176 protein-coding genes (2 of these 176 cut by a window edge) are annotated in these 230,686 nt (G+C 73.5%); 102 read left to right on the forward strand and 74 right to left on the reverse strand.

The features are described 5' to 3' along the window. Together HA073_RS09485 and HA073_RS09490 are read left to right on the forward strand one after the other, a co-directional pair. On the forward strand, positions 1-377 hold the 3' portion of the coding sequence (locus HA073_RS09485; protein ID WP_166456177.1) for a M23 family metallopeptidase. It extends 274 nt beyond the left edge of the window; the window shows 377 of its 651 coding nt (coding positions 275-651); the start codon falls outside the window, past its left edge; its stop codon occupies positions 375-377. 157 nt (positions 378-534) lie between these two features. Continuing rightward, positions 535-1,353 carry an endonuclease/exonuclease/phosphatase family protein gene (locus tag HA073_RS09490; protein WP_309228003.1) on the forward strand — a complete coding sequence of 273 codons (819 nt, stop codon included), beginning with the start codon at positions 535-537 and terminating at the stop codon, positions 1,351-1,353. Here HA073_RS09490 and HA073_RS09495 read toward each other — a convergent pair. Beyond that, complete coding sequence (locus tag HA073_RS09495; protein WP_043322995.1) at positions 1,333-2,160, reverse strand: SAM-dependent methyltransferase; 828 nt, start codon at positions 2,158-2,160, stop codon at positions 1,333-1,335. The two genes, HA073_RS09490 and HA073_RS09495, sit on opposite strands and share 21 nt — an antisense overlap. A 254-nt stretch (positions 2,161-2,414) precedes the next feature. Here HA073_RS09495 and HA073_RS09500 point away from each other — a divergent pair, with 254 nt between their 5' ends. The 14 genes from HA073_RS09500 (at position 2,415) to HA073_RS09565 (ending at position 51,699) form a co-directional block, all read left to right on the forward strand. Then, a complete protein-coding gene (locus tag HA073_RS09500) occupies positions 2,415-5,555 on the forward strand; it encodes a BTAD domain-containing putative transcriptional regulator (RefSeq protein ID WP_166456178.1) in 3,141 nt (1,046 codons plus the stop codon). Positions 5,556-5,671: 116 nt separating this feature from the next. Next, the gene (locus tag HA073_RS09505) at positions 5,672-7,363 is read left to right on the forward strand and encodes a bifunctional 3-(3-hydroxy-phenyl)propionate/3-hydroxycinnamic acid hydroxylase (RefSeq protein WP_166456179.1); all 1,692 of its coding nucleotides are present in this window, start codon (positions 5,672-5,674) and stop codon (positions 7,361-7,363) included. A gap of 198 nt (positions 7,364-7,561) precedes the next feature. Further along, positions 7,562-9,586: a hypothetical protein gene (locus HA073_RS09510; RefSeq protein WP_166456180.1), complete on the forward strand. Its 2,025-nt coding sequence runs from the start codon at positions 7,562-7,564 to the stop codon at positions 9,584-9,586. Positions 9,587-10,908: 1,322 nt separating this feature from the next. Continuing rightward, positions 10,909-19,599 carry a type I polyketide synthase gene (locus HA073_RS09515; protein ID WP_205796681.1) on the forward strand — a complete coding sequence of 2,897 codons (8,691 nt, stop codon included), beginning with the start codon at positions 10,909-10,911 and terminating at the stop codon, positions 19,597-19,599. After that, complete coding sequence (locus HA073_RS09520; protein WP_166456182.1) at positions 19,596-24,422, forward strand: type I polyketide synthase; 4,827 nt, start codon at positions 19,596-19,598, stop codon at positions 24,420-24,422. Before HA073_RS09515 ends, HA073_RS09520 begins: the two co-directional genes overlap by 4 nt. A gap of 1 nt (position 24,423) precedes the next feature. After that, positions 24,424-27,795 (forward strand): non-ribosomal peptide synthetase, encoded by a 3,372-nt coding sequence (locus HA073_RS09525; protein WP_166456183.1) that lies wholly within the window; start codon positions 24,424-24,426, stop codon positions 27,793-27,795. Between the two features lie 16 nt (positions 27,796-27,811). After that, positions 27,812-33,448: a type I polyketide synthase gene (locus tag HA073_RS09530; protein WP_166456184.1), complete on the forward strand. Its 5,637-nt coding sequence runs from the start codon at positions 27,812-27,814 to the stop codon at positions 33,446-33,448. 103 nt (positions 33,449-33,551) lie between these two features. Further along, entirely contained in the window at positions 33,552-38,105 is a 4,554-nt protein-coding gene (locus tag HA073_RS09535; RefSeq protein WP_166456185.1) for a non-ribosomal peptide synthetase, read from the forward strand. Continuing rightward, on the forward strand, positions 38,102-42,793 hold the full coding sequence (locus HA073_RS09540; RefSeq protein ID WP_166456186.1) for a condensation domain-containing protein: 4,692 nt from the start codon (positions 38,102-38,104) through the stop codon (positions 42,791-42,793). Before HA073_RS09535 ends, HA073_RS09540 begins: the two co-directional genes overlap by 4 nt. Continuing rightward, positions 42,790-44,502, forward strand: coding sequence for a cyclic peptide export ABC transporter (locus HA073_RS09545; RefSeq protein WP_205796684.1), 1,713 nt, complete (start codon positions 42,790-42,792; stop codon positions 44,500-44,502). Before HA073_RS09540 ends, HA073_RS09545 begins: the two co-directional genes overlap by 4 nt. Next, the gene (locus HA073_RS09550; protein ID WP_083297006.1) at positions 44,456-45,319 is read left to right on the forward strand and encodes a thioesterase II family protein; all 864 of its coding nucleotides are present in this window, start codon (positions 44,456-44,458) and stop codon (positions 45,317-45,319) included. Before HA073_RS09545 ends, HA073_RS09550 begins: the two co-directional genes overlap by 47 nt. Continuing rightward, positions 45,316-48,183 carry an amino acid adenylation domain-containing protein gene (locus tag HA073_RS09555; RefSeq protein WP_166456187.1) on the forward strand — a complete coding sequence of 956 codons (2,868 nt, stop codon included), beginning with the start codon at positions 45,316-45,318 and terminating at the stop codon, positions 48,181-48,183. The genes HA073_RS09550 and HA073_RS09555 overlap by 4 nt, the downstream gene beginning before the upstream one ends. 83 nt (positions 48,184-48,266) lie before the next feature. Then, a complete protein-coding gene (locus HA073_RS09560) occupies positions 48,267-49,256 on the forward strand; it encodes a TauD/TfdA family dioxygenase (RefSeq protein WP_082930898.1) in 990 nt (329 codons plus the stop codon). 127 nt (positions 49,257-49,383) lie between these two features. Further along, on the forward strand, positions 49,384-51,699 hold the full coding sequence (locus HA073_RS09565; RefSeq protein ID WP_064445515.1) for an MMPL family transporter: 2,316 nt from the start codon (positions 49,384-49,386) through the stop codon (positions 51,697-51,699). Positions 51,700-51,772: 73 nt separating this feature from the next. Here the strand turns inward: HA073_RS09565 and mce are convergent, their stop codons facing one another. Next, positions 51,773-52,243 (reverse strand): methylmalonyl-CoA epimerase, encoded by a 471-nt coding sequence (gene mce / locus HA073_RS09570; RefSeq protein WP_043323011.1) that lies wholly within the window; start codon positions 52,241-52,243, stop codon positions 51,773-51,775. Between the two features lie 130 nt (positions 52,244-52,373). Between mce and HA073_RS09575 the strand changes: the two genes are divergently transcribed. Further along, positions 52,374-53,192: a M23 family metallopeptidase gene (locus HA073_RS09575; protein ID WP_113973030.1), complete on the forward strand. Its 819-nt coding sequence runs from the start codon at positions 52,374-52,376 to the stop codon at positions 53,190-53,192. 46 nt (positions 53,193-53,238) lie between these two features. Here the strand turns inward: HA073_RS09575 and HA073_RS09580 are convergent, their stop codons facing one another. The 5 genes from HA073_RS09580 to HA073_RS09600 are packed head-to-tail and all read right to left on the reverse strand — an operon-like array spanning position 53,239 to position 59,952. Continuing rightward, on the reverse strand, positions 53,239-54,657 hold the full coding sequence (locus HA073_RS09580) for an adenylosuccinate lyase family protein (protein ID WP_309228004.1): 1,419 nt from the start codon (positions 54,655-54,657) through the stop codon (positions 53,239-53,241). Next, positions 54,654-56,627 carry an FAD/NAD(P)-binding domain-containing protein gene (locus HA073_RS09585; protein ID WP_166456188.1) on the reverse strand — a complete coding sequence of 658 codons (1,974 nt, stop codon included), beginning with the start codon at positions 56,625-56,627 and terminating at the stop codon, positions 54,654-54,656. Before HA073_RS09585 ends, HA073_RS09580 begins: the two co-directional genes overlap by 4 nt. Then, positions 56,624-57,832, reverse strand: a complete 1,209-nt coding sequence (locus tag HA073_RS09590) for an FAD-dependent monooxygenase (protein WP_166456189.1) — start codon at positions 57,830-57,832, stop codon at positions 56,624-56,626. The genes HA073_RS09585 and HA073_RS09590 overlap by 4 nt, the downstream gene beginning before the upstream one ends. Further along, positions 57,829-59,400: a class I adenylate-forming enzyme family protein gene (locus tag HA073_RS09595; protein WP_166456190.1), complete on the reverse strand. Its 1,572-nt coding sequence runs from the start codon at positions 59,398-59,400 to the stop codon at positions 57,829-57,831. Before HA073_RS09595 ends, HA073_RS09590 begins: the two co-directional genes overlap by 4 nt. A gap of 9 nt (positions 59,401-59,409) precedes the next feature. Next, positions 59,410-59,952, reverse strand: a complete 543-nt coding sequence (locus HA073_RS09600; protein WP_166456191.1) for an SRPBCC family protein — start codon at positions 59,950-59,952, stop codon at positions 59,410-59,412. Between the two features lie 136 nt (positions 59,953-60,088). On the opposite strand from HA073_RS09600, the gene HA073_RS09605 reads away from it, so the two are divergent. Next, positions 60,089-61,738: a helix-turn-helix domain-containing protein gene (locus tag HA073_RS09605; protein ID WP_166456192.1), complete on the forward strand. Its 1,650-nt coding sequence runs from the start codon at positions 60,089-60,091 to the stop codon at positions 61,736-61,738. Here the strand turns inward: HA073_RS09605 and HA073_RS09610 are convergent. The 4 genes from HA073_RS09610 to HA073_RS09625 are packed head-to-tail and all read right to left on the reverse strand — an operon-like array spanning position 61,706 to position 65,335. Continuing rightward, entirely contained in the window at positions 61,706-62,728 is a 1,023-nt protein-coding gene (locus HA073_RS09610) for an NADPH:quinone reductase (protein ID WP_205796687.1), read from the reverse strand. The genes HA073_RS09605 and HA073_RS09610 overlap by 33 nt on opposite strands. Further along, positions 62,725-63,564 carry an arylamine N-acetyltransferase gene (locus HA073_RS09615; protein ID WP_069088361.1) on the reverse strand — a complete coding sequence of 280 codons (840 nt, stop codon included), beginning with the start codon at positions 63,562-63,564 and terminating at the stop codon, positions 62,725-62,727. The genes HA073_RS09610 and HA073_RS09615 overlap by 4 nt, the downstream gene beginning before the upstream one ends. Before the next feature lie 3 nt (positions 63,565-63,567). Next, a complete protein-coding gene (locus HA073_RS09620) occupies positions 63,568-64,377 on the reverse strand; it encodes an arylamine N-acetyltransferase (RefSeq protein ID WP_069088362.1) in 810 nt (269 codons plus the stop codon). A 4-nt stretch (positions 64,378-64,381) separates the two neighbouring features. After that, a complete protein-coding gene (locus tag HA073_RS09625; protein WP_240925652.1) occupies positions 64,382-65,335 on the reverse strand; it encodes an amidohydrolase family protein in 954 nt (317 codons plus the stop codon). A gap of 253 nt (positions 65,336-65,588) precedes the next feature. Between HA073_RS09625 and HA073_RS09630 the strand changes: the two genes are divergently transcribed. Further along, a complete protein-coding gene (locus tag HA073_RS09630) occupies positions 65,589-66,593 on the forward strand; it encodes a 3-oxoacyl-ACP synthase III family protein (RefSeq protein WP_043323037.1) in 1,005 nt (334 codons plus the stop codon). Positions 66,594-66,616: 23 nt separating this feature from the next. Here the strand turns inward: HA073_RS09630 and HA073_RS09635 are convergent, their stop codons facing one another. Together HA073_RS09635 and HA073_RS09640 are read right to left on the reverse strand one after the other, a co-directional pair. Further along, positions 66,617-67,711 (reverse strand): transposase, encoded by a 1,095-nt coding sequence (locus tag HA073_RS09635; RefSeq protein WP_113973022.1) that lies wholly within the window; start codon positions 67,709-67,711, stop codon positions 66,617-66,619. Between the two features lie 140 nt (positions 67,712-67,851). Next, positions 67,852-68,547, reverse strand: coding sequence for an NAD(P)-dependent oxidoreductase (locus HA073_RS09640; protein ID WP_043323041.1), 696 nt, complete (start codon positions 68,545-68,547; stop codon positions 67,852-67,854). Positions 68,548-68,675: 128 nt separating this feature from the next. Here HA073_RS09640 and HA073_RS09645 point away from each other — a divergent pair, with 128 nt between their 5' ends. Beyond that, on the forward strand, positions 68,676-69,350 hold the full coding sequence (locus tag HA073_RS09645; protein WP_043323043.1) for a TetR/AcrR family transcriptional regulator: 675 nt from the start codon (positions 68,676-68,678) through the stop codon (positions 69,348-69,350). A gap of 51 nt (positions 69,351-69,401) precedes the next feature. Here the strand turns inward: HA073_RS09645 and HA073_RS09650 are convergent, their stop codons facing one another. Then, positions 69,402-70,070, reverse strand: a complete 669-nt coding sequence (locus HA073_RS09650; RefSeq protein WP_166456194.1) for an NAD(P)H-dependent oxidoreductase — start codon at positions 70,068-70,070, stop codon at positions 69,402-69,404. A gap of 190 nt (positions 70,071-70,260) precedes the next feature. Between HA073_RS09650 and HA073_RS09655 the strand changes: the two genes are divergently transcribed. Next, the gene (locus tag HA073_RS09655; protein ID WP_064445531.1) at positions 70,261-70,677 is read left to right on the forward strand and encodes a DUF4440 domain-containing protein; all 417 of its coding nucleotides are present in this window, start codon (positions 70,261-70,263) and stop codon (positions 70,675-70,677) included. A 51-nt stretch (positions 70,678-70,728) separates the two neighbouring features. On the opposite strand, the gene HA073_RS09660 is transcribed toward HA073_RS09655, so the two are convergent. Both HA073_RS09660 and HA073_RS09665 read right to left on the reverse strand, forming a co-directional pair. After that, a complete protein-coding gene (locus tag HA073_RS09660; protein ID WP_166456195.1) occupies positions 70,729-71,733 on the reverse strand; it encodes a nitronate monooxygenase in 1,005 nt (334 codons plus the stop codon). 83 nt (positions 71,734-71,816) lie between these two features. Beyond that, positions 71,817-73,916: an MMPL family transporter gene (locus tag HA073_RS09665; RefSeq protein WP_205796689.1), complete on the reverse strand. Its 2,100-nt coding sequence runs from the start codon at positions 73,914-73,916 to the stop codon at positions 71,817-71,819. Positions 73,917-74,916: 1,000 nt separating this feature from the next. Here HA073_RS09665 and HA073_RS09670 point away from each other — a divergent pair. Beyond that, positions 74,917-76,611, forward strand: a complete 1,695-nt coding sequence (locus tag HA073_RS09670; RefSeq protein WP_166456197.1) for a LuxR C-terminal-related transcriptional regulator — start codon at positions 74,917-74,919, stop codon at positions 76,609-76,611. Between the two features lie 54 nt (positions 76,612-76,665). Here the strand turns inward: HA073_RS09670 and HA073_RS31010 are convergent, their stop codons facing one another. Further along, complete coding sequence (locus HA073_RS31010) at positions 76,666-79,344, reverse strand: helix-turn-helix transcriptional regulator (RefSeq protein ID WP_166456198.1); 2,679 nt, start codon at positions 79,342-79,344, stop codon at positions 76,666-76,668. 411 nt (positions 79,345-79,755) lie between these two features. On the opposite strand from HA073_RS31010, the gene HA073_RS09680 reads away from it, so the two are divergent. The 14 genes from HA073_RS09680 to HA073_RS09745 all read left to right on the forward strand — a co-directional run bounded on the left by HA073_RS09680 (position 79,756) and on the right by HA073_RS09745 (position 93,726). Then, positions 79,756-80,844, forward strand: a complete 1,089-nt coding sequence (locus tag HA073_RS09680; protein ID WP_064445534.1) for a polyprenyl synthetase family protein — start codon at positions 79,756-79,758, stop codon at positions 80,842-80,844. Then, a complete protein-coding gene (gene mvk / locus HA073_RS09685; RefSeq protein ID WP_166456200.1) occupies positions 80,844-81,899 on the forward strand; it encodes a mevalonate kinase in 1,056 nt (351 codons plus the stop codon). Before HA073_RS09680 ends, mvk begins: the two co-directional genes overlap by 1 nt. Further along, positions 81,889-82,929 (forward strand): diphosphomevalonate decarboxylase, encoded by a 1,041-nt coding sequence (mvaD, locus tag HA073_RS09690; protein WP_240925625.1) that lies wholly within the window; start codon positions 81,889-81,891, stop codon positions 82,927-82,929. Before mvk ends, mvaD begins: the two co-directional genes overlap by 11 nt. After that, positions 82,926-84,035: a phosphomevalonate kinase gene (locus HA073_RS09695; RefSeq protein ID WP_166456201.1), complete on the forward strand. Its 1,110-nt coding sequence runs from the start codon at positions 82,926-82,928 to the stop codon at positions 84,033-84,035. Before mvaD ends, HA073_RS09695 begins: the two co-directional genes overlap by 4 nt. Next, positions 84,032-85,114: a type 2 isopentenyl-diphosphate Delta-isomerase gene (gene fni / locus HA073_RS09700; RefSeq protein ID WP_104112295.1), complete on the forward strand. Its 1,083-nt coding sequence runs from the start codon at positions 84,032-84,034 to the stop codon at positions 85,112-85,114. Before HA073_RS09695 ends, fni begins: the two co-directional genes overlap by 4 nt. Further along, the gene (locus tag HA073_RS09705) at positions 85,111-86,166 is read left to right on the forward strand and encodes a hydroxymethylglutaryl-CoA reductase (RefSeq protein ID WP_113973015.1); all 1,056 of its coding nucleotides are present in this window, start codon (positions 85,111-85,113) and stop codon (positions 86,164-86,166) included. The genes fni and HA073_RS09705 overlap by 4 nt, the downstream gene beginning before the upstream one ends. A 2-nt stretch (positions 86,167-86,168) precedes the next feature. Next, a complete protein-coding gene (locus HA073_RS09710; protein ID WP_104112296.1) occupies positions 86,169-87,344 on the forward strand; it encodes a hydroxymethylglutaryl-CoA synthase in 1,176 nt (391 codons plus the stop codon). 53 nt (positions 87,345-87,397) lie between these two features. Further along, the gene (locus HA073_RS09715) at positions 87,398-88,288 is read left to right on the forward strand and encodes an aromatic prenyltransferase (protein ID WP_166456202.1); all 891 of its coding nucleotides are present in this window, start codon (positions 87,398-87,400) and stop codon (positions 88,286-88,288) included. A 90-nt stretch (positions 88,289-88,378) separates the two neighbouring features. Then, positions 88,379-89,512, forward strand: coding sequence for a sensor histidine kinase (locus HA073_RS09720; RefSeq protein WP_069088373.1), 1,134 nt, complete (start codon positions 88,379-88,381; stop codon positions 89,510-89,512). After that, positions 89,509-90,171 carry a response regulator transcription factor gene (locus HA073_RS09725; protein ID WP_030499014.1) on the forward strand — a complete coding sequence of 221 codons (663 nt, stop codon included), beginning with the start codon at positions 89,509-89,511 and terminating at the stop codon, positions 90,169-90,171. The genes HA073_RS09720 and HA073_RS09725 overlap by 4 nt, the downstream gene beginning before the upstream one ends. A 191-nt stretch (positions 90,172-90,362) precedes the next feature. Further along, entirely contained in the window at positions 90,363-90,758 is a 396-nt protein-coding gene (locus HA073_RS09730; protein ID WP_113973013.1) for a DUF6223 family protein, read from the forward strand. A gap of 54 nt (positions 90,759-90,812) precedes the next feature. Next, the gene (locus HA073_RS09735) at positions 90,813-91,277 is read left to right on the forward strand and encodes a DUF6220 domain-containing protein (RefSeq protein WP_043323072.1); all 465 of its coding nucleotides are present in this window, start codon (positions 90,813-90,815) and stop codon (positions 91,275-91,277) included. Next, on the forward strand, positions 91,274-93,325 hold the full coding sequence (locus tag HA073_RS09740) for a multicopper oxidase domain-containing protein (protein WP_166456203.1): 2,052 nt from the start codon (positions 91,274-91,276) through the stop codon (positions 93,323-93,325). The genes HA073_RS09735 and HA073_RS09740 overlap by 4 nt, the downstream gene beginning before the upstream one ends. A gap of 11 nt (positions 93,326-93,336) precedes the next feature. Then, positions 93,337-93,726: a VOC family protein gene (locus tag HA073_RS09745; protein WP_043323075.1), complete on the forward strand. Its 390-nt coding sequence runs from the start codon at positions 93,337-93,339 to the stop codon at positions 93,724-93,726. 141 nt (positions 93,727-93,867) lie between these two features. Here the strand turns inward: HA073_RS09745 and HA073_RS09750 are convergent, their stop codons facing one another. Then, entirely contained in the window at positions 93,868-94,335 is a 468-nt protein-coding gene (locus HA073_RS09750) for a DUF6069 family protein (protein WP_069088375.1), read from the reverse strand. Positions 94,336-94,429: 94 nt separating this feature from the next. Then, positions 94,430-96,415 carry an anthranilate synthase family protein gene (locus HA073_RS09755; protein WP_166456204.1) on the reverse strand — a complete coding sequence of 662 codons (1,986 nt, stop codon included), beginning with the start codon at positions 96,413-96,415 and terminating at the stop codon, positions 94,430-94,432. 214 nt (positions 96,416-96,629) lie between these two features. Here HA073_RS09755 and HA073_RS09760 point away from each other — a divergent pair, with 214 nt between their 5' ends. From HA073_RS09760 to HA073_RS09800, 9 genes are read left to right on the forward strand one after another with little or no spacing between them, the layout of a single operon-like run. Continuing rightward, positions 96,630-97,913, forward strand: a complete 1,284-nt coding sequence (locus HA073_RS09760; protein ID WP_205796692.1) for an aspartate kinase — start codon at positions 96,630-96,632, stop codon at positions 97,911-97,913. 15 nt (positions 97,914-97,928) lie between these two features. Next, complete coding sequence (locus HA073_RS09765) at positions 97,929-98,750, forward strand: 2-amino-3,7-dideoxy-D-threo-hept-6-ulosonate synthase (RefSeq protein ID WP_166456205.1); 822 nt, start codon at positions 97,929-97,931, stop codon at positions 98,748-98,750. A gap of 31 nt (positions 98,751-98,781) precedes the next feature. Next, positions 98,782-99,885 (forward strand): 3-dehydroquinate synthase II family protein, encoded by a 1,104-nt coding sequence (locus HA073_RS09770; protein ID WP_064445545.1) that lies wholly within the window; start codon positions 98,782-98,784, stop codon positions 99,883-99,885. 26 nt (positions 99,886-99,911) lie between these two features. After that, positions 99,912-100,673 carry an amidohydrolase family protein gene (locus tag HA073_RS09775; RefSeq protein ID WP_166456206.1) on the forward strand — a complete coding sequence of 254 codons (762 nt, stop codon included), beginning with the start codon at positions 99,912-99,914 and terminating at the stop codon, positions 100,671-100,673. Continuing rightward, positions 100,670-101,986, forward strand: a complete 1,317-nt coding sequence (locus tag HA073_RS09780) for a phenylacetate--CoA ligase family protein (RefSeq protein ID WP_113973005.1) — start codon at positions 100,670-100,672, stop codon at positions 101,984-101,986. The genes HA073_RS09775 and HA073_RS09780 overlap by 4 nt, the downstream gene beginning before the upstream one ends. A gap of 10 nt (positions 101,987-101,996) precedes the next feature. After that, the gene (locus tag HA073_RS09785; protein ID WP_113973004.1) at positions 101,997-103,187 is read left to right on the forward strand and encodes an FAD-dependent monooxygenase; all 1,191 of its coding nucleotides are present in this window, start codon (positions 101,997-101,999) and stop codon (positions 103,185-103,187) included. Next, complete coding sequence (locus tag HA073_RS09790; RefSeq protein WP_064445549.1) at positions 103,187-103,972, forward strand: 2,3-dihydro-2,3-dihydroxybenzoate dehydrogenase; 786 nt, start codon at positions 103,187-103,189, stop codon at positions 103,970-103,972. Before HA073_RS09785 ends, HA073_RS09790 begins: the two co-directional genes overlap by 1 nt. A gap of 32 nt (positions 103,973-104,004) precedes the next feature. After that, positions 104,005-104,685: an isochorismatase family protein gene (locus HA073_RS09795; RefSeq protein ID WP_113973003.1), complete on the forward strand. Its 681-nt coding sequence runs from the start codon at positions 104,005-104,007 to the stop codon at positions 104,683-104,685. A gap of 11 nt (positions 104,686-104,696) precedes the next feature. Continuing rightward, positions 104,697-105,398, forward strand: coding sequence for an SDR family NAD(P)-dependent oxidoreductase (locus HA073_RS09800; RefSeq protein ID WP_166456207.1), 702 nt, complete (start codon positions 104,697-104,699; stop codon positions 105,396-105,398). On the opposite strand, the gene HA073_RS09805 is transcribed toward HA073_RS09800, so the two are convergent. Then, the gene (locus HA073_RS09805; RefSeq protein ID WP_166456208.1) at positions 105,391-106,131 is read right to left on the reverse strand and encodes a DUF6081 family protein; all 741 of its coding nucleotides are present in this window, start codon (positions 106,129-106,131) and stop codon (positions 105,391-105,393) included. The genes HA073_RS09800 and HA073_RS09805 overlap by 8 nt on opposite strands. Before the next feature lie 195 nt (positions 106,132-106,326). Between HA073_RS09805 and HA073_RS09810 the strand changes: the two genes are divergently transcribed. From HA073_RS09810 to HA073_RS09845, 8 genes are all read left to right on the forward strand, one after another. After that, positions 106,327-106,662 (forward strand): DUF485 domain-containing protein, encoded by a 336-nt coding sequence (locus tag HA073_RS09810; RefSeq protein WP_043323102.1) that lies wholly within the window; start codon positions 106,327-106,329, stop codon positions 106,660-106,662. Continuing rightward, positions 106,659-108,338 carry a cation acetate symporter gene (locus HA073_RS09815; protein WP_051610899.1) on the forward strand — a complete coding sequence of 560 codons (1,680 nt, stop codon included), beginning with the start codon at positions 106,659-106,661 and terminating at the stop codon, positions 108,336-108,338. Before HA073_RS09810 ends, HA073_RS09815 begins: the two co-directional genes overlap by 4 nt. Before the next feature lie 60 nt (positions 108,339-108,398). Next, positions 108,399-109,997 carry an FAD-dependent monooxygenase gene (locus tag HA073_RS09820; protein WP_199495996.1) on the forward strand — a complete coding sequence of 533 codons (1,599 nt, stop codon included), beginning with the start codon at positions 108,399-108,401 and terminating at the stop codon, positions 109,995-109,997. A gap of 78 nt (positions 109,998-110,075) precedes the next feature. Continuing rightward, entirely contained in the window at positions 110,076-111,317 is a 1,242-nt protein-coding gene (locus tag HA073_RS09825; protein WP_113973000.1) for a 3-deoxy-7-phosphoheptulonate synthase, read from the forward strand. Between the two features lie 345 nt (positions 111,318-111,662). Then, positions 111,663-112,601: a ParB N-terminal domain-containing protein gene (locus HA073_RS09830; protein ID WP_197494849.1), complete on the forward strand. Its 939-nt coding sequence runs from the start codon at positions 111,663-111,665 to the stop codon at positions 112,599-112,601. Positions 112,602-112,781: 180 nt separating this feature from the next. After that, on the forward strand, positions 112,782-114,263 hold the full coding sequence (locus tag HA073_RS09835; protein WP_199495992.1) for a vanadium-dependent haloperoxidase: 1,482 nt from the start codon (positions 112,782-112,784) through the stop codon (positions 114,261-114,263). A 108-nt stretch (positions 114,264-114,371) separates the two neighbouring features. Next, positions 114,372-114,710: a PadR family transcriptional regulator gene (locus tag HA073_RS09840; RefSeq protein ID WP_043323114.1), complete on the forward strand. Its 339-nt coding sequence runs from the start codon at positions 114,372-114,374 to the stop codon at positions 114,708-114,710. Next, positions 114,707-115,768, forward strand: a complete 1,062-nt coding sequence (locus HA073_RS09845) for a DUF1700 domain-containing protein (RefSeq protein ID WP_205796694.1) — start codon at positions 114,707-114,709, stop codon at positions 115,766-115,768. Before HA073_RS09840 ends, HA073_RS09845 begins: the two co-directional genes overlap by 4 nt. On the opposite strand, the gene HA073_RS09850 is transcribed toward HA073_RS09845, so the two are convergent. Then, a complete protein-coding gene (locus HA073_RS09850) occupies positions 115,765-117,756 on the reverse strand; it encodes an acyl-CoA dehydrogenase (protein WP_166456209.1) in 1,992 nt (663 codons plus the stop codon). The two genes, HA073_RS09845 and HA073_RS09850, sit on opposite strands and share 4 nt — an antisense overlap. Positions 117,757-117,932: 176 nt before the next feature. On the opposite strand from HA073_RS09850, the gene HA073_RS09855 reads away from it, so the two are divergent. Genes HA073_RS09855 through HA073_RS09865 form a run of 3 tightly spaced genes read left to right on the forward strand, consistent with a single transcriptional unit; the run spans position 117,933 to position 122,993 of the window. After that, positions 117,933-119,654 (forward strand): ABC transporter ATP-binding protein, encoded by a 1,722-nt coding sequence (locus tag HA073_RS09855; RefSeq protein ID WP_166456210.1) that lies wholly within the window; start codon positions 117,933-117,935, stop codon positions 119,652-119,654. Beyond that, positions 119,651-121,435: an ABC transporter ATP-binding protein gene (locus HA073_RS09860; protein WP_166456211.1), complete on the forward strand. Its 1,785-nt coding sequence runs from the start codon at positions 119,651-119,653 to the stop codon at positions 121,433-121,435. The genes HA073_RS09855 and HA073_RS09860 overlap by 4 nt, the downstream gene beginning before the upstream one ends. 34 nt (positions 121,436-121,469) lie before the next feature. Continuing rightward, positions 121,470-122,993: a class I SAM-dependent methyltransferase gene (locus HA073_RS09865; RefSeq protein WP_166456212.1), complete on the forward strand. Its 1,524-nt coding sequence runs from the start codon at positions 121,470-121,472 to the stop codon at positions 122,991-122,993. Positions 122,994-123,034: 41 nt separating this feature from the next. Here the strand turns inward: HA073_RS09865 and HA073_RS09870 are convergent, their stop codons facing one another. Genes HA073_RS09870 through HA073_RS09895 form a run of 6 tightly spaced genes read right to left on the reverse strand, consistent with a single transcriptional unit; the run spans position 123,035 to position 128,155 of the window. Further along, positions 123,035-123,733, reverse strand: a complete 699-nt coding sequence (locus tag HA073_RS09870; RefSeq protein WP_069088389.1) for a LysE family translocator — start codon at positions 123,731-123,733, stop codon at positions 123,035-123,037. Further along, positions 123,726-124,109 carry a hypothetical protein gene (locus HA073_RS09875; RefSeq protein WP_205796696.1) on the reverse strand — a complete coding sequence of 128 codons (384 nt, stop codon included), beginning with the start codon at positions 124,107-124,109 and terminating at the stop codon, positions 123,726-123,728. The genes HA073_RS09870 and HA073_RS09875 overlap by 8 nt, the downstream gene beginning before the upstream one ends. A gap of 5 nt (positions 124,110-124,114) precedes the next feature. Further along, positions 124,115-125,374 (reverse strand): lysine N(6)-hydroxylase/L-ornithine N(5)-oxygenase family protein, encoded by a 1,260-nt coding sequence (locus HA073_RS09880; protein ID WP_104112319.1) that lies wholly within the window; start codon positions 125,372-125,374, stop codon positions 124,115-124,117. 16 nt (positions 125,375-125,390) lie between these two features. After that, positions 125,391-126,428 carry an FAD-binding oxidoreductase gene (locus tag HA073_RS09885; protein WP_166456213.1) on the reverse strand — a complete coding sequence of 346 codons (1,038 nt, stop codon included), beginning with the start codon at positions 126,426-126,428 and terminating at the stop codon, positions 125,391-125,393. Beyond that, positions 126,421-127,785 (reverse strand): class I tRNA ligase family protein, encoded by a 1,365-nt coding sequence (locus tag HA073_RS09890; protein WP_166456214.1) that lies wholly within the window; start codon positions 127,783-127,785, stop codon positions 126,421-126,423. Before HA073_RS09890 ends, HA073_RS09885 begins: the two co-directional genes overlap by 8 nt. Continuing rightward, positions 127,778-128,155: a cupin domain-containing protein gene (locus tag HA073_RS09895; protein ID WP_166456215.1), complete on the reverse strand. Its 378-nt coding sequence runs from the start codon at positions 128,153-128,155 to the stop codon at positions 127,778-127,780. The genes HA073_RS09890 and HA073_RS09895 overlap by 8 nt, the downstream gene beginning before the upstream one ends. Before the next feature lie 298 nt (positions 128,156-128,453). Here HA073_RS09895 and HA073_RS09900 point away from each other — a divergent pair, with 298 nt between their 5' ends. Next, complete coding sequence (locus HA073_RS09900) at positions 128,454-129,359, forward strand: helix-turn-helix domain-containing protein (RefSeq protein ID WP_205796698.1); 906 nt, start codon at positions 128,454-128,456, stop codon at positions 129,357-129,359. A gap of 42 nt (positions 129,360-129,401) precedes the next feature. On the opposite strand, the gene HA073_RS09905 is transcribed toward HA073_RS09900, so the two are convergent. The 6 genes from HA073_RS09905 to HA073_RS09930 form a co-directional block, all read right to left on the reverse strand. Beyond that, positions 129,402-130,073, reverse strand: coding sequence for a pyridoxamine 5'-phosphate oxidase family protein (locus HA073_RS09905; protein WP_166456216.1), 672 nt, complete (start codon positions 130,071-130,073; stop codon positions 129,402-129,404). A gap of 118 nt (positions 130,074-130,191) precedes the next feature. Then, complete coding sequence (locus HA073_RS09910) at positions 130,192-130,554, reverse strand: helix-turn-helix transcriptional regulator (RefSeq protein WP_043323144.1); 363 nt, start codon at positions 130,552-130,554, stop codon at positions 130,192-130,194. Between the two features lie 78 nt (positions 130,555-130,632). After that, positions 130,633-131,040, reverse strand: coding sequence for an arsenate reductase ArsC (locus HA073_RS09915; protein WP_166456217.1), 408 nt, complete (start codon positions 131,038-131,040; stop codon positions 130,633-130,635). A gap of 56 nt (positions 131,041-131,096) precedes the next feature. Next, positions 131,097-132,182, reverse strand: coding sequence for an ACR3 family arsenite efflux transporter (gene arsB, locus HA073_RS09920; RefSeq protein ID WP_043323148.1), 1,086 nt, complete (start codon positions 132,180-132,182; stop codon positions 131,097-131,099). 100 nt (positions 132,183-132,282) lie between these two features. Beyond that, positions 132,283-132,975, reverse strand: a complete 693-nt coding sequence (locus tag HA073_RS09925) for a helix-turn-helix domain-containing protein (protein WP_064445567.1) — start codon at positions 132,973-132,975, stop codon at positions 132,283-132,285. Positions 132,976-133,057: 82 nt separating this feature from the next. Beyond that, the gene (locus HA073_RS09930; protein WP_064445568.1) at positions 133,058-133,441 is read right to left on the reverse strand and encodes a metalloregulator ArsR/SmtB family transcription factor; all 384 of its coding nucleotides are present in this window, start codon (positions 133,439-133,441) and stop codon (positions 133,058-133,060) included. Positions 133,442-133,769: 328 nt separating this feature from the next. Between HA073_RS09930 and HA073_RS09935 the strand changes: the two genes are divergently transcribed. Genes HA073_RS09935 through HA073_RS09945 form a run of 3 tightly spaced genes read left to right on the forward strand, consistent with a single transcriptional unit; the run spans position 133,770 to position 135,752 of the window. Beyond that, a complete protein-coding gene (locus HA073_RS09935; protein WP_369799347.1) occupies positions 133,770-134,096 on the forward strand; it encodes an ArsR/SmtB family transcription factor in 327 nt (108 codons plus the stop codon). 55 nt (positions 134,097-134,151) lie between these two features. Next, positions 134,152-135,567: an NAD(P)-binding domain-containing protein gene (locus tag HA073_RS09940; RefSeq protein ID WP_166456218.1), complete on the forward strand. Its 1,416-nt coding sequence runs from the start codon at positions 134,152-134,154 to the stop codon at positions 135,565-135,567. Beyond that, complete coding sequence (locus HA073_RS09945; RefSeq protein WP_166456116.1) at positions 135,567-135,752, forward strand: hypothetical protein; 186 nt, start codon at positions 135,567-135,569, stop codon at positions 135,750-135,752. The genes HA073_RS09940 and HA073_RS09945 overlap by 1 nt, the downstream gene beginning before the upstream one ends. On the opposite strand, the gene HA073_RS09950 is transcribed toward HA073_RS09945, so the two are convergent. Together HA073_RS09950 and HA073_RS09955 are read right to left on the reverse strand one after the other, a co-directional pair. Next, positions 135,749-136,531: a DUF2470 domain-containing protein gene (locus HA073_RS09950; RefSeq protein ID WP_104112325.1), complete on the reverse strand. Its 783-nt coding sequence runs from the start codon at positions 136,529-136,531 to the stop codon at positions 135,749-135,751. The genes HA073_RS09945 and HA073_RS09950 overlap by 4 nt on opposite strands. Positions 136,532-136,682: 151 nt before the next feature. Beyond that, entirely contained in the window at positions 136,683-136,979 is a 297-nt protein-coding gene (locus HA073_RS09955; protein WP_013286940.1) for a DUF1540 domain-containing protein, read from the reverse strand. A gap of 635 nt (positions 136,980-137,614) precedes the next feature. Between HA073_RS09955 and HA073_RS09960 the strand changes: the two genes are divergently transcribed. Further along, on the forward strand, positions 137,615-138,190 hold the full coding sequence (locus HA073_RS09960) for a VanZ family protein (protein WP_166456219.1): 576 nt from the start codon (positions 137,615-137,617) through the stop codon (positions 138,188-138,190). A gap of 84 nt (positions 138,191-138,274) precedes the next feature. Here the strand turns inward: HA073_RS09960 and HA073_RS09965 are convergent, their stop codons facing one another. Further along, positions 138,275-140,995, reverse strand: coding sequence for a sugar-binding protein (locus tag HA073_RS09965; RefSeq protein ID WP_166456220.1), 2,721 nt, complete (start codon positions 140,993-140,995; stop codon positions 138,275-138,277). 508 nt (positions 140,996-141,503) lie between these two features. On the opposite strand from HA073_RS09965, the gene HA073_RS09970 reads away from it, so the two are divergent. From HA073_RS09970 to HA073_RS10000, 7 genes are all read left to right on the forward strand, one after another. Further along, a complete protein-coding gene (locus tag HA073_RS09970) occupies positions 141,504-142,652 on the forward strand; it encodes an ROK family transcriptional regulator (protein ID WP_043323169.1) in 1,149 nt (382 codons plus the stop codon). A gap of 256 nt (positions 142,653-142,908) precedes the next feature. Then, positions 142,909-143,961, forward strand: coding sequence for an extracellular solute-binding protein (locus HA073_RS09975; protein WP_064445575.1), 1,053 nt, complete (start codon positions 142,909-142,911; stop codon positions 143,959-143,961). Positions 143,962-144,022: 61 nt separating this feature from the next. Then, the gene (locus HA073_RS09980; protein WP_043323172.1) at positions 144,023-145,096 is read left to right on the forward strand and encodes an ABC transporter ATP-binding protein; all 1,074 of its coding nucleotides are present in this window, start codon (positions 144,023-144,025) and stop codon (positions 145,094-145,096) included. Next, on the forward strand, positions 145,093-146,841 hold the full coding sequence (locus HA073_RS09985; RefSeq protein ID WP_064445576.1) for an iron ABC transporter permease: 1,749 nt from the start codon (positions 145,093-145,095) through the stop codon (positions 146,839-146,841). Before HA073_RS09980 ends, HA073_RS09985 begins: the two co-directional genes overlap by 4 nt. After that, on the forward strand, positions 146,829-147,650 hold the full coding sequence (locus tag HA073_RS09990) for a creatininase family protein (RefSeq protein WP_166456221.1): 822 nt from the start codon (positions 146,829-146,831) through the stop codon (positions 147,648-147,650). The genes HA073_RS09985 and HA073_RS09990 overlap by 13 nt, the downstream gene beginning before the upstream one ends. A gap of 47 nt (positions 147,651-147,697) precedes the next feature. Then, the gene (locus HA073_RS09995) at positions 147,698-149,152 is read left to right on the forward strand and encodes an argininosuccinate lyase (protein WP_166456222.1); all 1,455 of its coding nucleotides are present in this window, start codon (positions 147,698-147,700) and stop codon (positions 149,150-149,152) included. A gap of 95 nt (positions 149,153-149,247) precedes the next feature. Then, entirely contained in the window at positions 149,248-150,147 is a 900-nt protein-coding gene (locus HA073_RS10000) for an ROK family protein (RefSeq protein ID WP_043323180.1), read from the forward strand. 69 nt (positions 150,148-150,216) lie between these two features. On the opposite strand, the gene HA073_RS10005 is transcribed toward HA073_RS10000, so the two are convergent. The 23 genes from HA073_RS10005 to HA073_RS10115 all read right to left on the reverse strand — a co-directional run bounded on the left by HA073_RS10005 (position 150,217) and on the right by HA073_RS10115 (position 172,043). Beyond that, entirely contained in the window at positions 150,217-151,077 is an 861-nt protein-coding gene (locus tag HA073_RS10005) for a CoA ester lyase (protein WP_166456223.1), read from the reverse strand. 12 nt (positions 151,078-151,089) lie between these two features. Then, positions 151,090-152,553, reverse strand: a complete 1,464-nt coding sequence (locus HA073_RS10010) for a dihydroorotase family protein (protein ID WP_043323186.1) — start codon at positions 152,551-152,553, stop codon at positions 151,090-151,092. Positions 152,554-152,575: 22 nt separating this feature from the next. After that, complete coding sequence (locus HA073_RS10015; RefSeq protein ID WP_064445579.1) at positions 152,576-153,982, reverse strand: MmgE/PrpD family protein; 1,407 nt, start codon at positions 153,980-153,982, stop codon at positions 152,576-152,578. Further along, complete coding sequence (locus tag HA073_RS10020) at positions 153,975-154,814, reverse strand: cyclase family protein (protein ID WP_069088404.1); 840 nt, start codon at positions 154,812-154,814, stop codon at positions 153,975-153,977. The genes HA073_RS10015 and HA073_RS10020 overlap by 8 nt, the downstream gene beginning before the upstream one ends. A gap of 31 nt (positions 154,815-154,845) precedes the next feature. Then, a complete protein-coding gene (locus HA073_RS10025; RefSeq protein WP_043330005.1) occupies positions 154,846-156,045 on the reverse strand; it encodes a CaiB/BaiF CoA-transferase family protein in 1,200 nt (399 codons plus the stop codon). Then, complete coding sequence (locus HA073_RS10030) at positions 156,038-156,898, reverse strand: IclR family transcriptional regulator (RefSeq protein ID WP_043323194.1); 861 nt, start codon at positions 156,896-156,898, stop codon at positions 156,038-156,040. The genes HA073_RS10025 and HA073_RS10030 overlap by 8 nt, the downstream gene beginning before the upstream one ends. A gap of 42 nt (positions 156,899-156,940) precedes the next feature. After that, on the reverse strand, positions 156,941-157,930 hold the full coding sequence (locus tag HA073_RS10035) for an EamA family transporter (RefSeq protein ID WP_069088405.1): 990 nt from the start codon (positions 157,928-157,930) through the stop codon (positions 156,941-156,943). Continuing rightward, complete coding sequence (locus tag HA073_RS10040; RefSeq protein WP_043323200.1) at positions 157,917-158,381, reverse strand: Ohr family peroxiredoxin; 465 nt, start codon at positions 158,379-158,381, stop codon at positions 157,917-157,919. Before HA073_RS10040 ends, HA073_RS10035 begins: the two co-directional genes overlap by 14 nt. After that, on the reverse strand, positions 158,378-159,205 hold the full coding sequence (locus tag HA073_RS10045; RefSeq protein WP_064445582.1) for an alpha/beta fold hydrolase: 828 nt from the start codon (positions 159,203-159,205) through the stop codon (positions 158,378-158,380). The genes HA073_RS10040 and HA073_RS10045 overlap by 4 nt, the downstream gene beginning before the upstream one ends. Further along, a complete protein-coding gene (locus HA073_RS10050) occupies positions 159,202-160,566 on the reverse strand; it encodes a M20/M25/M40 family metallo-hydrolase (RefSeq protein WP_166456224.1) in 1,365 nt (454 codons plus the stop codon). The genes HA073_RS10045 and HA073_RS10050 overlap by 4 nt, the downstream gene beginning before the upstream one ends. Positions 160,567-160,601: 35 nt before the next feature. Further along, positions 160,602-161,348 (reverse strand): SDR family NAD(P)-dependent oxidoreductase, encoded by a 747-nt coding sequence (locus HA073_RS10055; RefSeq protein ID WP_043323206.1) that lies wholly within the window; start codon positions 161,346-161,348, stop codon positions 160,602-160,604. Between the two features lie 100 nt (positions 161,349-161,448). Next, a complete protein-coding gene (locus HA073_RS10060; protein ID WP_043323208.1) occupies positions 161,449-162,300 on the reverse strand; it encodes an ABC transporter permease in 852 nt (283 codons plus the stop codon). A gap of 12 nt (positions 162,301-162,312) precedes the next feature. Beyond that, positions 162,313-163,092 (reverse strand): ABC transporter ATP-binding protein, encoded by a 780-nt coding sequence (locus tag HA073_RS10065; protein ID WP_043330007.1) that lies wholly within the window; start codon positions 163,090-163,092, stop codon positions 162,313-162,315. 75 nt (positions 163,093-163,167) lie between these two features. Next, positions 163,168-164,277, reverse strand: coding sequence for an ABC transporter substrate-binding protein (locus HA073_RS10070; protein ID WP_043323209.1), 1,110 nt, complete (start codon positions 164,275-164,277; stop codon positions 163,168-163,170). Between the two features lie 127 nt (positions 164,278-164,404). Next, positions 164,405-164,791: a hypothetical protein gene (locus HA073_RS10075; RefSeq protein WP_043323211.1), complete on the reverse strand. Its 387-nt coding sequence runs from the start codon at positions 164,789-164,791 to the stop codon at positions 164,405-164,407. After that, positions 164,791-165,102: a hypothetical protein gene (locus tag HA073_RS10080; protein ID WP_064445583.1), complete on the reverse strand. Its 312-nt coding sequence runs from the start codon at positions 165,100-165,102 to the stop codon at positions 164,791-164,793. Before HA073_RS10080 ends, HA073_RS10075 begins: the two co-directional genes overlap by 1 nt. Beyond that, positions 165,102-166,178, reverse strand: coding sequence for a class I SAM-dependent methyltransferase (locus tag HA073_RS10085; RefSeq protein WP_064445584.1), 1,077 nt, complete (start codon positions 166,176-166,178; stop codon positions 165,102-165,104). Before HA073_RS10085 ends, HA073_RS10080 begins: the two co-directional genes overlap by 1 nt. Before the next feature lie 63 nt (positions 166,179-166,241). Beyond that, entirely contained in the window at positions 166,242-168,269 is a 2,028-nt protein-coding gene (locus HA073_RS10090; protein WP_166456225.1) for an FAD-dependent oxidoreductase, read from the reverse strand. A 361-nt stretch (positions 168,270-168,630) separates the two neighbouring features. After that, complete coding sequence (locus tag HA073_RS10095; RefSeq protein ID WP_104112866.1) at positions 168,631-169,215, reverse strand: TetR/AcrR family transcriptional regulator; 585 nt, start codon at positions 169,213-169,215, stop codon at positions 168,631-168,633. Positions 169,216-169,273: 58 nt separating this feature from the next. Beyond that, positions 169,274-169,999 carry an ABC transporter ATP-binding protein gene (locus HA073_RS10100; RefSeq protein WP_069088408.1) on the reverse strand — a complete coding sequence of 242 codons (726 nt, stop codon included), beginning with the start codon at positions 169,997-169,999 and terminating at the stop codon, positions 169,274-169,276. Beyond that, positions 169,996-171,126 (reverse strand): ABC transporter permease, encoded by a 1,131-nt coding sequence (locus tag HA073_RS10105; protein ID WP_166456226.1) that lies wholly within the window; start codon positions 171,124-171,126, stop codon positions 169,996-169,998. The genes HA073_RS10100 and HA073_RS10105 overlap by 4 nt, the downstream gene beginning before the upstream one ends. Positions 171,127-171,241: 115 nt before the next feature. Then, positions 171,242-171,709, reverse strand: a complete 468-nt coding sequence (locus HA073_RS10110; RefSeq protein WP_166456227.1) for an SRPBCC domain-containing protein — start codon at positions 171,707-171,709, stop codon at positions 171,242-171,244. Continuing rightward, positions 171,663-172,043 (reverse strand): metalloregulator ArsR/SmtB family transcription factor, encoded by a 381-nt coding sequence (locus HA073_RS10115; protein ID WP_176722809.1) that lies wholly within the window; start codon positions 172,041-172,043, stop codon positions 171,663-171,665. The genes HA073_RS10110 and HA073_RS10115 overlap by 47 nt, the downstream gene beginning before the upstream one ends. Positions 172,044-172,367: 324 nt before the next feature. On the opposite strand from HA073_RS10115, the gene HA073_RS10120 reads away from it, so the two are divergent. From HA073_RS10120 to HA073_RS10165, 10 genes are all read left to right on the forward strand, one after another. Then, a complete protein-coding gene (locus tag HA073_RS10120) occupies positions 172,368-173,570 on the forward strand; it encodes a dipeptidase (RefSeq protein WP_043323232.1) in 1,203 nt (400 codons plus the stop codon). Beyond that, the gene (locus tag HA073_RS10125; RefSeq protein ID WP_069088411.1) at positions 173,567-175,192 is read left to right on the forward strand and encodes an ABC transporter substrate-binding protein; all 1,626 of its coding nucleotides are present in this window, start codon (positions 173,567-173,569) and stop codon (positions 175,190-175,192) included. The genes HA073_RS10120 and HA073_RS10125 overlap by 4 nt, the downstream gene beginning before the upstream one ends. Before the next feature lie 32 nt (positions 175,193-175,224). After that, on the forward strand, positions 175,225-176,178 hold the full coding sequence (locus tag HA073_RS10130) for an ABC transporter permease (protein WP_043323238.1): 954 nt from the start codon (positions 175,225-175,227) through the stop codon (positions 176,176-176,178). A gap of 64 nt (positions 176,179-176,242) precedes the next feature. Beyond that, entirely contained in the window at positions 176,243-177,124 is an 882-nt protein-coding gene (locus tag HA073_RS10135; RefSeq protein WP_223200978.1) for an ABC transporter permease, read from the forward strand. 2 nt (positions 177,125-177,126) lie between these two features. Then, entirely contained in the window at positions 177,127-178,308 is a 1,182-nt protein-coding gene (locus HA073_RS10140; protein WP_166456228.1) for a Xaa-Pro peptidase family protein, read from the forward strand. Beyond that, positions 178,305-179,141: an alpha/beta fold hydrolase gene (locus tag HA073_RS10145; RefSeq protein WP_043323247.1), complete on the forward strand. Its 837-nt coding sequence runs from the start codon at positions 178,305-178,307 to the stop codon at positions 179,139-179,141. Before HA073_RS10140 ends, HA073_RS10145 begins: the two co-directional genes overlap by 4 nt. Next, positions 179,138-180,121, forward strand: a complete 984-nt coding sequence (locus HA073_RS10150) for an ABC transporter ATP-binding protein (RefSeq protein ID WP_043323248.1) — start codon at positions 179,138-179,140, stop codon at positions 180,119-180,121. Before HA073_RS10145 ends, HA073_RS10150 begins: the two co-directional genes overlap by 4 nt. Further along, positions 180,105-181,094, forward strand: a complete 990-nt coding sequence (locus HA073_RS10155) for an ABC transporter ATP-binding protein (RefSeq protein ID WP_043323250.1) — start codon at positions 180,105-180,107, stop codon at positions 181,092-181,094. The genes HA073_RS10150 and HA073_RS10155 overlap by 17 nt, the downstream gene beginning before the upstream one ends. A gap of 30 nt (positions 181,095-181,124) precedes the next feature. After that, positions 181,125-182,327, forward strand: a complete 1,203-nt coding sequence (locus tag HA073_RS10160) for a dipeptidase (RefSeq protein WP_198033260.1) — start codon at positions 181,125-181,127, stop codon at positions 182,325-182,327. 87 nt (positions 182,328-182,414) lie between these two features. Further along, complete coding sequence (locus HA073_RS10165) at positions 182,415-183,170, forward strand: GntR family transcriptional regulator (protein WP_064445588.1); 756 nt, start codon at positions 182,415-182,417, stop codon at positions 183,168-183,170. Between the two features lie 67 nt (positions 183,171-183,237). Here HA073_RS10165 and HA073_RS10170 read toward each other — a convergent pair whose 3' ends face one another. Further along, a complete protein-coding gene (locus HA073_RS10170) occupies positions 183,238-184,605 on the reverse strand; it encodes a PHB depolymerase family esterase (protein ID WP_082930904.1) in 1,368 nt (455 codons plus the stop codon). Between the two features lie 242 nt (positions 184,606-184,847). Here HA073_RS10170 and HA073_RS10175 point away from each other — a divergent pair, with 242 nt between their 5' ends. The 4 genes from HA073_RS10175 to HA073_RS10190 all read left to right on the forward strand — a co-directional run bounded on the left by HA073_RS10175 (position 184,848) and on the right by HA073_RS10190 (position 188,797). Then, positions 184,848-185,819 (forward strand): PaaX family transcriptional regulator C-terminal domain-containing protein, encoded by a 972-nt coding sequence (locus tag HA073_RS10175; RefSeq protein WP_064445590.1) that lies wholly within the window; start codon positions 184,848-184,850, stop codon positions 185,817-185,819. 76 nt (positions 185,820-185,895) lie between these two features. Further along, positions 185,896-187,149: a cytochrome P450 gene (locus HA073_RS10180; RefSeq protein WP_166456229.1), complete on the forward strand. Its 1,254-nt coding sequence runs from the start codon at positions 185,896-185,898 to the stop codon at positions 187,147-187,149. Positions 187,150-187,244: 95 nt separating this feature from the next. Further along, entirely contained in the window at positions 187,245-187,505 is a 261-nt protein-coding gene (locus HA073_RS10185) for an acyl carrier protein (RefSeq protein ID WP_030499102.1), read from the forward strand. A 53-nt stretch (positions 187,506-187,558) separates the two neighbouring features. After that, positions 187,559-188,797 (forward strand): beta-ketoacyl synthase, encoded by a 1,239-nt coding sequence (locus tag HA073_RS10190; protein WP_043323254.1) that lies wholly within the window; start codon positions 187,559-187,561, stop codon positions 188,795-188,797. A gap of 8 nt (positions 188,798-188,805) precedes the next feature. Here the strand turns inward: HA073_RS10190 and HA073_RS10195 are convergent, their stop codons facing one another. The 3 genes from HA073_RS10195 to HA073_RS10205 all read right to left on the reverse strand — a co-directional run bounded on the left by HA073_RS10195 (position 188,806) and on the right by HA073_RS10205 (position 191,167). After that, positions 188,806-190,128, reverse strand: coding sequence for a glycosyltransferase family 2 protein (locus HA073_RS10195; protein ID WP_113972976.1), 1,323 nt, complete (start codon positions 190,126-190,128; stop codon positions 188,806-188,808). A 2-nt stretch (positions 190,129-190,130) separates the two neighbouring features. Further along, entirely contained in the window at positions 190,131-190,400 is a 270-nt protein-coding gene (locus HA073_RS10200; RefSeq protein WP_030499105.1) for a phosphopantetheine-binding protein, read from the reverse strand. Positions 190,401-190,486: 86 nt separating this feature from the next. Then, positions 190,487-191,167 (reverse strand): 4'-phosphopantetheinyl transferase superfamily protein, encoded by a 681-nt coding sequence (locus HA073_RS10205; RefSeq protein WP_064445593.1) that lies wholly within the window; start codon positions 191,165-191,167, stop codon positions 190,487-190,489. 65 nt (positions 191,168-191,232) lie between these two features. Here HA073_RS10205 and HA073_RS10210 point away from each other — a divergent pair, with 65 nt between their 5' ends. Further along, positions 191,233-192,639 (forward strand): condensation domain-containing protein, encoded by a 1,407-nt coding sequence (locus HA073_RS10210; protein ID WP_166456230.1) that lies wholly within the window; start codon positions 191,233-191,235, stop codon positions 192,637-192,639. A gap of 16 nt (positions 192,640-192,655) precedes the next feature. Here HA073_RS10210 and HA073_RS10215 read toward each other — a convergent pair whose 3' ends face one another. Both HA073_RS10215 and HA073_RS10220 read right to left on the reverse strand, forming a co-directional pair. Continuing rightward, entirely contained in the window at positions 192,656-193,858 is a 1,203-nt protein-coding gene (locus HA073_RS10215; protein ID WP_043323260.1) for a cytochrome P450, read from the reverse strand. 10 nt (positions 193,859-193,868) lie between these two features. After that, the gene (locus HA073_RS10220; protein ID WP_166456231.1) at positions 193,869-195,032 is read right to left on the reverse strand and encodes a nucleotide disphospho-sugar-binding domain-containing protein; all 1,164 of its coding nucleotides are present in this window, start codon (positions 195,030-195,032) and stop codon (positions 193,869-193,871) included. 193 nt (positions 195,033-195,225) lie between these two features. On the opposite strand from HA073_RS10220, the gene HA073_RS10225 reads away from it, so the two are divergent. Then, positions 195,226-196,392, forward strand: a complete 1,167-nt coding sequence (locus HA073_RS10225) for a cytochrome P450 (protein ID WP_064445596.1) — start codon at positions 195,226-195,228, stop codon at positions 196,390-196,392. 7 nt (positions 196,393-196,399) lie between these two features. On the opposite strand, the gene HA073_RS10230 is transcribed toward HA073_RS10225, so the two are convergent. Continuing rightward, complete coding sequence (locus HA073_RS10230) at positions 196,400-197,263, reverse strand: TauD/TfdA family dioxygenase (RefSeq protein ID WP_064445597.1); 864 nt, start codon at positions 197,261-197,263, stop codon at positions 196,400-196,402. A gap of 161 nt (positions 197,264-197,424) precedes the next feature. On the opposite strand from HA073_RS10230, the gene HA073_RS10235 reads away from it, so the two are divergent. From HA073_RS10235 to HA073_RS10260, 6 genes are all read left to right on the forward strand, one after another. Then, positions 197,425-198,450, forward strand: coding sequence for a methyltransferase (locus HA073_RS10235; RefSeq protein ID WP_043330014.1), 1,026 nt, complete (start codon positions 197,425-197,427; stop codon positions 198,448-198,450). Positions 198,451-198,694: 244 nt separating this feature from the next. Next, a complete protein-coding gene (locus HA073_RS10240; protein ID WP_069088422.1) occupies positions 198,695-199,714 on the forward strand; it encodes a polyprenyl synthetase family protein in 1,020 nt (339 codons plus the stop codon). Further along, positions 199,711-200,748 (forward strand): UbiA family prenyltransferase, encoded by a 1,038-nt coding sequence (locus HA073_RS10245; RefSeq protein WP_064445599.1) that lies wholly within the window; start codon positions 199,711-199,713, stop codon positions 200,746-200,748. The genes HA073_RS10240 and HA073_RS10245 overlap by 4 nt, the downstream gene beginning before the upstream one ends. Further along, positions 200,745-202,445 (forward strand): prenyltransferase/squalene oxidase repeat-containing protein, encoded by a 1,701-nt coding sequence (locus tag HA073_RS10250; RefSeq protein WP_064445600.1) that lies wholly within the window; start codon positions 200,745-200,747, stop codon positions 202,443-202,445. Before HA073_RS10245 ends, HA073_RS10250 begins: the two co-directional genes overlap by 4 nt. Beyond that, the gene (locus HA073_RS10255) at positions 202,442-203,713 is read left to right on the forward strand and encodes an NAD(P)/FAD-dependent oxidoreductase (RefSeq protein WP_069088424.1); all 1,272 of its coding nucleotides are present in this window, start codon (positions 202,442-202,444) and stop codon (positions 203,711-203,713) included. Before HA073_RS10250 ends, HA073_RS10255 begins: the two co-directional genes overlap by 4 nt. Further along, positions 203,710-204,735, forward strand: a complete 1,026-nt coding sequence (locus tag HA073_RS10260) for a histidinol-phosphate transaminase (protein ID WP_166456232.1) — start codon at positions 203,710-203,712, stop codon at positions 204,733-204,735. The genes HA073_RS10255 and HA073_RS10260 overlap by 4 nt, the downstream gene beginning before the upstream one ends. On the opposite strand, the gene HA073_RS10265 is transcribed toward HA073_RS10260, so the two are convergent. Together HA073_RS10265 and HA073_RS10270 are read right to left on the reverse strand one after the other, a co-directional pair. After that, on the reverse strand, positions 204,640-205,644 hold the full coding sequence (locus HA073_RS10265) for a hypothetical protein (protein WP_043323270.1): 1,005 nt from the start codon (positions 205,642-205,644) through the stop codon (positions 204,640-204,642). The genes HA073_RS10260 and HA073_RS10265 overlap by 96 nt on opposite strands. Positions 205,645-205,659: 15 nt before the next feature. Then, a complete protein-coding gene (locus HA073_RS10270; protein ID WP_043323271.1) occupies positions 205,660-206,598 on the reverse strand; it encodes a 3-oxoacyl-[acyl-carrier-protein] synthase III C-terminal domain-containing protein in 939 nt (312 codons plus the stop codon). Positions 206,599-206,669: 71 nt separating this feature from the next. Between HA073_RS10270 and HA073_RS10275 the strand changes: the two genes are divergently transcribed. The 9 genes from HA073_RS10275 to HA073_RS10315 all read left to right on the forward strand — a co-directional run bounded on the left by HA073_RS10275 (position 206,670) and on the right by HA073_RS10315 (position 218,775). Next, positions 206,670-207,866 (forward strand): glycosyltransferase, encoded by a 1,197-nt coding sequence (locus HA073_RS10275; RefSeq protein WP_051610904.1) that lies wholly within the window; start codon positions 206,670-206,672, stop codon positions 207,864-207,866. 48 nt (positions 207,867-207,914) lie between these two features. Then, positions 207,915-208,892: a daunorubicin resistance protein DrrA family ABC transporter ATP-binding protein gene (locus HA073_RS10280; RefSeq protein WP_043323273.1), complete on the forward strand. Its 978-nt coding sequence runs from the start codon at positions 207,915-207,917 to the stop codon at positions 208,890-208,892. Between the two features lie 23 nt (positions 208,893-208,915). Next, positions 208,916-209,680 (forward strand): ABC transporter permease, encoded by a 765-nt coding sequence (locus tag HA073_RS10285; protein ID WP_030499122.1) that lies wholly within the window; start codon positions 208,916-208,918, stop codon positions 209,678-209,680. 121 nt (positions 209,681-209,801) lie between these two features. Then, positions 209,802-211,454 (forward strand): class I adenylate-forming enzyme family protein, encoded by a 1,653-nt coding sequence (locus tag HA073_RS10290; protein WP_043323274.1) that lies wholly within the window; start codon positions 209,802-209,804, stop codon positions 211,452-211,454. Between the two features lie 44 nt (positions 211,455-211,498). Continuing rightward, entirely contained in the window at positions 211,499-211,975 is a 477-nt protein-coding gene (locus tag HA073_RS10295) for a hypothetical protein (protein WP_043323276.1), read from the forward strand. Positions 211,976-212,322: 347 nt separating this feature from the next. After that, positions 212,323-213,321: a glycoside hydrolase family 11 protein gene (locus HA073_RS10300; RefSeq protein ID WP_064445607.1), complete on the forward strand. Its 999-nt coding sequence runs from the start codon at positions 212,323-212,325 to the stop codon at positions 213,319-213,321. Positions 213,322-213,454: 133 nt separating this feature from the next. Then, on the forward strand, positions 213,455-213,883 hold the full coding sequence (locus HA073_RS10305) for a Fur family transcriptional regulator (protein WP_030499126.1): 429 nt from the start codon (positions 213,455-213,457) through the stop codon (positions 213,881-213,883). A 23-nt stretch (positions 213,884-213,906) separates the two neighbouring features. After that, positions 213,907-216,183, forward strand: a complete 2,277-nt coding sequence (gene katG, locus HA073_RS10310; RefSeq protein ID WP_113972965.1) for a catalase/peroxidase HPI — start codon at positions 213,907-213,909, stop codon at positions 216,181-216,183. Between the two features lie 381 nt (positions 216,184-216,564). Further along, positions 216,565-218,775 carry a carbohydrate-binding module family 20 domain-containing protein gene (locus HA073_RS10315; protein WP_166456233.1) on the forward strand — a complete coding sequence of 737 codons (2,211 nt, stop codon included), beginning with the start codon at positions 216,565-216,567 and terminating at the stop codon, positions 218,773-218,775. A gap of 53 nt (positions 218,776-218,828) precedes the next feature. On the opposite strand, the gene HA073_RS10320 is transcribed toward HA073_RS10315, so the two are convergent. Continuing rightward, positions 218,829-219,350, reverse strand: coding sequence for an RICIN domain-containing protein (locus HA073_RS10320; RefSeq protein WP_043323284.1), 522 nt, complete (start codon positions 219,348-219,350; stop codon positions 218,829-218,831). Positions 219,351-219,544: 194 nt separating this feature from the next. Here HA073_RS10320 and HA073_RS10325 point away from each other — a divergent pair, with 194 nt between their 5' ends. After that, positions 219,545-222,319 (forward strand): LuxR family transcriptional regulator, encoded by a 2,775-nt coding sequence (locus HA073_RS10325; RefSeq protein WP_166456234.1) that lies wholly within the window; start codon positions 219,545-219,547, stop codon positions 222,317-222,319. Here the strand turns inward: HA073_RS10325 and HA073_RS10330 are convergent. The 3 genes from HA073_RS10330 to HA073_RS10340 all read right to left on the reverse strand — a co-directional run bounded on the left by HA073_RS10330 (position 222,247) and on the right by HA073_RS10340 (position 224,901). Then, positions 222,247-223,464 carry an MFS transporter gene (locus HA073_RS10330; RefSeq protein ID WP_166456235.1) on the reverse strand — a complete coding sequence of 406 codons (1,218 nt, stop codon included), beginning with the start codon at positions 223,462-223,464 and terminating at the stop codon, positions 222,247-222,249. The genes HA073_RS10325 and HA073_RS10330 overlap by 73 nt on opposite strands. 76 nt (positions 223,465-223,540) lie before the next feature. Next, positions 223,541-224,014, reverse strand: coding sequence for a hypothetical protein (locus HA073_RS10335; protein ID WP_166456236.1), 474 nt, complete (start codon positions 224,012-224,014; stop codon positions 223,541-223,543). 74 nt (positions 224,015-224,088) lie between these two features. Further along, positions 224,089-224,901: a hypothetical protein gene (locus HA073_RS10340; protein ID WP_309228005.1), complete on the reverse strand. Its 813-nt coding sequence runs from the start codon at positions 224,899-224,901 to the stop codon at positions 224,089-224,091. Positions 224,902-225,011: 110 nt separating this feature from the next. On the opposite strand from HA073_RS10340, the gene HA073_RS10345 reads away from it, so the two are divergent. After that, entirely contained in the window at positions 225,012-227,690 is a 2,679-nt protein-coding gene (locus tag HA073_RS10345; RefSeq protein WP_069088433.1) for a cation-transporting P-type ATPase, read from the forward strand. Positions 227,691-227,709: 19 nt separating this feature from the next. After that, the gene (locus tag HA073_RS10350; RefSeq protein WP_064445613.1) at positions 227,710-228,591 is read left to right on the forward strand and encodes a universal stress protein; all 882 of its coding nucleotides are present in this window, start codon (positions 227,710-227,712) and stop codon (positions 228,589-228,591) included. A gap of 49 nt (positions 228,592-228,640) precedes the next feature. On the opposite strand, the gene HA073_RS10355 is transcribed toward HA073_RS10350, so the two are convergent. Continuing rightward, complete coding sequence (locus HA073_RS10355) at positions 228,641-228,940, reverse strand: STAS domain-containing protein (protein WP_043323291.1); 300 nt, start codon at positions 228,938-228,940, stop codon at positions 228,641-228,643. Next, on the reverse strand, positions 228,937-230,686 hold the end of the coding sequence (locus HA073_RS10360) for a SpoIIE family protein phosphatase (protein WP_166456237.1). It continues 2,405 nt past the right edge of the window; only the last 1,750 of its 4,155 coding nucleotides appear in the window; its start codon lies beyond the right edge, outside the window; the stop codon is at positions 228,937-228,939. Before HA073_RS10360 ends, HA073_RS10355 begins: the two co-directional genes overlap by 4 nt.

Below are 230,686 nucleotides of genomic sequence, written 5' to 3' on the forward strand. Positions count from 1 at the left end.
CCGCCGCCGGCACCGTCACCGTGGCCGGGGTCAACGGTTCCCTGGGCGGTCGCACCCCGCAGGACCCGAACGGGCCGAAGGGGCGCGGCGGCGGCTACTGGGTGAAGATCGACCATGGCGGGAAGTGGGAGACGCAGTACCTGCACCTGCTCGAACCGCCGCTGGTCGAGACCGGTCAGCGGGTGGCCCGCGGCGATCAGCTCGGGCGGGTCGGCAGCACCGGGAACTCCGGCGCCCCGCACCTGCACTACGAGCAGCGCCGGGGCTGGAAGAAGGTGGAGGCCCACTTCGACGGCGTGCCGTCCGGCATCACGTCCGACGACCGCGAGTACACCGTCCGGCTGACCAGCGCGAACTGCGACCAGGGTCGCCGGTAGCCACGGTTCGGCGTACCACCGGGGTCGCGCCGGACGGCGGCGAGAGCGGTCCCGGCGATAGGATCACCGGCACCCGCCGCCCGTACCCGCTGGAGCCCCGCTGTCCCGGCCGCCCGCCACCCGTCCCGCCCGGCGTGCCCGCCGGGCGCTGGCGCTGGTGTGCCTGCTCGTCGTGGCCGGGCTGCCCGCCGGGTCGGCGCCGCTCGGCGAGCCCGGGTCCGGGACGCTGCGGGTGCTCCAGATGAACCTCTGCAACAGCGGCCGGGCCGGCTGCTACACCGGCCGGGCCGTCCGCCAGGCCGCCGACGTGATCGCCGCCGAGCGACCCGACCTGGTCACGCTCAACGAGATCTGCCGCGACGACGTGGAGACGCTGGAGCGCGCGCTGCGGGCCGCCCGTCCCGGCGGCACGGTGGTGTCCGCGTTCCACGCCGCCGGTGACCGCCCCAACGCCGCGCCCACCTACTGCAACAACGGCCAGCCGTACGGGATCGGGTTGCTGACCCGTCTCGACGCGCGCGGTGCGCGGCCCACAGTGCACCGCGGCACCTACCCGGCGCAGGATTTCGCCGACCCGGAGGAGCGGGTCTGGCTCTGCCTGCGGGCCGCCGGGCTGCTGCACGCCTGCACCACGCACCTGGCGAACACCAGCGGTCAGGTCGCGCTGGCCCAGTGCGCCCAACTGGTCGGCGCGGTGGTGCCGGCGATCCGCCGCGACGGCGGGTACGCGCCCACAGTGCTCGCCGGTGACCTCAACCTGCGCGTCGGCGGCACGCCGGACGTGCGGTCGTGCGTGCCGGCGGGTTACCGGCGGATCGACGACGGCGCCCGGCAGCAGATGGTGACGACGGGCGACGTCACCATCTGCTGCCACCGGCCGGTGGACATGCGCGGGACGACCGACCATCCGGCGCTGCTGGCGACGGTGTCGATCGACGGCGAGCCCGCGACGGACCTACGGTTTGCGGGCGAGTAGCCCGACGAACGTGTGGTAGGTGTCGGTCTGCTGCGGCGCGGGCGCGCCCGGATCCGGACGCCACTCGGCCAGCGGCACCAGCCCCGGCTCCAGCACCGTCAGCCCGTCGGCGAAGGCGAGGATCTCCTCGTCGGTACGCCAGCGGCCGGTGCCCAGCGACTCGTTGAAGACCCGCTCGACCTCGCGCGCCTTGCGGGAGCCCTCCGGGTCGCGCTCGCCGGGGTCGCGGAAGTGCGAGATCGCCACGTAGCTGCCGGACGGCATCGCGTCGATCAGCTCCGCCGCCACTGCGCCCGGGTCCTCGTCGTCGCCGAGGTGGTGCAGGATCGCGAAGAGCAGCAACCCGATCGGCCGGTCGAAGTCGAGGAACCGGCGGACGTCCGGGTCGTTGAGGATCTCCTGCGGCGCCCGGACGTCGGCCTGGATCACCGTTGCGGTGCCCTCCGCGGCGAGCAGCGCCCGCCCGTGGGTCAGCACGATCGGGTCGTTGTCCACGTAGACCACCCGGGCGGCCGGGTTGTGCTCGGTGGCGACCTCGTGCACGTTGCCCTGCGTGGGCAGCCCCGAGCCGAGGTCGAGGAACTGGTCGATGCCCGCCTCGGTGACCAGGAACCGGATGACCCGGCGCAGGAACGCCCGGTTGGCCTGGCCGGCGGCGGGCCCGTCCGGCGTGATCCGCAGCGCGTGCTCGGCGACCTTCCGGTCGACCTCGAAGTTGTCCTTGCCGCCCAGGAAGTAGTCGTAGACCCGGGCGACGCTGGGAACGTTGAGGTCGATGCCGGGGGGTGCCGCCTTGTCGCGGGTCACAGGCGTCTCCATTCGATTCTGATCAGCGCCGCCCGCCGGTGGGGTTACGGGCGTTTTCGGGGAGTGTAGCGACCGGACGGCCCGAATTGTGGCCCCGGCTGGTACCGCTCCCACGGCGTCGGCCCGTCACCAGCACGTTCACCGTGCGACACGCGGAACGCGCCGGACCGGAACCGGTTCGCCGATGTCCGATGTGGCGTTCACACTGCCATACTCGGCATCGGACATGTGAACATCGTCGTAAGGGTGATGGCGTGCGGTTCCGGGTGCTGGGTCCGCCCGGCATCGACCGGGACGGGCGAGGCGTGCCGCTCGGCGGGCCGAAGCAGCGGGCCCTGCTGGCCCTGTTCCTGCTGCGGCCGAACCGGTTCGTCGCCGCCGACTGGCTGGTCGAGGCGCTGTGGGACGGGCGACCGCCGGCCAGCGCCCACACGACGCTGCGCACCTACGTCGCCGGACTGCGCCGGGCGGTGGAGCCCGAGCGGTCCCACCGCGAGCCGGCGCGCGTCCTGCGCAGCCGCCCCCGGGGGTACGAGCTGCGGGTCGAGGACGATGCCGTCGACGCGATCCGATTCGGACGCCTGGTGGACCGGGCGGCGGACACGCTCGCGGCCGGGCAGCCGGCGGTCGCCGAGCGGACGTACGCCGAGGCGCTGGCACTGTGGCGGGGCGAGCCGCTCGCCGGCGTCGGCGAGCTGAACGCGGTGCGTCCGGAGGTGGCGCGGCTGACCGAGCTGCGGCTCACCGCCGAGGAGGGCCGCCTGACGGCTGCCGTCGCGGCCGGCCGGCACGCGCCGCTGCTGGCGGAACTGCGCCGCTTCGTGTCGGCGAATCCGCTGCGCGAGGGGGCCCGCGCGCAGTTGATGCTGGCGCTGTCCCGGTCCGGCCGGCAGACCGAGGCGCTCGCGGACTTCGACGAGGGCCGCCGGGTCCTCGCCGCCGAGTACGGCCTCGACCCCGGTGAGCAGATGCGGGCGGCGCACCGGCTGATCCTGGAGCAGGCCGTACCGGCGCAGCCCGGACCCTCGGCGGTGGCCGGCCGGCAGGTCGTGCGGGCGGCCGGGCCCGCGCCGGTGCCGGCCGAACCCGAACCGGGCCCGGCCGCGGAGTCGCCGCGGCGGCACGCGGACCCGCTCGTGGGGCGCGGCGCCGAGCTTGCGCTGCTGCGGGAGACGCTCGACGCGGCCACCCGGCGCGGCGGGCGGGTGCTGGCAGTGGTGGGGGAGGCGGGCATCGGCAAGACCAGCCTCGCCGCGGCGCTCGGCGACCGGGCCGCCACCGGCGGCGTGCCGGTCGTCTGGGGTCGCTGTCCCGACGTCGGGCAGGCGCCACCGTTCTGGCTGTGGAACCAGGTGGTACGCGCGCTCGCGGCGATGCCGGACGCCGGCGCCACCGGCTCGGCGAGCCGCCTGGGCGGGTTCGCCGCCGGATCGCTGCCCGGCCCCGCGGAAGGCGGCGGCCTCGACCCCACGGCGCGGTTCCAGGTGTACGAGGCGGCGTCCGGCCTGGTGCACGCGGCGGCCCGGCGGCACGGCCTGCTGGTCGTGCTGGACGACCTGCACGCCGCCGACCCGGACTCGCTGCTGTTGCTGCGCTATCTCTCCGCCGGGCTGTCCACGTCCCGGGCGCTGGTGGTCGCCACGCTCCGCCCGTACGACAACGACCCGGCCCTGGTGGCGACGGTCGCCGAGCTGGCGCGCGGCCGCGACTTCGGTCAGCTCCGGCTCGCCGGGCTGGACGCCTCCTCGGTCGCCACCCTAGTCCGGCGCCGGACCGGGGTGGCGCCGCCGGAGCCGGTGGTGGCCCGCCTCGTCACCCGCACCGGCGGGAACCCGTTCTTCCTCACCGAGCTGCTGCGGTCCCGCACCGACGCGGCGGCCGACGCGGAACTGCCGCCGAGCATCCGGGACACGGTACGGCTGCGGCTCGTCGGGCTGCCCGAGCCCGCCCGACGCTGCCTCGACCTGCTCAGCGTGGCCGGACACGACCTGGACCTGCAGGTGATGGTGGCGGCGCTGGACACCACCGCACCGGCGGTCGCCGAAGCGCTCGCCCCGGCGTACACGGCCGCGTTGGTCACCGAGGCGGGGCCGGGCACCGTCACGTTCCGCCATCCGCTGATCGCCGAGGTCACCTACGCCGAGCTGGTCCCGCCGCGCCGGGCCGCGTTGCACGCCCGGCTGGCGCGCGCGTACGAGCGGGCCGCCGGTGTCGCGCCGGCCGAGCTGGCCCGCCACTACGGTCAGGCGATCGGCCTCGGACACGGCGAGGACCACCTGCGGTGGTCGCTGCGCGCCGCCGACGACGCGACGCGGCGGGTCGCCTACGAGGACGCGCTCGGTCACCTCGAACGCGCCGCGCACCGGCTGGCCCCGGCCGCGCAGACCTCGCCCGACGCGGCGTCCACCGAACTGACCGTCCAGCTGCGCCGCGCGGCGCTGTTGCAGATGACCGTCGGCGTCGGCAGCGACGCCGTCGACCAGGTCTGCGCCCGCGCCCGGGAGCTGCTGACGCTCGTCGGGCCGGACACCGACCTCCGGCACGCGCTCTGGGCGCTGGGTGAGCTGGCCGCCAACCGGGCCGAGTTCGCGATCTGCGCCGACCTCGCCGGGCGCCTGGTGCGGTCCGCGGACGACGGCAGCGGGCTGATCGCCGTGGCCGGTGAGTACCTGCTCGGCGCGGTCGGCTACTTCACCGGCCGTCAGGCCGAGGCCGAGCGGCGGCTCAGCGCCGGCATCGAACGGCTGCGTACCGTCGACCGGGCGCTGCTGCGCCGGGAGGTCGGCCGGCGGCCGGTGCTGGCCTGCCACAACTTCCGGGCACTCGTGCGGTCGATGCGCGGCGACCCGGCCGGCGCCCGGGCGGACATCGCCGACGCCGAGGCCCTCGCCGAGGAACTGGACGACCCGTACGGCCGGGCCAACGCGGCGCTCTACGCGGCCTGGCTGGCGATGCAGGAACACGACGTCGACGCGGCCGACGCCGCGGGACGGCGGTGCCGGGACATCGGGAGGTCCACCGGCCTGCCGCACATGACGGCGACCGGCGCGTACTTCCTGGAGTGGGCCGCCGCCCGCGCCGGCGACCACGGCCGGCTCGACGCGATGCGCGCTGCCGCCGACGGGTTCTACCGTCCCGGGTTGCGGTCCACCCGCACCATCACGTGCGCCGCGATGGCCGAGGCGTACCTGACCGCCGGTCGCGCGGAGACCGCCGCGACGCTGGCCGAGGAAGGGCTGGCCGTGGCGGACCGGCTCGGTGAGCGCGTCGTCGTCGCGGAGCTGCACCGGATCCGTGGGGTCGCGCGCCGCGACCGCGCGGAGTGGGACCTCGGCGCCCGGATCGCCGCCGACCAGGGCGCCGCACTGCTGCGGCAGCGGTTCGCGACGTTCTGACCGGTGTGGCGGCCCGCCTCCACGCCTTCTCCACACCCTTTCCACGCCGGGCTGGTGCCCTGGTCGGCGTCGGACGGCCGGAGCCGTCCGGGACCACGTTCCGAAAGGGCATCACGATGGGATCAGTTCAGCCGCCGGATCGCCAGGCCGTCCAGGAGGTCGACGTCGCCGTCATCGGCTGCGGGCCGGTGGGCGCGCTCACCGCGAACCTGCTCGGCGCCCGCGGCGTCCGCACGCTCGTCGTGGAGCGCAGTGCGACGGCGCACGGCCAGCCGCGGGCCTTCTCCTGCGACGACGAGGCGATGCGCATCTACCAGCAGGCCGGCATGCTCGACGAGATCCGCGACGCCACTGTCGCGCCGCCGCTCGTGGAATACGTCAACGGCGCCGGCCGGGTCTTCGCCCGGATGGCGCTGTCCGAGACGGACTTCGGGTACGGGCACGCGCCGCTGCGCTTCTTCGACCAGCCGCGGCTGGAACACACGCTGCGTACCGGGCTGGACCGGTTCCCGCACGTGCAACTCGCGCTCGGCACCGAGCTGGCCGGCCTCACCCAGGACGAGGACGGGGTCACCGTGCTGCTGTCCGACGTGGCCACCGGGCAGCGGCGGACGGTCCGCGCCCGGTACGTGCTCGGCTGCGACGGCGCGCGCAGCGCCACCCGCGCCGCCGTCCGGATCCCGCTGTCCGGGGCGAGCTACGCCGAGCCGTGGCTGGCCGTCTCCGGCGACGTGCCGCCCGACGCGGTACGGGTCGGGGACACCCGGTTCGTCTGCGACTGGCGGCGTCCGGCGTTCGTGTCCCCGGGCGCGGCCGGCAGCTACCGGATGGAGTTCATGCTGCGCCCGGGGGAGACCGAGGACGAGATGCAGCGGCCCGGGACCGTCGCCGCGCTCGTCTCGCCGTACGTCGACCCGGACCGGTTCACAGTCACCCGCGCGGTGGTCTACACCTTCCACCACCTCATCGCGCGACGGTGGCGGGAGGGACGGGTGTTCCTGCTCGGCGACGCCGCCCACCAGATGCCGCCGTTCATGGGCCAGGGACTGTGCAGCGGCCTGCGCGACGCGGCGAACCTGTCGTGGAAGCTGTCGCTGGTGCTGTCCGGCGTCGCCGACGCCGCAGTGCTCGACACGTACGAGATCGAGCGGCGCCCGCACACGGTGGAGATGGCGCGCACGAGCGTCCGGCTGGGGCATGTCTTCCTGGCCCGCAACCGGGTCACCGCCGGAATGCGCGACGCCGCGCTGCGGGCGGTGCAGACGATCCCCCGGGTACGGCGGTTCGTGGAGCGCTTCGAGTTCAAGCCGGTGCCGGCGTACCGGCGGGGCCTGATGGCCGGCGGGCGGCGCGCCGGCGTGGTCGGGACGATGTTCCCCCAGCCGCGGGTCCTCGTCCCGGGCGCGCCCGGGGAGCGCCTGCTCGACGAGGTGCTCGGCGACGGTTTCGCCGTGCTCGGCCGCGCCGGCGTGGACAACCCGCTCGGAGCGTGGCGGCCGGCGCGGTTCGTCGCGGTCCACCCGAGCGGTACGTCGCTCGCCGACCTGCCGGATCCGCTTGCCGGCCCTCCGGCACCCGGCGGGCCGGACCGGGTCGACGTGGTGGACGCCGAGGGGGTGCTCGGCGGGTGGCTGCGACGGCACGGCGCCGACCTGGTGGTGCTGCGGCCGGACCGGTTCGTGTTCGCCATGGTGGCTTCCGGTGGGATCGAGCAGGCCGGGCGGGACCTGTCCGCCGCGCTCGGCGCGCCGGACGGAGGCCGGAGCCGGGCGGACACCCCGGGACTCGCGGCGGCAGCCGATTCGTGACCGGACGCCCGGCAGTCGTGCCTCCCGGGCCTCTCGTCGTCCACAGCGGACGGCACGGAGGTCACCCACCACCACCCGCCCTGGTCGTACCAGACCTCGTGGACGGGGCACGCCCTTGCCGGGATGCGTGCACGCGCGTAGGAAGAGCACCACCATCCACCACCGTCGTACCACCCTCCGATGCCGAAGGAGACGCGCGTGCCCACCCCCAGACGGCTCCGTCTCGCCGTGTCCGTGCTGGTGACCGTATCGGCCGTGTTGCTCGGCTCCGGCGCCGCCGCGGCGCCGCCCGCGCCGGCCGCGAACCGGTCCTGCGACCCGATCGACCCGGCGGCCTGCCTGCTGCCGTTCCCCAACGACTACTTCACCGTGCCGGACCGCAGCACGCCGACCGGCAAGCGGGTGCGGTTCGCGGCCTCCGCGATGCCGGCGAACGTGCTCGGCGTACCGATCGACCCGGCGGAGTGGAACCGGCAGGACGGGTTCAGCCCCGGCTCGCCGATCCTGGCGCGCGTACCCGGTCTCGACGCCACGCGGACCCGGATCGCGCCGGTCACCGACGTCGCGCGCTCGCTGGCGCCGGACGCGCCGATCGTGCTGCTCGACGCCCGCACCGGGCGGCGTACGCCATACTGGGCCGAACTGGACGCGCACGCCGCCGGCAACCCGGACCGGCAGGTGCTGATCATCCGGCCGGCGGTCGCGCTGACCGAGGGCGCCCGGTACGTCGTCGGCCTGCGCGGCATGCGCGACGGCGACGGCGCGCTGATCCCGGCCCCGAAGGCGTTCCGCAGTTACGTGACCGGCGCGGGCCTGGACCGGCGTGACCCGCGCGCGCCTCAGATGAAACGGATCCTCGCCGACCTGAGCCGGGCCGGCGTCAAGCGGCACAGCCTCTACCTGGCCTGGGACTTTACCGTCGCGAGCCGGCACGGTCTGACCGGGCGGATGCTGGCGGTCCGGGACGGCGCGTTCGCCGCGCTCGGCCGCCGCGCTCCCTCGTTCACCGTCACCCAGGTCACCGACTACACGCCCGAGCAGGACCCGCTGATCGCCCGGCAGGTGACCGGCACCGTCGCCGTGCCGTCCTATCTGACCGGTGACGGGGGACCGGGCTCCCGGCTGCACTACGGTCCGCCCGGCGGCGACGGCACGCCGCCGACGCCGAACGCGCTGCCCACACCGTCCGGCACGACGGTGGCGGCCGACTTCGTCTGCAACATCCCGCGCAGCGCGTCCGCCACGAAGCCAGCCCACCTGTCGCTCTACGGCCACGGGCTGCTCGGCCGGCCCACCGAGATCAACGCCGGCAACGTCAAGACGATGTCGCAGACGTACGACTTCACCTTCTGCGCGACCAGCTGGATCGGCATGGCGGCGGCCGACGTCCCGTACGTGGCGGGCGCCTTCACCGACCTCAGCGCCTTCCCGGCGGTGGCCGACCGGCTCCAGCAGAGCTTCCTGAACTTCCTCTTCCTCGGCCGGACGATGATCCATCGCAACGGGTTCGCCGCCCACCCGGCGTTCCGCGACGCCGCCGGACGGCCGCTGATCGACGTGGCCGGCGGGCTGCACTACGACGGCAACAGCCAGGGCGGCATCAACGGCGGCGCGCTGACCGCCATCGCTCAGGACTGGACCCGCTCGGTGCTCGGCGTGCCCGCGATGAACTACTCCACGCTGCTGCAGCGCAGCGTCGATTTCGCTCCGTTCCAGACCGTCCTGGACGGCTACTACCCGGACAAGATCGATCAGCAGCTCGTCTTCGGGTTGTTGCAGATGCTGTGGGACCGGTCCGAGGCCAACGGGTACGCCCAGCACATGACCGACCGGCCGCTGCCGCGTACCCCGGCGCACCGGGTCCTGATGCACGTGGCCTTCGCCGACCAGCAGGTCTCCACCGCGGCGGCGGAGGTGCAGGCCCGCACCATCGGCGCCCGCCTGCACACTCCGGCGCTCGCCGACGGCTGGTCACCGGACGTGCGCCCGTTCTGGGGCATCGCGCCGATCCGCAGGTACCCGTACGCGGGCTCGGCCATGGTGGTCTGGAACAGCGGCGCGGCGTACGCGCCACCGCCGACGAACCTCGCCCCGGCCGGACCGGAGTACGGCGAGGACTCGCACGAGTTCCCCCGCGCGCAGCCCGGCGCGCAGCGGCAGAAGGCCGTCTTCCTGCTCACCGGCAAGGTGATCGACGTCTGCCCGGGCCGGCCCTGCCCGTGACGTCCGGACCGGGCGTGCGATGGCGCACGCCCGGTCCGCCGCCGGGGGAGTGGCGCCACCGGCAGCGGCGCGCGGCGTCTGATCGCTGACAGGTGAATCAGCGATTGGATATCCCGCGTCTTTACGGCCAGATCCCGAACAAGACCTCATTATCCGGCTCTTCTTCGCAGTAGGAACTGTCTCCGATAAGGCGCTGATTCCACATGAGACGGACATGTCCCTCCAGTCCGTGATTGCGGCACGGGTGGATGAGGCCGGCCGGCACGGGCTCCTGGGCGAGAAGTCAACCCCGTGGATCAGGGCAATTTTGAGGACTTCTTCCTCTTGTTTTTCCCCACTCCTTTCCTTTGGTCGACGCGCTTATCGCGCGCTCCGATCCGGATGCGGAAGCCATTTCCGCAGGTCGCGTGGAGTGTCGTGAGCATACTGATCTTGGCTGCCCGGATTGGCGGCCCTGATTGGCGTGATCGACGGGCAACGCAGAGCGACGCCTGGTGTTATGCTGCGCTCCGGGGGAGGTAGTCTGGATGATGTCATCGGCTATCAGATGGGCCTTGGCCAGGAGTTTCAGGCCCGTACACGACGGCGTTTATTCCACTCGTCAATATGTGCGGCGAGGACGGCATAGGCGGGGCGGATGACGCCCGCCGACGCGCTTCTTGGCTGAAGCGCTCCATCTGTCACGGGCATGGCGCAGCGGGGCACGTGGGCCGCCGTACGCGCGTTCGCCCGCGTTTTCCCTGCGGTAAGGCGCGCCGCTGTGTATGCCGTGATGGCCTACGGCCTGCGCTTTTGCGCGCTCCCTGCCGGGCGGGGCGCTGCTCCGGGTCGACTGTCGGGTAAGTGGCGCGCAATTATCCGACAGTGGCAGAGCTGCGTTCACCTGCAGTTATGAAAATCGTTCCCGCCTGTCGGAGAGTTGGCGCTCGGTGCGTTGCTTGCGCCTCCTGGGAAAACCGAGTTACACAAACTTTATCAACGATCAGGGTTGACACTCGCCGATGAACGCCGGGATGCTGGTGCCGCCGCCGTCCTGGTAGTCGGCGGGACGAGCGCGGATCCTTTCGCGAAGTCCAGAACGTGCTTTCCGGACTATTAACGTGGTGCGAACGCAGCATTAATCATGCATTCGTGCCGGACCTGCTGTGCCTTTACCGGACGTCAGAAGGAATCGGATCGTGGGCATTTCCCTGCCAGGACGAGGCGATGCGGCCGACCCAGTGCGACAGTCGGCCGGGTCCGCCGGTCGCGCTGGTCAACCGCCGAAACCCGGCACCCTGGTCGACCGGTTCCGTGCGGTCCTTCTCGACCGTCCGGACGGCGTGACCTATCGGTTCCTGGCCGACGGCGAGAACGACGAGGTCGCCATTTCCAACGCCGACATGGATCGGCGGGCCCGGGCCATCGCCGCCACGTTGCGAGAGCGCGTGAACGAGGGCGAGCGGGCGCTCATCGTCTGCCCGCCGGGCCTGGACTACCTCGCCGCGTTCCTGGGCTGCCTCTACGCCCGGGTGATCGCCGTACCGGTGTATCCGCCGAACCCGGTGCTGCTCAAGCGGACCCTGCCCCGGCTGATCGGCGTGATCCAGGACGCCCGTCCCGCTGTCGTGCTCGCGCCGGCGGAGATCACCGCGATGGCCGGCCAGATCACCGCGCTGGCGCCCGCGCTGGGCTCGCTCGTCTGGCAGGCCGTCGACCGGATCGACCCGGCCGTGGCCGACGGGTGGCGCGAGCCCGGCCTCGGCGGCGAAGACGTGGCGTTCCTCCAGTACACGTCCGGCTCCACCGGGCGGCCGAAGGGCGTGGTGCTCAGCCACGCCAACCTGCTGGCCAACCTCGAGGTGACGAACCAGCGTTTCATCACCGACGTCGAGACCACCCGGCTGGTGAGCTGGCTGCCGCCGTACCACGACATGGGGCTGATCGGCGCCATGCTGCAGCCGCTCTACGCCGGGTTCCCGGCGACCTTCATGTCACCGACGTCGTTCCTCAAGCGCCCGCTCCGCTGGCTGCAGGCCATCTCCACCTACCGGGCCACGCTCAGCGGCAGCCCCAACTTCGGTTACGAGCTGTGCCTGTCGAAGACCACCGCGGACGAACGCGCGGCGCTGGACCTGAGCAGCTGGCGGCTGGCGTTCAGCGGGGCCGAGCCGGTCCGGGCCGAGACCATCGACCGGTTCGTGGCGGCCTTCGGGCCCAGCGGGTTCCGCCGCGAGGCCTTCTACCCCTGCTACGGCCTGGCCGAGGCGGCGCTGTTCGTCGCCGGCGGGCTGGCCGGCACCGAACCGGCAGTACGCCGGGTGCGTGCCGCCGACCTCGCCGACAACCGGGCGGTCGAGGCCGGCCCGGACGAGGAGAGCCGGACGCTCGTCAGCTGCGGAACGGCGGCCGCCGGGCACGAGCTGGTCATCGTCGACCCCGCTACCTGCGAGCGGCTCCCGGCCGGCCGGGTCGGCGAGATCTGGTTCGGTGGCGGCAGCGTCGCCCAGGGCTACTGGGGACGCCCGCAGGAGAGCGAGGAGACCTTCCGGGCCCGGCTCGCCGGCAGCGGCGACGGCCCGTTCCTGCGCACCGGCGACCTGGGCTTCCTGACCGACGACGGGGAGCTGTTCGTCACCGGCCGGCACAAGGACCTGATCATCATCGCCGGGCGGAACCACTACCCGAGCGACATCGAGGTGACGGTCGAGCAGAGCGATCCGACGCTGCGTCCGGGCTGCGGCGTGGCCTGTTCGGTGGAGGTCGACGGCGAGGAGCGGCTCGTCGTCATCCAGGAGGTCGGCGGCAGCCGCGCCCGGCTCGACGCCGAGCGCGTCGTCACGGCGATCCGCGGCGCGGTCGCCCAGGAGCACGGCCTCCAGGTGCACGACGTGGTCCTGATCAAGCAGGGCAGCATCCCGAAGACCTCCAGCGGAAAGCTGCAACGGCGGGCCGCCCGGCAGTCCTTCCTCACCGGCGACCTCACGGTGCTGGCGAGCTGGAGCGCGGCCGACCCGGAACACGTCACCGGCGGTGCGGGCAGCACGCCGGCACCGCCCGCCGCGGCGCCCGGTCGCGCCGAGGTCGAGCAGCGCCTCGTGGCGGAGCTGGCCGCCCGGCTGGGGATCAGCCCGCAGGCGGTGGACCCCACCCGGCCCGTCGCCACGTACGGGCTGCAGTCGGTGGAGATGGTCGGGCTCGTGGGCGAACTGGAGACGTGGCTGGGCCGTACCCTGTCCGCGACCCTGATCTGGGAGTACCCGACCATCGAGGCGCTGGCCGCCCACCTCGGCGACCCGGCCACCGGCTCCGAACCCGCCGCGCCGGTCGAGCCCACGGCGCCGGCCGATCCGGCCGCGACCACGGCGACCGGCGCCGAGGCGACCGCGGGCCACGCGGACGCGACCGACGAGGCCGTCGCCGTCATCGGCATCGGCTGCCGCCTCCCCGGCGGCGTCGACGGACCGGAGAGCTTCTGGCGCCTGCTGACCGAAGGACGCGACGCGGTCCGCGAGGTGCCCGCCGACCGGTGGGACGCCGACGAGCTGCACACCGACGACGCGTCGACGCCCGGAAGGACGACCACCCGCTGGGGCGGCTTCCTGGACCGGATCGACCAGTTCGACCCGCACTTCTTCGGCATCGCCGCCCACGAGGCCGCCCGGATGGACCCGCAGCAGCGGCTTCTCGCCGAGGTGACCTGGGAAGCGCTGGAGGACGCCGGACTGGCCGCCGACGACCTGGCCGGCTCCCCGACCGGCGTCTTCATCGGCATCGCCACCAGCGACTACGCCCAGCTCACCCTCGCCGACCTCGACCGGGTCGACGCGTACACCGGCACCGGCAACGCGTTCAGCATCGCGGCGAACCGCCTGTCGTACCTGTTCGACCTGCGCGGCCCGAGCATCGCCGTCGACACCGCCTGCTCCTCCTCGCTGGTCGCGGTGCACCAGGCCGTCACCAGCCTGAGCCGGGGAGACTGCACGCTGGCCGTCGCCGGCGGGGTCAACGTGGTCCTGTCACCCGCGCTGGCGATCAACTTCAGCAAGGCCGGCGCGATGGCGGGCGACGGTCGCTGCAAGACCTTCGACGCCCGGGCCGACGGCTACGTCCGCGCCGAGGGCGCCGGCGTGGTGATCCTCAAGCCGCTGTCCCGGGCGCTCGCCGACCAGGACCCGATCTACGGGGTGATCCTCGGCGGGGCGGTCAACCAGGACGGCCGGACCAACGGGCTGATGGCGCCGAACCCGCACGCCCAGGAAGCGGTGCTGCGCAGCGCGTACGAGCGGGCCGGCGTGGCGCCGGAACAGGTCGGCTACGTCGAGGCGCACGGCACCGGCACGCTGCTCGGCGACCCGATCGAGGCCAAGGCGCTCGCCGCCGTGGTCTGCGCCGACCGCGATCCGGCGCTGCCCCTGCTCATCGGATCGGTCAAGTCCAACCTCGGCCACCTGGAGGCCGCCGCCGGGATCGCCGGCCTGATCAAGGCCGCGCTGGTCCTGCGGCACCGGCAGATCCCGCCGAGCCTGCACTACCGGCAGCCCAACCCGCACATCCCGTTCGCGCAGCTCGCGCTCCAGGTGGCCGACACCGGTCAGCCGTGGCCGGACGGATACGCGCGGGCCGTCGCCGGAGTCAGCTCGTTCGGCTTCGGCGGCACCAACGCGCACCTGGTCCTCGCCGAGCCGCCCCGGTCCGACCGGCACGCCTCCTCCGAAACGGCCGCCGCGCCCGGCGACCTCCGCCTCAACGGCAGCGCGCCCGCCGGAGGCGCCCCGGCGGACCCGGCCCGGCTGCTGACCATCTCGGCCCGTACCCCCGAGGCGCTCGGTGAACTCGCCCGGCGGTACGCGGCGAAGCTGGCCCCGCCCGGCGAAGGCGCGGACCTCGCCGCCGTCTGCGCCGCCGCCGCCGTGCGCCGCACCCACCACGAGCACCGGCTGGCCTGCGTCGGTGACTCGCCCGAGCAGGTACGGGACGCGCTCGTCGCGTACGCGGCCGGCACGGAACGGCCCGGGCTGTCGTGGGGCGCCCGGCGCGTCTCCCGGCGCCCGAAGCCCGTCTTCGTGTTCTCCGGCCAGGGGCCCCGGTGGTGGCCGATCACCGAGGACCTGCTCGCCGAGCCGGCGTTCCGCGACACGTTCGCGCAGTGCGACCGGGCGCTGCGGCAGTACGTCGACTTCTCCCTGCTCGACCTGGTCACCGGCCGGGACGACGCGAGTCTGCTGGACGACCCGGCGGTCGCCCAGCCCGCGCTGACCGCCGTGCAGATCGCCCTGGCCGCGCGCTGGCGCTCCTGGGGCGTCGAGCCGGCCGCCGTGGTCGGGCACAGCGTCGGCGAGGTGGCCGCCGCCCAGGTCGCGGGCGCGCTCGGCATCGCCGACGCGATGCGGGTCGCCCGCCAGCGGGGCCGGGTCATCCGCGCCGCCATCGGCAACGGCCGGATGGCGGTGCTCGGCCTCCCGCTCGACCGGACCGAGCAGTTGCTCGCCGAGCGGCGGCCGGGCGCCGTCTCGGTCGCCGCCGCCAACGGACCGGAGTCCACTGTGCTCTCCGGCGACGGCGCGGCCCTGGCCGCCCTCGCCGAGACGCTGACGGCCGAGGGGACGTTCTGCCGGATGCTCGAATCGGTCGACTACGCCTCGCACAGCCCACAGATGGAACCGCTGCGCGCCGAGCTCGGCGCGCTGCTCGACGGGCTCACCCCGGGGCCCGCCGCCGTGCCGATGCTCTCCACGGTCACCGCCGGGCCGATCGACGGCGCCGCGCTCGACGCCGCGTACTGGGCCGACAACCTGCGCCGGCCGGTGCTGTTCGACACCGCCGTCACCCGGCTGGTCGACGCCGGGCACGACGTGTTCGTGGAGATCTCCCCGCATCCCATGCTCGGCGGCCCGGTCACCGAACGCATCGCCCGCCAGCAGCGTGACGGCGTCGTCGTCGCCTCGCTGCGCCGCGACGAGCCGAGCCACGCCACGGTCCTCGGTGAGCTGGGCCGCCTCTGGACCGCCGGCTGCCCGGTCGACTGGCGCCGGATGTACGGGCCGGTCGTGCCGATGGCCGCGCTGCCGGCGTACCCGTGGCAGCGGAAACGGCACTGGATCACCGACGAGTACCCCCGGACGCGGCGCACCGCCCACCGCGGGCACCCGGTGCTGGAGACGTACGTCCGGTCCGCCGCCGAACCGGGCGGACACCACTTCGGCGTGCGGCTCGACCTGGCCGGGTTCGGCTACCTGCGGGACCACGTCGTCGAGGACAGCCCGGTGCTGCCGGCCAGCCTGCTGCTCGACGCGGCGCTGGCGGCGACCCGGCGGCTCCTCGACGATCCGGCCGCGGTGGTCGAGCGGATCGAACTGACCCGGGTCACCCTCGTCGAGGAGCTGGCCGAGGCGGACACCGTCCAACTCGTCCTGCTCCCGGAGACCGCCACCGGCGGCACGCTGCGGATCTACAGCCGCGGACCGGACGACGCCTGGAACGAGGTGGCGCACGGCCGGTACGGCGCCGCGCAGCAGTTCCCGGCCGGCGCCGTCGAGCCGCTGACCACGGTCCGCTCGCGCTGCGGCGAGCAGCGGGACAGCGCCGAGCACTACGCCCGGCTGGCCCGGTCCGGCCTGCGCTACGGCCCCGCCTTCCAGGGCGTCGCCGCGCTCTGGCAGGGCGAGCGCGAGGCGGTCGCCGAACTGCGCGACCCGGCCGAGCTGACCGGCGACCGGGAGCCGTACCTGGTGCACCCCGCCCTGCTGGACAGCTGCCTGCAGGTGCTGGCGGCGGCCATGACCGGCGCCGACGACGGGACGTACCTGCCGGTGGGGGTGGAGCGTTTCGCCCTCGCCGCCGGCCCGGGCGTACCCCGATGGGCGCACGCCACCGTGGGCGGGGCCGCCACCGACGGCCCGGAGATCGACGGCGCCCGGGTGGTGCTCTACGACGCGGCCGGCGACCCGGTGGGCGAGATCGCCGGCGTGCGGCTGCGCCGGCTGGCCGGCTCCGGCCCGGCCGACCCGGTCGGCGAGGCGCTGCTCGACCTGGCCTGGCAGGAGGCCACCGACGGGGCACAGACGCCGGAGACCGGCGGCTGGTGGCTGCTGCTCACCGGCGCCGACCCGGTCGGCGGCGACCTGCGGGCCGCGCTGTCCGGCCGGGGCGTGGACACGGTGACCGTCGCACCCGGTGACGCCTACCGGCAGGTTGCCCTGGACCGGTACGAGGTCGACCCGGCCCGGCCGGCGGACTTCGTGACGCTCCTGACCGACCTGCGTGCCGCCCGGCCGGAGCCGTGCGCCGGAGTGCTGCACGCGTGGAGCCTCGACGTGCGCCTCACCGAGCAGAGCCCGGCCGACCTGCCGGACACCCCACTGGACCGGCTCGAACTGCTCGGTCCGGTCGCCGTCACGCATCTGGTGCGGGCGCTCACCGAGGTCGGCGGCCGGTCACCCCGGCTGGTGCTGGCCACCCGGGGCGCGCAGGTGGTCGCCGCCGACGCGGGCGCGCCGGACCCGGCCCAGGGCGGCCTCTGGGGACTGGCCCGGGTGGTCGCGCTGGAACACGCCGAGCTGCGCCCCACGATCGTCGACCTCGACCCGGCCGACGGGCGGCACGGCGTTCCCGGCCTGGTCGACGAACTGCTGCACCGGCCCGGTGGCGAGCAGGTCGCGCTGCGCGGCGGCCGGCGCTACGTGCCCCGGCTGGTCCCGTGGCGCGCGCCCACGGCCACGCCGGCGCGTCCGCACCCGTTCGACCGGTCCGCCGCCGACGGCAACTACCGGCTGCTGTCGGTGCAGGGACACCTGGGCAGCCTGACGCCGGTGCTCTCCGCACGCGTGCCGCCCGGCCCCGGCCAGGTGCAGATCGAGGTGGCCGCCGCCGGACTCAACTTCAACGACGTGCTCAAGGCGATGGAGATCTGCCCCGGCGTACCCCCGGGCATCGTGCCGCTGGGCGGCGAGTGCGCCGGCCGGGTCACCGCGCTCGGCGCCGGAGTCACCGGCCTGAGCGTCGGCGACGCGGTGATGGCGGTGGCCCCGTCCAGCATGGCCGCGTATGCCACCACCCGGGCCGAGTTGGTCGCCCCCGTCCCCGGCGGGCTCACCGTCGAGCAGGCCGCCGCGCTGCCGATCGCGTTCCTCACCGTGGTGTACGGCCTGGAGTACCTGGCCCACCTCGGCGAGGGCGACACCCTCCTGATCCACTCGGCCACCGGCGGCGTCGGCCTGGCCGCGCTGCAGGTGGCCCGCCGCAACGGCGCCGAGGTGCTGGCCACCGCCGGCAGTGAGGAGAAGCGGGAACTGCTGCGCCGCCTCGGCGTCAAGCACGTGATGGACTCCCGGTCGCTGCGTTTCGCCGACGAGGTGCTGGCCCTCACCGACGGCCGGGGCGTGGACGTCGTGCTCAACTCGCTCACCGGCGAGGCGCTCACCCGCAGCCTCGGCCTGCTCGCGCCGAACGGGCGGTTCGTCGAGATCGGCAAGCAGGACATCTACGCCAACAGCCACCTCGGCCTGCGGGCGTTGCGGCACAACCGCTCGTTCCTCGCCGTCGACCTGGAACGCGCCTTCGCCGAGCGGCCGAAGCTGATCGCCCGCCTCTTCGCCGAGGTGCTGCGCGGCTTCGACAGCGGCGAGTTCACCGCCCTCCCGGTGACCACCTACGACTACGCCGACGCGGCGGCGGCGTTCGGTCTCATGGCGCAGGCCCGGCACACCGGCAAGATCGTGCTGCGGCCCGGTGGGCACGAGGTGGCCGCCGTACCGCCGGGGGAGGTCCCGGTCCGGCCGGCCGCCACGTACCTGATCACCGGTGGCCTCGGCGCTCTCGGCCTGGAGACCGCCCGCTGGCTGGCCGGTCGCGGCGCGCGGCACCTGGCGCTGCTCGGCCGCAGCCGGCCCTCGGCGTACGCCGGGCAGGTCCTCGACGAGCTGCGCGGGCAGGGCGTCGACGTCCAGGTCCGGCAGGCCGACATCGCCCGCCACGAGGACGTCACGGCGGTGCTGGCGGACCTCGACCGGACGATGCCGCCGCTGGCCGGCGTCGTGCACGCCGCCGGTGTGCTGGACGACGGGCTGATGCTGCAGCTCGACCGGGCCCGGTTCCGGGCCGTGGCCGCGCCCAAGGTGGACGGCGCCTGGCATCTGCACCGGGCCACCCTGGACCGGCACCTCGACTTCTTCGTCCTCTACTCCTCGGCCGCCGCGCTGCTCGGCTCACCGGGCCAGGCCAACTACGCCGCCGCGAACGCGTTCCTGGACACGCTCGCGCAGCGGCGCCGGGCGCAGGGACGGGCCGCGCTGAGCGTCAACTGGGGCCCCTGGTCCGGGTCCGGCCTGGCGGCCCGCCCGGACCGTGGCGGCCAGCTCGCCGGTCAGGGCATCGTCGGCATCGACCCACGCGACGGCATCGAGGCGCTGGACCGGCTGGTGCGGACCCCGGCGGCGCAGGTGGCCGTCCTGCCGCTGGACCTCGACCGGCTCCGCACGGCCGCGGCCGGCGGGCTCGTGCCCGCGCTGCTGGCCGACCTGGTCGCGGTGGACACCCCGCGCACGGCCGAGGGCCGGGCGCGCTCCGGCGAGGTACGCCGGCGGTTGCTCACCGTCGAGCCGGGCCGCCGCCGGCGCGCCCTGCTCACCGGGCACGTCGCCGGTGAGGTGGCCCGGGTGCTCAAGGTGGACGCCGACCGGGTCGACGTCACCTCGCCGCTGGCGAACATGGGCTTCGACTCGCTGATGTCGCTGGAGCTGCGCAAGCGGCTGGAGACGTCGCTCGACGTCGAACTGTCCGCCACGCTCGCGTGGCGCTTCCCGACCATCGACGCGCTCGTACCGCACCTCGCCGAGCGGATGGACGTGGCGCTGGAGGCCGGGCCGGACGCCGACGTCTCCCCGGCGGGGACGGGCCCGGCGACCGCGCCCGGCGCGACACCGGCCGCCGGGACCGACGACCCGGCCATCGACCTGGAGCAGCTCTCCGACGACGACGTCGAGGCGCTCCTGCTGGCCAAGCTCAACCAGATCGAGGAAGGGCGTCAGGGATGACCACGACCGGGCAGCAGGCGCAGGCGCCGAACTCCACGCTCAAGCGCGCCTACCTGCAGATGGAGCGGATGCAGCGGCAGCTCGCCGAGTACGAGCGCGGCCGGACCGAGCCCGTCGCGGTCGTCGGCATGGGGCTGCGCTTCCCCGGCGGCGCGGTCGACGCGGAGAGCTTCTGGCGGATCCTGCGCGACGGCGTCGACGCGGTCGCGGAGATCCCGGCCGACCGCTGGCCGGTCGACGAGTTCTACGACGAGCAACCGCAGCAGCCCGGCAAGATGCGGACCCGCTGGGGCGGCTTCCTGGACCGCGTCGACCACTTCGACTACGAGTTCTTCGGCATCTCCCGGCGCGAGGCGCTGGCCATGGACCCGCAGCAGCGGCTCGCCCTGGAGGTGTCCTGGGAGGCGCTGGAGAACGCCGGGAAGGCGCCGACCGCGCTGGCCGGCAGCCGTACCGGGGTGTTCCTCGGCGTGTGCAGCAACGACTTCGCCACCGAGAACTTCCCCGGGCTGGAGGACATCACCGCCTACGCCAGCACCGGCACCGCGCACAGCGTGGTGACCGGGCGGATCTCGTACGTCTTCGACTTGCGCGGCCCGAGCGTGGCGGTGGACACCGCCTGCTCCTCCTCGCTGGTGTCGGTGCACATGGCGGTGCAGAGCCTGCGGTCCGGCGAGTGCGACCTGGCCCTCGGCGGCGGGGTGAACGTCGTCCTGTCGCCGCTGCCCAGCGTGGCCTTCTCCCAGTTCCCCGGCATGGTCGCCCCGGACGGCCGGTGCAAGACCTTCGACGCCCGCGCCAACGGCTACGTCCGCAGCGAGGGCTGCGGCATCGTCGTGCTCAAGCGTCTGACCGACGCGGTACGGGACGGCGACCAGGTGCTCGCGGTGATCCGCGGCGGCGCGGTCAACCAGGACGGTCGCAGCTCCGGGGTGACCGCCCCGAACGGGGTGGCGCAGCGCGACGTGCTGCGCCGGGCGCTCGCGGCGAGCGGCGTCGCCGCCGAGCAGGTCTCCTACATCGAGGCGCACGGCACCGGCACCACGCTCGGCGACCCGATCGAGGTCGAGGCGCTGGCCGAGGTGTACGGCCGGGAGGAGGGCGCACCGGTCTACCTGGGGTCGTCGAAGACGAACGTCGGCCATGCCGAGGCCGCCTCCGGCATCGTCGGGCTGATCAAGGTGGTGCTCGCCCTGCACAAGGGCGCGATCCCGCCGAACGTGCACTTCACCGAGCTGAATCCGCACATCTCCTTCGCCGGCACCACGTTCGCGGTGCCGACCGAGTTGAGCGATTGGCCGGCGGTCGCCGAGCGGCCGGTGGCCGGGGTGAGCAGCTTCGGGTTCAGCGGCACCAACGCCCACCTGATCGTGCAGGCCGCGCCCGAGCCGCCGGCCGTACCGTCGGAACCGGCGGTGGAGCGGCCCCGTTCGGTGCTGCCGCTGTCGGCCCGGACGCCGGACGGGCTGCTGGAGCTGGCCCGGCGCTACCAGCAGCGACTGTCCGCCGACCCGGGCGCGGCGCTGGCCGACGTCTGCTTCTCGGCCGGCACCGGACGGGCCCACTTCCCGCACCGGCTGGCCGCCGTCGGCGCGTCCGCCCGGGAGGTCGCCGACCAGCTCGCCGACTTCGTCGACGGGCTGCCCGGCGACCTGCCGGTGGTGGGCGAGGCCGGCAGCGACGACGTGGTCTTCCTCTTCACCGGGCAGGGCCCGCAGCGCGTCGGCATGGCCCGCGCCCTCTATCAGACGCAGCCCACCTTCCGGCAGGCCGTCGACCGCTGCGACGAGATCCTGCGGCCGCTGCTGGACGTCCCGCTGCTGGACGTGATCTACCCGGCCGACCCGGACTCCGACCTGGTCTACCGCACGACCTACTCGCAGCCGGCGCTGTTCGCGGTGCAGTACGCCATGGCGCAGATGTGGCGCTCCTGGGGCGTCGAGCCGGTGGCGGTGCTCGGGCACAGCTTCGGCGAGTACGTGGCCGCCTGCGTGGCCGGCATGATGAGCCTGGAGGACGGGCTGCGGCTGGTCGTCGAACGCGGCCGGCTGATGTGGGAGCTGAACGACAACGGCGCGATGGTGGCCGTCTTCGCCCCCGAGACCGAGGTCGCCGAGGTGCTCGCCGGGTACGCCGACCGGGTGTCCGTCGCCGCGGTCAACGGCCCCGGCACCACCTCCATCTCCGGTGAGCGGGAGGCGCTGGCGCGGATCTGCGCCGAGTTCGACAGGCGCGGGGTGAAGACCAAGCAGCTGCACATCACCACCTCGTCGCACTCGCCGCTGATCGAGCCGATCCTGCCGGGACTGCGCGCGGCGGCCGACGCGGTGACGTTCACCCCGCCGCGCATCCCGCTCGTGGCGAACCTGACCGGTGAGCTGTGGCCGTGGGACACCGCCCCGGACGCCGACTACTGGTGCCGGCACGCCCGCCAGCCGGTGCGCTTCGCGGCCAGCATCGACACGCTGCGCGAGCTGGGCTACCGCACCTTCGTCGAGATGGGACCCGCGCCGACGCTGCTCGGCATGATCAGCGACAACCTGCCGGCGGGGGAGGCCCTGCTGGCGCCGAGCCTGCGGCCCAAGCACGACGACTGGGCGGTGCTGCTGCACACCGTCGCCCGGCTCTACACCGCCGGCGTGGACCTGGACTGGTCCGGTTTCGACCGGGACTACCGGCGGGCCCGGGTGCCGCTGCCCACCTACCCGTTCGAGAAGACGCACTGCTGGCAGGAGCCGCGCCGTACGCAGCGGCAGCAGCAGCGGCACACCGGATCGTCCACCGTGGACGACACCGACGAGGACGGCGCCGCCGCGTACGCCGACGACGACCTGCTCTACCGGCTCGACTGGCAACCTGTCGACGCGCCCGCGCCGGCTCCCGACCCGGAAGCAACCCCGGCCCGGACCTGGCTGGTGCTCACCGACGGGACCGGGGTCGGCGCCGGGTTCGCCGACGCCGTCGCCGCCCGGGGCGAGCGGGTGGTACGGGTGTCGCCAGGCCTGGCGTACCGCGTCGACGGCGCGCGGGCCGAGGTGCGCCTGGACGGCCCGGCGGACCTGAGCCGGCTGGTGGACGAGCTGGCACTCGACGGCGGCGAGCTTCAGGTGCTGCACCTGTGGAGCCTCGACGACACCGACCCGGACGGCACGGCGGACGCCGTCGCGCTGCTGCGGGCCACCGAGCGGGGCAGCCTCAGCGCGGTCCACACCGCGCAGGCCCTGGCCCGGGCGCGGGGCCCGGAGACGGTACGGCTCTGGCTGGTCACCCGCGGCGCGGTACGGCCGGCCGACGCCCCGGGCGGGCCGGTGTCGCTCGCGGTGGCCCAGTCGGCCCTGTGGGGCCTGGGCCGGTCGTTGCAGCAGGAGCACTCGGCGCTCTGGGGCGGCCTGATCGACCTCGACCCGGCCGCCGACCCGGCCACGCTGGCCGCGCGTCTGGTGGGGGAGCTGACCGCCCGCGACGCCGAGGACCAGGTCGCGTTGCACGGCGACCGGCGCTACGTGGCCCGGCTCGTCCGCCAGGCGGTGCCCGAGGCCGACGCCGCCGACGGGCCGTGGCGGCCCGACGCGAGCTACCTGATCACCGGCGGCCTCGGCGGCATCGGCCTGGAGGTGGCCCGGTCGATGGTGCGGGCCGGCGCGCGGCGGCTGGTGCTGCTCGGCCGCACCGTGCTGCCGCCCCGCGCCGAGTGGGCCGGCCTGCCCGCCGACCATCCGGCGGCGGCACGTGTCGCCGGGGTGCGCGAGCTGGAGGCGCTCGGGGCCGCCGTGCACGTCGCCTCCGTCGACGTCGCCGACGAGGAGGCGGTACGGGCGTTCCTGGCCGGCTACGACCGGGAGGGCCGGCCGCCGATCCGGGGCGTCGTGCACGCCGCCGGCACCGGTGAGGTGGCCCCGCTGACGGAGCTGACCCGGGCCGACCTGGAACGCCCGCTGCTGCCCAAGGCCGTCGGCGCCTGGGTGCTGCACCGCCTGTTCGCCGGCCGGGAGCTGGACTTCTTCATCCTGTTCTCTTCGACCAGCTCGCTGCTCAGCTCGCCGTTCGTGGCCGGGTACGCGGCGGCCAACGCCTTCCTCGACGCGCTGGCGGCGCAGCGCCGCGCCGCCGGACTGCCCGGTCTGAGCGTCAACTGGGGCATCTGGGAAGGGGTCGGCCTGGCCAACCGGGGCGCCGACGCCACCCCCGGGCTCAGCAAGGGCATGGGCACGCTGCGGCCCGGCCAGGCGCTGCGGGTCTTCCACCGGCTGCTGCGCCACGACGAGCCGCAGATCGCCGTGGTCCCGGTCGACTGGACCGAGTGGGGGCGCCGCTACCAGGAGGTCTCCGGTTCGGCCCTGCTCGCCCCGCTGCTGCGCGGCGACGGCCCCGCCCGGCCCGCCCGGCGTACGGCCCGGACCAGCCTGCTGCCCAGCCGCGCGCAACTGCTGGCCCTGCCGGCCGACCGGCGCGCCGAGACGCTCACCGGGCAACTGGTGCTCGCCGTCGCGGCCACCCTCGGCTCCGCGACGGCGTCGGTCGGGCTGGACCAGCCGCTGTTCGACCTGGGCCTGGACTCGCTCATGGCGGTGGAGCTGAAGAACGAGATCGAACGCCAGCTCGGCGTCTCGCTGTCCATCGCGGTGTTCCTGGAGGGCGCCACCCTGCGCACCCTCACCGAGCAGATCGTCAGCCGGCTGCCGGCCGGCGCGGACGACGGCGGCGCCGACACGGCGGCCATCGGGCGGGTCGAGCGGTTCGAGGACGTCGCCTCGGAGCTGCTCGCCGAGCTGGAGGGCCTCTCCGACGAGCAGGCGCGGGCCGTACTGGGCCAGGAGGCGTGAGATGACCGACCTCGACGCACGGCTCGCCGCGCTCTCCCCGGAGAAACGGGCGCTGTTCGAGAAGCTGCTGCGCGAGCGGGGCCAGGCGCGGCCCGCCCGGCGGGAGAACGTCTTCCCGATCTCCGTGATGCAGCAGGGCATCTGGTTCCTGGAGCAGCTTCGCCCCGGCAACCCGGCGTACCTGATCCCGGCGGCGGTGCGCATCCGCGGCCCGCTGGACACCGCCCTGCTGCGGCAGGCGGTCGACGGGATCGTCGCCCGGCACGAGTCGCTGCGGACCACGTTCGAGCTGCGCGACGGGCGGCCGGTGCAGGTGGTCCACCCGGCGCTCGCGATCCCGCTGGCCGAGACCGACCTGCGCGGCACGCCGGCCGGCGGCGACGAGCTGGAGGCGCGGATCGTGGCCGCGCTGCGCGAGCCGTTCGACATCACCACCGGCCCGCTGCTGCGGCTGGCCCTGCTCCGGCTCGGTGACGACGACTGCGTGCTCGGCGTGGCGATGCACCACCTCGTCTCCGACGGTTGGTCCGTCGGGGTGCTGCTGGGTGAACTCTCCACCCGGTATGCCGCGCTGGCCACCGGCGACCGGCCGGCGCTGCCCGAGCTGAGTGTCCAGTACGGCGACTACGCCGCCTGGCAGCAGGACTGGCTGGGCGGGGAGGACCTGTCGGCGGACCTGGCCCACTGGCGGGAGCACCTCGCCGGGGCGCCGGCCGTGCTCGACCTGCCGACCGACCGGCCCCGCCCGCCGGTGCAGGGCTTCCAGGGCGCCTCCCACCCGTTCACGTTGCCCGAGCCGGTGCTCACCGCGCTCGGCGCGCTCGGCAAGCAGCACGGCGCGACCACGTACATGGCGCTGCTGGCCGCCTTCGGCGTGCTGCTGCGCCGCTACAGCGGGCAGGACGACGTGGTGGTCGGCGTGCCGATGGCCAACCGGGACCGGGCCGAGGTCGAACCGCTCATCGGGTTCTTCGTCAACACCCTGCCGGTCCGCGTGGACCTGACCGGCAACCCGACCTTCACCGAACTGCTGGGCCGGGTCCGGGACGCCTGCCTCGGCGCGTACGCCCACCAGCGGGTGCCGTTCGAGAAGGTGGTGGAGGCGCTGAAGCCGGCCCGCGACCTCAGCCGGCCGCCGATCTTCCAGGTGGGGCTCTCCTACCAGAGTGACCCGCTGCCCACGCTGGCCCTGGCCGGGGTGGAGTTCGAACGGCTACCGCTGCGCGCCCAGGGCGCCCGCTTCGACCTGGAGCTGCAGCTGTTCAACGACGCCGGTGGGGTCAGCGGCTGGTTCGAGTACGACCGGGACCTGTTCGAACCCGCCACCATGGCCCGAATGGCCGGGCACTACCGGCGGATCGTCGAGCTGGCCGTCGCCGGCCCGCACACGGCTGTCGACGAACTGCCGTTGCTGGACGCCGACGAGCGGGACGCCGTGCTGGCGCTGTCCCGGGGCGAGGCGCGGCGGTGGCCCGGCGCGGGCTGGGCGCACGAGCAGGTCGCCGAGCGGGCCCGGCGTACGCCGGAACTGCCGGCGGTGCGGTTCGCCGGCCGCACCGTCGGCTACGGGGAGCTGCTGCGCCGGGCCAACGGGCTGGCCCGGCGGCTGCGTGCCGCCGGGGTCGGCCCCGGCGTGCGGGTCGGCCTGGTGCTGGAACGCTCGGTGGAGCTGGTGGTCGGCCTGCTGGCGATCTGGCAGGCCGGCGGCGCGTACGTGCCCGTCGACCCGGGCCTGCCGGCCGGGCGGGTGGCGCTGATGCTCGACGACGCGGACCCGGCGGTGGTGCTCACCCAGCGGCGGCTCGGCGAGAAGCTGTCCTGGGACGGGCCGCTGTGGTTCGCCGACGAGCTGCTCACCGACGACGTGCCCGCGGACGCCGCCGACGACCGGCCCACCCCGGTACGCGGCACCGACGTCGCCTACGTCATCTACACCTCCGGGTCGACCGGCCGGCCCAAGGGCGTGCCGAACACGTTCGCCGGCCTCCGCAACCGGCTGCTGTGGATGCAGGACGCCTACGGCCTCGGCCCCGGCGACCGGGTGCTGCAGAAGACGCCGTACTCGTTCGACGTCTCGGTCTGGGAGTTCTTCTGGCCGTTGATGACCGGCGCGACGCTCGTCGTGGCCCGCCCGGACGGGCACCGCGACGGCGCCTACCTGGTCGACACGATCCGCTCCGAACAGGTCACCACCGTGCACTTCGTGCCCTCCATGCTCCAGGCGTTCCTGCGCGAGCCCGACGTCGAGCGGTGCGTGAGCCTGCGCCGGGTGATCTGCAGTGGCGAGGCGCTTCCCCGCGACCTGCAGGACCGCTTCTTCACCCGGTCCGCCGCCGAGCTGCACAACCTGTACGGCCCGACCGAGGCGGCGATCGACGTCACCGCCTGGGCCTGCCGCCGCGACGACCCCCGGCCGGTGCCGATCGGGCGGCCGATCGCGAACACCCAGGTGTACGTGCTGGACCACCATCTGCAGCCGGTGCCGGTGGGTGTGCCGGGCGAGCTGCACATCGGCGGGGTCAACGTGGCGCTCGGCTACCTGAACCGGCCCGAGCTGACCGCCGAACGGTTCGTCGCCGACCCGTTCGCCACGCCGGCGGCGGCCGGCGGCACGGCCGTCACCGGCGACCGCGACGACGACCGGCCGCCCGCCCGGCTCTACAAGACCGGTGACCTGGGCCGGATCCGTGCCGACGGAGCGATCGAGTACCTGGGCCGCCTCGACCACCAGGTGAAGCTGCGCGGCTTCCGGATCGAGCTGGGCGAGATCGAGGCGGCGCTGACCGCCTGCCCCGGCGTCACCGAGGCGGTGGTGGTGGCGCGTGCGCACGGCGGCGACACCCGGCTGGTGGCGTACCTGGCCGGGCCGGCCGTGCCGGCCACCGGTGAGCTGATCAGCCGGTTGAAGGAACGGCTTCCCGACTACATGGTGCCGGCGGTCTTCACCACGCTGGACGCCCTGCCGCTGACCCCGAACGGCAAGGTGGACCGGTCGGCCCTGCCCGAACCCGACCTGGCCCGCCCGGAGCTGCGCAGCCCGTACGTGGCGCCGCGCGACGAGCTGGAGCGGACCGTCGCCGGCATCTGGCGGGAGCTGCTCGGCGTGGAGCAGGTCGGGGTGGACGACAACTTCTTCGAGCTGGGCGGCCACTCCCTGCTGATGGCCGAGGCCCGCCTGCGGCTCGTCGCGGCGGCCGGCCGGGACGTGACGCTCGTCGAGCTGTTCCAGTTCCCGACCGTCGCCGCGCTCGCCGGTTACCTCAACCGGCCCGGCGCGGACGGCGACGGCCTGGGCGACGCCCAGGAACGGGCGGCCACCCGCCGGCAGTCACTGAGTCGACGTCGCCGCCGCTCGTCGGCCGCGCAGGCATGAACGGTAGGTGAGACAGATGTCAGACGACGTCGAGAACCTCGACCAGATAGCCGTCATCGGCATGGCGGGGCGCTTCCCCGGCGCGGCCGACGTGGACGAGTTCTGGGCGAACCTCACGGCCGGCCGGGAGGGGATCGCCCGCCTGTCCGACGAGGAGCTGCGCGCCGACGGCGTCGACCCGCAGGTGGCCGCGCGGGACGACTACGTGCCGGCCAAGGGCGTCCTGGCCGACGCGGACCGCTTCGACGCGGGCTTCTTCGGCTACCACCCCCGCGAGGCCGAGGTCCTCGACCCGCAGCACCGGGTCTTCCTGGAGTGCGTGTGGACGGCGCTGGAGTCGGCCGGCCACGACCCGAAGACCTTCGACGGGCGCATCGGCGTCTTCGCCGGGTCGAGCCTGAACTCGTACCTGCTGTTCAACCTGCTCGCCAACGAGCAGGCGGTGGACGCGGCCGGCAGCTACCAGACGCTGATCTCCAGCGACAAGGACTTCCTGGCCACCCGGGTGTCGTACAAGCTGAACCTGACCGGGCCGAGCATGACCGTGCAGACGGCCTGCTCCACCTCGCTGACCGCGGTGCACCTGGCGGCCCAGAGCCTGCTCAACGGCGAGTGCGACCTGGCCCTGGCCGGCGGCGTGTCGGTGAGCGTGCCGCTGCGCGGCGGCTACCGCTACGAACAGGGCGGCATCCTCTCCCCGGACGGGCACTGCCGGCCCTTCGACGCGCAGGCGCAGGGCACCGTCGCCGGCAACGGTGTGGGCGTGGTGGTGCTGCGGCGGTTGACCGACGCCCACGCGGCCGGGGACACAGTGGACGCGGTCATCCTCGGCACCGCGGTGAACAACGACGGCTCGCTGAAGGTCGGCTACACCGCGCCGAGCGTGGACGGGCAGGCCCGCGTCGTCGCCGAGGCGCTCGCCGTGGCCGACGTGGACCCGGACAGCATCGGCTACGTCGAGACCCACGGCACCGGCACCGCCCTCGGCGACCCGATCGAGATCACCGCGCTGACTCGCGCGTACCGCAAGCACACCGACCGGGTGGGCTACTGCGCGATCGGCTCGGTGAAGAGCAACGTCGGGCACCTCGACGCCGCGGCCGGGGTGACCAGCCTGATCAAGGCGGTGCTGGCGCTGCGCCACGAGGCGATCCCGGCGACCCTGCACCACACCCGGGCCAACCCCGAGCTGGCGTTGCCGACCAGCCCGTTCTTCGTCAACACCGAGCTGCGGCAGTGGCCCCGGCGGGAGACGCCGCGCCGGGCCGGGGTCAGCTCGTTCGGCATCGGCGGCAGCAACGTGCACGTGATCCTGCAGGAGGCGCCGGCCCCGGCCGCGTCGGCCGCCGCGCCGCCCGCCGCACCGGCCGTAGCCCGGGTGCTGCCGCTGTCGGCCCGGTCCGCGCCGGCGCTGGCCGCCGTGGCCGGCCGGCTCGCCGACCACCTGGCCGCCCACCCCGACCTGGACCTGGACGACGTGGCGTACACGCTGGCCGCCCGCCGCCGGGCCTTCGAGCACCGTACGGCGGTGACCGGCCGGGACAGCGCCGAACTGGTCGCCGCGCTGCGGCGGGCCGCCGACGCCGGCACGGGCACGCCTGCCGGACGGGACGCGCCGGTGGCGTTCCTCTTCCCCGGCCAGGGCGCGCAGTACGTGGGCATGACGCGGGGCCTGTACCGCAGCGAGCCGGTGTTCGCCGCCGAGCTGGACCGCTGCGCCGACCTGTTCGCCGGTCATCTGGGCGAAGACCTGCGCGTGCCGCTGTTCGCCGCCGACGACGAGACCGGCGACGCGGCGCTGGCGCTGGCGCGTACCGCTGTCACGCAGCCGGTGCTGTTCGCGGTGGAGTACGCGCTGGCCCGCCTGTGGATGTCGTGGGGCGTCCGCCCGGCGGCGATGGTCGGGCACAGCGTCGGCGAGTACGTGGCCGCCTGCCTGGCCGGGGTGTTCTCCCTCGAGGACGCGGTGGCGCTGGTCGCCACGCGGGGGCGCCTGGTGCAGTCGATGCCGGCCGGGTCGATGCTCGCGGTGTTCCTGCCCGAGGCGGAGGTGACCGGCCGGCTGACCGGCGGGCTGTGCGTCGCGGCGGTGAACTCCACCGGCCTGTGCGTGGTGGCCGGCCCGACCGCCGAGGTCGACGCGCTGGCGCAGCGGCTCGCGGCGGACGGGGTGGCGTGCCGCCGGCTGCGCACCTCGCACGCCTTCCACTCACCCAGCATGGACGCGGCTGTCGCGCCGTTCGTCGACGCGGTCCGCCGGGTCGCCCTGCGCCCGCCCGCCACCCCGTTCGTCTCCAACGTCACAGGCGCCTGGATCACCGACGAGCAGGCCACCGACCCGGAGTACTGGGGACGACACCTGCGCGCGCCGGTGCGTTTCGCCGACGCCCTGGACGTGCTGCTCGCCGACGAGGAGCTGGTGCTGCTGGAGGTCGGTCCGGGGCAGACGCTGCGCAACTTCGTCCGCCAGCACCGCGCCTGGCACGAGCGGCGGACGGTGGCCGGATCGGTGCGGCACCCGGACGAGCCGCGCGACGACCAGGAGTACCTGCTGGCGGGGCTGGGTGAACTCTGGGCCGCCGGGGCGCCGGTGGACTGGGCCGCCCGCGCCGGGGACACGCCGCGGCGGCTGCTGCGCCTGCCCACGTACCCGTTCCAGCGCCAGCGCTACTGGATCGAGCCGCGGCCCGGCCCGGTCCGGCCCGCGCCGGTCGCGGCGACCGAACCGGACGCGCAGTGGTTCCACGTGCCGGGCTGGCGGCGGCTCACCGCGCCGGCCGCCGGGACCACCGACGGGGCGACCTGGGTGGTGCTCGGCGCCGAGCTGCCGCTGGGCGTGGCGCTGGCCGGGCGGCTGGCCGACGACGGTGCGACAGTGCTGCGGGTCAGCGCCGGCGACGAGCTGCGGGAGACCGGCGAGCGGGCCTGGTCGCTGGACCCGGCCAGCCGGGACCAGCACGCTGCCCTGCTCAAGTCGCTGGAGGTGGACGCCGGCCGGACGATCCGGGTGGTGCACCTGTGGAGCCTGACCGTGGAGCCGGGCGACGGCCCGGATCCGGACCGGATCGACAGCGCCCGGCGGGTCGGGTTCGACAGCCTGCTGGCCCTGGCCCAGGCGATCGGGGACGTGCAGCCCGCCGGCCCGGTGGAGATCGACGTGCTCAGCCGGGGCCTGTTCGCGGTGACCGGCGAGGAGGCCCTGCAGCCGGAGAACGCCCCGCTGCTCGGCGCCACCACGGTCATCCCGCAGGAGGTCCCGGACGTCACCTGCCGCGTGCTGGACCTGCCCGCGGCCGACCCGGCGCCCGGCCCCACGACCGTGCTGGCCCGGCTGACCGCGCCCACCGCCGACCGGGAACTGGCGCTGCGCGGCCGGCACTGGTGGGTACGCGACTTCGAGGCCCTGCCCGCCGACGCCGCCGGCGGGACGGGCGGCCGGCTGCGGCCCGGCGGCGTCTACCTGATCACCGGCGGTCTCGGCGGGGTCGGGCTGGCGCTGGCCGAGCAGATCGCCCGCTCGGTCGACGCGCCGGTGCTCGGGCTGCTGCACCGCTCGGCGTTCCCCGACTCGACGCGGTGGCCGGACTGGCTGGCCGAGCACGGCGAGCAGGACGACACCAGCCGGCGGATCCGCGGCGTGCAGCGGCTGCGGGAACTGGGCGCGCGGGTGGTGGTGCTGCACGCCGACGTCACCGACCGGGCCGCCCTGTCCGACGCGGTCGGACGGCTGCGCGCCGAAGGCGGTGGCCTGCACGGCGTCATCCACGCCGCCGGCCTGCCGTCGCGGGGACTGATCGCGGTCAAGTCCGGCCGGGACGTGACCGACGTGCTGGCCGCCAAGACCGTCGGCACGCTGCACCTGGACGCCGTCTGCGACGCCGACGGACTGGACTTCCTGCTGCTCTGCTCGTCGCTGACCGCGCTGCTCGGCGGGCCGGGGCAGAGCGACTACTGCGCGGCGAACGCCTTCCTGGACGTCTACGCCCAGTGGCGGCGAGCCACCACCGGGGCGCCGGTCGCGGCTGTCGCCTGGGACACCTGGCGCAACACCGGCATGGCCGCCGGCCTGGTCGAGCGGCTGCACGGCGGCGCCGCGCTGACCGGGCACCCGCTGCTGCAACGCCTGGTCTCCTCGACCGGTACGTCCCGGACGTACGCCACCACGCTCAGCACGGCCGACAGCTGGATCGTCGACGAGCACCGGATCATGGGCCACGGCCTCGTTCCCGGCACCACGTACCTGGAGCTGGTCCACGCGGCGGTCGCCGACCGGGCGGCCGGCCGGGTGGTGGAGCTGAACGACGTGCTGTTCCTGATGCCGGTGATCGTGCCGGACGGTCGGAGCCGCGAGCTGTTCACCACGGTGCAGGAGCGCGACGGGCAGCTCCGGTTCAGCGTGCAGAGCCGCGTCGACGGGGAGGCCGGCCGCTGGCAGGAGCACGCGAGCGGCACCGTGGCCTTCCACGAGCGGCCGGCGGACACGGCCCGGGACCTGGACCGGCTGCGCCGCGACTGCGCCGTCACCGAGGTGATCGACACCGAGGACGAACTGAAGCGGCGGCTGAAGCTCGACCGGGTGGAGCAGGGCGGCCGGTTGCAGTTCTCGTTCGGCCCGCGCTGGCGGTGCCTGCGCCGCATCGAGGCCGGCGAGCGGCGGCTGATGGTCACGCTCGAACTGGCCGAGGAGTTCGCCGCCGACCTGGAGCGCTACCCGCTGCACCCGGCGCTGCTGGACGTGGCCGGCGCGTCCGCACGGATCCGCGCGCGGGACGTGTTCTACCTGCCGTTCACCTACCGCAGCCTGCGGGTCTTCGCTCCGCTGACCCGGGTGGTCCACTGCCACGTCGAGGTGGACGAGGCCGGTGACTCCGGCGAGACGCTCACCGTCAGCATCGAGCTGATCTCCCCGCAGGGACAGCTGCTGGCCCGGATCACCGACTTCACCATCAAGCGGATCAACGACATCGACGGCCTGCTGGAACAGGTGCGCGACGGCGCGGTGACCGCCGCCGGCACGGGCGCGGGCGAGGCGACGCCGGGCACCCTGCACGTGCTCAGCGAGGGAATGACCGCCGCCGACGGGATGGCCGCCTTCGACCGGCTGCTCGCCGCGCCCGAGCTGCCGGAGCACGTGGTGGTCACCGGCCGGGACCTTTCCGGGCTGCGCCGGCTCGCCGCCTCGATCACCCCCGCGCTGCTCGCCGGGGAGGTGGAGCAGATCGCCCCGCCCCGGGGCACCCATCCGAGGCCCGATCTGGACACCCCGTACGTGGCGCCGGGCACCGAGGCCGAGCGGACGGTGGCGGAGATCTGGCAGGAGGTGCTCGGCCTGGACCGCGTCGGCGTGCACGACGACTTCTTCGCCCTCGGCGGACACTCGCTGGCCGCCGTGCAGATCGGCGCGAAGATCCGCGGCCGGTTCGGGGTGGAGCTGAACCTGCGGGGCTTCTTCGACAGCCCGACGGTGGCGCACACGGTGACCGTGCTGGCCGACCCCGGCGAGCCGGGGGATCGGGGCGCCGACCGGATCGAAGCGGTGAGCCGGGACGTGCCCGACGACGAACTGGCCGGCCTCGACGAGCTGTCCGACGAGGAGATCGAGGCGCAGCTCGCCGCCCTGCTCGCCGAGGACGACGGCGGGGGACGGGCATGAGCCGGCCGCTTCCGCCCGCCCCGGCGCGTGCCCGCCGTACGCGAGCGCCGCACGTCCTGTCCGCAGCCGTGTCAGCTCACCCACACACCGAGGATGATCGCCCGTGACGACCACCGACCTGGGCAGCCTGTCCGCCGCCGAGAAGCGCGCACTGCTGGCCGAGCGGCTGCGGCAGAAGAAGCAGCGGCGGGAGTTCCCGGCCTCCTTCTCCCAGCAACGACTCTGGTTCCTGGAGCAGCTCTCGCCGGGCAGCGCCGCGTACAACATCCCCGGCGCCGTCCGCATCCTGGGCCCGCTGGACCTCGAGGTGTGGCGGCGCTGCTGCAACGAGATCACCCGCCGGCACGAGGCGCTGCGGACCACGTTCACCGAGGTCGACGGCGAGCCCCGGCAGCTGGTCAACGCCGTCTGCGAGCCGGAGTTCACCGTGGTCGACTGCGCCCACCTGCGCGGACCGCAGGGTGAGGCGGGCATCCAGGAGCTGGCCCGGGAGGAGTTCACCCGCCCGTTCGACCTGGCCGGCGGGCCGCTGCTGCGGGTGCGGTTCCTCCGGCTCGGACCGCAGGAGCACATCCTGCTGCTGACCATGCACCACATCGCGGCCGACCTGTGGTCCATGTCCGTGGCCATCGCCGAGCTGGTCGAGCTGTACGGGGCGTTCGCCGCCGGTCGCGAGTCGACCCTGCCGGACCTGCCGATCCAGTACGTCGACTACACCGTCTGGCAGCGGCAGCGGCTGGAGGGCGACGCGCTCGACGCCGACCTGGAGTACTGGAAGAAGACGCTCGCCGGGGCGCCGGCCGCGCTGGAACTGCCCATCGACAAGCCCCGCCCGGCGGTGCAGAGCACCCGGGGTGGCTCCCGGCCCTTCGCCCTGCCCGAGCCGGTGATGACCCGGCTGCGCGCGCTGAGCCAGCGGGAGGGCGCCACCCCGTTCATGACCCTGCTCGCGGCCTTCCAGGCGCTGCTGCACCGCTACAGCCGCGAGGACGACATCGTGGTCGGCGTACCGGTGGCCAACCGGAACCGGCCGGAGATCGAACGGCTCGTCGGCTACTTCGTCAACACCCTGGCGCTGCGCACCGACCTGTCCGGCGACCCGAGCTTCCGCGAGCTGGTCGGGCGGGTCCGGCAGACCTGCCTCGGCGCGTTCGCCCACCAGGAGGTGCCCTTCGAGCGGCTGGTGGAGGAGCTGGCCCCGCGCCGGGACCTGTCCCGCTCGCCGATCTTCCAGGTGCACTTCATCTTTCAGAACATCCCGATGCCCGAGTTCGACGTGGCCGGGCTGCGGCTGGAGCCGGTCGACGTGGAGAGCTCCACCGCCCGGTTCGACCTGGAGCTGCAGGTCTTCGACCGGCCGGACGGGCTGACCGGCTGGTTCGAGTACAACACCGACCTGTTCGAGCCGGCCACCGTGGAGCGGATGTCCCGGCACCTCGCGCAGCTGGTGGAGAACCTGCTCGCCGACCCGGACCGGCCGATCGACCAGGTTCCGATGCTCGGCGCCGACGAGGAGCGTGACCTGCGGCTGCGGTGGAACGACACCCGCCGGGGCTGGCCGCAGCCGGTGTGCGTGCCGCAGCGCTTCGCCGCCCGGGCCGCCGCCACCCCGCACGCCCCGGCGCTGCGCACCGACCGGGAGAGCCTGACCTACGCCGAGCTGGACGGGCGCTCGACCCGGCTGGCCCGCCGGCTGCGGCGGCTCGGGGTGGCCCGGGAGACGATGGTCGGCATCTGCCTGGAGCGTTCGGCCGACATGGTCGTGGCGATGCTCGCCGTGCTCAAGAGCGGCGGTGCGTACGTGCCGCTGGACCCGGGTTTCCCGCCGGACCGGATCGCCTTCATGCTCGCCGACTCCGACCTGTCCGTGCTGCTCACCAGCAGCGACGTGCTGGCGGGCCTGGGCGGGGTGAAGGCGCAGCCGCTCTGCCTGGACCTGCTCGGTGACGAGCTGGTCGCCGAGTCGGCCGAACCGCTGGACGTCGACGTGCGCCCCGACGACCTGGCGTACGTCATCTACACCTCCGGCTCCACCGGCCGGCCCAAGGGCGTGCAGGTTCCGCACGGGGCGCTGGGCAACTTCCTGCTCGCCATGGGCGAGCGCCCCGGCGTCACCGCCGACGACGTGCTGCTGGCGGTCACCACGCTCTCCTTCGACATCGCCGGGCTGGAGCTGCTCCTGCCGCTGGTCGAGGGGGCCTGCGTGGCAGTGGTGAGCCGCCAGGTCGCCGCCGACGGGGAACGGCTGGCCGCCGCGCTGGACGCCTTCGGCGCGACGGTCATGCAGGCCACCCCGTCCACCTGGCGGATGCTGCTCGACGCCGGCTGGACCGGCGAGGCCGGGCTGCGGGTGCTGGCCGGCGGTGAGGCGCTCCCCGCCGAGCTGGCCCAGCGCCTGCTCGGCCGGTGCGCCGAGCTGTGGAACATGTACGGCCCGACCGAGACGACCATCTGGTCGGCGGTGGCGCGGGTCGACCACGGCCCGATCTCCATCGGCGAGCCGATCGCCAACACCGAACTGCACGTGCTCGACGGCAGCGGCCACCTGGTGCCGCCGGGTGTCCCCGGCGAGCTGCACATCGGCGGCGCCGGCCTGGCGCGGGGCTACCTGGACCGGCCCGAGCTGACCGCCGAGCGGTTCGTCCGGCACCCCTTCCCGATCGGGCTGGGCGACCGGCTCTACCGCACCGGTGACCTGGTCCGCCGCCGCGCCGACGGGAGCATCGAGTTCCTCGGCCGGCTCGACCACCAGGTGAAGCTGCGGGGCTTCCGGATCGAGCTGGGCGAGATCGAGTCGGTGCTGGAGCGGCAGCCGCAGGTCAACCAGGCGGTGGTGACCGTACGCGAGGACACCCCCGGCGACCAGCGGCTGGTGGCGTACGTGGTGGCCGGCGCCGACGCCCGGGCCGAGGCGGCGGCGCAGTGGCCGCACGAGGTGGAGCAGTGGCGCGACGTCTGGGACGCCGCGTACGACGTGACGGACACCGGCGAGGTCGACCCGACGTTCGACACCCGGGGCTGGAACAGCAGCTACACCGGAGCGCCGATCCCGGTGGCGGAGATGCGCGGCTGGGCCGAGGCGACCGCCGAGCGGATCCTCCAGGACGGCCCGCGCTCGGTGCTGGAGATCGGCTGCGGCACCGGCCTGATCCTCTACCGGGTCGCCCCGCACGTGCGCCGCTACTGGGGCACCGACATCTCCGCTGTCGCCCTGGACCGGCTGCGCGCCGACGTGCCGGCGCGGGGACTGTCCGGGGTGGAGCTGTTCGGCTGTGCCGCCGACGAGCTGGACGCGCTGCCCGACCAGCTCTTCGACGTGATCGTGCTCAACTCGGTGGCGCAGTACTTCGCCGACGAGGACTACCTGCTGCGGGTGATCGAGGGCGCGTTGCCCCGGCTCGCCCCGGGCGGCTCGCTCTTCCTCGGCGACATCCGCAGCCTGCCACTGCTGGAGACCTTCCACACCTCCGTGCAGGTGGAGCGGGCCGAGGCGCAGGACAGCACCGAGCAACTGCGCGAGCGGGTGCGCCGGGCCGTCGCCGACGACCGGGAGCTGGTCTTCGACCCGGGCTTCTTCACCGCGTTGCCGGCCCGCTTCCCCCGGCTGACGGGGGTACGGGTGATGCCGAAGCTCGGCTCGGTGAGCAACGAGCTGACCCGGTTCCGCTACGACGTGCGTCTCACCGTCGACGGCGACGTCGTCGACGCCGGGGACGTGACGTGGCTGGACTGGCGCGACAGCGGGCTCACCGCGGCCGGGCTGCGCGAGCGGCTCACCGCCGACCGTCCGGCGCTGCTCGCGCTGCGCGGCGTACCCAACGCCCGCGTCGACCGCTGGGCGCGGGCGGCGACGGCGCTCGCCGGGGCGGACGGCACGGTCGCCGACCTGCGGGCCGAGCTGGCGTCCCCTGTCGACCCGGCCGCCGTCGAGCCGGAACAGCTGCGCCGGCTCGCCGACGAGACCGGCTACCGGCTGGACCTGGACTGGTCCGGTCACGGACCGGCCGGTGACCTGACCGTCGTGCTGCGCCGGCTGGCCGGCGACGGCCGGCCGGAGACGCCGCTGCCCCGGCTCGCCGGGCCGCCCGCCGCCGAGCCGCGCTGGGACTCGTTCGTCAACGACGCCCTCGGCCGCCGGGCGAGGCGGCTGCTGCCGCGGTTGCAGGCCGCGGTCGGCGAGCAGTTGCCCGACTACATGGCGCCCTCGGCGTACGTCTTCCTCGACGCGCTGCCGCTCACCCCGAACAACAAGGTCGACCGCAAGGCGCTGCCCGCGCCCGAGTCGGGCCGGCGGCAGGTGACATCGGCGTACGTGGCGCCGCGCACACCGGTCGAGGAGGTGATCGCCGGCATCTGGGCCGAGACCCTCGGCGTCGACCGGGTCGGCGTGGGCGACGACTTCTTCGCCCTCGGCGGGCACTCGCTGCTCAGCACCCGGATGGTGGCCCGGGTCCGGGAGGCGTTCGGCGTGGACGTGCCGCTGCACAAGGTCTTCACCGACCCGACGGTCGCCGGGCTCACCCGCGCGCTGACCGCCGACCCCGCGCAGCGGACCGTCGTGGAGAAGACCGCCGAGCTGCTGATCCGGCTCAGCGACCTGTCCGACGACGAGGTGCAGCAGGCGCTCGACCGCGCCGACGGAAGGACGCAGGCATGAGCACCAGGCGGTTCGCCCTGTCCGCGCAGCGGCTCGCGCTGCTGGGCAACCTGCTCCAGGAGGAGGGCATCGACCGCGCCCCGGCGCGGACCGTGCCACCGCGCGCCGACCGGGACGCCCCGGTGCCGCTGACCTTCTCGCAGAGCCGGATCTGGTTCCTGGAGCAGTTCGCGGCGCACACCTCCGCGTACGTCATCTCCACGGCGATGCGGGTGCACGGCGACTTCCGCGCGGACCTGTTCGCCGGCGCCTGCGCCGAGGTGGTCCGCCGGCACGAGTCGCTGCGGACGGTCTTCTTCGAGCGGGACGGACGGCCGTACCAGCAGGTGCGGGCCGAGCTGCCGCCGGACGTGCAGGTCGAGGACGTGCCGGGGGTGGCGCCCGGGGAGGTCGACGCCGAGCTGCGCCGCCGCGAGGAGGAGCTGATCGGCCGGCCGTTCGACCTGGCCGCCGGTTCGCCGGTGCGGGTCCGGCTGCTCCGCTTCGGCCCGCAGGTGACCGGCGTGCTGCTCAACCTGCACCACCTCGTGTCCGACCGCTGGTCGATGGGGGTGCTGCTGCGCGAGCTGATCGACTGCTACCGCGCCCTGCTGACCGGTGGGCCGCACGGCCTGCCCGAGCTGCCGGTGCAGTACGCCGACTTCGCCCTCTGGCAGCAGGAGCCGGCCGCTCAGCAGGCGTGGGCGGCGGACCTGGCGTACTGGACGGGCCAGCTCGGCGGCGCGCCACCGGAGATCGGCCTGGTCGGTGACCGGCCCCGGCCGAGGGAGAAGAGCTACCGGGGTGACTCGGTGCCGGTGGAGATCCCGCCGGCCGTGGTGCCCCGGCTGCGGGCGCTGTCCCGGCAGGAGAACGCCACGCTGTTCATGGTGCTCCAGGCCGCCTTCGCGGTGCTGCTGCACCGGCTCACCGGCGACGAGGAGGTGGTGGTCGGCTCGCCGGTGGCCAACCGGCGCCTGGTCGAGCTGGAACCGCTGATCGGGCTGTTCATGAACACCGTGGCGCTGCGTACCGACCTGCGCGGCGAGCCGTCGTTCCGGGAGCTGCTGCGCCGGGTCGGTGCGGTGTGCCTGGCCGCGTACGACCACCAGGGCATCCCGTTCGAGCGGCTGGTCGAGCAGTTGCAGCCGGAACGGTCGGCGGCCGGCACCCCGGTCTTCCAGGTGCTGTTCTCGTACCAGAACGTGCCGTTCCCGTCCTGGCACGACGGGCCGCTGCGGGTCGAGCCGGTCTCGCTGGACGCCCGCAAGGCCGAGTTCGACCTGCTGCTTGACCTCTTCGAGGACGGCGACACGATCTGGGGGCGGCTGGAGTACAGCACCGACCTGTTCGACGAGGCGACCGCCCGGCGTCACGTGAGCATGTTCCACCGTCTGCTGCGGGGCCTGCTGGACGACCCGGACACCCCGATCGGCGTGCTGCCGCTCGTCGGCCCGGTCGAGCGGGACGAGCTGCTGGCGCTGGCCACCGGCCCGGCGACCGACGCCGGCCGTCCGCTGGTCGGTGACGCCTTCGCCGCGGCGGTCCGCCGTGACCCGGCCGCCCCGGCGGTGCGGTTCGGCTCCCGTACGGTCGGCTACGGCGAGCTGGACGCGCTCGTCGGCGCGCTCGCCGACCGGTTGCGGGCAGCGGGCGTGCGCCGGGGCACCCGCGTCGGCGTGCGGCTGGACCGGTGCGTGGAGCTGGTGGCCGCGCCGCTCGCCGTCTGGCGGGCCGGCGGGGTGGTCGTACCGGTGGACCCGGCGCTGCCCGCCGACCGGGCCGCAGCGCTGCTGACGGCGGCCGAGGTCGCGTTGCTGCTCACCGCGCGCCCGCAGGGCGGCGTCCCGCGCTGGTCCGGGCCGACCTGCCTGGTGGACGACCCGTCCGCCGACCCGCGCGCCGTGCCGGACGCCGCCGTGCCCGGTGCCCTCGTGCCGGACGCCGCGGCGCCGGCCGGCGCGGGCACTGTCACCGGCGGCGACCCGGCCTACGTCACCTCTCCGCCCGACGGTGCGCCGCGCACCACGGTGCACAGCCACGCCGCGCTGCGCGACCGGCTGCGCTGGTTGTCCGAGGCGGCCGGGCTGACCGCCGCCGACCGGGTGCTCCAGCAGGCGCCCCTGGCCGCCCCGGCGGCGGTCTGGGAGCTGTACGCCCCGCTGCTGAGCGGCGCGGCCGTGGTGCTGGCCCGGCCCGGCGGAGACCGCGACGCCCGCCACCTGGTCGGCCTGATCCGGGCGGAGCGGGTCAGCGTGGCCTGCTTCCGGCCCGACCTGCTCGCCGACCTTCTCGACCAGCGCGGGGTGGAGCGCTGCGCCGCGCTGCGGCACGTTTTCTGCGGTGGGGCGCCGCTGTCCCGGGACCTGGTGGCGCGCTTCGCGGAGCGGTCGCCGGCGGCCCTGCACCACGTGCTCGTGCCGCCGGACGTGGCCGCGCCGGTCACCGCCCACCTGTGCGCCGTCGACGGCGAGCTCACCGATCCGGCCACGCCCGACGGCGGGCCCGCCGACCCGGCCACGCCCGACGGCGGGCAGCGGCAGTTGATGCCGGTCGGCCGCCCGGTGCCGGGCACCCGGGCGCACGTCCTGGACCGGGCCGGTCAGCCACTCCCGGCCGGTGTGCCGGGGGAGCTGTACGTCGGTGGCGACCCGCTTCCGGCGCCGGCCGGAGGTGTGGCGGCGCTGCTGGCGCCGGACCCGTTCGGCACGGCGCGCGGCGCGCGGCTGCTGCGCACCGGCGAGCGGGCCCGGATGCGCGCCGACGGCGTGATCGAGTACCTGGGCCGCCTCGACCACCAGGTACGGCTGCGCGGCTTCCCGGTGGACCTGGACCTGGTCGAGACGACCCTGGCCGGGCATCCCGCCGCGACCGCGGCCGCCGTGGTGGCGCACGACGACCGGCTGGTCGCGTACGTCGTGGGGCAGGCCGGGACCGGTGAGCTGGCCGCGTACCTGAGGCAGCGGCTGCCGGAGAATCTGCTTCCGGCCGCCTGGGTGGCGCTGCCGGAGCTGCCGCGCACCCCGGCCGGCACCGTCGACCGGTCCGCCCTGCCCGCGCCGCAGCCGCCCGCCGGCGAGCCCGCCGCCGCTGCCGAAGCGCCCCGCGACGAGGTGGAAGCGGCGATCGCCGACATCTGGCGGGAGCTGCTCGGGAACGACGAGGTCGGCCGGGACGACAACTTCTTCACCCTGGGCGGGCACTCCCTGCTCGCCACCAAACTCGCCGCGCAGATCGACGCCCGGTACGGCGTACGGCTCGCGCTGCGCGACCTCTTCGGCAACCCGACCGTCGGCTGGCTGGCCGGGCAGGTCCGGCGGCACGCGACCGGCGCGGACACCGGCCCGGCCCCGATCCCGCGCGTCGGCCGCGACGGCGACCTGCCGCTGTCGTTCAGCCAGGAACGGCTGATCCGGCACCACCCGCTCGGCCCGGCCGACCCGATCCACAACGTGGTGACCGCGCTGCGGCTGACCGGACCGCTGGACGAGGCGGCGCTGCGCCGCGCCCTGGACGACGTCGCCGGGCGGCACGAGGCGCTGCGGACCCGGATCGTGGACGGCCCGGACGGGCCGGCGCAGCGGATCGAACCGGCCGGCGGCTGGCCGTTGACGGCGGTGGACCTCAGCGACGCCGACCCGGGCGAGCTGCGCGCGCTGATCGAGGAACAGGGACGGCGGCCGTTCCGCATCGACGCGGAGCCGATGGTGCGCGGCCTGCTGGCCCGCCTCGGCGAGGACCGGCACGCGCTGGTGCTCACCATGCATCACCTGGTCACCGACAACTGGTCCTACGGGGTGCTGGTGCGCGACCTGACCGAGTTCTACGGCGCCCACGCCACCGGCCGGGCGCCGCAGCTGCCGGAGCTGGCCGTGCAGTACCCCGACGTGGCGGCGTGGCAGCGCCGGCAACTGGCCGGCGGCGCGCTCGACGCGCACGTGGACCACTGGCGGCGCGCCCTCGCCGGCCTGCCACCGGCACTGACGCTGCGGCCACCGGCCACCGGGACGACCGCCGCCGACGGCTTCACCCGCGCGTTCCGCGTCGACCCGGCGGTCACGGAGAAGCTGCGCGGGCTCGCCCGGCAGGAGGGGGCCAGCCTGTTCATGGCGCTGCTGGCCGCGTACCACCTGCTGCTCGCCGCCTGCTCCGGCCGCGACGACATCCCGGTGGGCTTCCCGGAGGCGGGCCGGGACCGGGCCGAGACGGCCGACCTGATCGGCTGGTTCGTGCACCCGCTCGTGGTACGCGCCGACCTGACCGCCGCGTCGACGTTCGCCGGGCTGGTGCGGCAGGTCCGGGACCGGACGCTCGACGCGTACGCCAACCGGGCCGTGCCGCCGTGGCTGGCGGTGCCGGCCACCGCGGACGGTGACCCGACGCGGACCCTGTTCAACCTGCTCAACGCCGAGGTGCCGGAACTCGCGTTGCCCGGGCTGCGGGTCGATTCGTTGGAAATCGGTGACGACTACGTCTTCTCCGAGGTGCTCGGCACCAACCTCAGACCGGCGGAGGTCGACTTGGCGCTGATCATGCGGGAACAGGGCGCGGAACTGCACGGCACCTGGATCTTCTCCACCGACGTCCACGACGCCCGGGCGCTCCAGGCGCTGATGCGACGCTGGGACCTGCTGCTCGGCCGGCTGGCCGACTCACCGGCGGCGCCGCTGACCACGCTCCGTGCCTGGCTGGACGAGGTGGGCGCATGAGCCTCTTTGCCTACCTGCTGCGCTACAGCCGGGGCCCGTTCCTGCTGGCCATCGCGGCGGGCATCGTCAGCGGCGGCACCGGCGCCGCCTTCATCGCCATGGTCAACCTGGCGCTGGCCGCCGACGCCGCGCCCTCGCAGCGGCTGATCTGGGGATACGTGGCGCTCTGCCTGGCCACGCTGGTCACCAAGTTCGTCTCCCAGAGCATGCTGTACCGGCTGTCCCAGGGCGCCGTCTACCACCTGCGCCGCCGCCTCATCGACGGCATCCTGGACGCCCCGCTGCGGACCGTGGAGCGGACCGGCACGGCGCAGCTCTACTCGGTGCTCGCCGACGACGTGGTGGTGATCGCCGACGCGCTGCCCGGCCTGCCGGGCATCTGCTCGGGCGCGGCGTTCGTGCTGGTGGCCATCGCGTACCTGGTGATCGTCTCACCGGCGGTGGCGCTCGCCACCGGCGCCACGGTCGTCGTGGGCGTGCTGCTCTACCTGCTCGTCTCCGCCTCGGGCCTGGGCGCGCTCAAGGCCGCGCGGCGGGAGCAGGACGCGCTGTTCGGTCACTTCCGTTCGGTCACCGAAGGGCTCAAGGAGCTGAAGCTCAACCGGGAGCGGCGGGCCGCGCTGATCGACGGTGAGCTGACGGCCACGGCGTCCGCCTACCGCCGGCACAGCGTCTTCGGCCTCTCCGTCTACGAGGGCGCCACAGGTGGCGGCCAGGCGGTCTTCTTCGCCTTCATCGGCCTGCTGCTGTTCGCCTTCCCCGCCTGGTTCGCCCTGTCCGACCAGACGCTCACGTCGTGCGTGCTGATCCTGCTCTTCGCCGTCTCCAGCCTTCAGGGCGTCCTCGTCTGGTTCCCCGCGCTGGGCCGGGCGTCGGTGGCCCTGGGGAAGATCAAGGAGCGGCTCGCGGAGCTCGACGCGGGTCTCGGCGGGCCGGGCGCGGGGCGGGCGCCCGCCGTGCCGAACAGCAGGGTCCCGGCCGCCGCGGGCCGGGCGGGCAACGTCTTCGCCGGGTGGCGAAGCATCGCCTTCCGCGGGGTCAGCCACGTCTACCCCGGACCGAAGGGCGAGCAGTTCGTGCTCGGCCCGCTGGACTTCGAGTTCCGGCGCGGCGAGATCCTCTTCGTCGTCGGCGCCAACGGCAGCGGCAAGACCACCCTGGCGAAGGTGCTCACCAGCCTGTACGAGCCGGAGAGCGGCGCGATCCAGGTGGACGGCACCCAGGTCACCGCGGCCAACCGGGAGGACTACCGCAACCTGTTCTCCGCCGTGTTCTCCGACTTCCACCTCTTCGACAGCCTGCTCGGGCTGCCGGCGGGGGAGCAGGCCGCCAAGGCGCAGCGGTACCTGGAGCGCCTGCAACTGGACCACAAGGTACGCGTCGACGGGGACCGCTTCTCCACCACGGCGCTCTCGCTCGGGCAGCGCAAACGGCTGGCGTTGCTGGTGACGTACCTGGAGGACCGCCCCTTCTGCCTGTTCGACGAGTGGGCGGCCGACCAGGACCCGGTCTTCAAGGACTTCTTCTACCGGGACCTGCTGCCGGAGCTGCGGGACCGGGACAAGGCCGTCGTGGTGATCAGCCACGACGACCGCTACTTCGACGCCGCCGACCGGCTCGTCCGGCTCGACTACGGCCAGATCAGGGAGGAGGAGGTTCCCCGTGGACAGTCGGTGGCTGGGCGGTCAGGTGTGGAATCCGGACGCTGACGTCCGCCTGTTCTGCCTGCCGTACGCAGGTGGCGGCGCGGCGGCGTTCCGGGGCTGGCAGCGCGCCGCGCCACCCGGAGTCCAGGTGGTGGCGTTGGAGCTGCCCGGCCGGGGCACCCGGCTGCAGGAGGCGCCCTTCCTGCGCCTCACCCCGCTGATCCGGTCCCTCGCCGACGCGCTGACCGGCGCGCTGGACCGGCCGTACGCGCTGTTCGGGCACAGCATGGGGGGCCTGCTCGCCTTCGAGCTGGCCCGGGCGCTGCGCCGCCGCCCGGTGCGCCAGCCGGAGCACGTGTTCGTCTCCGCCGCCGCGTCGCCGGACTCCCCGTCGTCGCGGCCGCTGCTGCACTGCGCCGCCGACGACGAGATCCGCGCGCACCTGGCGAAGCTGGGCGGCACCCCGCCGGAGGTGCTCGACAACGCCGACCTGATGCGGCTGATGCTGCCCGTGCTGCGGGCCGACTTCTCGGTGCTGGAGACGTACGAGCACCGCCCCGAGCCGCCGCTGGCGACGCCACTGACGGTGCTGGGCGGCCGGGGGGACCGGATCGTGCCGCCGAGGGCGCTCGACGGGTGGCGGCGGCACACCTCGGCCCGGTCGCGGCTGTGCCTGTTCCCCGGCAACCACTTCTTCCTCCACGGCGCGCGGGCCGAGGTGGTGGCGACGGTGGCGCGGGATCTCGCCGCCGTCGTACCGCCGCCCTGGGTGTCCGGCGCCGCCGACCGGTACCACCACCGACCGCCCCCGACCACAGCCGCCGCCGTACCCGCCCGGAGCGGGCCGCCGGTGGACCGGAACCCAGGAGACGAGACATGACCCCCCTCGACCCGGCGGTGGAAGCGGCCGACATCGAGCCGTTCACGCTGCTCAGTCCCCGGGACCGGGCGATCGTCCCGGCCGGCGTCAGCGACGCCTATCCGCTGCCCGACGTACCGGCCGACCTGGTCGCGCAGGCGTCGGCGTTCACCGAGGTCGACCTGGACGGCCGGCGGATCGAGGACCCGGCCCCGTTCGCGCCGGAGCGTTTCGCCTCGGCGGTCGAGGCGGTGGTGCGCGCGCACGAACTGCTCCGTTGCTCGACCGACCCGTCCGGCGGCACCGAGCCGCTGTACCTGGCGCATCCGGACGCCGCGGTCCCGCTGGCCCGGCACGACCACCGCAGCGTCGACGCGGACAAGCGCGACGCGATGCTCGCCGCGCTGCTGGAGACCGAACGGGCCACGCCGTTCGACCCGGCCGCCGCCGGGCCGCTACGGCTGACCGTGATCCTGGAGACCGAACAGAGCTGGACGCTGCTGGTCGCCGCGCCCCGGGCGCTGAGCTGCGTGGCCGACCCGGCGGGCATCCTCGCCGAGCTGCTGCGCGCCTATTACGCCGCGGCGCCGGTCACCGCCACCCGGCACGCGCCCTGCGTCGCGGACGCGCTCGACGCCGCCGCCGACTTCGAAGGCGAGGAGTACTGGACCCGGGCGCTGGCCGGCGGCTCCTGCGCCCTGCCCGGCGGCTGGGGCGGCGCGGTCGGGAGCACCGAGCTCACCGTCGACCTGGCCGGGATGTCCGCCGGGCTGGCCGTGCTCGCCGACGCCGCCGGGGCGCCGCTGTCCACTGTGCTGTTCGCCGCCCACCAGACCGTGCTCGGCATGCTCGGCGCCGAACCGGCCGGGCACACCGACGCCACCCTCACCCCGCACGGCGGCGCCGCGCGCCCGGACTGCGAGCGACTGCTGCACCGCGTGGTGCGGCCCGTGCCGACGGCCGCCCGCGCGGCGACCTGGCGGGCGCTGGTGCGCGACGTGGCCGCCCACCAGCACGACGCGTGGACCCACCGGCTCGCGTACCGGCCGGTCACCGGCGGGCCGGGGCAGGGGCAGCACGCCCTCTTCGAGTGGGACCCGGCCGCCGGCCTGCCCGGTGAGCCGCTGCCCGGCCTGCCGGCCGACCGGGACGGGTACGGCCTGCGGGTCACCGCCGGGCCGGACCGCCTGCGCCTGCGCGTCGCCGGGGAGACAGTCGACCCCGGGTACGCCCGCCGGCTCGCCGCGCTCTACCGGGAGGTGCTGGTGGCGATGGCCGCCGACCCCGACGGTGACGCCGGGCGCACCTACCTGCCGGCGGACGAGCGCGACGCGGTGCTGCGCGACTGGGCCGTCGCGGAGACGGCGCACCGGGGCGACGTGACCGTGGTCGACCTGATCCGGGCCCAGGCCGACGCCACTCCGGACCGGATCGCCGTCCGGGTCGGCGACACGCGGCTCACGTACCGGGAGCTGATGCGGCGGGCCAACCGGCTCACCCACCACCTGCTCGACCTCGGCGCCGGCCGGGACACCCTGGTCGGCGTGTGCCTGGGCCGCACACCCGACCTCATCCCCGCCCTGATCGCGGTCTGGCAGTCCGGGGCCGGCTACCTGCCGCTGGATCCGCAGCTGCCGGCGGAACGGCTGCGCTACATGATCGAGGCGGCCGGCAGCCCGGTGGTGGTCACCTCCACCGTCGAGCAGGCCACCCTCACCGGCCTGTACGACGGCGTCCTGGTCCTGGTCGACGCGGACGCGGCGGCCGTCGCGGCCCGGCCCGACACCCCGGCGACCGTGCCGATCGACCCGGCCCAGCTCGCCTACGTCATCTTCACCTCCGGCTCCACCGGGCGGCCCAAGGGTGTGCTGGTGCCGCACGCCGGCCTGGCCAACTATCTGCTCTGGACCGTCGGCGCGTACGCCGCGCACGGCCCCGGCGGCGCCCCGGTCTTCTCCTCGATCTCGTTCGACCTGGGCATCCCGAATATCTTCACCCCGCTGATCACCGGGGAGCCGGCGCACCTGCTGCCCGAGCCGCTGGACACCGCCGACCTCGGGGCGCACCTGCTCACGGGCGCGCCGTACAGCTTCATCAAGATGACCCCGGGCCACCTGGACCTGCTCACCTGGCAGCTCACCGGGGAGCAGGCGCGGGACCTGGCCGGCATGGTCATCGCGGCCGGGGACTCGTTCACCGCGGCGCTGGCCGAGCGCTGGCTGGATCTGGCCGGGCCGGACGGCACGAAGGTCGCCACCGAGTACGGCCCCACCGAGATCACCATCGGCAACTCGGGGCAGCCGATCAGCGAGCCGCCGGCCACCGAGCTGGTGCCGCTCGGAGTGCCGATCGTCAACACCACCATGTACGTGCTGACCGAGCGGCTCGACCCGGTGCCGGTCGGCGTGCCCGGCGAGGTCTGGATCGGCGGCGTCGGGGTGGCGCGCGGCTACCTGGGCCGCCCGGACCTGACCGCGGACCGGTTCCGGCCCGACCCGTACGGCCCGCCGGGCAGCCGCCTCTACCGCAGCGGCGACCTGGCCCGCTGGCTGCCCGACGGCACGCTGGAGTTCCTCGGCCGCATCGACAACCAGGTCAAGATCCGGGGCTACCGGGTGGAACTGGGCGAGATCCAGGCCCGGCTCGCCGCCCATCCGGGCGTCCGTGACGCCGTGGTGCTCGCCCGCGAGCCCAGCCCCGGCGAGAAGCGCCTGGCGGCGTACGTGGTGCTCACCGCCGGCGCGGCGGTGGACGCGGCCGCGTTGCGCGCCCACCTCGCCGTCGACCTGCCCGACTACATGATCCCGGCGGACGTCGTCGCCATCGACCACATTCCGCTCACCACCAACGGGAAGGTGGACAGCCGCGCGTTGCCCGCCCTCTGATCCACTCCCACGAATCCCCTCCGTGCCGACACCGGCCCCCGTGCGCCGGGACGATCGCGCACGCCGTACGAGAGGACGAATCCATGACCACGACATCTGACCGGTCGACCCGCGGCGCGCAGGGACTGAGGCTGGACCTCGCCGACGACGAACGGACCGCCCTGCGGGCGCTGGCCGAGGAACTCGTCGCCGCGTCGCCGCGCCTGCTGGACGACCTGTCCTGGGTGACGCAGGCCCGGCAGGCGAGCTGCCGGATGCCGCTGCGGCTGATGGAGACGCTGCGCGACTTCCGCAGCGACGCCGGGGCCACCGGCTCACTCGTGCTCGCCGGCCTTCCGGTGGACGAGCGCGACCTGCCGAGCACTCCGACCGTCCGGGAGTCGGTGGAACGGGCGACCACCGTGCCGGCCGTCCTGGCCATGCTCGTCGGCCTGCACCTCGGCGAGGTGATCGCCTACCGCAGCGAGAAGAGCGGCGCCCTGGTGCAGAACGTCGTCCCGGTGCGCGGCCTGGAGGACTCCCAGAGCAACGCCGGGTCGGTGCCGCTGGAGTTCCACGTGGAGAACGCGTTCCACCGGGAACGCCCCGACTACGTCGGCCTGCTGTGCCTGCGCAACGATCACGCCAAGCGGGCCGGCACGCTGGTCACCTGCATCCGGCAGGCCCTGCCGCTGATCGAGGAGACCGACCGGAAGGTGCTGCGCGAGCCCCGGTTCGTCACCGCGCCGCCGCCCTCGTTCCGCCAGGGTGACCGCACCACGCCGCACGCGGTGCTCACCGGCAGCGTGGAGGACTCGAACATCTGCCTCGACCTGAACGCGACCACCGCGCTGGACGAGGAGGCCGGCGAGGTGATGGCGCGGTTGAAGCGGATCCTCACCGACGTCTCCACGCCGCTGGTGCTGCAGACCGGGATGATGGCGCTCATCGACAACCGGCTGGTGCTGCACGGCCGGTCCGAGTTCACTCCCCGCTTCGACGGGCGGGACCGTTGGCTGCACCGGGTCTACGTGCACCTGGACAACCGGCGGAGCCGGGAGTTCCGGGACGACGCCGGCGCCGTACTCAACTGATTTCGACGTTCACAAGGTCCACAAAACGGCCTCTAGTGGACGGTAGGCTGACCGGCGCCGGAAGGGGGCGCCGGCAGCCGTACCGCAGTGGCCGGCGGACATCAGTGCCAACCGCGAAAGGGATTCGATGACCGACACGCTGTCGCGCACCCGCCGAGGTGGCGAACACCGGCCGCTGGAGGAAGGCTTCCTCTACCGCTGGGCCGTCTGGGCGGCGCTCAATCCAGTGAAGGTCATCCTGGTCTGGCTGGTGCTGCTCGCCGGCGCGGCCGTCTCGGCCGGCTACTTCACCTCGCACCTGACCGGCAACACCAACTCCGTGATCGGCTCCGACTCGGAGAAGGCCGCCGAGCTGATCAGCGCCGAGTTCCCCGACACGCCGAGCGAGACCGACTTCGTGGTCCTGCACTCGACCTCGATCGATGCGCAGGACCCGGCGTTCCGCGAGGTCGTCCGCACCGCTGTCGAGCGCTACCGCCAGGCCCCGGACGTGCGCACCGTGGTCAGCCCGTACGACGCGCCGGACCGGCTCATCGCCCCCGGCGGGAAGACCGCGCTCGTGCCGGTCAGTCTCGACGGCGACGACAAAAAGCTCCAGGAGCAGGCCGGGCCGCTCGGCGAGATCGCCGAAGGGCTCGGCACCGGCCAGGTGGAGGCGTACTTCACCGGCGTCTCGCCGCTCGCCGCGGCCGCCGTCGAGCAGGGCAACGAGGACCTGTCCATGGCCGAGACGATCGGCTTCCCGGCCGCCGCCATCGTGCTGCTGCTCGCGTTCGGGTCGCTCGTGGCGGCCGCCATCCCGCTCCTGCTCGGTGTCGTCGCCGTGCTCGCCGCGTTCGGCGCGCTCGGCATCGCCACCCACTTCACCACCTTCGACGTGTTCGTGCAGACCGCTGTCAGCATGGTCGGCATCGCGCTCGGCATCGACTACACGCTGTTCATCGTCACCCGGTTCCGCGAGGAACTGGCGAAAGCAGGTGACAGCGGCCGTCCGGAACGGGCCCGGGCCATCGGGCGCACCGTGGCCACCGCCGGGCAGGCCGTCCTGTTCTCCGGCATCACCGTCGTCGTCTCGCTGGCCGGGCTCTGGCTGGTCCGCTCCGCGAAGGTCTATTCGATGGCCGTCGGCATGACAGTCGCCGTGCTGGTCATGATGCTCATCGCGGTCACCCTGCTGCCCGCCCTGCTCGGTCTTCTGGGCCCCCGCATCAACCGCTTCGCGCTGCCCTGGGCCCGCCGGTCGCTGGCCCACCCGGACCCGGAGCACTCCGGCTGGGCCAAGGCCATCGCCGTGGTCATGCGCCGTCCGCTACTCGTGGCCGCGCTCGGCACCGTTCTGCTCGGCGCCCTGTCCATCCCGGTCTTCCACCTCCAGTACGGCGTCGACCTCGGCGCCGGCGCGGTGGCCGAGTCGCCGCCGGGCAAGGGGTACGGCATCGTCTCCGAGGCGTACGCGCCCGGCGTGCTCGCCCCGATCACAGTTGTCGTCTCGGCCGGCGGCGACCGGTTCACCGACGCGCAGCTCGACGCCGTCGCCCGGTTCAGCGACCAGGCCGCCGGCAACCGGGAGGCCGCTGACGTCGTGAGCGTCACCCGGGTGCTCGACGCCCAGGCCAAGGGGCACACCACCGCCCACCTCGAAGCCGCGACGCGCGCCGCCGGCCCGGCCCTGGCCGAGCTGGTGAGCCGGGACGGGGACACCACTGTGGTCACCGTCCGTCCACGGCACGGCGCGGACACCGACGAGACGGCCGATCTGGTACGCGAGCTGCGCACTCAGGCCGGTGGCGCGTTCGCCGGCACCGGGCTGACCGCTCACGTCGGCGGTGGCCCCGCCGAGATCGTGGACATCACCGACGAGAGCTCCCGGGCCATGCCGCTGGTCATCGGCGCCGTGCTGGCGGCGAGCTGGCTGCTGCTGTTGATCGCCTTCCGCTCGCTGGTCCTGCCGTTCGAGGCGATCTTCATGAACCTGCTCACCTCGGGCGCGGCCTTCGGCGCGGCGGTGCTGGTCTTCCAGGAGGGGCACGGCGCCGACCTCCTCGGCGTCGAGCGGACCGGGTTCATCCAGGTGATCCTGCCGCTGTTCGCGTTCGCCCTGGTCTTCGGGCTCTCCATGGACTACCAGGTGTTCATGCTCTCCCGGATGCGCGAGGAGTGGGACCGTACCGGCGACAACGCCGCCGCCGTCCAGCTCGGACTGACCCGCACCGCGAAGGTGATCACCGCCGCCGCGGCGATCATGGTCGTGGTCTTCGCGTCGTTCATGTTCACCCGCATCCTCGAGATCAAGCAGATGGGCTTCATGCTGGCCCTGGCCGTGCTGATCGACGCGACGATCGTCCGGCTGCTGCTGGTCCCGTCCCTGATGCGGCTCATCGGTCGCGGAAACTGGTGGCTGCCCGGCTGGCTGGACCGGATCCTGCCACGCACCCGGCACTGACCGCGCCGTCGAGGTCCCGCCGGACCGGCACGATCCGGCGGGACCGGCCGTTCGGGGCGGCCGGGCGGCCCGCTCAGGCGGCGGCCGGCTCGACCAGCTCGACCAGGATTCCACCCGCGTCACGCGGGTGGACGAAGTTGATCCGGGAGCCGGCCGTGCCGCGCTTGGGCTGCTCGTAGAGCAGCCGTACGCCGCGCTCACGCAGCTCGGCGGAGGTCTTCTCGACGTCGTCGACGGTCCAGGCGATCTGCTGCACGCCCGGGCCGGACTGGCTGAGGAAGCGGGCGATCGGTGAGGTCGGGGTCAGCGGGGCGAGCAACTGCAGCCGGCCATGGGCGGGGTCGGGGCCGATCGACATCATCGCCTCCCGGACTCCCTGCTCGGCGTTCTCCTCCACGTGTACGCACCGCATGCCGAAGACGGTCTCGTACCGCTCGATCGCCTCGTCCAGATCATTCACCGCCAGGCCGATGTGGTCGATGCCGCGCAGGCCGATTCCGGACAGCGCAGACTGCTGCGCCGAAGGTGAAAGCTCGTCAGACATGTCGTCAGCCTAGTGCCGGAAACGGGTTCTTCGAATAGGCGTCCATCGACGGAATGACGACCGGCGAGGGCGTGCGTGGCGTCCGGGCGAGGCGCTTGCCCCGCGTCCGAACCGGCCGTACCTTACATCGATGATCCTCAGTGACGGGTCGTCCCGGGACGTCGGCCACGGCGCTCCGCCGCCCGAGGACCTCGGCGGCATCGCCTACCTGCGCGGACTGTCCAGACGCGGGCTCCTCACCGGCGCCGCGCTGGCCGCGTCCGGGGTGTCGGCCGCCTTCGCCCTGCTGCCCGGCTCCGCCCGGGCCGCCGGCGGCTACCAGCGGCCGTGCGGACGTGTCCGCATCTCCAGCTCCTGGCAGGACCACCGGAACCGGACGCCGCCCTCGGCCGAGCCGGGCACCGACTACGCGGTCGGCGCCGGCACCCCGGTCATGGCGGCGGCGAACGGCACGATCCGGTTCGTGAAGGCCGACACGTCCACGGCCACCGGGCGGGTCGTGGGGATGGCCCACGACGACGGCAACTACACCCGGCACCTGCACCTGTCGGCGGTCGCCGTCTCACCCGGTCAACGTGTGTCGCGTGGCCAGACCATCGCGTACTCCGGCGCCTCGGCCAACGGCAGCGAGTCCGGCGTCGGGCCGCACGTGCACACCAGCCTCTGGCTGAACACCGCCAGTCCGACGGATTTCCGCGCGACAGCCGATTTCGAGAGCTGGGCCGGAGACGTCACCAACCCGAACCCGCCCGACCAGGAGGCAGACGACGTGTTCATCGCGAACGTGAAGGGCAACTGGTATCTCGTGGTCCCCCAGGGCACCGGCAAACCGCGGGCGGTGGTCCTCGGCGGCGACAGCAACGCCGCCGCCTCCGGCATCCCCGTCCTGAACTTCACCTGGGATCCGTCGATCAGCGCGCTGCGGGCCGCGGTCGACGGCATCGGCTGACCCGATCCCGCGTCCGACCGCGGCTCGTGCGCGCGGGGACCAGCGGTCAGCGCCGGGCCGGCTCCGCCCGGGCGACGACCGCGCCGTCCACGAGCGTGCCCGCCGCGCCGAGGTAGCCGGCCGGATCACCGATCCGGGCCAGTTCCTCGGCGGTGTAGTGGCCCCGCAGCTCCGGCGTCTCCGCCAGGACGTCGTACAGGGGGCGGTCGGTCGCGTCGGCCTCCGCGGCGGCCCGGGTCAGCACCTCCTTGATCCGGTCCCGGCCGACGACGGGGGTGAGCCGGGCGGCGACCCGTTCGGAGGTGAGCTGGCCCCGGGTCAGCGCCAGGTTGGCCGCCATCCGCTCCGGGCGCACCACGAGCCCCCGCGTCAGCGTCACGGCCGCCTCCGCGGCGCCGCCGGTGAGCCGCAGGCACTCGCGCAGCAGCAGCCACTCGGCGTGCCACACGCCGGCGGACCGCTCGTCCTCGCTGAGCAGCGCCTGGGTGAGCCCGGCTGCCAGCGGCGGCACCTGGAGCGCGGCGCTGCGGATCAGCGTGGCGAGGACCGGGTTCCGCTTGTGCGGCATCGCGGAGGAGGCGCCGCGCCCGCTGGCCGCCGGCTCGGCCACCTCGCCCACCTCGCTGCGCGCCAGCGAGAGCACGTCGACGGCGATCTTGCCGAGCGCGCCCGTCACGAACGCGAGCACCGCGGCGAGGTCGGCCAGCGGCGTACGCAGCGTGTGCCAGGGCAACGCAGGCCGGCTCAGGCCGGTCTCCTCGGCGAACGCCGCCACGAGGCGGTCCACGTAGCCGGGGTCCGGCTCGGCCGCGCCGTCCAGCGCCGCGTACTCCAGATAGCCGGCCAGCGTGCCGGCCGCGCCGCCGAGCGACACCGGCAGGCCCTGGTCGCGTACCCGGCACAGCCGCACCCGGGCGTCGCACAGCAACTGGTGCCAGCCGGCCGCCTTCAGCCCGAACGTGGTGGGGGCGGCGTGCAGGGCCAGCGTCCGCCCGGCCATCGGCAGGTCGCGGTGGGTCAGCGCCAGCCCGGCGAGTGCGTCGACGGCGGCGGCGAGGTGGTCGTCGATGACGGTGAGCGCCCGGTGCGCGACTGTCATCGCCGCGGTGTCCAGGATGTCCTGGCTGGTGGAGCCACGGTGGACGTACTCGGCGGAGGCCGGGTCCAGCTCGGCGACCGCGCGGGTCAACTGGGCCACAAGCGCCACCACCGGGTTCGCGGTGTCCCGGGACGCCATCGCGACGCCCCGCAGGTCGAACAGCTCGGCCCGGGCGGTCCGGGTGATCACCGCGGCGGCCTGGACGGGCAGCGTGCCCAGCCGCGCCTGGGCCCGGGCGAGCGCCGCCTCGGCGTCCAGCATGGCCTGCAACCAGGCCCGGTCGCCGACCACCGGCTCGATGCTCGTGCCGGCGCGCACCGGTGAGAGCAGGCCGCTGTCCACCGCCACTTCGAGGGTGTCGATCACACGATCACCCCCGGGAAACGGGCCGCCCCGGTGGCCGCGCGGTCGGCCACCACATGTCCGGCCGGCGCGAGCGAGCGCACCTCGGCGGCGATCGCGTCGGCGTCGGCCAGGATCACCGAGTCGTTGCCCGGCCGGATGCCGGCCGCTGTCACCCAGTGCACCGACTCGGTGGGCACACCGAACGCGAACCGGCGGGGGTGCGGCTGATCCTGGGCGTCGACGACCCGGTAGGGACGTTCGGTCACGGCGAGTCCTCCTGTCTCGTACGTGCCGCCGTCGTAGGGGATCCGGTACGGCCGGCACTGTTCGGTGTCGAGCATGTGGCGCAGCAACGGGTCGGCGGTGCCGCGCAGGTCGGGTTCCGGCAGCCGCGCCTCGATGAGGACGCCGGCGCGGACCGGGGGACCGGGCACGGTCCGGGACGTCGCCTCGAACGCGGGTGTCTCGGTGTCGATGACGATCTGGGTGTCCGGCCCGGTCAGTTCCAGCACACCGGCCTCGATCAGCGCGATCGTCTCCTCGATGCGCCGGGCCGGCGGGCCGATCGAGAGGAACGCGTTGAACGGGGTGAACCAGCCGGTCAGCTCGTCGCGGTACGAGTCGCCGTCGATCCCGCCGTGATCGACCGCCAGGCGGATCTCGTTGCGCAGGTCACGCAGGACGTCCAGCGCTGCCTTGAGCGGCCCGTCGACGTTGCCGGCCCGCGCGTGCGCCACGTCCCGGGCCAGGTGGTCCAGCGCCCAGGCGCGGAAGTCGTCCCGGTCGCGGAACTCGCGCCCGCGGTACGGGTGGGCCAGCCGGTCCCAGTCCCAGCGCCGCGCCGGCGGTATCGGGTACTCGTCGAGCAGCGCCGGCCGCCGCTCGGCGGGGGTCGCGAGGTAGCGCAGCGTGAAGCTCTCGGCCCGGCCGGCGTGCCCGGTGCGGCGCAGCAGCGTCGCGTAGTAGACGCTCTCCACCTCGGCGGCGATCAGCGGCCACACGTCGCGGCGGAACCGGATCGACTCGCCGCGGGCGCGGCGGGCGCGCAGCCGCGCCACGGCCTGCGCGGTCAGCAGCCGGGGCAGGTGCCGGCCGGTCACGCCCTTCTGGTTGTCGCCCCGGGCGTGCGCCGGGATGCCCCGGCGGGAACTGGCGGACAACCTCGGTTCGGCGCCGCTGGGGCGGTACCGCAGCCGTCCGCCCTCCTCGGTGAAGCTGCCGCCCCGGCCGACGGTGAGCAGGATCAGGTGGTCGAAGAACGTCAGGCCCAGCCCGCGCAGCAGCACCGGCGCGCCCGCCGGGATGTTGCTGAGGTCGACGTCGGCGGGGTTGGCCTGGGGGAGATAGGTGAGTCCGTGCACCCGGGACAGGCTCGCCGTGCGTGCCTGCCGGGGATCCAGCCGGGCGGCGGCGTGTCCCAGGGCCAGCACCACGGCGTCCAGGTGGTGCAGCCGGGTGCCGTCGGCCAGCCGGACGCCCTGCGGACCGCCCGGCACGCCCGACGTGTCGGCGCTGGCCACCGCGCGGGAGCGGTGGCACCGGATCGAGACGTGCGGCGGCGCGCGGCGCACGATCCGGCGGAAGCTGTCCCGCAGGTAGTGGCCGTAGAACGCCCGGGTCGGATAGTCGTCGGGGCCGAGGGCGCGCGCCTCGTCGAGCACGTCGGGGTCGAGCGCGCCCCACGGGCCCGCCGACGCCACGCTCCGGGCCCACTCGTACAGGCTCGGCCCGGGCTCGATCGGCCCGGCCAGCCGGCAGCTCGGATCGGTGTAGACGGTGATCTGTGAGGCGACGGTGTTCGTCAGCAGCAGCCGGGACTGGTCGGTGCGCCACACCGCGCCGGCGCCGGGCGCGGCGGGGTCCACCACGTGCACGGTGAGGCTGGCGCAGGCCCGGTCGTGCCGTTCCTGGGCGCAGAGCCGCTCCAGGACGGACAGGCCGCGCGGGCCCGCGCCGACGATGCAGATCCGCAGATGCCGCGGGCCTGTCATCGCACGACCTCGCTCGGGCGCCCGCCGCGCACCCGGGCGGCGTGCATCCAGGCCACCGCCGTGTGCAGCTCCTGCGGCGTCATGGCGGCGAGCGCCCCGTTGCGGGCCGTCGCCGCGTCCCCGGCGGCGTGCCAGAGCCGGATGCTGTCGCGGGAGACGGCCTGCACCGCGGCGGTCCGCTCCCGCCGTTGCGCGACGTATCGGCGGAGCACCTCGGGCACCGGCTCGGCGCCGTCGCCGAGCAGGTCGCCGAGCACCACCGCGTCCTCCAGCGCCTGGCAGGCCCCCTGCGCGGCGTAGTGCAGCATGGGGTGCGCGGCGTCGCCGAGCAGGGCGACCCGGCCGTCGGCCCAGTCGTCGACGGGCGGCCGGTCGACGAGCACCCAGGCCCGCCACTCGTCGCTGAGGCGCAGCAGGTCACCGACCGCGCCGAGGCGCGACATCGCGGCCCGGACCAGTGCGCCGTCGGTGGGCCGGCCGGCGAACAGCGTGGGCGCGCCGTCGGCGTGACTGGCGGCCATGTTCAGGTACGCCCCGCCGCTGATCGGGTAGTGCACGAAGTGGCAGTCCGGTCCGGCCCACCAGGTGACCGCGTCCCGGCGTACCCGGGCCGGCACCTGGGACATGGGGACGATGGCGCGGTACGCGGTGATGCCGGAGTTGCGCGGCTCGCCGTCGCCGACGAGCTGGCGGCGGATGCGGGAGTGGATGCCGTCGGCGCCGACCACCATGTCGGCGGGGATCCGTTCGCCGGAGTCCAGGCGCACGGTGGCCTCGGCCGCGTTCTGGTCGTAGCCGGCCACCGAGGCGGCCGGGCGCAGCGTGATCCGGGGCAGCCGCCGGGCGGCGTCGAGCAGCCGGCGGTGCAACTCGGCGCGGTGCACCACCACGTACGGGCTGCCGAACCGGCGCTGGTAGCGCTCGGTCAAGGGCATGCTGGTGACGTGTACGCCGGTCACGCCGTCCATGAACCGCAGTTCCGCCATGGCGACCGCGGTGGCCCGCACCTGCGGTCCCACACCGAGCGCGTCCAGCGCGTACAGGCCGTTGGGGGCGAGCTGGATGCCCGCGCCCAGCTCGGTGAACTCGGGCTGGCGTTCCAGGACCGTCACGTGATGGCCGTGCGCCGCGACCGCCAGCGCCGTGGCGAGCCCGCCGATGCCGCCCCCGGCCACGACCACGCGTACGGGCGTCCGGGTGCTCATCCGGCCGCGCTGTCCCGGTCGAGCAGCTGCCGGGCCAACTCCAACCGTTTGATCTTGGTGGTGGCGGTCTGCGGGAGATCCGCCAGGCGCCGCTGCACCGGACGGGCCATCGGCGGCAGCGTGGCGACCGCGCCGGCCCAGCGGTCGATGTCGATCGGCAGGTCCTCGCTGGTGCAGATCACCGGCACGGGCGGCCCGTCCGGCGCCGGCAGGATGATCACCTCGACGAGTTCGTCCAGCCGGGTGAAGAGCGTGTCCTCGACCGCCAGCGTGCTGCCGAACCCGTCGATCTCGTCGACCTCGCGGTCGAGCAGGTGCAGGCAGCCCAGCCGGGTGCGGTAGCCCAGGTCGCCCATCCGCCACCACGATCCGTGGCGCTGACCCTCGTACCGCTGCTGCTCGCCGAGGTAGGTGACGATGCGCCCGTCGGTGCGTACCTCGATGTAGCCGGGGTTGTCGCGGGTGGGCGGGCGTCCGTTGCGGCTGACCACCCGGATGTCGGTCATGCCGGGGAACGGCATGCCGACGCAGCGCCCGTCGGCGTCCTCGGGCCGGCGGCGGGTGAACGCGCGGGCCGCGACCGGGCCGACCTCGCTCTGCCCGTACAGCTGGCCGAACACCGGCTTGGGATGCGCGGAGGCCCCGAGCATGCGCCGGACCGTGCGCGGGTGGATGGCGTCGAAGGTGCTGCTGAAGTAGCGCACGGTGGCCAGCGGCGCGCGCGGGTCGTCGGCCAGCCGCTCCCACCGCAGGAACGAGTTGGGGTGGGTCTCCAGCACGCCCGGACGATGGGTGAGGAACAGGTCGGTGGCCTGGTCCGGGTCGTTGTCGGCGAGCACCAGCAGCGGGAAGCCGCGCAGCATCGTGATCGCCAGCGCGGTGAACAGGCGCGAGTGCACGAACGAGACGTGGATGGCGACCGGGCAGCGGCGGCGCACCAGCGCGGCGACCGACGCCTGCGGGCGGTAGCGCGCCTGCAGCGTCCGTCCGGTGTGCACGGCCAGCTTCGGCAGCCCGGTGGTGCCGGAGGTGTGGGTGACCAGGGTGGGATGGTCGGGGGACATGACGATCGGCGGGACGCTCGGCACACCGGTCAGGGCGCGCAGCGACGTGGCCGACGGATGCTCTCCGGAGGCGAGCAGCACCCCGGCGACCGCCGGGAACACGGTGTCCGCCAGTTCTCCGTCGAGGGTGGCGCGGTCGGTCAGCAGGTACGGCCGGCCGGCCCGGCGGATCAGGTGCAGCACCGTGGTGGCGTCGAGGTGGGGGGAGAGCAGCACCGGCACGGCCCCGATCCGGGCCAGCGCGCACGCGCTCAGCGTGATGTCGAAGTTGTGCGACTTGTGGACCACCACGCGGTCGCCCGGTCGTACGCCGGCGGCGTGCAGGCGGGCGGCCAGGTCGGCGACCAGGCCGGCGACCGCGCCGACGGTGAGCCGCCGGCCGAGTTCCGGCGCCACGTCGAGGTCGTGGTCGAGGGTGATGCTGTTGTCCGGGTGCCGGGCCGCGGCCCGGTCGAAGAGTGTGCCCAGTCGGATGCCGCGATTGGCGATCGTCTGCAGCAACATGTCCGGCTCCTACCGTTCGGTCTCGATGATCGACTTGAGTCGGCGCAGCGTCTCGTGCAGATCGGCGCCGACCTTGGCGCCCCATTCGGTGACGAAACGCCGGCGCTTGTCGTCGTCCATGTCTCGGGTGATCTTGCGGATGCCCTCGGTGGGCTCGTCCATCCGGAAGTGGTGCGTCAGGCGGCAGCCGGCGCCCTCGGGGCTCATCCGGAAGGCCCACACGCTGCTCTGGGCGCGCCCCCGGCTGTCCCGCATGGCCCAGCTGAACTCGACGCCGGGGATCGCGGTGTGCACTTGCGACTCCGTGGTCCAGACGCCGCGGACGACCGGCGCCCAGGCGACGACGTCCTCGCCGCGGACGTTGTGGCCGCGGAACACCGCCCCGGCGGCGCCGGGACGGCCGCTGATCCACTCGCCTCCGGTGCACTCGGTGCTCCACTCCCGGCACCGGGGAAGGTCACTGACGAGCGCGTAGACCTCGTCCGGAGTGGCGTCGACGACGATTTCCGCCTGCGATTCGAACAGTGGCGTGGTGGTATCGGTTTCGGCCATGCGGAGAATCGTCGTTATCGGCTTCCCGAAGGGGCAAAGTGTTCGACTCTGATTCATCAGGTTCGACGTCTTTCGTGGCCGGGGCGCCTATAATCCGGCGCAGATCCGCGACGCGACTACGGACACGGGAAGAGTCATGGGGGGGAGCACGGAACAAGGCACCGCCGTGCCCGGCTCCGCCGACGACGCCGGGGTGCCGCACGACGAAGGCGGTCTGCTGCGGGACATCGCTCGGCAGGGCCGTCGGCTGCTCGACGCGCCGGCCGCCTTCGTCGCCGTCGTGTCCGAGGACGGACCGACGATCACGGTACGGGCGGCGGACGGCCCCCACGAGGACGGCCGGCTGGACCTGCCCGGTCACCATCCCTCCGGCGCGGCGCTGCTGGACGGATCACCGCTGTGGTGCGGTGACGCGGAATCCGCCCCGGCGACGTCCGGGCCGCACGAGGACGGCGCACTGCACGCGGTGGTCGCGGTACGTCTGGGCCACCTGCGCGGATACGCCCCCCGCCGGTCCGTCGCCGCGCTGTACCTCGCCGACCGGCGCCCCCGGACGGTCACCGAGGGGGAGCGCGTCCAGTTGACCTCGTTCGCCCGGCTCGCCGGCGCGGCGATGGAGAAGACGCAACTGCTGGACGTCGCGATCGCCCGGCTCTACGGGCTGGAGCAGCAGTCCGCCCGTACCGCCGCCGACCTGGACCGGATGCGGGCGCTGCGCTCCGCGCACTACGGCTTCATCGACCTGGCCGTGGCCCGCGGCGACGCGCGCGCCTTCGTGGTGGAGGCCGACCGGCGTCTCGGCGCGTCGGTGCGGCTGTGCACCGACGATGGTCTGGTGGTCGCCGCGAGCCGGTCCGCCGCCGCCGGACCGGAGCCGGGCGTGCCGGACGGCCGCCGCATGGTCGTCCCGGTGCTGGCCGGCGACCGGCGGATGGGAGACCTGCTGCTGGAGATGGACAGCCCGCTCGCCGACCCGGACGGGCAGCTCCTGCTCCTGATCGCCCAGGCGGCGGCGGTGATCCTGCGCCAGCTCGACGACAGCCGGGAGAGCCAGGCCCGCCGTGCCCTGCTCAACGAGCTGATCACCACGCCGCAGCCCACCGGCACGCTTGTCGGACGGGCCCGGCGGCTGGGCGTGCGGCTGGACCGGCCGTACGTCGTGGTGGTGTTGCGCCCGGACGGCGTCAGCCCGCACTGGGCGTCGATGTGGAGCGCGGCGTTCGCCGCCCGGGGTGACGGTCTGTCCGCGCTGCACGACGACGACATCGTGCTGCTGCTGCCGGGGGAGGCCGACCCGGCCGAGATCGCCCGGACGGCGGCGGAGGAGTCGGGCGCGCTCTTCGGCCGCCCGGTGACGGCCGCGGCGTCCGACAGCGGTTCCGGGCCGGAGCGGGTGGCGGTGCGCTACCGGCAGGCGCTGCGCTGCCTCGACGTCATGATCTCAATGGAGCTGGCCGGTCGCGGCGTGTCGGTACGGGAGCTGGGTTTCCTGCCGATGCTGCTGGCCGGCCGGGAGGGCATCGACCAGTTCATCGACGCCACCCTCCAGCCGGTGCTCGACTACGACCGGCACCGCGACGGCGACCTCGCCCGCACGCTCGACGCGTACTTCGAGGCCGGCCGCAGCCCGACCAACGCGGCGGAGCTGCTGCACATGCACCCGAACACGGTCACCCGGCGGCTGGACCGGGTGAAGCGCCTGCTCGGCCCGACCTGGCAACTCCCGGCACGGGCGCTGGAGATCCAGCTCGCGCTACGCCTGCACCGCCTGCTCACCGAGCTGTGACGCCGCGCCGTCCGGGACGACCAGGGCCCGCCGCCCGCGCATCTCGCCGTCCTCCACCATCCGGTGCGCCTCCCGCATCGCGGACAGCGGAAGCCGCACCACCTCGCGCGGGCGCAGCCGGCCGGCCGCGAGCAGCCGGTTGATGAAACCGGCCGCCTCCGCCAGTTCCGCGGTCGTGGCGAGCGAGATGACGAAACCGACTATCGACCTGTCGTTCGTGTACAGCTCACCGGCGGGCAGCGCCGGACGGGTCCGCGCGCCCGCGAGCAGCACGATCCGCCCCCGTACGGCGAGTTGCCCGACCGCCAGGTCCAGGTCGTTGGTCCCGGAGGTGTCCAGGTAGACGTGGACGCCCTCCGGGCAGGACGCGGCGAGCCGGTCACCGAGATCCGGTGCGGCGTAGTCGACCACCTCGACCGCGCCGGCGGCCCGGCAGAACGCCTCGTCCCGGGGCGCCGCGGTGGCGACCACGCGCGCGCCCAGCGCCGTCGCCGTCGTGATCAACGCGGAGCCGACGTTGCCGCCGCCACCGCCCACCACCACCGTCTCACCGGGGCGCAGGCGGCCGTGCACCGCCAGCGCCAGGTAGGCGGTGGCGGCCGGGTGCAGCACGGTGACCGCCTCCACCGAGGCCGCCGCCGGTAGCGGGTACAGCCGGTCCGCGGGCACCACCACCTGCTCGGCGGCCGCGCCCTGACGTCCGCCGTGGCCCAGGCTGTTGCACCAGACCCGGTCGCCGGGGCGGAAGCCGGCCACGCCGTCACCGGCGTGCGCGACCACGCCCACCACGTCCCGGCCCACCACGAACGGCAGCGGGACCGGCGTACGGTACGTGCCGGCCCGCACGAACGTGTCGACGTGGTTGACGGTGGTGGCGAGCGTGTCGACCAGCACGTCGGTGGGGCCCGGCCGGGGCGCGGGCAACTCGCCGTACCGGATCTCGGTGGCCGGGCCCAGCCGGTCGACGTAGGCGGCCCGCACTGTCGTCATCGGCGGGCCGGCCCGCCGTCGTCGTTCTGGAAGAACGCCATGCGCGACGACTGGTCCGCGTACGGGCTCGGCGTCGGCGGCTTGTCCAGGACGATCCCGAACCACCGCCGGTACGCCTCCAGCAGCGCGTCGTCGTCGGTGAGCGTCTCGACGCTCCGGCGGTCGCCGGCGATGACCGTCAGCACGTCGCCCTGCAGCGTGACCCGGCCGTCGGCGGTGGGCAGCGTGCAGAACATGTTCCGCAGGAACGGCGAGTCCGGGCAGGTGCGGTACCACCACAGGTTCTGCCGGAAGTCGGCCAGGTCGGCCGGCTCGTCGTAGAACCGGTACTGCAGCGCGTCGTTGCGGTACACGTCGACGACCCCCGGCTCGACCCGCCGGGTGGCGAACCGGCCGTGCGGGTCCCCGTACGGCTCGGCCGCGTCGAGCCGGAACGGGAACCGGCTGTTCTTGCCGAAGCCGACGTCGACCAGCCAGCGGGAGCCGGTCTCGGGCAGGTCCACGGTCAGCATCAGATGATTGTGCGGGCCGTTGAACCGCCCGGAGAGCCAAACCCGCCCCTGATGCAGCGTCACCGCGAAACCCAGCGCCCGCAACAGGAAGAACAGCGAGGTGTTGATCTCGAAGCAGCCGCCGCCGCGGCGCTGGCGGATCACCTTGTCCAGCACCCGCTCGTCCATGTAGATCTCGTGGCCCAGGTGGTAGTCCAGGTTCTCGAACGGCACCGTGAACGTGTGGCGCTCCTGCAGGTCGCGCAGCGCCGCGAGGTCCGGCCGCTCGGGGCGGGCGGCGCCGATCCGGTCCAGGTAGCCCCGCACCTGCTCGTCGGTCAGCACGGCTCAGTCCCGCTCGTACGACATGCGCATCGACTTCTTGACGTGCGGACTCGGCTTCGGCGGCGCGTCCAGCTTGATGCCGAAGTACTTGTCGTACGCCGCCAGCAGGTCGTCGTCGTTGGTGAGCCGCTCGATCCGCCGCTCGTCGCCGTCGATCACGACGAGCTTGTTCTCCCGCAGGATGATGCGCCCGTTCTCGGTCGGCAGCGTGCAGGACAGGTTCTGCAGGAACGGCGAGTCCGGTGAGGTGCGGTACCACCACAGCACCTGCATGCCGTCGGCCGCCACGACCGGCTCGTCGTAGAAGCGGTACTGCAGCGCGTCGGCCCGGAAGACGTCGGTGGCGTTGTCGGCGACCCGCTTGGTGGAGAAGGTGCCGTGCGGGTCCTCCTGCGGCTGCGGCGACTCCAGCAGCAGCGGGTAGCGGCTGCTGCGACCCAGGCCGACGTCGCTCAGCCACCGCTGCTCGCCGATGCGCACCGTGGTCACCGAGTGGTTGTACGGCGGCGTGAACTCGTGCCCGAGCCAGACCCGGCCCTGGTGCAGCGTGACGTCGAAGCCCAGCGCCTCCAGCAGGTAGTGGAACGCGTTGTTGATCTCGCCGCAGCCGCCGCCGCGGTTCTGGTACACGATCTTCTCGACCACCCGCTCGTCGATGAAGATCTCCTTGCCGAGGTGGTAGTCGATGGTCTCGAACGGCACCGTCAGCTCGTGCTGCGCGTGCAGCAGCCGCAGCGACTCGGCGTCGAGCCGCTCCGGCCGGGCCACACCGATGCGGTTCAGGTACGCGTCGACAAGCGTGTCGTCGAGCATGTGGTCACTCTCCTGTCGAGGGGAAACGGGCGAACAGCTTCGCCGCGTTGGACCGGTTGACCGCGGCCCACCACCCCGGATCGAGGTCCGCGTGGCGCGCCACTCCCGCACCGATCGAGGCGCCGAAGGACTCCGGCATGAACGGGTAGTCGGAGCCGACCAGGACCCGTTCCGGATCGGCGAACAGCCGCAGCGAGGCGAGCGCGTGCCGGCCGCACATCGCCACGTCGAAGTAGAGGCGGCGGAGCACGGCGAGGGGATCGTCCGGCAGGCGGTCGGCGAGATCGCGGTTGATGACCGGGCCGTAGGTGAGCCGGTCGGCGTAGTAGGTGACCCCGCCGCCGCCGTGCGGCAGGATGATCCGCAGCTCGGGGAACCGCTCCAGCGTGCCGTTGTAGAGCAGCTGCGCCACCAGCCGCACCGTCTCGAACGGGAACTCGTACAGCGACAGCGGCAGCCCGAAGGCGGGCTGGCCGGTGGCCGGCGGCACCGCTGGGTGCACGAAGATCGGCGTACGCCGCCGCTCGGCCTCGGCCAGCAGCGGATCGAGCCGGCGGTCGCCGACGTAGAGCCCGTCGTAGTTGGTGAGCAGCCCGAGCCCGTCCAGGCCGAGCACGTCGATGGCGTGGACGAACTCCGCCACGCAGTCGTCGAGGTGGGGGAAGGGCAGCACCGCGAACGCGCCGAAGCGGCAGTCGCTGGCCGCCACGAACTCGGCCAGGTACTCGTTCAGCCGCCGCGCGAGAGCGCGGCTGCGGGCGCGGTCCAGCGGGGGTACGCCCGGCCACAGGCTGACGATCGCGGCGCGTATGCCCTGCCGATCCATCATGGCGAGGCTGCCCGCCCGGCTCCACGTGGGGCGGTCGACTCCGGAAAGAACAGTGGAACCGCCCAATTCGCGAAGCTCGGCCGCATAGAAATCGGGAATTATGTGATGGTGCACGTCGATGGCGTCCATCCACGGTGACCCGGCCGGACCGTTTACGGGTTTGGCGTCCACATCCGCATCGTGGTGACCGGATCGCGTCCGGCCAAGGCGGTGCGGGCGAATATGTCACGTCGGCTCCGCCGGTTGCCCTGCCCGCTGCGGTTGCCATACATTGACCACAGGTCTGGTCTGGAGGACCGTCGACACTATTCGCCGCGAAGTCGGTGCCCGTCCTTATCGCAATTTTCGCGTTCGACGGCTGGTGAAGAAATGGACCTGGCGCATGCTCACATATTCGCGTGGCGACCGGCCGATCGGTGTGCTCGGCACCGGCTCCTACCTGCCCGGCCGGGTGGTGACGAACGATGAGGCGGCCGAGCACGCCGGCGTGACCGGCGACTGGGTGTACGAGAAGACGGCGATCCGGCAGCGGCGGTGGGCCAAGCCGGACGAGGCGACCTCCGACCTGGCGATCGGCGCGGCGCGCGTCGCGCTCGCGGACGCCGGCGTCGATGCGGCGGACCTGGCGCTCGTCGTGGTGGCCACGTCGACGCCGGATTCGCCGCAACCACCCACGGCCAGCGTCGTCGCCCACGAGATCGGCGCCGGACGGGGTACCGCCGCGTTCGACGTCAACGCGGTGTGCAGCGGCTTCAGCTACGGGCTCGCGGTCGCCGAGCGGCTGGTGACCGCAGCGGGGGACCGGCCGGCGCTGGTGATCGGCGCGGACGTCTACTCGCGCATCCTGTCGCCGCAGGACCGCCGCACAGTGGTGCTGTTCGGCGACGGCGCGGGCGCCGCGGTGATCGGGGTCGGTGGCGCGCACCGGGTCGTGGCCACCCGGCTGCTCAGCTTCGCCGAGGCGCGCGGGCTGATCGGCGTGGCGGCCGGTGGCAGCCGCCTGCCGGCCTCGGAGCAGACGCTCCGCGACGGCTCGCACCACTTCCGGATGGACGGCCGGGGAGTACGCGAGTTCATCGACACGTACGTGGTCGCCGGCATCGCCGAGTTCCTGGCCGAGCACGGTGTGCCGCCGCACCGGCTCGGGCATCTGGTGCCGCACCAGGCCAACGGCCGGATCCTCGCCTCGATGGCGGAGCGGCTCGGGCTGCCCTTCGACCGCGTCGCCAGCACGTACACCGCCTACGGCAACACCGGCGCCGCCGCGGTGCCCATCACCTACGACCAGCTGTGCCGCTCCGGCCGGGTCCGCGCAGGTGACCTCGTGCTGCTCACCGCATTCGGCGGCGGGATGTCCATGGGGATGACCCTGCTCCAGGCCGGCTGAGCCGTCCGGGCGGGCGGCGCGCGTCAGGAGGTGCGCCGCAGGGCCGGCTCCGGCCGGCCGTGCGTCGCGAGCACCGTGTGCGCCGCCGACGCCAGCGTCACGTGGCGGTGCCAGCCCCGGTACGAGCGGCCGGTGAAGTCGCGCAGTCCCACCTGGTCGCCGGTGGACTCCAGGTCGTCGGTGACCCGCCGGACCAGCGCCGCCCGGCGGACCAGGTCGGCGAGGCCGATGTCGCCGCGACTGGTCAGCCACAGCTGGCCGGGCTCACCGCGCCCCGGCGCGCTCAGCTCCACCAGAAGCAGGGGATCGTAGCTGCGGGTGCTGGGCAGCCGAACCGCGACGGTGCCGGCCAGCACCGGCGGGCGCGCCGTGAGCCCGAAGACCGGCCGGCGCTGGTGCCGTACGGTCGCCGCCAGGTCGCCGGCCGGCTCGGCGGTGGCGCCGGCGGCCGGGACCAGCCGCAGGCCGGCGGGCACCCGGACCAGCACCGGCGCTCCGGCGGCCCGTAACCGGCGGACCACCGCCTCGACGTCCATCTCCCGCGCGTCCACCACGACCAGCTCGCCGGCCGGCGCCCCCAGTTCCAGGTACGCCTCGACGGTGCAGGCGCCCAGCGACTGGGCGACCAGGTCGTCCGGGATGGCCGCGCGCCGGCGGCGCTTCTCGTCGGACAACCAGTCCTCGTTGAGGTGCAGCCGCCAGTTGACCGGCGTGACGACGCTCGTCGAGGCCGCCCAGAGACCAACCGCGTGCTGCGCGTTGAGGGACTGCCCCAGGCCCGGCGAGTACCGGCGGCCGACGCCCACCGAGTGCGTCCCGGCCTTGCGGATCAGGGTCGGTTGCAGCACCCAGGTCCGGGCCCCGCTGATCCGCGTGACGTGGCGGGCGAGCGCCCGCCGGACCGGCATCCAGTCCCAGGTGGAGTCGCTGACGAAATGGTGCAGCGCCTGCTCCGCGGCGGGTTCCGTGGAGATCGCGGCGATGTTGCGGATCGACTTGCGTCCCCGGGCCAGCAGCAGCCCGCGGACGTACTCCCGGCCGCGCCGTCGCTGATCGCTGCGCGGCAGCCCGGCCAGGATGTCGTCGCACAGATCCGTCAGGTCCTCGTCCAGCAGCATCCTGCCTCCTCGCGGCGCGGCGGCGAATGCACACGAGCTTGGAACCCGCGGCGAGGATGGTCGAGGTGCTGGCGGCACCGCCCTCGGGGCCACAGTGGTTGGCCGAGGCGCAGGTCGCCGGGAGGCCCGCGGGGCGGGCGTCACTTGCCGATGTGCAGCGCCTCCCGGATGAACATCTGCGCGAAGGTCGGCGCGCCGGTGGTGGTGACCACGTCGATGAACTGGCCGACGTGGAGGTCCTCGGTCGCCTCCCGGACGAGCAGGTCGGCCAGGTCGGTGCGGGAGGTGAACCGGCCGGGGAGCCGGCGCGGCTCGGCCCGGTAGTCGGTGACGCCGTCACCGTCGAAGAGGCCGGCCGGACGAATGACCGTCCAGTCCAGACCGCTTTCCGACACCACCTTCTCCATCCGCGCCATGTCCTCGTAGACGGTGCGTCCCATCCGCAGCAGGATCGGTGCGATGATCTTCTTGAACGTGAACGTCTCGCCCTCGGCGTGCTCGCCGCTGGTGCCGGTCGACGTCACGCAGACCAGCCGGCGCAAACCGTGGGCCCGCATCGCGGCGATCATGTTGGCGGCGCCCTCGGAGTAGGTTCGCACCGTCTCCTTCGTGTACGGCACACCCAGCGTCGAGATCACCGCCTGCTGGCCGGCGACGGCGGCGTCGACAGCCGCGGCGTCCAGCACGTCGGCGCCCACCACCCGCAGGTTCTCGCCCCGCACCGGGAAGGACTCCGGACGCCGGGTCACTGCTGTGACGACGTGGCCCCGGGCCATTGCCAGCTCGGTGGCCAGCCGGCCGGTGGGGCCGTTCGCGCCGAACACCACGAGTCTCATCTGGCCCCACCTCTTCGTCGGCGCGAGGGTCGAACGACGGTCCAGCAGTCGAACAATGTTCCGGTGCCCGACCAATGTACTACGCTCACGGGCGGAACAGGCAGATTTCGGGCGAGGCGGGTGACGGGATGGCGGAGCGGAGCCGGAGCCTGTGGCTGCGGACGACGTCGGCGCGGCCCGACCCGCCGCTGACCGTCGAGCGCATCACCGCCGCCGCGGTCGAGCTGCTGGACGAGGACGACGTCGGGCAGCTCACCATGCGCCGCCTCGCCGACCGCCTCGGCGTCGGCACGACCACGCTCTACTGGCACGTGGACACCAAGGAGGACGTGATCGACCTCGCGGTCGACGCGGTGTTCGCCGCCACGCCGCCACCGCCACCCGGCGACGACTGGCGGGCGGACGTCACGACGCTGCTGACCGAGCGCCGTGCCGCGCTGCTGCGGCACCCCTGGTCGGCGGTGATGCGACGTCGTCCCGCGGTCGGCCCCGGCTTCCTGTCCTGGATGGAGTTCCTCCAGGCCACCCTGACCCGCGCCGGGTTCACCTCCCGGGACGTCACCGCGGCGAGCTGGGTGCTCTACAGCCACGTCCAGGGCTCCGCGGCCAGCCAGGCCACGCTGCGGTGGTCGGCGGCCGAACGCCGGGAGGGCCAGCTGATGCTGGAGCGGCACAGCGCCAGCTATCCCACACTGGCCGCGCAGCGGCACCTGCTCGACGACGACTGGGACACGAACTTCGCGCTCGGGCTGGCGTACGTGCTCGACGGTCTGACCGCCCGCGCCGCAGCCGGCGCCACCTGAGGCCGGACACGCCGAACCGGCCCGCGCCGGGCGGGCCGGTTCACGTCGAAGTCAGAGGCCGAACTTCTCCGCCAGCAGCCGGCGGTCCACGTACCTGATCGCCGACGTGGTCTGCTCGCGGCCGATCTTGTACGCGGTGGCCACCTCGACCAGCCGCAGCGCCTGGTACTCGAGGGCGGCGAGGTTGTCCTCGTGGACGTTGTTCGCCTCGTGCCGGGAGACGCTGCACGTGCCGTACGGCGCGCCGTTGTTCGGCAGGCCGAGCACCTCGACGCTGGAGCCGTTCGGGACGATCAGCGAACCCCAGTGGCAGATGCAGTTGTGCAGCGCCAGGATGGCCGCCTGCTGCCCGGCGTGCGGCATCGAGCCGGACGCGAACACGGACACCACCTTGTTCGCCAGGTCACCCGGAATGGCGACCGGTCCGGAGTGGTCGATGAAGTCGAGGATCTGCGGAGCCGGCAGCCCGTAGTGCACCGGCGTGCCGATCATGATGGCGTCCGCCGCGACCAGGTCCGCGAGCGTGGCCACCGGGACGTCCGCGGTCTCGGCGTTGAGCTCGGCGTACGCCTTGTGGTCGAGCACCATCGGGCTGGGCAGGTCGGGCACCTTGTAGAGCTGCGCCTCCGCGCCCGCCTTCACCGCCGCAGCCGCCGCGGCCGCGGCCATCTGGTAGGTATTCCCGCTGCGGGAGTGGAAGATGATTGCCACCTTGATCACAGGAACGCTCCTCACGAGTCGATGCGCCTGGGCACCGCATGGACCATCTACGGGCATCCTGTCCGCCGCGCCCCGCCCGGCAAACGGCGCGGATCTTAGTTAGTCACCTCGATGTCCGCCGGGGCCGCGACCTGACAGAACCGGCCCGTCGTCGTTGACCGGTCCGTCCCGGTCCGGGTGTGCTGCGCCCATGTCGAACGCTTCCGCGGAACCGCCCGCCGCACCCACCGACCCCGCCGCGCTCCTGCCCCTGTTCGAGCGCGCGTTCAACAACCGCGATCTCGACCAGCTGGAGCAGCTCTACGAGCCGGACGCCCTGCTGATCCTCGCCCCCGGCACGGTCCTGACCGGCGACCAAAGGCGCGCGCGCAGCCGGGAGGAGCAGCACTTCCTGCCGATCAAGGTGGCCGTCCGCCACCAGTACGTCACCGGCGACATCGCCCTGGTGATCAACGACTACGTCCACGAGGGAACCGGACCCGACGGCACCCCGATCCGGATCGAGGGCACCGCCGTCGACGTGCTCCGGCGCGGCGCGGACGGCGCCTGGCGCTGCGTCATCAGCAACCCCGCCGGACTGGGCGCCGCCGGTCCCACCGCACCCTGACCACTGTCGACACCGGGCCGCAGCGGCGCCGGTGACCGGCCGGCCGGACGGTCAGCCCGTCAATCGGGCGACGATGTCGGCGGCCGGGCCCGGCACGGCGGACGCGAAACCGGTCCCGGCCCACAGGTTCAGCGCCTCGGCGTCACCGAGACGTGCCGCCGCGGCCCGGATCGGCGCGGTCAGGTGGTGCACCGCCGGATAGGCGACCGGCGCCGCCGCGGAGTAGGCGTCGGTGAAGCGGTTGGCCAGGGCCCGCGCCGGATGACCGGTGAACGCCCGGGTGACAACGGTCCGGCGGAAGTCGCCGGAGAGCATCGCGGCGCGCTGCGCCGGCCGGGTGCCGGCCTCGTCGGCGAGCAGGAACGCGGTGCCGCTCTGCACCGCCGCCGCGCCGGCCGCGCGCAGCCGCGCGACATCCTCGGCGGACGAGGTTCCGCCGGCCACGACGACCGGCAGGTCCGTGACCGACCGTACGGCGGCGAGCAGGTCCCGCGCCTCGCCGCGCGGCCGGTAGCCGGACGGATCGGTGGTCGAGGCGTGCCCGCCCGCCGTGCCCGCCTGCGCGACGAGCGCGTCCGGTCCGGCGGCGACCGCCCGGCGGGTCTCGTCGGCCGAGGTGACGGTGATCAGCACGTGGCATCCGGCGTCGCGCAGCGCCCGCACCACGCCCGCCGGCGGTACGCCGAACGCGAAGCTCACGAGCGGGACCGCGTACGCCACCGCCAGGTCCACCTTCGCGGCGAAGTGGTCGTCGTCGTGCCCGCGCGGCGTCGGCAGGTCCACCCCGTACCGCTGCGCCTCCGGCAGCAACAACCGGCGGTACGCCTCCACCCGCGCCGGGTCCGGCTCGGCCGGGGTCGGCACGAAGATGTTGAGCCCGTACGGCACGCCGGCCGCGCGCGTCGCGCGTACCTGGTCCTCGACGGCCTCGGGGGTCTGGTAGCCGGCGGCGAGGAAGCCGACCGAGCCGGCCCGGGCGGCGGCGGTGACCAGCGCCGGGTTCGACGGACCTCCGGCCATCGGGGCGACCACGAGGGGAGGGAGCAGCTCGGTCATGGCGTGACCCTACGTCGGTTCCGGACGACAGCGAGTGCGGGGAACCCCGTCCAGGGGTTCCCCGCACCCTGTGGGGGAAGGGCTCAGATCCGGGCCGCTTCCTCGACCCCGGCCGGGGGAACCGGGGCCGTCTTCGCCCGCCGTCCGGGCATCCACCAGTTGGCCTTGCCGCACAGCTCCATCACCGCCGGGACGAGGATCATCCGGACGATGGTGGCGTCCACGAACACCGCCACCGCCATGCCCAGGCCGACCTGCTTGACCGAGACGTCGGGGCCGAGCATGCCGGTGGTGAACACGGCGATCATGATGGCGGCGGCCGCCGTGATCACCTTGGCGGTACGGGCCAGACCGCGGGTCACGGCACGGCGGGTGTCGCCGGTGCGCTCGTACTCCTCACGGATCCGCGAGATCAGGAAGACCTCGTAGTCCATGGAGAGGCCGAACAGCAGCGGGAACATCATCATCGGCACCCATGTCGTGATCGGCATGGAGGTGGGGAAGCCGAGGGCGGACCCGAGCCAACCCCACTGCACGATCGCCACCAGCACACCGAACGAGGCGCCGATGGACAACAGGTTCATCACCGCCGCCTGCAGCGCGATCGTGACCGACCGCACCAGCACGACGAGCAGCAGCAGGGACAGCAGGATGACCACGGTGATCATCACGGGCAGCCGGGAGCTGGTCTCCTCGGCGAGGTCGATCGCGCCGGCGTTCGGGCCGCCGAGATAGACCTCTCGGCCGCCGGACGCCGCGGGGAGCACGTCGTCGCGCAGCTTGTGCACCAGGTCCGCGGTGGCCTCGTCCTGGGCGCCGGTGCGGGGGAAGGCCATGAAGACGGCGGCCTGCCCGTCCTGGCTGATCCGGGGCGGCGTCGCGTACGCCACGCCCTCGGTGCCGCTCACCGCGGCGACGACCGGACCGAGGTCGCTGTTTCCGTCGCCGACCTCGGCGGCGAAGATCAGGGGAGCGCCGTAGCCGGGGCCGAAGCCCTCGGACAGGATCTCGTGCGAGGTGTAGCTGCTGCGGTCGCGGGGCTGGACGCTGGCGTCGGGCAGGCTCAGCCGCATCGACAGCAGCGGCGCGGTCAGCACCAGCAGGATGGCGGTTGCCCCGAGCGCGGCGATGACCGGGCGGCGCTGCACCACGCCGGCCCAGCGTTCCGCGAGCGTGCGGCGCTCCTGCTTCGGCGCGTCGGAGCCGGCCTGCCGAAGGGGGCCCCGGCGCGGTACGCGCAGACCCTGGATCTTGTAGCCGGCGAAGCCCAGGAAGGCCGGCATCAGCGTGACCGCGGCGATCATCGTCACCAGCACCGTCGCCGAGGCCCCGAGCGCGACGCCGTTCATCATCTTCTGGCCCATGGCGATCAGGCCCAGCAGCGCGATCATCACGGTGGTGCCCGCGAAGAGGACCGCGTGACCGGCGGTGGTGATGGCCTTGACCGTGGCGCTCTCGGGATCGTCCCCCTCCACCAGGCTGTCCTTGAAGCGGGTGAGGATGAACAACGCGTAGTCGATGCCGACGCCGAGGCCGATCAGCACGGCGATGAGCACCGTGAAGTCCGGTGAGGGGACCAGGTGTCCGACGAGCTTCATCAGCGCGACGCCGCCGAGCACCGCCAGCAGCGCGGTGACGATCGGCAGGCCCATCGCCACCAGCGAGCCGAACGCGAGGAACAGGATCACCGCGGCGGTCACCACGCCGACCGCCTCGGCCGGACCCTGCGGGGGTGTCTCCGCCTTCTCCGCCCGCTCGCCGCCCAGCCCCAGCGTCACGCCGTCGCCGGAGGCGTCCTTGACCGTGTCGACGAGTGGCTTGGCCTCGGCCTTCTCCACGTCCATCGAGGTCAGCGGGATCGTCGTCCGGGCGATGCGGCGGTCGGCGGTGACCAGGTTGCGGTCGTCGTAGGGCGAGACGATCGGCCCGGTCACCGGTGAGGCGTCCAGGTCGGAGATGACCTTCTCGATCTTCTGCCGCGCCGCCGGGTCGTCGATGCCCCGCTCGGCCTTGATGGCGAGGGTGAGCGTGTCGCCCCGCTGCTCGGGGAAGTGCTTCTCGATCAGGGCCTGCGCCCGTGCGGAATGGGAGTCCCCGCCGGAGTAGACGTTGTCCGGGGCGGCGCCGTAGCGGAAGCCCAGGAACGCCAGGGCGATGACGCCGACGATCCAGGTCAGGAGCACCAGTCGACGACGCCGGTAACAGAACCGCGCCAATCCCGCCAGAGCTCCGTCTGTGCGGGGAGTCTCGGTAGGCATCATCTTCTCCTCAAGTCAATAAGCGCTCTACCTAATGGTCGTGAACAGGCACTTCTGTGTCGCCGTACGGATGCAGGCACTTCCTGGACGTCGCTACCACGGTTGCGGTACTCCATTTGCAGTACACCTGTCGGTATCCGGTCAGCGCCGTATCCTGCGCTTTCTCTGTCGGCAGAGCGGTGCGGCGACCCGCCGCCGTCGACCGCCCGCGGGAGCGGTCGCGTCCGGACCGGGCAGGAGTGACGCCGTGTTCCGGTCGGAGCTTGTTTCACCTGGTCACGATGGTGCTGGACGTTCGGCCGGCCGGTCCGGGACGGTCCGCGGCGAGGGCTGTTTCGGTCATGCGTGCGAGTTCTGCCAATCGTGGCATTGTTTAGGTAAGTCCGATATCAGCGGGATGCTGCCTGATATATGACGGCTGCGCCGGGGCCTGCCGGATAGTTATGATGAGCGACGACGGTGATCGATGGCAAATGTGGTTGCTGTGGGGTAGCGTCATCGACCGAGTCCAGGCTTTTCTTGAGCTGTGTGCGCATATTCCGGGGGGATTATGACAACGGGACGGCCGCGGGAGAACGAGGCGACAGCCGCAGCACGAAATCCGGTGTGCGCCGCCGGGGGGCCGGTGTCCCAGCCGGGGGGCGGAGGGAGCGACGAGCAGGTCCTGCGCGAGATCCTCGGGGTCGACGTGCACCGCGAGCTGATTGACTTCGCGGGCGGTGCCGGCGGAAATCCGCACCTGGTCGCCGAACTGGCGCGCGGGCTCGCCGAAGAGGGATTGATCCGGGAGAGAAATGGTCGGGCGGAATTGGTTTCCCGTCGAATTCCCCGGCGTGTGCTGAGTTTTGTCATGCGGCGATTGAATGACGTGAGCGCCGGCTGCCAGCAGTTTCTGAAGGTTGCCGCCGCATTGGGCAGATCCTTCATGCTGGAGGACGTCTCGAGAATGCTGGGCAGATCGTCGGCGGCCCTGCTCCCGCCGGTGGACGAGGCGATCGCCTCGGGCTTCGTCGTGGCCGCCGAGCATCAGCTCGCCTTTCAGAGCGATTTCCTGCTGCGCGGCATCATCGAAGCCATTCCCGGGCCCGCCCGCGACGCCTTACGACGTGAGGCGATGAGCCTTTCCGGGCGACGCAGCCCGGTGGGCGACCAGAATCGCCGGATGGACGCCGCGACTGCCGCGCCGGTGAGCGCGGCCGGAGAGGACGCCACCGGATCCTGTTCCCGCGCGCACCGCCTGATCATGAGCGGGAACGCCGAGGCCGGCGTCCGTGTCGCCGAGGCGGTTCTCGCCGGCCCGGCCGCGTCGCCCGCCGCCCGGCGTGACGCGCAGGCGTGTCTGGTGCTGGCCGATCTCCTGCTCGGCGGCGAGGGCACCGATCCGCTGACCGAGGCGATCCTGCGGGAACGCGACGCCGAGTCCGGTGACGCCGCGCTGGCGATGGCGCTGACCGCCCGGTCCACCGGGCTGTGGTCGGCGGGAAAGCTGGCGGAGGGCCTGAAGCTGGGACGGGCGGCGGTGCGGGCCGGCGCGGAGGCCGAACCGGTGTGGCGTCTGCACGCCCAGCTCGCGCTCGCCGGCAAACTCGCGAACCTGCGTGAGTTCGACGAGGCCGAGGCGCTGATCAACGAGGCGGAGGCCGGCCTGCGCGGACTGCCCGCGCCGATCTGGACGGCCGCGCCGGCGGTGATGCGGTCCCGGCTGCTGCTGCAGGCCGGGCGGATCGGGGACGCGCGCCGGGAGGCGGCGCTGGCCACCGCCGCCGTGGCCGGGGACGCGGTGCCCATGCTGCGGCCCCTCGCCTACGCGGTGCTCAGCACCGCCTCCTTCTACATGGGCGACGTGCCCGCCGCGATCGAGTACCTCAGGCGGGGGCAGGAGGACGCGGACCGCCACGTGGTCCTCGACTCGGTGCAGTACTCGTGGGCGGAAGTGCTGATCACGGTCAAGCAGGAGGGCCCGCGGGCCGCCGCCCGGCTGCTGGCGGGCAAGCACCGCCGCCTGCCGACGCGACGCCGCCTTTACGTCGAGGTGCCGAGCGCCGCCGCCTTCCTGGTCCTGCTCGCCCGCGACGTGGACGACCGTGACCTCGAACGCCGCGTCCTCGCCACGGTGGACGGACTGGCCGCCGACAATCCCGGGATCCAGGTCGTCAGCCTCACCGCCATGCACGCCCACGCGCTGGCGAACAGCGCCCCGGCGGCTCTGGCGCTCATCATCGTGCAGTCACGGGACCCGATCTCGGTGGCGCTGGCCACCGAGGAGCTCGCCAAGCTCTACGCCGCGCAGGCCCAGGCGGGGGGACGGCCGGTGACGCCGGCCCGCGCCGAGGAAACCGGCGTCCCACCGGCGAGCTGCTGGTCGACCCTGTCCGACATGGAGCAGCGGATCGCCTACCTGGTGAGCGTGGGCCTGACGAACCGGCAGATCGCCAAGCAGGTCCACCTGTCCGCGCACACCGTCAACTACCACCTGCGGAAGGTCTACCGGAAGCTGGGCTTCAACACCCGGGCCGAGCTGGCGCACGCCGCGGCCACCTACTCCAGCCGTGCGGCGATCTATTCGATGACCGGCGAGCCGGACTGGGACACGGGCTCCGTGACCGGCAAGGCCAGCTAAACCGCGTCTCCGGCGTCCGCCGGCTGAACCGCGCCCGTCCGCCGGACGGCCCGCTCAGCCGGCGGACGCCGGCTGGCGTGGGGTGGCCAGCGCCGGCCGGACCGCCTCGTGCGCGATGAAGCAGCGGGTCAGTTCGACCCGGCTGTTGATGTCGAGCTTGGAGAAGACGCGCCGCAGGTGGCTGTCGACGGTGTGCGGGGACAGGAACAGCGAGCTCGCCGCCTCACGGTTGGTCATCCCGTCCACGATGGCCCGCACGACCCGCAGCTCCGCGCTGGTCAGGCTCTCCCACCCGGACCGGGGCCGGTCCGGGACCAGCGGGCGGACGTTGTGCGCGGGCACACCACGCAGCTCGGCCTCCACGCGGTCCAGGTCGCGTCGCGCGCCGCACTCGCGGTAGGCGTCCGCCGCGGCTTCGAGGAGCCGGGTGGCCTCGGCCCGGTCCCGGGTGCCGCGGGCCGCGTCCTCCACCGCGCCGGCCGCGGCCAGCGTACGGCCGGCGAGCCGGTGCAGATCCGCGGCCCGCAGCAGTGCCGCCGGATCGTCGCGCAGCAGACCCGCGGCGTGCTCGGCCGCCGCCGCCAGCGACTGGACGAACGGATTGCCGCGGGCGACGCGCCGGGCGACCTCCACGGCCCGCTCGGCCTCCGCGTCGAGCCCGGCCCGGCGGGCGTGGCGGACGAGCGCCGCCGCCGCGGCCGGCGCCTCGGTGAACAGCAGCGGATCGGGTACGACCTGCCCGGCGACGTTGATCAACGTCTGCACCATCATCGCCGGACGGCCGCTGGCCGCGTGGAACCGGGCCAGCGCCCAGTCCATCCGCGCCGTGTCGTCGGCGCCGGCCAGCCGCTCGGCCGCCCGCAACTGGTCGCTGGCCGTGGCGAGGTCACCGCGGTGCACGCTCAGGTGGGCCAGGACCAGGCGCGCCGGTACGCAGTCGGCCGGCCGGGCGCGATCGGCGGCTCGCAGCGCCGCCTCCGCCTCGGCGCGCGCCTCCTCCAGCCGTCCCGCCGCCGCCAGCAGCTCGGCCCGGTGGCCGCGCCGGAGCGTCTCCGAGCCGGTGTGGCAGGACTCCCGCGTCGTCGGCCGTACGGTGTCCAGCACCGCCTGCGCCTCGTCGCGCTGATCGGCCGCGGCCAGTGCCCGGACCAGCCAGGTCCACAGCGGCCGCCCGCCGGGCGCGCAGCCCGGCGACGGGGTCCCGGGCTCCGGCCCGGCGGGCGACGCGCCGCCCAGGCACTTCGTGACGTCCGCGAGCGCCCGGTCCAGCTTGGCCCGGTCCAGCTCGCACACGTCGTGGCGGGCGCGCGTGCGCCGCAGGAAGCCGGCCGCCAGGCGGTGGCTGCCGGCGGCCCGCATGCCGTGGCCCAGTTCGAGCACGAGTTGCGTCTCGACGTCCGCCGGGAGGTCGCGGCGCAGGATCACCTCCGCGAGGCGGCCGGCCTCGGTGGGCCGTCCCGCCCCGGCCAGCAGGCGCAGCGCACGGGCCAGCGCCCGCGGCGCCTCGGCGGACCTGTTCTCCAGGTGGGACACGGCCTCCGCCACCACCTCGTCGCACCCGCACCGGCCGGAGCGCGGCGCCGGCCCGGCCGCCGCGACGGGCATCGCCGCCTCCGGCGCGGAGCGGGCGACGCGTACGCCGGCGGGGGAGTGGGGCGGACCGAGCCGCCCGCGCGGGGCCGGGCCGTCCGCCACGTCGCCCGCCGCCGGCGCGGTGGCGGGCTCGGCGCGCTCCGGTCGCGGGTACGCGGCGTGCCGAAGCGCCTCGCCGACGACCTGGTGGGCGAAGGTCAGCTCCGCGCCGTCGCGCCGCAGCAGCCCGACCCGTACCGCCTCGTCGATCGCGGCGGACACGTCGGCGGCCGGCCCGTCGAGCAGGCCCGTCACCCGGTCGGCGGGGAACGTGTGGCCGAGCCGGCCGGCGGCCGCGAGCAGGCGCCGCAGCGGGGGCGGCATCTCCTCCAGCAGCCCGTGGACGGCGGTGAGGACACCGTCGGGCAGCCCGTCGGACACCACCGACGCGGCGCCGTCCACGATGATCATCTGGCCGGCCTTGATGAACGCACTGAACACGTTCTCCATCACCTTCGGGTTGCCGCCGCAGCGGGCCGCCCAGCGCAGGACGGAGGTGTCCGGCCGGGCGCCGAGGAGGCCGGCGCACAGGTCGGCCACCGCCTTCTCGCCCGGCTCGCGCAGCCGTACCCGTACCGCGACGTGCTCGGCCAGCCAGTCGACGGCGTGCTGGGCGATCGACCCGGCGGCGACCGGCCGTCGGGCCAGCAGCCAGAGCACCGGCGAGGACGCCAGCCGCGGCACGAGTCCGCGCAGGGCGAGGGCGCTGACGTCGTCGATGCGCTGGGCGTCGTCCAGGGCGACCACGAGCGGACGCCGGCGCGCCGCGACCTCGACCAGATCGCCGACCCGGTCGATCAGCCAGAACGGGTTGGCGCCCGGGACGGCGAGCTGCTCGACCGCCGCTTCGCCGGGCATCGCGTGGCGCAGGAAATTGACCAGCAGGTGAACGGGCACCGGCTGGTCCGTGACGCTTGCCCGCCCGGCCACCACTGTCAGCCCGCGGGCTGCCGCCTCCAGGCCGGTGACCTTCAGCAGGTGGGTCTTGCCGATGCCGAACGGCCCGTCGACCACGACGCAGCCGCCGGAACCTCGCACGGTGGCGTCGAGCAGTTCCCCCAATGAGGACAATTCCCGCTCGCGCCCCGCCATGCGATTCATGATGACCATCCTGTTTTTCCTCTGCTGAATCGTCCGACGCGCGCCGCGAGTCGAGGTCCTCGGGCGTTCGACCGTCCGTTCTGGACAGTTGAACGCCGGATCGGTGCGGGCTACTCAGTTATACGGGATCTGCGGCCGTTCGTCGGCGACGTCGCTGGCAGCGCCCACTACTCGCGTGAGTAGTGGGCACGGTGACGGAGTGCGATTACTGTCAGGCCATGCCGGAATCGGCATGCCGGCGCGGACGAAATGGCGGCGCCGATGGGGAGATCGGCGTCGTTTCCGCGCCGGCGGGACCGTCCGGAACGGAATCGACTGATCGCGGCTCGACGTGACTGGTCCAGCGAATCCAGGGGAGTCCGAGATGCGTGAGTGTAATGGTGAATGCCGCCTCGATCGGGAGACCCGGGCATGACCGTCGGACATCTCGGGACGGTCACCGACTCGGCGCCCGTCGACGCCGCGCTGCGGGACTTCTTCGCCGAGCGGCGCGCCGAGGCCCGCGAGCTGGGCGACGACTTCGCGGCCCTGGTCGCCGAACTGGAGAGCTACGTGCTGCGGGGCGGCAAGCGCATCCGGCCCGCCTTCGCCTGGCTGGGCTGGATCGGCGCCGGCGGCGACCCGGAGGACCCGGTGGCCGGCGCGGTGCTGAACGCCTGCGCCGGGTTCGAGCTGCTGCACGCGTCCGGCCTGATCCACGACGACATCATCGACGCGTCCCAGACCCGCCGCGGCCATCCCGCCGCGCATGTCGCGTACGCCGAACGGCACCGGGCGCGGCGCTTCTCCGGTGACCCGGGCACGTTCGGCACCGGCACCGCCATCCTGATCGGCGACCTGGTCCTGATCTGGGCCGACGTCCTGGTCCGCGCCTCCGGCCTGCCGGCCGACGCGCACGTGCGGGTTTCGCCGGTGTGGTCGGCGGTGCGCTCCGAGGTCATGTACGGCCAGCTGCTCGACCTGATCAGCCAGGTCAGCCGGAGCGAGGACGTCGACGCGGCGCTGCGCATCAACCAGTACAAGACCGCCTCGTACACGGTGGAGCGCCCACTGCAGTTCGGCGCCGCGATCGCCGGCGCGGACGACGACCTCTTCGCCGCCTACCGCGCCTTCGGCGCCGACATCGGCATCGCGTTCCAGCTCCGTGACGACCTGCTCGGCGTGTTCGGCGACCCGGTGGTGACGGGCAAGCCGTCCGGCGACGACCTGCGGGAGGGCAAGCGGACGGTCCTGCTCGCCACGGCGCTCAAGCGCGCCGACGAACGGGACCCGGACGCGGCGGCCTACCTGCGGGCCAAGGTCGGCACCGACCTCGCCGACGAGGAGATCGCCCGCATCCGTGGCATCTTCCGCGACGTCGGCGCGGTCGAGGAGATCGAGCGGCAGATCTCGCTGCGCACCGACCGGGCGCTGGCCGCGCTGGAGGCCAGCAGCGCCACCGCCCCCGCGAAACATCAGCTCGCCGACATGGCGATCAAGGCCACCCAGCGGGCCCAGTGATGTCCACGGAACCGGTGACCGTCGTCGCCCGCCGCGTCCTCGACGACAGGGGTGACGGAGCGGTCCGCCTCGGCGCCGGCCGCGCCCACGGCAAGGCCATCCTGCTGGGCGAGCACGCCGTCGTGTACGGCGCGCCGGCGCTCGCCGTCCCGGTGCCGCAACTGACCGCCGTGGCGAAGGCGCGCCGGGTCGGCGGCGACGGCCCGGACGAGATCTCGTTCGCCATCGCCGGGCTGGAGAGCCCGGAGGTGACGTCGCTGCCGACCGACGGTCTGCAGCACCTGGTGACGGAGTTCCGGCAGCGGGCCGCCGTCACCGAGCCGATGCGCGTCGACGTGCTCGTGGACTGCGCGATCCCGCAGGGCCGGGGGCTCGGGTCGAGCGCCGCCTGCGCCCGCGCCGCGGTGCTGGCCCTCGCGGACGCGTTCGACCGCCGCCTCGACGCCGGCACGGTGTTCGATCTGGTGCAGGCCTCGGAGAACGTGGCGCACGGCCGGGCCAGCGGCATCGACGCGCTGGCCACCGGCGCGACCGCGCCGCTGATCTTCCGCGACGGCGTCGGCCGGGAACTGCCGGTCGCCATGGCGGGCTCCGCGCGGCTGTCCGACCCGGCCGGGTTCGACGCGGTGCTCGTCATCGCGGACAGCGGCGTCAGCGGCAGCACCAGGGACGCGGTGGAGTTGCTGCGTGGGGCCTTCGAACGCTCCCCGCGCACGCGCGACGAGTTCGTCAGCCGGGTCACCAGCCTGACCGAGGCGGCGGCGCACGACCTGCTTCAGGGCCGGGTCGCCGAATTCGGCGCGCGGCTGACCGAGAACCACCGGCTGTTGCGTGACGTGGGGGTCAGCACCGACCGGATCGACCGGATGGTCGACGCCGCGCTCGCCGCGGGCAGCCCGGGCGCCAAGATCAGTGGCGGTGGGCTGGGCGGCTGCATGATCGCGCTGGCCGGGGACCGCCGGGAGTCCGCGGCGGTGGTGCGCGGTGTCCGGCAGGCGGGCGCCGTCCGCACCTGGGTCGTCCCGATGGGGAGGTTCGCCGGCCATGACGACTGACCACCGGACGCAGCAGTCCACGCCGGCGCTGGACCGGCGGGCGACCGCGGTGGCCCATCCGAACATCGCACTGATCAAGTACTGGGGCAAGCGCGACGAGCAGCTCATGATCCCGTACGCCGACAGCCTGTCGATGACGCTCGACATCTTCCCGACCACCACCACCGTCCGGATCGACAGCGGCGCGCCGGCCGACGAGGTGGTCCTCGACGGCTCACCCGCCGGCGGCGAGCGGCGACAGCGCGTCGTCGCCTTCCTGGACCTGCTGCGGCAACTGGCGGGGCGCACGGAACGGGCCCACGTCGACACCCGCAACTCGGTACCGACCGGCGCCGGCCTGGCGTCCTCGGCGAGCGGATTCGCCGCCCTCGCGCTCGCCGGCGCCGCCGCGTACGGCCTCGACCTGGACGCCACCGCGCTGTCCCGGCTGGCCCGGCGGGGGTCCGTGTCGGCCTCCCGGTCGGTCTTCGGCGGCTTCGCGATCTGCCACGCGGGCCCCGGCGCCGGGGCCGCCGCGGACCTCGGCTCCTACGCCGAGCCGGTGCCGGTCGCGCCGTTCGACGTCGTGCTGGTGGTCGCCATCGTCGACGCCGGGCCGAAGGCGGTGTCGAGCCGTGAGGGGATGCGGCGGACCGTCCGGACCTCGCCGCTCTATCCGTCGTGGGTGGCCTCCGGCCGGGCCGACCTGGCCGAGATGCGGACCGCGCTGCTGCGGGGCGACCTGGACGCCGTCGGCGAGATCGCCGAACGCAACGCCCTCGGCATGCACGCCACCATGCTGGCGGCCCGGCCGGCGGTGCGCTACCTGGCGCCGGTCACGGTGGCCGTGCTCGACAGCGTGCTGCGCCTGCGCGCCGACGGCGTCGGCGCCTACGCCACCATGGACGCGGGACCGAACGTCAAGGTGCTCTGCCGCCGTGCCGACGCCGACCGGGTGGCCGACACCCTGCGCGACGTCGCGCCGGGCTGCGCCGTGGTCGTCGCCGGACCGGGCCCGGCGGCCGCGCCGGACCCGGGCAGCCGGCCGTGACCGGGTCGGGCGCCGTGCGCCACCACGCGCCGGGCAAGCTGTTCATCGCCGGTGAGTACGCGGTGCTGGAGCCGGGTCACCCGGCGCTGCTGGTGGCTGTCGACAGGGGAGTGGACGTCACCGTCTCCGGCGCCGACGCCCACCTCGTGGTCGACTCCGACCTCCGCCCGGACCGGGCGCGCCTGCGGTGGCAGGGCGGCCGGCTCGTCGCCGCGGACGACGGGCAGCCGGCGCCCGCCGACCTCGGCGCCGTGACCTCCGCGATCGAGGTGGTCGGTGAACTCCTGGCCGGGCGCGGACTGCGCCCGCTGCCGATGCGGGTGGCGATCACCAGCCGGCTGCACCGGGCCGGGACGAAGTTCGGGCTCGGGTCGAGCGGGGCGGTGAGCGTCGCCACGGTGACCGCCGTGGCCGCGTACCACGGGGTGGAGCTGTCGCTCGAATCGCGGTTCCGGCTGGCGATGCTGGCGACGGTGCGCGACGGCGCCGACGCCTCCGGCGGTGACCTGGCCGCGAGCGTCTGGGGCGGCTGGATCGCCTACCAGGCGCCCGACCGCGCCGCCGTACGCGACATGGCGCGGCGGCGCGGCGTGGAGGAGACGATGCGCGCGCCCTGGCCGGGCCTGCGGGTCCGGCGGCTGCCACCACCGCGTGGCCTCGCGCTGGAGGTGGGCTGGACCGGGGAGCCGGCCAGCAGCAGCGCGCTGACCGGGCGGCTGGCCGCCTCCCGGTGGCGGGGCAGCGCCGCGCGGTGGAGTTTCACCAGCCGCAGCCAGGAGTGCGTACGCACCGCGATCGACGCGCTGGAGCGGGGCGACGACCAGGAACTTCTGCACCAGGTCCGGCGGGCCCGGCACGTGCTCGCCGAGCTGGACGACGAGGTCCGGCTCGGCATCTTCACCCCCCGCCTGACGGCGCTGTGCGACGCCGCCGAGACCGTCGGCGGCGCGGCCAAACCGTCCGGCGCCGGCGGCGGCGACTGCGGCATCGCGTTGCTGGACGCCGCGGCCGCGACGCAGACCGCGCGGCTGCGCGAGCAGTGGGCCGCCGCCGGGGTGCTCCCCATGCCGATCCAGGTCCACCAGACGAACGGGAGCGCGCGATGATCGCCAACCGCAAGGACGACCACGTCCGGCTCGCCGCCGAGCAGCAGGACCGGCTCGGCGGTCACCACGAGTTCGACGACGTGTCGTTCGTGCACCACGCACTGGCCGGCATCGACCGGTCCGACGTCTCGCTGGCCACCTCGTTCGGCGGCATCGACTGGCCGGTGCCACTGTGCATCAACGCGATGACCGGCGGCAGCACCAAGACCGGCCTGATCAACCGGGACCTGGCGATCGCGGCCCGGGAGACCGGCGTACCCGTCGCGACCGGGTCGATGAGCGCCTACTTCGCCGACGAGTCGGTGGCCGAGACGTTCAGCGTGATGCGCCGGGAGAACCCGGACGGGTTCATCATGGCCAACGTCAACGCCACCGCCTCCGTCGAGCGGGCCCGGCGGGCCGTCGACCTGATGCGGGCCGACGCGCTGCAGATCCACCTGAACACCATCCAGGAGACGGTGATGCCGGAGGGGGACCGGTCGTTCGCCGCCTGGGGACCGCGGATCGAACAGATCGTCGCCGGCGTCGGTGTCCCGGTGATCGTCAAGGAGGTCGGCTTCGGGCTCAGCCGCGAGACGCTGCTGCGGCTGCGGGACATGGGTGTCCGGGTGGCCGACGTCGCCGGCCGGGGCGGCACGAACTTCGCCCGGATCGAGAACGACCGGCGCGACGCCGCCGACTACTCCTTCCTCGACGGGTGGGGGCAGTCGACACCCGCCTGCCTGCTCGACGCCCAGGGCGTCGACCTGCCCGTGCTGGCCTCCGGCGGGGTCCGTCACCCGCTCGACGTGGTCCGTGGGCTGGCGCTCGGCGCCGGCGCCGCCGGGGTGTCCGGGCTGTTCCTGCGGACGCTCCTGGACGGCGGCGTGCCGGCGCTGCTGTCGCTGATCTCCACCTGGCTCGACCAGATCGAAGCCCTGATGACCGCCCTCGGCGCGCGCACACCGGCCGACCTGACCCGGTGCGACCTGCTGATCCAGGGACGGCTGAGCGCGTTCTGCGCGGCCCGGGGCATCGACACCCACCGCCTCGCCACCCGCTCCGGCGCCACCCACGAGATGATCGGAGGCATTCGATGAACGACGCCATCGCCGGTGTGCCCATGAAATGGGTGGGTCCCGTGCGGATCTCGGGCAACGTGGCACAGGTCGAGACGGAGGTCCCGCTCGCCACGTACGAGTCGCCGCTGTGGCCGTCCGTGGGCCGGGGCGCGAAGATCTCCCGGCTGGTCGAGGCGGGCATCGTCGCCACGCTCGTCGACGAGCGCATGACCCGCTCGGTGTTCGTGCGCGCCAAGGACGCGCAGACCGCCTACCTGGCCTCGCTGGAGGTCGACGCGCGGTTCGACGAGCTGCGCGACATCGTGCGCACCTGCGGCAGGTTCGTCGAGCTGATCGGGTTCCACCACGAGATCACCGCGAATCTGCTGTTCCTGCGGTTCAGTTTCACCACCGGTGACGCGTCCGGGCACAACATGGCGACGCTGGCCGCCGACGCGTTGCTGAAGCACATCCTGGACACCATTCCGGGAATCTCGTACGGCTCGATCTCGGGCAACTACTGCACCGACAAGAAGGCCACCGCGATAAACGGCATTCTCGGCCGGGGCAAGAACGTGGTCACCGAACTGGTGGTGCCACGGGAGATCGTCCACGACAGACTGCACACGACGGCGGCCGCGATCGCCCAGTTGAACGTGCACAAGAACATGATCGGCACATTGCTCGCCGGCGGTGTCCGCTCGGCCAACGCGCACTACGCGAACATGCTGCTCGGGTTCTACCTGGCGACCGGGCAGGACGCCGCGAACATCGTCGAGGGCTCCCAGGGCGTGACGGTCGCCGAGGACCGCGACGGCGACCTCTACTTCTCCTGCACGCTGCCCAACCTGATCGTGGGCACCGTCGGCAACGGCAAGGGTCTCGGCTTCGTGGCGGAGAACCTGGAACGGCTCGGCTGCCGCGCCGCGCGTGATCCGGGCGAGAACGCCCGGCGGCTCGCGGTCATCGCGGCCGCGACGGTGCTCTGCGGCGAACTGTCCCTGCTCGCCGCGCAGACCAACCCGGGCGAGCTGATGCGGGCGCACGTCCGGCTCGAACGCCCGACCGAGACCACGAAGATCGGAGCCTGACGATGGCCGCGAGACCCGCCGTCGGCATCCACGACCTGTCCGCCGCGACGACGCACCACGTGCTGACGCATGCCACGCTGGCCGCTACCAACGGCACCGACGTGGCCAAGTACCACCGGGGCATCGGCCTGCGGGCGATGAGCGTGCCCGCCCCGGACGAGGACATCGTGACCATGGCCGCTGCCGCCGCCGCGCCGGTCGTCGCCCGCCACGGCACCGACCGGATCCGGACCATCGTGTTCGCCACCGAGTCGTCGGTCGACCAGGCGAAGGCGGCCGGGATACACGTCCACTCCCTGCTCGGCTTCCCCTCGGCCACCCGGGTGGTCGAGCTGAAGCAGGCCTGCTACGGCGGTACGGCGGGACTGCAGTTCGCCGTCGGCCTGGTGCACCGCGACCCGTCGCAGCAGGTCCTGGTGATCGCCAGCGACGTGTCGAAGTACGCGCTGGGCGAGCCCGGCGAGGCGACCCAGGGCGCCGCGGCGGTCGCCATGCTCGTCGGCGCGGACCCGGCGCTGGTACGCGTCGAGGACCCGTCGGGCATGTTCACCGCCGACGTCATGGACTTCTGGCGGCCGAACTACCGCACCACCGCCCTGGTCGACGGGCACGAGTCCATCTCCGCCTACCTGCAGGCGGTGGAGGGCTCGTGGAAGGACTACACCGAGCGCGGCGGCCGCGCGCTGGACGAGTTCGGCGCGTTCTGCTACCACCAGCCGTTCCCCAGGATGGCCGACAAGGCGCACCGGCACCTGCTCAACTACTGCGGGCGCGACGTCGACGACGCGCTGGTCGCCGGCGCCATCGGGCACACCACCGGGTACAACGCCGAGATCGGCAACAGCTACACCGCGTCGATGTACCTCGGGCTCGCGGCGCTGCTCGACACCGCCGACGACCTGAGCGGCCGGACCGTCGGCTTCCTCAGCTACGGGTCCGGCAGCGTCGCCGAGTTCTTCGCCGGCACCGTCGTGCCCGGGTACCGCGAGCACACGCGACCCGACCAGCACCGCGCGGCGATCGACCGGCGGCAGGAGGTCGACTACGACACGTACCGGGAGCTGCACGAGCACGCCTTCCCGGTCGACGGCGGTGACTATCCCGTGCCGGCGGTGACCACCGGCCCGTACCGGCTGGCCGGGCTCTCCGGCCACAAGCGCGTCTACGAGCCGCGATAGCGACCGGCCAACGCCGGGCGCCCCCGACCGAACGACACATGCTTGGAGGATCGATGTCCGGAACTCCCGAGGTGGCCGATCTCTATTCGACCATCGAGGAATCGGCCCGGCAGCTGGACGTGCCCTGTTCGCGCGACCGGGTCTGGCCCGTCCTGTCCGCGTACGGCGACGCGTTCGCGCATCCCGAGGCGGTGGTCGCCTTCCGGGTGGCGACCGCGCTGCGTCACGCGGGCGAGCTGGACTGCCGGTTCCGGACGCATCCGGACGACCGGGACCCGTACACCTCGGCGATCGCCCGGGGCCTCACCCCGCGGACCGACCACCCCATCGGCGGCCTGCTCGCCGAGGTGCACCGGCGCTGCCCGGTGGAGAGCCACGGCATCGACTTCGGGGTGGTCGGCGGCTTCAAGAAGATCTACGCGGCCTTCGCCCCGGACGAGTTGCAGGTGGCCTCGGCGCTCGCCGGCATCCCGGCGATGCCCCGCAGTCTCGCCGCGAACGCCGGGTTCTTCACCCGGCACGGTCTCGACGACCGGGTCGGCGTGCTGGGCTTCGACTACCCGGCCCGGACCGTGAACGTCTACTTCAACGACGTACCGCGCGAGTGCTTCGAGCCGGAGACGATCCGGTCGACGCTGCGGCGGACCGGGATGGCCGAGCCGAGCGAGCAGATGCTGCGGCTCGGCGCCGGGGCGTTTGGGCTCTACGTGACGCTGGGCTGGGACTCCCCGGGGATCGAACGGATCTGCTACGCCGCGGCGACAACGGATCTGACCACGCTTCCCGTACCCGTGGAACCGGAGATCGAGAAGTTCGTGAAAAGCGTTCCGTACGGCGGCGGGGACCGCAAGTTCGTCTACGGCGTGGCGCTGACCCCGAAGGGCGAGTACTACAAACTCGAGTCGCACTACAAATGGAAGCCGGGCGCGGTGAACTTCATTTGAACACCCGCCGGTGCCGCCCGGCCGGCGGCACCGGGATCAATGCCTGTTCGCTCGGGGCTCAACCCTGGCACCCTCCGCTAAAGTGCGATTATGAGGACTGGACTGTCCAGTGTGTGGGCCCGGGTGAAGAACTGGGTCATCGCGGTCGGTGTGGCGGCGGTGCTGCTGATCAGCGCGCTGGCCGGTGACCATCCCGCCCCCGACGGCCTCGGGCTGCTCGGCTACGCGCTGGTGGTGGCGAGCGGCCTGGCGCTGGCCGCCAGTCGCCGGGCTCCGGTCGCCGTGCTGGTCGCCACCGGGCTGTGCGTGGTGGGCTACAACGCGGTCGGCTTCGGGGTGCCGGCCATCGCGTACCTGTTCGCGGTGTACGCGGCGGTCCGGGCCGGGCACCGGCTCGTCACGCTCGGGGTGAGCGCGGCCCTGCTCGTCGTGCTGCCGCTGGCGATCATGGTCTCGCCGGCGGACGGCGCCCTCAAGGAGGCGCTCGCGCAGTCGCGGGGCGTGCTCGAACTGGCCTGGCTGGTCGCCGCGGCGGCGGCCGGTGAGGCGTTGCGGCAGGCCGAGCGGCGGGCGGACGAGGCGGAGCGCACCCGCGAGGAGACCGCCCGGCTGCGCGCGACCCAGGAGCGGCTGCACATCGCACGGGAGCTGCACGACTCGCTCACCCACCAGATCTCGATCATCAAGGTGCAGGCGGAGGTCGCGGTCCACCTGGCCCGTAAGCGCGGCGAGCAGGTGCCGGAGTCGCTGCTGGCGATCCAGGAGGCCGGCCGGGCGGCGACCCGGGAGCTGCGCGCGACCCTGGAGACGCTGCGCGACCTGACCAAGTCCCCGTCGCACGGGCTCGACCACCTCCCGGAACTGCTGGCCGGGGCCGAGAAGATCGGCCTGGCCACCACGCTGACGATCGAGGGTGACCAGCGGGACGTGCCGGAGGCGGTGGGCCGCACCGCGTACCGGATCGTCCAGGAGTCGCTCACCAACACGGCCCGGCACGCCTCCGCCGCGGCCGCCGCGGTCCGCATCGACTACCGCCCGGACGCGCTGAGCATCCGGATCGACGACGACGGCACGGCCCGGCCGGGCGCCGCCCCGGTGCCCGGCGTCGGGCTGCTCGGGATGCACGAGCGGGTCCTCGCGCTGGGCGGCCGGCTCCGGGCGGAACCCCGCAGCGGCGGCGGGTTCACCGTCCAGGCAGAACTCCCGGTGGTGCGCGTCCCATGATCAGGATCATGCTGCTCGACGACCAGCCGCTGCTGCGCAGCGGGTTCCGCGCGCTGCTGGACGCCGAGGACGACATCGAGGTGGTGGCCGAGGGCGGGAACGGCCGGGAGGGCCTGGCCCTGGCCCGGCACCACCTGCCCGACCTCGCCCTGATCGACATCCAGATGCCGGTCATGGACGGCGTCGAGACGACCCGGCAGATCGTCGCGGACCCGGCGCTGGCCGGGGTACGCGTGGTCATCCTGACCAACTACGGCCTCGACGAGTACGTCTTCCACGCGCTGCGCGCCGGCGCCACCGGCTTCCTGGTCAAGGACATCGAGCCGGACGACCTGCTGCACGCCGTGCGGGTCGCCGCGCGCGGGGACGCGCTGCTCGCGCCGTCGATCACCCGGATGCTGATCAACAGGTACGTGTCGGAGCCGCTCTGCGCGGACGTCACGCCCGGCATGGAGGAGCTGACCAACCGGGAACGCGAGGCGGTCGCGCTGGCCGCCCGGGGCCTGTCCAACGACGAGATCGCCGATCGCATGGTGATCAGCCCGCTGACCGCGAAGACCCACGTCAACCGCGCCATGACCAAGCTCCAGGCCCGTGACCGCGCACAGCTGGTGGTGTTCGCCTACGAGTCCGGCCTGGTGTCACCCGGCAATCGCTGACCGGGCGGCACGGCCCGGTCTGTCGCTCGCAGTGCTGCGACTGCGGTATACGGCTGCTCCGCGCGCAGACGCCGCACCGCGGGAATACCGTCACCGCAGTAGATCGATTGTCTCCATCGGCATGACGACCCGTAGCGGCGTCGTTACCTACGCTGGCGCAGATGCCTGTTCCCGCAGCCGAAGGGGCTCCCATGTTCATCCGTCGTCTGCTCACCGCCGCCGCAACCGGCGTCCTCGGTGGGCTCGCACTCGTCGCGCCGGCGGCCGCGCAGGTGACGGCCGCCGACGGTGACGGTGGTTCCGGCCGGGCCGGGTCCGTGCTGGCGCTCGCGCTCGCGTTGCTCGGCCTCGTCCTGGGCGTGTGGGCGTTGCGCTCCGCGGGGCGCGGCGGCGGTCGTGGCAACGCGATCGCCGCGCTGGTGCTCGCGGCGGCCGGCCTGATTGCCGGTGTGGTCGCCCTGGCCGGCTCCGACGGCGGTGTCGGCAGCGGCAACGGCCGTGGCGGCGCCATCGTGTCCATCGTGCTGGCGCTGATCGGGATCGCCGTCGGCGGTCTGGCATTCACCCGCTCCCGGCGCGCCGCCTGACCGGCGCCGCCGACCGAACACCCCGGTGACCCAACCGACCCGAAGGGGAGTCCCATGCGCAAAGTGTTCGCCGGACTGGCAGCGTTCCTGCTGCTCGTGCTCGTGGTGCAGTTCTTCCTGGCCGCCAGCGGCGCGTTCAGCAACGAGGCCAACGAGGAGGCGTTCCGCCCCCACCGGATCCTCGGTCTGGGGAGCATCCTCGTCGCCGTGGTGCTGACGGTGGCCGCCGCGGTGATGCGGATGCCCGGCCGGATCATCGGCCTGTCCGGCCTGGTCGCCGGGCTGGGGATCCTGCAGGCCCTGATCGCGGTCATCGCCAAGGCGTTCGGCGACTCGGCCGGCGACTCGGCCGTCGGCCGGTACGTGTTCGGCCTGCACGCGGTCAACGGGCTGGTGATGGTGGCCGTCGCCCGCGTCATCCTGCGCAGCGTCCGGCCGGGGCCGGACACGACGACCACGCCCGGCGTGGACACCACTGTGACCGGCCCGGCGGCCGACTCGGCGCGAACGGCCTCATGAGCACGCTCCAATGGATCCTCGTGGACCACGTCGTGGCACTGCTCGGTGTCGCGACGTGGTTCGCGGCAGGCGTGACCGCCGCGCTCGGCCGCAACCGCCTCGCGCTGGGCCTGCTCGCCGCCGCGGTGCTCGTGACGATCACCCGGCTGGGCACCGTGGCGCTGCTGGCCGGGCGCGGCTGGTGGTTCGTCCAGGAGAAGGTTCTGCTGGGGCTGCCGCTGCTCTTCGCCGCCGGGATCGTCGCGGTGCTCCTCGCCGGCCCGCGGCTGCTCGCGGCCCGGCAGTCGCCGGCCACGGGCCTGCCGGCCGGCGGGCTCGTCGCGCTGCTGACCGCCGGTTACGCCGCGCTGGCCGGCCTGGTGGTGACGTTCACCGCCGGCTACCCGTTGACGTTGAGCACCTCGCTGATCGCCGTCGCCGTCGTCTGCGCCGGCGCGCTGCTCACCGCCCGGGTGGTCGGACGACCCACCGGGCAGGGCGCGGACGCGGGCGCCCCGGAACGCTCGGCGGTGGCGGACGCCGGCTCCGCCGAACGCTCGGCGGCGGCTGACGCGGGCTCTCCCGAACAAGCGCCGGTGGCGGCCGGGGCGTCGGCGCTGTCCCGTCGCCGGTTCCTCGGCGTGGCCGGCGGCGTCGTCGCGGCGGGCGCCGGCGCCACCGGCGTCGGCCTGCTCTTCCGGGAGCCCGAGGCGATGGTCACCGGAGGCGGCCCCGGACACGCCGGCGGCGCTGGCCCGAAGGTTTCCGTGGCGGACCTGCGCGGCCCCGGCGCGCCGGCGGCGGGCGGCACCGCGCGACGCCACGTGCTCACCGCCCGGACGGGCACCGTCACGCTGCCGGAAGGGCGTCCGATCGACGCCTGGAGCTACGAGGGCCGGCTGCCCGGGCCGGCCATCACCGCGACCGAGGGCGACCTGATCGAGGTGACGCTCCGCAACGCCGACATCGAGAACGGTGTCACCCTGCACTGGCACGGGTACGACGTGCCGTGCGGCGAGGACGGCGCGCCGGGCGCCACGCAGCACGCGGTGCGGCCCGGCGGCGAGTTCGTCTACCGGTTCCGGGCGGACCAGGTGGGGACGTACTGGTACCACACCCACCAGGCGTCGCACCCCGCCGTGCGCAAGGGGCTGTACGGGACGCTCGTCGTGACGCCGCGCGAGGGCCGGCCGGACGCGGAGCGCGGGCTGGACCTGACGCTGCCGGTGCACACGTTCGACGACGTCGTGATCCTCGGCGACCAGGAGGGACGCGCCGTCCACGACGTCCGCCCGGGACAGCCGGTGCGGCTGCGTCTGATCAACACCGACTCGAACCCGCACTGGTTCGCCGTCGCCGGCTCGGCGTTCCGGCTGGTGGCCGTCGACGGCCGCGACCTCAACCAGCCGGGCGAGGTACGCGAGGTCGGCCTCCGCCTGCCCGCCGGTGGCCGGTACGACGTGGTCCTGACCATGCCGGACGCCACTGTCACGCTGCTGCTCGACCACGACCCCGACCAGGGCGTCCTGCTGCGCCCGGCCGGTGCCGGCGGCGGCGACCGCACCCTGCCGGACACCGGCGACTGGCCCGAACTGGACCTGCTGGAATACGGCGAGCCGGCACCCGTGCCGTTCGACGGCGACGACGCCGACCGGCACTTCACCATCGTCCTCGACCGCGCCCTGGCCATGGTCGACGGCAAGCCCGCCTATGCCCAGGCCGTCGACGGCCGCGCGCACCCCTCCGTCCCGGACCAGCTCGTCCGGGAGGGTGACGTCGTGCGCTTCACGGTGGTCAACCGGAGCCTGGAGACCCACCCGTGGCACCTGCACGGTCATCCGGTGCTGATCCTGTCCCGCGACGGCCGGCGCTACTCCGGCAGCCCGCTGTGGATGGACACGTTCGACGTACGGCCGGGAGAGGTCTGGGAGGTGGCGTTCCGGGCGGACAATCCGGGTGTCTGGATGAACCACTGCCACAACCTGCCGCACCAGGAGCAGGGCATGATGCTGCGGCTCGTCTACGACGGTGTCACCACGCCCTTCGACAGCACGAGCCACGCACACTGAGGGGGACTGCCATGACCGCAGACGTGCACGCCCTGGCCGGCGTCCGCTACGTCGTCGACGACGTGCCGGCGGCGATCGAGTTCTACACCGCCCACCTGGGTTTCACGGTGTCGACCGCGTTCCCGCCGGCCTTCGCGGACGTGGTGCGCGGGCCGCTGCGGCTGCTGCTGTCCGGTCCGGCCAGCTCGGGCGCCCGGGTCACGCCGGCGGACGCGGCCGGGTGCGGGCGCAACCGTATCCACCTGATCGTCGACGACGTCGACGCCGAACGGGAGCGGCTGCAGCGGGCCGGGGTGACGTTACGCAGCGACATCGTGTCCGGGCCGGGCGGTCGTCAGTTCCTGGTCGCCGACCCGGCCGGCAACCTGGTCGAGATCTTCGAGCCCACGGCCCGCGGCTGAGCCACCGGACCCGACCGCCTCCCGTCTACCCCGGACCGTCCGCGCCGATCTTGCACTTACCGCCCTTCCAGTGCCGGGGATATCCCTTTTGCGGGGGCCGAAAGTGCAAGATCGCGGAGGCCGGGAGGGACGGTGGCGGGATCAGTACCGGTTCGTGGTGGGTGCGGAGAGCCGGGCGGCCAGGACGGGGATGATCACCGCGCCGGCGATCACGTGGGTGCCGGCCAGAACGAGCTGCGTGGACACGGCGGTGTCCTGGGCGAAGGCCGGCGCGGCGAGGGACAGCACTGTGAACGCGACAGTGCCGGCCACGAAGACGCGTACGGGCCGCCGGGCCCGCCGGGCCGCGACCACCGCCAGGACGATCCCGCCGATCGACCAGAGCACGACGCTGCGGGCGATGGCGCCCACCGGGATCGCCTGCGCCTGCTCCTCCCAGACCCCCGCCGCCTCCATCGGCACGCCGAGACCCCGGGCGGCGAGCGTGAACGCCTCCGCGGCCACCGCCCCGGCGAGGGTGGCCAGCACGCCGACCAGCCACACCGGAGTGGTGGCCGGCGACCGGTTCGACCGCGCCGCGACGGGGGGTCGGTGAGTGGCCTCATCCACGGCGTCGCCTCCGGTCCGGTGCCTCGATGTGTTCTCGGGAGAATGCGGGGACGCCACGACGGCAGTCAATCGTGGACAGTTGAACGCCGAGGCGTCACGGCCGGGTCCCGCGCCGGCCCGCCGCCCCGGCCGCGGCGGCGGCCGTGCCGTCGGCGAGCAGGGAGACCAGCAGATCGCCCAGGATCCGCGGGCCGTGCTGGGTGAGGACCGACTCCAGGTGGAACTGGACGGACCGGAATCCCGCGCCGCGCAGCGCGTGCACGTCACCGCTGTCCGGGCTGCGGCTGATCTCGATCGGGCCCCGGCGGCCACCGGCCACCACGTCGTGCGCGGAACGGGCCGTGTAGGTGTTGTAGAACCCCACCAGCTCCGGCCGGCCGAACAGGTCGATCCGCTTCTGCACGCCCTGGTTGGGCACCGCGCGCCGGGCGAGGGGGAACCCCAGCTCGGCGGCGAGCACCTGGTGGCCCAGGCAGATGGACAGGAACGGCACCGTCCCGGCGAGCAGGTCGCGGGTGAGCCCGCGCAGAGTCCGCATCCGCCTGTCGCTCAGGTCGCCCGGGTCGCCGGGGCCGGGACCGACGACGACGAGGTCGTATCCGTCCGGCCGCAGCGGGCTGTCGAACCGGACGATGCTCGACCGCAGCCCGAGGGCCCGCAGCTGGTGGTCGAGCATGGCCATGAAGGTGTCCTCGTTGTCGACGACGAGCACGCGGCGCCCGGCCAGCGCCCGGTTCGGGATTCTCCGCTCCGCGCCGTCGAGCCAGAACCTCGACAGCGTGGCGTTGCGCTCGCGCAACGCCCGCCGTACCCGGGGGTCGGTGGCCAGGGACGAGCGTGCCCGCACGGGCGTCGCCGGCCCGCCGTCCGGGCCGGCCGGGTCGACGCCGAGGCCGAGCGCCGCGCGCATGCCGCCCGCCTTGGCCCGCGTCTCGGCCACCTCCGACTCCGGCTTGGAGTCGCGTACCAGGGTGGCGCCGACGCCCAGGCGGAGCGTGCCGTCGTGGTCGATCTCGGCGGTGCGGATCATGATGGCCGAGTCGAGCGTACGGCTGCCGGCCGGGTCACTGCCGATCAACGCGAGCACGCCGCCGTAGTAGCCGCGGCCGGTCGTCTCGTGGCGGGTGATGACCCGGAACGCGTTCTCGATCGGGCTGCCGGTGACGGTCGGCGCGAGCAGCGTCTCCCGCAGCACGTCGCGTACGTCCAGGTCGCTGCGGCCGGTCAGGATGTACTCGGAGTGCGTCACCCGCGCCATTTCCTTGAGGAACGGGCCGTGCACCTGGCCGCCGGAGGCGCACATCCGTGCCATCATTTTCAGTTCCTCGTCGACCACCATGTAGAGTTCGTTCGCCTCTTTCGGGTCGTTCAGGAATTCCAGCAGACCGGAAACCGCCGGGCCGTTCGGAGGATGCCGGTACGTCCCGCTGATGGGATTCATCGAGACGGTTCCGTCGATCATGCTGACGTGCCGTTCCGGTGACGCGCCGATGAACGTGCCGGCGCCGGAGTGGAACAGAAACGTCCAGTAGGAACCCAGCTCACCGGTCAGCAACCGGCGGAAGATCGCCAGTTCGGTGGCGGTCGAGCAGTCGGCCAGCCGCGCGGTGAAGGTGCGCCGGATGACGAAGTTGGATCCGGCGCCCTGCCCGATCTCGTCGCCCACCACCCGCTTGACGATCGCCGCGTAGTCCTCGTCGCTGAGGTCGAAGTCGGCGTCGGTCACCGGTACGGCGCGCTCGGGCAGGCCCGCCAGCGCCTGCTCGCGGTCGAGCCCGAACTGCTCGTGGACGCGCATCGCGAGCAGTGGAGCGCCGTCGTCGTGGCAGTCGTACCCCCGTTCGGTGACCTGCCGGTACGGCACCGCGACGAGCAGGTCGTGCCGCCCGCCGGTCGCCGGCCCGGCGGGCAGGGGCAGCTCGGCGAGCGTGTCCATCTGGCACACCTCGCCGGTCAGAACCTCCACGTACGCGCGCCCGGCGGCGCCGGGCCGGTGCAGCAGGGCGAAGGCACGCCCGTCGCCGCCGAGACCGGACAGCAGATCCGGGAATCCGGCCACGTTCGATTCCGTCCCGTCCATGTCGCTCCCTTTGCCCTAGAGATCGCCTGTCGATAGTGCGTCCGGCAAAAGGCGTCGCGCATGACGTGTTGTCGCCGACGGCATCACGTGTTTCCGGTAACGCGCCGACGTTATGGCGTGAACGACTGAATCGGCGGGCTACTACTCGGGCGAGTAGTGCCCACGCAGATCGACCGCGATTACTGTCGACCGCAATGCCGATACGACGAGGGCGGTGAAGACGACTGTGGACGTGCTGGTCCAGAAATACGGGGGCACCTCGCTGCAGACCCTCGACCGCGTACGGCACGCCGCGCTGCGGATCGCCGCGGCTCGGCGGGACGGGTCCGCCGTGACAGTTGTCGTGTCGGCCCGCGGCAGCCGCACCGACGACCTGCTGCGGCTCGCGGCCGACGTCGGCGCCGCCGGCCCGTCCCGGGAACTCGACCAGTTGCTCGCAGTCGGCGAGTCCGAGTCGGCGGCGCTGATGGCGCTGGCGTTGACCGGGCTCGGCGTGCCGGCCGTCTCACTGACCGGGCACCAGGCGGAGATCCACACCACCGACCGGCACGGCGACGCGCTGATCTCGCGGATCGGGGCGGCGCGGGTCGAGGCGGCGCTGGACCGCGGCGAGGTCGCCGTGGTCACCGGGTTCCAGGGGATCGACCGGGCCGGGGACGTCGCCACGCTCGGACGCGGCGGCTCCGACACGACAGCGGTGGCGCTCGCCGCCCGGCTGCGCGCGTCGGCGTGCGAGATCTACACCGACGTGGACGGCGTGTTCAGCGCCGACCCCCGCATCCTTCCGGCGGCGCGTTGCCTGCCGTGGGTCGAGCCCGGCGTCATGGCGGAGATGGCGTTCGCCGGCGCGCGGGTCCTGCACACCCGATGCATCGAACTGGCCGCCATGGAAGGGGTCGAAGTGCGCGTGCGCAACGCGTCGTCGCAGGCACCCGGAACGACGGTCGTGGACCGGCCGGACGACCGGCCGCTGGAGACCCGGCGGGCCGTGGTGGCGGTGACCCACGACACCGACGTGGTGCGCGTGCTGGTGCACTGCCGCGACGGCCGGCGGGACATGGCGCCCGACGTGTTCGAGGTGCTGGCCGCCCACGGCGCGGTGGCGGACCTGGTGGCCCGGTCCGGGCCGTACGAGAGCGAGTTCCGGATGGGGTTCACCATCCGCCGCAGCCAGGCCGACGCGGTGCGGACCGCGCTGCACGACCTCACCGCGTCCCTCGGTGGCGGCGTCCACTTCGACGAGAACGTCGGCAAGGTGTCGGTGGTCGGCATGGGCCTGCTCAGCCGCCCCGAGCACACGGCCCGGCTGATGGCGGCGCTGGCCTCGGCCGGGATCTCGACGAGCTGGATCTCCACCTCCCAGATGCGGCTGTCGGTGATCGTGTCGCGGGACCGCACCGTGGACGCCGTCGAAGCCCTGCACCGCGCGTTCCGCCTCGACCGGTCCGAGCCGGCGGACGCCACGTCCCTGACCTCCCGTCGTTCCGCCACCGCCTGAGAGAGGTAGGAAGCCGTGGCCGTACTCAACGCTTCGTTCGCTCGTGGCCTGCGTCTGCGCCGACTGTTCCGGCGCGGCGACGGACGCCTGCTCGTCGTCCCGCTCGACCACTCCGTCACCGACGGGCCACTTCGCCGCGACCTGAACTCGCTGCTCGGTGAGCTCGCCGGCACCGGCGTGGACGCCGTGGTGCTGCACAAGGGCAGCCTGCGGCACGTCGACCACGGCTGGTTCGGCGACATGTCGCTGATCGTGCACCTGAGCGTGAGCACCCGGCACGCGCCGGACCCGGACGCGAAGTACCTGGTCGCCCACGTGGAGGAGGCGCTGCGGCTGGGCGCCGACGCGGTCAGCGTGCACGTCAACCTGGGCTCGCCGCAGGAGGCGCGGCAGATCGCCGACCTGGCGGCGGTGGCGGGGGAGTGCGAACGCTGGAACGTACCGCTGCTGGCCATGGTGTACGCCCGCGGGCCGCAGATCACCGACTCCCGGGCGCCGGAACTGGTGGCGCACGCCGCGACGCTCGCCGCCGATCTCGGCGCCGACATCGTCAAGACCGACTACGCGGGTACGCCCGAGCAGATGGCCGAGGTGGTGCGTGGCTGCCCGATCCCGCTGATCGTGGCCGGCGGCCCGCGCTCGGCCGACACGCCGACAGTGCTCGCCTACGTCTCGGACGCGCTGCGCGCCGGTGTGGCCGGCATGGCCATGGGCCGCAACGTGTTCCAGGCCGAGCAGCCCGGCCTGATGGCCGCCGCCGTGGCGCGTCTGGTGCACGAACCACGGCACGTCCCGGACCGGTACGACGTCGACGACCGGCTCGCCCTTACGTCCTGAGACTCCCTGACCGTCCACCGAGGAGAAACCCGTGAAGCTGTGCTGGCTGGACATCCGTAACGTCAACGGCGCCAAGGAGGCAATCGTCGAGGAGGCGGTCCACCAGCGGGTGGACGCCGTCGTGGCGGCCGATCCGGCCGACCTGGAGACGCTCCCCCCGACGGTGAGGAAGGTGCTGTTCCCACAGGGCGGGCCGCTGCCGGAGAAGCTGGAACCGGCCGACCTGGTGATCGTCGAACCGGCCCGGCACGGCGAGCCCGCCGAACTGGCGGCCCGGTACCCGGACGTGGAGTTCGGCCGGTACGTCGAGATCGTCGACGCGGACAGCCTGGAGGACGCCTGCCGGTCCGCGCGCCACGACCGGTGGAGCCTGCTGTACTTCCGCGACCCCACCAAGATTCCGCTGGAGATCGTGCTGGCCGCCGCGGCGGGCGCGGCGGGCAGCATCATCACGCAGGTCGCCGACGTCGAGGAGGCGGAGATCGTCTTCGGCGTGCTGGAGCACGGCTCGGACGGCGTGATGCTGGCGCCGCGCGCCGTGGGGGAGGCCACCGAGCTGCGGACCGCGGCGGTGAGCACGGCGGCGGACCTGTCGCTCGTGGAGCTGGAGGTCACCGGCATCCGGCGGGTGGGCATGGGCGAGCGCGCCTGCGTCGACACCTGCACGAACTTCCGCCTGGACGAGGGCATCCTGGTCGGCTCGCACTCCACCGGCATGATCCTGTGCTGCAGCGAGACGCATCCGCTGCCGTACATGCCGACCCGGCCGTTCCGGGTCAACGCCGGCGCGCTGCACTCGTACACGCTGTCCGCCGGCGGGCGGACCAACTACCTCAGCGAGCTGGTCTCCGGCGGCCGGGTGCTGGCCGTCGACTCGCAGGGGAAGTCCCGGGTCGTCACCGTGGGACGGGTCAAGATCGAGACGCGCCCGCTGCTGGCGATCGACGCGGTCTCCCCCTCCGGGACACCTGTCAACCTCATCGTCCAGGACGACTGGCACGTGCGCGTGCTCGGGCCCGGGGGCACGGTCCTCAACGTCACCGAGCTGACCGCCGGCACGAAGGTGCTCGGCTACCTGCCGGTGGAGAAGCGGCACGTCGGCTACCCGATCGACGAGTTCTGCATCGAGAAGTGAGCGGCGGCGGGAAGGGGAGCGGGGCGATGACCGCGCAGCCGGTGCTGGACTTCCACGTACGCCTGGCGCCCCGGCCCGGCGCGCGACAGCGGCTGCTCGACGCGCTGGGCGAGTGCGGGCTGGCGCGGGCGGTGGTGTGCGCGGGCGGCACCATCGACCTGGACCGGCTGTCCCGCCAGCTCGTCACCGGTGGCCACGTCGAGACCGACGCCGACAACGACGCGGTGGCGGCGGCCTGCGCGGGCACCGACGGGCGGCTGGTGCCGTTCTTCTTCGCCAACCCGCACCGGCCGGCCGAGGCGTACCGGTCCCGGGCCGCCGAGTTCCGCGGCCTGGAGATCTCACCCGCCGTGCACGGCGTCGCCCTCACCGACCCGCGGGTCGCCGACCTGGTGGCCGTGGCGGCGGAGTTCGACCATCCGGTGTACGTGGTCTGCCTGGACCGTCCCGGCGCGGGCGTGGCCGACCTGGTCGGCCTGAGCCGCCGGTTCCCGCGGGTGAGCTTCGTGCTCGGGCACAGCGGCATCGGCAACATCGACCTCTACGCCCTGAGCCTGATCCAGGACGAGCCGAACATCTCGCTGGAGACCTCCGGCGGCTACACCTGCGTGGCCGAGGCGGCGCTGCGCCGCCTCGGCGACGGCCGGGTGGTGTTCGGCTCCGAGTACCCGCTGCAGCACCCGGCCGTGGAGCTGGCCAAGTTCCAGGCGTTGCGACTGCCGCCGGACCAGTGGCGGCGGGTCGCCTGGGACAACGCGCATCGACTGCTAGGAGAGGAGAAGCGGTGAGCGAGCCGAGTTCGACCCTGCCCCGGCTCGGCCAGTGGCACGGCCCCGAGGACCTGCGGCGCCTTCAGGAGAAGCAACTGGCGGAGACGTTCACCTGGGCGGCCCGATCGCCGTTCTACCGGGCGCGGCTGACGTCCGGGGCGCCGCCGGTGACCCCGGCCGACCTGGCCGACCTGCCGCTGACCACCAAGCAGGACCTGCGGGACAACTACCCCTTCGGCATGCTCGCCGTGCCCCGCGAACGGCTGGCGACCTACCACGAGTCGAGCGGCACCGCCGGCAAGCCCACCCCCTCCTACTACACCGAGGAGGACTGGACCGACCTGGCGGAGCGCTTCGCCCGCAAGTGGATCGGCATGTCCGCCGACGACGTGTTCCTGGTCCGCACGCCGTACGCGCTGCTGCTGACCGGGCACCTCGCCCACGCCGCCGCCCGGCTGCGCGGGGCCACCGTGGTGCCCGGCGACAACCGGTCGCTGGCCATGCCGTACGCCCGGGTGGTCCGGGTGATGCACGACCTGGACGTCACGCTCACCTGGTCGGTGCCGACGGAGTGCCTGATCTGGGCCGCCGCGGCGATCGCGGCCGGGCACCGGCCCGACATCGACTTCCCGGCGCTGCGCGCGCTGTTCGTCGGCGGCGAGCCGATGACCGACGCCCGCCGACGGCGGATCAGCCGCCTGTGGGGGGTGCCGGTCATCGAGGAGTACGGCTCGACCGAGACCGGCAGCCTGGCCGGCGAGTGCGCCGAGGGCCGCCTGCACCTGTGGGCCGACCGGGCGCTGTTCGAGGTGTATGACCCGGCCACCGGGACGGTCCGCGCGGACGGGGACGGCCAGCTCGTGGTCACGCCGCTGTTCCGGGAGGCGATGCCGCTGCTGCGGTACAACCTCGAGGACAACGTGTCGGTCTCCTACGACGACTGCGAGTGCGGCTGGAAGCTGCCCACCGTGCGGGTGCTCGGCCGGTCGGCGTTCGGCTACCGGGTCGGCGGTGCCACGATCACCCAGCACCGGCTGGAGGAACTGGTCTTCTCCCTCCCCGAGGCGTACCGGGTGATGTTCTGGCGGGCCAAGGCGGAACCGGCGCTGCTGCGGGTCCAGATCGAGGTGGCCGCCGCGCACCGGGTCGCCGCCGAGGCGGAGCTGACCCACGCGATCGGGGCCGCGTTCGGCGTGGACAGCGAGGTCACCGGCCTGGCGCCCGGGAGCCTGATCCCGCTGGACGCGCTGACCAGCATGCCGGACGTGGTGAAGCCACGCAGCCTGTTCGGCCCGGACGAGGACTGGAGCAAAGCGCTCCTCTACTACTGAGGGAACCGACATGCCGCAGATGAGGGTCGCCGTGGCCGGCGCCGGCATCGCCGGGCTCGCCTTCGCCGCCGCCCTGCGCCGGGCCGGGATCGACTGCCACGTGTACGAGCAGGCCGAACAGCTGACGGAGGTGGGCGCGGGCGTGCAGGTGGCGCCGAACGCCACCCGGCTGCTGCACCGGCTGGGCCTGCGCGACCGCCTGCGTACGGTGGCGGTGGCGCCGCAGGCGATCGAGATGCGCCGCTGGGACGACGGCACGCTGCTGCAACGCACCCCGCTGGGCAGCGCGTGCGGACGCCGCTTCGGCGCGCCGTACTACGTGGTGCACCGCGCGGATCTGCACAGCAGCCTGCTGTCGCTGGTGCCGCCCGACCGGGTGCACCTGGGCGCCCGCCTCACCGCCGTGACGCAGACCGCCGACGAGGCGTACCTGCACCTGTCCAACGGCACCACCGTCGCGGCGGATCTCGTGGTGGGCGCCGACGGCATCCACTCGGTCGCGCGCGAGCAGATCGTGGCGGACCGGCCGCGCTTCTCCGGGCAGTCCATCTACCGCGGGCTGGTGCCGGCCGAGCGGGTGCCGTTCCTGCTCACCGAACCCCGGGTGCAGTTGTGGCTCGGGCCGGACCAGCACTGCGTCTGCTATCCGGTGTCCGCCGGCCGGCAGGTGAGCTTCGGCGCGACGGTGCCGGCCACCGACTGGCGGCAGGAGTCGTGGTCCGGCCGGGGCGACGTGTCGCAGCTCGCGGCCGCGTACGCCGGCTGGCACCCGGACGTCACCCGGCTGATCGCCGCGGCCGACCGGGTCGGCAGGTGGGCGCTGCACGACCGGGAGAGCATCGACCGGCTCAGCGCGGGACGGGTGACGCTGATCGGCGACGCCGCGCACCCGATGCTGCCGTTCCAGGCGCAGGGCGCGAACCAGGCCGTCGAGGACGCGGTGGTGCTCGCGGTCTGCCTGGCCGGCGTGGAGCCGGCGGGCCTGGGCGCCGCGCTGCGCCGCTACGAACGGATCCGCCTGCCCCGGACCACCCGGATCCAGCGCCAGTCCCGGGCCAACGCCGAGACGTTCCACCTGGCCGACGGCGCCGACCAGCGCCGCCGGGACGTCGCCGCGCAGTCCTCGTCCGGCCTGGACCGCCACGAATGGCTCTTCGGGTACGACGCCGAGAAAGCCACCACGACCAGCGGAGGCACCTGATGGAACTGACCGGAATCGAGTCGAGGGTCGCCCTGGTCACCGGCGCGGCGCAGGGCATCGGCGCCGCCGTGGCCGGTGTGCTGGCCCGGGCGGGCGCGCAGGTGGCGGCGGTGGACCGCAACGCCGAGGCGCTGACCACAGTCGTGACGAAGCTCGCCGCCGAGGGCGACTCGGCGCGCGCCTACTGCGTCGACGTGTGCGACAGCGACGCGGTGGACGCGCTTGTGCGGCGGGTCGAGGACGAGATGGGCCCGGTCGGCATCCTGGTGAACGCCGCCGGCGTGCTGCACACCGGACCGGTCGTCGAGCTGTCCGACCGGCAGTGGCGCCGGACCTTCTCGGTGAACGCCGACGGCGTGTTCCACGTGTCCCGGGCGGTGGCGCGGCGGATGGTCGGCCGCCGCCGGGGCGCGATCGTCACCGTGGCGTCCAACGCCGCCGGGGTGCCGCGTACCGAGATGGCCGCGTACGCCGCCTCCAAGGCCGCGTCCGCCCAGTTCACCCGCTGCCTGGGGCTGGAGCTGTCCGGCTACGGCATCCGGTGCAACGTGGTCTCGCCCGGCTCCACCGACACCCCCATGCTGCGGGCGATGCTCGGCGAGGGCGCCGACCCGAGCGCGGTGATCGAGGGCACGCCGGGCGCGTACCGCGTCGGCATCCCGCTGCGCAAGCTGGCCCAGCCGCGCGACGTGGCCGAGGCGGTCGCCTACCTGGTGTCCGACCAGGCGGGCCACGTGACCATGCACGACCTGTACGTCGACGGCGGCGCCGCCCTGCACGTGTGACGCCGTCGCACGGAAACCGGAGGCGAGAACCGATGGCCATGACCCCGATCGCGCCGTACCGCATGCCCGGCGACGGCGACCTGCCCGGCACCACGCTGCCGTGGCGTCCGGACCCGGACCGGGCCGCCGTGCTGGTGCACGACCTGCAGCGCTACTTCCTGCGCCCGTTCGCGGCCGGGGAGTCCCCGATGGCCGAACTGCTGCCCAACGTCGCGAAGCTGCTCGCCGCGGCGCGGGCAGCCGGCGTGCCGGTGCTGTACACCGCGCAGCCCGGCGGCATGAGCCGGCGGGACCGGGGGTTGCTGCACGACCTGTGGGGCCCCGGCATGAGCAGCGACGAGGACGACCGGGGCATCGTCGACGACGTCGCCCCGCAGCCGGGCGACACGGTGCTGACCAAGTGGCGCTACAGCGCGTTCTTCCGCAGCGACCTGGAGGAGCGACTGCGCGGCGCCCGGCGGGACCAACTCGTGGTCTGCGGCGTGTACGCGCACATGGGGTGCCTGATCACCGCCTGCGACGCGTTCAGCCGCGACATCGAGGCGTTCCTGGTGGCGGACGCGCTGGCCGACCTGTCGCGTGCGGACCACCTGATGGCGCTGCGCTACGCCGCGGACCGCTGCGCGGTGCCCTTGTGGACGGCGGACGTGCTGGACGGCCTGGCGGGCGCCGCCGGCGCGGCGCGTCCGGATCGGAGCAGCATCAAACGATGAGGAGAGCATCGATGTCGGAACGGACCCGGGTCGTGGTCGTCGGCGGCACCTCGGGGATCGGGCGGCACTTCGCCCGGTCCTGCGCCGAACGCGGAGACGACGTGGTGATCACCGGCCGTTCGGCGGCCCGGACCAAGACCGTCGCGGACGAGATCGGCGGGCGGACCCGGGGACTCGCCCTCGATCTGGCCGAGCCGGAGCGGATCGCGGACGCGCTCGCCGACGTGCCACACGTCGACCGGCTCGTGGTCGCGGCGCTCGACCGCGACCACAACACCGTCCGCGCGTACCGGCCGGGCGACGCGGCGCGGCTTCTGACCGTCAAGCTGGTCGGCTACACGGCGGTCCTGCACGCCCTCGCCCCGCGGATGACCGACGAGAGCGCTGTCGTGCTGCTCGGCGGCCTGGCCAGCCACCGGCCGTACCCCGGCTCCACCACAGTCACCACCGCCAACGGCGGGATCAGCGCGCTGGTCCGGACCCTGGCGGTGGAACTCTCGCCGATCCGGGTCAACGCCCTGCACCCGAGCATCGTCTCCGACACGCCGTTCTGGAGCGACAAGCCCGCCCCGCGGGAGGCCGCCGCGACGCGCGCGCTCACCCGGCGGCCGGTCACCATGCGGGACTGCACCGAGGCGATCGACTTCCTGCTGACGAACCGCGCGATAAACGGGATCAACCTGAACATCGACGGCGGAGACGTGCTCATCTGACGCCTGCGGCGATCCGCCACGGCCCCCACCACCCGGTCGCGCCCTGCCCGTGCTCCCGCTGCTCGCGGGAGTACCGGGCCAGGTCGCGGGCGGAGAACAGCGCCATGCCGGCGTGGAATCCGGTCACCGGCACCGGAACCCGCGCCCAGTAGGCGAGCCGGCCGTCGACGTGGAACTCCACCTCCGACGTCCGCGCCCGGTAGGTGATGGCGTAGCCGTGCGCCCGGCCCGGCTCCGTCGGCACATCCAGGACCACCCGGTGGACGTAGTGCTCGTGCGGCTGGGTCACGCCGGGCAGCGCGAGGCGCTCGACAGTCGCGTACACGGTGTCGTTCGTCGCGGCGGCGTTGAACACGACGCCGGTCTCCAGGTCGAACAGTGCCACCGTGCCGAACGCGTCCAGCAGGTCGTGCGGGATCTGCCGGTACGTCCGCACGCCCATCTCCACCTCGACGGCCAGCGTGCCCTCCGCCGGCACGGCGAAGCGTCGCACCGACCGGTACATCTGCTTGGCGTTGTTCTGCCGGGGATCGGTGTCGTGGAAGCGGGTGAACGGGTCGACGGTCAGCTCCAGCCGCCCGTCGCCGGTGCGGACGCGGGCGTTGCGGTCCTGGTACCTGTGGGTCTGCCCGTCCGCGCCGGTGATCGACATGACCGCCCAGCGGGCGGGGTCCAGCTCGCGGCCGGTGAAGTCGTCGTACGTCCACGCGCTGGTTCTCAGTGCCGACGTCATGCAGCCACCATCGGACGCCGGCCGGGCGCGGGCATCACCCGTTCACGCGGTTCGGCCGGGCCGGGCACGCCAATGCGCCGGCAGCCTCCCGGAAATCCCGTGATTAAGCCATGCCGCAGCGTGAGCGGTCGCCGAGACTGACGCCGCACGCCATCTCCGCATCGTCTGCGACGTTCTCACCAGGGGGAGAGAGCAATGGACACGGCAGCTCCGGCACCGGACGGCGGTCGTTACCTCGCCGTCCATCACAGCGCAGAGTTCAGGGAACTACGGCGACGATCGAGCACGGTCACGCTCTGGGCCAGCGTCGCCTTCTTCGGGTGGTGGTTCCTCGGCAGCCTGCTCGCCACCTACGCTCCGGACTTCTTCCGGGAGAAGGTGGCCGGCCCGGTCAACGTGGGCCTGCTCTTCGTCTTCCTGTCGTTCACCTTCGTGGTGACGCTCGCCGCCTTCTACCTGCGCTACGCCCGCACGCGGCTCGACCCGCTCAGCGAGAAGATCCGCGCCGACCTGGAAGGAGCGTCCCGATGAGCGTCGTCCTCGCCGACCCGCCACCCCCGGTCGACAACACGTGGGCGACGCCCGCGATCGCCGTCCCGGTCACCGTCGTCCTCGCGCTCGCGGTGCTCTACCTGGTCCGCTCGGCGCGCGCCAGCACCACCACCGCGGACGGCTTCCTGCTGGCCGACCGGCGGATCGGGCCGGTGCAGAACGCGCTGGCGGTGGCCTCCGCGCCGCTGATGTACTCGACGATGTACATCATCACCGGCCACATCGCGCTCAGCGGCTACGACGCCATCCTGCTGATGACCGCCTTCACGATGGGCACCATGCTCGCGCTGTTCCTCTTCGCCGGGCCGGTGCGCAACGTCGGCGGCTACACGCTCGGCGACCTGCTCGCGGTGCGCGTCCGGGAACGGCCGGCGCGGATGGCCTCGGCGGTGCTCACACTGCTGACGTACGTCATGCTGACCGTGATCATGATGGCCGCCATCGCGTTCATCTTCAACCGCTGGTTCGGCGTCGACGCGCTCGTCGGCCTGGTCCTCCCGGTCTTCGTGGTCGGCCTGGTCACCGTCGGGTACGTGTACCTCGGCGGGATGCTCGGGGTCACCCGCATCCTGGTGTTCAAGCTGGTGCTGTCGGTGGTCGTGGTGGGCGTGCTGACCGCCTGGGTGCTGGCCCGCTTCGACCTGAACCTGTTCAGCCTGCTGGAGCGGGCCGAGGCCAACGCGGCGCCGGTGCCCAGCGGCAGCGACCTGCTCGGCCCGGGCCGGCTGTTCGGCGAGGGCGCGACCACGCTCGTGCACCTGTCGAAGCTGTTCGCCATCGCGGTCGGGGTGGCGGCGATCCCGTTCCTGTTCATGCGCAACTTCGCGGTGACCAGCGGGCGGGACGCGCGCCGGTCGACCGGGTGGGCGTCGATGATCATCGTCGGGTTCTACCTGTGCCTGTCCGTGGTCGGGCTGGGCGCGGTCGCGATCCTCGGCCGGGACAACATCGGCGTCATCAAGGCCCACCGCGACATCAGCTTCCCCAAGCTCGCCGACGAGCTGGGCGGGCCGGTGATGGTCGGCTCCCTCGCCGGCGTCGCGGTCCTGACGATCGTCGGGGTCTTCGCGCCGCTGCTGCACAGCGCGGTGACGACGGTGACGAAGGACCTGAACGTGCTGCGGGGCCGCCGGCTGGACCCGGCCGCCGAGCTGAAGGACATCAAGCGCAACACCCTGATCATCGGCGTCGGCTCCGTCCTGCTGGCGGTCGCGATGCTGCCGGTACGGACCCACATCTTCATCCCGACCTCGATCGACGTGGCCGGCGCGGTGGTCCTGCCGATCGTCGTCTACGCGCTGTTCTGGCGCCGATTCAACACCCGCGGCCTGCAGTGGACGGTCTACGGCGGCCTCGCGCTCACCGCGTTCCTGGTGCTGTTCTCCAACGGCGTCTCGGGCGAGCCGGACGCCATCTTCCCGGACCGCAACTTCAAGTTCGTGGACGTCGAGCCCGCGCTGATCACGGTGCCGGTCGGCTTCCTGCTCGGCTACCTCGGCTCGCTCACCAGCCGCGAGCGCGACGACGCCGCCTTCGCCGAGATGCAGGTCCGGTCCCTCACCGGCGCGGTGGCCACGGGACCGGCGCGGCCGGCCGCCGTCGACGACGAGGACCGCGACGGCCGCCAGGACCGGGCGCCCAGCCCGGTGAGCTGACCATCCGCCACGGTGTGGGGCGGCCCCCTCCGCCGTCCCACACCCCCTCGGGAGGCAACTGTGGATCCGGTACCGGTTCTGGTCGTGGGCGCGGGCCCGGTCGGCATGGTCACCGCGCTGGCGCTCGCCCGTCACGGCGTCGCCTGCGTCCTCGTCGACCAGGGCTTCGAGACGTCCGTCCATCCCAAGCTGGACTACGTCAACGCCCGCAGCATGGAGTTCTTCCGGCAGTTCGGCCTCGCCGACGACGTGCGTGCCGCCGGGGTCGCGCCCGAGCACCGGTCCGACGTGATCTGGTCGACCGGCCTCGCCGGTGAGCCGATCACCAGGTGGGGCCTGCCCTCGGTCACCGAGGAGTGGCGCCGCATCGCCGAGCACAACGACGGCACCCAGCCGGCCGAGCCGGGCCAGCGGATCTCCCAGATCGACCTGGAGCCGGTCCTGCGGGCGCGCTGCCGGCGGGAACCGCTCGTCGACCTGCGCCTCGGCGTACGGTTCGACTCGCTGACCCAGGACGACGCGGGGGTCACCAGCGTGCTGGCCGACGACACCGGCGGCGAGGTCCGGCTGCGGTCGCGGTACGTCGTCGGGTGCGACGGCGCGTCGAGCCGGGTCCGCCGGGCCGTGGGCATCGGCGAGGAGGGCTTCGACGTGCCCGGCCTGCCGGGCGCGTTCATGGTGCACTTCACCAGCCGGGACCTGGACAGCCTGCACCGGCACGGCCGGTTCTGGCACTACTTCGCGTTCCGGTACGTGATCATCGCGCAGGACGAGGTGGACACCTGGACCGCGCACGTCAACGGGATCGACCCGAACGAGTTCGACGAGCCGCCGGCCGACCCGGAGGCGTTCCTGCTCGACACGATCCGCACCGAGCTGCGGATCGACAAGGTGCTGCTCACCTCGCGCTGGCGTCCCGGCTTCATGCTCGCCGACCGGTACCGCGCCGGCCGGGTGCTCCTCGCCGGGGACTCGGCGCACCGGATGTTCCCCACCGGCGCGTACGGCATGAACACCGGCATCGGTGACGCCGTGGACGTGGCCTGGAAGCTCGCCGCGGTGCTCCGGGGCTTCGGCGGCCCCGCGCTGCTCGACAGCTACGACGCCGAACGCCGCCCGGTGGGGCGGCGCAACATGCACACCTCGCACCGGCACCTGGGCGTGCACCTGCGGGCGGGGGAACTGCTGCGCGACGGCGCCCCGCTGCCGTCCGTCGCGGCCTTCCTCGACGCCGAGCGGGGCGAGAACGAGTACCGGGGCATCGAGCTGGGCTACCGCTATGCCGGCTCGCCGGTGCTCCGGCCGGAGGGCCCGGCCGAACCCCCGGACGACCCGCGGGCGTACACCCCGACGACCTGGCCCGGCGCCCGCCCGCCCAGCCTCCTGCTCAGTGGCGGGCAGCAGATCTTCGACCGGTTCGACCCGGCCTCGTTCACCCTCGTGGACTTCACCGGCGACGGCGCCGCCGATCCGCTGCTGGCGGCGGCGGCCGCGCGGGGCCTGCCGGTCACCCACACCGTGGTGACCGACGCCCGGGCCCGCGAGCTGTGGGAACGCGACCTCGTCCTGCTGCGGCCGGACCACCACGTCGCCTGGCGGGGCAACACCGCGCCGCCGGACCCCGACGCCGTGGTCCAGCGCGTACGGGGTGGCGGATAGGCGCGACGTGCCGTCACCGGCGGCCGGGTCACGCGCACACGCGACCGGCGGTCCGGCTGACTCTCGACTGGAGGACAGATGCAGCAATCCGGTTCAACGGCGGAACGCAGCCCACTCGGGCCGTGGGAGGGCAAGCCGGCGGTCCAGCAACCGGACTGGCAGGACCACCCGGCGTACGCCCAGACCTGTGCGGCGTTGGCGGCGGCCCCGCCGCTGGTCCCGCCCGGGGAGGTACGGCGGCTCCGGCAGGCGTTGTCGGAGCTGGCGTCGGCCGGCGGGCTCCTGCTGCAGTTGGGCGACTGCGCCGAGAGCCTCTACGAGTGCACCCCCCGGCACACCTCGGACAAGATCGAGGTCATCGACCGGCTGGGGGACCGGCTCAGTGAGCTCACCGGGCGCAACGTGCTGCGGGTGGGCCGGATGGCCGGGCAGTTCGCCAAGCCCCGGTCGCAGGCGACGGAGTGGCACGACGCGCTGAGTATCCCCTCCTTCCGCGGCCACATGATCAATTCCGAGCTGGCCGCGCCCGGTACGCGCAAGGCCGACCCGCGCCGCATGTGGTGGGCGTACGAGGCGAGCGACCGGGTGCAGCGGGTGCTGCGCGCCCACCGGGAGGGGGCCGGGCGGGCCGCGCGGACCGAGGGACCCTGGTCGAGCCACGAGGCCCTCGTTGTCGACTACGAGTCCCGGCTGATCCGCCGGGACCCGGACACGGGTGAGCGCTACCTGGCGTCGACCCACCTGCCGTGGGTGGGGGAGCGGACCCGCCGCTCCGCCGAGGCGCACGTGGCCATGCTGTCCACTGTGGCGAACCCGGTCGGCTGCAAGATCGGGCCGGACGCCGACCCGGAGGAGGTCCTGCGGGTGTGCGAGGCGCTCGACCCGCGGCGCGAGCCCGGCCGTCTCGTCCTGATCCCGCGGATGGGCCGGGACCGGATCCGGGAGGCCCTGCCGCCGATCGTCCGCGCGGTGGTGAACGCGGGCCACCCGGTGCTCTGGCTGAGCGACCCCATGCACGGCAACACCGTCAAGGCCTCGGTCGGCCTGAAGACGCGGCACCTCTCCGACGTGGTCACCGAGGCGCTGCGGTTCCGCGACATCCTCGACCGGCAGCGGCAGCACGCCGCCGGGCTGCACGTCGAGGTCGCCGCCGCCGACGTGACCGAGTGCGTCGGCGGGTCCGTGGCCGGCGAGGACGACCTGGCGCGTCACTACACCTCGCTGTGCGACCCCCGGCTCAACCCGGGGCAGGCCACCGAGTTGATCGAAGCGTGGGCCAAGGACACCGCGACGGTCGGCCCGGCGCCGAGGCGGCCCTGAGGTGCCGACCGTTTTCGAACTGCGGGAAAATTGACAGACGGAGACCTGCCGGAGCAAATTCGGCCAGGCTAGCCGCGCCGCAGTTCGTCGTCCACTACCTGCGTGGGTAGTGTCTACTACCCGTGCCGGGACCGTCAGTGGTGTTGCCCAGCAGGAATCCCATCGCAATGATGTGTGGGAAGGTGTAATCCTTCGATCGGTGACGCGCGCACCTCATCTTATCCGCACGGAATCCTGTCTCGGCTGAAGCGAGTGTTTCCAATGTGGGGCAACTCAAACACGCTGGAAGTGAAGGGCAACGACGAGAGATTTCCCCTGCCGGACGCAGCTACGGAGGATCGGTCTGTGCTTGGCGAGACGGTTCCGGTTTCCGCGCTGCTGCCCGGCGACTCCCCGCGACTGGCGGGAGAGAACGTCGAGCACATCCGGCTGCTGGCCGCGATGCACGACCTCCCCCCGATCCTCGTGCAGCGCGGCACGATGCGGGTGATCGACGGCATGCACCGGCTGCGGGCCGCCAAGCTGCGCGGCGACGAGACCGTACGGGTGACGTTCTTCGACGGCGACGACGCCGCGGCGTTCCTGCTCTCGGTCGACGCCAACATCAAACACGGGCTGCCGCTGTCCCGCGCCGACCGGGAGGCCGCCGCCACCCGCATCCTGCGGTTGTATCCGCAGTGGTCGGACCGCGCCGTCGCCGCGGCCGCCGGGCTGTCCCCGACCACGGTCAGCGGCATCCGGCGCCGCCTGCTGCAACCGGCGGCGCGGGAGGGCAGCCGGGTGGGACGGGACGGCCGGGTCCGCCCGCTGGACGGCTCGGCGGGCCGCCGTCGGGCCAGCGCGGTCATCGCGCTCCGGCCGGACGCGCCCCTGCGTGCCATCGCGAAGGAGGCCGGGGTGTCGGTGGGCACGGCGCGGGACGTGCGCGCCCGGCTGCAGGCGGGCCGGGACCCGGTCCTGACCCCGCAGCGGCCGGCGGCCGAGCCCGAGCCGGCCGCCGACGACGGGTCGGAGGCGCGCAGGCGCCGGCCGGGTCAGGCCCCGGCGCCGCCCGTCGACTGGCCGGCGGTACGGGGCAACCTGATCCGCGACCCCGCGGTGAAGTACGCCGAGGTGGGCCGGGCCTTCGTCCGGTGGGCCGACGGGCACGTGGTCGACCCGGCCGCCTGGCGCGAGTTCGTCGACGCCGTGCCGCCGTACTGGCGCACATCGGTGGCCGAGCTGGCCCGCTCGTGCGCCGCCGCCTGGCTGGCGTTCGCCCAGGAACTGGAGGACCGGGCGTGAAAACGGCGGTCCGCATATTTGCGGCGGTTGTCGACGGCGCGTCGAATTCCGTTGCCGTCGCCACTACCCGATCGAGTAGTGGACCGGCGTGAATAACGCGCGTTAATGTTCCTTCGATCCGCTGCCCTCATTTTCGGTGAGCACATTTGTGCGGCGGTCCAATGGAGAGGAGAATTCCCGGTGAAGATTCTGAGGCGGCCGCGGAAACGGCATCTCGGGGGTGCCGCGGCCGTCGCCGCGGCGATCGCCCTGGTGGTGTCGCTGACAAACGGTGTGTCGGCGGCCCCGCAGGCAGCGACCTTCGACCTCGACCACGGGAACGCCCTGACCGACGTCATCTACCCGGCCCTCAACACCGAGCCGCGGGTCGAGTACAGCGGCCGGCCCGGGTCCTGGGCCGCGGACCGGGCCATGCTCATCGAACTGCCGTGGTTCGACGCCCTGGCGGCGTACCACCCCACCGCGGTCGGCATCTTCTCCACCATCGGCCGCCGTCCCGCCGAGGAGCACACGACGCGCAACAAGAACATCGCCGTCATCTACTCGGCCTACACCTCGCTCAGCAAGCTCTACCCGCAGCACGAGGCGACCTGGCAGCGGATGATGGCCACCGCGGGCCTGGACCCGGCGGTCACCGCGGAGGACCGCACCACCGCCAGCGGCATCGGCATCCTCGCCGCGAAGAACGCGATGGCGGCGCGCCGCAACGACGGTACGAACCGGGACGGCGACGCGGGCGGCCGCCGCTACAACCGCGAGCCGTACGCCGACCACACCGGCTACCGGCCGGTCAACAGCCCGTACGAGCTGCGCTTCCCGTCGCGCTGGCAGCCGAACACCATCTCCAAGCGCGAGGTCGTCAACACGCAGGAGTTCGCGACGCCCCAGTTCGGCCGGGTCAAGCCGATCACCTTCGACCGGCCCGAGCAGTTCCGGCTCACCCCGCCGGCGAACCACCACCTGCTGAACCCGAAGGGCTACCGCAAGCAGGCCGACGAGGTGCTGCGCGCCTCGGCCGGCCTGGACGACCGCAAGAAGATGAGCGCGGAGATCTTCAGCGACAACATCACGCCGTACGGCGCCATCGCGCACACGCTGCTGCGGGGCCGGTACAACACCGAGGACTCCGTCCGGTTCATCGTGATGACGGACGTCGCCGGGTTCGACGTGGCGATCGCCTCCTGGTACTACATGCGCAAGTACGACTCGGTGCAGCCGTTCAGCGCGATCCGCCACCTGTACCCGAACAAGAAGCTGACCGCGTGGGGCGGCCCGGGCCGGGGCACCGTCAACGACATCACCGGCACCCAATGGCGTAGCTACCTCAGCTCGGTCGCCATCGCCGCTCCGGAGTACCCGTCGGTAAACGCGGCGGTCTGCGTCGCGTACGCCCAGGTCGCTCGCCGGTTCACCGGCACCGACAAGCTGACCGTGGTGATCCCGGTGCGCAAGGGCTCCTCGATCGTGGAGCCGGGCGTGACCCCGGCCGCCGACATGATGCTGACCTGGAACAGCTACTCGGAGTGGGCCGCCGAGTGCGGGCAGAGCCGGGTCTGGGGCGGCGAGAACTTCCCCGCCTCGGTCGCGGCCGTCGACCAGTACGCGCCGCAGCTCGGTGACCGTGCCTTCGACTTCGTCCAGCGCAAGCTGAACGGGCGCTGATCCCCGCTGTGCCGGTCCGCGCTGCCGGCCATGCCCTCGGGCGTGGCCGGCAGCGCGCGTTCCGACCCCCTCACCACATGTCTTGCATAGCAAGGTATCTTGCGAGGCATGGACGGGGCACGTGAGCGGATCACCACGAACATCCGCAAGGGCGTGCTGGAGTACTGCGTGCTCGCGCTGCTCTCGCGACGCGACATGTACGGCCTGGAACTGGCCGACTGGCTCGCCGTGCGTGGCCTGACCGCCAGCGAGGGCAGCCTGTATCCGCTGCTCGCCCGCATGCGGCAGGCCGGCACCGTGCAGACCCGGTGGGTGGCCCCCGAGCAGGGGCACGCCCGGCGGTACTACGCGATCACCGACCAGGGGCGGGCGCACCTGCGGGTGTTCGCGACGGTGTGGCGGGAGATCCAGCCGCACGTGGACGAGTTGATGGGGGAGGAAGGATGAGCGACGACGGCCTCCCGGAGGCGGCGTGGGCCTACCTGCGGGCGCTGGACGCGGAGTTGTCGGACGTCCCGTCCGGCACGGCGGAGGAGATCGTCGCGGATGTCCGCGCGCATATCGCCGACGCCCTCGACAGCGGGCGGAGCGCCGACGAGGTCCTCGCCGGCCTGGGTGCCGCGCCGGACGTGGCCCGGCAGGCGCGGGAGGAGCTGGGGCTACCGGACCAGGACCGCCCGGAGCGGGTCGGCCGGACGCTGTCCCTGGTCGCGTCGGCGGTCGGCGTGCTGATCGCCGTGTGCGTGAGCTTCCTGCTGCCGTCCACAGTGCCGGTCGAGCCGATCCAGGCCGACGCCGGCGAGCAGGGCGTCCTCGGCCGGCTCGGTCCGGGAATCGCGCTGCTCACGCTGCTGCCGGCGCTCGTCGCGGCCGCGCCGCTCGTGGCGCCCGCCCGGGTACGCGCCGGGTCGCGGCTCGCCGGCGCGATCGCGCTGACCATGTTCGCCTGCGCGGCCGGCGAGACGGGCCTGTACTACTTCCCGCTCGCGCTGGTGGCCTGGGCGGCGGCGTTCGTGCCGTGGGCCGTGCGGCGAGGCGCCGGGGGACGGTGGTGGCACGTCCTGGCCGGTGGGATCGTGGCGATGCCCGGCGTGCTCGTGGCGGTCGCGTCGGCCGGCGGCTCGGTCGGTGTCGGCTGGGTGGGCGCGGCGCTGTGGATCGCCGGGCCGGTCGCGGCCGGTGCGCTGTGCGCCTACGGATTCCGGGCCGGGTACGCGGTGACCGCGCTGGCCGGCGCGCTGGTCATGATCCTCGCGATGGCCGAGCGCGGCTTCCTGTTCGCCGCCTTCTGGCTGTTCGGCGGCCTGTACCTGGCGCTCGGCGCCGCCGGGTACGCGGCGGCGCGGCCGGCCGACGGCGACCCCGCCACCGCGCGGGCGGCCGACGGTGACCCCACCTCACCGCCCGTCGACGGCGACCCCGCCGGGGCGCCCGGCGCACCGGCCCGGCCGCGACCTGAGCCGGCCACGGAGGCGGACCCGGAGGCCGCGGCGCCGGCCGGCTAGGCCGGCACGGCCTGCTGATCCGCGGCGGCGTCGTGCGCGGCCATCGCCTCCTGGCGTCCGGGCTCCTCGCGCAGGATCGCGGCGTGCAGCCAGGCGTCCGGGATGGCGAACCCGTCCACGAGCGTGCGCATGTACGGGCGCAGCTCCTTGAGTAGCCCGTTCACCACGCTGGTGATCGTCTTCGAGCGGGCCGGGGTGAGCCGGCCGTGCTCCAGCAGCCAGCCCTTGTTCGCCTCGATCACGGTGAGCGCGTACAGGTCGCAGACCCGGGACAGCAGCTCCTTGACCGCCGGGTCGGCGGTGGCGTCGATCCCGGCGACGAACGCCTCCAGCGTCACCCGGTCGATGTGCGCGGCGGCGACGGCGAGGACGTGGTCCTGGACGTCGTTGAAGATGTCGAAGGGCCGGTCCTTCTTGGTCGACGCGCCACCGCGCAGGCGGCGCACCGCGCTGTCGAGCAGGTGCTCCTCGCGGTCCTCGAAGAGCTTGAGCTGCCAGCCCCGGTCGGTGACCGCGACCTCGTCGTCGCGGCCCGGCACCGCGCTGACCAGACGTGCGATCAGCGCCCGGGCGGCGGTGCGCTCCAGCACCATCTCGCGTACCTGCTCGGCGACGAAGGAGGCGCGTCCCCAGCCGTCGAGCGAGCCGAACTCGTCCCGGTAACCGGTCAGCAACCCCTTGGCGACCAGTTGCAGCAGCACCGTGTTGTCGCCCTCGAACGTGGTGAAGACATCGGTGTCGGCCTTGAGGCTGGGCAGGCGGTTCTCCGACAGGTAGCCGGCGCCGCCACACGCCTCCCGGCACATCTGGATGGTGCGGGTGGCGTGCCAGGTCTGCGCCGCCTTCAGCCCGGCGGCCCGGGACTCCAGCTCCCGCTGCCGGTGTTCGTCGACCGGCCCGTCGCCGCCCTGGATCTCGTCCAGCGCCGCGACCAGCTCCGCCTGGGCGAAGGTCAGCGCGTACGTGGTGGCCAGCGCGGGCAGCAGCTTGCGCTGGTGCGCCAGGTAGTCGTTGAGCAGCACCTCGCGCTCGCCGTCGGCGTCGCTGAACTGCCGGCGGATGTCGCCGTAGCGCACCGCGATGGCCAGCGCCGACTTGGTGGCCGCCGACGCCGCGCCGCCCACGCTCACCCGGCCCCGGACCAGGGTGCCCAGCATGGTGAAGAAGCGCCGGGAGTCGTTCTCGATCGGGCTGGAGTACGTGCCGTCCTCGGCGACCTGCGCGTACCGGTCCAGCAGCATGTCCCGCGGCACCCGCACGTGGTCGAAGCTGAGCCGCCCGTTGTCCACGCCGAGCAGGCCGGCCTTGGGTCCGGCGTCGCCGATGGTCACGCCGGGCATCGGCCGGCCGTGCTCGTCGCGGATCGGCACCAGCCAGGCGTGCACGCCGTGCCGGCGCCCGCCGGTGACGAGCTGGGCGAAGACCACAGCCATCCGCCCGTCCCGGGCCGCGTTGCCGATGTAGTCCTTGCGCGCCGCCTCGTGCGGCGTGTGCAGGTCGAAGGTCTGGGTCTGCGGGTCGTACACGCAGGTGGTGCGCAGTTGCTGCACGTCCGAGCCGTGGCCGGTCTCGGTCATCGCGAAGCAGCCGAAGAGCCGGCCCGCGACGATGTCGGGCAGGTAGGCGTCGTGGTGCCGCTTCGTGCCGAGCGCGGCGACCGCGCCGCCGAACAGGCCCCACTGGACGCCGGCCTTCACCATCAGTGACAGGTCCACCTGGGCCAGCATCTCGGTGGCGACGATCGAGGCGCCCACGTCGCCGCGGCCGCCGTACTCGACGGGGAAGCCCGAGGCGATGCCCAGTTCGACAGGGAGTTCGGACAGTAGCCGGGTGATGCGCTCGCGAGCCTGGTCACCGGTCTCGCCGTACACCGGGAGGAAGCGTTCGTCGAGGTGTTCGCGGTGCGCCCGGCGGACGTCGGCCCACCGGCCGTCAAGCGTTTCCCGCAGGCGTGCGATGTCGATGCGGCCGGCTGCGTGATCGAACATTGTCACTCCTCGGTGCAGTGGACATTTGCGTACACTCTCGGCCTGATCAACATTACCGGCGGTGATCGCGCGCCGCTGGCGGAGCGCGTGGTGAGCCCGGCCACCCCCCGGCGGTTCGGCTGCCCGCGAAGCTGAGGTTAGGCTGTCCTCACTTCAAGCACTGGAGGCATCCCCTCGTGTCCCCGCTTCCCCCCGGCAGCGCCGTCACCGCCCGGCACGTGCTCCGCCAGGCGCTGCGCCGCCAGCGCCGCCCGGTGCTGATCGGCGTGACCCTGCTCGGGCTGCACCAGGTCACCGAGGCGCTCGTGCCGGTGGCGATCGGCGTCATCATCGACCGGGCCGTGGTGACCGGCGACCCGTGGGCGCTCGCGTACTCCGTCGCCGGCCTCGCCGCCCTGTTCACCGTGCTGGCGTTCGCCTACCGCAACGGCGCCCGCCAGGCGTTCGCGGCCGTGGAGCGGGAGGCGCACCTGCTACGGGTGGAACTGGCCGAGCGCGCGCTCGACCCGCGCGGGCACCGCTCCGGCCTACGCGACGGCGAACTGCTCTCGGTCGCCGCCTCCGACGCCGAACTCTCCGCGTACGTGGTCCGGGTGGCCGGCTTCGGCGTCGCCGCGGTGAGCGCGCTGACCGTCGCGGCCGTCGCGCTGCTGGTCATCGACGTCCCGCTCGGACTCGGCGTGCTCATCGGCGTACCGGTGCTGGTCCTGGCGCTGCAACGGATGGCACCGCTGCTGTCCCGGCGCAGCGCCTCCCAGCAGGAGGCCCTCGCCGAGACCACGGCGCTCGCCGTCGACCTCGTCTCCGGCCTGCGTGTGCTGCGCGGCATCGGCGCCCAGCACCACGCCGCCGGCCGGTACGCCGCCGCCAGCCGGCGCGCCCTCGCCGTGACGCTGCGCGCCGCCAACACCAAGGGCCTGCACCTCGGGCTCACCACCGCCGCGAACGGCCTCTTCCTCGCCGCTGTCGCCGGTGCCGCCGGCTGGCTCGCCCTGCGTGGCCGGCTCACCATCGGTGAACTGGTGACAGTGGTCGGGCTCGCGCAGTTCGTCGCCGAGCCGGTGCAGACGCTGGGCTACTGCGTGCAGTTGTTCGCGATGGCCCGCGCCTCCGCGGCCCGGGTCGCGCGCGTGCTCGGCGCCGAGCCGCTGACCCGGCCGGGCGCCGCGTCCCGGCCGGACCGTACGGACGGGCCGCGGCTCGTCCTCGACCACGTCGGGCACGCCGCGCTGGACGGGGTGTGCCTGCGGGTCGACCCGGGGGAGATCGTCGGCGTGCTGGCGTACGACCCGGCCGACGCGGACGCGCTGGTCGCATTGCTGTCCGGACGGGTGCCCGCGGACCGGCGCCGGGGCGCGGTACGCGTCGACGGCGTACCCGCCGACGACCTGGACATCGACGCGATGCGCGGCGCCGTGCTGGTCGAGCCGCACGACGTGACGCTGTTCGAGGGAACCGTGGCCGCCAACCTCGCCGCCGGCCGCAGCACCGACGAGGGATGCCTGCGCGCCGCGGTCCGGGCGGCCGCGGCGGACGACGTGGTGGACGCGCACCCCGGCGGCCTCGGCCACCGGCTCGTCGAGCGCGGCGCCAACCTCTCCGGCGGCCAGCGCCAGCGGCTCGGGCTGGCGCGGGCGTTGCACGCCGACCCGCCGGTGCTCGTGCTGCACGACCCCACGACCGCAGTGGACGCCGCCACCGAGGCCCAACTCGCCGACGGACTGGCCGGCGCGCGCCGCGACGCGCCCCGGGGCACGCTGCTGGTCACCAGCAGCCCCGCCCTGCTGCGGATCACCGACCGGGTGGTGGTGATCGCCGACGGCCGGGTGACCGCCGAAGGGACGCACGAGCACCTGCTGGCCACCGACGCCCGCTACCGCGAGGAGACACTGCGGTGACCGCTGACCCGCGTACCGCCGAACCCGGCCGGGCGTTGCTGCCCACCGCGACCGCCCGGCGGACCTGGACGACGCTCGGCGCGGAGTTCCGGCGGCGGCCCGGCCTCAGCGCCGCCGCGACCGCCGTGCTCGTCGCCGCCGCCACCGGCGGGCTGGTCGCGCCCTGGGTGCTCGGCCGCCTCGTCGACGACGTCATCGCCGATGCCCCGGTCTCCCGGATCGCCGGCCGGGTCGCGGTGATCGCCGGCGCGGCAGTGCTCACCGGGCTGCTCACCGCCGCCGGGGCCGCGCTCGCGTCCCGCCTGGGCGAGACCGTGCTAGCCCGGCTGCGCGAGCGGGTGCTCGACCGGGCGCTGCACCTGCCCTCGGCGACGCTGGAACGGGCCGGCACCGGTGACCTGCTGGCCCGGGTCGGCGACGACGTGGCGGTGGTGACGAACGTGATCGCGGTCAGCGGTCCGGCGTTCGTCGGCGCGCTGCTGTCCGTGGTGCTGACCGTGTTCGGGCTGGTCGCGCTCGACTGGCGGCTCGGCCTCGCCGGGCTGGTGGCAGCGCCCGCGTACGCGCTGGCGCTGCGCTGGTACCTGCGCCGGTCCGCGCCGTACTACGCCCGCGAGCGCGTCGCCACCGGCGAGCGGACACAGGCCATGGCCGGCGCGCTGCGCGGCGCGGCGACAGTGCGCGCGTACCGGACCGAGGACGCGCACGTCGCGGCGATCGCCGAGCGTTCCGGCGTGGCGCGCGACCTGTCGCTGGAGATCTTCAACCTGCACACCCGCTTCGGGCTGCGGATCAACAGGTCGGAGTTCCTCGGCCTGGCCGCGGTGCTCGTCGCCGGGTTCTTCCTGGTCCGCGGCGACCTGGTCACGGTGGGCGCGGCGACCACCGCCGCGCTCTACTTCCACCGGCTGTTCAACCCGATCGGCCTGCTGCTGATGGAGTCCGACTCGGTGCTGCAGGCCGGCGCGAGCCTCGCCCGGCTGGTCGGCGTGGCCACGCTGCCCGACACCGCCCCGTCCGCGCCGTCGGCGGCCGGGCGGCGCGGCCCGGCGGCGCTGGACGTCACGGTCCGCCGGCACCGCTACGACGACGACGGCCCCCTGGTCCTGGCCGACGTCGAGCTGCGCCTGGCCCCGGGTGAGCGGGTCGCGCTCGTGGGTGCCAGCGGCGCGGGCAAGAGCACGCTCGCCGGCATCGCCGCCGGGATCATCGCGCCCACCGACGGGTCGGTACGCCTGGGCGGCGTGCCGCTGACCGAGCGGGGCGAGCACGCCGTGCGGCGCGACGTCGCGCTGGTCAGCCAGGAGGTGCACGTCTTCGCCGGGCCGCTCGCCGAGGACCTGCGCCTGGCCGCCCCGGACGCCACCGACGCCGAACTGCTCGACGCGCTGGACCGGGTCGGCGCCACCACCTGGCTGCGCGCGCTGCCGGACGGGCTGGCCACGGCGGTCGGCGAGGGCGGCCACCGGCTCACCGCCGCGCAGGCCCAGCAGGTCGCCCTGGCCCGGCTGGTGCTGGCCGCGCCCGCCGTCGCCGTGCTGGACGAGGCGACCGCCGAGGCCGGCAGCGCCGGAGCGCGTGACCTGGACCGGGCGGCGCTGGCCGCCACCGAGGGACGGACCACGCTGATCGTGGCGCACCGGCTCAGCCAGGCGGTCGCCGCCGACCGGATCGTCCTGCTCGACCACGGGCGGATCGTGGAGCAGGGCACGCACTCGGAACTGCTCGCCGCCGACGGCCGGTACGGGCGTCTGTGGCGCTCCTGGAGCGTCCCGGTATGACCGCGCACCGCCCATCGGCCCAGGTGAGGGGAACATGACCGACGAGCCGGCCCGCTTCGTGCTCTTCCCGGGGCGGCACCACCTGCTGACCCGGTTCCAGGCCGACTACCTGTGCCGGCTGGCCGGGGACGAGGCCACAGTGGTCTGGGCGGTGACGTCGGCCAACCACGAGAACACCAGACGCAACCCGGTGCCGTACCACCGGCGGGAAGCCGCGATCGAGCGGTTCAGCGTGCTGAGCGGGCTGCGCTCGGTGGTGGTGCCGATCTTCGACACCACGTACACCGACGCGTTCGCCGAGGTGACGCTGAAATCCATCGCGGTGGCCACCGGGCTCGAACTCACCCCCGCCGACACGTTGCTGGCCTGCTCCACGCCGGAGGTCGCGAAGCTGTACGAGCGGCTCGGCTTCCGGATCGCGCCGGTCGAGGCGGACCCGGACCTGCCCGAGCCGCCCGAACGGCCGTGGGACGTGCTGCTGCGCCTGGCCGCCGGGGACGAGACCTGGCGCGCGCTCACCCACCCGGCCACCATCGACGTGTTCGAGCGCTACCGCCTGGTCGAGTCGATCCGGTCGGTGGTGAACGACCCGCTCGTCGGCGACGAGGGCGGCCTCACGGTGACCCGGGACTACCGCACCTACGTGGAGGCGTTCGCCACTGCCGCGCAGCGCAAGTGGGACTCGGTGCGCGGGTACGTGCAGCCCGGCCGCATCGTGGACATCGGCTGCGGCGCGGGCGCGGTCCTGGAGCTGGCCGACCGGGAGGCCGCGCTGCGCGAGAGCGACCTGATCGGCGTGGAGGTCGCCCGCCACCTCTACCAGGAGTGCCTGCACAAGAAGGCGCAGGGCGTGTTCCGCAACGCCAACGTCTACTTCTTCCACCGCAACGTCCTCGGCGGCGCGGTGTTCAAGGACCGCTCGGTCGACACCACGCTCACGTTCGCGCTGACCCATGAGATCTGGTCGTACGGGCGGCAGCGGGAGTCGCTGCTGCAGTTCGCCCGCCGCATCCACGACCACACGGTGCCCGGCGGCGTCTGGATCAACAGCGACGTGTGCGGTCCGGACGACCCCGGGCGGCAGGTGCTGCTGCGGCTGTCGGCCGACGACGGCGACAACCCGGCCGCGCCCCGCGGCGATCTCGCCGAGCTGACCTCGGCGGAGGTCCGGCGCTACGTCGGCGGGCTGTCGACGCGGGCGCGGCTGGACCAGTTCGCCGTCGACTTCGCGTTCGGCTTCGACCACGAGCCGCTTCCGGACGGCGCGGTACGCCTGTCGCTGGGCGCGGCGATGGACTACCTGACCCGCAAGGACTACACGGACAACTGGCTGTCGGAGACGCAGGAGCAGTTCTGCGGCCTGAGTTTCGCCGACTGGACGGCGCTGCTCACCGAGGCGGGGTTCGAGATCGGCCCGGCGTCGGCGCCGGTGCGCAACGAATGGGTGATCGACAACCGGATCGCACCGGTCGCGTCCCTCACCGACCTCGACGGCCGGCCGCTGGACTGGCCGACCACCCACGTCCTCACCGTCGCCCACCGCCCCCGCAACCAGTGAGACCGACGGCGCCCGCCGCTGCCGGCGGGCGCCGTCGCCGCTCACCGGCTCAGCGCGATCCGGATCGCCAGGACGATCAGGATGAGCCCGGTCAGCCGTTCGATCACCAGCAGCACTGACGGCCGGGTCAGCCAGGGCTGCAACCTGTCGATGAGCATGATGTAGCAGGCCCACCAGAGCACGGCGAGACCGATGAACGTGGCGGCCAGCACCGCCGTGCGGGCCGCCGCCCCGTCGCCGGGCCTGACGAACTGCGGCACGAACGAGACGTAGAAGACGACCACCTTGACGTTCAGCAGCTGGCTGGTGACGCCCATGACGAACGAGCGGCGGGCCACGTGCGGCTCGTCGGCGGCCGGGGCCTCCGGCACCGGCGCGGGGCCGGTCTCCGGGTCCGGCCCGGCGCCGCCCGCGCCGACCGGGACCGGCTGCGCCGCCGGGGCCGTCCGGCGCGGCCGGGTGGCCCAGAGGATCGTGCCGCCCAGGTAGAGCAGGTACAGCGCGCCGGCGACGCGCAGCACCGTGTAGAGCGTCGGCGAGGAGACCAGCAGCGCGGACAGGCCGGCGGTGGCGAACGACGCGTGCACCAGCGCGGCGACGAACAGCCCGGCCAGCACCACGAACCCGGCCCGCCGGCCGTACCTGACGGTCTGCCGGGTGACGAGCGCGAAGTCGACGCCCGGCACGATGATGATGAGCAGGCTGGCGGCGACGAAACTGATGATCTGGATGTCAGACACGACGCCGGCTCTCCTGTCCTGCGGCGAGCGCCGGCGCCGCCTCCTCGATGACGGAGACGCCGCTGTCCTGGCGTGGCCCGTGCCGGCGCCACTGTTCCCGCAGCCGGATCCGGCCGTCCGGCAGCCGCTCGGGCCGGGACTCGCACTCGCCGACCACTATGGTGCCGTCGGTGAGCACCTCCAGGTAGGCGAAGCGCACCACGCCCTGGGCGTCGCAGGTTCCCGCGAGCCGGCCGTGCCGGACCGGGCCGCCGGTGATCTCCGCCCAGACCAGGTCGCCGCGCTGGTGGTAGTGCCCCCGCAGCGGCTCGGCGCCGTCACCGGCGTCGTGGTCCACGGAGACGAAGACGCGGCCGTCGTAGTCGAATGTCGTCATCGCGCTCACGCCCACCGGGTGCTCACGTAGTCGTCACGGAACCGGCAGACCGTGCGGCCGGCGATCGAGTTCAGGATCATCGCGCTGCGGATCGGCAGAATGCTCAGGTTGGAGTCGACGAGCCCCTGCACGTACCGCCCCCGGTTCAGCACGAAGATCTTGTGGTCGTCGGCGTGCTTCCACCGGATCGAGTAGTCCGACTCGATCACCGGTTCGCCGCGCTCGTCCACGTCGATCAGCGCGGACAGCTCCGGATCGAAGGGGAGCGGGGCGAGCCGCCGGCCCGCCGCGACGATCACGTTCACCGCCCGGTGCCGTTCCTCGCCGCTGCCGGCGGTGAGGCACTCCAGCTCCACCTCCCCGTCGAGCTGCCGGGCGCCGGTCACGGTACGGCTCGGCATGATCGTGACCGGGAACCGGCCGGTCCGCAGCCGCTCCTCGTAGTTGTGCTGGTAGACGCCGCGCAGCGTGCCGGGGGAGATGCCGTCGCTGGTCAGGATCTGCCCGGAGACCAGCCGTTCCCGCACGTCCCGGGACAGCGAGAGGAACGCCTCCTGGTAGGCGGGCCGGTACAGGTCGTTCGCCGAGGGGGAGTCCTCCAGCGGCGCGAACCAGGACCGCCGGCCGATCCACTTGATGTCGCGGCAGCCGCGGGCGAGCAGCGCTGCGACGCACTCCGCGCTGGTCTGGCCGCTGCCGATCACGACCCACGGCACGTCCGGCTCGTCGGGCACGCCGGCCAGGCGCCGGTTCAGCTCGTCGGCGACGAACAGGTGCCGGGGGTCGAGGGCGTCCAGGAAGTCCGGTACGAAGGGGACGGTCCCGCTGCCGAGCACCAGGTGCTGGGAGCGGGCGACCTCGACGCCGCCGCTGCGGGTGACGATCGCGCCGTCGAACTCGACTCGGTCGACGCGGGCGCCGTAGGTGATGCGCGGCAACTGCTCCGCCGCCCACACCAGGTACTGCTGGTACTCGATCCGGGGGATGGTGTCGAAACCGGCGCCCAGCAGGGCGTAGACCCGGCCGGTGGTGACCAGGTAGTTGAGGAACGACAGCGGGTGCGTCGGGTCGTAGAGCGAGACCAGGTCCTTGACCCAGCCGGTCTGCATGCGCACGCCGCTGTGCAGCATCCCGTCGTGCCAGCCCGGCTGGTCCCGCGCCTCGAACAGCGCGATGTCGTGCGGCGCGAGCGCGTCGTACATCGCGGCGAGGCTCAGGTTCGCCGGCCCCGCGCCAATTCCCACTGTGTGATAGGTCTGCGTCATCAGTCTGCCTCTGTGTCTAGCCGTGCGGGACACGGATCGCGGATCGGGAGTTCAGCAGGGCGGTGGCGGCGAGCCGGCTGGCGGCCAGGACGGTCTTGGCGGCGCCGCCGCTGCCGCCGGTGAAGGTGTGCACGGCACCGGCCACTGCGCGCAGGGCCAGGCCGGGCGGGTCGCTGTAGCAGTCGACGGCGCTGACCGGCGGGCCGTCCGGGCGCGGGTCCAGGCCGGGCAGCCGCCGCGCGGCGACCGCCAGCACCCGAGCCGCCAGCCCGGAGTCCGGCGCGGGCGCGGGCGGGTCGACGTCCCAGCGGTCGCTGGGCAGCCCGAGAAGGACACGCCCCGGACCGGCGGGCCGCCCGTACAGGCCGCTCGTCTCATCGACGAAACACGGCAGGTCGGCCCGGCCGGTGCGGTGGTGGGCGTACTGGATGTGCTTGGTGCGCAGCGTGCTCGGCAGCCCGGCGGCGCGCAGCAGGCCCGGCGTCCAGGCCCCGGCCGCCACCACGACGAGGTCGCCGGTGAGCCGGCGGCCGTCGCGCAGGTCGACCGCGCCGTCGCCGAGGCGGGCCACCGGCGTGGTCTCGGTCCGGTCCAGGCCCCGCAGGACGCTGCGGCGCAACCGGTCCGGGTCGAGGTGGCCGGCCCGGCGTTCCCAGACCCCCACCGTGCCGTCCGGGAGCCGGTCGAAGCCGAACCGCCGGGAGACCTCGTCGCGGGTCAGCACCTCGGCCCCGGCCACGCCGGCCGCCGCCCCGGCGTCGACGGCGTCGAGCAGGTAGAGCGAGCCGGTGGCCCGCCACCCGGCGGCCGCGGCGAGCGCCGGGTCGTCCCGCAGTTCGGCGAGGCTCGCGGTGGCCAGGGCCCGGGCCGCCGGATCGGGCTCGAAGGCGCGTACCAGGCCACCGGAGGCGGCGGTGGCGTCGGCGTGCCCGCCGGCCGGGTCGCCGCCGTGCGGGCCGACCAGCACCGCCTCGGCGCCCGCGTCCCGCAGCCGCCGGGCGAGCAGGACACCGGCGAGGCCCGCGCCGACGACGAGCACGCGGGGCTCACCCACCGGAGGCCGCCGGTTCCGCGCCGCCGACGACGTCGAGCAGGCGGGCCGCCCGGTCCGGGTCACCGGGGTACGCGGCCAGCGCCGCCCGGACGACGGTGGCGCTGTCGAAGTGCGCCGGGCGCAGCGCCTGCTCACCCCGGGTCAGCTCGACGTCGGCGAGCACACCGTCCAGACCGGGTACGGCCCCGGCGAGCGTGGCGGCGTAGCGCGCCTTGAACGCCTCGTACGCCTCGGGCCGGAAGTCCGACTCGTAGCGGTCCGGCCGGTCCCAGCTCAGGAACGCCCGCACCACTGCGGGGTCCTCGTCGGCGAGGAACTCGTGCGCCCAGATCGCGTGCCCCCGGCTGGTGGAGAACTTCGCGCCGGTGAGCCGGTAGAACTCGTTCACCACCAGGCCGGTCGGCCGGTCGGGCAGCCCGGCGGCCAGGTGCAGGGCGGGGATGAGCAGCGCGTAGTAGAAGGCGTTGTCCACCCCGAGGAAGATCCACTGCTCGTCCACGTCCCGCCACGCGTCGAGGTACCCGGCCAGGGTGTCCGCGTCCGGCCGCAGGTGGCGGGCGGGCAGCAGCAGGTTCGCCAGGGCCATCTCGGCCCAGACGTCGATGCGCAGGCCGTCGTCCCACTCGATGCCCCAGTCCGTCGGGTACGCCAGCGGCACCTCCGGCAGCCCGCCGTCGAGGTACGACGCGACGAGCCGGCGCAGCCGGGGCGGTAGCACCGCCCCGGACCAGAACCCGGCGAGCCGTTCCCGGTGCTCGTCCAGCCGCAGCACCGGCACCGTGTGGGTGACCGGCTCCGGTGGCGCGTCGCAGCAGGTGGACCGCGCGTCGACCAGGTTCGCGGCGCTGCAGAAACCGCCGCACCCCTCGCAGGTGCCGCCGTTCGCGCCTGCCCCGCAGGCCGGGCAGCGCCCCGCGACCCGCACGTGGTGCAGGGTCCGCCGGCAGGCCGCGCAGGCGCGCAGCGACACCGGCGCGACCTCGACCACCTTCGCCTCGACCAGTTCGGTGAGCAGGCCGGCCACCGCCCGGCGGTACGCCTCGTCGGCCAGTGGGTCGGCCATCACGTCGTACCGGATCCGCGCGGCGCGCAACGCGGCGTGGATCAGCGACCCGTAGCGGGCGACCGTGTCGGCCGGCGTCTCGCCGTTCGCCTCCGCCCGGGCGAGCACGTAGTTCTGGTGGGCGTCCAGCCCGCACTGGGTCACCACCCGCCGGCCGGCGGCGCGCAGCGCGCGGGCCGCCACGTCCCCGGCGACGTACGGGCCGCTGAGGTGCCCGAGGTGCAGCGGACCGTTCGGGGTCGGCGGCGGGGTGACCAGGAGCACCGCGCCCCGCCCGGCCGGATCGTCAGCCACGGCCGGTCCCGTCGCCCGCGTCCGGCCGGCCGGTCTCGGGGCGCGGCATCCAGTAGACGCTCAGGATGGTCAGCGGCTGCTCGGGGGAGGGGTTGTGGATGACGTGGCGCTGCTCGGGTTCGAGCAGGATCACCCCGCCGGTCGGCACCTCGACCTTCTCGCCGCCCGCCTCGTAGATGGCGGTCCCGCGGGTCACCACGGCGAACTCCACCTCGGGGTGGACGTCCTCGGTGCTGCTGCCGCCGGGCGGGATCACGCACCACATGGCGTCGAACGGCAACGGGCCGAGATCGCGGTACTGGGTCCAGCGGCCGATCTGGATGCCGTACTCGTCGGTGAGCTCGGCGGTGTCGCTGACGTACCTTCGCATGTTCGTCCTCCTGGTCGGCGCGATGCCCGTCGGGCGCGCCGGACGGATCTGGGTTTGCGGAGAGTGACCGGAAGTGGTGCTTCTGCGACGCAGAGCCAACCGCCTGCCGGAGTGGCAATTCGACTTCGGTCGATAGCGTCGGACCCACTGTGGACCTAACCTCGGCTGGCCAACAGGAGCTACACCGGCAGATCACCGGCAATGGCGCTACTGATTGCCCGCTCAGTGGCCGCGCAGCGGTGGTCCGCCTGTACGAATCCACCAGAACCGGTACGGAGACGACGCTGTGATCGGCTACATGGATACGTTGGGTGACGAAATTGCTACCGCTCGGCGACGAGCCAACCTGACTCAGGAGGAACTGGCCGCCCGCACCGGACTGAGCGTCCGGAGCATCCGCAACCTGGAGTCGTCGCGGGTGACCCGCCCGCGCCCGGCGACAGTGCGGCTGCTGCGCGACGTGCTCGGCCTGCCGGCCCACCCGGCGCCGGCCCGGATCCGCCCCATGCAGTTGCCGCTGGAGATTCCCGGCTTCACCGGCCGTTCGGCACAACTACGGCAACTCGACCGGCTGCTCGACGGCGGACCGCGGCGGATGTCCAGCGTGGTGGTCTGCGTCCTGTCCGGACGCTCCGGGATCGGCAAGACGGCGCTGGCGCTGCGCTGGGCCCACCGGTCCGCCGCACGGTTCGTCGACGGGGTGCTGCACGTCCAGCTCGGCGGAAGCGACTCGCGCCGGCCGGCGGTGGCGCCCGCGGAGGCGCTCGCCGGCCTCATCGAGGCGCTCGACGTGCCCGGCGGCATTCCCTGCGGTCCGGCCGCGCGCACCGGGCTGTACCGCAGCGTGCTCGCCGGGCGCCGGATGCTCATCGTGCTCGACGACGCGCGCGACGCCGAACAGGTCCGGCCGCTGCTACCCGGTGTCCCCGGCTGCATGGTGGTGGTGACCAGCCGGGACCGCCTCACCGGACTGGTCGTCGGCGAGGCCGCGCGTCCGGTCGTGGTGGACGAGCTGGCGGCCGGTGAGGCATGGGAGCTGCTGGCGGCCCGTCTCGGCGAGCGTCGCCTCACCGCCGAACGCGAGGCGGTACGGCAGATCATCGCCCACTGCGCGGGGGTGCCCCGGGCGCTGGCGGTGGTCGCCGCCCGCGCCGCCGTCGCGCCCCGGCTGCCGCTGGCGGAGGTGGCCCGCCAACTGCGGTAGGGACCGGCGGACCGGGGCGGTCGCGCGGCGCGGGCGCCCCGGTCAGCGCCGGTCGGCGCGGGTGCCGGCGCGGGCGGCCACGTGGGCCGGCACCGGCGCGGTCGGCGGGAGCGCCGGGTCGGTCACCGGCTGCTCCCAGCGGGCCACGAGCGGAAGCTCGCCGGCCCAGAGTCCGAGCGCGGCGTCCGGGCTGTCGCCGTCGTCCGGCGGGCCGCTGCGCGTCTTCACCGACGCCTCGGCCAGCGGCAGCGCCAGCAGGGCCGTGGCCGCCAGCTCCCGCCGGTTCGGGCGGCGGGCGTGGTCCCACTGGCCGGGGGCGACGTGCTCGGTGAGCAGGCGGAGTCCGTGCAGCTTCTCCTCGGTGCCGGTCACCCACCGGGGCCGGCCGTAGATCATCGCGCTGCGGTAGTTGACGCCGTGCTCGAACACCGAGCGCGCCAGCACCAGGCCGTCGACCACGGTGACCGTGACGCAGACGTCGGTGTCGGTGGTGAGGCTCCGGCTGGCCACCGAGCCGTGCAGGTAGAGGTGGCGGTCGTCGAACCCGTAGACGGTCGGCACCACCATCGGGTGACCGTCCACCAAGCCGAGGTGGCAGACGAACCCGGCCCGGAGCACGTCGAACAGGGCGGCGCGGTCGCGGTGCCCCTTCTCCTTCATCCGGCGCAGGCTCGTGCGGGGCGTCGCGGACAACTGCCCGTCGGCATCGGTCATGGCTGATCTCCCGTCGGTCCCGCCGTTTCTACCGGGCCGGACGGCGCTCCTCAAGGGGGCCGGCGGGGACGACCCGGTCAGGTCGGCGGGTGCTCGCGGCAGCCCCGCGGTCGCCTGCTCAGCGGACCTTCCTCGTCGGTCGCTTACGAGGTGGCGTCAGCAGTTCGGCGATCGCCGAGATCGCGGACGGCACCAGACGGTAGTACGCCCACACACCCCGCTTCTCACGCTCGATCAGACCGGCCTCGGTGAGGATCCGAAGGTGATGGCTGACGGTCGGCTGGGAGAGCCCGAGCGGCGCGGTGAGGTCGCTGACGGACGCCTCGCCCTCCGGAGCGGACTGGATCAGGCTGAGCAGGCGCAGCCGGGCCGGGTCGGCCAACGCCTTCAGCACTCCCGCGAGGCGTTCGGCATCGGCACGCTTGATCGGCTCGCCGGTCAGCGGCGAGATGGCAGGGGTGGCAGTTTTCGCAGTTCCCACGCTTGCATCGTTGCATCAACGGCCGCCGCATGCCGGTGCAACCAGGACCGGATCATGGTGAGTCGCACGACAGGGGTGTCAGGCGGTGGGGCGCAGGTCGGCGAGCAGCCGTTCCACCCGGGCGCGGATCTCGTCCCGGATGGGGCGTACCGCGTCGACGCCCTTGCCCGCGGGGTCTTCCAGCTTCCAGTCCTCGTACCGCTTGCCCGGGAAGACGGGGCAGGCGTCACCGCAGCCCATGGTGACGATGACGTCCGAGGACTCCGCCGTCTCGTACTCCAGGCGCTTGGGGGTCTGGTCGGTGATGTCGATGCCGACCTCCCGCATGGCCTCGACGGCGGCGGGGTTGACCTGGCCGGCGGGCGCGCTTCCGGCGGAGCGGACCTCGACGGTGTCGCCGGCGAGGTGGCGCAGCCACCCGGCGGCCATCTGGGAACGGCCGGCGTTGTGCACGCAGACGAACAGGACGCTGGGTTTGTCGCTCATCGGGTCTCCATGATCCTGATGGTTGCCGTGACGTGCCGCGGCGCGGTCGGGGCATCTCATGGCCGGGTTCCCGGCGCGGGGAACAGGCGGGCACGGGCCCACAGCGACACGTAGACCAGGCCGACGAGAACCGGAACCTCGATCAGCGGGCCGACGACGCCGGCGAGGGCCTGGCCGGAGGCGATCCCGAAGGTGCCGATCGCGACCGCGATCGCCAGTTCGAAGTTGTTGCCCGCCGCGGTGAAGGCCAGGGTGGTGGTGCGTTCGTAGTTCAGGCCGATGGCCCGGCCGAGCAGGTAGGAGCCGGCCCACATGAGGGCGAAGTAGGCCAGCAGCGGCAGGGCGATGCGGGCCACGTCGACCGGCCGGTCGGTGATGGCCTCACCCTGCAGGGCGAACAGGACGACGATGGTGAACAGCAGTCCGTACAGGGCGACGGGTCCGACCCTGGGCAGGAATCGCCGCTCGTACCAGTCGCGGCCCCTGGTCCGTTCGCCGAGGCGGCGGGACAGGTAGCCGGCGAGCAGGGGGATGCCGAGGAAGACGAGCACGTTGCCGGCGATCTCCCAGCCGGAGACCTGCAGCGCGGCGCCGTCCAGACCCAGCCAGCCCGGCAGCACCGACAGGTAGAACCAGCCGAGCAGGCCGAACGCGAGGACCTGGAACACCGAGTTGACGGCGACGAGGACCGCTGCCGCCTCCCGGTCGCCGCAGGCCAGGTCGTTCCAGATGATGACCATCGCGATGCAGCGGGCCAGGCCGACGATGATCAGACCGGTGCGGTACTCCGGCTGGTCGGCCAGGAACATCCAGGCCAGGGCGAACATGACGGCGGGACCGACGATCCAGTTGAGGATCAGCGACGAGACCAGGAGGCGCCGGTCACCGGTGACGGTGTCGAGGCGGTCGTAACGGACCTTGGCCAGTACCGGATACATCATGATCAGCAGGCCGAGAGCGATGGGCAGGGAGATGCCACCGACCTCGACGGCGTCGAGAGCGTCGTCCAGGCCGGGAACGATCCGGCCGAGCAGCAGGCCGGCGACCATGGCCAGGCCGATCCAGACCGGCAGGAACCGGTCGAGGCGCGAGAGGCGTGCCACCAACGGTGGGGCGTCTTCGGCTCTGGTGGCGGTGCTCATCGGTCTGCTCCCGTGGATCGTCGGTGCCGGCGCGTGCGCGTCGGGTGAGGTCGCCCTGTGCCGGGCGGCTGCGTCGGGCGCCCGCAGACTGAGGCGGTGATCAGGCCGGCTTCCCGCAGGGTGCGGCGGTGTGGGGGGCGACGCGATCGACGCGGTCGGCGAGGTCGGCGTAGGCCGCCTCGAACGCTTCGTCGGTGTCGACGCGGGCCGGGTCCGGCACGGACCAGTGCAGGCGGGGGCGGACCGGCCCGGTGAGTTCCTCGTGGGCGTTGTCGCAGACGGCGATGACCAGGTCGCCGTCCCGGACGACGTCGTCGACGTGTGCGGTGCCGGCCGGGCCGAGGTCGAGGGCGTGGCGGTGGGCCACGGCGAGCGCGCGGGGATGGACCCGCGGCGCCGGCCTGGTGCCGGCGGATGCGGCGTCGCCGTTGGCGCGCTGCCTCCACAGCGCCGCGGCCAGTTGCGAGCGGGCGGAGTTATGGGTGCAGACGAAGACGACCCGATGCGCGCCCGCCAGTGGTGGCGGCGTGAGGGCGGAGAGGGCGGCCGGTCGGAGTCGAAGGTAGATGCGTCGCCGATCGCCCTCCGACCGGCCCCGGACGACGAGGCCCGCGTCGGCGAGGACCTTGACGTGATGGGCGACCAGGTTCGTCGGCATGGCGAGGGTGTGTGCGATCTCCCCGGGTGAGGCGTCGCCCAGGGTGAGCGCGTCCACGATGGCCAGGCGGGCCGGGTCGCCCAACGCCGCATGGACCCGCGCGCGCTCGACCAGCGAGTAAGACTCAATGTCCATTGACTCAATAATTTCTGATTAATCTGGAGGCGTCAAGCCGCGCGGCCGGATCCCCCGGGAGCGCGAGTCGCCGCGCGGTGGTCTACCGCTGCGCCGCGGCGGTCGGCTCGATCGACAGCAGGCCGGCGAGCTGGCGCAGGATCTGTGGCCGCGCCCGGTAGTAGACCCACGTGCCCCGCCGTTCGGCGTCCACCAGGCCTGCCTCGCGCAAGGTCTTGAGGTGATGAGAGATCGTCGGCCCGGTCAGGTCGAACGCCGGCGTCAGGTCGCACACGCAGGCCTCGCCGCCGTCGGCGGACGCGATCATCGACATCAGCTGCAGCCGTACCGGATCACCGAGGGCCTTGAACGCGGGCGCGAGGATCGCGGCCGTCTCTGCCGGGACCCGGCGCTGCGCCAGTGGGGGGCAGCACGGCGCGTCGGCGTCGAGGTCGACGAGGGGGATCGGCGCTTGGCGCTTCGGCATGCCTCTAGGTTGACATCCATCTAATCAGCGTGCAACTCTCTGTTTAGACATATGTCAAGACAAGGTGCTCCCAGGAAATGAGGCTCGTCATGTTCGGCTTCCCGCGTCGCCGGCCGTCATCCGTGGCAGGGGTCCGGTTCTGCGACTCCTGCGCCCGGGTGTCCACTCCCGCGCAGAGGATCGCCCGCCTCCGCGACCGCGCCCGCACCACCGCCTACGCGCTGACGGCACCCCGCTGAGAAGCGGGACCGCTGCCCTGCGGATCGCCCGCTCCGGCGCCTGCTAGGCTTCCATCGTCAATCGGCGATTAACGATGGAGGGAGAGATGATGGGGGACCTCCTCGACCGCGACACCGCGCAGACCTATGCCTCGTGGTTCCGGGCCCTCGCGGACCCGACGCGGGTGCAGGTGGTGGAGTACCTGGCCCGCCACGCCCGGCCGATGAGTGTGGGGGAGATCGTCGCCGCCGTCGGGCTCGCCCAGTCCACCGTCTCCCAGCACCTGAAGATCCTCACCGAGGTGCGGTTCGTGCTCGTCGAGCCGGTCGGCACCGCACGCCACTACCGCATCAACGACGCCTGTGTCGGGTGCTTCCCGTCCGCCGCCGACGTCGTCATGGGCCGCCCGGCCCCCGATCCGGTCGGAGCCTGCTGAGGCAGGCGTCACCCGCACCTCTTGATCCGCCATTCTCAACACCGAGGAGTTCCCGATGAGTGTCCTGGACGAGTCGCCCGTCGTGGTGATCGGCGCGGGCCCGGTGGGTCTCGCCGCCGCCGCCCACCTGCACGAGCGTGAGCTGCCCTTCCTCGTCCTGGAGGCCGGGGACACCACCGGCGCGGCGGTGCGGCAGTGGGGGCACGTGCGGCTGTTCTCCCCGTGGCGCTACAACGTCGACCCCGCCGCCCGCCGGCTGCTCGACGACGCCGGCTGGGTCGCCCCGGTCGAGGATGCCCTGCCCACCGGCGCCGAGCTGGTCACCGACTATCTCCAGCCGCTCGCGGACCTGCCGCAGCTCAAGCCCCACCTGCGCTACGGCGCGCGGGTGGAGGCGATCAGCCGGCTCGGCCTGGACCGGCTGCGCACCGCCGGCCGCGGACAGACGCCGTTCCTGATCCGCCTCGCCGACGGCGGCGAGTTGCTCGCCCGCGCCGTCATCGACGCCTCCGGCACCTGGGGCACCCCCAACGTCCTCGGCGCCTCCGGCCTGCCCGCCCGCGGCGAGACGGACGCCGCGGCGTTCCTCGAGCACGCCCTGCCCGACGTGCTCGGCAGCGGCCGGGACCGCTTCGCCGGCCGGCACACCCTCGTCGTCGGCGCCGGCCACTCCGCCGCGAACACCCTGCTCTCCCTGGCCGAGCTGGCCACCGCCGAACCCGGCACCGAGGTGACCTGGGCGATCCGCTCGGCCAGCCCCGCCCGCACCTACGGCGGCGGAGACGCCGACGCCCTGCCCGCCCGCGGCGCGCTCGGCGCCCGGCTGCGCGACCACGTCGACGCCGGCCGGATCAGGCTGCTCACCGGATTCTCCGTACACGCCCTCACCCCGGCCGAGGGCCGGGTCACCGTGGCCGTCCGGCACGCCGACGGCACCGACGAGTCCGTCACCGTGGACCGCGTCGTCGCCGCCACCGGCTTCCGCCCCGACCACTCCATCGCGGCCGAGCTGCGCCTGGACCTCGACCCGGTCATGGGAGCCACCCGCGCCCTCGCCCCGCTGATCGACCCGAACGAGCACTCCTGCGGCACCGTCCCGCCGCACGGCGCCGCCGAACTCGCGCACCCCGAGGTCGGCTACTACGCCGTCGGCATGAAGAGCTACGGCCGCGCGCCGACGTTCCTGATGGCCACCGGCTACGAGCAGGTCCGCTCCGTCGTCGCCGCTCTCGCCGGCGACTGGGACGCCGCCCGCGACGTCCAGCTCGACCTGCCCGAGACCGGCGTCTGCAACAGCAACCCCGCCGACTCCACCGGCGCGGACAGCTGCTGCGGCCCCGACCCGGCGGCCACGCCGGCCGCACAAGGGCTGGCGACCGGAATCTCCGGGGGCCTGCTCTCCGCGCCGCTCAGCCTGGTCAGCCTCGACACCCCGACCAACGGTGAGACCGGCGGCTGCTGCGCCAGCTGATGACCACCACGACGGCGCCCGCCGGCCCCACGGCCGGCGGGCGTCACGGGTGGCGCCTCGTCGCCGCCCTCGCCGTCACCAGCACCATCGGGTACGGCACCCTCCACCGCCTGCTGGCCGCGGTCACCACCGCCTGCCTTCTCGCCGCCGCCGCGATGCGCTCGGTAGGGAGCGGACAGCCCTAGCCGAGCAGCGTCCGCAGCGCCCCGGCGAGGCCGGCGCCGGCGGTGACCGGGTGGAGGAAGGACAACCGGATGTCGGCGTGACCGTCCGGCCGCTCCGCGCGCAGCACGATGCCCTCGGCGTCGAGCGCGACCGGGACCATCCGCGTCGCGCCGGCGCTGACGGCGCTGTCGACGAGCGCACCGAGCCGGTCCAGGAGGTCGCCGTGGCACCGGGTCAGGTGCGCGAGGTGGGCGGCCTCGTCGACGGCGATCGGGTCCGGGCGGGCGGCGCGGTACGTGCCGAGGTCCACCGCGACGGGTTCGGTGGCCCGGTCGAGGAGGATCTCGTCCGGCTCGATCGCCCACAGCGCCACCGGCGGCAGGTCGAGCAGCGACATCACGGTGGCCGGGTCGCAGGCGTCGAGCGCGGCCGGGTCGAAGCGGCGGGCGGTGCCCAGGATCCGCAGCCGGTCCCGCACCCGCGAGCGTACGGCGACCGGAGCGAGGTGGGTCACGTCCACGCGTACCGCACCGCGGTGACCGCGCGCGGCCACCAGCAGGCCGCCGGTGCGGCTCATCGCGTCGACCGCGAGGACGATCGTGCCGTCGGGGAGGACTGCGTGGGCGGACAGGAGGTCGGCGGTGGTGTCGCCGAGCGTCAGCCGCAGCGACGAGGCAGCGCTCAGCACGCACCGGGCGGCGACGGCGTCGCGGGGCGTGGAGGTGACCGGAGACGGCCCGGCGGCGACCGGGGTGACGCCGGTCGACGGGGCCGGGCGCCCGGCGGGGTGCAACGCCATGTCTGTCTCCTCGGCCGGAAGGGGTGAAGTCGGCCCAGGTCAGACGGTAGTAGGTAAGCCTTACCTGTGCAACGGCGGGTCGGGTGCCGGAGACGCATACGGGTCACGACGGTGACCGTCGTGACCCGTACGGGCGTGGGTGTCCGCTTTGTCAGGCGGGCTGGTAGGTCAGGCAGTCGCTGACGGTGGCGCCGGGGCCCACCGTGATCGACTCGGCCGTGCAGGCGAGGTTGGTGTTGAACACGCACTCGGCCCGCGCGCACGCGCCCACCGCGCCGGTGACCTCCGCGATCCCGCCGCTCAGCGACGACTCGACGAACGTCGCGCAGGACGCCGCGTCGGCGCTCGCCGCCACGGTGATCGCGGGCGCGTGACAACCGTTGTCGTTGAAACTGCACGCCGTGGCGGCGCACTCACGTACCGGCGGAGACTGCAACAGCGTCTTCATGGTGCCTCCAAGTCATGCGGGCCGGCGGTGCGACGGCCGGCCTCGTGGTGCTCGAATGCCATTCGGTATTAGCCCTGCGAGCGGGGCTTCAAACCTGTCCGCCCGAAGTGAGGATCATGCTCACCATAGCAGCGGAATGCGGCGTCGGCGGCGGTAAACCGTCGATCCCGCGCGAACTCCCGGGCGGGCGAAGATGAGGCTTACCTTTGTAAGGAAAGCCTTTGTTTGCCGGTGCGAGGTGGGCGTGCGCTGGCCCCGTCCGCGCTGGTCCGAGCGCAGGGTGCGGTCCCGGCGAACGGCCTGGAGCGCGCCGAGGGTCATGCGCCGGATCGGGGAGGTGAATTGATGTGGGAAATCGGCGCTCCGGAGCCGGGAATTGGTTTCGCCGCCCGGGGCGGAAATCGAATTTCCGCAGCGCCGGTTCCGTACACGGAATTGTGCGCCCGCGCCGGTCGGCGGCGGTGGGTCGGCCGGGGGTCCGCGTCGTGCCCGTGCGCCCGGCTGTCGTCCGCGCGGACCGCCCGGGGCGGGGGCCCGCGGGGTGGCGGGCAGGATGGCACCCTGAGCGGGCCGGGACGCCGGTCCGCGCCGGTCGGACCCGGCGGGATCCCCGGGCGGACAGAAGGTGAGGCGGCGTGGTCGAGGGGTGGCACGGCTGGTTCGGCACGATCAACGGGGTCGTGCTCGTCACGGTGGCCGCGCTGCCGTTGGCCGCGCTGGTGGTTCGGTTCCTCGCGCGCCGGCGCGGCGGCGGGCCGGCCTGGCGGCTGTCGCTGGCCGAGGTCGGCATCGTCTACGGGACCGTGCCGTGGGTCTGGATGATCATGCTCCCGGGGGACGGCGCCGGTGTGGTTCCGGGCCGGGTGAGCCTGGTGCCGCTGCGGGACCTGCTGACCGTCCTCGCGAGCGGGCCGCTGACGGTGACGGTCCAGATCGTCGGCAACCTGCTGGTGTTCGCGGCGCTCGGGTTCTTCGGCCCGCTGCGGTTCGCGGCGCTGGCGTCGGTGCCGCGGATCCTGGCGCTCGCGGCCGGTTGCTCGGTCCTGGTCGAGGTCGCGCAGTACGTCCTGCGGCTGGACCGGGTGTCCTCGGTGGACGACGTCCTGCTCAACACCGCCGGCGCCGGACTGGCCGCGCTGGCCTCGCGCCGCTGGTGGCCGGCCCCGGCGTCTCCGGACCGGCCCCTGCCGGTGCCGGCGGCGAAACGCTGAACGGCCCGGATACGGCACGATGGGCCGGACCTCACGGCCCGGCCCATCGCGTCAGCGCGTCAGGTCGACGCGTTCACCGTCCGGTCAGCACAGCTTCTTCGCCAGAGCGGTGGTGGCGCCACCGCTCTCGTACGAGACGAGCAGCGAGGTGCCGGCCGGGAGCGACCCGCTCAGCGGCAGGACGAGCGTGCCGTCCTTCCGCAGGCTGGCCTGGGTCTGCGCCACGACCCGGCTGCCGTCCCAGACGAAGACCCGGGCGGTGCCGGCCTTCTTCACCTGGAGCTGCACCGAGACCTTGTTGGCGGTGCGGGTGACCTTCTTGAGCTTCACCGTGTTGTCCGCCAGCTTGGCGTAGCCACCCGGTGCGACCCCGTCCGAGACGGACTGCAGCAGGGTCTGCGGCGAGTCCACGCTCAGCGCCGCGGTGTCGGGCATGATCGGAGCCTTCGGCGCCGACGGCTGCGCCGGCAGGCCCGGCAGGAGCGCGTTGCCCCAGCGCCACGGGTCGGCCCGCACGCCGCTCCAGGTCGACCAGCCGACCCGGGTCTGCGAGCTGAGGTCCTGCGTGTCCGAGTCGTTGACCAGGATGTTCAGGCCCATCCGGCTCGGGTCGATGGTGTCCGGCAGCACGCTGAACGGAATCTTGACCTCGATCCGGTAACCCGTGTACGGGTTGCTGGTCACCACGGAGGCGATCTCCACACCCGGCGCGGTCTCCGGGCCGCCCTGGTGGTTGTCCCGCTCCCGGGCGAAGCACGGCGGGTTCCCGTTGGCCGGGTCGTTCGTGGCCGGGAAGAGCGCCATGTTGAACACCGTGGAGGTGTTCGCCGAGTTGCCGCGCGGGTCGATGCCGAACTCGATGTTGTCGTTACGCCGCGGACGCTTGCAGTCCTCCGGCGGCAGGACGGTGCCGAGCACGTCATCGGTGATGTTGAAGATGGCGTACAGGGCGTCGTCGGTGTGGGTCAGCTGGGCGGTGCCGGAGATGTCCGACGCCGGGGCGGCGGTGCCCTCCCAGCGGGTGGAGATGTCGATGACCTCGCCGGTGTACTCGTGGTCGTGCCCGTGACCGTCCACCGTCGGCGCGGTGGCGGCCTTCGGGATCGTGGTGGTCGGGACCAGGTTGAACGCGCCCGGCTCGGTGGCGCTGCCACCGACGTAGCTGGTCTCGATCTGCACCCGGTAGGCGCCGTTGTCCGGCGCCCGGTTGGCCGTCGGCAGCGACGTGTCGGTGTTGCTGACGGTGAACGTCACCGAGGTGGTGGCGCCCGGCCGCAGGCCGCTGTACGGCACCTGCTGCTCGGCCACCGAGAATCCGGCGGGAACGTTCAGCTTGACCGAGCCGGACTCGACCCGGGTGCCGTGGTTGGTCAGGTTGACCTTGACGCTGCGGGTGCCGCCGCTGGGGATGTTCAGCAGGGACTCGATGAGCGCGTCGAGCTGCTGGGTCTTGTTCCGCACGGTCCAGGCGCGGAAGTCGGCGATCTCCTCCAGCGGCTCCAGGGTGCCGCGCACCGGAGCGGTGCCCTGCACTCGGGCGCTGCTGACGCCGCTGCCGTCCTTCTTGCTGGTCAGCGTGGCCTCGAGCTTGAAGCGGGTGCCCACCTCGACCTGCGCGGGCGGGGTGACGGTGAAGGTCTTCACGACCTCCTTGCCCGGGGTCAGCGTGCCGACGTTGCCGTTGCCGCTGACGCTCCAGCCGGCCGGGACGTCCAGGGCGACCTTGGCGCCCGGGATGGCCTTCTCGGCGTACAGGACGGTGTCCACCTTGATGGGCTGGCCGCCGACGGCCTCCCAGGTGCGCGGACGCACGTGGACCTCGGTGCCGAGCGGCAGGCCGCCCGGGGCACGCAGGGTGGCGCCCTGCAGCGCACCGGTGCCGGCGCCCACGTTCGGGTCCGGGTACGGCGTGCGGGTGTCGATCAGCGTCAGCCGGTTACAGCCGATGGCGTCCGGGTTGGTCGTCGGGAAGGAGCTGTTGCCCCAGCCCTGCGACACGTACTCCCGGCGGGCCCAGGTCTGGACCGTGTTCCACCGGTTGCCGTCGTGCCGCGCCGACTCGTAGCCCTGCCAGGTGCCGAAGATGACGTTGCTGGCCTCGGCCGGCGTGAACGTGGTCTCGCAGGCGGGGCCGTTGGTGCCGGTGGTGCCGCTGCCACCGGTCTGGAAGATGCGGGAGACCCGCCAGGGCTTGAGCCCTTCCTTCTTGATCTGCTCCGGGAACGCCTTCGGGTCGGCCGCCGCGTAGAAGGCCTCCACGGCCAGCATGGCCGCCTTCTGGTGGTTGCCGTGGTTGCCCTGCGTCGCCGAGGGGTTCATCGTGAGGATGACCTCGGGCTTGGTGGTCCGCAGGACCCGCACGATCCGGGACAGCGTCTCCTGGTGGCCCCAGACCTCCTCGGTCAGCGGGGCGCTCGCGGTGTACCAGAAGTCGAGCGCGTCCAGGTTGTAGATGTGCTCGACGCCGGCCCAGCCGACGGCCTTGCGCTCCTCGGCCTCCCGCAGGATGCCGAGCTCCGGGCCCTCCTCGAGACCGGTGGCGTTGCCACCGCCCTCGCCGCGGGTGGTGGTGATGACGCCGGCCTTCATGCCGTGATACTCGTTCCAGTATCCGAGCATGCCGAGCTGGCCTGCCTCGTCGTCCGGGTGCGCGCCGATGAACATGATGTCCAGGTCGACGGGCTTGTCGGACTTCTTGGCCTGTGGCTTCGGTGCTGCGTTCTGGGGGTTGGCCTGGGCCGGAGTGGCCAGGCCCAACGACAGAAGACCGCACATGGCGATCGCTGCCGTGGTGCGCCATCTCATGGGCATACCTCTTCGTCTCGAAGCGAGAGTGCTGCGGCTGGGGGACGGGTCACGGGCCCGGCGCGCGCCGGGTCGTGACGCGGACAGCTGTCCATTGAGGACTGTTGGGTCCTCGCTGGTCGTGGTGCTCGACAACGGGGTGATGGTGTACGCGCACCGTCACGGCGTGAGCGGTGCACACGGTGGCGACGGATCGGTCCACCGGAAGGCCTTCGGGCCGTAACCTAGGGATCTTGCTGAGGCGTCGTCAATAGGCCCGGACGACTTTCTTCCTTATTCGAAGAAACAATCCCCGCAGCTCAGTGGCCCGGCTGCTCGGCCTGCAACAGCCGGAGGGGGAGCTTTGCCCTATTTTGGGCACCCAATGTGGACGCGAGGGCCCGGTTTTGCGCGCCATGTCGGGGTGGCCTGGCGCGTCCGGCTTGCCACTTCCCAAATTTCCGCTGGCCGGAGCTCCGAGATCATCTCGTTACTTGACGTCTCATTTTTTTCACACTAGGAAGAAAGCGTGTCTGACAAAGCCCCGACCAGCCCGGTCAGCCGTGAGCGGTCCCGTGAGATCAAGCGTCTCTCGGTGATCTTGGCCGCCCGGCAGGCCCGGCGGCTGTCCCGAGTGGACCTGGCCGAGATGACCGGCCTCTCGGCGGCCACGGTCACCGCGCTCGTGCGGGAACTCGTCGCCGAGGGCTACCTCATCGAACGCGGGCCCGGCGCGCCCACCACCGGCCGGCCCCGGGAGATGCTCGAGTTCAACCCCCGCGCCGAGCTCGTCGCGGCGGTGTCGCTGGAGCCACCCCGGATCAGCTGCGAGATCGCCGACAGCGAGGGCGCGGTCATCGCGCACCGCGTCGCGCGGCTCGGCGCGAACGTGGTGGAGACCGTCTGCGAGTTCGTCCTCGACCTCGTCGGCGACAACCTGCCCTCGCTGCGCGGCGTCGCGATCGCGGTGCCCGGCGTCTCCACCAACGGCGCGGTACGCCTCGCGCCGTCGGTCGGACTGGTCGAGGCGTGGCCGATCGGCGAGTCCGTGCAACGGCGGCTCGGCGTGCCCGTGGTCGTCGACAACGACGTGAACCTCATGGCCGCCGGCGAGTGCGTCGCCGGCGCCGGCGCGGACGTGGCGAACCTGCTGCTGATCCACGTCGCCGAGGGCATCGGCGCGGGCCTCGTGCTCGACGGCAAGGTCCGCCGGGGCGCCAGCGGAGCCGCCGGCGAGGTCGGCTTCCTGCCGCTGGGCGGCACGACCGAGCGTCGCTACAGCGGTGTCGGCGACTTCGAGGCCCGGTGGTCGGTGAACGCCATCGCGGAGCGGGTCGTCGCGCTCAACCCGGGCCGCCGGCCCGAGTCGCCGGTACGGGAGCTGAGCCGCCTCGCCGCGACGTCTGCGCCCGCCCGCGAGTACCTCGACGAGGTCCTCGGCGCCTGGGCCGGGCTCATCCTCTCCTGCGCCTGCGTCGTCGATCCGGGACTGGTGCTGCTCAGCGGCGCCGCCGCGGAACTGGACGACGCGGCCCTCGACCAGCTTCAGACCCTCGTCTCCGCCCGGACCCCGGCCCCCACCGAGGTGCGCCGGGCCACCCTCGGTGACCAGGCAGTGCTGCACGGAGCGATCAGCTACGCGCTCTCGGCCGCGGTGCCCCGCCCCTCGCTTCCCTGACCACCACCCGACCCCGGCCCCCGACGACCCCGACCCCGACACCCACCCACCACACCCCACCGTCACCGTCGCGGCGACCGCGTCCGGATCCCGGACGACAGGTCGCGGCGCGATGCGGCGCGCCCCGGTCCGGGCGCGACCCGCGGACCTTCGACCCCGAGCCCGGGGAGCCGGTGAACCCGCCGGCGTCCCCGGGCCGGCACCGCACACCGTCTTTCTCCGCTCCCGATAGTTCCCCCGCAAAATGGAGGTACCAATGAAACGTCGTTTGGCCCTGGCCGTCGCGTTCAGCGCGCTGCTGGCCGTCAGCGCGTGCGGCAGCAGTGACGACGACAAGGACACCGGCTCCTCCGGCGCCGCGCCGGCCGAGAAGGTCGTCATCTACAGCGCCCGCGACAAGTCGGTCACCGACTACGTCGTCGAGCAGTTCACGACCAAGAACCCCGAGTACAAGGGCAAGGTCGAGGTGCTCAACATGGGCGCCCAGGAGGTGCTCGAGCGGGTCCGCGCCGAGAAGGCCAACCCGCAGGCGTCGGTCTGGTGGGGCGGCACCCAGCAGGGGCTGGCCGCCGGCGCGTCCGAGGGGCTGCTGGAGTCCTGGCAGCCGTCGTTCGCCTCGAAGATCGACGCGCGGTACAAGGACGCCGAGGGCCGCTGGTTCGGCGAGATCCTGCTGCCCGAGGTCATCATGTACAACAACAAGGCGCTGACCCCGGAGACCGCGCCGAAGGACTGGGACGACCTGGTCGACCCGAAGTGGAAAGACAAGATCATCATCCGGGACGTGGCCGCCTCCGGCACCATGCGCTCGATCTACGCCTCGATGATCCAGCGCTACACCCCCGACGGGTCGAACCCGCAGCCCGGCTACGACTGGCTGCGCAAGCTCGACGCCAACACCGTCGAGTACGCCGCCAACCCGAGCGACCTCTACCTGAAGATGTCGCGTGAGCAGGGCGTGGTCAGCGCCTGGAACCTCCAGGACATCCTGCTGCAGGCCAACGAGAAGATGCCGTTCGGCTACGTCATGCCGGCCTCCGGCGCGCCGGTGCTCGTCGACGGCGTGGCCGCGGTCAAGGGCGGCAACACCGAGGGCGCGAAGAAGTTCCTCGAGTTCCTCTTCGACGACTCGCTGCGGGCCAGCCTGGCCAAGGACTACTTCCAGATCCCCGCGGTCGAGATCGCCGAGAAGCCCGAGTGGCTGACCAAGCTCGACCTCAAGCCGATGGACGTCAACTGGGACGTGATCGGCAAGAACGAGACCGCCTGGATCACCCACTGGAACGCCCAGATCAAGGGCAAGGGCTAAGACGCTCGGAACCGGGCCGTGCTGCGGCACGGCCCGGCTTCGTCCTGGAAGGACCCACGAAATGATCGATGTCCGACTGACGGCGGTCAGTAAGCGCTTCGCCAAGTCGAGCGACTCCGCGGCGGTCGATGACGTCACCGTCACCATCGGAGCCGGCGAGTTCTTCACGCTGCTCGGGCCGAGCGGCTGCGGCAAGACGACGACGCTGCGCATGGTGGCCGGCTTCTACTTCCCGACCTCCGGTCACATCCACTTCGGCGACGACGACGTCACCCACTGGACGCCGAACAAGCGGGACACCGGCATGGTGTTCCAGAACTACGCGCTGTTCCCGCACATGACTGTGGCGCAGAACGTCGCGTACGGGCTCAAGGTCCGCCGGGTCTCCCGCGCCGACCAGGCCCGCCGGGTCACCGAGGCGCTCGAACAGGTGCACCTCGCCGGGTACGGCGACCGGCGCATCGACGCGCTCTCCGGCGGCCAGCAGCAGCGGGTCGCGCTGGCGCGGGCCCTGGTCATCCGCCCGCGCACCATGCTGCTCGACGAGCCGCTGTCGAACCTCGACGCGAAGCTGCGCGAGGAGACCCGCGCCGAGATCCGGCGCATCCAGCGGGAGAGCGGCACCACCTCGATCTACGTGACGCACGACCAGGCCGAGGCGATGGCGATGTCGGACCGGATCGCCGTCATGGAGTCCGGCCGGGTCCAGCAGGTCGGCACCCCGCACGAGATCTACTACAAGCCCGCGAACGCGTTCGTGGCCCGGTTCATCGGGCGCAGCAACGTGCTGAGCCTGCCGGTGACCGGCGCGACCGACGACAGCGTCGCGGTGCGCCTGCCCGGCGGCGCCACCATCGACGTCGGCGCGCCCGCCGGGCACGGGCTCGGCGCGGGCGACACCGCGCTCGTCTCCGCGCGCCCCGAGCACATCGCGCTCGGCGGCGACGACGACACGGCGGCCATGCGCGGCCGGATCAGCCACGTCGAGTTCACCGGCATGGCCACCAACATCAGCGTCGACGTGGACGGCAACGAGGTGATGGCGGCGCTGATCGACGCGCCGGCCGGCCTGCAGCTCGGCGACGTGGTGGGACTGCGGCTCGTACCGGAGCGCCTCTGGGTGGTCAAGCCGTGACCGCTGCGACCCGGACCGCCCCCGCCTGGGCGGCGGCCCTCGGCCGGCGTCTGTCCGGCGGGGCCAATTCCCGCTGGTTCCCGTACCTGCTGGTGCTGCCGCTGGTCCTGGTGCTCTGGGGCTTCGTCGTCCAGCCGATGTTCGCCACCTTCCGCGAGAGCGTCAGCGCCAACGGCTCTGACAACTACCTGCAGTTCCTCTCCTCCTCCGGGGTGGCCCGCGAGTCGCTGTTCACCTCGCTGTTCATCTCGGCCGCCAGCGTGCTGCTCTGCGGCATCGTCGGCGTGGCGATGGCGTTCCTGCTCAAGCGGTTCCACTTCCGCGGCCGGCGGCTCATCGAGGCGTTCATCCTGGTGCCGGCGGCCCTGCCGCCGCTGATCGGCGCCGTGTCCTTCCAGCTGCTCTACAGCAACATCGGCATCGTGCCGCGCGGCCTGCAGGCGCTGCTCGGCACCGAGAAGCCGGTCCTGGCCTTCGACGGCATCGCCGGTGTGCTCGTGGTGCACACGTTCACCATGTACCCGTTCTTCTTCCTGGCCGCCTCCGCGGCGCTGGCCGGGATGGACCCGTCGGTCGAGGAGGCGGCGTACAACCTCGGCGCGGGCCGGTTCCGGGTGTGGCGCACGGTCCTGCTGCCGATGCTCACCCCCGCGCTGATCTCGGCGTCGCTGCTGGTCTTCATGACGTCGCTGGCGTCGTACACCGCGCCGCTGCTGTTCAACGTCAGCCAGACCATGACGATGCAGATCTACATCAACCGCACCAACGGCGACCTGCCGATGGCCTCGGCGTACGCCTCGGTGCTCGGCATCGTCTCGATCATCTTCCTGCTGGCGATGCGCTGGTACGAGGGACGGCGCAACTACCAGTCGCAGTCCAAGGGCATCTCGGCGGTCCGGCGGGAGATCACCAACCCGATCGGCCGCTGGCTCGCGCCGCTCGCCTCGGTGCTGGCCACGCTGGTCCTGCTCGCCCCGGTCGCCGCGATCGCGCTCGTCGCCTTCTCCGAGGACCGGTCCTGGACCACCGAGGTGCTGCCGCCGACGTACACGTTCGAGAACTTCGTGACCATCTTCACCGACCCCAAGGCGTTCGAGCCGATCCTCAACTCGGTGCAGATGAGCCTGATCGCGGTCGTGGGCTGTGTGGTGATCGGCGTGCTCATCGCGTACGCGGTGCGGCGGCTGAAGTTCGTCGGGCGCGGCCTGCTCGACGTGGCCGTGATGATCGCCTGGGCGCTGCCCGGCACGGTCGTCGCGATCAACCTGATCTCGGCGTTCAGCACCGGCAACGCGTTCAGCTTCGGGCAGGTGCTGGTCGGCACGTTCTGGATCCTGCCGCTGGCCTACTTCGTGCGGTTCCTGCCGATCGTGTTCCGGTCCAGCTCCGCGACGCTGGCGCTGATCGACCCGTCGCTGGAGGACGCCGCCCGCAACCTCGGCGCCTCCTGGCTGCGCGCGTTCTACACGATCACCGTGCGGCTGATGCTGCCCGGCGTGCTCGCCGGCGCGCTGCTGGCGTTCGTGCACGGCGTCGGCGAGTTCGTCGCCTCGGTGCTCATCTACACCTCGTCGACGGTGCCGATCTCGGTCGCCATCAACAACCGGATGTACAGCTTCGAGCTGGGCACCGCGGCCGCCTACGGCATGCTCCAGGTGCTGCTCATCTTCGTGGTGATGTGGTTCTCCGGTCGGCTGGAGAGCAGCCGGACCGCGACTCGGAGGGCCGAGCAGTGGACGAACTGATCGAGCGGTGGCGGACCGGGGGAGGGCTGCTCCCGGTCACCCGGGTACCCGGGCACGCGTTCGCCGCCGTGACCGAGGCGGCCGACCTGGCGGTGCTGCCGGTCGGCGCGGTCGAGTGGCACGGCCCCCACCTGCCGATCGGAACCGACCTGATCCTGGCCGAGGGCTTCGCCGGGGAACTGGCCACCGGGTCGGCCCGGGCGGTGCTGTTCCCGGCCACGCCGTACGCCGCCTGCCCGGGCCAGACCCGGCCGTGGCCGGGCACGGTGGCGCTGCGACCGGAGATCGCCGTCGGCTACCTCGCCGACGTGCTCGCCGGCATCGTCGAGGCGGGCTTTCCCCGGGTGCTCGTGGTCAACGGGCACGACGCCAACATGTCCACCGTCCGCGCCGCGATGGAGTGGGTCTCCGGCCGGCACCGGGCCAGCATGATGCTGGTGAACTGGTTCCAGCTCGTCGGCCCGGACGAGACCACCGAGATGTTCGGTGAGCTGCCCGCCCGGGGGCACGGCGGCGCGTACGAGAGCTCCGCGGTGCTGGGCTTCGACCCGGACGCGGTGCGCCTGGACGCCGCGCCGGACCTGCCGCCGAAGCCGAAACTGCCCACCCCGTACCCGTACGTGCTCGTGGAGTCGCGGCCCGACCCGTGGCAGGGCTGGTCGGGCCATGTCTCGCTGGCCGGGGAGGAGGCCGGCGGCCGGATCCGCGCCACCGCCGGCGCACGCCTGCGCGAGCTGGTCGGGGCGTGGCTCGCCGCGCCGCTGCCCGGGCCCCCCGGCGCCGACGGGCCGGACCAGACGACCGGATGACCACGCGCGGCACGCCGCACGACAACGCACCACCTCGGGAGGCCACCATGAGCCCGTCACTGACCGTCTATCAACAGCACCACCTCCGGGTGGTGTTCGACCACCACGTCGCCCACCTCTACCCGGCGATGGTCACGGCCAGCAAGGCCCACGTCGTCATGCTCGCCGAGCAGGGACTGATCACCGACGAGGCCGCCGCCACGATGCTGCGCGGCCTGGTCACCCTCACCGGGGACCGGCCCGAGGAACTGGAGTACGACGGCAGCGTCGAGGACGTCTACTACACGCTGGAGAAGCGGCTCGCCGCCGCGGCGGGCATCGAGCCGTCGCAGCTCAGCGTGCAGCTCGCGCGCAGCCGCAACGACCTCGACGCCGGCGTGTTCCGGATGGTGCTGCGCGACCAGCTGCTCCAGGTGCTCGACGCGCTGCTGGCCACCGGCCGTACCGTGCTGGACCGCGCGGACCGGCACGCCGACGTCGTGATCACCGGCTACACGCACCGCCGCCCGGCCCAGCCGACCAGCATCGGGCACGTCTTCGGCGGCTACGCCGAGGCCCTTGCCGGTGAGGCGGTCGCGTACGCCGACCTGCTCGACGAGATGAACCGCTCGCCGCTGGGCTCCTGCGCCTTCGCCGGCACCGACCTGGACATCTCACCCCGGCGGCTGGCCGACCTGCTCGGCTTCGACCAGCTGATCGTCAACTCGTACGAGGCGGTGGCCGGCGCGGACCACCTGGTCCGGGTCGCCACGCTCAACGCGCAGGCGCTCGCCACCGGCGCCCGGCTGGCCCGCACGCTGATGGACTGGCTGAGCTGGGGCTGGGTGGTCACGCCCGGCGAGTTCACCCAGGGCAGCAGCATCATGCCGCAGAAGCGCAACCCGGTGGTGCTGGAGCACCTCGTCTCGATGGCCGGCGCCGCCGCGGCCGACGCCGCGAGCGTGCTCAACAACGTCGGCGCCGCCTGGTGGGAGGACTCCAACAACGCCACCACCGACGTGCAGTCCCGGCTCTGGGAGGGCGACGACCGGGCGTACCGGTTCTTCTCGCTGCTCGGCGGCCTGATCGCGAAGCTGGATCCGCTGCGCCCGCCGTCCGGTGAGGAGATCGTCGCCTCCGGCGCCACCACCACCGCCGCGGCCGACGCGCTGGCCCGCCACGGCCTGCCGTTCCGGGGCGCCCACTCGCTGCTGGGCCGGCTGGTACGCGGCGGCGCGCCCGCCACCTGGACCGGGGACCTGGTCCGGTCCACCGCCGCCGAGCTGGGTCTGACGCTCGACGACGCCGCGGTGCGGGACCTGCTGGCCGCCGCGGTCCGCCCCGAACTCGTGCTGCGCCGCGCCCAGGCCGACGGCCCCGGCGAGGCGGCCGTCCGGGACCAGGTCGGACGACTGTCTACAATGCTCGACGCGGTGCAGGAGCGGGCGCAGGCGTTGCGCGAGCGGCTGACCCGTGCCGACACGGCTCTCGCCGAGGCGGTCGCGGCGAGGGTAGGCCCGTGACGGGGCGACAGACGCAGCTGGCCGTGGTCGCGGACGTCGTGTCGCGGCGACCACGTGATCTGGACCGACGGCCCGAAGGGCGATCTGACATCACCATGGAACGACCGGCAAATCCGCGCCTGCTCGGCATCGACTTCGGCGGCACCAAGATGGCCATCGGCGTGGGCGACGCCGACGGCCGGCTGCTCGTCTCCGAGCGCCTGCCCACCAATGCCGAGCAGGGCGCGCAGCAGGCCCTCACCCGGGCGCTGGACCGGGCCCGCGAACTCGCCGAGCAGACCGGCGGCACGCTCGTCGCGGCGGGCATCGCCTCGCCCGGCGTGGTCCACGACGAGGGCATCGAACTGGCGCCGAACGTGCCCGGCTGGGAGCAGCTGCGGCTCGCCGACGCGGTCCGCGCCCACCTGAACCTGGCGCACGTGCGGGTCACGAACGACCTGAAGGCAGCCGCCCACGCCGAGCTGCGGCTCGGGGCGCTGCGCGACGCGGACCCGGGACTCGTCGTCGGGCTCGGGACCGGCGTCGCGGCGGCGGTCACCGTCAACGGCGAGGTGCTGCCGGGCCGCCACGGCGCCGCCGGGGAGATCGCCTACGGGCTGACCGACCACAGCTGGCCGCCCCGCCTGGAACCGATGCTGGAGGCGACGTTCTCCGGCCGGGCCCTGGACGAGCTGGCGCAGCGGCTGGGCGTGGACGGCCGGGCCGCCGGTCTGTGCGCGGCCGCGCAACAGCCGGGCGAGGTACGCGAACAGCTCCGCCGACGCGTCGACGAACTCGCCCGCCACCTCGTCACCTGCTGCCTCGTGCTCGACCCGCAGCGGATCGTGCTGGTGGGCAGCGTCGCCGGCAACGACCTGGTGCGGGCGCTGCTGACCGAACGGCTCACCCACACGCTGCCGTACCCGCCGGAGATCGTGCTGTCGGACTTCGCGCAGGACGCCGCGCTGCTCGGTTCGCTCGCCATGGCCGTCGAGGCCCAGCCCGCGGTGGTCTGAGCGGGCCGGGCGCCGGGAACGGATCGGGCGGGGCGCGGTGGGGCGCCCCGCCCGGTCGTTCTCGCGGTTTCAGTCGGTGGACGCCTCGGCGCGGCGTACCACCTCGGCGGCGGCCCGCACCACCGCCCGGTCCAGCAGCCGCCCGTCGGCGTCGGTGGCCACCCCGGAGCCGCCGCGTTCGGCCCGCTCCAGCGCCGCCAGCACGGCCCGCGCCGAGGCCACCTCGGCCTCGGTGGGGGTGAACACCTCGTTGATCGTCGCGATCTGCCCGGGGTGGATGGCGCTGCGGGCCCGGAAGCCCTGCCGCAGCAGCGCCCGGGTGGTCAGCTCCAGCCGTTCCGGGTCGCGCAGCGTCGTCTCCACCGGTCCCACCGGCGGGGTGATGCCGGCCGCCGCCGACGCGACCACGACCTGGGAGCGGATCGGCGCGAACTCCGCCCGCTCCGGTCCCGGCTGCAACCCCAGCTCACCGGCGAGGTCCGCCTCGCCGAGGCCGAGCCGCAGCACCCGTGGCGCGGCGGCCACCCGCGGCGCGGTGAGCACGCCCCGGGCGGTCTCGATCAGCGCCACCACCCGGAACGCCGGGGCGTCCGGGCCGAGCCGCCGCTGCACCCGGGCCAGCGCGGCGTCGACCTCGGCGAGCAGCTCCGGCTCGGCCTTCGGCACCCAGACCCCGGCCGCCGCCGGGGAGAGCACCTCGACGTCCGCCTCGACCTGGTCGCTGTTGATCCGCACCCACAGCTCGGGGCCGGCCGGCACGGCGGCGCCCAGGTGCCCGGCGACCGTCTCCCGGGCGTGCTCCTTGCGGGCCGGCGTGACCGCGTCCTCCAGGTCGAGCACGAGCGCGTCCGCGCCGCGCCCGGCCGCCTTGTCCAGCAGGTCCGCCCGGTCGCCCGGCACGTACAGGTAACTGCGCGCCACCGCCGCCATCAGTCGTTCCCCCTACCGCTGCGGGCGGGCGAGGTAGCGGCCGGCCGGCTCGCCGGTGACCTTGCCGTCGACGAGCACGTGCTGCCCGCGCACGAAGGTGTCGGTGACCCGGGCGGTCAGCTCGAAGCCCTCGAACGGCGTGTACTCCTGCGTCGACTCGGAGTCCTCCGCGCGCACCGTCCAGGTCGAGTTCGGGTCGACCAGGCAGATGTCGGCGTCGTACCCCTGCGCGATCGCGCCCTTGTTGCGCAGGCCGAAGCGCTGGGCCGGGTTCCACGAGGTCAGCTCCGCCACCCGCTGGTAGGACAGGCCGCGCCGGTTGCCCTCGGTGACCAGGCCGGGCAGCAGGTACTCGGCGCCGCCGAAGCCGGACTTGGCGACGAAGATGTCGTCGCGCGGCTCACCGAACTTGACCTCGTCCTTGCAGCAGGCGTGGTCGCTGACCACCCAGTCGATCTTGCCGTCCAGGACGTACCCCCAGAGCGCCTCGACGTCGGCGCGCGGGCGCAGCGGCGGGTTGACCTTGCCGCCCAGGCCGTGCGCGGTGTCGATGTCGGCCACCAGGTGCCCGATGGTCACCTCGCGGCGGAAGTCGATGTGCGGGAACGCCCGCGCCATCCGCAGCGCCGCGTCGACCGCCTTCTCCGAGGTCAGGTGCAGCAGGTTGATCTTCGGCAGCCCGGTCTCGTGCGCCAGGTACGACGCGATCGACACGGCCAGTCCCTCGGAGTGCGGCGGCCGCGACGCGTGGTACGCCTCCAGCCCGCGCAGCGTGCCGTCCTGCTCGACCTGCTTGGTGTACGCGCTCATGATCTCGGCGGTCTCGCAGTGCAGCGACAGCGAGATCTCGTCGGCCAGCTCGGGGAAGCGCTCCCGGGCCGCCTGGACGCCCCGCATCACGAACTCGAAGTGGGCGTAGTCGTACCGCTCGCCCTCCGGGATCATCAGGAACGAGTTCTGGTCGGCGGAGCGGCCGTGCAGGCCGTGACTGCCGTAGAACATGAAGATCTTGAACGAGGTGACCCCGTGCTCCTCCACCAGCGACGGCACCTCGCCGATGTGCTCCCGCGACATCGGCGCCAGGTGGAAGCCGTAGTCGATGTAGGAGCGGCCCTCGGTCGCGGCCAGCACCTCAGGGAAGAAGTCCGCGTACCGGCCGCCCCGGTTGAGGTAGTACTGCCCGGTGCGCATGTAGTTCAGCGCCGTGGTGACGCCGCCCTGCACCGACGCGCGGCTCTCCGAGACGGCGTCCTCGCTCAGCGGGTTGTAGATGCCCCAGTGCTGGTGCGCGTCGACCACGCCGGGGAAGGCGAGCCGGCCGCCGCCGTCGACGACCTGGGCGGCCTCCGCCCGGTCGATCTGCGGGGCGACGCGGCTGATCCGCCCGTCGGTGACGCCGATGTCCATCAGCTCGGGCTCGGGCCGGTCGTGCCGGACCACGCGGACGTTTGTCAACAGCAGGTCGTAGGTGCTCATGGTGTTGCTCCTCGTGCTCGGTTCAGCGGCGGTTGATCAGGCCCATCAGGCCGTGGACGTCGGGGGCCTGGTCGAGCCGGTGGACCTCGTCGGCGATGCGGGCGGCGGTGGCCTCGGGCAGGGACGCGGCGTTCGTGCGGAACTTCACCGCCAGCTCGGCGTCGCTGAGCGGACGCTGCGGGCCGCCCCGGTTGGCCAGGACCTCCTGCACCCACTCGCGTCCGTCCCGGGTGACGATCCGCAGCACCGCCGGGAACTGGTGCGGGAAGATCTCGTCGCACCGCTCGTCGGCCACCACGTCGACCCGCGCCATCAACGCCCGCCGTTGCGGGTCGTGCGCCAGGGCGTCGGTGAAGTCGGCCAGCTCCACGCCCAGACCGCCGCCGCCGATCAGGCCGGCGGCGACCGCGTACGGGCCGCTGAACTGCGCCTCGTAGCCGGTCTGCGGCGCGCGCTTGCGCTCGATCGGCTGGCCGATGGTACGCACCGTCGGCGTGGGCACGCCGAGCGTGATCGACTCGATCTCGTCCAGCGGCAGCCCGCGCTCGCGCAGCGCGATCGCCGCGTCGATGGCGGCGTGGGTGAAGTGGTTCGCCGGGTACGGCTTGAAGAAGATGCCGGGCACCGCCCACTCGGAGCCGAGCCCGCGGACGATCTCGTCGCCGTCGAACTCGCCGCGCAGGAACGCCTGGAAGAAGCCGAAGCGCCCCTCCAGCACGGTCGGCGGGCCGGTCACGCCGTGCCGGGCCAGCTGCGCGGCGCTGACCGCCGCGTGCGCCGCCCAGCCGCAGTGGATCCGCTTGACGGTGCCGCCGTTGCGGTTGGACTCGATCAGCCCGGCCGCCATCGAGGCGGACACCCCGAGCGCGTCGAGCGTGCCGCCCGCGTCCAGCTTCAGCAGCCGGGCCGCGGCCACCGCCCCGCCCAGCGTGCCGCAGATCGAGGTGGCGTGCTGGCCGTGCTCGAAGAAGACCGAGTTGCCGGCCGCCGGGTCGTAGCCGGCCATGCCGAGGCGTACGCACGCCTCCAGGCCCACCGCGATCGCGGCCACCGTCTCCTGCCCGGAGGCGCCGGACAGCTCGGCGGCGGCGAGCGCGGCCGGCACCACCGTGGCACTGGGGTGCAGCACCGACGGTAGGTGCGTGTCGTCGTAGTCGAGGGAGTGCGCCAGCACGCCGTTGGCGAACGCGGCCAGCGCGGCCGGGACCTTCTCGTCCACGCCGACGGCGGTGGCCTGGCCACGGCCGCCCTGCTCGGCGACGTACGCCAGCGCGGCCTGGCTGGTCGGCAGCGGCTGCGCCGCCACGCAGAGCCCGAGCACGTCCAGCACGCGGGCCCGGACGCTGGCGACCACCTCGTCGGGCAGCGTCGCGGCGGAGGTGTCGGCGGCGAAGGCGGCCAGGTGCCGGCCCAGGGTCGGCTCAGCCACGGCTGACCACCGCCAGCGGACGCACCGGGGAGCCGGTGGCGCCGTACAGCGGCAGCGGGGCCATGACGAAGGTGAACTCGTGCACCCCGTCGCGGGCCAGCTCCTCCAGCGCCATCGTCTCGATCAGGTAGATGCCGTGCTCCACCAGCAGGATCCGGTGCGCCGGCAGCGTGCTGTGACCCTTGCCCGGCGGCAGGCACTCGAAGGCGATGGTGTCCGCGCCGGCCGCGTGCACGCCCCGCTGCGCCAGCCAGCCGGCGCCGTCCGCGCCGATCCCTGGTACGCCGGAGTCCTTGCCGATGTACTGGTTGCGGTCCTCGTGGTCGAACAGCCGGCCCCAGCCGCTGCGGATGAGCACCACGTCGCCCGCGCCCACCGGCGTGCCCTGCCGGGACACGGTGGCGTCCAGGTCGGCGGGGGTGATCTCGTAGCCGGCCTCGCAGCCCTCCAGGCCCAGCGTGGCGGGCACGTCCAGCAGCACGCCGCGGCGGACCATCGGCGCGACGGTGTGCACGCCCAACTCGTCGAACCGGCCGCCGACCTGCGCCGCGGCGGCGTCGGCGCCGCCGTGCAGCCGGCCGTCCTGGGACACGTGCGCGAGGGCGTCGACGTGCGTGCCGACGTGCGTGCCCATGACCAGCAGGTCGTTGGCGGCGGAGCCGCCGTCGGCGCGCACCATGTCGCCGTGCCGGCGCGGCAGGGTGAGCCCGAACGCCGGGTGGTTCGGTGACTGCGGCATGCCGACGGTCAGCCGCCGGCCCAGGTCGTAGATCGTGACGCCGGCCTGCACGGCGTCGAGCAGGCGGTCGGCGGTTCTGGCAGTGGTGCCCACGGGGTTCCTCGCGTTTCGGCTGTCGGCGTCGTCAGGCGACGACGCCACGGGCTTTCAGGTCGGCGATCTCGGCCGGGTCGCAGCCGAGCTCCTCGACGAGCAGGGCGTCGGTGTCGGCGCCGGGGGAGCGGCCGGTGAAGCGGATCCGGCCCGGCGTCTCCGACATCCGCCACATGACGTTGTGCATCCGCATCGGGCCCAGGTCCGGGTCGTCGACCTTCGTGATCATCTCGGTGGCCTGCACGTGCGGGTCCTCGACGATGTCCTTGGCGCTGTAGACCGGTGCGACGGCGGCGCCGGCCTCGGCGAAGGCCGCGGCCACCTCGTCGCGGGTCCGCTCGCCGATCCACGACCCGACGTACTCGTCGAGCAGGTCCGCGTGCGCCACCCGGCCGACGCCGGTACGGAACCACGGCTCGTCGATCACCTCCGGGTGGCCCACCAGCCGCAGCACCCGCTCGGCGATCGCCTGGGCGCTGGTGGAGATGGCGACCCACGACCCGTCCTTGGTCTGGTACGTGTTGCGGGGCGCGTTGTTCGTCGACCGGTTGCCCTGCCGCTGCTCCACCACGCCGAGCTGGTCGTAGACGGTGGGACCCGGGCCGACGGCGGTCATGATCGGCTCCAGCAGGCTCATGTCGATCACCTGGCCCCGGCCGCCGGAACGCTCCCGGTGCCACAGCGCCATCATCACCGCCGAGGAGGTGGCGATGCCGCAGATGCTGTCGGCCAGCCCGAACGCCGGCAGCGTCGGCGGGCCGTCCGCCGTGCCGGTCAGGTGGGCGAACCCGCTCATCGCCTCGGCCAGCGTGCCGAACCCGGCCCGGGAGGCGTACGGGCCGGTCTGCCCGAAGCCGGTGATCCGGGCGATCACCAGGCCGGGGTTGACCCGGTGCAGCTCCTCCGGGCCGATGCCCCAGCGCTCCAGCGTGCCCGGGCGGAAGTTCTCCACCAGCACGTCGGCCCGCTCGGCCAGCCGCAGCAGCAGCGCCGCGCCGTCCGGCGCGGACAGGTTCAGCCCGATCAGCCGCTTGTTGCGGGAGATCTCCTTCCACCACAGGGGATGGCCGTCCTTGGTCTTGCCGTGGCCGCGCATGCTGTCACCCATGGTCGGGTGCTCGATCTTCACCACGTCGGCGCCGTAGTCGCCGAGGATCTGACAGCACAGCGGTCCGGCGAGGATCGTCGAGACGTCCAGCACGCGCAGGCCCGTCAGCGGTCCGTCACTCACCTGTTCCACCTCCCCAGTTCTGTTCCTGACCCGTCCGTCCGGCGGCACGTTGCGCCGGCGGCCGGAAACCCAGTTCGGCGGATATCTCCGCCGCCGCCGCGGCGACCAGCGCGCCGTGCGCGGCGCAGACCTCCGGGGTGAACCGGTTCTGCGGCCCGCACAGCGAGATCGAGCCGAACACCTGCCCGGTCGCGTAGCGCACCGGCGCGGCCACGCTGCCCGCGCCGTTCTGCCGCTCGCCCATGCTCACCGCGTACCCCTGGCGGCGGACCCGGCCCAGCTCGGACCGCAGCTTCGCGGTGGAGGTGATGGTGGCCGAGGTGACCGCGTCCAGCGGGTGGTGGTCGAGGTAGTCCTCGATCTCCGCGTCCGGCAGCGCCGCGAGGATCGCCTTCGACGACGACCCGGAGTGCAGCGCGTGGCTGGTGCCCAGGGACACCGACATGCGTACCTCGTGCGGCGAGAGCACCTGGTCGATGTAGACGCGGGTCCAGCCCTGCCGCACCGACAGCGTCGCGGTCTCGCCGCTGTCGCGCACCAGCCGGACCAGGTACCGGCGGGCGATGTCCGGCACGTCCAGCGCGCGCAGCGCGGCCAGTCCCACCGCCAGCGCGCCGCTGCCCAGCCGGTACCGCTTGGTCTCCTCGTTGAAGGTGAGGAAGCTGTCGGCCACCAGTTCCTTGAGGATCCGGTGCGCGACCGCCTTGGGCAGTCCCAGCTCCCGCGCGATCGTCGACACGCCGAGGGTCTCCGGCGCCCGTTCGGCGATGATGTTGACGATGTCGAGGGCGCGTCCGAGGCCGGAACGGGTCCGGCCGGCGGTGGCGCTCTCGACAACCGCTGTGGTGATCATCTTCTCTCCTCCACTGTCGACGTAGGGCGGGATCGCCGGGCCTCAGGCGGGCGCGACCGGAGTCTTCCCGGGCGGCAGGCCGTCCGGCTGCCGGGGTCGCTCCCGCGCGATCACCAGTGCCACCGAGGCGAGCACCACGGCGCCGGCGAGCACCTGACGTCCGGACAACGACTCATCCAGCACCATCATGCCGAGCAGGACCGCCACCACCGGGTTGACGTACGCGTAGGTGGACGCGAGCTGGATCGGCGCGTTGCGCAGCAGCCACGTGTAGACGCTGAAGCCGACCACCGTGGACACGAGCATCAGGTAGGTCCACGCCAGCCAGGACCGGCCCGTCACGTCGGCCAGGCGGAACCCGCTCAGCTCACCGCTGACCACGCTGGCCACCGCCACCGCGAGACCGCCCACGAGCATCTGCCAGCCGGTGCCGACCAGGTGGTCGGCCGGCATGCGCAGCCGCTGCGACAGCGTCGAGCCCAGCGCCCACACCATCGTGGAGAGCACCACCAGCAGCATCCCGCCGAGGTGCCACCCCTGCGTCGGCACCGCGAACAGCAGCGCCAGCCCGACCACACCGCCGAGTACGCCCACGGCCGCCAGCGGGGACGGCCGCGGACCGACCACCAGCCGCAGCACCAGCACCCACAGCGGCATCCCGGCCACCAGCAGCGAGGTCAGACCCGTCGGCACGTACAGCTGGCCCAGCGCCAGCAGCGCGCTGCCGGCGCCGACCATCAGCAGCCCGCTGGCACCCACCCCGGTCCACTGCCGCCGGGGCAGCAGCAGCCCCGCCGGTCCCCGCCACAGCGCCGCCACCGCGAACAGCAGCAGCGCCGCGGCCAGGAACCGGGCCGAGGTGGCCACCAGCGGCGGAATGCTGTCCAGGGCCACCCGGTTGCCCAGGTAGGTCGAGCCCCAGATCAGGTAGACCGCGCCGAGCCCGACGGCCAGGGCCATCGGGCCGGCGGGCCGCGGCGGATCCGCCGGGTGGCGGGCCGCCGCGGGCCGGGTCAGGTCAGCGGTGTCCATTTACCCGGATCGCCACCGCGGTGTTGCCCCGGAGGGCGTTCGAGTACGGACACATCCGGTCGGCCAGCTCCACCGCGCGCTCCAGGTCGGCCTGCGGGCACTGCGGCGCGGACACGTCCAGCACCACGGCGATCGCGTACCGGCCGTCGTCGGTCTGCCCGAGGGAGACCGAGGCGGTGACAGTCGTCGGGCCGGGCTTGACGCCGGCCTGGCGGGCGGCGACGGCGAGCGCGCTGTCGAAGCACGCGGCGTAGCCGGCGGCGAACAGCTCCTCCGGGTCGGTGCCGGGCGCGTCCGGGCCCCGCTGGGCGGGACGGGTCAGGTCGACCCGCAGCGACCCGGTCAGCGACCGGGCGCTTCCGCCCCGGCCGCCGGACACCTCCACCTTCGCGGTGTAGACGGTGTTCGCCGGTACGACCTTCGCCTCGGACGCCGGGGTGCCGACGTTCATGCCGGCACCTCCGTTCCCAGGTCCGCGTGCACCTGCGCGGCGACCGCGTCGGCGAACGCCTCCGGCTGCTCGTCGGCCACGAAGTCGGTGCCGCCGGGGATGGTGACCAGCTCGGCGCTGGGCAGCGCGGCCCGCACCTGCGGCGTCATCCGGTCCAGCAGGTCGTCGGCGCCGTGCAGCAGCACGATGGGCAGCGCGTCCAGGGCGGCCGTGTCGACGTGGTGGTCGAACACCGCCCGGTACGCGGTGGCGTAGTCCGGACCGGTCAGCAGGTACTCGGTGACCTGGCGGTTCGCCTCCTCCGGGGTCAGCGCCGGGTACAGGCCGTACACCCGGTCCCAGATCACCTTCAGGTGCCCGCCGTCGCGGTCCGGGGAGTAGCCGGGCGCGTACGACCGCTTCTTCTCCGCCCGCTCCTGCTCGTCGTAGAGCGGGATGCCCTGCAGGATCAGCCGGTGCACCCGCTCCGGCGCCGACATCATCGCCTGCGCGCCGACGATCGCGCCGGTGTGCTGCCCGAGCAGGTGCACCTTGGACAGCCCGAGGGCGTCGGCGAACTGCCACACGCCGGCCGCGTACTCGGGGATGGACCACGGGCGCGGCGGGGCGTCGGACATCCCGAAGCCCGGCGTGTCCGGGGCGATCACCCGCAGGCCGCGGCGGGCCAGCGGCTCGATGACCGCGTCGTAGGTGGCCGAGGAGAGCGGGGACTGGTGCAGGATCAGCAGCACCGGTGCGTCGGCGTCGCCGCCGTGCCGGTAGTGCACCTGACCCCACGGCACGTCGACGTAGGCGCGGCGGGCCACGCCGCGGGCCCGGGTCACTCGGCCACCGCCAGCGCCGCCATGACCTCGATGACGTGCTTGATGCCGGCCTTGTAGTCGTCCAGCCGGATGTTCTCGTTCGGGCCGTCGACACCGGAGTCCGCGCGGGAGACGCCGACGCCGACGATGGGCCTGTCGGCGATCACGCCCTGGTTGCCGATCCACTGCGTGTACGGCTCGATCACCGGCTCGGTCCCGTACACCCGGCGGGCCGCGTCCGCGACGAGCGCGACGAACGGGTCCCGGTGGTCGGTGAGGTTGGGCCGGCTGGTCGCCATCACCTCGATGCGCAGGTCACCGAAGCCGGTCGCGGCCAGGTGGTCGCGCACGCAGCCGAGGACGCGCTCCGGGTCCTGGCCCGGCACCAGCCGGATCTCCAGCTTCGCCGACGCGGTCGACGGGATGCCCAGCGTCACGTCGTCACGCATGTCGCCACCGGCGATGCCGGCCACCGTGAGCGTCGGCACGGTCCGGATGGCCACCGCCGCGGCCTGGTCGTCCAGGTCGCCGGTGAACCGGTCGACCTGGGCCCGCTTGCGCAGGAAGTCCCCGTCGAACGCCACCTTCTCCAGCAGCGCCCGCTCCTCGTCCGTCGGCGGCCGTGCGTCGTCGGCGAAGCCGGGGATCGTCACGGTGCCGTCGGGCCGCTGCAGCTGCGCCAGGGCGGCGGCCAGCCGGGCCGTGGCGGCCGGCAGCAGCGCGGTGTTCTGGCTGGTCAGGTCGCGCGGCAGGGTCTGCGCGGTGAGGCGCAGGTAGAGCACGCCCTTCTCGGCGAGCTTGAGCAGCAGCCGGTCCTCGCCGTCGAGCCAGGAGTTCTCCCACAGCGCCGCGTCGCTGGCGAGCCGGTCGGCGTGCGCCTGCACGAACGAGCCCAGACCCGGGCTGTGCAGCCACTTCTTGCCCTCGAAGATGATCCGGTTGGTCACCGGCGGGGTGAGCCCGGCGAGCTTCCAGGCCGCCGCCGCGTGGATGCGGGACATGATGACGCCCTTGTCGTCGGCCACGCCCCGGGCGTAGAGCCGGCCGTCGTGGATCTCCGCCGCGTAGGGCGGGCTGATCCAGTCGGCGTCGTCACCGGCCGGCTCGACCTCCACGTCGTAGTGCGTGAAGTGCAGCAGCGCCTTGTCGCCCTCGCCGGCCACCTCGGCCAGCACGTACGGGTACGACTGCTCCCACGGGATGATCTCGGCCTCGCCGCCCCAGCGGCGGACCGATCCGGCGATGAACTCGGCGGTGGCCTCCATCTGCTCCGGCTCCTGGCGGCGGCTGCGGATGCGGCACAGCTGCTGGAGCTCCTCGACGAACTCGTCGAAGTGGGCGTCAACGGCCGCCAGCGCGGCCGCGGTATCCGGTTTGGGCATGGTGGTCCTCACAGAAGGGGTCGGAGAGGGGGAAGTCAGTGGATGGTGACGCCGCCGTCGACGAAGATCGTCTGGCCGGTGGTCATGGCGGCGGCGTCGCTCAGCAGGTAGGCGACCGCGTTGGCGACGTCCTGCGGCTGCGCCATCCGGCCCAGCGGGATGCTCGCCATCTTGTCCGCGAGGTACGCCTCGTCGCCACGTACGTCGGAGGTCATGTCGGTGGGGACGATGGTCGGTCCGACCGCGTTGACCCGGATCCGGTCGGGCGCCCACTCCAGGGCCAGCACGCGCGCCATGTGCATCACGCCGGCCTTGCTCACGCAGTAGCCGAGCGTGTTCAGCACCGCGATGTGCCCGTTCGTGGAGCCGATGTTCACCACCGCGCCGCTCGTCTGCCGCAGCGCCGGGTACGCGGCCTGGCACATCCGGAACGTGCCGGTGAGGTTGACGTCCAGGACGTCGGTGAAGTCCTGCTCGGACATCGTGGCCGCCGGCCCGCGCCGGACGATCCCGGCGTTGTTCACCAGCAGGTCCAGGCGGCCGTGGGAGTCGAGGACCTCGTCCACCAGCGCGGCGCAGGAGCCGGCCGACCGGACGTCGACCCGGTGCCGGGTGTGCGCGCCGCCGGACAGCTCGGCCTCGCTCCAGTCGTCGAGCAGGTCGGCCTGGGCCACGGTGGCCCCGCGCTGCGCGAGCGTCGCCGCGATGCGGGCCCCGATGCCGCGGGCCGCCCCGGTCACCACTGCCACCCGGCCGTCGAACCGGTTCGGGTCGGTGTTCATGTCGCGTGTCCTGCCTTTCCGGTCCGGCCACCGGCCGGGCGGGCGTTGCGCACGCCCGACCGGTGCCCCCAACACGTGACGGCGGTCCCGTCCACTGCCGTCACGCGCCGATCACCTTCGTGTCCTCGGCCCAGAAGGCCAGCCGCTTCTGCAGCAGCCGGATCACGAAGTGCGCCACCAGACCCATCAGCGACAGCACCACCAGCACGGCGAACATGCCGGCGATGTCGAAGTTGTAGTTGGTCTGCAGCAGCAGGTAGCCCAGGCCCTCCTTGGCGCCGATGAACTCGCCGACGACCGCGCCGAGGATGGCGAAGACGATGCCGATGTCCAGGCCGGCGAAGATGAACGGCAGCGCGCTGGGCAGCCGCACCATCCGGAAGATCTGCGCCTTGCTCGCGCCGAACACCGTCAGCATCTGGATCTTGTCGGCGTCGGCCGCGCGCAGACCCTCGATGACGTTCACCAGCATCGGGAAGAACGAGATCACCGCGGCCATGACCACCTTGCTGGTCAGGCCGAAACCGAACCAGACCACGAACAGCGGGGCCAGGGCGACCTTGGGCACGGTCTGGAAGGCCACGATGTACGGCATCAGCGTGGCTTCGACGATCTTGATCTGGGAGATGAACGTGCCGAGCACCAGGGCGGCGCCGACGCCGATCACGAACCCGAGCAGCGCCTCCTGCGTGGTCACCCAGAAGTGACCCCAGAACTGGTCGTCGCCGAGCTGCTGCCACAGCGACTCGACCACGCTCGACGGCAGCGGCAGGACGTACTCGTCCACGCCGAGGAGCTGGACGCCGTACTCCCAGGCCAGCACGACCACGACGAAGACCGTCGGGACCAGCCAGAGCTGGGGCTTCTCCCGCAGGTCGAACTTGCGCCGGGCGGGCCGGGCGGACGGCGCCGGTGGCTGGGCCGGCTTGCGGACCAGGTTGCTTGTTGCCATGGCTGTCCCTCGTCAGTCGATTACGCCGGCGGCGTTGAAGTGTCGGCGGATCCGTTCCACATAGACCCCGGCCCGGTCGGACGACATGATGCCGAGCTCACGCGGCCGTTCCAGGTCGATGTCCATGACCTCGGCGATGCGGCCCGGCCGCGGGCTGAGCACCACCACCCGGTCGGAGAGGAAGACCGCCTCCGGGATGGAGTGCGTGACCAGCACGATCGTCTGGTTGCTCTCCTGCCAGATCCGCAGCAGCTCCACGTTCATGTACTCGCGGGTCATCGCGTCGAGCGCGCCGAACGGCTCGTCCATCAGCAGCACCGCCGGGTCGTGCACGAGCGCCCGGCAGATGCCGGCCCGCTGCTGCATACCGCCGCTGAGCTCGTGCGGGTACTTCTGCTCGAAGCCGTTGAGACCGACCATCTCGAGCAGTTGCTGCGCGCGTTCCCGGTGCCGGCGGGGATCCAGTCGCTGGATCTCCGCCGGCACCATCACGTTGTCGAAGATGGTGCGCCAGGGCAGCAGCGTCGGTGCCTGGAACACCATCCCGACCTCGGGAAGGGGCTTCGTCACGTCCCGCCCGGCGATCCGTACCGCGCCGCCGGTCTTCGGGCTGAGCCCGGCGAGGATCTTCAGCAACGTGGTCTTGCCGCACCCGGACGGTCCCACGACCGAGATGAACTCGCCGCGACGTACCGTCAGGTTGATGTCGCTCAACGCCAGGGTCGGTGCCGACTTCCGGGGCCGGTACTCCTTGTCCAGCCCGTCGATCTCGATCCAGGAGTCTTCCGACACCGATGCCGGAGCCTGCGTCTGCGCCCGGCGGGCCGTCGCCTTGATGGCCATCGAAATCCCTTCCGCTGTCCGCTGCTAGGCGGTGTAGTTCGCGGCCTTGCTGAGCACCGCGGCCTTGTCGAAGTTGTTCGCGCCGGAGAGCAGGCTCGGGTCCCAGAGCTTCTTCAGGTCGACGTCACCGGAGATCTGGCCGGCCTCCTTGGTGTACGCCTGGGTCTTCGCCCACTCGTCGTCGCTGATCGCGCCCCAGTCACCGAACTGCTCCGGCTCGCCGCTGGCCGGCGTGGCCGTCTTCAGCCACGCGGCGAGGCTCTCGGTGTCCGCCTTGAGCCGCTCGTCGGCGGACTTGCCGGCGAGGATCTGCGGGAAGACCTTGTAGCCGATCTTCATGGCGGCCTCGGGGTTCTTGGCCGAGAAGAGCATCGCCTTGTACGCCGCGCGCAGGAACCGCTCGTACGAGTCCTTCTTGGCGTCGAAGTCACGGGCGCCGACGCTGAAGGTGAGCGACCGGATGCCGGTGAACACGTCCGGGTTGGTCAGGTACTTCAGCTGGGTGCCGGCGTTCTCGATGACCGCGTACGCCTGGGTGTAGAGCGCCAGCATGTCGACCTTGCCGTCGTTGAGCGCGGCGGCGGCCTGCGCGCCGACGCCCACCGGCAGCAGCTCGACGTCCTTGGCCGGGTCCAGGCCGGCGGCCTTGACGTAGGCGCGGGCGTACGGGGCCGAGCCGGAGGCAAGGCTGATCACGCCGATCTTCTTGCCGCGCAGGTCCGCGCCGCCGGTGATCGGGGAGTCCGGCTTCACCGCCATCACCCACGGCCAGTTCTGCACCAGGCCGCCGATGGCCTTGATCGGCACGTTCTTCTCCACCGCGCCGAGCGCCGAGCCGGCGTCGGCGGGGGTGATGTCGCCGCTGCCGGAGGCGACCGCCTGGAGGGCCGCGACCGAGCCGTCGGCGTTGATCGTCTCGACGGTCAGCTTCTCCTCGGCGAAGTAGCCGAGTTCCTTGGCGACCGCGTAGACGGCCACCTCCTCCTTCGGGCCGATCACGGCCGAGGCGATGGCCATGGTCAGCTTCGCCTCCTTGCCCTCGCCGCCGGCCTCGTCGTCGGAGCCGCCGCCGCAGGCGGAGAGAACCAGCGTGGCGGCCAGCGCCGCCGGGAGCAGTGCCCACTTCCGTTTCATATGCACACACCTCGTCATGAGTCGGGGAGACCGCCTCCGCCGCCGTGGCGGCGGAGGCGGGGTATCAGGCGTCGCGGCGCGACGCGACAGTTGCCGTCAGGCGTCGCGCGGCGACGCCCCAGTGCCCTCAGGCGTCGCGCAGCGACGCGACCAGTGCCAGGTCGTTGTAGACGTGCTGCTCGACGATCAGCGCGCCGTCGAGCACGAACACGTCCGCGTAGCGGATGTCCTCGAACGGCGTGCCGTCGAGCCACTCCCCGTACAGCCGCCCGAGCGAGGTCACGGTGACCCGCCCGTTGTCGTCACCCACCAGGTAGCGGTCCCGGTGCTTGCGCACCCACCGGTAGGTCCCGGTCGAGGCGGCCGCCATCTCCCGCAGCGAGGAGTACTCCCGGCCGCCCGGGAAGACCAGCCGGGCCTGCGGCGCGAGGAACGCGCCGGCCTCGTCGAGCCGGCGGTCCTCACACAGCTGCAGGTAGCTGTCGATCAGCCCGGGCGCGTCCGGTGCGCTCATCAGCCGGTCTTCTCGCTCAGCGCCGCCTCCCACTGGTCCCGCAGGGGGTGCTCCGCGGGGCCGTGCTCGGTGAGGATGCGCATCAGGCGGGCCAGCAGCGCGTCCCGCTCGCGGTCGAGGACCTGCTGCTCCTCCTCGGTGGAGGCGAACCCGTCGACGGCGCCCTCGGTCAGCACGCCGGAACGGGTCAGCAGCGCCTCGACCACACGTACCCGCTGCCGGGTCACGTGCAGCTCGGTGGAGAGCTGCAGCACCAGGTCGAGCAGCTTGCCGACCTTGGGGTCTCCGAAGTAGTCGAACTCGGTGCTCATCACGCCTCCGGCTTGGTCGCGGCCAGTACGGCCCAGGGGAAGTGCCACTCGGGACGGTCGCCCCAGCCCTGCGGCTGGACGCCGTTGCGGCGCTCGTCGAACGGGGTCCACGACACGTCGGTCAGGCCCGCCTCGGCGCAGACCTCGATCAGGTCCGAGCCGAACAGGTCGTGGAAGAACGGCTCGTTGTTGCGCTCGGCGTGCTCGTAGACGGTGGCGTCGCGCAGCGGGTCGCCGGTGAGCATGAACTCCAGGAAGCGCAGCGAGCCGCCCGGCTTGAGCAGGCGCGCCGCCTCCACGATCGTTTCCCGGATCGCGGTGGCCGGCATCTCGTGCAGCACCATCGTGCCGGTGACCACGTCGCAGCTGCCCGACTCGATGCCGGTGGCCCGGCCGTCGGCCTGCCGGTAGTCGATCGCTAGCCCGGTCGCCTCGGCCTCGGCGTGGGCCAGCCGCAGACCCGGCGCGGCCAGGTCCACGCCGATCACCTGCGCGGTCGGGTACTTCGCGGGCAGCGGCCGGGTGCTCTTGCCGAAGCCGCATCCGATGTCGACGATCCGGGTCGCCGCGGGCAGCTCGGGCAGGGCGGTCTTGGCGAACAGCGTGTGGAACTTGTAGCCGTCGTTGTCGCGCAGCATGACGATGCGCGCCCCGAACTCGTACACGTAGGCCGACATGTCGTCGGAGAAGAAGCTGCCGGGCTGGATGTGGATGTCGTAGTCGGTGTACCAGTCGGGCAGTTCCAGGTCGGGGTTCAGCTCCAGCGAGCCCTTCGGCTGCTCGGGCACCGACGTCAGCTGGTCGGTCAGCTCCTCGCGGCGGCTGAGCACCGCGTCGCCGGCGACCTTCCACAGCATCTTCTGCTGCACCCGCTCCAGGTGGCTGAACCACGGGTAGAGCGGAAGGCCGCGCAGCACCTGGCTCGCGTCGCCGACCGTGGTGGCCGCCGCGCCGGTGGCGCCGTACTCCTCGCGCAGCGCCGGGTAGACGGTGTCCGCCCAGCGCTTGCGCAGGCCGAGGACGAAGTCCACGGCGGAACGCTCATCCAGGGTGAGGCGCTCCTCGATGTCCAGCATGCGTGTCTCCTCTTCAGGTGGGGGAGGACCGGTCCGCGGCGGGCCGCGACCGGGATGGACGGGTCAGTGGGCGTACCGCACGCGATCTGCGGACGCGGTGTCGTAGCGGCCGAGGAACGCACCCGCCATGCGTCCCTCGTAGACGGCCTCGAAGGCCGTGCGGGGGGCGTTCGCGTCGCCGACGACGTGGATCCGGGGACCGTCGGGCAGCGCGTCGAGCTGCCGGTACAACTCGTCGGCGGCCTGCGGCGAGCCGGCGTCGACGACTGTGGTGACGCCCTCGACGAGGGTGTCGGCGCCGGCGAGCGGACCGCCCAGGGCGACCGCGTCGGCGCCCGCCGGGCGCGCCGTGCGCATCGGGTGCACCGCGATCCCCAGGTCCGCGAAGCGCTTGAGCAGCGCCAGCCGCGAGTACGTGGTGATCTTGGCGCTCACCGAGGCGGTGGGGGAGACCAGGTGGACGCGGGCGCCGCGCCGGGCCAGCCCTTCGGCCACCGAGGCGGCGGCCCAGGTGCCCTCGTCGTCGAGCACGACGACGGCGCCGGTCGGCCGGAAGTCGGGGTCGCTCAGCGCGTCGACGGCCTGCCAGATGTCGATCACCGGCGGGCCGCCGGGCAGCTCCCGCCGGGTGGGCCGGGAGCCGGTGGCCAGGACGACGTCCTGGTAGCCGCCGGCCAGCACGTCCTCGACGCCGATGCGGTGGTCGAGGCGTACCGGGATGCCGGCGGCCTCGACGTCGCGGGCCAGGTCGCGGGTGAGCAGGCCGAGCCGTTCCCGTCCGGGTACGCGCGCGGCCAGTTCCACCTGCCCGCCGAGGTGCCCGCGCGCCTCGACCACCGACACCTGGTGCCCGGCCCGGTGGGCGGAGAGGGCGGCCTCCAGGCCGGCCGGGCCGCCACCGACGACGAGGACCTTCCGCGCGCCGGACGGTCCGGGCAGCTCCGGCCAGGCCTGCGCCCATTCCCGCTCGGCGCCGACCTCCGGGTTGACCACGCAGGAGATCGGCAGGCTGGTCTCCAGCCGGCCGATGCAGCCCTGGTTGCAGGCGAGGCAGGCGCGTACCTCGTGCTGGCGGCCCTGCTCGGCCTTGCGGACCAGGTGCGGGTCGGCGATGTGCGGGCGGGCCAGGCCGACCAGGTCGGCCTCGCCGGCGGCGACGAGCTCGGCGGCCTCCGGCAGGCTGTCCAGCCGGCACACCGCGAGCACCGGCAGGTCCGGGAACTCCTGCTTGAACAGCGCCGCGTGGTGCCGGAACGGGGCGTGGCCGAAGCTCATGTCCGCCATCTGCGTCGCGAGCGACCAGCTGCCGTGGTAGGCGGAGTGGCTGACGTGCACGTAGGCGAGCGGGAAGTCGGCGCGCAGCTTGCCGACGATCTCCAGCACCGCGGCCGGGTCGAGACCGCCGGGCAGGAACTCGTCGGCGCTGACCCGCAGTCCGACGGGCAGGTCCGGCGCGGCGGCCAGCACCGCGGTGAGCACCTCACGGGTCAGCCGCATCCGGGTGTCGAGGCTGCCGCCGTAGGAGTCGGCGCGGGTGTTGGTGTGCGGCGAGAGGAACTGCTGCAGCAGGTGGCCGTGGCCGGCGTGCACCTCCAGGCCGTCGAAGCCGGCATCACGCATCCGCCGGGCGGCGGCGGCGAACGCCTCGACGACGACGGCGATGTCCCGGCGTCCCATCGCGTGCGGCACGTGTGAGCCGGCCGCCCACGGCACCGGTGACGAGGACCAGGCGGCGGTGCGGGTCGCGTCCCCGTTCGCCTGCCGGCCGGCGTGCATGATCTGGGCGAAGATGCGTGCGCCGTGCTCGTGCACGGCCTCGGTCACCGCCGCGTACGCCGGGATCGACGAGTCGTCGAAGCTGCCGAGGCTGATGCTGCGGCCCGCGCTCGTGGGGTGCACGCGGATCGCCTCGGTGATGATCAGGCCGACGCCGCCCCGGGCGCGCTCCGCGTGGTAGGCCACGTGGCGCCCGGTGGGCACGTTGTTCAGTCCGAAGTTGGTGGTGTGACCGGGGACGAAGACCCGGTTCCGCAGTGTGAGACGACCGAGCCGGGTGGGGGAGAGAAGAGCGAGAAGCTTGTCGTCAGGCATGCCTCGGACTTCCTGTTTCGGGCCGCACTCGGCATGGCCGAGAGCGTTCGGTTGAACCGTACGCCGTTCGATTGAGTGGAACGGTAGGGGTGACGCCGGTCTCCGTCAACAGGCTACTGATCAGTAACTTACCGAACCGTACTGCCTCTGACCTGCTGTTCCACTAGGCGGAACGCAAGCGGGCAAGGTTCGTCGATTCGTGGCTCGATCGTTCGGGCGGCCACGGGAGATGACAGTGCCGCCGCCCGGCGACCGGCCGGCGGTCCGCTTCGATCGTTCGGTCGGCCGGGTCGGCGCTGTCCGGTTCGGAGGGACGCTCGCCGCGAGGCGGCCGGGTGGGACGTGCCGGCGGTGGCGGGGGTCAGGCAGCGGCGGGGCGCACGTACGGCGTGAGCAGCTCGCGGGCGAGGCCGGTGGCCGAGGGAAGGTCGAGGCCGTTCTCGATCATGCGGCTGAGGGCGTAGACGATCGACTGGATGACCTCGGCCATCCGGTTCGGGTCGCTCGCCCCGTGGTCGGCGAGAGCGGCGCGCAGCGGCGCCTCGAGGCTGTCGTGCAGGAGGCGGCTGGAGGTCGCGAGCACCTCGCTGTTGCCGACTGTCGCCATCGCCCGGGCCAGCGCGTGGTCGCCCCGGGCAACCAGTTGCAGGTTGGCCTCGACGTACGCCAGGATCCGCGACCCGGGCGTGCGGGCCTCGGCCATCCGGTTCTCGACGAAGGCCGACCACCGCGGAAAGGTGTCGGCGACGAGCACGTCGAACATGTCGGTGCGCGACTTGAAGTAGGAGTACGCGCTGGACCGGGCCAGGCCGGCGTGCCGCGCCACGTCGGCGAGGCTGGGGATCTGGTCCGGGTGTTGCGAGAGCAGGGCGCGGGCGGCGTCGAGCAGCGCCGCCCGCTGGGCGGCCCGGTGCTCGACGACGGTTGAGGCCTGGATCTTCGGCACGCCAACCTCCAAGTCTCCGGTGCGCGCACCGGGTCCGCGTCGCGCCCTGCCGTCGCGGTCAGCTGCTCGTGGCGAGCTTGCCGTCGATCATCTCGTAGACGGTGTCACAGTACTGCAGCACGTCGTGATCGTGAGTGACCATGACCACCGCCACCGACCGCTCCCGTGCCTCCTGGGCGAGCAGCTGGACGATGTCGTGGCTGCGGGCCCGGTCCAGCGCCGCTGTCGGTTCGTCCACCAGCAGCACGGACGGCTGTGTCATCAGCGCCCGGGCGATGCCGACGCGCTGGCGCTCGCCGCCGGAGAGCTGGTGCGGCCGGCGGTCGGCCTTACCGGCCAGGCCGACGTGCGCGAGCATCTCCAGCGGGTCGCGTCCGGCGCGGTCCCGCCGCCCGCCCAGTCGCAGCGGCAGGCGCAGCTGGTCGGCGGCGGTCAGCGCGGGCAGCAGGTTGCCCGACTGGAACACGAACCCGACGTGCCGGCGGCGAAGCTCGGTGCGCGCCCGGCGGCTGGACACGGTCATGTCGTGGCCGGCCACTGTGACGGCGCCCTGATCGGGGCGGGCCAGCCCGCCGGCGACGGCGAGCAGGCTGGACTTGCCCGCGCCGGACGGCCCGACGATCGCGGCCAGCTCACCCGGCGCGACGGTCAGGTCCACGTTGTCGAGCGCGTGCACGGTCTCCGCGCCGTCGCCGTGCCGCAGGTGCACGCCGCGCATGACCAGGCCGAGGTCGGCCGGCGCGGTGCCCGTCGTCGAGGGGGATGCTGTGGTCCGGCTGCTCATCGGTTGCCTCCCAGGGCGGTCGCCGGGTCGATGGAGGTGAGGCGGACGACGGCGGCTGCCGCGCCGACCAGGCCGAGCACGAGCAGTCCGGCCGCGGCGGCGGCGATGCTCTGCGGGTGCAGCGCGAACGGCACGTTGCCGCCGGAGATCAGCGCGCCGAGGCCGAGTCCGATCCCCATGCCGACGGCGATGGCGAGGGCCAGCAGGATCAGCGCCTGGGTGAGGGCGTCGCGCAGCACCCAGCCGGTCGAGGCGCCCAGCGCCCGCAGCACGGCGACCTCCTGCTTGCGCTGGATCGCCCAGACCGCGAAGAACGCGCCGGCCACGAGCGCCGAGATCGCGTAGAGGAAGCCCTGGATCAGCTGGAGCGTCGTCGTCTCGGCGGTGTAGCCCGGCGAGGCGCCGTAGGACTCCTCCAGCGTCAGGCTCTCCGTGCCGGCGGCCTTGTCGCCCGCGGCCAGGTCCACCGAGTCGCCGTCGGCCGCGCGGACCGCGACGGCGGTGATCTCCTGGGTGGCCTGTGCCGACACCTGCGTGCCGGCCGGCGTGCCGGACTTGACCGCCTGCCAGGTGGCCAGCGGCACGTACGCCACGTCGACGTGGCCGAAGGTGTCCTGCTGCTCGGTGACGCCGACGACCCGCAGCTTCGTGCCGAGCCGGTCCACCGTCACGGTGTCGCCGACGCGCAGGCCCGCGTCGATCGCGGTGGGGCTCACCACGATCCCGTCCGCCGGACCGAGCCGGTCGCCCTCGCTGACCGCGGGCGACAGGAACGAGTCGGTCTCGACGCCGAACAGCGCCAGGTCGACCTCGGTGCCCCGGTCGGTACGCCCGTTGATGAGCGTGTTGCCGAACGGGGTCGCCTCCGCCACCCCGGGCTGCTCGCGCCAGGTGTCCACCGTCGAGGCGTCCACCACGCTGCGCGAGAACGCCGAGTCGTGCTGCACGCCGTGGGCGAACGCGAACGAGGTGACCGGAAGGTTCTGCAGCCCGGAGACGCCGTCGCGGACCAGCCCGACGGACAGGCCGGACAGCATCACCATCAGCACCGAGATCAGCACGATCACGGCTCCCATCAGGGCGAATCGCAGCCGCGCGAACCCCAGCTCACGAATGGCCAGGAACATCAGCCGCCACCTCTCATGTTTGTCGACACCATGTCGCGATCTTATCAACGCGGTGTCGGCAAAAAGCGGGATCCGGCGCTGTCTACCCGACCACAATCCGTGACGGCTCGGCCGGTCAGTCGGGCGAGGGCAGCGTCCCGCGCTCCCGCGTCAGGTACGCCTCGATGCGGGCGAACGCCCCGGTCCACACCTCGGTGGCGAAGAAGTCGCGCAGCTCCGGGGCCGGGAAGCCGCTCTGCGTCACGGTCATCAGCGTGCCGCCGTCCTTCTCCTCGAAGGTGACCTCGACGCGGGTGGTCATCGTCTCGCCGTCCGGGCTGCTGCCGGAGGACTCGGTGACCAGGCGGTGCGGGCGGTCGATCTCCAGGAACGTCTGGGTCTCGCGGAACAGCATGTCGGGGGAGGGCCCCCAGACGGCTGTCTGCTTCCCGCCGACCCGCAGGTCGACGTCGATCTCCACGATGCCCGGCTCCTCGTCCAGGATGCCGAACCAGATCTTCTGTTTGCCGGCGTCGGTGTATGCGTCGAACGCCTCCTCAGGCGTGCCCGGAAGCTGTCGGGTCAGGTGGATCTGGAGCGTCATGATCACGGTCCTCCGTGGTGAGAGTGAGATAGGCGTCGAGGCCGTCCAGGCGGCGTGCCCAGAGGCGCCGGTAGAAGCTGATCCAGGCCATCGCCGTGTCCAGCGGGGCCTCGCTGAGCCGGCACTGCCGGGACCGGCCGACCTTCTGCGTCACCACGAGACCGGCGTCCTCCAGCGCGCGGACGTGCTTGCGCATGCCGGTGAGGCTCATCCCGGTGGGCCCGGTGAGCTCGCTGATGGTGGCCGGACCCGTGCCGAGCCGGATCAGGATGTCGCGTCGGGTGGGGTCGGCCAGGCTGGCGAAGACCCGGTCGAGCGTCTCTTGCTGAACCACATGGTTCACCGTACAACACTGAACCCCTTGGTTCACCATTGCCGCGCAGTCGGCGTGCATTTCGCCGTCGAGTGGTCTGACCACTGGGGGTGATCGAGGCGCGGTCCGCCGTTCGGCCCGATCGCCTCGTGCATTCGGCCGGGGCCGGCTCAGTTGCTCGGCCTGCTTGCCGGAGCCCGGTCCCGACCTGCGGGAATGTTCCCCGATTCCGGTAACGGAAAGGTCACGAGGTATTCCTGTGCCGTGCTTGCGCTCGGTACGTTCCACGAGGCATGAGGTCAGACCTCACTCCTCATGCCTCTAGCTGACGAGGTGAGTAGACCAGTGCAGGAACCCGCCCCCCGCTACGCCGGATACCGGTCCTTCGACTACCTGGTGCCGCATGTGGACTACAAGGTCTTCGAGCTCGCGCCACAGATCGGCCGGGTGCCGGAACACGACCTTGGCCTGACCGACGACCAGCGTGCCCGCGTCTCCCGGCTGCTGCGCGAGCACATGGCCATCTCGCTGCACGAGCACCCGAAGATCCTGCCGGCCGACGTGACGCAGTTGCGCGACTACAACCGCACCGGCCGCAACTCCTTCGGGTTCGAGGGCCTGGCCCGGTCCGGCATGACCGCGGTCTTCGACAACTTCATGAACGGCACCGGCTGCGTGACCAGCGAGCACGCCTGGAAGTGGGACGACGTCATCTACGACATCGGCCTGCGCTTCGCCGACGTCGCCAAGCAGGACCACGTGGTGGTGGCGACCACGCTCGAACAGATCTTCGAGGCCAAGCGCAACGGGCAGATCGCCCTGGTGGCCGGCCTGGAAGCAGCCACGATGATCGAGAACGAGCTGGACCGGATCGACATCCTCTACGGCTTCGGCGTACGCCAGATGGGCATCGCGTACAGCCAGGCGAACATGCTCGGTTCCGGCCTCTCCGAGGACCGCGACGGCGGGTTGACCCACTTCGGCCGGCGCGCGGTGGACCGGATGAACAAGCTCGGGATCGCCATCGACATCTCGCACTCCGGCGACCAGACGTCGCTGGACGTGATCGAGGCCAGCCGGGTGCCGGTGTTCATCACCCACGCCGGCGCCCGCTCGGTCTGGAACACCCCCCGGATGAAGCCGGACGAGGTGATCCGGGCCTGCGCCGAGCGGGGTGGCGTGATCGGCATCGAGGCCGCTCCGCACACCACCCTCTCCGGCGACCACCCGCACCACTCGATCGAGTCGGTGATGGACCACTTCACCTACTGCGTGGAACTGGTCGGCATCGACCACGTCGCGTTCGGCCCGGACACCAATTTCGGTGACCACGTCGGACTGCACGACAGCTTTACCCAGCACCTGGCGATCGGAAAGGCCCACGGAGTGGTGGACCACCCTCGGGTTCCGTACGTGAGTGGCATGGAGAACCCGGCGGAGTGCTTCAGCAACATCGTCGGGTGGTTGGTCACGCACGGTTACTCCGACGACGAGATCGCCAAGGTCATCGGCGGCAACATCATCCGGGTTCTTCAGGAGGTTTGGTGAACAAGACAGTCAAGGGTCGGTGGCGGCTCGCTGTCGCGCTCGGCGTGGCGGCCACGCTCGGTGTCTCCGGCTGCGGTCTGAACGAGGAGACCTCCTCCTCCAGCGGCTCGTCGTCGGACTCGGTGCTGCGGATCGGCACCACCACCGACGTGAGCAACTTCAACCCGCTCCAGTCGTTGAGCAAGACCGACTCGTGGATCCTCAACGCGATGTACCCGCACCTGCTGCGGATCGACGAGAACGCGAAGAAGTCGCCCGAGCTGGCCAAGGAATACCGCTACGAGGACGACGGCAAGACCGCCGTCTTCGTGCTGCGCGACGACTTCAAGTGGACCGACGGCAAGCCGGTGGTCGCCGAGGACGTGAAGTTCTCCGCCGAGTCGATCATGAAGTACAAGCTCGGCAACGTCGCGGCGAAGCTGACCTGGGTCGAGTCGGTCGAGGCGCCGGACGCGACCACTGTGAAGTTCAAGCTCTCGCAGCCGTACGCGCCGTTCGCCGAGGGCGTCGGCTTCTGGATGTCGGTCGTGCCGAAGCACGTCTTCGAGCCGGCCGGTGACCTGTCCAAGTTCGCCAACGACTCCAACTGGGTCGGCGCCGGGCCGTTCGTCCTGGACAGCATCACCAAGGGCCAGCGCTACGTCATGAAGCGCAACGAGCACTACCCGCTCGCGCCGGGTGGCAAGGCCGCGGTGAGCCAGGTCGAGTACCGGGTCTACCCGGACGTGAACACCATGATGCTGGCGCTGCGCAACGGCGACATCGACATGATGGGCACCCCGGTGCCGGTCTCGGCGGCGAAGACCTTCGAGAACGACGACAAGATCAAGCTGAAGAAGGTCGGCGCACTCGGCTTCGCGCACCTGACCTACAACATGAAGAACAAGTACCTCGCCGACCAGGACGTCCGGCAGGCGCTGTCGATGGCGGTCGACACCAAGGCGATCATCTCGGCCGTGCTGCAGGGCGACGGCCAGCAGATGGCCGGCCCGATCTCGCCGATCTTCTCCGAGTACGACAACACCGAGCTGCAGCCGTACCCGTTCGACCCGGAGGGCGCGAAGGCCAAGCTGAGCGCGGCCGGCTACAAGGACGCCAACAACGACGGCTTCTTCGACGAGCTGAAGTTCGGCGTGGCGTGCGACCAGTCCAACGCCAACATCACCCGGGTCGTGCAGCTGTTCCGGGAGAGCGCGGCCAAGGCCGGCGTGAAGCTGGAGAACGAGTGCGTGGAGCGGAACACCTTCCTCACCCGCACCAAGAACGGCGAGTACGACATCGACGCCTCGCAGTGGGGTGTCTTCGACAACCCGATGGACCAGCTGCGCAGCACCTACCTGTCCAGCAACCCGGGTGGCATCAACTACAACCTGCTCGAGTCGGCGGAGATGGACGCGCTGATCAACGACGCGGCCGGCACCACCGACGTGGAGGCGTTCAAGACCAAGATCAAGAACATTGACAAGGTCGTGCACGAGCAGGCGTACCTGACCCCGCTGTACGTGGAGAACTTCCAGTTCGCCTACAACGCCAGCAAGTTCACCGGCTTCGTCCCGTCGCCGTCGGACCTGCTCGGCATGGTCACCGCGTACTCGCTGGCCCAGGTCACCCCGGTCAAGTAACCCACCCAACCAGAGGAGAGGAGGGGTCCCCCGTGGCGCGTTTCGTGCTCAGCCGGGCACTGAAGGCCGTCCTGACCGTGTGGATCGCGATCACTTCGACGTTCTTTCTGCTCCGGCTCCTGCCGGGGGACCCCACGACCCTCATGGTCGAGGGCGACATGACACCGGAGATGCAGGCGGCGCTGCTCAAGACGTACGGCCTGGACCGTCCGCTGTGGGAGCAGTACGTGTCGTACCTGCGCGAGCTGGTCCAGGGCAACCTGGGCATCTCGTTCCGTCAGATCCAGCCGGTCACCGACATCATCCTCGACCGGCTTCCCTGGACGTTGCTGCTGGCCGGCAGCGCGTTCGTCCTGACCGTCGCCGTCGGCATCCCGATCGGCGTGGCCGCCGCGGTCAACCGCGGCAAGTGGCTCGACCGCGCGTTGCAGGGCTTCGGGATCAGCGCCAACGCGCTGTTCGTGCCGAGCGTCGCGATCCTGCTGCTGGTCTTCTTCGGCGCCCAGCTCGGCTGGTTTCCGATCGGCGGGGCGATCGACCCGGACACCCGGGGCGCGGCGGCCTACCTGAGCCTGGCACACCACCTGGTGCTGCCGGTGCTCTCCCTGGTCCTGGTGCAGCTCGGCCCGTACGCGCTGACCCTCCGTACCAACATGATCGAGGTCCTCGGTGAGGACTACATCCGCGCCGCGCAGGCGCGTGGTCTCTCGGCCCGGCGTCGGGTGTGGAAGCACGGCCTGCGCAACGCGATCCTGCCGGCACTGACCCTGATGGGCCTGCAACTGGGCACCCTGGTCGGCGGCGCGGTGCTGACCGAGACGGTCTTCGCCTACCCCGGGGTCGGCCGGCTGATCTACGAGGCGGTCGGGCAGCAGGACTACCCGGTGATCCAGGGGGCGTTCATCATGCTCGCCGTCACCGTGGTGATCGCCAACGCCCTGACCGACATGCTCTACGCGGTCCTCAACCCCCGGATCCGGCTGTGAGCGCGCGCCGCGTCCCGGCGCGTCGCCCGGATCCGTTCGCCGCCACCACCGAAGGGAGGGTGCCGTGAGTGCCCCCGTGCTGACCGAGCAGGCGCTCCCGCCGGCCCCGGCCGCGCCCAGGCGGTCCTTCCTCTCCGGCTACCTGCGTCAGCCCGTCGTGGCGTTGTCGGTGCTGGTGCTGCTCGTGATGGCGGTGCTGGCGGTCTTCGCGCCGCTGATCGCCGACGAGCCCGCCGGCGCCGGCGCGGACGTGCTGCAACCGCCCTCCGGGGCGCACTGGTTCGGCACCGACGACCTCGGGCAGGACATCTTCGCCCAGGTGGTCTGGGGCACCCGGACCAGCATGGTGATCGGCCTGGCCGCCTCGCTGCTCGCCATCGTGCTGGGCACCGCGATCGGGCTGGCCGCGGCGTACTTCCGGCCGTTCGACGCGGTCGCCACGGTGATCACCGACGTGATGCTGGCGCTGCCCACCCTGCCGCTGATGATCATGCTGGCGGCGGTGGTGAGCCCGAGCGTCACGACGCTGACCCTGATCATCGGGTTCTTCGCCTGGCCCGAGGTGGCCCGGCTGATCCGGTCACAGGGCCTGGTGATCAGCGCGATGCCCTACATCGACGGTGCGCGGGTGCTCGGCGCCACCGGCTGGCGGATCGTCACCCGGGAGATCCTGCCCGCCGTCGTCTCGCTGATGGTGGTCAGCGTGCTGCTCACCGCCTCCCGGGCGGTGATCTCCGAGGCCGGCCTGAGCTTCCTCGGGCTCGGCGACCCGGACGCCTGGTCCTGGGGACGCATCCTGCTCAACGCCCAGCGCAGCGGCACGATCGCGATCGCCTGGTGGCAGACGCTCTTCCCGTCCCTGGCGATCCTGTTCCTGGTGCTGGCGGCGACCCTCGCCGGAACCCGGTTCAACGACACCCGCGACCCCCGTCGCAACGGAGGCTGACCATGCGACTGCCCGAGAGCTTCTACCACAGCGTCCGTGGCCGGCTCGCCGAGGCGCTCGAACAACGAGGGCTGGACGGGTTCCTGGCCACCTCGCCGGCGGAGGTCGCCTTCCTCAGTGGCTTCTTCTACATCGCCACCGAACGTCCGGTGTACCTCTGGCTGCCGCGGACGGGGGATCCGCTGCTGGTGATCCCGCGCCTCGACGAGGAGTACGCGGCCCAGCAGGGCGTGACGGTCCAGACCGTCACGTACTTCGAGTACCCGGGCGTGGTCACCGCCGAGGAGACGCTCGCCTCGGCGCTGTCCCGTCCGGGCGGTCCGGTCCGCCGTATCGGCGTGGGCGCGGGCCTTTCGGTCGGCGCGTTCCGGGCGCTGTCCCGGGCCATCGGCGGGGCCACGCTGGAGACCACCGACGCGGTCGCCGAGCTGCGGCTGCGCAAGTTCCCCGAGGAGATCCCGTTCCACGAGGCGGCCGCGCGGATCTGCGACGAGATGCTGGCCGCCGGACGGGCCCTGATCGAGGAGGCGCTCGCCGCCGGGCGGCCGCTGCCGCGTGAGGACGAGATCGCCCGGCACGTGATCGGCTTCGGCACCGACCGGATGTACGCCGAGTACGACCTGGTCGTCTACACCACCAAGCTGGCCGGCGGGCTGGTCTACGCCGGCCCGAACTCCGCCCTGCCGCACGGCCTGCCGACCCGTCGGCGGCTCCAGCCGGGCGACACCCTGATCCTCTCCCTCGGCGCGGCGGTGGCCAGCCGGTTCGTGGAGAGCGAGCGGACGTTCGTCATCGGCGAGCCCACCGCCGAGCAGGTGCGCTACTACGAGGCCGACCGGGAGGCGCAGGAGGTGGGCACCCAGGCGATGATCGCCGGGCGTACCTGCGCCGAGGTCAACCGGATCTGCCTGGACGTCCTGCGGGACCGGGGCCTGGGCGACTACATCCGGCACCGGCAGGGCCACGGCATCGGGCTGCAGAACCACGAGGCGCCCTGGGTCGAGGACGGCGACCACACCGTGCTGGCCCCCGGGATGCTGCTGTCCAGCGAGCCCGGCGTCTACGTGCCCGGCCACGCCGGCTACCGCATCTCCGACACGGTCCTGGTACAGGACGACGGCCCGCGCCGGCTCACCCGGTACCCGCGTGACCTGGCGTCCAACATCATCGAGGGGGTCCGATGAGAATCAACGGAGCGGAACTGGTCGTCGAGGCGTTCGGCCCGGTCGACGGCCCGGCGATGATCGTGCACCACGGTGCGCCGGGCCTCGGCTCCCGCCAGGAGCCGAAGCGCTCGTTCGGCCCGTTCGCCGACCGCATGCGGGTCATCGTCTTCGACGCCCGCGGCTCCGGCGAGTCCAGCGACGACGAACCGTTCACCCACGAGCAGTGGGTGGCCGACGTGGACGCCATCCGCGCGCACTTCGGCTACGAGACGATCGTCATGGCCGGCGGCTCGTACGGCGGGTTCATCGCCATGGAGTACGCCATCGCCCACCCGGAGCGGGTCTCCGCGCTGGTGCTGCGGGACACCGCCGCGGACACCGCGCACGACCACCTCGCGGTGGAGCGGGCCCGTAACACCGACCGTTCGGTGATCCCGGAGTGGGTCATCGACCGGATCGGCACCGGCCGGTTCGAGAGCAACGAGCAGTTGCGCGAGTACTGGAAAGCGATCCTGCCGCTCTACGACCACCAGCACGACCCGGCAAAGGACGAGGCGCGGCTGGCCGCCACCCGGTTCCACTACCGCACCCACAACGCCGCCTTCGGGCAGAACATGCCCCGCTACGACCTGAAGCCGAAGCTGCCGTCGATCACGTGCCCGACCCTGGTGACGGTGGGCCGGCACGACTGGCGTACCCCGGTGGCCGCCTCGCAGGTCATCGCGGACCTGGTGCCCCGCGGCGAGCTGGTGGTCTTCGAGTCCTCCGGCCACTCGCCGCAACTGGAGGAGCCGGAGCTGTTCCAGCAGGTGGTGCGGGACTTCCTCAGCCGCGCCGGAGTGCTCCGATGAGCCTGCTGGAGATCGCCGACCTGAAGGTCGCGTTCCCCGGTCCGACCGGGCCGGTCAACGCGGTGAACGGGGTGTCGCTGCGGATCGAGTCGGGGCAGACCCTGGCCATCCTCGGTGAGTCCGGCTCCGGCAAGAGCGTCACCGCGCAGGCGGTGACGGGCATCCTCGACGTGCCGCCGGCGACGGTCAGCGGCTCGGTCCAGCTGCGGGGCAGGGAACTGCTGACCCTGTCACGCAAGCAGCGGGAGCGGGTCAGCGGCGAGGAGATCGGGATGGTCTTCCAGGACGCGATGGCCGCGCTCAACCCGGTCTTCACCGTCGGGCACCAGATCGTGGAGGTGCTGCGGGTCCGGCGGGGCATGTCCCGGGCCGACGCCCGCCGCCGCGCCGTCGAACTGGTCGACCGGGTGCGGATCCCGGCGGCCAAGGACCGGATGCGGGACTATCCGCACCAGTTCTCCGGGGGCATGCGCCAGCGCATCATGATCGCGCTGGCCATCGCCCTGGAACCGGACCTGCTGATCGCGGACGAGCCCACCACCGCGCTGGACGTGACGGTGCAGGCCCAGGTGATGGAGTTGCTCGCGGAGATCCAGCGGGACAGCGGAATGGGCCTGCTGCTGATCACCCACGACCTGGGGGTGGTCGCCGAGGTCGCCGACGACGTGGCGGTGATGTACGCCGGCCGGATCGTCGAACGGGGCACCGTCGAGCAGATCTTCGCCGGTCCGGCGCACCCCTACACCGAGGGGCTGCTCAACTCGATGCCCCGGGTGGACCGGCGCGACGAGCAGCTCTACGCGATTCCCGGCGCTCCGCCCAACCCGGCTCGGCTCCCTGCCGGCTGCCCGTTCCACCTGCGTTGCCCCCGGGCCACCGACGAGTGCCGGGTCGTCCTGCCGCCGCTGCTGGCGCTGCCGGCCGATCGCGCCAGCGCCTGTCACCACCACGAGGAGGTGCTCGATGCCACCCGGCGATGAGGTCGTGCTGCGGGTCGAGAACCTGGTCAAGCACTTCCCGGTCAAGGGACGGGTCCCGTTCACCTCCGGCGGCGTGGTCAAGGCCGTCGACGGTGTCTCCTTCGACCTGCGCCGGGGCGAGACGCTCGGCGTGGTGGGCGAGTCCGGCTGCGGCAAGAGCACGCTGGCCCGCATGCTCGTCGGGCTGGAGCAGCCCACCTCCGGCGCGGTGCGCTTCGGCACGTCAGTGGTGCACCAGGCCAGGGGACGGGAGCTGCGGGCCCTGCGCCGGCGGATCCAGATCGTGCTCCAGGACCCGTACACGTCGCTGAACCCCCGCCGCACGATCCGGGAGATCCTGCTCCAGCCGTTCGAGATCCATCCGGACGTGCTGGACCGCCGGCGCCGGATCGAGCGGATCAAGGAGCTGCTCGACCTGGTCGGTCTCGACCCCGGCCTGCACCTGGACCGCTACCCGCACCAGTTCTCCGGCGGGCAGCGCCAGCGCATCGGCATCGCCCGGGCGCTCGCGCTGAGCCCCGACGTCATCGTCTGCGACGAGCCCGTCTCCGCCCTGGACGTGTCGGTCCAGGCGCAGGTGGTCAACCTCCTGGAGCGGCTCCAGGAGGAACTCGGCGTGGCGTACGTCTTCATCGCCCACGACCTGTCCGTGGTGCGCCACATCTCCGACCGGGTGGCAGTGATGTACCTGGGCAAGCTCGTGGAGACCGGCCCCGAGGTCAGCCTCTACGAGTCGCCCCGGCACCCGTACACCCGGGCGCTGCTGTCGGCGGTGCCGGTGCCGGACCCGGCCGGCCGGCAGGGGCGGCAGCGGATCCTGCTGGCCGGCGACCCGCCCAGTCCGGTGGATCCGCCCTCGGGCTGCCGGTTCCGGACCCGTTGCTGGCAGGCGGCCGACACCTGTGCCACCACCGAACCACCGCTGGCCGCCGGCGCGCATCCGGTCGCCTGCCACTTCCCGCTGGCCGCGTGACGGCCGGCGATCGTCCAAAGGAGAAGCGTCTTGCTGCAAGAACCCGCCCCCCGGTACAAGGGTCACAGGTCGTACTCGTACCTGGAGCCGCACTCGGACTACCGGGTGTTCACGCTGGCCGAGGAGATCGGCCGGGTGCCGGAGCACGACCTCGGCCTGACCGACGCTCAGCGTGCGCGGGTGACGCGGCTGCTCACCGAGCACGCCGCCATCTCGCTGCACGAGCATCCGGTGGTCCTGCCGGCCGACGTCAGCGAGCTGCGGGCCTACAACCGCACCGCCCGCCAGCGCACCGGATACGAGGGGCTGGCGCGCTCCGGCCTGACCGCCGTCTTCGACAACTTCATGGCCGGCGCCTCCTGCGTGACGAGCGAGAACGGCTGGAAGTGGAACGACCTCGTCTACGCCCTCGGGATGCGGATGAGTGACCTCTACAAGCAGGACCACGTCTTCCTGGCCACGTCCCTGGACGACATCCACGCCGCGAAGCGGGACGGCCGGCTGGCCCTGGTCGCGGGCCTGGAGTGCAGCAGCCCGATCGAGAACGAGCTGGACCGGATCGACATCCTCTACGGCTTCGGCGTACGCCAGCTCGGCATCGCGTACAGCCAGGCGAACATGCTCGGCGGGGGCCTGTCGGAGAAGCACGACGGCGGGCTGACGCACTTCGGCCGCCGGGCGGTGGACCGGATGAACAAGCTCGGGATCGCCATCGACATCTCGCACTCCGGCGACCAGACCTGCCTGGATGTCATCGAGGCCAGCCGGGTGCCGGTGTTCATCACCCACGCCGGCGCCCGCTCGGTCTGGGACACCTCCCGGATGAAGCCGGACGAGGTGATCCGGGCCTGCGCCGAGCGGGGTGGCGTGATCGGCATCGAGGCCGCCCCGCACACCACGCTCTCGCAGGCGCACCAGCACCACTCGATCGAGTCGGTGATGGACCACTTCACCTACTGCGTGGACCTGGTCGGCATCGACCACGTCACGTTCGGCCCGGACACCATGTTCGGCGACCACGTGGGGGTGCACGACACCTACGCCGGCAACTACGCCCACGACGCCGGGAACCGTCCGCAGCACCCGCGGGTGGAGTACGTGTCCGGGCTGGAGAATCCGGGCGAGGCGTTCGGGAACATCGTGGGCTGGCTGGTGGCGCACGACTACTCCGACGACGAGATCGCCAAGGTGATCGGCGGCAACACCATCCGGGTACTGGAGCAGGTGTGGTGAGGCCGTGCCGGTGATCGTCCGAGCGGACGTGGACGAACTACACTCCGTACGCCGACGCGGCGGCGGGCAGTGATGAGGTGAGGGCGGATGGCTCGGCGGGAAACCGCGCTACAGGCGGCGCACGGGCGGCTGCGGCAGCTGATCGGCAGCGAGTTCCGGTCGGGTGAGAAGCTGCCCAACGAGCGGGACCTGGCCGATCGTCTGGAGGTCAGCCGCGCGACGGTGCGCGAGGTGCTGGGGCAGCTCGCCGCCGAGGGGGTGGTGACCCGGACCTGGGGGATCGGCACCTTCGTGCACGACGACGCCGAGCGGGTGCCGGTGTCCATCGGTGACGTCACCGCGCTGCGGGACCGGATCACCGCCACGGGTCACCGTCCGACGCTTCAGGACGCGTCGGTCAGCCGGGCGAAGTGCCCGGCCGACTGCGCGCGCGTCCTCGGACTGGAGCCGGGCTCGCCGGTGTGGCGGGTCGACCGGCTCTTCGCCGTGGACGGGGTCCCGGCGGCCTGGATCCGTGATCACCTGCCGCTGCGGTTCGACGGCCGCGACCTCGACCCGTCCGGGCTGCTCAGCATCGACCTGGACATGTTCGAGTTCCTGGCCAGCGCGACCGGCATGCCGGTGCGGCGGGCGGAGATCGAACTCACCGCGGTGCTCGCCGACGACGAGGCCACCGAGCGGCTCGGCGTGGCGGTCGGACATCCGCTGGTCACCGCGACCCAGGTCGGTTACGGGACGGGCGGAGCGGCGCTGTTCCACGGCCACATCACGGTTCGCACCGACGTGTTGACGCTGCGGATCAGCCGCGGCGGGGCTCCGGAACCCGCCCCGCCGGCCGGGTAGCCGGCGGCCCCGCGACGCGGGGTCGCGGGGCCGCCGTCCGGACGTCACCGGGGTCGGGGTACGCCGGTCAGGTGAGCGTGCAGGACTGGCCGTTGAGGGTGAACGAGCTGGGCCGCCCGGCGTTGCCGGTGTGCGTGGCCTGGAAGCCGATGGTGGTCGAGCCGCCGGCCGGGATGGCCGCGTTGTAGGAGACGTTGCGCGCCGTCACCTGGCCCGAGGAGGGGGAGTACGAGGCGTTCCAGCCGGAGGTGATGGTCTGGCCGCCGGGCAGCGTGAACGCCAGCGACCAGCCGTTCACCGCGGTCGAGCCGGTGTTGCTGATGGTGATGTTCTCGGTCAGGCCGTTGTTCCAGGCGTTCAGCTCGATGCGCACCGAGCAGGCGCCGGTGCCGGGCGGCGGCGTGGTCGGTCCCGGCGGCGGGGTGGTGGGGCCGGGCGGGGGCGTGGTCGGCCCCGGCGGCGGAGTGGTCGGTCCCGGCGGGGGCGTGGTCGGCCCGGGCGTGCTGGTCAGGCCGAAGAAGGCGATCGCCGCCGCGGCCATGCCGGACGACGGCAGGCTGTGCCCGGCGCCCTGGATGCTGTACGCCTCGACCTGCACGGTGCCGGTGGAGTCGGCGTAGCGCCGCCGGTTCCAGCCGGACTGCGGCGTGTCGGTGGAGGTGGGGTTCTGGCTGAGCCCGAACACGTTCGTCCACTGCTCGATCGTCTCCTGCAGCAGCGAGTACGGCACGAGCGTGTCGTTGGTGCCGTGCCACAGCTGCACGCGGGGACGCGGCCCGGTGTAGCCGGGGTACGCCTGGCGGACCGCGTCACCCCACTGCTGCGGGGTGCGGTTCATGTTCCCGCCGGTGCACTGGCTGGACCCGGGCGGGTAGTCGGAGGCGCCGGCGAAGCAGTTGAACGGCACCCCCATGAACGCCGCGCCCGCCTTGAAGACGTCCGGGTAGAGCGCCAGCATGTGGTTGGTCATCATGCCGCCGGACGAGCTGCCGGTGGCGTAGACCCGGTCCGGGTCGGCGCCGTACTGCTGCTGCACGTAGCGGACCATCGAGATGAGCGACACCGGGTCACTGCCGCCGCCGCGGCGCTTGGCCGCGTCGGACCAGGTGTCGAAGCAGTTGCCGAACCCGGCCTGCTGGGTCGCGCTGGGATAGATCACGATGAAGCCGTACCGGTCGGCCAGCCCGGCGAACTCGCTGCCGGAGTAGAAGCCGGGGCCGGAACCGCCGCAGCCGTGCATGGCCACCACCGTGGCCGGCCGGGACGGGCGGTTGTCCGGCACGTAGACGTGCATGCGCATGCGCCCGGGGTTGTCGCCGAAGCTGGTCACCTCGGCCAGTGACGCCGCGTACGCGGGTTGCACGGTGGGGATCACCAGGCCGGCCGCCACCAGCGACGCGGCCAGGGCCACCACCATCTTGGCTCTGATTCTCACGGAGACTCCTTCGATCGCCTGTGTGCAGGCGGGAATGAGCGGTCACGCGCCGCGCCGGCCGCCCGGACGGCAGCGGTGTCGCGCCTCGCTCACGGAATGTGGCTTGCCCGGCCCGGCTCCGCGCTCATATGGCACATAGTGTTCCCGTCGGGCGGTGAACTGTCAATCGAAGCACGCCGATACGCTGCGGCGGCGTTCGTCTAGAGTCGATGCTCCGTCCCTGAGCCGAGCCCGGAGCGCGTGTGCCAAGCCCGTTCGACATCGAGGAGATCTACCCGGACGAGGCGCCCACGCCACGGCTGCCCCGGCGGCAGGCCGGCACCTCGCCGCAGAGCGTGGCGGTGACCCTCCTGGCCGACTACACGCTGCGTACCCGGGCCCCGCTGCCGTCCGCCGCGATCGTCGAGCTGCTCGCCGAGACCGGGGTGACGAGCGCCGGCGCGCGTACCGCGATCAGCCGGCTGGCCCGGCGCGGCGTGCTGGAGGGCAGCCGGCAGGGCCGCAACAGCTTCTACCGGCTCAGTCGTGGCGCCGCCGCCGACCTCTCCGCCGGCGGGAGCTGGATCGTCGCCTCCACCGCCGACACGCAGGCGTGGGACGGGTGCTGGACGGTGGTCGCGTTCTCGCTGCCGCAGGACCGCGGCACGCAGCGCCGCGCCCTGCGCGGGCAACTGCGCTGGCTCGGCTTCGCGCCGCTGTACGACGGGCTGTGGATCTCCCCGTACGAGCTGGCGGAGCCGGCCCGGTCGCGACTGGCGCAGCTCGCGCCCGGCGCGGTCACCGTGTTCCGGGGCCGGCAGGACGCGCTCGACGTGACCGGCCAGCGCGCCCCCGTCGACGCCTGGGACATCGCTGCGATCAGCGCCCAGTACGAGGATTTCCTGCGCCGGTGGACCCCGCTGGCGTCCCGGCTGGAGTCGGTCGACGGTCCGGCGGCGGTGCGGGCCCGCACCGAGGTGATGGACACCTACCGGCGGTTCCCCACGCTCGACCCGCGGCTGCCGCTGGAGCTGCTTCCGGCCGGATGGCTGCGCCGGCCGGCCCGGGACCTGTTCACCGCCGTCTACGACGGACTGGCCGAACCCGCGCAACGGCACGTGCGGGCGGTAGTCGCGCGGTTCGCCGATCCGGTGCCGCCCGGCATCCAGGCGCACACGACCGCCGACATGCTCGCCGGCGTACGCGAGGACGCCTGCGGGGCGGGCCCGGACTGACCGCCGGACGTCCCGTGGACACATCGGCGCCGGTGAGTCTATGGTCACGGGAATGCGGTGACCGCGAGGAGTGGCCATGAGCGTCCGCGTCTCCCTCGACGAGCTGCTCGGCGACGAGGTGCGGCGCGACCCGTACCCCTTCTACGCCCGGCTGCACGAGGCGGGGGAGGCGGCCCGGCTGCGGCCGGGCGACCCGCACGCGCTCGTCGTGCACGGCTACGAAGCGGTCAACCGGGTGCTGCGCGACCCGGTGTTCCGGGTGCTCGGCGCCGACTACCTGGACCGGGCCGGCGTCCGCTGGCGCCAGCACCAGGTGACCCGGATCCTGCAGTCGTCCATGCTCAACGCCGCCGAACGCGACCACCTCCGGGTCCGGCACCTGTTCTCCCAGGCGCTCACCCCGCGCCGGGTCGCCGCGCTGGAACCGGCCATCGGGCGCATCGCCGACGACCTGCTCGACCGGCTCGCCGAGGCGGGCGCGGACGGCCGGCCCGTCGACTTCATGGCGCGCTTCGCGCTGCGGCTGCCCAGCGACGTCATCGGCGAGCTGCTGGGCGTGCCGGAGGAGGACCGGGAGTGGTTCCCGCCCCGGGTCCGCGCGTTCGACGCGGTGCTGGAGATCGGCCGCCGGTCCATGCGCGAGGTCCGGGCCGCCAACGTCGCGGCGGCGGAGCTGACCGCGTACTTCACCGACCTGGTCGCCGCGCGCCGGGCGACCCCGCGTGACGACTTCGTCTCCGCGCTGCTGCGCGGCCTGGACGACGAACCCGGCCGGCTGACCGCCGAAGAGCTGCTCGCCAACCTGATCATCATGTACAACGCCGGGTTCCGGACCACCGCGAACCTGCTCGGCAACGGGCTGGTGCTGCTCACCGAACGGCCGGACGCGCGGGCCGCGCTGCGCGCCGACCCGTCGCTGGCGGCGTCCTACGTGGAGGAGATCCTGCGGTACGAGCCGCCGGTGCACTTCGCGGTCCGGTACGCCGCGGTGGACACCGAGGTCGCCGGCCTGCCGGTGCCGGCCGGGCGGACGGTGGTCGTGCTGACCGGCGCGGCGAACCGGGATCCGCGCCGCTTCCCCGACCCGGACCGGTTCGACCCGTCCCGCGCCGACAACCGGCACCTGGCGTTCAGCGCCGGGCCGCACTACTGCTTCGGGGCGACGCTGGCCCGGGCCGAGGGGCGGCTGGTGCTGCCCCGCCTGCTGGACCGCTTCCCGGCGCTGACCGCCGAACCGGGGCCGCGCCGCGCGCTGATGCTGCGCGGGTACGACCGGCTGCCGGTACGGCTGACCGATCGGGTGCCTTGTCAAACCAACCTGATCGAGTAAGGTCGATGCTACGCGGAGTGTCCGCTCCGCGCCTCACAGGTTCCGTCGAGCAGGTCGAGCGCGCCGCCAGGCACCGTGGAAGGGAAACACCGGACATGACCGATGAGATCCGCGCGTTCCTCCTCGCCGCACTGACCGAGATGAAGTACGACGTCGGCGACGTCGACGACGACACCGTCTTCGGCCCGGCCGGGCTCGACGTGGACTCCCTCGGCCTGGCCGAGCTCGCGGTGCGGGTGGAGGACCGGTTCGGGGTCGCGTTCGACGACGACGAGGCGGAGGAGCTGGCGATGATGACAGTCGGCGAGTTCAGCCGCGCGGTCGCGGCGCGGATCGCCCCGGCCTCGGCGCACTGACCGATGCCAGGGCACGGCACCCGGCCGCGTCACGCCCCGGCGCGCCGGTTCCGGTGAGCGTGCGCGAACGGGTCACGGTCACCGGCATCGGGCTCGTCAGCCCGGTCGGCGCGACCGCCGCCGAGGTGTTCGACGCGGTCTGCGACGGCCGCTCCGGGCTCACCCGGCCGCCGCACGACCATCCGCTGCACGGCGTCGTCGACGTCGCCGCGTTCGCCCCGGCGATCGATCCGGCCACCGTGCTGCCCGGCCCGGAGTCCCGCGTCGTGGACCGGTCGATAGTCATGGTGCTGCGCGCGGCCGAGGACGCGCTCGCCGACGCCGGACTGCGGATCGGCCACGACGTCGACAGCTACCGGGTGGCGGTCGTCGTCTCCGGCGTCGGCGGACTGTCCACGCTGGAGGAACAGGTGCTCGCCCGCGCCGGGCGCGGACGGTTCGGGGTCAGCCCGTACATGCTGCCCGGCACGCTGCCCAACATGGGCGCGGCCCGGATCGCGATCAAGTTCGGCATCCACGGCTACACCTCGTCGATCGGCACGGCGTGCGCGGCCGGCGCGCAGTCGATCGGCGAGGCGCTGCGCATCCTGCGCGCCGGCGACGCGGACGTGGTGCTCGCCGGATGCGCCGAGGCGCCGCTGTTCCCGACGTTCGCCGACGCGTTCGGCAACGCCCGGGCGCTCGCCCGCGGCTGGGCCGACCCGGCCGCCGCGAGCCGCCCCTTCGACCGCCGCCGCAACGGGCTCGTCCTCGGCGAGGGCGCCGGGGTGTTCGTGCTGGAACGCGCCGCGCACGCCGCCGCGCGCGGCGCCCGCCGGCACGCCGACGTGCTCGGCTGGGGCGCCACCAACGACGCCCACCATCCGACCACGCCGCGTCCGGACGGCGCCGGCGCGGCCCGGTGCATGCGCCTGGCCGTCCGCGACGCCGGTCTGGAGCCCGCCGACATCGGGTACGTCAACGCGCACGGCACCAGCACCCGGGCCGGGGACGCCGCCGAGCTGGCCGCGCTCGCCGACGTCTACGGCGCGGAAGCGCCGCCGCTGAGTTCGACGAAGGGCGTCACCGGGCACATGCTCGGCGTCTCCGGCGTGATCGAGGCGGCGATCGCGGTCGAGGCGCTGCGCCGCGGCCTGCTGCCGCCCACCCGCAACCTGGACGAGCCGGAGCGCGACGGCGAGGTCGACCACATCCGTGGGCGGGCACGCGCGACGACGGTGGACGCGGTGCTGTCGAACTCGTTCGGCTTCGGCGGCCACAACGTCAGCCTCGTCCTGGCGCGGCCCGCCTGAGCGGCGGGTCAGCGGAGCGTGATCACCGTGGCCGCGTCGTACGCGGCGACGGCGACGCTGAAGTGCGGGCGCAGCATGTCGGCCACGTAGTCCAGGTCGGCGACGAGCGGCACCGGCAGCAGAGCGCGCTGGTCCAGGCCGGTACGGGTGGCGACCAGCTCGATCCGGTCGGCCTTGAGCAGCCCCCGGGTGAGGAACGCCGGCAGGTCCTCGGGGAGCAGGCAGCGCCACATGTCGACGTTGACGATCAGGTCCAGCGCGCCGGCCTTGAACTGCTGGAGCACGGTGCCGAGCAGGTGGGAGTTCGTCCCGCCGACCGGCGCGTCGTGGTCGAACGTGTGCGACCCGGGGCCCAGGTCGAGCGCGGACACGCCGTTGCCGACGACCAGCGCGGCGCTCGTGGCCAGCTCGTCGCGCAGCGACCCGGGCAGCACGTCCGGCCGGCCCAGCCCACCGGAGCGGTACGCCTCGATCGCCGCGCCGTAGAGCCGGATCCGGCCCAGGTGCCGGCCGAACGTGTTGATCCCGTACAGCACCTCGACGTCGTAGCGCAGGTGCTTGCGCAGCAGGTACTTCATGTTGTCCATCGAGGCGATCCCGTTGGACGTCTTGCGGAAGTGCGGGAGGTGGTAGGAGAGCGCGTCGACGTCCAGCCGGAACAGCTCCGGCGGGGCGCCGTGCAGATGGAACACCCGGTAGAAGAACTCCAGGTCCTCGAAGCCCCACTTGACCATCGCCTCGTCGAAGCCACCGACCCGCCGGAACGACTCGTGGTCCACCGACGCGTTGTGGGTCAGGCCCAGCACCCAGGGCGCGCTCGGGAAGTCGCCCATCCGCTGCGGGAGGGCGATGTCCTCCAGCCGCGGGTCGCCGCGCTCGGCGTCCAGCATCGCCGGCACGACCGGCTCGCCGCGGCGCAGCGCGTCCGCGCCGGCCCAGTCCAGGTCGTACCGCTGGCCGAGCAGCACCCCGGGACGGCCGGCGCGCCCGGCGTGGAAGTCGCGGTGCCGCTTGAGCAGCGTGGGGTGCGCCACCGTGTCGGCGTCCAGGAACATCAGCGTGGCCGCGCGGGCCCGGGCCGCCGCCGCGTTGCGGTTGGCGCTGCGCCCCCGGTTCCGGTCGCTGCGCACGTACTCGATCCGCAGCCGGCCCCGGTACGCGTCCACCACCGGGCCCAGCGCGACGGCCGACCCGTCGTCGCCGACGACGACCTCGAAGTCGGCGGCCGGCAGCGTCTGCCGGGTCAGCGAGCGCAGCGTGGTGTCGAGCGCGGACGGGTTCTCGTGCGCGGGCACCACCACGCTCAGGCTGGGCCGGTCCGCTGTGGGCATGCTCAGCGCGCGGTGGAGTTGGCGGTGATGTAGTCGGCCAGGTCCCCGAGCGTCGCCATCCGGTCCTCGTCCAGCTCCTCGACGTCGATCTGGATCTCCAGCTCGTCCTCCAGCGCCAGCAGCAACTCCAGGCCGAGCGAGGAGCTGAGGCCGAGCTCGTCCATCAGCTGGGTCTGCTCGGTGACCGGCGCGTCCGGCCGCAGCATCCGGGTCAGCAGCACGGTCAGGCGGTCCACGACCTGGTCCCGGGGCGGCGCGTCGTGTTCTAGCACCGGGGCTCCCACGGATCGATCACGCGCTCCAGCATGGAGTCATCAGAGCAGGGGAGATCGGTGAGTGTCAACGGGTGCGATGGTGGTCACGGGCAGTCACCGAGGTCGGTGCGACACTCGACGGCGTACGGCTCGTCGCCGGCCAGCGCCACCGCCACCGCGTACCCCTGTGGCGCGACCAGGTCGGCGAGCCGGTGCCGGCCGGCCGGGTCGGCGCACTCGACCACGTCGGCCCGGTCCACCGGCATCCCGAGGTTGGGCCACAGCCGGCCCCCAGCCGCCTTGACGGCCGCCTCCTTGCGGGCCCACAGCCGCACGAACCGCCGCGCCCGGGCGGCCTGGTCGGGGCCGGCGGCGACGTGCCGCGCCTCCCGGGGGTGGAAGAAGCGCGCGGACGCCGGCACCGGGTCCCCGCCCGGCACGACGTGCTGGATGTCCACCCCGACCGGGCGGCCGTCGCTGAGCGCCACCGCGACCAGATCGCCGGAGTAGGACAGGCTGGTGTGCAGGCCGCGCCACGGCCCGGTCAGCGCCGGTTTGCCGTACCGGCCGCGGCGCCAGGTCAGCGCCGCCGGTGGCGCGCCCGTGGCCCGCCCGGCCAGCACGCGCAGCGCGCCGTGCGCCACCGTGAACCGGTCCCGCAGCCCGTCGGCGGCGAGCCGCGCGGCCCGGGCCCGCTCGGCCGGGTCGAGCACCGCCCGGTACCGGGCCAGCACGTCCGGCGGCGCCCCGGCCGCAAGCACCCAGACCCGTACGGTGTCCCGCATGGACGGCAGCGTAACGGTGCGCCGTCGCGTTGACACACACCGATGCCCGTTGCTCTCATTGACCGGTGTTCGCGCAGACGGTCCAGGCCCACGTTCCCGTCGCGTTCGCCGGGCCGGGCGCCGGCGTCGCGCCCCTGACCTGGGGGCAGAAGGCGATCATGCAGGACATGCGGGAGACCGGCTGGACGCACAACGTCAGCGGCGCCCACCCGGTGCCGCCGGGCGTCACGGTCGAGCAGGTGGCGGCCGAGTTCGCCGCGCTGATGGCCCGGCACCCGGCGCTGCGGATGCGGCTGGGCGAGGGCGACGGCGGTCCGTGCCAGGTCGTGTCGGCCACCGGCGAGACGGTCCTGGACGTGGTGGACGTGCCCGACGACGCCGACCCGGCCGACGTGGCCACGTTCGCCTACGACCTGGGCCACGCCCGCCTGCTGAGCCACTACGACCTCTACCACGACTGGTCGGTGAAGATGGCGGTGATCCGGCACCGGGGCGTCCTGGTGCACCGGGTGCTCACGATCGACCACCTCGTGGTCGACGGCACCGCCACGTCGCTGCTCCTGGCCGATCTGGGCCTCGCCGGCCGCCCGGTCCGCCGGGTCGCCGACCCGCGTACCGTGCAGATCCTCGACCTGGGCCGGCGGGAGGAGACGCCGCCGCTGCGCCGGGTCAGCGACCGGGCCGTGCGGCACTGGGCGGAGCACCTGCGGGACATCCCGCCGCTGACGTTCGGCGAGCCGGCCGCCGGTGGGCGCCGGGGGCACCGGTACTGGCACGGCCGGTTCAGCTCACCGGCGGCGTACCTGGCGGTGCGGGCCATCGCGGCGCGGACCCGCACCGACACCTCGCGCGTGCTGCTGGCGGTCATCGCGGTCGCGATCGGCCGGGCCACCGGCGTCAGTCCGCTCACCGCCAAGCTCATCGTCGGCAACCGGTTCCGGCCGGGTTTCGCCGAGGCCATCGCCCCGCTGAGCCAGAACGGCGTGCTGCGCGTCGACACCGCCGACACCACTGTGGACGAGGTGGTGGCGCGTGCCCGCCGGGCCGCGGTGTCGGCCGGGAAGTACGCCTACTACGACCCGGCGCAGCTCGCGGAGGTCTCCGACCGGCTGGACACCGAACGCGGATACCCGGCCCGGATCAGCTGCCGGATCAACGACCGGCGGGTGACCACGCGGCAGGCGGCCGACGTCGGGCTGCACGACGACCCGGTGACCGCCGAGCGGATCCGCCGCCGCGCCGACGAGACGTTCCTGGTCTGGGACGGCCCGCTGGACCACCTGCCCGAGCAGGTGTTCATCACCGTCGAGGACCAGCCGGAGACGGTCTACCTCCAGGTCATCTTCGACTTCGGCTGCTTCACCGAGGAACAGGCGGAACGGCTGCTGCGCGGCGTGGAGGAGGTGGCGGTGGAGGCGGCCCTCGACCCCGCCGCCCCGACCCGGGTGGTCCCGGGATCGGCGGGCGGCTGACCGGTCACAGCGCCGGTCACGCGTCCCAGGTCACCGGCAGCGACTCCAGGCTGCGCACCACCAGACCAGGCCGGAACCGCAGCTGCGACTCGTCGACCGCGAGCCGCAGCCCGGGCAGCCGGCGCAGCAGGCCGCCGAGCGCCTCCTGCAGCTCCATCCGGGCCAGCGCCGCGCCGAGGCAGTGGTGCGGGCCGGCGCCGAAGGCCAGGTGCGGGTTGTGCGCGCGGGTCAGGTCGAGCGTGTCCGCGCCCGGGAACACGGTGGCGTCCCGGTTCGCCGACGCGATCGCCGGCAGCACCGCGGCGCCGGCCGGCAGGCGTACGCCACCCAGCTCCACCTCCTCGGTCGTGACGCGGGGCAGCAGCACCCCGTTGTCGCCGAGCTGGATGAAGCGGGACAGCTCCTCGACCGCCCGGGCCACCGCGACCGGGTCGTCGCCGCGCAGCGCGGCCAGTTGCTCGGGGTGGCGGGCCAGTACGAGCAGGAACAGGTTGAGCTGGTTGGTGGTGGTCTCGTGCCCGCCGACGAAGATGCCGGCGGTGACCGAGACCAGCTCCCGCTCGGTGAGGTCGTCGTGCTCGTCCCAGACCGCGATGAGCGCGCTCATCAGGTCGTCGCCGGGCTCGCGGCGGCGCTGCTCGATCAGCTCGCGGAACGCCTCCAGCGCGGCCCGGGGCGCCTCCGGGTCGGCGTCCCAGTCGCCGACGAGCGCGTCCGACCACTGACGTACCCGCTCCCGGTCCCGCTCGGGGATGCCGAACAGCGTGCTGATCACGGAGATCGGCAGCGGGCCGGAGACGTGCGTGATCAGGTCGGCGGGCGGGCCCGCGGCCACCAGGTCGTCGATCATCGCGTCGACGAGCGCCGCGACCCGCGGGCGCAGCTCCTCCACCCGGCGGACGGTGAACGCGTGCGACACGGCCCGGCGCATCGTGGTGTGCCGCGGCGGGTCCATCCCGATCAGCGAGTCCTCGGCGAGCGAGCCCAGCTCCCGGGTCGGGCGGTTCGGGCCGGCCGCGGCGGCCCGGCTGAACCGCTGGTCGGTGAAGACGCGGCGCACGTCGGCGTGCCGGGTGGCCAGGTACGCGCACGCCCCGTCGGGCAGCTCGACCCGGGCCACCGGGCACGTCTCGCGCATCCGGGTGTAGTCCGGCGACGGGTGGTAGATCGTCGGAGCCGGCGCGAGCGGGTAGGGGATGGCCGGCGGGTCCTGCGTCATCTGCGACTCCTCAGATCGGGCCGCCCCGGGCCAGGGCGGCGAGCGTCGGCACCAGGTCGGCGGGGGCGGGCATGGCGTGGACCCGGTCGCGCATCAGCGCCGCCGCGCGCCGCCACGGGCCGTCGGCGATCAGCTCGCGGACGAGGTCCCGCACCGCGGCGGCGGTGGCCTGCTCGCGGGTCAGCCAGGCGCCCGCGCCGGTGGCCGCCAGCCGTTCGCCGTTGAAGTGCTGGTCGCTGACCTGTGGCAGGACGAGCTGCGGCACGCCGTACGCGAGCGCGGTCATGGTGGTGCCGGCCCCGCCCTGCTGCACCAGCGCGGCGCAGGTCGGCAGCACCAGCCGCATCGCCAGCGGCCCGTCGGCCAGGCGGACCCCGGCCGGCACCTGCCCCAGCGCCTCGCGCTGGCGCGGCTCGACCACGACGACGACCTCCACGTCCGGCCCGGCCACCGCGTGGATCACCCCGGCCAGGTCGAGCCGGTCGTCCAGGCCCGCGCCGGCCATCATGGTGCCCGCCGTGACGCACACCCGGGGCCGGTCCGCCGGGCGGCGCAGCCAGGGCGGCAGCACGGCCGGGCCGTTGTACGGCACGAACCGCACCGGGCGGCCGGGACGCCGCGTCGGCACCTGCATCGGCGGCGGCACCGGGTCGAGCGTGAGCACTCCGTCCAACGCCACCTCGGCGGCGGCGAGCCCGAACCGGGCGGCGAGCGGCCCGACCACCGACTCCGGGTCCAGGCGCAGCGTGGTCGAGGAGTCCGGCCCCCACAGGTTCAGCACGCCGGGTACGCCGAGCGCGGCGGCGGCCACCGGCGCGGCCAGGTTGAACGGCTCCCAGAGGATCAGGTCCGGCCGCCAGGACCGGCCGAAGGAGACCAACTCGTCGAGCACGGCGTCGGCGAAGCGGACCACCCCGCCGTCGGCGGTGATCGCCGGCTCCAGGGCGTCCGCCGTGGCGGGCCCGTCGAGCGGCGCCACCGCGCCGATCCGGCCGGCGAACGCGGCGGCGAAGTCGACGTCGGCGCCCAGCGGCACGGCGGCGAGCCCGGCCGAGCTGATCGCGGCGACCATCGAGGGGTGGCTGGCCACCCGCACCTCGTGGCCGGCGGCCTGGAGCGCCCAGCCGAGCGGGACCAGGCTGTAGAAATGCGACCGCCAGCCCCACGTCGACATCAGAATTCGCAGAGCCGCAGTCAAATCCCACCAATCCGCACGTGAAACGGCAGTCCTGGCCAACCGATGCTAGGTGATGGAAGCGGTACGCGGAAGGTCGCGGACGACCGCAATGAATATTGACGCCGGGCTAACCGATGCTGGAGTCTTAGCCGGTGCCCGAGGTGGACCGCGATCGGCAGGCGGTGGTGCGTTGAGCGTCAATTCCGGGTTGCGTTCCTATCCGTTCGAGCCATTCACCGGCGATCTTCCCGCCGAGCTGCTGGAGATGGTCGTGACCGAGCCGGTCAGCCGGGTGCGGCTGCCCGACGGGCGGGCCGCCTGGCTGGTGCTCGGCTACGAGCAGTGCTGCACCGTGCTGGCCGACCCCCGTTTCTCCCGGCTTCCGCTCGGCGCCACCGCGACGCCGGACGGCGGCGGTCCCCGCGAGTTGAACATGGACGGTCCGCCGCACGCGGCGGTGCGCCGGGTGGCCGCGCGCGCGTTCACCGCCCGCCGCATCGAGACGTTCCGTCCCCGGGTGCAGCGGCTGGTGGACGAGCTGGTCGAGGCGATGCTCGCCGGCCCGCGCCCGGCCGACGTGGTGGCCGGGCTGGTCGCGCCGCTGCCGGTGTTCGTGGTGTGCGACGTGCTCGGCGTGCCGGCCGCCGACCGTCCCCGCTTCTACGCCTGGATCGAGGGGCTGAACTCGGTCACCGCGTACGGCTCGGCCGACGCCGCGACCGCGCAGGCCCAGCTACGGGACTACCTGGCCGGTCAGCTCGCGCGCAAGCGGGCCGAGCCCGGCGACGACCTGCTCTCGGCCTGGGTCCGCGGCACGCACGAGCTGGCCGACGCCGAGCTGGTCGAGCTGGCCATGGGGGTGCTGCTCGGCGGGCTGGAGATCAACTCGACGAGCGCCGGCCTGCTTGCGCTGTTCCGGCACCCGGAGCAGCTGGCCAAGCTGCGCGCGGCGCCGGAGAAGCTCTCCGCGGCCACCGACGAGATCCTGCGCTACACGTCGGTGAGCGCCATGTTCCGGGTGCAGGTGGTCCGGGAGGACCTGGTCCTCGGCGGCGTCGGCATGCGCGCCGGGGACTGCGTGATGGCGGTCCCGTGGGCCGGCAACCGCGACCCCCGGTTCTTCCCCGAGCCGAACGTCTTCGACATCGACCGCAGGCCCGACGCCCCGCACCTGACCTTCGGCTTCGGGCCGCACTTCTGCCTCGGTACGGCGCTGGGCCGGATGCAGGTGGAGCTGTCGCTGGGCGCGCTGCTGACCCGGATGCCGGCGCTCGCGCCGGCGGTGCCGCCGGCCGAGATCCCGTGGCGGCACGACCGGATGAACGGCGGCATCGCCTCGTTCCCGGTGACCTGGTGAGCGGCGGTCAGTAGCTCTCCACCGCGTTGACCCGGCCCGGCCAGTAGCGCTCGCCGGGCGCGGGCGCGTAGTGCTCCCAGCGCGGCGGGTTCCCGGTCGGGTGGTCGCCGAGCACGGTGATCCGCTGCCCGCGGCGCAGTCCCTCGTAGTCGTTCACCGCGTAGTGCTGGGTGACCCGGTTGTCCCAGACCGCGACGTCCCCGGTCCGCCAGCGGTAGCGGCAGGTGAACTGGGGACTCTCGGAGAAGGCGAACAGGTGCTCCAGCAGCGCGTCGCTCTCGTTGCGGGTCAGCTGCGGGATGTGCGAGGTGAACAGCCGGTTGACGTACAGCGATCGACGTCCGGTCTCCGGGTGCACCCGGACCACCGGGTGTTCGGCCCGGCTGGTGAACTCGGTGCCGATCCGGATGACGTGGATGGCGGTCAGCCCGTCGACCAGGTCCCGCATCGGCGCGGAGAGCGCCTCGTAGACCCGGCACTGGTTGGTCCACATGGTGTCGCCGCCGACCTCGGGCAGCTGGACCAGGTGCAGGATCGAGGCGATCGGCGGGCTCTGGTGGAACGTCATGTCGGTGTGCCAGACGTCGACCTTGCCGCCGTCGGCGGAGTCGATGACGACGATCTCCGGGTGCCCGTCCAGCCGTGGCAGATAGGGGTGCAGCTCGACCTCGCCGAAGCGGCGGCCGAACGCCACGTGTGCGGCCGGCGTCAGCCCGGTCTGGCCGGCGAGGAAGACCACCTGGTGCTTGAGCAGCAGGTCGTGGATCAGCGCGAAGCCCTCGTCGGTGAGCGTGTTGAGGTCGATGCCGTGAACCTCGGCGCCCAGCGCGCCGGAGACGAGCCGGACCTCGGCCGCGATGGATGTGGTCATCGATGATCCCTCCGGTCTGCGCGCCACGGCTGGTCCGCGAATTGTTCCACGTCCGTGAATGTCCTCACCAGCCGTCGTCGTTGACTCACCCGGCGTACGCCTGGAACCATTCGGTGCCGGCGGGGGCGGCGAGGCCGGCCCGCGACGTGGAGGAGGCGCGGGTGGCGATCGATGCCCCGATCGAGGGTGACGCGGCGGAGCGGCTCGACCGGCTCACCGACCTGGCCACCCCGTTCGCGGTCCGTACGGCGGTGACCCTGCGCGTGCCGGACCTGATCGCCGACGGCGTCACCGGCCTGGCCGAGCTGGCCGGCGCCGCCGGGGCCGACGCCGCCGCGCTGGGCCGCCTGCTGCGCTACCTCGCGCACCGGGGCGTATTCGTCGAGGTGTCGCCGGACGTCTTCGGCCTGACCGACGTCGGCGAGCTGCTCTGCGACCGCGAGGGCGGTGGCCTCGGCGCCTATCTGGACCTCGGCGGCCTCGGCGCGCGGATGGACCTGGCCTGGGCCGGTCTGCCGCACGCGATCCGCACCGGCGGGCCCGGCTACCGCGAGGTGCACGGGCGGGACTTCTGGGCCGACCTGGACGCGCACCCGGACCACCGGGCCTACTTCGACGCGCTGATGCTCAGCCAGCAGCGGTTCACCGCGCCGGAGGTCGCGGCGCTCTACCCCTGGCGCGAGGCGGGCCACGTGGTGGACGTGGCCGGGGGCGCGGGCGGGCTGCTGCGGGAGGTGCTGGGCGCCCATCCGCACCTGCGGGGCACGCTCGTCGACCGCCCCGAGCCGGTGGCCACCGCCGCCGCGACGTTCGCCGAGTGCGGCCTCGCCGACCGGGTCGAGACCGTGGTCGGGGACTTCTTCGCCCCGCTGCCGCCCGGCGCCGACGTGTACGTGGTCTCGCGCGCGCTCACCGACTGGAGCGACGCCCACGCCACGGCGATCCTGCGGCGCTGCGCCGAGGCGGCCGGAGCGGCCGGCCGGGTGCTCGTCATCGAGGTGCTGCCGACGGTGCCGCACGTGCCGCACCTGTCCGCGTACGACCTGCGGATGCTGGTGCTCGTCGGCGGCCGGGAACGCGGGTTGCCCGAGTTCGCCGCGCTGGCCGCCGCCGCGGGCCTGTCGCCCCGGCGCACGTACCACGGCGCCGACGGGCTCACGCTCATGGAGTTCGCCGCCGGCGCCTGAGGGCGCGTCGCACCTGTCCGGTGCCGTCCCGTGCGCCCGATCATTGACGTATATGCATCGACATGGCGGCCCTGGGTGGAAGGGCGGTTTTCTCTGGGCATCGGTCAATGTGCTGAGAAATGCGGTCACGACATTTGCCGCCACCCATATCCGCTCGCATTTATCAATGGTTGTTCGCGGGGAGGGCGGCCGGTAACGTCTCGCGTGGCGACTAGCCGATCCCTCGCGAAAGGGTCGACGCGTCATGACGGTTGCTGGCTCCACGCGATATCCGCCCTTCATCGACGACCTCGCCCGCAGCGAATCGGGACGGCTGCTGCGCGCCGAACTCGGACGGCGGTGGCCCGAGACACCCGACCAGCTCGACGCGATAGTGCGCTACGCGCTGCTGCCGGCGGGCAAGATGCTGCGCCCGATGATGACGCTGCACGCGGCCGAGGCGGTCGGCGGATCTCCCCGCGACGCGCTCGCCGCCGCGCTCGCCACCGAGTACCTGCACGTCGCGACGCTCGTGCACGACGACATCATCGACGCCGACACGCTGCGCCGCGGCCGCCCCGCGGTCCCGGTGGCGTACGGCATCCCCGGCGCCATCGTGGCCGGCGACCACCTGATCTTCCACGCCTTCCGGGCCGTCGTGGAGGGTGGTCCGGACACCCCCGCCGGCCCGGTCGTCGCCGCGGTGGCCGCGCTGGCCGAGGCGGGACAGGACCTGTGCCGGGGGCAGGCGCTGGAGGCGCGGCTCGTCGGCGACCTGGACGCGGGCGCCCGCTGGTATCCGGAGATGATCCGGCTCAAGACCGGCGCGCTGTTCCGCGCCGTGTGCGAGATCGGCGCGCTGCTCGGCGGCGCGGACCAGCCGGTTGCCGCCGCGCTGGCCCGGTACGGCGAGCACCTCGGGATGGCCTTCCAGATCCGCGACGACCTGCTGTCCTATCTGGCCACCCCGGAACAGACCGGCAAACCGGCGTCCAGCGACCTCAACAACGGCCGCCCCACCCTGCCGCTGCTGCTGGCGTACGACGCGGTCACCGACGCGACCCGGGTGGAGCTGCTGGCGGTGCTGCACCGGCGCGGCGCCGGTCCCGGCGACGTCGAGTGGGTCGCCGCGCTGCTGCGCGACGTCGGCGCGGTCGACGGCGCCCGCCAGCGGATGGTGGGGCACGCCGAGCGGGCCCGCGCCGAGCTGGCCGTGCTCACCCCGTCCGCGGGCGCGGACGTGCTCACCGGCATCGCGGCCTGGATGACGAGCGGGACGGCGTGAGCACGGCCGCCGCCGTGCGGGCACTGCGGGCCCACGTCGAGACCTGGCGGCCCTACACCCTCTGGTACGTGGGGCTGGTCGGCCTGGCCGGCGCCGCCGTGGCCGGCGGCCCGCACCATCCGTGGGTGCTGCTGTCGGCCTGGGCCGCGCCGACCGCCGGCTGGCTCGGCGGCCACTATCTCGGCGACTACTTCGACAGGCACCTGGACGCCGGCAGCAAACCGCACCGGCCGATCCCCTCCCGGCGCCTCGGCGCGGGCACCGCGCTCTGGTGCGGCTGGGCCTGTTTCACGCTGCTCGGCGTCCTGGCCGTGCTGGGCGGGTGGGGCACCACCGCGGCGGCGCTGCTGGCCGGGTGCGGCATCGTCGCGTACAGCAGGTGGTTCAAGGCCCGCGGCATCGCCGGAAACCTGGTCCGGGGCGCGCTCGGCGCGGTCGCGCTCGTCTACGGCGCGCTCGCCGCCGGCCTCGCCCCGGACCGCGCCTCGGCGACGCCGGTGCTGCTCGCGCTCGTCGTCGCGTTCTGGTCGCACGACGCGATGTCCAACCTGGTCGGCGCGTTGCGCGACATCGACGGCGACCGCGCGGGCGGTTACCGGACGCTGCCGGTGGGGCGGGGCGTGCCGTTCGCGGTGCGGACCGTGCTGGCGCTCTACGCCGTCGCGATCGCCGCCGCCGTGGCCGCCGGACTGCTCGCCGGCCGGGACGCGCGGACCGCGTACCTGATCACCGTGCTCGTGGTCCTGCTGACCGGCGTGGTGGCACTGGCCCCGCTGGTGCGCCGGCGCGGCGGCATGCCGGTCGTGGTGGCGCTGCGCGCGCACTCGGTCCTGGTGGTGGAGCGGGTCGCGCTGGCCTCCGCGGCGGTCGGGCTGGGCCTCGGCGTCGCCGTGCAGCTCGCGCTCGCGCTGCCGATGGTCGCGCTGACCTGGGTCGCGCAGCGCGCCATGCGTGCCCGGCACGAACTCGGTCCGCCGGTCGCGGGCCTGACCCTCGCCACCCGCAGTCGAGTACCGGTGGAGGACGCGCCATGACCACTGTGACCACCGAGGCCGTCGGGAAGGCCGTCACCGCCGGCGCGGAGGCGCTCCTGCGCCGGCGCCGCCCCGACGGCGCGTTCGGCGACGACCCGCCCGCCTCGGTGCTGGGTACCGCGGGCGCGGTGGCCGCGCTGCACGCCGCCGACCCGTCCGGCTGCGCGGACCTGGTCGGCGCCGGAACCGCGTGGCTGCGCCGGCAGCAGCACGACGACGGCGGCTGGGGCGGCGTGGTGGGCGCCGGCACCGAGGTCGTGCCCACCGCCGTCGCGATCGCGGCGCTGGCCCTGACCGCGCCGGCCGACAGCGCCGGGGCGATCGCGGCGGGCCGGACCCGGCTGGCCGCGCTGGGCGGCGTCGACACCGTCACCGACCCGGCCATCTCCTTGCTCTGCCGCCAGTTGCTCACCATGGCCGGGATGACCGCCGAGGCGGGCCCGCTGCGCCGGCTGCCACTGGAGATCGTCCTGTTCGACCGGGTACGCCGGCAGCGCCTGTCGTTCCGTACCGCGCCGTTCATCGGGCTCGCCCTGATGCAGGCCGACCTGCTGCCCACCGGCCGCCTGCGCCGGGCCACGCTGGGCCGGGCCCGGCCGGTGGCGCTGCGGCTGCTGCGGTCCATCCACGACCACGAGGGCGGCACCGGCGCGCTCAGCGAGGACCCGTGGCCGGCCGCGCTGGTGCTGCTCGGCCTGGCCCGCAGCGGCGAGGCGCCGGACATCGCCCGCGCCGTCGTCGGCTGGCTGCGCCGGGCGGTGCGCCCCGACGGCGCCTGGGACGCGGTCACCAACCTGGACCTGACCCGGACCGGGTACGCGGCGACCGGGCTGATCGCGGCCGGCTACGCCGACGACCCCCGGCTGCGCGCCACCCGGGAGTTCCTCCACGCCGGCCGCAAACCGGAGGCGTTCGAGGTGCTGGACGTGCCGCCGGGCGGATGGAGCTACTCGAACGCGCGCGGCTGGCCGGTGACGCTGGAGTCCGCCGAGATCCTCTCCGCGCTGGCCGGCTTTCCCGGGGCCGACGCCGACCCGGTCCTGCGCGACGGACTGGCGTGGCTGGTCGGCCGCCAGGACAGCCGCGGCTCGTGGAGCCTGTGGGTACGTGACACCCGGCTCGCCAACGACGGTCCGTGCCCGGCCATCACCAGCCAGGCGATCCTCGCGCTGCACGACGCCGGCCACCCGGACGACCATCCGGCGATCGCCCGGGCGGCGGCCTGGCTGCTGACCCGGGCCGCGCCCGACGGCACGTTCGAGAACCTCTGGTACCGCGACCACACCTCCGGCACCGCCGTCGTGGTCGCCGCGCTGTCCCGGGTCGGGCACGCCCGGCACGAGGTGGTGCGCCGGGCGGCCCGGTGGCTGCGCGACACCCAGTTGCCCGACGGCTCGTGGGGGCCGGGCGACGGCACGGCGGGCTCGGTCGAGGAGACGTCCTGGGCCGTCCAGGGCCTGCTCGCCACCGGCGACCCGGACGCCACCGGGGCGGTGGACCGGGGCGTGGCCCGGCTGGTCGCCGCCGCCGGACCGGACGGGAGCTGGCCGGCGGCCCGGGTGTGCAACTACATCCGCCACCACATGCGCTATCCCAACGCCGTGATCACCCAGGCGCTCGCGCTGCGGGCGCTCGGCGAGTACCGCCGGGCCGCCGCCGCGCGGCCGGACGTGGCGCCGCCGGCGGTGACCCGATGACCCCCGACGTGGTGGTGGCCGGCGCGGGCGCCGGCGGCCTGGCCTGCGCCCGCGCGCTCGGCGCGCTCGGCCTGCGGGTGCTGGTGCTGGACCGGCAGCGCACCCCGGCGTCGATCGCCAAGGGCGAGATCCTGCAGCCCGAGACGGTACGCATCCTCGACTCCTGGGGTCTGCTGGACGCGCTGCGGGCCACCGGCGCGCGCCCGGTCGGGCGGCTGGCCATCCGTGACCCGGCCGGCGAGCCGTTGCTCTGCCTGGACTACGCCGGGCTGCCCGGCGCGTACCGGCAGATCCTCTGCGCCGACTACGGCGACCTGCGCCGCGTGCTCACCGACCGGCTGCCCTCCGGAGCGCGCATCCGGTGGGGAGCGCGGGTCACGGGCGTCCTGCGCGACAGCGACGGGCGCATCGGCGGCGTCCGGTTCGTCGCCGACGGCGCCGAACAGGAGATCCACGCGCCGCTGATGGTCGCCGCCGACGGCATGTCGTCGCCGCTGCGCCGCGGCGCCGGGATCGCGGTGCGGCGCCAGGAGTACCCGCACGGCCTGGTCGCCTTCGACGTGGCCGGCGCCGACGTGGCCGAGGAGGTGTCCGCCTACCGCACCGGCCGGGGACTCTGCCTGGTCTACCCGCTGCCGGGCGGGCGGTGCCGCCTGTACGCGCAGGTGACGCCGGACGAGTTCCGGGGGCGCGTCGACCTGGGCGCGTGGTGCGACCGGCTGCTCGCCGACGTGCCGGCGATCCGGCCGCTGGGCGCGGCGCTGCGCGCGAGCCTGGACCGGCGCCAACTGCTCGCGGTCTACCGGCTGCGCAGCGCGCGCCTGGCCGTGCCGGGGCTCGCGCTCGCCGGCGAGGCCGCCCACGCGGTGCACCCGATGGCGGCGCAGGGCGTCAACAGCTCCCTCGGTGACGCCGAGACGCTCGCCGCCTGCCTGGCGGCCGAGGGCGGCGCGCCGGAACCGGCGGCGGTGGACCGGGCGCTGCTCGCCTTCGAGGCGGCGCGGCGGCCCCGCCTGGACCACGTCGCGACGGTCAGCCACAACGCCTCCCGCATGATCACCGCGGTGTCCGGGCTGCCGAAGCTGCTCGGCGCGCGGATGATGCGCCGCACCGCCGCCAACCCCCGCCTGCTCGGGCTGACCGCCGGCAACCTCTCCGGCACCGACGTCCGGCCGCTGTCCGCGGTCGACCGGCTGTACCAGCTCGGGCTCCTGGCCGACCGGCGAGCGCACACCCCGCCGGTCCCGTCGGAAAGTGAGCGACCATGACGCCTGGCACCGCCGTCGGGACGCACCCGCCGGCCGACCTGTCCATGAACGAGACCCCCTACCCGCCGCTGCCGGGGGTGCGGCGGGTGGTCGCCGACGCCGCCGCGGCGCTGCAGCGCTACCCGGACCGCACGTCGGCGGCGCTCGTGGCCGCGCTGTCGCGGCGGCTCGGCGTGGGACCGGAGGCGATCCTCGTCGGCCCCGGCTCGGCCGGACTGTGCCAGCACCTCGTGCAGTCCCTCGGGCCCCGGCCGGACGTCGTCCACCCGGCCCTGTCGTTCGAGGGCTACCCGCTGATCATCGGCAACGCCGGGGCCCGCGCCGTGCCGGTGCCGATGGACGGGTACGGCCACGACCTGCCGGCGATGGCGGACGCGGTGACCGAGCGGACCCGCTGCGTGCTGCTGTGCAACCCGAACAACCCGACCGGGGCGGCGCTGCGCCGCGACGACATCGAGGCGTTCCTGGACCGGATCCCGGCCGACGTGCCGGTCATCGTGGACGAGGCGTACCGCGAGTTCGTCACCGACCCGCGCTCGCCGGACGGGATGGACCTGTACCGGGCGTACGGCAACGTCTGCGTGCTGCGCACGTTCTCCAAGGCGTACGGGCTGGCCGCGCTGCGCGTCGGGTACGCCGTCGTGCCGCCCCGGCTCACCCGGGCCGCCGCGCTCACCGGGGCGGTGTTCTTCCCCTCCGCGCTCGCCCAGGCGGCGGCGGTGGCGAGCCTGACGCCGGAGGTGGACGCGGAGCTGACCCGGCGGTGCACGGAGCTGGTGGCGGAGCGTACCCGCCTGGTCGGCGCGCTGCGCGGCCTCGGGCTCACCGTGGCGCCCAGCGAGGCCAACTTCGTGTGGCTACCGCTGGGAGAGCGGGCCGTGCCGTTCGCCGACCGGGCCCGGGAGACCGGCATCCTGGTCATGGCGCTACCCGGCGCCGGGGTCCGGATCACCGTCGGTTCCCCGGAGGCGAACGAGCGGCTGCTCGCGTTCGTCCGCGCGGCGCTCGCCGACGGGCTCTGACCGGCCGGCCAGCGCCAGCGCGACCACGCTCAGGTAGTTCAGGCCGGGCTCGTAGTCGGCCACCACCACCGGCCGGGGCCGCGCCGCGTCCCCGGCGAGACGGTCCAGCAGCGCCCACCAGACCCCGGTGGACGGCTGCCTGCGCGGCCCGGTCGTCACCGCGGCGCCGCCGTGGCCGGGCCACACGGCGGCCAGGTCCGCGCCGAGCACGACCGCGACATCGGTACGTCCGGCCGTCAGCTCGCCCACCTCGGCCGCCGCGAGCGCGGCCACGTCGCCGGCGTCGACGCCCACGTGCTGGCGCAGCGCGGTCACCCGCGCGCCGCCGCCGAGCCCGATCAGCTCGGGACCGCCGGCCGCACCATCGCTGTCGCCGTCGCGGTGCGCGCCGTCGTCGGCGAGCGCGTCGTAGAGCATGGCCACGGCCCGGTGGCGCGCCGGTACGGGCACCGCCGCGTCGTACGGCAGCACCGCCTGCTCGACGGTGAGCAGCAGGGCGCGGCGGCACCCGTACGTGCGGGCGATCCGCAGCCCGGTGAACGCCGCCGCCGAGCCCTGGTCGCAGAGCGCGAACGACATCGGCGTGCCCGGGCAGACGTGACTGAGGTACGCCGCGGTGGCCCGCCCGGGCAGCATGTCGTGCACGGCGAACGCCAGCACGAGCAGGTCCACCGGCTCGTCCGGCGGCACGACGGCGGGGATCAGCTCGGCGGCCATCTCCCCGTACGACTGGCCCAGCGCCGCCGCGGGCGCGTCGAACAGGCCGCCGGGCACACGCAGCCCGTACGGCCGGGTCAGGTCGGCCAGGTAGCCGGCGGCGCGCTCGCGCAGCACGGGGTCGCCGAGCAGCGCGGCCGGACCGGTGAACGTGCGCCGCGCGGCCCGCAGCAGGCGGAGTCCGGTCTCCATGGTGGCCTCCGCCGCTCAGTGCTCGAAGACCATGGCGGCGAACGTCGCGCCGTCCCCGGCGCCCACCGCCGCGACCAGATAGCGGTCACCGGGCCGGAGCAGGTCGCGCTGCCGGGCGGTGCGGTAGTTGACGAACGCGTCGGCGCAGAACACGTGCCCGGTCTCGGTGACGTTGTCCAGCAGCACCCGGTCCAGCGGCAGCCCGATCAGCCGGCACAGCCGCTTCCAGGTCATCAGGTTCACGTTGTGCGGCAGCACCAGCCGCAGCTCGGACAGCGTCGTGCCGGACCGCTCCAGCGCCCGGCCGATCACCTCGGCCAGCGCCGGCCGGTACGCCCGCTGGAACCGCGCCGGGGACTCGCCGCCGGCCACGTCGAACTCGCCCCGCTGGTGGCAGGCGTACGCGAGCAGCCGGTCCCGGCCGCCACCGGCGCTGAGCAGGCAGGCCGAGGCGCCCTCGCTGAACACCGACGTCTCCGGGATGAACTGGGCGTCACGGGTGAACGCCTTCTCGCCGGTCAGCACCAGCGCCAGCGGCGGGCCGTCCGGCGTGTTCGGTTCGGACGCGAGCAGCCGCCCGGCCACGTCGATCGCGGCGAGCGCGCTGGCGCAGGACTGCTGGGTGAGCGTGAACGCGAGCGCGTGGCCCAGCCCGAGCGCGCGGCACACCTCGTGCAGCGGGTTGACCGGGTAGGGGGTGACCACCGGGAAGGCCCGCCCGTACACCACGAACCGCACCCGCCGCCGCAGCGTGTGCAGCGCGGTGAGGCCGTGCGCGGCGCGCAGCAGCAGGTCGGTCAGGGACAGCCCGGGGTCGCGGCGGACCTCGGTCAGGCCGTGGAAGCGGCGGAACAGGCGCACCTGCATGTCGCTCAGGCCCAGTGGCGCGGCCAGGCTCTCGACCGGCACCCGGCGCTGCGGCAGGAACACCGAGACGGCCTCGATGGCCGTCATGCGCGAACCGTCACGACACGGATCAGATCAGTGACGCCGATGGATGTCAACGCGCGTGCGATCATATCGACGTGGCTCGCTTCCTGTTCGTCGTCCTGCCGGTGGAGTCCCATCTGAACGCGCCGGTCGCCATCGCCCAGGAGCTGGAGGCGGCCGGGCACGAGGTGGCCTGGGTCGGGCCGCGCAGCGACCTGCGCCCGCTGGTCGGCCCGGACGCCACGCTGTTCCCCACCGGCAAGCGCTACTACCGCCCCGACGACGCGGCCGGGATGGCCTCGGTGCGCAGCCTCTGGGAGGGGCACGTGCTGCCCGCGAACCGGTTCATCCGCGACGCCGCCGACGCCGCCGTCGAGCGGTACCGGCCGGACGTGGTGGTGGCCGACCAGTACGCGCTGGCCGGCGCGCTCGCCGCGCACCGCCGCGGGCTGCCGTGGGCGACGTTCTGCGTCGGCATGCTGGAGCTGACACCGCCGACCGAGGAGATGCCCGAGTTCACCGGCTGGGTGGACGCCCAGGTCCGCCGCGTGTGGGCGATGACCGACCTGCCCGTGGACGAGACGATCGACCTGCGCTTCTCGCCGTACCTCGTGATCGGCCTGACCACGACGGCGCTCACCGGCCCGGCGCTGCTGCCGCCGGGCTGCGTGCTCACCGGGCCGGCGCTGGGACGGCGGCCGAACGCGCCCGCGTTCGCCTGGGAGGCATGGGATCCCGGCCGCCGGCACGTGCTCGTCACGGTCGGCACGATGGCCGAGCACCTCGCCGCCGACTTCTACCGGCGGATGACGGCGGCGACCGCGCCGCTCGCCGACCGGGTCCAGGTGATCCTCACCGCCGGCGCCGGACTGGTGCCCGACCCGCCGCCGCACGTGCTCGTCGCGCCCCGGGTGCCGGTGCTCGCGCTGATGCCCCGGCTCGACGCCCTCGTGTCGCACGGCGGGCTGGGCACCGTGTCCGAGGCGCTGGCCCACGGTGTGCCGGTGGTGGTCGCGCCGATCCGGCACGACCATCCGGCGGTGGCGCGGCAGGTGCGCCGGGCCGGCGCCGGACTGGAGGTCTCCTTCGGCTCCGCGACCCCGGCGGAGCTGACCGCCGCGCTGAGCGCGGTGCTCGACGAACCCGCGTACCGGGCGGGAGCGCGCCGGGTGGGGGAGTCGTTCGCGGCGGCCGGCGGCGCCCGCGCGGCGGCGGCACGTCTCGCCGTGTTGGCACGCACGGCTCCCGACACTGACGCATCGACCGTTGTCCAACCGTCGGGGCCGAACTAGCCTGACCTGACGCACCCGCGCCGGCGTCGCGCCGCACGAGGAGGCTCGATGATCGAGGCCACCGGCCTACGCAAGTCCTTCCGGGTCGGACGTGGCCGCGGCGCCACCACTGTCGAGGCGGTACGCGGCGTCGACTTCGCGGTCCGGCGCGGCGAGATCGTCGGATTCCTCGGCCCCAACGGCGCGGGCAAGTCCACCACGCTGCGGATGCTCGCCACGCTGATCCGGCCCAGCGGGGGAGCGGCCACCATCGCCGGGGTCGACCTGCTGCGCGCGCCCGCGCAGGTGCGGCGGCGGATCGGCTTCGTGGCGCAGGCCAGCGGCACCTACGACGACTCGACCGCCCGGCGGGACCTGGTCCTCCAGGCCCGGATGCACGGGCTGTCCAAGTCGGTGGCGCAGGAGCTGGCCGCCGGGGCGATCCGCGCGTTCCAGCTCGACGACTTCGCCGACCGCAAGATCAAGACGTACTCGGGCGGGCAGCGCCGCCGCCTCGACGTCGCGCTCGGCGTCATCCACTCGCCGCAGGTGATGTTCCTGGACGAGCCGACGGCGGGGCTCGACCCGCCCAGCCGGGTCCGGATGTGGCAGGAGGTACGGCGGCTGCGCGAGGAGGGCATGACCATCTTCCTCACCACGCACTACCTGGACGAGGCCGACAGCCTCTGCGACCGCGTCTCGATCATCGACGCCGGGCGGATCGTGGCCGAGGGCACCCCGTCGGCGCTCAAGCGCGAGATCTCCGGCGACGTGGTCGCCGTCGACTTCGCCGCCGCCGACGTCGCGGACGAGACCGGCGGCGACCTGCCGGCCGCGACGAAGCTGCTGGCCGAGGCGCCGTACGTGCACGCGGCCGAGCCGGTCGACGGCACGCTGCGGCTCTACGTCGACAGCGCCGCCACGGCCATCCCGCAGGTCATGCGGGCGCTCTACGACCGGGGCATCGAGCCCGGCGCGATCGAGGCCCGCCGGCCCAGCCTCGACGACGTGTTCCTGGCCAAGACCGGCCGGTCGCTCGCCGAGTGACCGGACGCCGAGAGGAGTACGGCGTGAAGCTCGTCCGCGACACCTGGCTGATCTTCCAGCAGGAGGCCGGCCTGATGGTGCGTAACCCGGTGATGGTGGCGTTCAGCCTGGCCCAGCCGATCACCTACCTGATCCTCTTCGCGCCGTTCCTCAAGGTGGTGATGGTCGACCGGGGCGCCTCGACCTACGCCGACGCGTACCGCATCTACGTACCCGGCCTGTTCGTGGCGATGGGCCTGTTCGGCGGCCTGTTCGCCGGTTACGGGCTGCTCAGCGCGCTGCGCGCGGGCATCATCGACAGGTGCCGGGTGACGCCGGTGAGCCGGACCGGCCTGCTGCTGGGCCGGGCGCTGATGCACGTGTGCCTCAACGTGGTGCAGGCCATGGTGGTCACGCTCGTGGCGCTGCCGTTCGGCCTGCGGGTGCACCTGGCGAACCTGCTGGTGTCGTACGCGCTGCTGTCGGTGATGGTGCTGCTGAGCACCTCGATCTCGTACGACATCGCGTTGCTGGTCCGCAACGAGAACAGCCTCGGCGTGCTGGTGAACACCGTCGGGCAGCCGGTGTCGCTGCTGGCCGGCGTGCTCATCCCGCTCGTGCTGGCGCCGATGTGGATCCAGCGGGTCGCGGTGTGGAACCCGTTCGCCTGGGCCACCGACGGCATGCGGGCGCTGTTCGCCGGCCAGATCACCCAGAGCGTGGTCTGGCAGGGCGCGCTCATCATGTCCGGGCTGGCCGCGGCGAGCCTGTTCTGGTCGTCGCGCCTGTTCAACCGCGACGTCTCCTGACCGAGCGTACATCGAGCATTGTCTCAGCGTGGCGGGCGCTCTAGCCTGAGCGTGTCCCCGCCCGGCGGCCGGTACGCCGCCGGCGCGGCCGTGACGTGTGTCAGCTGAGGAGGCGACTCGTTTGGGTGCCGACAACTTCCGCGCGACGCTGGCGGCCGACATGGAGCTGGGCGCGGGCAACGTGCTGCTCCGGCTGGCCGAGCACGGCGCCGACATGGACATGCCCCGGGTGACGTTCGACGTCGACGTCGACGGCATCCCCGCCTGGACGCCGCTGTCGCTCGCCACCCTGACCGAGCGGGTCGCGGCGCGGGCGGCGTGGTTCCGGGCGCGCGGCGTCCGCCGGGCCGACCCGATCGCGGTGTACGTGACCTCGGCGCCGGACGTGTTCCTCAACTTCCTGGCGCTGACCTGGCTCGGCGCGATCCCGGCGCTGATGAACGGCAACATGCCGATCGAGCTGGCGGCCGAGTTCGTGCGGCGGCTGCGCGCCGCCGGGGTGGTGGTCGACGCCGACCACGCCGCCCTGGCCGGGCACGACCTCGGCGCGCCGGTCCTCGGCGACGCGGCGCAGACCGGCGCGGGCGACCCGGCGCAGGCCCCGCCGCACCACCGGCACCACCCGCAGGACCCGGTGGTCATCACCCACTCCTCGGGCACCACCCGGGTGCCGGCGGCGATCGTCCACTCGCACCACGGCCTGTTCGCCGCGATCCGCGCGGTCCGGCTCACCGAGTCCCGGCCGTACGGCGAGGTGCGGGAGATGTCCGCGCTGCCGGCCGCGCACGCCGCCGGCATCATCACGCTCAACCAGGCGCTCTGCAACGGCTACCAGCTGCTGTGCCTGTCCGCGCAGGGCGGCCCGTTCGCGCGCAGCGCCGAGACGATCCTCTCCGCGATCGAACGGTGGCGCCCCACCGGCGTCTTCGGCTTCGCGGTGACCTGGTCCGAGCTGGCCCGGGTCGACCTCACCACCCGCGACCTCAGCTCGGTGCGCAACTGGTTCAACACCGGAGACTGCGCGCACGAGTCGCACGTACGCCGGCTGGTCGCGGTCGGCAGCCATCCCACGTACACCCGCGACGGCATGGTGGACGCCCCCGGCTCGAAGTTCGTCGACATGCTCGGCTCCACCGAGATGGGGCACGGCGCGTTCCGGATCACCCACCGGCTGGGCAGCGACCGGTACGACCGCTGTGTCGGCAAGCCGTACCCGTTCGCCGAGATCGCGCTGCTCGACGTGGAGACCGGTGAGGAGGTAGCGCCGGGGCAGGTGGGGCACGTCGGCCTGAAGTCGCCGACGCTGGCGCTCGGGTACTGGAACGACTCGGTCACCACGTACCGCACCCGGCTGGGCGGTTACTACCTCACCGGCGACCTGATGTACCGCGACGAGGCCGGCGACTACCACCACGTCGACCGGGCCAGCGACGCGGTCGACCTGGGCGGCGGGACCTGGCTGTACACCGCGCTGTCCGAGGAGCGCGTCCTGCGGCACTGCCCGGACGTCCGTGACTGCACTGTGGTCGCGGCGGCGGCCGAGGACGGCACGACCGTCACCGACGTGCTGCTCCTGCTCGCCGAGGACGCGGATCCGGCGCGTGACCGCACCGACCGGGTCCGGGCCGCGCTGGGCCCCGCGGTGGCCGCGACGCTGCGCCGGGTGGTGACCGTCCCGGACGACGACGTGGTCATGGGACCCACCGGCAAGGTCCGCAAGTTCCTGATGCGACAGCGCCTGCTCGCCGGCGCCGCGGCGCCCGGCGCCGGCTGAGCGGGGGAGATCGACACCTGGCGCGGCCGTGCCAGAATCTGGCCGTGTCCTACCTCCCCTCGCAGCCGTACCCGCCGATGCACGGCGTCGTCCCGCTGATCGCCTACCCGCACCCGATCACCCCGCCGCCGGGCTGCGGAGTGCTCGTGGTCTCGGTGAACCGGGGGCCGTACATGATTCCCGCGCCGGTCACCAGCCGCTTCAAGATCGACCGCCAGCTGGTCGCGATCCCGGGCGAGGGCACGTGGCACGTCGCCGTCCCGGCCGGCGGGCACGACGTCCGCTACACCGACTTCATGGGCGTCCCGCTGATGACCACGTCGCTCATGGTCCAGCCGGGAGCCGCCCACCACCTGGTGTTCCGCTTCGGCGGTTGGCGCAACCGGGTGCACGACGGGTACGGCACCGACGTGACGCGGTTCGGCCTGTGGTCGAACTACTCGGTCGCCCTCGTCACGCTCGTCGTCGGCGGGCTGGCCTGCTGCGGCGTGTTCGGGGTGATGCTGGGCTCGACCGGGTAGCGGCGCCCGGCGCGGGCCCGGCCTTGATCCGGAAAGCCGCCGAAACTTCCGGTCACCATCGCTTACTCGGCTCGTTCAAGAGACCCCCGGCAGGGCTGCGAAAGCCTCACGCGGCAGCGCTACGCCCTATTTGTGCCACTTCGGGTTTCCACAACATTTCCGGAACTTGTTGACACGGAGAAATGAGCCTCCAATACTGTGGCCATCGGCGTATCTCGATTGACGTCGATGTCCGTCCACCGCCGTGGCGCGCAGTCGCCCGTCCCGCCGTCCACCAGCGGACGGCCACATGCGGCTCGTGCCACCCGGCTGGCCGCGCCAGCCGGTCACAGGGAGGAAACCCGTCCATGAACGACGCCCCCGTCCGCACGGGCAACCGCAGGCGCGGACGCCTCCGGATGCTCTTCGGCGGCGCCTGTGCCGTGGCGCTGATCGCCGCCGGGACGACGGCGGTCACGTCCGGCCCGGCCTACGCCGACACCACCGTCACGTCGAACTCGACCGGCACCAACAACGGCTACTTCTATTCCTTCTGGAAAGACAGTGGCAACGTCTCCATGACCATGGGCAACGGTGGTCAGTACAGCACCCAGTGGAGCAACATCAACAACTTCGTCGCCGGCAAGGGCTGGAACCCGGGCGGCCGCCGCACGGTCAGCTACTCCGGCAGCTTCAACCCGTCCGGCAACGCGTACCTGACGCTCTACGGGTGGACCCGCAACCCGCTCGTCGAGTACTACATCGTCGACAGCTGGGGCAGCTGGCGCCCGCCGGGCAGCGGCTACATGGGCTCGGTGTCCTCCGACGGCGGCACGTACGACATCTACCGCACCCAGCGGGTCAACGCCCCCTCGATCGAGGGCACGCGGACGTTCTACCAGTACTGGAGCGTCCGGCAGTCGAAGCGCGTGGGCGGCACCATCACCGCCGGCAACCACTTCGACGCCTGGTCCCGCTACGGCATGAACCTCGGTTCGCACGACTACCAGATCCTCGCCACCGAGGGCTACCAGAGCAGCGGCAACTCCAACATCACGATCGGCGGGACCAGCGGTAACCCGACCACCCCGCCGCCGAACAACGGTGGCTGCACGGTCAGTGTCAGCCGGGCCGAGGAGTGGGGCGACCGGTTCAACGTGACCTTCTCGGTCAGCGGCACCAGCAACTGGGTCGTCAGCATCCAGACCCAGGGCGGCCAGAGCCTGCAGAACAGCTGGAACGCCTCGGTCAGCGGCACCAGTGGCACGCTCACCGCGCGTCCCAACGGCAACGGCAACAACTTCGGCATCACGCTCTACAAGAACGGCAACAGCAACACGCCCACCGCGAGTTGCTCAGCCGCCTGAACCCTCTTCCGGGGAGGGGGTGCCGCGCCTGGCGCGGCACCCCCGTTTTCGTGTGCGCGGACGGCCGCGGTGGCGGCCGACACACCTGGGCAGAAACTTGATTCATTCCAAAAGACCGGGCTAAGGTCGTCGCATGACGGCCGACTTCGAGACGCAGCTCCGGGCGGTCTCGTTGCGGGTGACCCGGCCCCGGCTGGCGGTGCTCGCGGCGTTGCGCGACCACCCGCACGTCGACACCGACACCGTGATCGCGCTGGTCCGCGCGGAGCAGCCCACCGTGTCCCACCAGGCGGTCTACGATGTGCTGCGGGCCCTCACCGACGCCGGGCTGATCCGGCGCATCCAGCCGGCCGGCGCCACGGCCCGCTACGAGTCTCGGGTGGGAGACAACCACCATCACGTCGTGTGCCGTTCCTGCGGCGCCATCGCCGACGTCGAGTGTGCCGTCGGCAGCGCCCCCTGTCTCACCGCCTCCGACGACCACGGTTTCGTGGTGGACGAGGCGGAGGTCGTCTACTGGGGCGCCTGCCCCGGCTGCGCGGCCGACCGCACCGCCCAGTGATCCGCCAGTTCGGAAGGAAACAGATGAGCGACACCCAGGACAACCGGCCCGTCAGCCCGCAGGGCGTGGACGCGAAGGAGGCGGCCGGCTGCCCGGTCGCGCACGACTCCGTGACCGCGCACGGCAGCGAGAGCGAGAACCCGGCGATCGACTCGCCGACCCCGAAGACCGGCGGTCGTCCGCGCAGCAACCGTGACTGGTGGCCCAACCAGCTCGACCTGTCGGTGCTGCACGCCCACTCGGACAAGGGCAACCCGCTCGGCCCGGAGTTCAGCTACGCCCGGGAGTTCGCCAAGCTCGACGTCGAGGCGCTCAAGCGGGACATCACCGAGGTCCTCACCACCTCGCAGGACTGGTGGCCGGCCGACTTCGGCCACTACGGCGGCCTGATGATCCGGATGAGCTGGCACGCCGCGGGCACCTACCGCATCGAGGACGGCCGCGGTGGCGCCGGCGACGGCGGTCAGCGGTTCGCCCCGCTGAACAGCTGGCCGGACAACGCCAACCTGGACAAGGCCCGCCGGCTGCTCTGGCCGGTCAAGCAGAAGTACGGCCAGAAGATCTCCTGGGCCGACCTGCTGGTGCTCGCCGGCAACGTCGCGCTGGAGTCGATGGGCTTCAAGACCTTCGGCTTCGGCTTCGGCCGTGAGGACGTCTGGGAACCGGAGGAGATCTTCTGGGGCCCCGAGGACGCCTGGCTCGGCGACGAGCGCTACGCCTCCGAGAAGGAGATGGTGGCCGGCGTCGGCGCGACCGAGATGGGTCTGATCTACGTCAACCCGGAGGGCCCGCGCGGCAACGCCGACCCGCTCGCGGCGGCGCACTTCATCCGCGAGACGTTCCGCCGGATGGCGATGAACGACGAGGAGACCGTCGCGCTGATCGCCGGCGGCCACACCTTCGGCAAGACCCACGGCGCGGGCCCCGCCGACCAGCACGTCGGCCCCGAGCCGGAGGCCGCGCCGCTGGAGGCGCAGGGCCTGGGCTGGCTCAGCACGTACGGCGAGGGCAAGGGCGGCGACACGATCACCAGCGGTCTCGAGGTGACGTGGACCGACAAGCCGACGCAGTGGTCCAACCGGTTCTTCGAGATCCTCTTCGGCTACGAGTGGGAGCTGACCACCAGCCCGGGTGGCGCCAAGCAGTGGGTCGCCAAGGACGCCGAGGCGATCATCCCGGACGCCCACGACCCGTCGAAGAAGCACAAGCCGACGATGCTGACGACCGACCTGTCGCTGCGCGTCGACCCGGCGTACGAGAAGATCTCCCGCCGGTTCCTGGAGAACCCGGACGAGTTCGCGCTGGCGTTCGCCAAGGCCTGGTACAAGCTGCTGCACCGTGACATGGGCCCGGTCAGCCGCTTCCTCGGCCCGTGGGTGCCGGAGGCCCAGCTCTGGCAGGACCCGGTGCCGGCCGTCGCGCACGAGCTGGTGAACGACGCCGACGTCGCCGCGCTCAAGGCGAAGGTGCTGGAGTCCGGTCTCACCACCGCCCAGCTGGTCTCCACCGCCTGGGCCTCGGCCGCGAGCTACCGCTCCACTGACAAGCGCGGTGGCGCCAACGGCGCGCGGATCCGCCTGGAGCCGCAGCGCAACTGGGAGGTCAACCAGCCCGAGCAGCTCGCCACCGTGCTGGCCACGCTGGAGGGCATCCAGCAGGAGTTCAACGCCGCCGGCGGCGCCCAGATCTCCCTCGCCGACCTGATCGTGCTGGCCGGCTCGGCCGCTGTCGAGCAGGCGGCGCGCGACGCTGGCGTCGAGCTGACCGTGCCGTTCCACCCGGGGCGTACCGACGCCACCCAGGAGCAGACCGACGTCGAGTCGTTCCGGGTGATGGAGCCGCGCGCCGACGGGTTCCGCAACTACCTGCGGCCGGGCGAGAAGACCCAGCCGGAGGTGCTGCTCGTCGACCGGGCGTACATGCTGAACCTGACCGCGCCGGAGATGACCGTGCTGGTCGGCGGTCTGCGCGCGCTCGGCAACAACGTCGGCGGCGCGTCGCACGGCGTGCTCACCGACCGGCCCGGCGTGCTCACCAACGACTTCTTCGTCAACCTGCTCTCCCCGGGCACCCGGTGGAAGGCGTCGGAGTCCGAGGAGCACGTGTACGAGATCCGGGACCTGGCCACCGACCAGGTCAAGTGGACCGCCACCGCGGTCGACCTGATCTTCGGCTCCAACTCGCAGCTGCGGGCCCTCGCCGAGGTCTACGCCAGCGACGACGCGCGGGAGAAGTTCGTGCGTGACTTCGTCGCCGCCTGGACGAAGGTCATGGAGCTGGACCGCTTCGACCTGGCCTGATCTGCCGTCTCCGAGCGAGCCCCGGTCCGTCGCGCCGCGACGGACCGGGGCTCGTCCCGTGTCCGGCCGGTGTCGGGGACCAGCGGCGCACACCCGGCCCGCAAACGTTGGAAAATCTGCTCAGAAGTTGCGGTCGTCCCGCGAAGCGGTTTGTTTCGTCCCGAGCGTCGGGATCTCGGTCGAGCGCCGGATTGCTCGGTCCAGCGTGGATCGCCGCTGGTGGTCGGGGATCTGACCCCGCTCGTGTTGCCTGCGGGTTTCGAAAACTTTGCCGCAAGCTCTTGCAAAGACTTTCATGGATGGCGCATCGTGTTCGCTACCCGGGACGGCCGCCCCACCCCCCGCTCACCCTTTCGAACCCACGGAAGAGGTCCCCCAACCATGCTTTCCGTCAGGCCACACCCCCGTGGCCGCGCCGGTCGCCTGCTGCTCGCCGCCGCGCTCGTCGCGGCGGCCGGCACGGTTGCCGTCGCGGCTGCCACCACCACCGCCGCACCCGCCCGCGCCGCCGTCGTACTCAACGACAGCGAGGTGACCGCCAACCTCTGGGAATGGAACTGGACCTCGGTCGCCGCCGCCTGCACCGACCACCTCGGACCGGCCGGCTACGGCGCGGTGCAGGTGGCGCCGCCGCAGGAGTCGGTGAAGCTGCCCGCCAGCGCCGACGGCGCCTACCCGTGGTACGAGGTGTACCAGCCGGTGTCGTACAAGCTGGACAGCCGGTTCGGCAACCGCCAGCAGTTCGCCGCGATGGTCACCGCCTGCCACAACGCCGGTGTGCGCGTCTACGTCGACGCGGTGGTCAACCACATGGCCGGCACCAACAACCCGGCCGGTACGCGCGGCTACGCCGGCACCGAGTTCTCCGGCTACAGCTACCCGGCCGTGCCGTACGGCGACGGCGACTTCCACCGTCCCGGCGACAACTGCCCGACCGGCGGCGCCATCAACGACTGGAACAACGAGGCCCAGGTGACCAGCTGCGAGCTGCTGTCGCTGTCGGACCTGTACACCGAGAAGGAAGCGGTCCGGAACAAGATCGCCGCGTACCTCAACGACCTGATCGGGCTCGGCGTCGACGGCTTCCGGGTCGACGCGGTCAAGCACATCCGCAAGGACGACTTCGCGGCCATCCTCGGCAAGCTGAACAACACGGTCGTCGAGGGCCGGCGTCCGTACGTCGCGCAGGAGATCTTCGACGGGGCGAGCAACTCCGCGCTGCAGGCCCGCGCGTACATCGCCAACGGCGACGTGCTCGACTTCGCGTACGCCAAGGGCATCCGCTCGGCCTTCCAGGGCTCCATCTCGGCGCTGGCCAACGTGCCGAACTGGAACCTCGACGCGCCCGGCGCCAACGTCTTCGCCATGGTCACCAACCACGACCTGGAGCGCGACGGCGTGGTGCTGTCGTACAAGAACGGCACCGACTACGTGCTGGCCAACTACTTCGCGCTGGCCTACCCGCACGGCAAGCCGTCGGTCTACGACAGCTTCACCTGGTCCAACCGCAACCAGTCCCCGCCGCACGACGGCACCGGACGGGTCACCGACACGGTCTGCGGCGCCGCCTGGACCTGCCTGAGCCGCACCACCGGCGTCAAGGGCATGGTCGGCTGGGCCAACGCCGCCCGCCCGGTGAAGACCGTCTCGGACTTCACCACGGTGAACAGCAACGTGATCGGCTTCCACCGGGGCGACCGGGCGTGGATCGGCATCAACGACTCCGGCTCCGCCACCACCGCCACCTTCACCACCGGGCTCGCCGATGGCCGGTACTGCGACGTCATCTCCGGCGTCGCCACCGGCAGCGGCTGCACCGGCTCCACGGTGACCGTGTCCGGCGGCCGGGCCACCGTGACCCTCCCCGCCAACGACGCGGTCGCGATCCACGTGAACGCCCGGCCGGGCGCGAGCCCGTCCCCGTCGGCCTCCCCGACCGTGTCGCCCACCGTGTCGCCGTCGCCGACCGTGTCCCCCACGGTGAGCCCGGGTGACCGGATCGCCACCACGTTCACCGTCACCGCGAACCTGGCCGCCGGGCAGGACGTCCGCGTCGTCGGCAGCATCCCCGCGCTGGGGTCGTGGACGCCCGCGAGCGGCGTCAAGCTCACCGCGCAGGGCGGCGGCGTCTACCGCGCCACTGTCGACCTGCCCCGGTCCACCGCGGTGGAGTACAAGTTCGTCAAGCTGACCGCCGCCGGCGCGGTCACCTGGGAGTCCGGCGCCAACCGGACGCTCACCACGCCGGCCACCGGCACGTACGCAGTGACCGAGACGTTCCGCGGTGACACCGTCTCCACGGCTGTGGCCACCACGTTCTCCGTCACCGCGACCACCGCCTACGGGCAGAACGTGTTCGTCGTCGGCAACATACCGGCGCTCGGCGGCTGGAACCCGGCCGCCGCCGTCGCGCTCTCCTCGGCCGCGTACCCGGTCTGGCGGGCCACCGTCGACCTGCCCGCGAACACCGCTGTCGAGTACAAGTACGTCAAGAAGAACCCGGACGGGACGGTGACCTGGGAGTCCGGCGCGAACCGGACGCTCACCACGCCGGCCGGCGGCACCCGGGCCGTCACCGACACCTGGCGCTGACGATCGTGCGGCCCGTCCCCCTCACCCCTGGGGACGGGCCGCATCCGCGCCGGTCAGACCGCCGCGAACGACCAGACCTGGGCCGGGTTGCCGAACCCGGTGCAGCGGTAGATCTGGACCGTCGCGCCGTCGGCGTCCGATCCACTCCGCACGTCCATGCACCGGCCACCGACCTGCGACTTGATCTGGTGCACCCCCGCGAACGAGTTCGGGTCGACCGTCCACTTCATGCTCGACGTGCCGGTGCAGGCCCACTGCTGCAACGGCGTGCCGTCGGCGTTCACCCCGTTGCGGACGTCCACGCACATGCCGCTGAACTGGTTGACGAACGTGTAGGTGTCCCTGCCCACCGGCGACCAGCGCTGCACGGCCTGGCCGTCACAGGTGCGCTGCACGACCCGGCCGCCGAGCGACGACGGGGCGCCGGACCGGTCCACCTCCAGGCACTTGCCGCTGCCGTAGTTGACGATGGCGTAGTGGCCGCTGGCGGCCTGTGCCGGCGGGCCGTACGCCACCCCGAACCCGGCGGCGAGCAGTCCCGCCGCCAGCACCCCGGCCGCTCTCTTCCCGATCATGGTGTCTCCCCTCGGAGTCGTGTCGTCGTCCCGGATCCGCCGGTGGTCACCGGCCGGACGACTGGGGAAGACGCTAGGGAGCCGCGACGGCACCCGGATCCGGGTTCCTCCTAGTCGACGAGGCCGCGCGGGCACCCTGTCGGGTTCGCGTCGCGCCCGCCCGGACGGACCACACCGGCGGCTAGCGTGCGGTCATGGGCAGCGGTCCGGCGCCGGCCGGTGCCGTCGGCACGGCCACGGACACCGGTGATGACGCCCTGCTCGGGCGCGCCGACGAGTGCCGGCGGCTCGGCGCGTTGCTGGCCGACGCGGTCGACGGTCACGGCGGCGCCCTGGTGCTGCGCGGTGCGGCAGGCGTGGGCAAGACGGCGCTGCTGGAGCACTGTGCCGCCCGGTCCACCGGGATGCGGGTGCTGCGCGCCACCGGCGCGCCGTTCGAGGCGGACCTGCCGTTCTCCGCGCTGCACCAACTGGCGCGGCCACTGCTGCACCGGCTCGGCGATCTGCCCGCGCAGCAGGCCGACGCGCTGCGTACCGTATTCGCCATCGACGGCAGTTCCCGTCCGGTCAACCGGCTCGCCGCGTACGTGGCGACGCTGAGCCTGCTCACGACGGCGGCCGAGGACACGCCGGTGCTCTGCCTGGTCGACGACGCGCACTGGATCGACCCGGCCTCCGCCGAGGCGTTGCTGTTCACCGCCCGGCGGCTGCTCGCGGACCGGGTCGCCGTCGTCTTCGCGGCCCGCGACGCCCCCGCGTTCCCCGCGCCCGGCCTGCCGGAGCTGCCGCTGACCGGTCTGGCGCGCGACGACGCGATCCGGCTCGCCATGCGCGCCGGCCTGGACCGCCGGGTCGCCGCCGACCTGGCGGCGGCCACCGCCGGCAACCCGCTCGCGCTGACCGAGCTGCCGGCGACGCTGTCCGAGGAGCACCGCAACGGGTGGCTGCCGCTGCGGGAGCCTCTCGTGCTCGTCGAACGCATCGAGACGACCGTCCTGGCGCACGCCCGCGGGCTGCCCGACGACACCTGGCGTGCGCTCGTCGCCTGCGCGGTCACCGAGGTCACCACCCCGGCGCTGCTGGAGCGGATCCTGGTGGCGGACGGGCTGCGCCTGGGCGTGCTGGACCCGGCGGTCGACGCCGGGCTGATCCGGGTGACCGACCGTGAGGTGACGTTCCGCCACCCGCTGACCCGCGCCGCGGTGCACTCGGTCGCCGGCCCCGGCCGGCGGCGGGCCGCCCACCTGGCGGTGGCCGCCGCGCTCACCGGCGACGACACCGCCGACCGCCGGGCCTGGCATCTCGCGGCCGCCACCACCGTGCCCGACGAGGGCGTCGCCGCGTTGCTGGCCGACTCCGCCGAGCGGGCGCAACGCCGGGGCGGCGTGGTGGCCGAGGCCCGCGCCTACGAACGGTCCGCCCGTCTCACCCCGGACCCGGACGTACGCGCGTCCCGGCTCGCCGCCGCGTCGCGCGCCTGGGCCAACGCCGGCGCGAGCCGGCACGCGATCACGCTGGGGGAGGAGGCGATCGGACTGACCCGGCGCGTCGACCTGCGCTGCCGGGTCAAGCCGTTGCTCGCCCACCTGGCGCAGCAGCACGGTGACACGGCGGGCGCCGAGGCGTACCTGGCCGACGCGCAGGCGTACGCGCAAGCGGATCCGCTCGGCGCGGCCCGGCTGATGAGCGCCCGCGTCAACCAGTTCTGGGCGCGGCTGGACGTCACCGGCATGGTGCCGCTGTGCGCGCGGGTGGCCGAGCTGGCCGCCGCGGACGCGGGCGCGACCTGGCCGAAGGGCCCGATCCGGCTGGCCGCGGCACAGGTGCTGGCCGGGCTGCCCGAAGGGGTCGCGTCGGCCCGTGCCCTGGTCGCCGCCTGCGCCGGCCACGCCGACGGCTCGGCGGCGGAGCTGGCCGAGGTGTTCTGCTGGCTCGGGGACCACGACACCGCGCGGGCGCTGCTGGAACCGGAGATCGACCGGGCCCGCGCCGCCGACGACGTGTTCCTGCTGGCGTACGCCCTGCCCCGGCTCGCCGGGCTGGAGTGGCGCACCGGCCGGCTGCACGCGGCGTACCAGGCCGCCGCCGAGGCGGTCCGGATCGCCGAGCAGGTGGCGCTTCCGGTGCTGCGGGCGGAGGCGCTGGCCGCGCTGGCCCTGGTGGAGGCGCTGCTCGGCGAGGAGCCGGAGGCGCTCGCGCACGTCGAGGACGCCCGCCGGCTCCTGCCGGGCGAGTTCCGGGAGATCGAGGTCCGGCTCCGCTACGCCACCGGAATCGCGGCGGCGGTGGGGGCGCGCTGGCAGGACGCCGTGACCGAGCTGGAACGGGTCCGCCGGGCCCAGCGCGACGGCGGCATCGCCGAACCGGGGTGGCTGCCCGTCGCGGCCGAGCTGGCCGAGGCGTACGCGCACCTGTCCGACCCGCAGCGGTCGGCGCGGCGGCTGCGCGACCTGGCCGGGGCCGGCGGTGCCGCCGCCCGCGCCGCCGCCGCGCGCGTCGAGGGCCTGCTCGCCGGCGAACCGGACCTGGACGAGGTCTTCGCGGCGGCGCTGGCCCGGTGCGATCCCGCCGTCGTCCCGCTGGAACGGGCCCGGACGCTGCTCAGCTACGGGCAGCGGCTGCGCCGGGCCCGGCGCCGCCGGGACGCGCGGGTCCAGTTGCACGCCGCGCTGCGGTTGTTCGAGGCGCTCGGCGCGCAGGGCTGGGCGCGGCGGTGCCGCACCGAGATCGACGCCACCGGCTGGCGGCCGCCCGAGCCCGGCGACCGGACCGTCGACCGGCTGACCGGCCAGGAACGCCTGATCGCCCTGCACGTGGCGGAGGGCCTGACGAACCGGGAGATCGCGGCCCGGGTCTTCCTGTCGCCGAAGACCGTCGAGTACCACCTCGGCAACGTCTACCGGAAGCTTCGGCTGCGCTCCCGGCCGGAGCTGATCCGCCACCTGTCCGGCCCGCCGGCCGCGGGCTGACGACCCGGCCGGGCGGCCGCCAGTGCCGCGGCCAGGCACGCCACGGCGGCGAGTACCAGCGGCGGCCGGCCGCCGACCGCGACCGCCGCCGACCCGAGCGGGATGGCCAGCGTGATCGGGCCGAACATCACCGTGTTCGCCGTCCCGGCGACCCGCCCGAGCATCTCCCGCGGCGTGTACGTCTGCACGGCGGTGACCGCCGCGACGAGCGTCCACGGCAGACCGACGCCGATCACCACCGAGGCGGCGACCGTGCCCGGCCACCACGGCAGGCAGCGTCCCAGACAGCCGGCCGCGAACAGGACCGCGCCGGCGACCCCCACCGTGATCTCGCCGTGGCGGCGGACGAGCCGGCCGACGACCAGCCCGGCGAGCAGCGATCCGCCACCCTGCGCGCCGGCGAGCACGCCGAGGAAGGTGGACGGCAGCCCGAGGCCGGTCACCACCACGTCGTACAGCGCCGCGGTGGTGAAGCCGGACATCGCGATGGACGCCGCCGCGAGCGCCACCGGCACGCGTACCGCCCGCCGGGCCAGGAGCGCGGTCAGCCCGGCCCGCAGCCCCACCGCGGGTGCGGTCGGGGGAGCGGACGCCGCCCGGGCCAGGCGTAACGCGCCGTACAGGGCGGCCACGAGCACCGGTACGACGGCGGCGAGCACCGCGACGACGTGCCCGCCCCGCCACGCGTACAGGCCCGCCCCGGCCAGCGGCGCGACCAGCTTCACGCCCTCCTGCGCGCTCGACCGCCAGCCGTTGACGTCGGCCAGCCGGGCCGGGGGGAGCGCGGCGGGCAGCAGCGCGGTCTCGCCGGCGTCGACGAGCACGTATCCGATCCCGTAGGCGAGCGAGACGGCGTAGATCAGCCACGCCTGGCCGGGCCCGCGCACCGCCAGCAGGCTCAGCAGCGTGCCGGCGAGAGCGAGGTTGACGCCGACCACCAGGGGACGCCGGGGGACCCGGTCGAGCAGGCCGCCGAGCCAGGGGCCGGCCAGCGTCGGGGCGTAGACGCAGAGACCGGCCAGCGCCGCGAGCCCGGTGGAGCCGGTCAGGTCCAGGATCCAGATGCCGGAGACCAGGGCCATGGCGCTGCCGCCCAGCCCGGACAGCAGCGAGACGGCCACGAACAGGACGGCGTTGCGGCGCATGGGTCCCCCGAGAGTTGAGCCTGGAGGACTCATCCTCGGGACCTGAGCCGGGGCGTGGCAACACTTCGGGGCTACGTCAATGTCTTGTTGACAGTGTCGCCGTGATGCGCCCGGCGGCGTCGCGTACCGGAGGCGGCAGCCGGAGTCCGGCCCCGGCGAGATCGTCGGCGAGGTGCGCGGCCAGCGCGTACAGCGGCCCGGCGGGGGCGTCGAGCGCGAGCGCGCAGGTGCGGCGCGTCAACGCCGCGCGGGGGAAGCGCCCGTCCCACGCGCGGTCCGTCTCGATCCAGCGGCGCAGGTCGGCGACCGCCGCCCGCAGCACGGGCAGGTCGGGGGAGCCGGCCGGGTCGAGCCGGGTCACGCGGGCCCGCCGGGCCGCCGCGAGACGCTGCCGGCGCTGCTCGGCGGCCTGCCGGCTGCCCAGGCCCAGCGCCCGCGCGATGTCGGCCCAGGTGGCGCCGTCGTGCCGGGCCCGGTCGATCAGGTCCAGCTCGCGGTCGTCCAGCCGGACCCGGGTCGCGGCGATCTCGGACAGGCCGGCCAGGCTCACTCGTCAACGCTACATTGACATGGGCCCGAGAAGGTCAGTCCTCCGGCCGTCGCGCGGCAAACCGGGCCGGTGTCTCAGCGCGGCGGCGAGACGTACAGGCCCGTCCGGCAGCCGGTCTCGCCCGGCTCCAGCCAGATCCGGTCGTACCCGGGAGCCTCGATCTTCCCGGCCGGGGTGCGAACGAGCAGGAGGCAGTCCCGTTCGGCCGGTACGCCGACGGCGGCGACGAGCGCGCCCTCGTGCACCGTCGTGTCGACGGTGATCCAGTCCTGCGGGAACGCCGCCCGCACCGCGCCCGCAAGGGTGTCCGGGGTGGCGGTACGCAGCACGGCGGTGAGCCGCTGCCGCCCGTCCTCGGGCACCTTCGGCACCGGCGCGGCGGTGGGTGGCGAGGGCGCGGCCCCGCTCGGACAGTCGATCTCGTGGTACGTCGTGTAGCGGTAGAGCTGGAACTCGTACCGGTAGCAGCGGGTGGCGTCGCCGGCGCTGTTGCTCGCGCCGCCGACCGACACCGGCGGTCGTTCCGGCACCGTCACCACGAACCGCACGTCGACGGTGGCCCGCTCGTCTCTGGCGGTGCGGCCGGACCAGGCCAGGGCCTCCCGCCGGACGGTCTCGTCATCGCTCAACGCGGTGCCCTGCGGCTGCTGGACGATCTCGGCCGCCGCGATCGACCCGGCGTCGCGGACCCGGTTGCGGTGCCCGAGCTCCGTGTTGAGCTGCTTCGCCTCCGCCGCCGCGACGTCGCGCGCCAGTTCGTCGCCGCTCTCCTCGCCGAATCCCCTTCCGCATCCGACCGACGCGAGCAGGAGCACCGCGAGCGCCCAGCGGACCGGCCGGTGACGGGACGGGGGTGTCGGGCCGGCGGCGCTGCGTGTCCGGTTCACCGCACGGACGTTACCGACGAGTCGGACGCCGCGCTGCCCCGTACCGCGGGGGCCGTTGGTCCCGGGTCCGACAGGCCCTCGGCCCTGCGAGCCGCGCCCGCGCACCCGGCATGCTGGGAGTGCCCGGCGCGGGCGGCGACGACATGGAGGGCAATGTGGTGATCAACGGCGGGCAGGGCACGGTGACGCCCACCGAGATCTCTCCGGCCCCCGCGACCGGGCTCGGCTCGGCCGAGGCGGCCGCCCGGCTGCGCGCCGACGGGCCGAACACGGTGGCCGCGCCACGCAAGCGCGGGCTGGCCGGCCGGATCTTCCGTCAGCTCACCGACCCGCTGGTGGCGCTGCTGCTGGCCGCCGCCGTGGTGACCACGCTGCTGCGCGACTACCCCGACACCGCGGTGATCGTGCTGGTCGTCCTGATCAACACGGCGATCGGCGTGGTGCAGGAGGTACGCGCCGACCGCGCGGTGGCGGCGCTGGACCGGCTCGCGGCGCCGACCGCGCGGGTGGTCCGCGACGGCCGTGACCTCGTGCTCCCCGCCGCCGACCTGGTCCGGGGCGATCTGGTCCGGCTGGAGGCCGGCGACGTGGTGCCCGCCGACCTGGACCTCACCGACGCGGTACGGCTCAGCCTGGACGAGTCGGCGCTCACCGGTGAGTCGGTGGCGGTGACCCGGGTCGCGGGGGAGGAGGCGAGCGCCGGCACGGTGGTCACCACCGGCCGCGCCACCGGGACCGTGGTACGCACCGGCGCGGCGAGCGCGCTGGGCCGCATCAGCGCCCTGGTCGCGGCGACCCGCCCGGCGCCCACCCCGCTGCAACGCCGCCTGTCCTCGCTCGGCCGCGTGCTCGGACTGACCGCCGTGGTGCTCTCCGGGCTGGTCTTCGCGCTCGGCGTGTTCGACGGACGCCCGGTCACGCAGATGGCGGTCACCGCGGTGAGCCTCGTGGTGGCGGCCGTACCGGAGTCGCTGCCCGCCGTCGTCACGCTCGCGCTCGCCCTGGGCGCACGCCGGATGGCCGGCAGCCGGGCCATTCCCCGGCGGCTGCACGCGGTGGAGACCCTCGGGTCGGTCACCGTGATCGCCTCCGACAAGACCGGCACGCTCACCGAGGGCCGGATGGCGGTGCAGCACGCGGTCGTGCCCGGCCGCGACCGCTACGCCGTGACCGGCACCGGCTACGCGCCCGACGGCGAGGTGCGCCACCGGGGCGAGCCGGTGAGCGCCCCGGACGAGTTGCGCGCCCTCGCCCGCGCCGGGCTGCTCTGCAACGACGCCACGCTGACCCCGCCGACCGGCGAACGGCCGGAGTGGACAGCGATCGGCGACCCGCTGGAGGCCGCGCTCGTCACGTTCGCGGCCCGCTGCGGTCTGGACCCGGAGACCACCCGCGAGGCCTGGCCCCGGGTCGCGGAGGCCCCGTTCGACCAGGACCTGCGCCGGATGACCACCGTGCACCGCCGCTGCGACGGGCGCTACCTCGTGGTCTGCAAGGGCGCGCCGGAGAACCTGCTGGCCCCGCCGCTGATGGACGCCGGCGCCGAGGAACTGGCCGAGCTGACCGATGCCGCGCACCGGCTCGCCGCCGAAGGGCTGCGGGTGCTGGCGGTGGCCTCGGCCGTGGTCGACACGCTGCCGGACCCGGCCCGGCCGACCGGCCTGCGCCCGCTGGGCCTGGTCGCGGTCGGCGACCCGCTGCGCACGGCGGCACCCGGCATCGCGGCGGGCTTCGAGCAGGCCGGCATCCGGCTGGTCCTGATCACCGGCGACCACCCGGCGACGGCCGCCGCCATCGGCGGCCGGCTCGGGCTCTGGCGCGACGGCGACCCGCTCGCCAACGGCGACGACGGCGACCCGGGCGGCGCCCACCCCGACACCCGGGTGTACGCGCGGACCCAGCCGGAGCAGAAGCTCGACATCATCGCCGGCCTTCAGGACCGGGGACATGTCGTGGCGATGACCGGCGACGGCGTCAACGACGCCCCGGCGCTGCGCCGGGCGGACATCGGCGTGGCGATGGGCGGCGGCACCGAGGTCGCCCGGCAGGCCGCCGACCTGGTGCTCGTCGACGACGACCTGACCACCGTGGCGACCGCCATCGGCGAGGGCCGCCGGATCTACGACAACATCCGCCGGTTCCTGCGCTACGCGCTCGCCGGCGGGGTCGCCGAGATCGCGGTGATGCTGCTCGGACCGCTGGTCGGCCTGCCGGTGCCGCTGCTGCCGGCGCAGATCCTCTGGATCAACCTGCTCACCCACGGCGTACCCGGGGTGGCGCTGGGCGCGGAGCCGGCCGAGCCGGGCACGCTGCGCCGCCGTCCCCGCTCGCCGCAGGAGTCCGTGCTCGGCGGCGGCCTCGGCCGGGACGTGCTGGTCACCGGCGCGCTCATCGCCGCCGCGACGCTCGGCGCCGGCGTGTGGGCCGCCGCGGCGGACCGACCGTGGCAGTCGGTGGTCTTCGTGGTGCTCGGCCTCGCCCAGCTCGGCGTGGCGCTGGCCGTCCGCGCGACCCGGGCGCCCGGCTCGCGGGAGCACAACCGCGCCCTGCCGGTGGCGGTCGCGATCTCCGCGGTCCTCCAGGTCGCCGGCGTGCTGCTGCCGCCGCTGCGCGAGCTGCTCGGCACGTCCCCGCTGAGCGCGCTCGACCTGCTCGCCTGCGCCGCGATCGGCGTCCTGCCCGGGCTGGTGCTGCGGCTGACCCGCCGCTCCGGCACGGCCGACGGGACCGACGGCCCTCGCGCCGGGACCCAGGACCCTGCCCGGCCGGCCGCCGGACGGGCAGGCTGAGGACAGTGAAGGAGGCGTCATGACAATCCACTCGCAGGCCCCCGTCGTGGTGGGCGTGGACGGATCGGCCACCGCCCTGGACGCGGTCCGGGTCGCCGCCCGCGAGGCCGCCGACCGGAACCGGCCGCTGCAGGTGGTGCACGCGTTCATCTGGCCGCTGACCCGCGCGCCGCTCACCCCGGCCCCGGGCGCGCCCGCCGGCGCCGGCCTGCGCAACCAGGCCGAACGGTGCGTCGCCGAGGCGGTCGCCGAGGCCGGCAAGGTCGCGCCGGACGTACCGGTCACCGGCGTGGTGGTCGACGGCGCGCCGGCCGCGGTGCTGGTCGCCGAGTCCCGCGACGCCGCGCTGATCGTGCTCGGACACCGCGGCCTGGGCGGCTTCGCCGGCCTGCTCATCGGCTCGGTCACGCTCCAGGTGTCCGCCCGCGCCCACTGCCCGGTGCTGGTGACGCGCGGCGAGGCACGCGCCGACGGCCCGGTCGTGGTCGGCGTGGACGGCTCCGAGCTGTCCACCGCGGCGGTCGGGTTCGCGTACGAGGAAGCCGCCCGCCGGGGCGCCTCGCTGATCGTGGTGCACGCCTGGCTGTACCCCACCCCGATGGGCCCCGGCGACATCCTGCCCCTGGTGTACGACCCGGAGGCGCTCGCCGAGGAGTCCCGGCGCGTCGTCGCCGAGTCTGTCGCCGGCTGGTCGCAGCGTTACCCCGACGTGCCGGTGCGGCAGCGGTCGATCCGCGGCGCCCCGGCCCGGGTGCTGGTCGAGGAGTCGAAGGACGCCCAGCTGGTGGTGGTCGGGGCGCACGGCCGTGGCGCGTTGGGCGGGCTGCTGCTCGGCTCGGTCAGCCACGCGGTGCTGCACCACGCCCACTCGCCGCTGGTGATCGTCCGCGACGCCGCCTGACTCCGCGACAGCGCCTGTTTCCGCGACAGCGCCTGACGCAGCGGCGGCGTCAGGCGCGGCGGACCGTGGTGAGGTCGGCCAGCCCGGAGATGGTCAGCAGCGGCTCCAGCAGCGGACCGGCGACCAGCGCGATCCGGTCGGCGTGCGGGAACAGCGCGGCCAGCCCGGCGCTGTCCAGGTACTCGACCTTCGTGAGGTCCACGACCAGGGGTTCGCCCTCGGGCCGTACCCCCTCGGCCAGCGCGTCGGCGAACGAGGACGCGTTGCTCATGTCGATCTCGCCGACGGCGGTCAGCACGCGGACGCCGTCGGGACGGTCGCTCGTGGTGAGAGTCAGGGACGCGCTCATGCGGTGATCCTCGCCTGCATGTCGACGGTGGTGCCGGTCGCTCCCGGGGTGACGCTGATGCTGTCCATCAGCGCGCGCATGAGCACGAGCCCCCGGCCGCGGTGCGGATCGGGGGGTTGCTCGCGCTCCCGCCAGTGACCGCTGTCGGTCACGCTCAGGCGCAGGTTGTTCGCGGTGGCGGCGGCGCGCAGCCGGATCCGCCCGCCGGGGTTGTCGCGGTGCCCGTGCTCGATCGCGTTGGCGCACGCCTCGCCGGCCGCGACCAGGATGTTGTAGGCGTGGGCCGGGGCCAGCCCGCAACGGTCCAGCCATCCTCGCAGCGCGGTACGCACCTCGGCCAGCCGCGTCGACTCGGCCGGGAACTCCAGCTCCAGCGGCCCGGGATGGCGGTAGAGCAGCAGCGCCACGTCGTCGTGGTAGCCGCCGTCGGGCGTGAGCCGATCCATGATCTCGGTGGCGAGCACCTCCACCGGCGCGTGGTGGCCCTGCTGGATGGCGTCGGTGGCGCGGGCGATGCCGACGGTGATCGGCTGGCGGCGGCGTTCCACCAGACCGTCGGTGTAGAGCATCAGGGTGGCGCGCGGCGGCACCGTGGCCTCCGCCTCCGGTCGTTCCTCACCCGCGCGGACGGCCAGCGGCCGGGACCGGCCGTGCTGCAGGAGCTGGGGAGTGCCGTCGGCGCCGACCACGATGGCCGGCGGGTGACCGGCGCTGGAGTAGCGCATCAGGCCGGTGACCGGGTCGAGGACGCCGCAGAAGACGGTGGCACAGGACGCGCCGGGAAGCAGCGCGGCGAACCGGTCCAGCGCCGCCAGCGTCCGGGCCGGGCTGGGGTCCTGCAACAGCAGGGCGCGGCACGCGCTGCGCAGCTGCCCCATCACGGTGGCGGCCCGCAGCCCGTGTCCCACGCAGTCGCCGACGACGATGCCGATGCGCCCGTCCGGCAGCTCCACCGTGTCGTACCAGTCGCCGCCGACCTTCAGCGGCACCGCGGCGGGGGCGTACCGCACGGCGAAGCCGGCGGGCAGTTGCGCCGGGCCGAGGATCGCGCGTTGCAGGGCCAGCGCGGTCTCCCGCTGCTGGTCGATCTGGTGCACCCGGTGCAGCCCCTGACCGATGTGGCCGGCCAGCAGCGCCAGCAGGGTCTGGTCCTGCTCGGTGAAGGGCCGCTTCTCGCCCAGGTCGATCCAGAGCGCCATGGTGCCGTGCGGGTGCTCGACTGCGATCCCGGCGCCGTGCCGGCGAGTCGCCACCGGCGTCAGCAGCGGGGTGTCGCGCAGCGCGAGCAACGCCTGCCGGCGTTTGGCGGGCAGCGTCGCCCACCGGGCCGCCGGGTCGGTGCCGGTCACGTCGGGGGTGGGCAGGTCACCGAAGACGGCGGTGAGCACGCCCGCGGCCCGCCACAGCTTGCGCAGCTCGTCCAGCACGCCGTGCAGCGCGTCGGCGAGGTCGTCGGCCCGGGACAGGCGCATGCCGAGCCCGGCCAGGGCGGTCTCCCGCTGGACCGCGTAGTGCTCGGCGGTGACGTCACGGAACGTGCCCACGATCATCCGCCGGCCGCTGTCCGGGTCGTCCACCTGGTTGAACGCGGCAGAGATCCAGATCCGGTGCCCGTCGCGATGGGTCACCGGCACGGTGTAGGTGCCGCGGGACTGGCCGACCAGCCTCGAGAACGCGGCGGCCACCTGACGGTGCGCGTCCGGTTCGGCCTCCTGGTCCGGCCACCACGGCTGTACCGGCGGATAG

This window comes from Micromonospora sp. CMU55-4 (genome assembly GCF_011602315.1).
In the GTDB taxonomy this organism is placed as follows: Bacteria; Actinomycetota; Actinomycetes; order Mycobacteriales; family Micromonosporaceae; genus Micromonospora; species Micromonospora chalcea.

Coding starts and splice junctions, on each gene's coding strand:
- HA073_RS09505 (WP_166456179.1), top strand. CDS start 5,672: ATGGGATCAGTTCAGCCGCCGGATCGCCAGGCCGTCCAGGAGGTCGAC.
- HA073_RS09520 (WP_166456182.1), top strand. CDS start 19,596: ATGACCACGACCGGGCAGCAGGCGCAGGCGCCGAACTCCACGCTCAAG.
- HA073_RS09525 (WP_166456183.1), top strand. CDS start 24,424: ATGACCGACCTCGACGCACGGCTCGCCGCGCTCTCCCCGGAGAAACGG.
- HA073_RS09530 (WP_166456184.1), top strand. CDS start 27,812: ATGTCAGACGACGTCGAGAACCTCGACCAGATAGCCGTCATCGGCATG.
- HA073_RS09540 (WP_166456186.1), top strand. CDS start 38,102: ATGAGCACCAGGCGGTTCGCCCTGTCCGCGCAGCGGCTCGCGCTGCTG.
- HA073_RS09545 (WP_205796684.1), top strand. CDS start 42,790: ATGAGCCTCTTTGCCTACCTGCTGCGCTACAGCCGGGGCCCGTTCCTG.
- HA073_RS09555 (WP_166456187.1), top strand. CDS start 45,316: ATGACCCCCCTCGACCCGGCGGTGGAAGCGGCCGACATCGAGCCGTTC.
- HA073_RS09560 (WP_082930898.1), top strand. CDS start 48,267: ATGACCACGACATCTGACCGGTCGACCCGCGGCGCGCAGGGACTGAGG.
- HA073_RS09565 (WP_064445515.1), top strand. CDS start 49,384: ATGACCGACACGCTGTCGCGCACCCGCCGAGGTGGCGAACACCGGCCG.
- mce (WP_043323011.1), bottom strand. CDS start 52,243: ATGTCTGACGAGCTTTCACCTTCGGCGCAGCAGTCTGCGCTGTCCGGA.
- HA073_RS09575 (WP_113973030.1), top strand. CDS start 52,374: ATGATCCTCAGTGACGGGTCGTCCCGGGACGTCGGCCACGGCGCTCCG.
- HA073_RS09585 (WP_166456188.1), bottom strand. CDS start 56,627: ATGACAGGCCCGCGGCATCTGCGGATCTGCATCGTCGGCGCGGGCCCG.
- HA073_RS09590 (WP_166456189.1), bottom strand. CDS start 57,832: ATGAGCACCCGGACGCCCGTACGCGTGGTCGTGGCCGGGGGCGGCATC.
- HA073_RS09595 (WP_166456190.1), bottom strand. CDS start 59,400: ATGTTGCTGCAGACGATCGCCAATCGCGGCATCCGACTGGGCACACTC.
- HA073_RS09600 (WP_166456191.1), bottom strand. CDS start 59,952: ATGGCCGAAACCGATACCACCACGCCACTGTTCGAATCGCAGGCGGAA.
- HA073_RS09605 (WP_166456192.1), top strand. CDS start 60,089: ATGGGGGGGAGCACGGAACAAGGCACCGCCGTGCCCGGCTCCGCCGAC.
- HA073_RS09610 (WP_205796687.1), bottom strand. CDS start 62,728: ATGACGACAGTGCGGGCCGCCTACGTCGACCGGCTGGGCCCGGCCACC.
- HA073_RS09620 (WP_069088362.1), bottom strand. CDS start 64,377: ATGCTCGACGACACGCTTGTCGACGCGTACCTGAACCGCATCGGTGTG.
- HA073_RS09625 (WP_240925652.1), bottom strand. CDS start 65,335: ATGGACGCCATCGACGTGCACCATCACATAATTCCCGATTTCTATGCG.
- HA073_RS09630 (WP_043323037.1), top strand. CDS start 65,589: ATGCTCACATATTCGCGTGGCGACCGGCCGATCGGTGTGCTCGGCACC.
- HA073_RS09635 (WP_113973022.1), bottom strand. CDS start 67,711: ATGCTGCTGGACGAGGACCTGACGGATCTGTGCGACGACATCCTGGCC.
- HA073_RS09640 (WP_043323041.1), bottom strand. CDS start 68,547: ATGAGACTCGTGGTGTTCGGCGCGAACGGCCCCACCGGCCGGCTGGCC.
- HA073_RS09645 (WP_043323043.1), top strand. CDS start 68,676: ATGGCGGAGCGGAGCCGGAGCCTGTGGCTGCGGACGACGTCGGCGCGG.
- HA073_RS09655 (WP_064445531.1), top strand. CDS start 70,261: ATGTCGAACGCTTCCGCGGAACCGCCCGCCGCACCCACCGACCCCGCC.
- HA073_RS09660 (WP_166456195.1), bottom strand. CDS start 71,733: ATGACCGAGCTGCTCCCTCCCCTCGTGGTCGCCCCGATGGCCGGAGGT.
- HA073_RS09670 (WP_166456197.1), top strand. CDS start 74,917: ATGCTGGAGGACGTCTCGAGAATGCTGGGCAGATCGTCGGCGGCCCTG.
- HA073_RS31010 (WP_166456198.1), bottom strand. CDS start 79,344: ATGAATCGCATGGCGGGGCGCGAGCGGGAATTGTCCTCATTGGGGGAA.
- HA073_RS09680 (WP_064445534.1), top strand. CDS start 79,756: ATGACCGTCGGACATCTCGGGACGGTCACCGACTCGGCGCCCGTCGAC.
- mvk (WP_166456200.1), top strand. CDS start 80,844: ATGTCCACGGAACCGGTGACCGTCGTCGCCCGCCGCGTCCTCGACGAC.
- mvaD (WP_240925625.1), top strand. CDS start 81,889: ATGACGACTGACCACCGGACGCAGCAGTCCACGCCGGCGCTGGACCGG.
- fni (WP_104112295.1), top strand. CDS start 84,032: ATGATCGCCAACCGCAAGGACGACCACGTCCGGCTCGCCGCCGAGCAG.
- HA073_RS09705 (WP_113973015.1), top strand. CDS start 85,111: ATGAACGACGCCATCGCCGGTGTGCCCATGAAATGGGTGGGTCCCGTG.
- HA073_RS09710 (WP_104112296.1), top strand. CDS start 86,169: ATGGCCGCGAGACCCGCCGTCGGCATCCACGACCTGTCCGCCGCGACG.
- HA073_RS09715 (WP_166456202.1), top strand. CDS start 87,398: ATGTCCGGAACTCCCGAGGTGGCCGATCTCTATTCGACCATCGAGGAA.
- HA073_RS09720 (WP_069088373.1), top strand. CDS start 88,379: ATGAGGACTGGACTGTCCAGTGTGTGGGCCCGGGTGAAGAACTGGGTC.
- HA073_RS09725 (WP_030499014.1), top strand. CDS start 89,509: ATGATCAGGATCATGCTGCTCGACGACCAGCCGCTGCTGCGCAGCGGG.
- HA073_RS09730 (WP_113973013.1), top strand. CDS start 90,363: ATGTTCATCCGTCGTCTGCTCACCGCCGCCGCAACCGGCGTCCTCGGT.
- HA073_RS09735 (WP_043323072.1), top strand. CDS start 90,813: ATGCGCAAAGTGTTCGCCGGACTGGCAGCGTTCCTGCTGCTCGTGCTC.
- HA073_RS09740 (WP_166456203.1), top strand. CDS start 91,274: ATGAGCACGCTCCAATGGATCCTCGTGGACCACGTCGTGGCACTGCTC.
- HA073_RS09745 (WP_043323075.1), top strand. CDS start 93,337: ATGACCGCAGACGTGCACGCCCTGGCCGGCGTCCGCTACGTCGTCGAC.
- HA073_RS09755 (WP_166456204.1), bottom strand. CDS start 96,415: ATGGACGGGACGGAATCGAACGTGGCCGGATTCCCGGATCTGCTGTCC.
- HA073_RS09775 (WP_166456206.1), top strand. CDS start 99,912: ATGACCGCGCAGCCGGTGCTGGACTTCCACGTACGCCTGGCGCCCCGG.
- HA073_RS09785 (WP_113973004.1), top strand. CDS start 101,997: ATGCCGCAGATGAGGGTCGCCGTGGCCGGCGCCGGCATCGCCGGGCTC.
- HA073_RS09790 (WP_064445549.1), top strand. CDS start 103,187: ATGGAACTGACCGGAATCGAGTCGAGGGTCGCCCTGGTCACCGGCGCG.
- HA073_RS09795 (WP_113973003.1), top strand. CDS start 104,005: ATGGCCATGACCCCGATCGCGCCGTACCGCATGCCCGGCGACGGCGAC.
- HA073_RS09800 (WP_166456207.1), top strand. CDS start 104,697: ATGTCGGAACGGACCCGGGTCGTGGTCGTCGGCGGCACCTCGGGGATC.
- HA073_RS09805 (WP_166456208.1), bottom strand. CDS start 106,131: ATGACGTCGGCACTGAGAACCAGCGCGTGGACGTACGACGACTTCACC.
- HA073_RS09810 (WP_043323102.1), top strand. CDS start 106,327: ATGGACACGGCAGCTCCGGCACCGGACGGCGGTCGTTACCTCGCCGTC.
- HA073_RS09815 (WP_051610899.1), top strand. CDS start 106,659: ATGAGCGTCGTCCTCGCCGACCCGCCACCCCCGGTCGACAACACGTGG.
- HA073_RS09825 (WP_113973000.1), top strand. CDS start 110,076: ATGCAGCAATCCGGTTCAACGGCGGAACGCAGCCCACTCGGGCCGTGG.
- HA073_RS09840 (WP_043323114.1), top strand. CDS start 114,372: ATGGACGGGGCACGTGAGCGGATCACCACGAACATCCGCAAGGGCGTG.
- HA073_RS09845 (WP_205796694.1), top strand. CDS start 114,707: ATGAGCGACGACGGCCTCCCGGAGGCGGCGTGGGCCTACCTGCGGGCG.
- HA073_RS09850 (WP_166456209.1), bottom strand. CDS start 117,756: ATGTTCGATCACGCAGCCGGCCGCATCGACATCGCACGCCTGCGGGAA.
- HA073_RS09865 (WP_166456212.1), top strand. CDS start 121,470: ATGACCGACGAGCCGGCCCGCTTCGTGCTCTTCCCGGGGCGGCACCAC.
- HA073_RS09875 (WP_205796696.1), bottom strand. CDS start 124,109: ATGACGACATTCGACTACGACGGCCGCGTCTTCGTCTCCGTGGACCAC.
- HA073_RS09880 (WP_104112319.1), bottom strand. CDS start 125,374: ATGACGCAGACCTATCACACAGTGGGAATTGGCGCGGGGCCGGCGAAC.
- HA073_RS09895 (WP_166456215.1), bottom strand. CDS start 128,155: ATGCGAAGGTACGTCAGCGACACCGCCGAGCTCACCGACGAGTACGGC.
- HA073_RS09900 (WP_205796698.1), top strand. CDS start 128,454: ATGGATACGTTGGGTGACGAAATTGCTACCGCTCGGCGACGAGCCAAC.
- HA073_RS09905 (WP_166456216.1), bottom strand. CDS start 130,073: ATGACCGATGCCGACGGGCAGTTGTCCGCGACGCCCCGCACGAGCCTG.
- HA073_RS09915 (WP_166456217.1), bottom strand. CDS start 131,040: ATGAGCGACAAACCCAGCGTCCTGTTCGTCTGCGTGCACAACGCCGGC.
- arsB (WP_043323148.1), bottom strand. CDS start 132,182: ATGAGCACCGCCACCAGAGCCGAAGACGCCCCACCGTTGGTGGCACGC.
- HA073_RS09925 (WP_064445567.1), bottom strand. CDS start 132,975: ATGGACATTGAGTCTTACTCGCTGGTCGAGCGCGCGCGGGTCCATGCG.
- HA073_RS09930 (WP_064445568.1), bottom strand. CDS start 133,441: ATGCCGAAGCGCCAAGCGCCGATCCCCCTCGTCGACCTCGACGCCGAC.
- HA073_RS09935 (WP_369799347.1), top strand. CDS start 133,770: ATGGGGGACCTCCTCGACCGCGACACCGCGCAGACCTATGCCTCGTGG.
- HA073_RS09940 (WP_166456218.1), top strand. CDS start 134,152: ATGAGTGTCCTGGACGAGTCGCCCGTCGTGGTGATCGGCGCGGGCCCG.
- HA073_RS09945 (WP_166456116.1), top strand. CDS start 135,567: ATGACCACCACGACGGCGCCCGCCGGCCCCACGGCCGGCGGGCGTCAC.
- HA073_RS09950 (WP_104112325.1), bottom strand. CDS start 136,531: ATGGCGTTGCACCCCGCCGGGCGCCCGGCCCCGTCGACCGGCGTCACC.
- HA073_RS09955 (WP_013286940.1), bottom strand. CDS start 136,979: ATGAAGACGCTGTTGCAGTCTCCGCCGGTACGTGAGTGCGCCGCCACG.
- HA073_RS09965 (WP_166456220.1), bottom strand. CDS start 140,995: ATGAGATGGCGCACCACGGCAGCGATCGCCATGTGCGGTCTTCTGTCG.
- HA073_RS09975 (WP_064445575.1), top strand. CDS start 142,909: ATGAAACGTCGTTTGGCCCTGGCCGTCGCGTTCAGCGCGCTGCTGGCC.
- HA073_RS09980 (WP_043323172.1), top strand. CDS start 144,023: ATGATCGATGTCCGACTGACGGCGGTCAGTAAGCGCTTCGCCAAGTCG.
- HA073_RS09995 (WP_166456222.1), top strand. CDS start 147,698: ATGAGCCCGTCACTGACCGTCTATCAACAGCACCACCTCCGGGTGGTG.
- HA073_RS10000 (WP_043323180.1), top strand. CDS start 149,248: ATGGAACGACCGGCAAATCCGCGCCTGCTCGGCATCGACTTCGGCGGC.
- HA073_RS10005 (WP_166456223.1), bottom strand. CDS start 151,077: ATGGCGGCGGTGGCGCGCAGTTACCTGTACGTGCCGGGCGACCGGGCG.
- HA073_RS10010 (WP_043323186.1), bottom strand. CDS start 152,553: ATGAGCACCTACGACCTGCTGTTGACAAACGTCCGCGTGGTCCGGCAC.
- HA073_RS10030 (WP_043323194.1), bottom strand. CDS start 156,898: ATGATCACCACAGCGGTTGTCGAGAGCGCCACCGCCGGCCGGACCCGT.
- HA073_RS10035 (WP_069088405.1), bottom strand. CDS start 157,930: ATGGACACCGCTGACCTGACCCGGCCCGCGGCGGCCCGCCACCCGGCG.
- HA073_RS10040 (WP_043323200.1), bottom strand. CDS start 158,381: ATGAACGTCGGCACCCCGGCGTCCGAGGCGAAGGTCGTACCGGCGAAC.
- HA073_RS10050 (WP_166456224.1), bottom strand. CDS start 160,566: ATGCCCAAACCGGATACCGCGGCCGCGCTGGCGGCCGTTGACGCCCAC.
- HA073_RS10055 (WP_043323206.1), bottom strand. CDS start 161,348: ATGAACACCGACCCGAACCGGTTCGACGGCCGGGTGGCAGTGGTGACC.
- HA073_RS10060 (WP_043323208.1), bottom strand. CDS start 162,300: ATGGCAACAAGCAACCTGGTCCGCAAGCCGGCCCAGCCACCGGCGCCG.
- HA073_RS10070 (WP_043323209.1), bottom strand. CDS start 164,277: ATGAAACGGAAGTGGGCACTGCTCCCGGCGGCGCTGGCCGCCACGCTG.
- HA073_RS10075 (WP_043323211.1), bottom strand. CDS start 164,791: ATGAGCGCACCGGACGCGCCCGGGCTGATCGACAGCTACCTGCAGCTG.
- HA073_RS10080 (WP_064445583.1), bottom strand. CDS start 165,102: ATGAGCACCGAGTTCGACTACTTCGGAGACCCCAAGGTCGGCAAGCTG.
- HA073_RS10085 (WP_064445584.1), bottom strand. CDS start 166,178: ATGCTGGACATCGAGGAGCGCCTCACCCTGGATGAGCGTTCCGCCGTG.
- HA073_RS10090 (WP_166456225.1), bottom strand. CDS start 168,269: ATGCCTGACGACAAGCTTCTCGCTCTTCTCTCCCCCACCCGGCTCGGT.
- HA073_RS10100 (WP_069088408.1), bottom strand. CDS start 169,999: ATGAGCAGCCGGACCACAGCATCCCCCTCGACGACGGGCACCGCGCCG.
- HA073_RS10105 (WP_166456226.1), bottom strand. CDS start 171,126: ATGTTCCTGGCCATTCGTGAGCTGGGGTTCGCGCGGCTGCGATTCGCC.
- HA073_RS10110 (WP_166456227.1), bottom strand. CDS start 171,709: ATGACGCTCCAGATCCACCTGACCCGACAGCTTCCGGGCACGCCTGAG.
- HA073_RS10140 (WP_166456228.1), top strand. CDS start 177,127: ATGCGACTGCCCGAGAGCTTCTACCACAGCGTCCGTGGCCGGCTCGCC.
- HA073_RS10145 (WP_043323247.1), top strand. CDS start 178,305: ATGAGAATCAACGGAGCGGAACTGGTCGTCGAGGCGTTCGGCCCGGTC.
- HA073_RS10150 (WP_043323248.1), top strand. CDS start 179,138: ATGAGCCTGCTGGAGATCGCCGACCTGAAGGTCGCGTTCCCCGGTCCG.
- HA073_RS10155 (WP_043323250.1), top strand. CDS start 180,105: ATGCCACCCGGCGATGAGGTCGTGCTGCGGGTCGAGAACCTGGTCAAG.
- HA073_RS10165 (WP_064445588.1), top strand. CDS start 182,415: ATGGCTCGGCGGGAAACCGCGCTACAGGCGGCGCACGGGCGGCTGCGG.
- HA073_RS10180 (WP_166456229.1), top strand. CDS start 185,896: ATGAGCGTCCGCGTCTCCCTCGACGAGCTGCTCGGCGACGAGGTGCGG.
- HA073_RS10185 (WP_030499102.1), top strand. CDS start 187,245: ATGACCGATGAGATCCGCGCGTTCCTCCTCGCCGCACTGACCGAGATG.
- HA073_RS10195 (WP_113972976.1), bottom strand. CDS start 190,128: ATGCCCACAGCGGACCGGCCCAGCCTGAGCGTGGTGGTGCCCGCGCAC.
- HA073_RS10205 (WP_064445593.1), bottom strand. CDS start 191,167: ATGCGGGACACCGTACGGGTCTGGGTGCTTGCGGCCGGGGCGCCGCCG.
- HA073_RS10215 (WP_043323260.1), bottom strand. CDS start 193,858: ATGACGCAGGACCCGCCGGCCATCCCCTACCCGCTCGCGCCGGCTCCG.
- HA073_RS10220 (WP_166456231.1), bottom strand. CDS start 195,032: ATGTCGACGTGGGGCTGGCGGTCGCATTTCTACAGCCTGGTCCCGCTC.
- HA073_RS10230 (WP_064445597.1), bottom strand. CDS start 197,263: ATGACCACATCCATCGCGGCCGAGGTCCGGCTCGTCTCCGGCGCGCTG.
- HA073_RS10240 (WP_069088422.1), top strand. CDS start 198,695: ATGACGGTTGCTGGCTCCACGCGATATCCGCCCTTCATCGACGACCTC.
- HA073_RS10250 (WP_064445600.1), top strand. CDS start 200,745: ATGACCACTGTGACCACCGAGGCCGTCGGGAAGGCCGTCACCGCCGGC.
- HA073_RS10255 (WP_069088424.1), top strand. CDS start 202,442: ATGACCCCCGACGTGGTGGTGGCCGGCGCGGGCGCCGGCGGCCTGGCC.
- HA073_RS10260 (WP_166456232.1), top strand. CDS start 203,710: ATGACGCCTGGCACCGCCGTCGGGACGCACCCGCCGGCCGACCTGTCC.
- HA073_RS10265 (WP_043323270.1), bottom strand. CDS start 205,644: ATGGAGACCGGACTCCGCCTGCTGCGGGCCGCGCGGCGCACGTTCACC.
- HA073_RS10270 (WP_043323271.1), bottom strand. CDS start 206,598: ATGACGGCCATCGAGGCCGTCTCGGTGTTCCTGCCGCAGCGCCGGGTG.
- HA073_RS10280 (WP_043323273.1), top strand. CDS start 207,915: ATGATCGAGGCCACCGGCCTACGCAAGTCCTTCCGGGTCGGACGTGGC.
- HA073_RS10300 (WP_064445607.1), top strand. CDS start 212,323: ATGAACGACGCCCCCGTCCGCACGGGCAACCGCAGGCGCGGACGCCTC.
- HA073_RS10305 (WP_030499126.1), top strand. CDS start 213,455: ATGACGGCCGACTTCGAGACGCAGCTCCGGGCGGTCTCGTTGCGGGTG.
- katG (WP_113972965.1), top strand. CDS start 213,907: ATGAGCGACACCCAGGACAACCGGCCCGTCAGCCCGCAGGGCGTGGAC.
- HA073_RS10315 (WP_166456233.1), top strand. CDS start 216,565: ATGCTTTCCGTCAGGCCACACCCCCGTGGCCGCGCCGGTCGCCTGCTG.
- HA073_RS10320 (WP_043323284.1), bottom strand. CDS start 219,350: ATGATCGGGAAGAGAGCGGCCGGGGTGCTGGCGGCGGGACTGCTCGCC.
- HA073_RS10325 (WP_166456234.1), top strand. CDS start 219,545: ATGGGCAGCGGTCCGGCGCCGGCCGGTGCCGTCGGCACGGCCACGGAC.
- HA073_RS10330 (WP_166456235.1), bottom strand. CDS start 223,464: ATGCGCCGCAACGCCGTCCTGTTCGTGGCCGTCTCGCTGCTGTCCGGG.
- HA073_RS10345 (WP_069088433.1), top strand. CDS start 225,012: ATGCTGGGAGTGCCCGGCGCGGGCGGCGACGACATGGAGGGCAATGTG.
- HA073_RS10350 (WP_064445613.1), top strand. CDS start 227,710: ATGACAATCCACTCGCAGGCCCCCGTCGTGGTGGGCGTGGACGGATCG.
- HA073_RS10355 (WP_043323291.1), bottom strand. CDS start 228,940: ATGAGCGCGTCCCTGACTCTCACCACGAGCGACCGTCCCGACGGCGTC.